Annotated in this window: 222 protein-coding genes, 1 pseudogene and 1 riboswitch (2 of these 224 only partly in view); of the genes and pseudogenes, 90 read left to right on the top strand and 133 right to left on the bottom strand. The window is 71.7% G+C overall.

Features of this window, described 5'->3' with window-relative positions:
- The 6 genes from ACQUQD_RS31455 to ACQUQD_RS31430 all read right to left on the bottom strand — a co-directional run.
- Positions 1-476 carry the 5' portion of a sterol desaturase family protein gene (locus ACQUQD_RS31455; protein ID WP_428955542.1) on the bottom strand. It extends 409 nt beyond the left edge of the window, so only the first 476 of its 885 coding nucleotides appear in the window; it begins with the start codon at positions 474-476; its stop codon lies off the left edge, out of view.
- Between the two features lie 83 nt (positions 477-559).
- Positions 560-1,285, bottom strand: coding sequence for a VIT1/CCC1 transporter family protein (locus ACQUQD_RS31450; RefSeq protein ID WP_428955541.1), 726 nt, complete (start codon positions 1,283-1,285; stop codon positions 560-562).
- Positions 1,286-1,309: 24 nt separating this feature from the next.
- Complete coding sequence (locus ACQUQD_RS31445) at positions 1,310-2,545, bottom strand: amidohydrolase family protein (RefSeq protein WP_428955540.1); 1,236 nt, start codon at positions 2,543-2,545, stop codon at positions 1,310-1,312.
- Positions 2,542-3,831 carry an amidohydrolase family protein gene (locus ACQUQD_RS31440; RefSeq protein WP_428955539.1) on the bottom strand — a complete coding sequence of 430 codons (1,290 nt, stop codon included), beginning with the start codon at positions 3,829-3,831 and terminating at the stop codon, positions 2,542-2,544. Before ACQUQD_RS31440 ends, ACQUQD_RS31445 begins: the two co-directional genes overlap by 4 nt.
- A 21-nt stretch (positions 3,832-3,852) precedes the next feature.
- Positions 3,853-4,737: an SDR family NAD(P)-dependent oxidoreductase gene (locus tag ACQUQD_RS31435; protein ID WP_428955538.1), complete on the bottom strand. Its 885-nt coding sequence runs from the start codon at positions 4,735-4,737 to the stop codon at positions 3,853-3,855.
- Entirely contained in the window at positions 4,737-5,534 is a 798-nt protein-coding gene (locus tag ACQUQD_RS31430) for an acetoacetate decarboxylase family protein (protein WP_428955537.1), read from the bottom strand. The genes ACQUQD_RS31435 and ACQUQD_RS31430 overlap by 1 nt, the downstream gene beginning before the upstream one ends.
- A 142-nt stretch (positions 5,535-5,676) precedes the next feature.
- On the opposite strand from ACQUQD_RS31430, the gene ACQUQD_RS31425 reads away from it, so the two are divergent.
- The 6 genes from ACQUQD_RS31425 (at position 5,677) to ACQUQD_RS31400 (ending at position 11,185) form a co-directional block, all read left to right on the top strand.
- Positions 5,677-6,303, top strand: coding sequence for a TetR/AcrR family transcriptional regulator (locus ACQUQD_RS31425; RefSeq protein WP_428955536.1), 627 nt, complete (start codon positions 5,677-5,679; stop codon positions 6,301-6,303).
- Positions 6,304-6,370: 67 nt separating this feature from the next.
- The gene (locus ACQUQD_RS31420; RefSeq protein ID WP_428955535.1) at positions 6,371-7,381 is read left to right on the top strand and encodes a DEDDh family exonuclease; all 1,011 of its coding nucleotides are present in this window, start codon (positions 6,371-6,373) and stop codon (positions 7,379-7,381) included.
- Positions 7,382-7,444: 63 nt separating this feature from the next.
- Positions 7,445-7,678 (top strand): hypothetical protein, encoded by a 234-nt coding sequence (locus ACQUQD_RS31415; RefSeq protein WP_255966985.1) that lies wholly within the window; start codon positions 7,445-7,447, stop codon positions 7,676-7,678.
- A gap of 77 nt (positions 7,679-7,755) precedes the next feature.
- Positions 7,756-8,553 carry an SURF1 family cytochrome oxidase biogenesis protein gene (locus tag ACQUQD_RS31410; RefSeq protein ID WP_428955534.1) on the top strand — a complete coding sequence of 266 codons (798 nt, stop codon included), beginning with the start codon at positions 7,756-7,758 and terminating at the stop codon, positions 8,551-8,553.
- 77 nt (positions 8,554-8,630) lie between these two features.
- The gene (locus ACQUQD_RS31405) at positions 8,631-10,424 is read left to right on the top strand and encodes a glycoside hydrolase family 15 protein (protein WP_428955533.1); all 1,794 of its coding nucleotides are present in this window, start codon (positions 8,631-8,633) and stop codon (positions 10,422-10,424) included.
- 5 nt (positions 10,425-10,429) lie between these two features.
- A complete protein-coding gene (locus tag ACQUQD_RS31400; protein ID WP_428955532.1) occupies positions 10,430-11,185 on the top strand; it encodes an SDR family oxidoreductase in 756 nt (251 codons plus the stop codon).
- A gap of 101 nt (positions 11,186-11,286) precedes the next feature.
- On the opposite strand, the gene amaP is transcribed toward ACQUQD_RS31400, so the two are convergent.
- The 5 genes from amaP to ACQUQD_RS31375 are packed head-to-tail and all read right to left on the bottom strand — an operon-like array spanning position 11,287 to position 13,568.
- A complete protein-coding gene (amaP, locus tag ACQUQD_RS31395) occupies positions 11,287-11,874 on the bottom strand; it encodes an alkaline shock response membrane anchor protein AmaP (protein WP_428955531.1) in 588 nt (195 codons plus the stop codon).
- The gene (locus ACQUQD_RS31390; RefSeq protein ID WP_428955530.1) at positions 11,871-12,527 is read right to left on the bottom strand and encodes a DUF6286 domain-containing protein; all 657 of its coding nucleotides are present in this window, start codon (positions 12,525-12,527) and stop codon (positions 11,871-11,873) included. The genes amaP and ACQUQD_RS31390 overlap by 4 nt, the downstream gene beginning before the upstream one ends.
- Positions 12,524-12,868, bottom strand: a complete 345-nt coding sequence (locus ACQUQD_RS31385; RefSeq protein WP_428955529.1) for an Asp23/Gls24 family envelope stress response protein — start codon at positions 12,866-12,868, stop codon at positions 12,524-12,526. Before ACQUQD_RS31385 ends, ACQUQD_RS31390 begins: the two co-directional genes overlap by 4 nt.
- A 3-nt stretch (positions 12,869-12,871) precedes the next feature.
- Positions 12,872-13,057 (bottom strand): hypothetical protein, encoded by a 186-nt coding sequence (locus tag ACQUQD_RS31380; RefSeq protein ID WP_127830364.1) that lies wholly within the window; start codon positions 13,055-13,057, stop codon positions 12,872-12,874.
- A gap of 40 nt (positions 13,058-13,097) precedes the next feature.
- Complete coding sequence (locus ACQUQD_RS31375) at positions 13,098-13,568, bottom strand: Asp23/Gls24 family envelope stress response protein (RefSeq protein WP_428955528.1); 471 nt, start codon at positions 13,566-13,568, stop codon at positions 13,098-13,100.
- A gap of 105 nt (positions 13,569-13,673) precedes the next feature.
- On the opposite strand from ACQUQD_RS31375, the gene ACQUQD_RS31370 reads away from it, so the two are divergent.
- Positions 13,674-14,417: a nucleopolyhedrovirus P10 family protein gene (locus ACQUQD_RS31370; RefSeq protein ID WP_428955527.1), complete on the top strand. Its 744-nt coding sequence runs from the start codon at positions 13,674-13,676 to the stop codon at positions 14,415-14,417.
- 1 nt (position 14,418) lies between these two features.
- Here the strand turns inward: ACQUQD_RS31370 and ACQUQD_RS31365 are convergent, their stop codons facing one another.
- The 4 genes from ACQUQD_RS31365 to ACQUQD_RS31350 all read right to left on the bottom strand — a co-directional run bounded on the left by ACQUQD_RS31365 (position 14,419) and on the right by ACQUQD_RS31350 (position 18,438).
- Positions 14,419-15,210 (bottom strand): enoyl-CoA hydratase/isomerase family protein, encoded by a 792-nt coding sequence (locus ACQUQD_RS31365; protein ID WP_428955526.1) that lies wholly within the window; start codon positions 15,208-15,210, stop codon positions 14,419-14,421.
- Between the two features lie 137 nt (positions 15,211-15,347).
- Positions 15,348-15,569, bottom strand: a complete 222-nt coding sequence (locus ACQUQD_RS31360) for a helix-turn-helix domain-containing protein (RefSeq protein WP_324772334.1) — start codon at positions 15,567-15,569, stop codon at positions 15,348-15,350.
- A gap of 364 nt (positions 15,570-15,933) precedes the next feature.
- Positions 15,934-17,532, bottom strand: coding sequence for a ribosomal protection-like ABC-F family protein (abc-f, locus tag ACQUQD_RS31355; protein WP_428955525.1), 1,599 nt, complete (start codon positions 17,530-17,532; stop codon positions 15,934-15,936).
- A 96-nt stretch (positions 17,533-17,628) separates the two neighbouring features.
- Positions 17,629-18,438, bottom strand: coding sequence for a hypothetical protein (locus ACQUQD_RS31350; RefSeq protein ID WP_428955524.1), 810 nt, complete (start codon positions 18,436-18,438; stop codon positions 17,629-17,631).
- A 219-nt stretch (positions 18,439-18,657) separates the two neighbouring features.
- On the opposite strand from ACQUQD_RS31350, the gene ypfJ reads away from it, so the two are divergent.
- On the top strand, positions 18,658-19,545 hold the full coding sequence (ypfJ, locus tag ACQUQD_RS31345; protein ID WP_428955523.1) for a KPN_02809 family neutral zinc metallopeptidase: 888 nt from the start codon (positions 18,658-18,660) through the stop codon (positions 19,543-19,545).
- A 13-nt stretch (positions 19,546-19,558) separates the two neighbouring features.
- Here the strand turns inward: ypfJ and ACQUQD_RS31340 are convergent, their stop codons facing one another.
- From ACQUQD_RS31340 to ACQUQD_RS31330, 3 genes are all read right to left on the bottom strand, one after another.
- Positions 19,559-20,947 carry a hypothetical protein gene (locus tag ACQUQD_RS31340; protein ID WP_428955522.1) on the bottom strand — a complete coding sequence of 463 codons (1,389 nt, stop codon included), beginning with the start codon at positions 20,945-20,947 and terminating at the stop codon, positions 19,559-19,561.
- 136 nt (positions 20,948-21,083) lie between these two features.
- On the bottom strand, positions 21,084-22,211 hold the full coding sequence (locus tag ACQUQD_RS31335) for an alpha/beta hydrolase (RefSeq protein WP_428955521.1): 1,128 nt from the start codon (positions 22,209-22,211) through the stop codon (positions 21,084-21,086).
- Between the two features lie 110 nt (positions 22,212-22,321).
- Positions 22,322-22,996, bottom strand: coding sequence for a class II aldolase/adducin family protein (locus ACQUQD_RS31330; protein WP_428955520.1), 675 nt, complete (start codon positions 22,994-22,996; stop codon positions 22,322-22,324).
- Between the two features lie 182 nt (positions 22,997-23,178).
- Here ACQUQD_RS31330 and ACQUQD_RS31325 point away from each other — a divergent pair, with 182 nt between their 5' ends.
- From ACQUQD_RS31325 to ACQUQD_RS31305, 5 genes are all read left to right on the top strand, one after another.
- Complete coding sequence (locus ACQUQD_RS31325; RefSeq protein ID WP_428955519.1) at positions 23,179-23,922, top strand: lysozyme; 744 nt, start codon at positions 23,179-23,181, stop codon at positions 23,920-23,922.
- Positions 23,923-24,125: 203 nt separating this feature from the next.
- The gene (locus ACQUQD_RS31320) at positions 24,126-25,400 is read left to right on the top strand and encodes an anion permease (RefSeq protein WP_428955518.1); all 1,275 of its coding nucleotides are present in this window, start codon (positions 24,126-24,128) and stop codon (positions 25,398-25,400) included.
- A 16-nt stretch (positions 25,401-25,416) separates the two neighbouring features.
- The gene (locus tag ACQUQD_RS31315) at positions 25,417-25,638 is read left to right on the top strand and encodes a hypothetical protein (protein WP_428955517.1); all 222 of its coding nucleotides are present in this window, start codon (positions 25,417-25,419) and stop codon (positions 25,636-25,638) included.
- A gap of 347 nt (positions 25,639-25,985) precedes the next feature.
- Positions 25,986-26,840, top strand: a complete 855-nt coding sequence (locus tag ACQUQD_RS31310; protein ID WP_428957708.1) for a helix-turn-helix domain-containing protein — start codon at positions 25,986-25,988, stop codon at positions 26,838-26,840.
- A gap of 46 nt (positions 26,841-26,886) precedes the next feature.
- A complete protein-coding gene (locus ACQUQD_RS31305) occupies positions 26,887-27,477 on the top strand; it encodes a hypothetical protein (RefSeq protein ID WP_428955516.1) in 591 nt (196 codons plus the stop codon).
- Here the strand turns inward: ACQUQD_RS31305 and ACQUQD_RS31300 are convergent.
- Positions 27,410-27,721, bottom strand: coding sequence for a hypothetical protein (locus ACQUQD_RS31300; RefSeq protein ID WP_428955515.1), 312 nt, complete (start codon positions 27,719-27,721; stop codon positions 27,410-27,412). The two genes, ACQUQD_RS31305 and ACQUQD_RS31300, sit on opposite strands and share 68 nt — an antisense overlap.
- A 26-nt stretch (positions 27,722-27,747) precedes the next feature.
- Entirely contained in the window at positions 27,748-27,984 is a 237-nt protein-coding gene (locus ACQUQD_RS31295) for a DUF397 domain-containing protein (protein ID WP_428955514.1), read from the bottom strand.
- Between the two features lie 282 nt (positions 27,985-28,266).
- A riboswitch (cobalamin riboswitch) is annotated at positions 28,267-28,412 on the top strand.
- Between the two features lie 36 nt (positions 28,413-28,448).
- On the opposite strand from ACQUQD_RS31295, the gene ACQUQD_RS31290 reads away from it, so the two are divergent.
- The 5 genes from ACQUQD_RS31290 to ACQUQD_RS31270 are packed head-to-tail and all read left to right on the top strand — an operon-like array spanning position 28,449 to position 34,980.
- Positions 28,449-29,405, top strand: coding sequence for a cobalamin biosynthesis protein (locus ACQUQD_RS31290; RefSeq protein ID WP_428955513.1), 957 nt, complete (start codon positions 28,449-28,451; stop codon positions 29,403-29,405).
- Positions 29,402-30,919, top strand: a complete 1,518-nt coding sequence (locus ACQUQD_RS31285) for a cobyric acid synthase (protein ID WP_428955512.1) — start codon at positions 29,402-29,404, stop codon at positions 30,917-30,919. Before ACQUQD_RS31290 ends, ACQUQD_RS31285 begins: the two co-directional genes overlap by 4 nt.
- Positions 30,920-30,959: 40 nt before the next feature.
- Complete coding sequence (locus ACQUQD_RS31280; protein ID WP_428955511.1) at positions 30,960-33,008, top strand: putative cobaltochelatase; 2,049 nt, start codon at positions 30,960-30,962, stop codon at positions 33,006-33,008.
- Entirely contained in the window at positions 33,008-33,607 is a 600-nt protein-coding gene (gene cobO, locus ACQUQD_RS31275) for a cob(I)yrinic acid a,c-diamide adenosyltransferase (protein ID WP_351458788.1), read from the top strand. Before ACQUQD_RS31280 ends, cobO begins: the two co-directional genes overlap by 1 nt.
- Positions 33,608-33,609: 2 nt before the next feature.
- Positions 33,610-34,980 carry a cobyrinate a,c-diamide synthase gene (locus ACQUQD_RS31270; RefSeq protein ID WP_428955510.1) on the top strand — a complete coding sequence of 457 codons (1,371 nt, stop codon included), beginning with the start codon at positions 33,610-33,612 and terminating at the stop codon, positions 34,978-34,980.
- An 8-nt stretch (positions 34,981-34,988) separates the two neighbouring features.
- Here the strand turns inward: ACQUQD_RS31270 and ACQUQD_RS31265 are convergent, their stop codons facing one another.
- Positions 34,989-35,720, bottom strand: coding sequence for a ZIP family metal transporter (locus ACQUQD_RS31265; protein ID WP_428955509.1), 732 nt, complete (start codon positions 35,718-35,720; stop codon positions 34,989-34,991).
- A gap of 6 nt (positions 35,721-35,726) precedes the next feature.
- Here ACQUQD_RS31265 and ACQUQD_RS31260 point away from each other — a divergent pair, with 6 nt between their 5' ends.
- The 3 genes and pseudogenes from ACQUQD_RS31260 to cobC all read left to right on the top strand — a co-directional run bounded on the left by ACQUQD_RS31260 (position 35,727) and on the right by cobC (position 37,686).
- Positions 35,727-36,158 (top strand): cobalamin biosynthesis protein, encoded by a 432-nt coding sequence (locus ACQUQD_RS31260; protein ID WP_428955508.1) that lies wholly within the window; start codon positions 35,727-35,729, stop codon positions 36,156-36,158.
- Positions 36,136-36,471 (top strand): annotated as a pseudogene (locus ACQUQD_RS31255) (CbiX/SirB N-terminal domain-containing protein); the annotation flags it as partial. The gene ACQUQD_RS31260 and the pseudogene ACQUQD_RS31255, both read left to right, overlap by 23 nt.
- Positions 36,472-36,594: 123 nt before the next feature.
- Positions 36,595-37,686, top strand: a complete 1,092-nt coding sequence (cobC, locus tag ACQUQD_RS31250) for an Rv2231c family pyridoxal phosphate-dependent protein CobC (RefSeq protein ID WP_428957707.1) — start codon at positions 36,595-36,597, stop codon at positions 37,684-37,686.
- Positions 37,687-37,783: 97 nt separating this feature from the next.
- Here the strand turns inward: cobC and ACQUQD_RS31245 are convergent, their stop codons facing one another.
- Positions 37,784-38,164 carry a group I truncated hemoglobin gene (locus tag ACQUQD_RS31245; protein WP_428955507.1) on the bottom strand — a complete coding sequence of 127 codons (381 nt, stop codon included), beginning with the start codon at positions 38,162-38,164 and terminating at the stop codon, positions 37,784-37,786.
- Between the two features lie 139 nt (positions 38,165-38,303).
- On the bottom strand, positions 38,304-39,269 hold the full coding sequence (locus ACQUQD_RS31240; protein ID WP_428955506.1) for an SCO1860 family LAETG-anchored protein: 966 nt from the start codon (positions 39,267-39,269) through the stop codon (positions 38,304-38,306).
- A 381-nt stretch (positions 39,270-39,650) separates the two neighbouring features.
- On the opposite strand from ACQUQD_RS31240, the gene ACQUQD_RS31235 reads away from it, so the two are divergent.
- Complete coding sequence (locus tag ACQUQD_RS31235) at positions 39,651-41,087, top strand: arylsulfatase (protein ID WP_428955505.1); 1,437 nt, start codon at positions 39,651-39,653, stop codon at positions 41,085-41,087.
- A gap of 172 nt (positions 41,088-41,259) precedes the next feature.
- Here ACQUQD_RS31235 and ACQUQD_RS31230 read toward each other — a convergent pair whose 3' ends face one another.
- Entirely contained in the window at positions 41,260-42,354 is a 1,095-nt protein-coding gene (locus ACQUQD_RS31230; protein WP_428955504.1) for an amidohydrolase family protein, read from the bottom strand.
- Positions 42,355-42,431: 77 nt separating this feature from the next.
- Here ACQUQD_RS31230 and ACQUQD_RS31225 point away from each other — a divergent pair, with 77 nt between their 5' ends.
- From ACQUQD_RS31225 to thpD, 5 genes are all read left to right on the top strand, one after another.
- The gene (locus ACQUQD_RS31225) at positions 42,432-43,532 is read left to right on the top strand and encodes a pyridoxal-phosphate-dependent aminotransferase family protein (RefSeq protein WP_428957706.1); all 1,101 of its coding nucleotides are present in this window, start codon (positions 42,432-42,434) and stop codon (positions 43,530-43,532) included.
- 363 nt (positions 43,533-43,895) lie between these two features.
- A complete protein-coding gene (ectA, locus tag ACQUQD_RS31220) occupies positions 43,896-44,408 on the top strand; it encodes a diaminobutyrate acetyltransferase (protein ID WP_428955503.1) in 513 nt (170 codons plus the stop codon).
- Positions 44,409-44,467: 59 nt separating this feature from the next.
- Entirely contained in the window at positions 44,468-45,739 is a 1,272-nt protein-coding gene (gene ectB, locus ACQUQD_RS31215) for a diaminobutyrate--2-oxoglutarate transaminase (protein WP_428955502.1), read from the top strand.
- A gap of 40 nt (positions 45,740-45,779) precedes the next feature.
- A complete protein-coding gene (locus ACQUQD_RS31210; RefSeq protein WP_428955501.1) occupies positions 45,780-46,184 on the top strand; it encodes an ectoine synthase in 405 nt (134 codons plus the stop codon).
- A gap of 4 nt (positions 46,185-46,188) precedes the next feature.
- A complete protein-coding gene (thpD, locus tag ACQUQD_RS31205; protein ID WP_428955500.1) occupies positions 46,189-47,094 on the top strand; it encodes an ectoine hydroxylase in 906 nt (301 codons plus the stop codon).
- A 64-nt stretch (positions 47,095-47,158) separates the two neighbouring features.
- Here the strand turns inward: thpD and ACQUQD_RS31200 are convergent, their stop codons facing one another.
- The gene (locus ACQUQD_RS31200) at positions 47,159-48,220 is read right to left on the bottom strand and encodes an alkene reductase (RefSeq protein ID WP_428955499.1); all 1,062 of its coding nucleotides are present in this window, start codon (positions 48,218-48,220) and stop codon (positions 47,159-47,161) included.
- Positions 48,221-48,369: 149 nt separating this feature from the next.
- Here ACQUQD_RS31200 and ACQUQD_RS31195 point away from each other — a divergent pair, with 149 nt between their 5' ends.
- Positions 48,370-48,888 carry a MarR family winged helix-turn-helix transcriptional regulator gene (locus tag ACQUQD_RS31195; RefSeq protein WP_428955498.1) on the top strand — a complete coding sequence of 173 codons (519 nt, stop codon included), beginning with the start codon at positions 48,370-48,372 and terminating at the stop codon, positions 48,886-48,888.
- 24 nt (positions 48,889-48,912) lie between these two features.
- On the opposite strand, the gene ACQUQD_RS31190 is transcribed toward ACQUQD_RS31195, so the two are convergent.
- The 6 genes from ACQUQD_RS31190 to ACQUQD_RS31165 form a co-directional block, all read right to left on the bottom strand.
- Positions 48,913-49,971 (bottom strand): maleylpyruvate isomerase family mycothiol-dependent enzyme, encoded by a 1,059-nt coding sequence (locus ACQUQD_RS31190; RefSeq protein ID WP_428955497.1) that lies wholly within the window; start codon positions 49,969-49,971, stop codon positions 48,913-48,915.
- Positions 49,971-50,582 (bottom strand): sigma-70 family RNA polymerase sigma factor, encoded by a 612-nt coding sequence (locus ACQUQD_RS31185; protein ID WP_428955496.1) that lies wholly within the window; start codon positions 50,580-50,582, stop codon positions 49,971-49,973. Before ACQUQD_RS31185 ends, ACQUQD_RS31190 begins: the two co-directional genes overlap by 1 nt.
- A 54-nt stretch (positions 50,583-50,636) precedes the next feature.
- A complete protein-coding gene (locus ACQUQD_RS31180) occupies positions 50,637-51,728 on the bottom strand; it encodes an aminotransferase class V-fold PLP-dependent enzyme (protein WP_428955495.1) in 1,092 nt (363 codons plus the stop codon).
- A 91-nt stretch (positions 51,729-51,819) separates the two neighbouring features.
- Positions 51,820-52,536 (bottom strand): DsbA family oxidoreductase, encoded by a 717-nt coding sequence (locus ACQUQD_RS31175; RefSeq protein WP_428955494.1) that lies wholly within the window; start codon positions 52,534-52,536, stop codon positions 51,820-51,822.
- Between the two features lie 87 nt (positions 52,537-52,623).
- Positions 52,624-53,232, bottom strand: a complete 609-nt coding sequence (locus ACQUQD_RS31170) for a DUF1349 domain-containing protein (RefSeq protein WP_428955493.1) — start codon at positions 53,230-53,232, stop codon at positions 52,624-52,626.
- 5 nt (positions 53,233-53,237) lie between these two features.
- Entirely contained in the window at positions 53,238-54,770 is a 1,533-nt protein-coding gene (locus ACQUQD_RS31165) for an aldehyde dehydrogenase (NADP(+)) (protein ID WP_428955492.1), read from the bottom strand.
- A 128-nt stretch (positions 54,771-54,898) separates the two neighbouring features.
- Between ACQUQD_RS31165 and ACQUQD_RS31160 the strand changes: the two genes are divergently transcribed.
- Together ACQUQD_RS31160 and ACQUQD_RS31155 are read left to right on the top strand one after the other, a co-directional pair.
- A complete protein-coding gene (locus ACQUQD_RS31160) occupies positions 54,899-55,693 on the top strand; it encodes an IclR family transcriptional regulator (RefSeq protein WP_428955491.1) in 795 nt (264 codons plus the stop codon).
- 113 nt (positions 55,694-55,806) lie between these two features.
- The gene (locus ACQUQD_RS31155; protein WP_428955490.1) at positions 55,807-57,267 is read left to right on the top strand and encodes a peptidoglycan D,D-transpeptidase FtsI family protein; all 1,461 of its coding nucleotides are present in this window, start codon (positions 55,807-55,809) and stop codon (positions 57,265-57,267) included.
- Between the two features lie 7 nt (positions 57,268-57,274).
- Here ACQUQD_RS31155 and ACQUQD_RS31150 read toward each other — a convergent pair whose 3' ends face one another.
- Entirely contained in the window at positions 57,275-58,054 is a 780-nt protein-coding gene (locus tag ACQUQD_RS31150; RefSeq protein WP_428955489.1) for a hypothetical protein, read from the bottom strand.
- A 237-nt stretch (positions 58,055-58,291) separates the two neighbouring features.
- Here ACQUQD_RS31150 and ACQUQD_RS31145 point away from each other — a divergent pair, with 237 nt between their 5' ends.
- The 3 genes from ACQUQD_RS31145 to ACQUQD_RS31135 are packed head-to-tail and all read left to right on the top strand — an operon-like array spanning position 58,292 to position 60,582.
- The gene (locus ACQUQD_RS31145; protein WP_428955488.1) at positions 58,292-58,861 is read left to right on the top strand and encodes a SigE family RNA polymerase sigma factor; all 570 of its coding nucleotides are present in this window, start codon (positions 58,292-58,294) and stop codon (positions 58,859-58,861) included.
- A complete protein-coding gene (locus ACQUQD_RS31140; RefSeq protein ID WP_428955487.1) occupies positions 58,858-59,697 on the top strand; it encodes a hypothetical protein in 840 nt (279 codons plus the stop codon). The genes ACQUQD_RS31145 and ACQUQD_RS31140 overlap by 4 nt, the downstream gene beginning before the upstream one ends.
- Before the next feature lie 45 nt (positions 59,698-59,742).
- Complete coding sequence (locus tag ACQUQD_RS31135) at positions 59,743-60,582, top strand: pectate lyase (RefSeq protein ID WP_428955486.1); 840 nt, start codon at positions 59,743-59,745, stop codon at positions 60,580-60,582.
- A 70-nt stretch (positions 60,583-60,652) separates the two neighbouring features.
- Here the strand turns inward: ACQUQD_RS31135 and ACQUQD_RS31130 are convergent, their stop codons facing one another.
- Positions 60,653-61,447, bottom strand: a complete 795-nt coding sequence (locus ACQUQD_RS31130) for an HAD family acid phosphatase (RefSeq protein ID WP_428955485.1) — start codon at positions 61,445-61,447, stop codon at positions 60,653-60,655.
- Between the two features lie 314 nt (positions 61,448-61,761).
- Between ACQUQD_RS31130 and ACQUQD_RS31125 the strand changes: the two genes are divergently transcribed.
- A complete protein-coding gene (locus ACQUQD_RS31125; RefSeq protein WP_428955484.1) occupies positions 61,762-62,076 on the top strand; it encodes a hypothetical protein in 315 nt (104 codons plus the stop codon).
- Here the strand turns inward: ACQUQD_RS31125 and ACQUQD_RS31120 are convergent.
- The 15 genes from ACQUQD_RS31120 to ACQUQD_RS31050 all read right to left on the bottom strand — a co-directional run bounded on the left by ACQUQD_RS31120 (position 62,048) and on the right by ACQUQD_RS31050 (position 78,904).
- On the bottom strand, positions 62,048-63,184 hold the full coding sequence (locus ACQUQD_RS31120; RefSeq protein ID WP_428955483.1) for a pectinesterase family protein: 1,137 nt from the start codon (positions 63,182-63,184) through the stop codon (positions 62,048-62,050). The two genes, ACQUQD_RS31125 and ACQUQD_RS31120, sit on opposite strands and share 29 nt — an antisense overlap.
- 154 nt (positions 63,185-63,338) lie before the next feature.
- Positions 63,339-64,634 (bottom strand): pectate lyase family protein, encoded by a 1,296-nt coding sequence (locus ACQUQD_RS31115; RefSeq protein WP_428955482.1) that lies wholly within the window; start codon positions 64,632-64,634, stop codon positions 63,339-63,341.
- Between the two features lie 20 nt (positions 64,635-64,654).
- Entirely contained in the window at positions 64,655-65,476 is an 822-nt protein-coding gene (locus ACQUQD_RS31110) for a rhamnogalacturonan acetylesterase (RefSeq protein WP_428955481.1), read from the bottom strand.
- Between the two features lie 112 nt (positions 65,477-65,588).
- Entirely contained in the window at positions 65,589-66,938 is a 1,350-nt protein-coding gene (locus ACQUQD_RS31105; RefSeq protein WP_428955480.1) for an ABC transporter substrate-binding protein, read from the bottom strand.
- A 94-nt stretch (positions 66,939-67,032) separates the two neighbouring features.
- The gene (locus tag ACQUQD_RS31100) at positions 67,033-68,577 is read right to left on the bottom strand and encodes a family 43 glycosylhydrolase (RefSeq protein ID WP_428955479.1); all 1,545 of its coding nucleotides are present in this window, start codon (positions 68,575-68,577) and stop codon (positions 67,033-67,035) included.
- On the bottom strand, positions 68,574-69,434 hold the full coding sequence (locus tag ACQUQD_RS31095) for a PmoA family protein (RefSeq protein ID WP_428955478.1): 861 nt from the start codon (positions 69,432-69,434) through the stop codon (positions 68,574-68,576). Before ACQUQD_RS31095 ends, ACQUQD_RS31100 begins: the two co-directional genes overlap by 4 nt.
- Positions 69,431-70,618 (bottom strand): Gfo/Idh/MocA family protein, encoded by a 1,188-nt coding sequence (locus ACQUQD_RS31090; RefSeq protein ID WP_428955477.1) that lies wholly within the window; start codon positions 70,616-70,618, stop codon positions 69,431-69,433. The genes ACQUQD_RS31095 and ACQUQD_RS31090 overlap by 4 nt, the downstream gene beginning before the upstream one ends.
- A complete protein-coding gene (locus ACQUQD_RS31085) occupies positions 70,615-71,526 on the bottom strand; it encodes a carbohydrate ABC transporter permease (protein WP_428955476.1) in 912 nt (303 codons plus the stop codon). Before ACQUQD_RS31085 ends, ACQUQD_RS31090 begins: the two co-directional genes overlap by 4 nt.
- Entirely contained in the window at positions 71,523-72,452 is a 930-nt protein-coding gene (locus ACQUQD_RS31080) for a carbohydrate ABC transporter permease (RefSeq protein ID WP_428955475.1), read from the bottom strand. The genes ACQUQD_RS31085 and ACQUQD_RS31080 overlap by 4 nt, the downstream gene beginning before the upstream one ends.
- Positions 72,453-72,584: 132 nt before the next feature.
- Entirely contained in the window at positions 72,585-74,324 is a 1,740-nt protein-coding gene (gene araD / locus ACQUQD_RS31075; RefSeq protein ID WP_428955474.1) for an L-arabinonate dehydratase, read from the bottom strand.
- Entirely contained in the window at positions 74,321-75,250 is a 930-nt protein-coding gene (locus tag ACQUQD_RS31070) for a dihydrodipicolinate synthase family protein (protein ID WP_428955473.1), read from the bottom strand. Before ACQUQD_RS31070 ends, araD begins: the two co-directional genes overlap by 4 nt.
- The gene (locus ACQUQD_RS31065; protein WP_428955472.1) at positions 75,247-75,912 is read right to left on the bottom strand and encodes a GntR family transcriptional regulator; all 666 of its coding nucleotides are present in this window, start codon (positions 75,910-75,912) and stop codon (positions 75,247-75,249) included. Before ACQUQD_RS31065 ends, ACQUQD_RS31070 begins: the two co-directional genes overlap by 4 nt.
- Positions 75,913-76,098: 186 nt before the next feature.
- A complete protein-coding gene (locus ACQUQD_RS31060; protein ID WP_428955471.1) occupies positions 76,099-76,677 on the bottom strand; it encodes a TIGR03086 family metal-binding protein in 579 nt (192 codons plus the stop codon).
- Positions 76,678-76,793: 116 nt separating this feature from the next.
- The gene (locus tag ACQUQD_RS31055; protein ID WP_428955470.1) at positions 76,794-77,954 is read right to left on the bottom strand and encodes a hypothetical protein; all 1,161 of its coding nucleotides are present in this window, start codon (positions 77,952-77,954) and stop codon (positions 76,794-76,796) included.
- Entirely contained in the window at positions 77,951-78,904 is a 954-nt protein-coding gene (locus tag ACQUQD_RS31050) for a 5-dehydro-4-deoxyglucarate dehydratase (RefSeq protein ID WP_428955469.1), read from the bottom strand. Before ACQUQD_RS31050 ends, ACQUQD_RS31055 begins: the two co-directional genes overlap by 4 nt.
- Before the next feature lie 243 nt (positions 78,905-79,147).
- On the opposite strand from ACQUQD_RS31050, the gene ACQUQD_RS31045 reads away from it, so the two are divergent.
- The 7 genes from ACQUQD_RS31045 (at position 79,148) to ACQUQD_RS31015 (ending at position 85,517) form a co-directional block, all read left to right on the top strand.
- Positions 79,148-80,002 (top strand): NAD-dependent epimerase/dehydratase family protein, encoded by an 855-nt coding sequence (locus tag ACQUQD_RS31045; RefSeq protein ID WP_428955468.1) that lies wholly within the window; start codon positions 79,148-79,150, stop codon positions 80,000-80,002.
- 271 nt (positions 80,003-80,273) lie between these two features.
- Positions 80,274-81,035 carry a DeoR/GlpR family DNA-binding transcription regulator gene (locus tag ACQUQD_RS31040; RefSeq protein ID WP_428955467.1) on the top strand — a complete coding sequence of 254 codons (762 nt, stop codon included), beginning with the start codon at positions 80,274-80,276 and terminating at the stop codon, positions 81,033-81,035.
- A gap of 93 nt (positions 81,036-81,128) precedes the next feature.
- Complete coding sequence (locus tag ACQUQD_RS31035; protein WP_428955466.1) at positions 81,129-82,499, top strand: ABC transporter substrate-binding protein; 1,371 nt, start codon at positions 81,129-81,131, stop codon at positions 82,497-82,499.
- Positions 82,496-83,434 carry a carbohydrate ABC transporter permease gene (locus ACQUQD_RS31030; RefSeq protein WP_428955465.1) on the top strand — a complete coding sequence of 313 codons (939 nt, stop codon included), beginning with the start codon at positions 82,496-82,498 and terminating at the stop codon, positions 83,432-83,434. The genes ACQUQD_RS31035 and ACQUQD_RS31030 overlap by 4 nt, the downstream gene beginning before the upstream one ends.
- A complete protein-coding gene (locus ACQUQD_RS31025) occupies positions 83,434-84,267 on the top strand; it encodes a carbohydrate ABC transporter permease (RefSeq protein WP_428955464.1) in 834 nt (277 codons plus the stop codon). The genes ACQUQD_RS31030 and ACQUQD_RS31025 overlap by 1 nt, the downstream gene beginning before the upstream one ends.
- Positions 84,264-85,253, top strand: coding sequence for a zinc-dependent alcohol dehydrogenase family protein (locus ACQUQD_RS31020; RefSeq protein WP_428955463.1), 990 nt, complete (start codon positions 84,264-84,266; stop codon positions 85,251-85,253). The genes ACQUQD_RS31025 and ACQUQD_RS31020 overlap by 4 nt, the downstream gene beginning before the upstream one ends.
- Before the next feature lie 42 nt (positions 85,254-85,295).
- Positions 85,296-85,517 (top strand): hypothetical protein, encoded by a 222-nt coding sequence (locus tag ACQUQD_RS31015; RefSeq protein ID WP_428955462.1) that lies wholly within the window; start codon positions 85,296-85,298, stop codon positions 85,515-85,517.
- A 10-nt stretch (positions 85,518-85,527) separates the two neighbouring features.
- Here ACQUQD_RS31015 and ACQUQD_RS31010 read toward each other — a convergent pair whose 3' ends face one another.
- Entirely contained in the window at positions 85,528-86,766 is a 1,239-nt protein-coding gene (locus ACQUQD_RS31010; RefSeq protein WP_428957705.1) for a TerD family protein, read from the bottom strand.
- An 87-nt stretch (positions 86,767-86,853) separates the two neighbouring features.
- Positions 86,854-87,447, bottom strand: a complete 594-nt coding sequence (locus ACQUQD_RS31005) for a TetR/AcrR family transcriptional regulator (protein WP_428955461.1) — start codon at positions 87,445-87,447, stop codon at positions 86,854-86,856.
- 161 nt (positions 87,448-87,608) lie between these two features.
- Here ACQUQD_RS31005 and ACQUQD_RS31000 point away from each other — a divergent pair, with 161 nt between their 5' ends.
- Entirely contained in the window at positions 87,609-89,069 is a 1,461-nt protein-coding gene (locus tag ACQUQD_RS31000) for an MFS transporter (protein ID WP_428955460.1), read from the top strand.
- Between the two features lie 51 nt (positions 89,070-89,120).
- Here ACQUQD_RS31000 and ACQUQD_RS30995 read toward each other — a convergent pair whose 3' ends face one another.
- Positions 89,121-90,698 carry a TROVE domain-containing protein gene (locus ACQUQD_RS30995; protein WP_428955459.1) on the bottom strand — a complete coding sequence of 526 codons (1,578 nt, stop codon included), beginning with the start codon at positions 90,696-90,698 and terminating at the stop codon, positions 89,121-89,123.
- 500 nt (positions 90,699-91,198) lie between these two features.
- Here ACQUQD_RS30995 and ACQUQD_RS30990 point away from each other — a divergent pair, with 500 nt between their 5' ends.
- Positions 91,199-92,668, top strand: coding sequence for an amino acid permease (locus ACQUQD_RS30990; protein WP_428955458.1), 1,470 nt, complete (start codon positions 91,199-91,201; stop codon positions 92,666-92,668).
- A 9-nt stretch (positions 92,669-92,677) separates the two neighbouring features.
- Here ACQUQD_RS30990 and ACQUQD_RS30985 read toward each other — a convergent pair whose 3' ends face one another.
- A complete protein-coding gene (locus tag ACQUQD_RS30985) occupies positions 92,678-94,141 on the bottom strand; it encodes an alkaline phosphatase PhoX (RefSeq protein WP_428955456.1) in 1,464 nt (487 codons plus the stop codon).
- A gap of 136 nt (positions 94,142-94,277) precedes the next feature.
- On the opposite strand from ACQUQD_RS30985, the gene ACQUQD_RS30980 reads away from it, so the two are divergent.
- From ACQUQD_RS30980 to ACQUQD_RS30965, 4 genes are all read left to right on the top strand, one after another.
- Positions 94,278-95,042: an SDR family NAD(P)-dependent oxidoreductase gene (locus tag ACQUQD_RS30980; protein WP_428955455.1), complete on the top strand. Its 765-nt coding sequence runs from the start codon at positions 94,278-94,280 to the stop codon at positions 95,040-95,042.
- A 165-nt stretch (positions 95,043-95,207) separates the two neighbouring features.
- Positions 95,208-95,456, top strand: a complete 249-nt coding sequence (locus ACQUQD_RS30975) for a hypothetical protein (protein ID WP_428955454.1) — start codon at positions 95,208-95,210, stop codon at positions 95,454-95,456.
- Positions 95,457-95,498: 42 nt separating this feature from the next.
- A complete protein-coding gene (locus ACQUQD_RS30970; RefSeq protein ID WP_428955453.1) occupies positions 95,499-96,656 on the top strand; it encodes a hypothetical protein in 1,158 nt (385 codons plus the stop codon).
- 26 nt (positions 96,657-96,682) lie between these two features.
- Complete coding sequence (locus ACQUQD_RS30965) at positions 96,683-97,129, top strand: hypothetical protein (protein ID WP_428955452.1); 447 nt, start codon at positions 96,683-96,685, stop codon at positions 97,127-97,129.
- Between the two features lie 222 nt (positions 97,130-97,351).
- Here the strand turns inward: ACQUQD_RS30965 and ACQUQD_RS30960 are convergent, their stop codons facing one another.
- Complete coding sequence (locus ACQUQD_RS30960) at positions 97,352-98,779, bottom strand: hypothetical protein (RefSeq protein ID WP_428955451.1); 1,428 nt, start codon at positions 98,777-98,779, stop codon at positions 97,352-97,354.
- Between the two features lie 221 nt (positions 98,780-99,000).
- On the opposite strand from ACQUQD_RS30960, the gene ACQUQD_RS30955 reads away from it, so the two are divergent.
- Positions 99,001-100,851, top strand: coding sequence for an endonuclease/exonuclease/phosphatase family protein (locus ACQUQD_RS30955; protein WP_428955450.1), 1,851 nt, complete (start codon positions 99,001-99,003; stop codon positions 100,849-100,851).
- Positions 100,852-100,854: 3 nt separating this feature from the next.
- Here the strand turns inward: ACQUQD_RS30955 and ACQUQD_RS30950 are convergent, their stop codons facing one another.
- The 8 genes from ACQUQD_RS30950 to ACQUQD_RS30915 form a co-directional block, all read right to left on the bottom strand.
- A complete protein-coding gene (locus tag ACQUQD_RS30950; RefSeq protein ID WP_428955449.1) occupies positions 100,855-101,613 on the bottom strand; it encodes an SRPBCC family protein in 759 nt (252 codons plus the stop codon).
- Entirely contained in the window at positions 101,610-102,272 is a 663-nt protein-coding gene (locus tag ACQUQD_RS30945; RefSeq protein ID WP_428955448.1) for an ArsR/SmtB family transcription factor, read from the bottom strand. The genes ACQUQD_RS30950 and ACQUQD_RS30945 overlap by 4 nt, the downstream gene beginning before the upstream one ends.
- 70 nt (positions 102,273-102,342) lie before the next feature.
- Positions 102,343-102,912, bottom strand: a complete 570-nt coding sequence (locus ACQUQD_RS30940; RefSeq protein ID WP_428955447.1) for a hypothetical protein — start codon at positions 102,910-102,912, stop codon at positions 102,343-102,345.
- Between the two features lie 86 nt (positions 102,913-102,998).
- A complete protein-coding gene (locus ACQUQD_RS30935; RefSeq protein ID WP_428955446.1) occupies positions 102,999-103,196 on the bottom strand; it encodes an SDR family NAD(P)-dependent oxidoreductase in 198 nt (65 codons plus the stop codon).
- Positions 103,172-103,459, bottom strand: coding sequence for an SDR family NAD(P)-dependent oxidoreductase (locus ACQUQD_RS30930; protein WP_428957704.1), 288 nt, complete (start codon positions 103,457-103,459; stop codon positions 103,172-103,174). The genes ACQUQD_RS30935 and ACQUQD_RS30930 overlap by 25 nt, the downstream gene beginning before the upstream one ends.
- Before the next feature lie 64 nt (positions 103,460-103,523).
- Positions 103,524-104,201, bottom strand: a complete 678-nt coding sequence (locus ACQUQD_RS30925; RefSeq protein ID WP_428955445.1) for a hypothetical protein — start codon at positions 104,199-104,201, stop codon at positions 103,524-103,526.
- Positions 104,198-104,350, bottom strand: coding sequence for a hypothetical protein (locus ACQUQD_RS30920; protein ID WP_428955444.1), 153 nt, complete (start codon positions 104,348-104,350; stop codon positions 104,198-104,200). The genes ACQUQD_RS30925 and ACQUQD_RS30920 overlap by 4 nt, the downstream gene beginning before the upstream one ends.
- Positions 104,347-104,637 carry a hypothetical protein gene (locus tag ACQUQD_RS30915; RefSeq protein ID WP_428955443.1) on the bottom strand — a complete coding sequence of 97 codons (291 nt, stop codon included), beginning with the start codon at positions 104,635-104,637 and terminating at the stop codon, positions 104,347-104,349. Before ACQUQD_RS30915 ends, ACQUQD_RS30920 begins: the two co-directional genes overlap by 4 nt.
- A gap of 213 nt (positions 104,638-104,850) precedes the next feature.
- On the opposite strand from ACQUQD_RS30915, the gene dapA reads away from it, so the two are divergent.
- On the top strand, positions 104,851-105,753 hold the full coding sequence (dapA, locus tag ACQUQD_RS30910; RefSeq protein ID WP_428955442.1) for a 4-hydroxy-tetrahydrodipicolinate synthase: 903 nt from the start codon (positions 104,851-104,853) through the stop codon (positions 105,751-105,753).
- Here dapA and ACQUQD_RS30905 read toward each other — a convergent pair.
- From ACQUQD_RS30905 to ACQUQD_RS30880, 6 genes are all read right to left on the bottom strand, one after another.
- Positions 105,740-106,957 carry a WD40 repeat domain-containing protein gene (locus ACQUQD_RS30905; RefSeq protein WP_428955441.1) on the bottom strand — a complete coding sequence of 406 codons (1,218 nt, stop codon included), beginning with the start codon at positions 106,955-106,957 and terminating at the stop codon, positions 105,740-105,742. The two genes, dapA and ACQUQD_RS30905, sit on opposite strands and share 14 nt — an antisense overlap.
- The gene (locus ACQUQD_RS30900; protein ID WP_428955440.1) at positions 106,954-107,529 is read right to left on the bottom strand and encodes a SigE family RNA polymerase sigma factor; all 576 of its coding nucleotides are present in this window, start codon (positions 107,527-107,529) and stop codon (positions 106,954-106,956) included. The genes ACQUQD_RS30905 and ACQUQD_RS30900 overlap by 4 nt, the downstream gene beginning before the upstream one ends.
- 167 nt (positions 107,530-107,696) lie before the next feature.
- Positions 107,697-108,689, bottom strand: a complete 993-nt coding sequence (gene dapD, locus ACQUQD_RS30895) for a 2,3,4,5-tetrahydropyridine-2,6-dicarboxylate N-succinyltransferase (protein ID WP_428955439.1) — start codon at positions 108,687-108,689, stop codon at positions 107,697-107,699.
- Between the two features lie 263 nt (positions 108,690-108,952).
- Positions 108,953-109,495, bottom strand: coding sequence for a TetR/AcrR family transcriptional regulator (locus ACQUQD_RS30890; protein ID WP_428955438.1), 543 nt, complete (start codon positions 109,493-109,495; stop codon positions 108,953-108,955).
- Entirely contained in the window at positions 109,495-109,815 is a 321-nt protein-coding gene (locus tag ACQUQD_RS30885) for a DMT family transporter (protein WP_428955437.1), read from the bottom strand. Before ACQUQD_RS30885 ends, ACQUQD_RS30890 begins: the two co-directional genes overlap by 1 nt.
- A 61-nt stretch (positions 109,816-109,876) precedes the next feature.
- Positions 109,877-110,242: a VOC family protein gene (locus tag ACQUQD_RS30880; RefSeq protein WP_428955436.1), complete on the bottom strand. Its 366-nt coding sequence runs from the start codon at positions 110,240-110,242 to the stop codon at positions 109,877-109,879.
- Here ACQUQD_RS30880 and ACQUQD_RS30875 point away from each other — a divergent pair.
- Positions 110,241-110,375: a hypothetical protein gene (locus ACQUQD_RS30875; RefSeq protein WP_428955435.1), complete on the top strand. Its 135-nt coding sequence runs from the start codon at positions 110,241-110,243 to the stop codon at positions 110,373-110,375. The two genes, ACQUQD_RS30880 and ACQUQD_RS30875, sit on opposite strands and share 2 nt — an antisense overlap.
- A 306-nt stretch (positions 110,376-110,681) precedes the next feature.
- On the opposite strand, the gene ACQUQD_RS30870 is transcribed toward ACQUQD_RS30875, so the two are convergent.
- From ACQUQD_RS30870 to ACQUQD_RS30830, 9 genes are all read right to left on the bottom strand, one after another.
- Entirely contained in the window at positions 110,682-112,073 is a 1,392-nt protein-coding gene (locus ACQUQD_RS30870) for a hypothetical protein (protein WP_428955434.1), read from the bottom strand.
- Between the two features lie 154 nt (positions 112,074-112,227).
- A complete protein-coding gene (locus ACQUQD_RS30865) occupies positions 112,228-112,566 on the bottom strand; it encodes a metal-sulfur cluster assembly factor (RefSeq protein ID WP_161303015.1) in 339 nt (112 codons plus the stop codon).
- A complete protein-coding gene (sufU, locus tag ACQUQD_RS30860) occupies positions 112,563-113,021 on the bottom strand; it encodes a Fe-S cluster assembly sulfur transfer protein SufU (protein WP_428955433.1) in 459 nt (152 codons plus the stop codon). The genes ACQUQD_RS30865 and sufU overlap by 4 nt, the downstream gene beginning before the upstream one ends.
- A gap of 12 nt (positions 113,022-113,033) precedes the next feature.
- Positions 113,034-114,290, bottom strand: a complete 1,257-nt coding sequence (locus ACQUQD_RS30855) for a cysteine desulfurase (protein WP_428955432.1) — start codon at positions 114,288-114,290, stop codon at positions 113,034-113,036.
- Positions 114,287-115,051 carry a Fe-S cluster assembly ATPase SufC gene (gene sufC, locus ACQUQD_RS30850; RefSeq protein WP_428955431.1) on the bottom strand — a complete coding sequence of 255 codons (765 nt, stop codon included), beginning with the start codon at positions 115,049-115,051 and terminating at the stop codon, positions 114,287-114,289. The genes ACQUQD_RS30855 and sufC overlap by 4 nt, the downstream gene beginning before the upstream one ends.
- 7 nt (positions 115,052-115,058) lie before the next feature.
- The gene (locus tag ACQUQD_RS30845) at positions 115,059-115,376 is read right to left on the bottom strand and encodes a non-heme iron oxygenase ferredoxin subunit (RefSeq protein WP_428955430.1); all 318 of its coding nucleotides are present in this window, start codon (positions 115,374-115,376) and stop codon (positions 115,059-115,061) included.
- Positions 115,376-116,557: a Fe-S cluster assembly protein SufD gene (gene sufD, locus ACQUQD_RS30840; protein WP_428955429.1), complete on the bottom strand. Its 1,182-nt coding sequence runs from the start codon at positions 116,555-116,557 to the stop codon at positions 115,376-115,378. Before sufD ends, ACQUQD_RS30845 begins: the two co-directional genes overlap by 1 nt.
- A 57-nt stretch (positions 116,558-116,614) precedes the next feature.
- Complete coding sequence (gene sufB, locus ACQUQD_RS30835; protein WP_428955428.1) at positions 116,615-118,039, bottom strand: Fe-S cluster assembly protein SufB; 1,425 nt, start codon at positions 118,037-118,039, stop codon at positions 116,615-116,617.
- Positions 118,036-118,800: a helix-turn-helix transcriptional regulator gene (locus tag ACQUQD_RS30830; protein WP_428955427.1), complete on the bottom strand. Its 765-nt coding sequence runs from the start codon at positions 118,798-118,800 to the stop codon at positions 118,036-118,038. Before ACQUQD_RS30830 ends, sufB begins: the two co-directional genes overlap by 4 nt.
- A 195-nt stretch (positions 118,801-118,995) precedes the next feature.
- Between ACQUQD_RS30830 and ACQUQD_RS30825 the strand changes: the two genes are divergently transcribed.
- On the top strand, positions 118,996-119,787 hold the full coding sequence (locus ACQUQD_RS30825; RefSeq protein ID WP_428955426.1) for an aminoglycoside N(3)-acetyltransferase: 792 nt from the start codon (positions 118,996-118,998) through the stop codon (positions 119,785-119,787).
- 51 nt (positions 119,788-119,838) lie between these two features.
- Here ACQUQD_RS30825 and ACQUQD_RS30820 read toward each other — a convergent pair whose 3' ends face one another.
- A complete protein-coding gene (locus tag ACQUQD_RS30820; RefSeq protein WP_428955425.1) occupies positions 119,839-120,618 on the bottom strand; it encodes a formate/nitrite transporter family protein in 780 nt (259 codons plus the stop codon).
- A 112-nt stretch (positions 120,619-120,730) separates the two neighbouring features.
- Between ACQUQD_RS30820 and ACQUQD_RS30815 the strand changes: the two genes are divergently transcribed.
- The 3 genes from ACQUQD_RS30815 (at position 120,731) to ACQUQD_RS30805 (ending at position 123,500) form a co-directional block, all read left to right on the top strand.
- Positions 120,731-121,654: an ABC transporter ATP-binding protein gene (locus ACQUQD_RS30815; RefSeq protein ID WP_428955424.1), complete on the top strand. Its 924-nt coding sequence runs from the start codon at positions 120,731-120,733 to the stop codon at positions 121,652-121,654.
- Positions 121,651-122,418 (top strand): ABC transporter permease, encoded by a 768-nt coding sequence (locus ACQUQD_RS30810; RefSeq protein ID WP_428955423.1) that lies wholly within the window; start codon positions 121,651-121,653, stop codon positions 122,416-122,418. The genes ACQUQD_RS30815 and ACQUQD_RS30810 overlap by 4 nt, the downstream gene beginning before the upstream one ends.
- A 77-nt stretch (positions 122,419-122,495) precedes the next feature.
- Positions 122,496-123,500 (top strand): COX15/CtaA family protein, encoded by a 1,005-nt coding sequence (locus ACQUQD_RS30805; protein WP_428955422.1) that lies wholly within the window; start codon positions 122,496-122,498, stop codon positions 123,498-123,500.
- A gap of 29 nt (positions 123,501-123,529) precedes the next feature.
- Here the strand turns inward: ACQUQD_RS30805 and ACQUQD_RS30800 are convergent, their stop codons facing one another.
- The 3 genes from ACQUQD_RS30800 to ACQUQD_RS30790 all read right to left on the bottom strand — a co-directional run bounded on the left by ACQUQD_RS30800 (position 123,530) and on the right by ACQUQD_RS30790 (position 126,184).
- The gene (locus ACQUQD_RS30800) at positions 123,530-124,669 is read right to left on the bottom strand and encodes an amidohydrolase family protein (RefSeq protein ID WP_428955421.1); all 1,140 of its coding nucleotides are present in this window, start codon (positions 124,667-124,669) and stop codon (positions 123,530-123,532) included.
- Between the two features lie 112 nt (positions 124,670-124,781).
- A complete protein-coding gene (locus ACQUQD_RS30795) occupies positions 124,782-125,117 on the bottom strand; it encodes a hypothetical protein (RefSeq protein ID WP_428955420.1) in 336 nt (111 codons plus the stop codon).
- A gap of 104 nt (positions 125,118-125,221) precedes the next feature.
- Complete coding sequence (locus ACQUQD_RS30790) at positions 125,222-126,184, bottom strand: heme o synthase (protein WP_428955419.1); 963 nt, start codon at positions 126,182-126,184, stop codon at positions 125,222-125,224.
- A gap of 415 nt (positions 126,185-126,599) precedes the next feature.
- Between ACQUQD_RS30790 and tkt the strand changes: the two genes are divergently transcribed.
- The 5 genes from tkt to pgl are packed head-to-tail and all read left to right on the top strand — an operon-like array spanning position 126,600 to position 133,211.
- The gene (gene tkt, locus ACQUQD_RS30785; protein WP_428955418.1) at positions 126,600-128,687 is read left to right on the top strand and encodes a transketolase; all 2,088 of its coding nucleotides are present in this window, start codon (positions 126,600-126,602) and stop codon (positions 128,685-128,687) included.
- Between the two features lie 34 nt (positions 128,688-128,721).
- Positions 128,722-129,840: a transaldolase gene (tal, locus tag ACQUQD_RS30780; RefSeq protein ID WP_428955417.1), complete on the top strand. Its 1,119-nt coding sequence runs from the start codon at positions 128,722-128,724 to the stop codon at positions 129,838-129,840.
- 4 nt (positions 129,841-129,844) lie between these two features.
- Positions 129,845-131,374: a glucose-6-phosphate dehydrogenase gene (gene zwf, locus ACQUQD_RS30775; protein ID WP_428955416.1), complete on the top strand. Its 1,530-nt coding sequence runs from the start codon at positions 129,845-129,847 to the stop codon at positions 131,372-131,374.
- On the top strand, positions 131,371-132,435 hold the full coding sequence (gene opcA / locus ACQUQD_RS30770; RefSeq protein ID WP_428955415.1) for a glucose-6-phosphate dehydrogenase assembly protein OpcA: 1,065 nt from the start codon (positions 131,371-131,373) through the stop codon (positions 132,433-132,435). Before zwf ends, opcA begins: the two co-directional genes overlap by 4 nt.
- Positions 132,432-133,211 carry a 6-phosphogluconolactonase gene (gene pgl, locus ACQUQD_RS30765; protein ID WP_428955414.1) on the top strand — a complete coding sequence of 260 codons (780 nt, stop codon included), beginning with the start codon at positions 132,432-132,434 and terminating at the stop codon, positions 133,209-133,211. Before opcA ends, pgl begins: the two co-directional genes overlap by 4 nt.
- 44 nt (positions 133,212-133,255) lie before the next feature.
- On the opposite strand, the gene ACQUQD_RS30760 is transcribed toward pgl, so the two are convergent.
- The 4 genes from ACQUQD_RS30760 to ACQUQD_RS30745 all read right to left on the bottom strand — a co-directional run bounded on the left by ACQUQD_RS30760 (position 133,256) and on the right by ACQUQD_RS30745 (position 137,439).
- Positions 133,256-133,738 carry a DUF2087 domain-containing protein gene (locus ACQUQD_RS30760; RefSeq protein ID WP_428955413.1) on the bottom strand — a complete coding sequence of 161 codons (483 nt, stop codon included), beginning with the start codon at positions 133,736-133,738 and terminating at the stop codon, positions 133,256-133,258.
- A 70-nt stretch (positions 133,739-133,808) separates the two neighbouring features.
- Entirely contained in the window at positions 133,809-135,476 is a 1,668-nt protein-coding gene (gene pgi, locus ACQUQD_RS30755) for a glucose-6-phosphate isomerase (RefSeq protein WP_428955412.1), read from the bottom strand.
- Positions 135,477-135,593: 117 nt separating this feature from the next.
- Positions 135,594-136,358, bottom strand: coding sequence for a sugar isomerase domain-containing protein (locus ACQUQD_RS30750; protein ID WP_428955411.1), 765 nt, complete (start codon positions 136,356-136,358; stop codon positions 135,594-135,596).
- 79 nt (positions 136,359-136,437) lie between these two features.
- The gene (locus ACQUQD_RS30745; protein ID WP_428955409.1) at positions 136,438-137,439 is read right to left on the bottom strand and encodes an N-acetylglucosamine kinase; all 1,002 of its coding nucleotides are present in this window, start codon (positions 137,437-137,439) and stop codon (positions 136,438-136,440) included.
- Between the two features lie 88 nt (positions 137,440-137,527).
- On the opposite strand from ACQUQD_RS30745, the gene ACQUQD_RS30740 reads away from it, so the two are divergent.
- Positions 137,528-138,406: a MurR/RpiR family transcriptional regulator gene (locus ACQUQD_RS30740; protein WP_428955408.1), complete on the top strand. Its 879-nt coding sequence runs from the start codon at positions 137,528-137,530 to the stop codon at positions 138,404-138,406.
- A 58-nt stretch (positions 138,407-138,464) separates the two neighbouring features.
- Here the strand turns inward: ACQUQD_RS30740 and ACQUQD_RS30735 are convergent, their stop codons facing one another.
- From ACQUQD_RS30735 to ACQUQD_RS30680, 12 genes are all read right to left on the bottom strand, one after another.
- Complete coding sequence (locus tag ACQUQD_RS30735; protein ID WP_003976875.1) at positions 138,465-138,800, bottom strand: RNA polymerase-binding protein RbpA; 336 nt, start codon at positions 138,798-138,800, stop codon at positions 138,465-138,467.
- A gap of 231 nt (positions 138,801-139,031) precedes the next feature.
- Positions 139,032-139,262: a preprotein translocase subunit SecG gene (gene secG, locus ACQUQD_RS30730; protein WP_018533286.1), complete on the bottom strand. Its 231-nt coding sequence runs from the start codon at positions 139,260-139,262 to the stop codon at positions 139,032-139,034.
- A 130-nt stretch (positions 139,263-139,392) separates the two neighbouring features.
- Positions 139,393-140,169 carry a triose-phosphate isomerase gene (gene tpiA, locus ACQUQD_RS30725; RefSeq protein WP_428955407.1) on the bottom strand — a complete coding sequence of 259 codons (777 nt, stop codon included), beginning with the start codon at positions 140,167-140,169 and terminating at the stop codon, positions 139,393-139,395.
- Positions 140,170-140,175: 6 nt separating this feature from the next.
- Positions 140,176-141,387, bottom strand: a complete 1,212-nt coding sequence (locus ACQUQD_RS30720; protein ID WP_428955406.1) for a phosphoglycerate kinase — start codon at positions 141,385-141,387, stop codon at positions 140,176-140,178.
- Between the two features lie 115 nt (positions 141,388-141,502).
- A complete protein-coding gene (gap, locus tag ACQUQD_RS30715) occupies positions 141,503-142,513 on the bottom strand; it encodes a type I glyceraldehyde-3-phosphate dehydrogenase (protein ID WP_428955405.1) in 1,011 nt (336 codons plus the stop codon).
- A gap of 189 nt (positions 142,514-142,702) precedes the next feature.
- Positions 142,703-145,621, bottom strand: coding sequence for a M14 family zinc carboxypeptidase (locus ACQUQD_RS30710; RefSeq protein WP_428955404.1), 2,919 nt, complete (start codon positions 145,619-145,621; stop codon positions 142,703-142,705).
- Between the two features lie 210 nt (positions 145,622-145,831).
- On the bottom strand, positions 145,832-146,845 hold the full coding sequence (whiA, locus tag ACQUQD_RS30705) for a DNA-binding protein WhiA (RefSeq protein WP_428955403.1): 1,014 nt from the start codon (positions 146,843-146,845) through the stop codon (positions 145,832-145,834).
- A complete protein-coding gene (locus ACQUQD_RS30700; protein WP_428955402.1) occupies positions 146,836-147,873 on the bottom strand; it encodes a gluconeogenesis factor YvcK family protein in 1,038 nt (345 codons plus the stop codon). The genes whiA and ACQUQD_RS30700 overlap by 10 nt, the downstream gene beginning before the upstream one ends.
- Positions 147,870-148,859 (bottom strand): RNase adapter RapZ, encoded by a 990-nt coding sequence (rapZ, locus tag ACQUQD_RS30695; protein WP_428955401.1) that lies wholly within the window; start codon positions 148,857-148,859, stop codon positions 147,870-147,872. Before rapZ ends, ACQUQD_RS30700 begins: the two co-directional genes overlap by 4 nt.
- The gene (uvrC, locus tag ACQUQD_RS30690; RefSeq protein ID WP_428955400.1) at positions 148,856-150,931 is read right to left on the bottom strand and encodes an excinuclease ABC subunit UvrC; all 2,076 of its coding nucleotides are present in this window, start codon (positions 150,929-150,931) and stop codon (positions 148,856-148,858) included. Before uvrC ends, rapZ begins: the two co-directional genes overlap by 4 nt.
- An 81-nt stretch (positions 150,932-151,012) precedes the next feature.
- Positions 151,013-151,792 (bottom strand): hypothetical protein, encoded by a 780-nt coding sequence (locus tag ACQUQD_RS30685; protein ID WP_428957703.1) that lies wholly within the window; start codon positions 151,790-151,792, stop codon positions 151,013-151,015.
- A gap of 5 nt (positions 151,793-151,797) precedes the next feature.
- Positions 151,798-152,412 carry a papain-like cysteine protease family protein gene (locus tag ACQUQD_RS30680; RefSeq protein ID WP_428955399.1) on the bottom strand — a complete coding sequence of 205 codons (615 nt, stop codon included), beginning with the start codon at positions 152,410-152,412 and terminating at the stop codon, positions 151,798-151,800.
- 255 nt (positions 152,413-152,667) lie between these two features.
- Here ACQUQD_RS30680 and ACQUQD_RS30675 point away from each other — a divergent pair, with 255 nt between their 5' ends.
- Positions 152,668-153,618, top strand: a complete 951-nt coding sequence (locus ACQUQD_RS30675; protein WP_428957702.1) for a hypothetical protein — start codon at positions 152,668-152,670, stop codon at positions 153,616-153,618.
- Positions 153,619-153,636: 18 nt separating this feature from the next.
- On the opposite strand, the gene ACQUQD_RS30670 is transcribed toward ACQUQD_RS30675, so the two are convergent.
- Complete coding sequence (locus tag ACQUQD_RS30670) at positions 153,637-154,068, bottom strand: Rieske (2Fe-2S) protein (RefSeq protein ID WP_428955398.1); 432 nt, start codon at positions 154,066-154,068, stop codon at positions 153,637-153,639.
- 296 nt (positions 154,069-154,364) lie between these two features.
- On the opposite strand from ACQUQD_RS30670, the gene ACQUQD_RS30665 reads away from it, so the two are divergent.
- Positions 154,365-155,306: a carbohydrate kinase family protein gene (locus ACQUQD_RS30665; protein ID WP_428955397.1), complete on the top strand. Its 942-nt coding sequence runs from the start codon at positions 154,365-154,367 to the stop codon at positions 155,304-155,306.
- Between the two features lie 65 nt (positions 155,307-155,371).
- Here ACQUQD_RS30665 and ACQUQD_RS30660 read toward each other — a convergent pair whose 3' ends face one another.
- Entirely contained in the window at positions 155,372-156,229 is an 858-nt protein-coding gene (locus ACQUQD_RS30660; protein WP_428955396.1) for a helix-turn-helix domain-containing protein, read from the bottom strand.
- Between the two features lie 101 nt (positions 156,230-156,330).
- Here ACQUQD_RS30660 and ACQUQD_RS30655 point away from each other — a divergent pair, with 101 nt between their 5' ends.
- Complete coding sequence (locus tag ACQUQD_RS30655) at positions 156,331-156,915, top strand: YceI family protein (protein WP_428955395.1); 585 nt, start codon at positions 156,331-156,333, stop codon at positions 156,913-156,915.
- A gap of 115 nt (positions 156,916-157,030) precedes the next feature.
- On the opposite strand, the gene uvrA is transcribed toward ACQUQD_RS30655, so the two are convergent.
- Positions 157,031-160,126 (bottom strand): excinuclease ABC subunit UvrA, encoded by a 3,096-nt coding sequence (uvrA, locus tag ACQUQD_RS30650; RefSeq protein ID WP_428955394.1) that lies wholly within the window; start codon positions 160,124-160,126, stop codon positions 157,031-157,033.
- 277 nt (positions 160,127-160,403) lie between these two features.
- Between uvrA and ACQUQD_RS30645 the strand changes: the two genes are divergently transcribed.
- The 5 genes from ACQUQD_RS30645 to ACQUQD_RS30625 all read left to right on the top strand — a co-directional run bounded on the left by ACQUQD_RS30645 (position 160,404) and on the right by ACQUQD_RS30625 (position 164,424).
- Positions 160,404-161,129 carry a maleylpyruvate isomerase family mycothiol-dependent enzyme gene (locus ACQUQD_RS30645; protein WP_428955393.1) on the top strand — a complete coding sequence of 242 codons (726 nt, stop codon included), beginning with the start codon at positions 160,404-160,406 and terminating at the stop codon, positions 161,127-161,129.
- Between the two features lie 9 nt (positions 161,130-161,138).
- Positions 161,139-161,795: an MBL fold metallo-hydrolase gene (locus ACQUQD_RS30640; RefSeq protein ID WP_428955392.1), complete on the top strand. Its 657-nt coding sequence runs from the start codon at positions 161,139-161,141 to the stop codon at positions 161,793-161,795.
- 132 nt (positions 161,796-161,927) lie between these two features.
- Positions 161,928-162,800, top strand: coding sequence for an ABC transporter substrate-binding protein (locus ACQUQD_RS30635; RefSeq protein ID WP_428955391.1), 873 nt, complete (start codon positions 161,928-161,930; stop codon positions 162,798-162,800).
- Positions 162,797-163,678 carry an amino acid ABC transporter permease gene (locus tag ACQUQD_RS30630; protein ID WP_428955390.1) on the top strand — a complete coding sequence of 294 codons (882 nt, stop codon included), beginning with the start codon at positions 162,797-162,799 and terminating at the stop codon, positions 163,676-163,678. The genes ACQUQD_RS30635 and ACQUQD_RS30630 overlap by 4 nt, the downstream gene beginning before the upstream one ends.
- Positions 163,675-164,424, top strand: coding sequence for an amino acid ABC transporter ATP-binding protein (locus tag ACQUQD_RS30625; protein WP_428955389.1), 750 nt, complete (start codon positions 163,675-163,677; stop codon positions 164,422-164,424). The genes ACQUQD_RS30630 and ACQUQD_RS30625 overlap by 4 nt, the downstream gene beginning before the upstream one ends.
- An 8-nt stretch (positions 164,425-164,432) precedes the next feature.
- Here the strand turns inward: ACQUQD_RS30625 and aroQ are convergent, their stop codons facing one another.
- From aroQ to ACQUQD_RS30585, 8 genes are all read right to left on the bottom strand, one after another.
- Complete coding sequence (gene aroQ, locus ACQUQD_RS30620; RefSeq protein WP_428955388.1) at positions 164,433-164,906, bottom strand: type II 3-dehydroquinate dehydratase; 474 nt, start codon at positions 164,904-164,906, stop codon at positions 164,433-164,435.
- Positions 164,907-165,034: 128 nt separating this feature from the next.
- Positions 165,035-166,135 (bottom strand): calcium:proton antiporter, encoded by a 1,101-nt coding sequence (locus ACQUQD_RS30615; RefSeq protein WP_428955387.1) that lies wholly within the window; start codon positions 166,133-166,135, stop codon positions 165,035-165,037.
- Between the two features lie 70 nt (positions 166,136-166,205).
- Positions 166,206-166,514, bottom strand: coding sequence for a hypothetical protein (locus tag ACQUQD_RS30610; RefSeq protein WP_428955386.1), 309 nt, complete (start codon positions 166,512-166,514; stop codon positions 166,206-166,208).
- A 131-nt stretch (positions 166,515-166,645) separates the two neighbouring features.
- Positions 166,646-167,635, bottom strand: a complete 990-nt coding sequence (locus tag ACQUQD_RS30605) for a TerC family protein (protein ID WP_428955385.1) — start codon at positions 167,633-167,635, stop codon at positions 166,646-166,648.
- Between the two features lie 231 nt (positions 167,636-167,866).
- Positions 167,867-169,759 (bottom strand): TerD family protein, encoded by a 1,893-nt coding sequence (locus tag ACQUQD_RS30600; protein WP_428955384.1) that lies wholly within the window; start codon positions 169,757-169,759, stop codon positions 167,867-167,869.
- 10 nt (positions 169,760-169,769) lie between these two features.
- On the bottom strand, positions 169,770-170,339 hold the full coding sequence (locus ACQUQD_RS30595) for a TerD family protein (RefSeq protein WP_428957701.1): 570 nt from the start codon (positions 170,337-170,339) through the stop codon (positions 169,770-169,772).
- 193 nt (positions 170,340-170,532) lie between these two features.
- Positions 170,533-172,668, bottom strand: coding sequence for an excinuclease ABC subunit UvrB (gene uvrB, locus ACQUQD_RS30590; RefSeq protein WP_428955383.1), 2,136 nt, complete (start codon positions 172,666-172,668; stop codon positions 170,533-170,535).
- A gap of 60 nt (positions 172,669-172,728) precedes the next feature.
- Entirely contained in the window at positions 172,729-173,583 is an 855-nt protein-coding gene (locus ACQUQD_RS30585) for an MHYT domain-containing protein (RefSeq protein ID WP_428955382.1), read from the bottom strand.
- A 308-nt stretch (positions 173,584-173,891) separates the two neighbouring features.
- On the opposite strand from ACQUQD_RS30585, the gene ACQUQD_RS30580 reads away from it, so the two are divergent.
- From ACQUQD_RS30580 to ACQUQD_RS30570, 3 genes are all read left to right on the top strand, one after another.
- Positions 173,892-174,731 carry a glycerophosphodiester phosphodiesterase gene (locus tag ACQUQD_RS30580; RefSeq protein ID WP_428957700.1) on the top strand — a complete coding sequence of 280 codons (840 nt, stop codon included), beginning with the start codon at positions 173,892-173,894 and terminating at the stop codon, positions 174,729-174,731.
- A gap of 45 nt (positions 174,732-174,776) precedes the next feature.
- Positions 174,777-175,352 (top strand): methylated-DNA--[protein]-cysteine S-methyltransferase, encoded by a 576-nt coding sequence (locus ACQUQD_RS30575; RefSeq protein WP_428955381.1) that lies wholly within the window; start codon positions 174,777-174,779, stop codon positions 175,350-175,352.
- A gap of 126 nt (positions 175,353-175,478) precedes the next feature.
- Positions 175,479-176,717 (top strand): MFS transporter, encoded by a 1,239-nt coding sequence (locus ACQUQD_RS30570; protein ID WP_428957699.1) that lies wholly within the window; start codon positions 175,479-175,481, stop codon positions 176,715-176,717.
- A 13-nt stretch (positions 176,718-176,730) separates the two neighbouring features.
- Here the strand turns inward: ACQUQD_RS30570 and ACQUQD_RS30565 are convergent, their stop codons facing one another.
- Positions 176,731-177,132 (bottom strand): cupin domain-containing protein, encoded by a 402-nt coding sequence (locus ACQUQD_RS30565; RefSeq protein WP_428955380.1) that lies wholly within the window; start codon positions 177,130-177,132, stop codon positions 176,731-176,733.
- A gap of 146 nt (positions 177,133-177,278) precedes the next feature.
- Between ACQUQD_RS30565 and ACQUQD_RS30560 the strand changes: the two genes are divergently transcribed.
- The 4 genes from ACQUQD_RS30560 to ACQUQD_RS30545 all read left to right on the top strand — a co-directional run bounded on the left by ACQUQD_RS30560 (position 177,279) and on the right by ACQUQD_RS30545 (position 180,971).
- Complete coding sequence (locus ACQUQD_RS30560) at positions 177,279-177,542, top strand: GlsB/YeaQ/YmgE family stress response membrane protein (protein WP_428955379.1); 264 nt, start codon at positions 177,279-177,281, stop codon at positions 177,540-177,542.
- Between the two features lie 150 nt (positions 177,543-177,692).
- Positions 177,693-178,919 carry a formaldehyde dehydrogenase, glutathione-independent gene (gene fdhA / locus ACQUQD_RS30555; protein ID WP_428955378.1) on the top strand — a complete coding sequence of 409 codons (1,227 nt, stop codon included), beginning with the start codon at positions 177,693-177,695 and terminating at the stop codon, positions 178,917-178,919.
- Positions 178,920-179,130: 211 nt separating this feature from the next.
- Positions 179,131-180,036 (top strand): pseudouridine-5'-phosphate glycosidase, encoded by a 906-nt coding sequence (locus ACQUQD_RS30550; RefSeq protein ID WP_428955377.1) that lies wholly within the window; start codon positions 179,131-179,133, stop codon positions 180,034-180,036.
- Complete coding sequence (locus ACQUQD_RS30545) at positions 180,033-180,971, top strand: carbohydrate kinase family protein (protein WP_428955376.1); 939 nt, start codon at positions 180,033-180,035, stop codon at positions 180,969-180,971. The genes ACQUQD_RS30550 and ACQUQD_RS30545 overlap by 4 nt, the downstream gene beginning before the upstream one ends.
- A 103-nt stretch (positions 180,972-181,074) precedes the next feature.
- On the opposite strand, the gene ACQUQD_RS30540 is transcribed toward ACQUQD_RS30545, so the two are convergent.
- Complete coding sequence (locus ACQUQD_RS30540; RefSeq protein WP_428955375.1) at positions 181,075-181,875, bottom strand: methyltransferase domain-containing protein; 801 nt, start codon at positions 181,873-181,875, stop codon at positions 181,075-181,077.
- A gap of 173 nt (positions 181,876-182,048) precedes the next feature.
- On the opposite strand from ACQUQD_RS30540, the gene ACQUQD_RS30535 reads away from it, so the two are divergent.
- Positions 182,049-183,176: a magnesium and cobalt transport protein CorA gene (locus ACQUQD_RS30535; protein ID WP_428955374.1), complete on the top strand. Its 1,128-nt coding sequence runs from the start codon at positions 182,049-182,051 to the stop codon at positions 183,174-183,176.
- Between the two features lie 19 nt (positions 183,177-183,195).
- On the opposite strand, the gene ACQUQD_RS30530 is transcribed toward ACQUQD_RS30535, so the two are convergent.
- Both ACQUQD_RS30530 and ACQUQD_RS30525 read right to left on the bottom strand, forming a co-directional pair.
- Positions 183,196-183,615, bottom strand: coding sequence for a CBS domain-containing protein (locus tag ACQUQD_RS30530; protein ID WP_428955373.1), 420 nt, complete (start codon positions 183,613-183,615; stop codon positions 183,196-183,198).
- A 75-nt stretch (positions 183,616-183,690) separates the two neighbouring features.
- Entirely contained in the window at positions 183,691-184,335 is a 645-nt protein-coding gene (locus tag ACQUQD_RS30525; protein ID WP_428955372.1) for a uridine kinase, read from the bottom strand.
- Between the two features lie 45 nt (positions 184,336-184,380).
- Between ACQUQD_RS30525 and ACQUQD_RS30520 the strand changes: the two genes are divergently transcribed.
- The 3 genes from ACQUQD_RS30520 (at position 184,381) to ACQUQD_RS30510 (ending at position 187,255) form a co-directional block, all read left to right on the top strand.
- The gene (locus ACQUQD_RS30520) at positions 184,381-185,088 is read left to right on the top strand and encodes a DUF2293 domain-containing protein (protein WP_428955371.1); all 708 of its coding nucleotides are present in this window, start codon (positions 184,381-184,383) and stop codon (positions 185,086-185,088) included.
- Between the two features lie 69 nt (positions 185,089-185,157).
- Positions 185,158-185,643: a DUF1772 domain-containing protein gene (locus ACQUQD_RS30515; protein ID WP_428955370.1), complete on the top strand. Its 486-nt coding sequence runs from the start codon at positions 185,158-185,160 to the stop codon at positions 185,641-185,643.
- A 121-nt stretch (positions 185,644-185,764) separates the two neighbouring features.
- Positions 185,765-187,255 carry a glutamate synthase subunit beta gene (locus tag ACQUQD_RS30510; protein ID WP_428955369.1) on the top strand — a complete coding sequence of 497 codons (1,491 nt, stop codon included), beginning with the start codon at positions 185,765-185,767 and terminating at the stop codon, positions 187,253-187,255.
- A gap of 33 nt (positions 187,256-187,288) precedes the next feature.
- On the opposite strand, the gene ACQUQD_RS30505 is transcribed toward ACQUQD_RS30510, so the two are convergent.
- Positions 187,289-187,819 carry a carboxymuconolactone decarboxylase family protein gene (locus ACQUQD_RS30505; RefSeq protein WP_428955368.1) on the bottom strand — a complete coding sequence of 177 codons (531 nt, stop codon included), beginning with the start codon at positions 187,817-187,819 and terminating at the stop codon, positions 187,289-187,291.
- Positions 187,820-187,866: 47 nt separating this feature from the next.
- On the opposite strand from ACQUQD_RS30505, the gene ACQUQD_RS30500 reads away from it, so the two are divergent.
- A complete protein-coding gene (locus tag ACQUQD_RS30500) occupies positions 187,867-189,279 on the top strand; it encodes a PLP-dependent aminotransferase family protein (protein WP_428955367.1) in 1,413 nt (470 codons plus the stop codon).
- Positions 189,280-189,396: 117 nt separating this feature from the next.
- On the opposite strand, the gene ACQUQD_RS30495 is transcribed toward ACQUQD_RS30500, so the two are convergent.
- Complete coding sequence (locus tag ACQUQD_RS30495) at positions 189,397-189,669, bottom strand: DUF397 domain-containing protein (protein WP_428955366.1); 273 nt, start codon at positions 189,667-189,669, stop codon at positions 189,397-189,399.
- Complete coding sequence (locus ACQUQD_RS30490; protein ID WP_428955365.1) at positions 189,670-190,539, bottom strand: helix-turn-helix domain-containing protein; 870 nt, start codon at positions 190,537-190,539, stop codon at positions 189,670-189,672. It lies immediately after the preceding gene.
- Positions 190,540-190,840: 301 nt separating this feature from the next.
- Between ACQUQD_RS30490 and ACQUQD_RS30485 the strand changes: the two genes are divergently transcribed.
- The 3 genes from ACQUQD_RS30485 (at position 190,841) to ACQUQD_RS30475 (ending at position 193,999) form a co-directional block, all read left to right on the top strand.
- Positions 190,841-191,299 (top strand): ATP-binding protein, encoded by a 459-nt coding sequence (locus tag ACQUQD_RS30485; RefSeq protein ID WP_428955364.1) that lies wholly within the window; start codon positions 190,841-190,843, stop codon positions 191,297-191,299.
- A 57-nt stretch (positions 191,300-191,356) separates the two neighbouring features.
- Entirely contained in the window at positions 191,357-191,797 is a 441-nt protein-coding gene (locus tag ACQUQD_RS30480) for a hypothetical protein (protein ID WP_428955363.1), read from the top strand.
- Between the two features lie 201 nt (positions 191,798-191,998).
- The gene (locus ACQUQD_RS30475) at positions 191,999-193,999 is read left to right on the top strand and encodes an ABC transporter ATP-binding protein (RefSeq protein WP_428955362.1); all 2,001 of its coding nucleotides are present in this window, start codon (positions 191,999-192,001) and stop codon (positions 193,997-193,999) included.
- Here ACQUQD_RS30475 and ACQUQD_RS30470 read toward each other — a convergent pair.
- The 3 genes from ACQUQD_RS30470 to ACQUQD_RS30460 all read right to left on the bottom strand — a co-directional run bounded on the left by ACQUQD_RS30470 (position 193,932) and on the right by ACQUQD_RS30460 (position 196,470).
- Entirely contained in the window at positions 193,932-194,114 is a 183-nt protein-coding gene (locus ACQUQD_RS30470) for a hypothetical protein (protein ID WP_428955361.1), read from the bottom strand. The genes ACQUQD_RS30475 and ACQUQD_RS30470 overlap by 68 nt on opposite strands.
- Positions 194,115-194,304: 190 nt before the next feature.
- Positions 194,305-194,994 (bottom strand): DUF899 domain-containing protein, encoded by a 690-nt coding sequence (locus tag ACQUQD_RS30465; protein WP_428955360.1) that lies wholly within the window; start codon positions 194,992-194,994, stop codon positions 194,305-194,307.
- A 90-nt stretch (positions 194,995-195,084) separates the two neighbouring features.
- On the bottom strand, positions 195,085-196,470 hold the full coding sequence (locus ACQUQD_RS30460) for an amidohydrolase (protein ID WP_428955359.1): 1,386 nt from the start codon (positions 196,468-196,470) through the stop codon (positions 195,085-195,087).
- A 187-nt stretch (positions 196,471-196,657) separates the two neighbouring features.
- Here ACQUQD_RS30460 and ACQUQD_RS30455 point away from each other — a divergent pair, with 187 nt between their 5' ends.
- On the top strand, positions 196,658-197,500 hold the full coding sequence (locus ACQUQD_RS30455) for a S1 family peptidase (RefSeq protein WP_428955358.1): 843 nt from the start codon (positions 196,658-196,660) through the stop codon (positions 197,498-197,500).
- Between the two features lie 93 nt (positions 197,501-197,593).
- On the opposite strand, the gene ACQUQD_RS30450 is transcribed toward ACQUQD_RS30455, so the two are convergent.
- Positions 197,594-199,375, bottom strand: coding sequence for an FUSC family protein (locus ACQUQD_RS30450; protein WP_428957698.1), 1,782 nt, complete (start codon positions 199,373-199,375; stop codon positions 197,594-197,596).
- Between the two features lie 139 nt (positions 199,376-199,514).
- Between ACQUQD_RS30450 and ACQUQD_RS30445 the strand changes: the two genes are divergently transcribed.
- Entirely contained in the window at positions 199,515-200,072 is a 558-nt protein-coding gene (locus ACQUQD_RS30445; protein ID WP_428955357.1) for a 2'-5' RNA ligase family protein, read from the top strand.
- Here ACQUQD_RS30445 and ACQUQD_RS30440 read toward each other — a convergent pair.
- From ACQUQD_RS30440 to ACQUQD_RS30430, 3 genes are all read right to left on the bottom strand, one after another.
- Positions 200,036-200,842, bottom strand: coding sequence for a nucleotidyltransferase domain-containing protein (locus tag ACQUQD_RS30440; RefSeq protein ID WP_428955356.1), 807 nt, complete (start codon positions 200,840-200,842; stop codon positions 200,036-200,038). The two genes, ACQUQD_RS30445 and ACQUQD_RS30440, sit on opposite strands and share 37 nt — an antisense overlap.
- Positions 200,843-200,920: 78 nt before the next feature.
- Positions 200,921-201,871, bottom strand: coding sequence for a glycoside hydrolase family 6 protein (locus ACQUQD_RS30435; RefSeq protein WP_428955355.1), 951 nt, complete (start codon positions 201,869-201,871; stop codon positions 200,921-200,923).
- Between the two features lie 51 nt (positions 201,872-201,922).
- Positions 201,923-203,398 (bottom strand): NCS1 family nucleobase:cation symporter-1, encoded by a 1,476-nt coding sequence (locus ACQUQD_RS30430; protein WP_428955354.1) that lies wholly within the window; start codon positions 203,396-203,398, stop codon positions 201,923-201,925.
- Positions 203,399-203,543: 145 nt separating this feature from the next.
- Here ACQUQD_RS30430 and ACQUQD_RS30425 point away from each other — a divergent pair, with 145 nt between their 5' ends.
- A complete protein-coding gene (locus tag ACQUQD_RS30425) occupies positions 203,544-204,209 on the top strand; it encodes a GntR family transcriptional regulator (RefSeq protein ID WP_428955353.1) in 666 nt (221 codons plus the stop codon).
- Here the strand turns inward: ACQUQD_RS30425 and ACQUQD_RS30420 are convergent.
- The 3 genes from ACQUQD_RS30420 to ACQUQD_RS30410 all read right to left on the bottom strand — a co-directional run bounded on the left by ACQUQD_RS30420 (position 204,196) and on the right by ACQUQD_RS30410 (position 208,477).
- Positions 204,196-205,395, bottom strand: coding sequence for a nitrate/nitrite transporter (locus tag ACQUQD_RS30420; RefSeq protein WP_428955352.1), 1,200 nt, complete (start codon positions 205,393-205,395; stop codon positions 204,196-204,198). The two genes, ACQUQD_RS30425 and ACQUQD_RS30420, sit on opposite strands and share 14 nt — an antisense overlap.
- Positions 205,396-205,541: 146 nt before the next feature.
- On the bottom strand, positions 205,542-207,074 hold the full coding sequence (locus ACQUQD_RS30415; protein ID WP_428955351.1) for a YfcC family protein: 1,533 nt from the start codon (positions 207,072-207,074) through the stop codon (positions 205,542-205,544).
- Positions 207,071-208,477, bottom strand: a complete 1,407-nt coding sequence (locus tag ACQUQD_RS30410; RefSeq protein ID WP_428955350.1) for a M20/M25/M40 family metallo-hydrolase — start codon at positions 208,475-208,477, stop codon at positions 207,071-207,073. The genes ACQUQD_RS30415 and ACQUQD_RS30410 overlap by 4 nt, the downstream gene beginning before the upstream one ends.
- Positions 208,478-208,592: 115 nt before the next feature.
- On the opposite strand from ACQUQD_RS30410, the gene ACQUQD_RS30405 reads away from it, so the two are divergent.
- A complete protein-coding gene (locus ACQUQD_RS30405) occupies positions 208,593-209,087 on the top strand; it encodes an RNA-binding S4 domain-containing protein (protein ID WP_428955349.1) in 495 nt (164 codons plus the stop codon).
- A 56-nt stretch (positions 209,088-209,143) separates the two neighbouring features.
- Here ACQUQD_RS30405 and ACQUQD_RS30400 read toward each other — a convergent pair whose 3' ends face one another.
- From ACQUQD_RS30400 to ACQUQD_RS30390, 3 genes are all read right to left on the bottom strand, one after another.
- On the bottom strand, positions 209,144-209,566 hold the full coding sequence (locus ACQUQD_RS30400; protein ID WP_428955348.1) for a DoxX family protein: 423 nt from the start codon (positions 209,564-209,566) through the stop codon (positions 209,144-209,146).
- Between the two features lie 149 nt (positions 209,567-209,715).
- The gene (locus ACQUQD_RS30395) at positions 209,716-210,405 is read right to left on the bottom strand and encodes a class I SAM-dependent methyltransferase (RefSeq protein ID WP_428955347.1); all 690 of its coding nucleotides are present in this window, start codon (positions 210,403-210,405) and stop codon (positions 209,716-209,718) included.
- Positions 210,402-211,472: an acyltransferase domain-containing protein gene (locus ACQUQD_RS30390; protein WP_428955346.1), complete on the bottom strand. Its 1,071-nt coding sequence runs from the start codon at positions 211,470-211,472 to the stop codon at positions 210,402-210,404. Before ACQUQD_RS30390 ends, ACQUQD_RS30395 begins: the two co-directional genes overlap by 4 nt.
- Positions 211,473-211,487: 15 nt before the next feature.
- Between ACQUQD_RS30390 and ACQUQD_RS30385 the strand changes: the two genes are divergently transcribed.
- Positions 211,488-211,760 carry a DUF6343 family protein gene (locus ACQUQD_RS30385; protein WP_428955345.1) on the top strand — a complete coding sequence of 91 codons (273 nt, stop codon included), beginning with the start codon at positions 211,488-211,490 and terminating at the stop codon, positions 211,758-211,760.
- 31 nt (positions 211,761-211,791) lie between these two features.
- Here the strand turns inward: ACQUQD_RS30385 and ACQUQD_RS30380 are convergent, their stop codons facing one another.
- The 6 genes from ACQUQD_RS30380 to rpsA form a co-directional block, all read right to left on the bottom strand.
- Positions 211,792-212,154, bottom strand: coding sequence for a tetratricopeptide repeat protein (locus tag ACQUQD_RS30380; protein WP_428955344.1), 363 nt, complete (start codon positions 212,152-212,154; stop codon positions 211,792-211,794).
- A 104-nt stretch (positions 212,155-212,258) separates the two neighbouring features.
- The gene (locus ACQUQD_RS30375) at positions 212,259-212,642 is read right to left on the bottom strand and encodes a hypothetical protein (protein ID WP_428955343.1); all 384 of its coding nucleotides are present in this window, start codon (positions 212,640-212,642) and stop codon (positions 212,259-212,261) included.
- Positions 212,639-213,244: a dephospho-CoA kinase gene (gene coaE, locus ACQUQD_RS30370; RefSeq protein WP_428955341.1), complete on the bottom strand. Its 606-nt coding sequence runs from the start codon at positions 213,242-213,244 to the stop codon at positions 212,639-212,641. The genes ACQUQD_RS30375 and coaE overlap by 4 nt, the downstream gene beginning before the upstream one ends.
- A gap of 51 nt (positions 213,245-213,295) precedes the next feature.
- Positions 213,296-214,234, bottom strand: coding sequence for a PAC2 family protein (locus ACQUQD_RS30365; protein ID WP_428955340.1), 939 nt, complete (start codon positions 214,232-214,234; stop codon positions 213,296-213,298).
- A 102-nt stretch (positions 214,235-214,336) separates the two neighbouring features.
- Positions 214,337-215,863 carry a flavin monoamine oxidase family protein gene (locus ACQUQD_RS30360; RefSeq protein WP_428957697.1) on the bottom strand — a complete coding sequence of 509 codons (1,527 nt, stop codon included), beginning with the start codon at positions 215,861-215,863 and terminating at the stop codon, positions 214,337-214,339.
- Positions 215,864-216,216: 353 nt separating this feature from the next.
- A complete protein-coding gene (gene rpsA / locus ACQUQD_RS30355; RefSeq protein ID WP_428955339.1) occupies positions 216,217-217,719 on the bottom strand; it encodes a 30S ribosomal protein S1 in 1,503 nt (500 codons plus the stop codon).
- Positions 217,720-218,097: 378 nt separating this feature from the next.
- On the opposite strand from rpsA, the gene ACQUQD_RS30350 reads away from it, so the two are divergent.
- Both ACQUQD_RS30350 and hrpB read left to right on the top strand, forming a co-directional pair.
- Positions 218,098-218,946 carry a class I SAM-dependent methyltransferase gene (locus ACQUQD_RS30350; RefSeq protein WP_428957696.1) on the top strand — a complete coding sequence of 283 codons (849 nt, stop codon included), beginning with the start codon at positions 218,098-218,100 and terminating at the stop codon, positions 218,944-218,946.
- 4 nt (positions 218,947-218,950) lie between these two features.
- Positions 218,951-221,287, top strand: the 5' portion of a protein-coding gene (hrpB, locus tag ACQUQD_RS30345; RefSeq protein ID WP_428955338.1) for an ATP-dependent helicase HrpB. 237 nt of this gene lie beyond the right edge of the window; the window shows 2,337 of its 2,574 coding nt (coding positions 1-2,337); the start codon lies at positions 218,951-218,953; its stop codon lies off the right edge, out of view.

Below are 221,287 nucleotides of genomic sequence, written 5' to 3'. Positions count from 1 at the left end.
CAGAACGCGAGGGCCGCCGGGTGCACGCCGCAGGCGATGAGCGGCAGGTAGAACGGCCACGAGGTGACGCTCGTCCAGGGCTGGCGCAGCGCGGTCGACAGGTTGAACTTGCGGCTGGAGTGGTGCACCACGTGGCACGCCCACAGGATGCGGATGACGTGGTGCCCGCGGTGCGACCAGTAGTAGAAGAAGTCCTGCGCGAGGAGCATCAGCGGGATCGTCCACCAGAGCACGGGCACGCGCAGCGGCGTCAGTTCGTAGACCGCGGTGTAGAGCGCGACGATCGGGATCTTCCAGAGGAAGTCGAAGACGAGACTTCCCAGGCCCATGGTGATGCTGGTCGCCGCGTCCTTGGTCTCGTACCCGGCGGCGTCCTCGTCGGGATGGATCCGTACGCTCACGATCTCGACGATCGTGAGCAGCACGAAGGCGGGTATCGACCAGAGCACGACATCGGGCAGGTTCGGCGACGACATGGGGGCACCGTAAGGTCCCGGGGCAGGTGACGGCTAGGGGTTGTTACCGACAAGTATTACCGCGGGTACCCCCGGCGCGGACGTCACACGCCCGCCGCTCCGAGCAGGGAACCCGCCGCATACGTGACCGCCATCGCCAGCGCTCCCCCGGCCACGTTGCGCACCACCGCGGGGCGGACGGCGGCGTTGCCCGAGCGGGCGCTGCTCCATCCCGTGAGCGCGAGGGCGACGAGGACGCAGACCACGGTGACCGGGAGCCGCCACCCGGTGGGCGGCAGCACGATGGCGAGCAGCGGGAGCAGGGCGCCCGCGGTGAACGCGAGGAAGCTGGCCCAGGCCGCGTGCCAGGGGTTGGTGAGGTCGTCGGGGTCGATGCCGAGTTCGACGCTGACGTGGGCGCGCAGCGCGTCCCGCTCGGTGAGCTGTTCGGCGGCCTCGCGCGCCACCTCCCGGCTGAGCCCGCGCTCCTCCAACAGGTCGGTGAGCTCCTCCAGTTCGGCCTCCGGCTGTTCCCTCAGCTCGCGCTTCTCCAGGTCGATGGCGGCCTTCTCGGAGTCGCGCTGTGTGGACACGGAGACGTACTCGCCCGCGGCCATGGACATCGACCCGGCGAGCAGCCCGGCGAGTCCGGCGGTGAGCAGCGTGGAGCGGTCGTCGGTGGCCCCGGCGACGCCGACGACGAGGCCCGCGGTGGAGACCACGCCGTCGTTGGCGCCGAGGACGGCGGCGCGCAGCCAGTTGAGCCGCGAGCCGAGCGCGCCGCCGTGGGCTTCGTCATGGGTCCGTTCGGTCTGCGCTGGTTCGGTCACGGGGCGAGCATGACAGCCGCCCCCTCACCAGACCCGCACCGACCCTCCCGTCGCGAACACCGGGCTCGTCGCGTCGACCGGCGGCTCCTTGAGGGGCTCGTCGATCTCGGCGACCGTGGGGCCGACGCGGGCCGCGATCGGGTCGAGGAGGGCGAGGTCGAAGCCGTAGACGCGGGCCGCGTTGCCGCCGACCATCGCGGCGACCTCGTCGCGGGGCAGGCCCGCGTAGGCGATGCGCAGGCCCTCGCGCGTGTACGGGTACGTGCCCTCGTCGTGCGGGTAGTCGCTGCCCCACATGATCTTGTCGAGGCCGATGCGGTCCCGCAGGGGCACTTCATGGGGGCGCATGAAACTCGCGCCCACGTAGCAGTTCTCCCGCCATACGGTGGAGGGGCCCTTGCCCATCGAATCGGCGAGCCCCGCACCGAACTTGGACTCCGCCGTGTTCGCCCTCGTGGCGGCTTTCACCAGGCGTCCGTGGTAGTAGTCCAGCATGTCGAGCACCCCGGGGATCCACCCGGAGCCCTGCTCGGTGAGGACGAGCTTGAGGTCGGGGTGTTTGCGGAAGGCGCCGCCGAAGACCAGGTGCCACAGGGCGCGGTGCGAGAACCAGGTCGTCTCGACCATGAAGACGGCGCGCGCGGCCGGTTCGTCGCCGAGCGGCGGGGACGCCGAGCCCGCGTGGTGGTTGACCGGGACGCCGAGTTCGGCGCAGGCCCGCCAGATCGGGTCGTACGTCGCCGAGTACAGCTCGGGAAGGCCCGAGCCGGGTGGCGTACCGGGCAGCAGCAGGCCGCCCTTGAGGCCCGCGTCGGCGGCCCAGCGGATCTCCTTCACGGCCTCGTCGACGTCGTTGAGGAGGATCTGGAAGACGCCCGCTCTGCGGCCGGGGGCGGCGGCGCAGAAGTCCGCGAGCCACCTGTTGTGGGCGCGCAGGCCGGCCCAGCGCTGCTCGAACTCCTCGCGGGTGGGCGCGGGCGCCATCAGGGACGCGGACGGGAAGAACGGCGGGATCGTGTTCGGGAAGACGACCTCGGCGACGATGCCGTCGCGCTCCAGCTCCGCGACGCGCCGGCCGGAGTTCCAGTTGCGGTCGGCGGTGTCGGCGAGCAGGTCCTCGTAGGGGTTCACGTAGGTGGCCGCCCACGCGTCGAAGGTCTCGTGGTGCCGTGCCGCCAAGTAGGGCTTGTAGTCGAGGAGATCGGCGCCCGCGTGGCAGTCCGCCGAGATGACCGTGTACCGGTCCGTGGGTGCGGTCACGGGGTCACCCCCAGGGCCGGGAAGTCATGGTCGGTCAGCCAGTGCCGGCCGACGTCGCGCGAGCGCGCCCAGGACGCCTCGACGGCGCTCTGGTCGGCGTCCTGGCCGAGGTCGGCCGGGGTCGGTCCGATGCGGGCCGCGAGCGGGGCCAGCTTCTCGGTGTCGAAGCCGAACACCTCGGCGGCGGCCAGGCCCAGCATCCGGCGGGTCTCGGTGACGGGGATGTCGTGGAAGGTCTTCTTCAGCCACGCGCGCGTGTCGGGCCAGGTCCCTTCGGGGTGCGGGAAGTCGCTGCCCCACAGGATGTTGTCGACGCCGATCTCGTAGCGCTGGGCCAGTTCACGGCGCTTGGTGTTGGTGGCGCATATGAAGACCTGCCGGTCCAGGTACTCGTGCGGCGGGCGCTTCAGCTCGGCGAACGGGGAGAGCTTCTTGCCCCCGTGTGCGCCCAGGTAGAGGCGGTCCATGAACCACAGCAGGTTGGGCAGCCACCAGCAGCCCGACTCGGCGATGCCGAACTTCAGCCCAGGGTGCCGCTCGAAGACGCCGGACCACAGCAGGAACCAGAGCGGCCGGGCGGGCCACCACGTCACCTCGCTCACGTAGATGCCGAGATGGTCGCCGTACTCGTGGCGCGGCGCCGCGCCCGAATGCGTCACGACGGGCATCGCGCACTCGGCGGCCGCCGCCCACACGGGGTCGTAACGGCTCGCGTGGTACGGGTCCTTGTCCACCCACATGGAGGGGATCATCAGGGCGCCGAGCCCCGACTCCTTGGCGCGGTGCACCTCGGCGACGACCTTGTCCGGGTCGGCCGTGATGGGCAGCAGGGCGACACCGCAGTGCCGTTCGGGGTTCTGCGCCACGAACTCGGCGAGCCAGCGGTTGTGCGCCTGCGCGCCCGCCATGCCCAGCTCGGGGTCCTGGTCGCCGGAGAGACCGAGCCCGACGCCGAAGGGCGCCGCCGTCTGGCTGTCCACGGCGTCCGCGTCGGGGAACACGACCTCGGCGGCCACCCCGTCGCCGTCGAGCTCCTTGAGGCGCTGCGCCGCGTCCCAGCCGCCGCGCAGCCCCTCCTCGTTGTCGGAGAACCACTTGGCGGCGAACGCGTCGTTGCGGATGCCGAGCCGGGTCGCCTCCTCGCGGCGGGCGTCCCGCTCGCCGAGGAAGGCGTCGAAGGCGCGGTGGAAACGGCTGTCCAGATAGGGCCGGTACTCCTCGGTGGGCAGTCCGGCGTGGCAGTCGGAGGAGATGATCAGGTAGGGGTCGTTCTGCTGAGCCGTCATCGGATGTCCCTCTGTCGTCCCTCAGTCGAGAATGAAGCTCTCCAGGTACGCCGGGTTCGCCCGGTCCAGCATCGACTGCGACCTGGCCCGGATCTGCCGGTCGCTGTGCTCGCTCTCGGGAAGCAGCCAGAACCGGTCCGCCGCGATGCCCTCCGCGACGAGGTCCGCGACCTCCTCCACGGGCGTGAACTCGACCTCGCGGCCGGCTTCCTTCATGGCGGCCTCCCACTGGTCGAGGCTGCGGTACGGGGTCTTGCGGGGGCGCTCCTTCGCGAACCGGTCGGGCCGGTTGCGGTGCGACTCCCACAGGCCCGTACGCAGCATGTGGGGCCCCGGGAACAGCACGGAGGCGCCCACGCGCGCGTGCTCCGCCCGCAGATGCGCGTACAGCGACTCGGTCATCGTCACGACGGCCGCCTTGGTGACCGCGTACACGGAGGCCGTCGGCAGCGGTGCGATCCCGCCGTCCCCGGAGGAGGTGTTGACGATGTGCCCGGGGGCACCGCTCTCGATCATGCGCGGCACGAACGCCTGGACGCCGTGGAAGACGCCCCACACGTTGACGTCGAACGCCCATTTCCAGTCGTTGGGTTCGTGCTGCCACATCCGGCCCTCGGCGCCCGAGCCGACGCCCGCGTTGTTGCACAGCACGTGGCAGGCGCCGAAGGTGGCGTACGTGTCCTCGGCGAGGGCCATGACCTGCTCGCGCTCACCGACGTCGACCACGCGCGCGTGCACCGTCGCCCCGTCCGCCCGCAGCGCCTCGGCCGCGCTCTCCAGGGCGCCCTTCTCCACGTCCGCGAGCACGACCTTCAGGCCGTCCGCCGCGAACCGCCGGGCCAGGGCGAGCCCGATGCCGCTCGCCGCGCCGGTGACGACGGCGACCTGCCCCGCCTCCAGCCGCATCAGGCGCTCCCCTCGGGCGGCCCGTCGAGGATCTGCTGCGGGTCGTCGTAGCGCTGATGGATGTACGGCAGCAGGGCCTGGCCGCTGACCCGCTCGACGACCCGGCCCTTCTGGTCGGTGGTCTTCTCGCCGATGGTGATCTCCACGAGCGTGCGTACGGGAAGGTCGGCGATCGGGTCGTACATGGACTCGCGGAGCACGATGTCCCCGGTGATCCGCTCCAGCTTCCTGACCTTCTCGTTGCGTACGCAGTGCACGAGGACCGGGTCCGCGTCGAACCCCGAACCGTCCACCGCGGGCAGGAACTTGAAGTAGAAGTCCGTCTTCTGCGTCGGCTCCGGCAGCGGCAGGCTCTCGCTGACCGCGCCGCGCACCTCCACGAACTCGATGCCGTGCCGGGCCAGGGCCGCCCGCACCACGAGCCCGTCGCGCTCCACCGTGACGTCGCCGAGCTTCTTCGGTTCGCCGAAGACCTCACGGCCGCCGATCAGGGCGCGCTCGTGCGTCATCGGCATGACGAGCGGATACCAGCCCTCCACTCCCCCGTGCTCGGCGGCGACGGCGACCGAGCCCGCGCCCAGCGGATAGCCCGGCAGGTCGACCTTGCTGATGTTGACCCGCACCAGCGGCCGCGCGGTGGGCTTCAGCGGCGGCGGGAGCACCGCCGCCACCGTGTCCGGGTCGGACTCCCACACGGCGACCACGCCGGTGGACCAGATGTCGGGAAGCTTGCTGCTCGCGGTGCGCGCGGCGGCGATCTCCGCCTCGGTGCGCGCTCCGTACCGTACGCGTGCCATGTCGTACCGCCCTTCCTGAAGCCAGAGGTGACTTTCCGGGGGTCGTTCGCGAGGCGCCTGTAACACAGTTACACCGACGCCGATGAAGGGTAAAGACACGTGCACCGGCCGGAACGGGAACACCGGAAGAGGGGGGCGATCCATGACGCGCGCGCCGCTCACCCGCGACGAGGTGCTCGCCGCCGCCGCGGCCCTGGTCAAGCAGGACGGCCCGCAGGCGCTGACCATGCGCAAGCTCGCGGCCGAGCTGGGCACGGCGGTCACCTCGATCTACTGGCACGTCGGCAACCGCGAGTCGCTGCTGGACGCCCTCGTGGAGCGCACGGTCGCCGACCTCGGCGAGATCCGGCCGCGCGGCGGCACCCCGCAGGAGCGGGTCGTCTCGGTCGCGCGGACGCTCCGCCGCCAGCTGCGCGCGCATCCGCATCTGGTGGCGATGGTCCACGAGCGCGGCCTCACCGAGCGGATGTTCCTGCCCGCGCAGCAGGCCCTGGTGCACGAGGTGCACGCGGCGGGGCTGCGCGGGGCCCGCGCCGCCGAGGCCGTGCGTGTGGTGCAGTTCCAGGTCGTCGGGCACGTCCTGGTCGAGCGGAACCGCGAGCGGGCGCCCGTGCAGCGCCCCGGCGAGGAGGATCTGTGGGCGGGCACGGCCGCCGCCGAGGACGACCGGGCCCTCGTCCGGGCGCTCGCCGCGCCGGTGGATCCGGAGCGGCTGTTCATCACCTCCGTCCGGGCGCTGGTGAAGTCCCTCCTGGAGACGGGCACTTGACGCCGGCGGCCGGTTTCGGGGCGGGCGGCGACCGGAGTGTCAGTGACGGCCCGTATCCTCAGGGACCATGCTCGAAGACCGCCCGACCGCTGCGTCCGCAGCCCCTTGGCCGACCGCGTACCCGAAGGGATACGCGGTCGTCGACGTGGAGACCACCGGCCTCTCCAGGGACGACCGGATAATCTCGGCCGCCGTCTACCGCCTCGACGCGCAGGGCGAGGTCGAGGACCACTGGTACACGCTGGTCAACCCGGAGCGCGATCCGGGTCCGGTGTGGATCCACGGTCTGACGACCGACGTCCTGGACGGCGCGCCGCTGTTCCCGGAGATCGCCGAGGAGTTCGCCGCCCGCCTGGACGGCCGTGTCCTGGTCGCGCACAACGCGGTGTTCGACTGGTCGATGATCGCCCGTGAGTACGCGCGCGCCCGGCGGACCGCCCCGGTGCGCCAGCGGCTGTGCACCATCGCGCTGTCCAAGGAGCTGGGCCTGCCGCTGCCCAACCACAAGCTGGAGTCGCTGGCCGCGCACTTCGGTGTCGTGCAGGAGCGCGCGCACCACGCGCTCGACGACGCGCGCGTGCTCGCGGAGGCGTTCCGGCCGAGCCTGCGGGCGGCCGCCGAGGGGAACGTGCGGCTGCCGCTCCTGGAGTGCCGCCCGCTCACGGAGTGGTCGGACTCGTCGTCGGTGCCGCGTCAGTCGGCGTCCTCCTACCGCGGCGGCGGTGGCGGCAGCTGGCGCCCCGCGCGCAAGCGGCCGGCCTGCCCGTACCCGAACCCCGGCCGGTACGAGCCGGGCAAACCGCTCAAGCAGGGCATGCGGGTCGCGTTCTCCGGGGACACCTCGACCGACCGGGAGCTGCTGGAGGACCGGGCGGTCGACGCGGGGCTGCATGTGGCGACGAGCCTGTCCCGGCTGACCAGCCTCCTGGTGACCAATGACCCGGACTCGTACACGTCGAAGGTCGTGAAGGCGAAGCAGTTCGGGACGCCCGTCGTGGACGAGGCCGCGTTCGGACAGCTGCTGCAGGACGTGGCGGACGCGGCGCCGGCGGGCGGGGCCCGAGCGACAGACGGGTGATTGCGGGGCGACTCGCCCCGCGCCCGCTCGCCTGGCGGAGCCCCGGCGCCCACCCTGTGGCGCATGGCACGTTGTGAGGTTTGCGGAAACGACTACGGCATGTCCTTCGAGGTGCACGCGCAGGGCGCGGTGCACGTCTTCGACTGCTTCTCCTGCGCCATCCACCGCATGGCACCGATCTGCGAGCACTGCCGGTGCCGCATCATCGGGCAGGGCGTCGAGGTCGACGGGCACTGGTTCTGCGGGGCGCACTGCTCCCGCGCGGAGGGGAAGGTGGGCATCGTCGACAAGGTCTGACGCCCCGGCGCAGCCGCCCTCCCCAACCGGGCGCACCCCGCTGAAATCACCCCATGGCCTAGCGGTACGGTCATGGGGTGTACCGCTTCCTGTTGACCCGGCAGTGGGTGATCCTCACCCTGCTCGCCCTCGTCCTCATCCCCACGATGATCCGGCTGGGCATCTGGCAGATGCACCGCTACGAGGAGCGCGCCGCCCGGAACCAGCTGGTCACGGACGCGCTGTCGGCGAAGCCGGTGCCCGTGGAGGGGCTGACGTCGCCGGGGCACACCGTCACCACCGGCCAGCGGTACCACGCCGTGACGGCGACGGGCCGTTTCGACACCGATGACGAGGTCGTCGTGCGGCGCCGCGTGAACTCCAACGACGAGGTCGGCTACCACGTGCTGACCCCGTTCGTGCTGAACGACGGCAAGGTGGTCCTGGTCAACCGGGGCTGGATCCCGGACGACGACACCGACCAGAGCACCTTCCCGAAGATCCCCGCGCCGCCCCGCGGCGAGGTCACCGTCACCGGGCGGCTGATGCCCGACGAGACGACCGCGGCGAGCGGCATCAAGAACCTCAAGGGGCTGCCCGACCGGCAGATCATGCTGGTCAACAGCGAGCAGGAGGCCAAGCGCCTCGACGCCCGGGTGCTCGGCGGCTACGTGGCGCAGACGGCCCCCGAACCCAAGGGCGACACCCCGGAGCTGATCGGCAAGCCCGGCAAGGAGGACTCCGCGCTGAACTACGCGTACGCGTACCAGTGGTGGCTGTTCTCCGCGGCCGTACCGGTCGGCTGGGTGGTCCTGGTCCGGCGCGAGCTGCGCGACCGACGCCGCAGGGCGGAGTCCGAGCAGGCCGCGCAGGAGTCCGCACCGGCCGCCGTGTAGCGCCCGGCCTGCCGCGCTGATCACCCGGCCGGTCCCGTCCTGGATTGCCGCGCACGGACGCCGGGAACCCGGACCGCGTGCACCCACATATCGAGGACTACGCCCTCATCGGCGACGAACAGACCGCGGCCCTGGTCGGCCGGGACGGCTCTGTCGACTGGCTCTGTCTGCCCCGCTTCGACTCACCGGCCTGTTTCACCGCGCTGCTCGGCGACGAGGAGAACGGCCACTGGCGCCTGGCCCCCAAGGGCGCCGGCGCCTGTACGCGCCGTGCCTACCGGCCGGGTTCGCTGGTCCTGGACACGGAGTGGGAGACCGACGAGGGCCACGTCCGGATCACCGACTTCATGCCGCAGCGCGACAAGGCACCCGATCTCGTCCGGATCGTCGAGGGGATCAGCGGCCGCGTCACCGTGCGCGGCACCCTGCGGCTGCGGTTCGACTACGGCAACGTCGTGCCGTGGGTGCGCCGCAGCGACGGGCACCGGGTGGCCGTGGCGGGCCCCGACTCGGCGTGGCTGCGCAGCGAACCCGAGGTGCACACCTGGGGCGAGTCCTTCGGCACCCACTCCGAGTTCACCGTCGAGGCGGGCGAGACGGTCGCCTTCGTCCTGACCTGGCACCCCTCGCACGAGCCGCGCCCGGACCTCGTCGACCCGCACGAGTCGCTGCGGCACAGCCTGGCGGACTGGCAGGCGTGGTCCGAGCGGTGCCACTACGAGGGCCCGCACCGCGACGCCGTGCTCCGCTCCCTGCTGACTCTCAAGGCGCTCACGTACGCGCCGACGGGCGGCATGGTCGCCGCGCCCACCACCTCGCTGCCGGAGGAGATCGGCGGTGTACGGAACTGGGACTACCGCTACTGCTGGCTGCGCGACTCCACGCTCACCCTGAACGCGCTGGTCTCGGCCGGATATCTGGACGAGGCCGAGGCCTGGCGCGACTGGCTGCTGCGGGCGGCCGCCGGCGACCCGGCGAAGCTGCAGATCATGTACGGCCTGTCGGGCGAGCGGCGGCTGCCCGAGCAGGAGCTGTCCTGGCTGGACGGGTTCCGTGACTCGCGTCCCGTACGCAGCGGGAACGACGCCGTGCACCAGTTGCAGCTCGATGTGTACGGCGAGGTCGTCGACTCGCTGGCGCTGGCCCGCCGCGCGGGACTGCCCGACCAGCCCCACGCCTGGCGGCTGCAACTGGCGCTCCTGGACTTCCTGCACGACGCGTGGCGCGAGCCCGACGAGGGGCTGTGGGAGGTGCGCGGGCCGCGCCGTCACTTCGTGCACTCGAAGGTCATGGCGTGGGTCGCCGCCGACCGCACCGTGCGCGCCCTGGAGGACGACCCGCGGCTGCCCGGCGATCCCGACCGGCTGCGCAAGCTGCGCGACGCCATCCACCAGGACGTGTGCGAGCACGGCTACGACACCGAACGGGGCACCTTCACCCAGTACTACGGCTCCACGGAGCTGGACGCGGCGACGCTGCTCATCCCCCGCGTGGGCTTTCTGCCGGCGGACGACCCGCGCGTGATCGGCACCGTCGACGCGGTGCGCGACGAACTGGGGGCGGACGGCTTCGTCCGCCGCTACACCCTCGACCACCACACCGTCGACGGCCTGCCGGGGCAGGAGGGCACCTTCCTCGTCTGCTCGTTCTGGCTGGCGGACGCGCTGCACATGACGGGGCGCACGAAGGAGGCGCGCGAGCTGTTCGAGCGGCTGGTGGCGCTCCGCAACGACGTGGGGCTGCTCGCCGAGGAGTACGACCCCGAGGCGGGTCACCTGCTCGGCAACTTCCCGCAGGCGTTCAGCCACATCGGCCTGGTGACCACCGCGCTGACCCTGTTCGGCGGCGCCGGGAGCGGAGAGGCAGGATAGGAGCCATGGATCTTGGACTGAAGGACCGTGTCTACGTAGTCACAGGCGCCACCCGTGGCCTCGGCAACGCCGCCGCGCGTGAGCTCGTCGCCGACGGCGCGAAGGTCGTCATCACCGGACGGGACGAGCAGAAGGTCAAGGACGCGGCGGCCGCGCTCGGCCCGAACGCGCTGGGGGTCGCCGCCGACAACGCCGATCCGCAGGTCGCGGAGCGGCTGATCGGCGCCGCGCGCGAGCAGTTCGGCGGGTTCGACGGGATTCTGGTCAGCGTGGGCGGGCCCGCGCCCGGGTTCGTCGCGGACAACACGGACGAGCAGTGGCAGACCGCGTTCGAGTCGGTGTTCCTCGGCGCGGTGCGGCTCGCGCGGGCGGCGGCGGCCGAGCTCGGCGAGGGCGGTGTCATCGGGTTCGTGCTCTCCGGCTCCGTGCACGAGCCGATCCCGGGGCTGACCATCTCGAACGGGCTGCGGCCCGGTCTCGCCGGGTTCGCCAAGTCCCTCGCGGACGAGCTGGGGCCGCGCGGGATCCGGGTCGTGGGGCTGCTTCCGGCGCGCATCGACACGGATCGCGTCCGCGAGCTGGACGGGATGTCGGCGGATCCGGAGGCGACCCGGAAGGCCAACGAGTCGCGGATTCCGCTGCGGCGGTACGGGACCCCGGACGAGTTCGGCAAGGCCGCCGCCTTCTTCCTGTCCCCCGCGGCCTCGTATCTGACCGGGGTCATGCTGCCCGTCGACGGTGGGTACCGGCACGGGTTCTGACCGGTCTCGTTCCTGGGCACCGGGCTGTGCCCCGTCGATCGCCCTTCGGGCTCGTCCTCGAACGCCGGACGGGCGGATGGCCACGAGCCCGAAGGGAGCGGTCAGCTCACCCGCTCGGCGCGGTGCTTGACCGCCTTCAGACGGACCTCCGCCGGCAGCGCCGCCAGGCCCGCCGAGTCCCTCGCCTGCGCCAGCGACTCCTCGCCGAGCAGGTGCAGGGCCCGGCCGGGGGCGGCGTGCGGTTCCAGGGTGAGGCCGACGCGGGCTTGCGGTGTCGAGCGGCGGCCGGTCAGGACGACGCCCGCCCGGTCCACTCCGTCCAGCGACTCGGCGCCGCTGACCAGCACGCTCTCCAGGGCCCGGCCGCGCAGCAGCGCGCCCTCGCCGTCCCCGGTGTCGACCAGCACCTCGGTGAGCCGGCGGCGCCGGAACTGCGCCACCAGCCACCACAGCGCGAGCAGCACGACGACGCCGAGCACGGCGATCACCGTCGGCCACCACCAGCCCTCGTCGCGCCAGCGGTCCCGGTCGGCGACGCTGAGCAGGACGTCCTTGCGGCCGTCGTGGATCCACCAGGACGGCGGCTTCGCGCCGAGGCCGACGGCGAGCACCGAGCCGCCGCCGAGCAGCAGGACGAGGCCGAGCAGACCGAGCAGGATCCGGTTCACGGTTCTGAGCACGCCACTCATCCCTTCCTGCCGGGGCGCGCCACGTGCACCGAGAGCCCGGGCGCGCTGCCGAGCCCCAGCTCTCTGATGCCGTCGCCCAGCGAGGCGTCGAGGTCGGCCCGTACGTCGTCGAGTTCACGGAAGTGCGAGACCGCCCGGACATCCACTTTGGACCGCTTCATCCGGACGCGTACGGACTGCACGCCCGATACCTCCATGGCCCGGTCGCGCAGCACCATGGCGGCGGCGTCCCGGTGCAGTCCGGCCCGTACGTCGGGATGGGTGCGGCGCATCGGCAGGACTCCGCGCAGCCCGGGGGTCACCGCGAGGACGAGGAGCCAGAGGCCGAGCGCGGCGGCGACGCCCGCGCCGACCAGGACGGCGGTGTCGTCCAGCGGCCGCTCGGCGAGCTCGCGGGCCAGGGTGCGCCGCCACTGCATGGCGGGACGGCCGGCCCGTACCGCCGCGATGTCGTAGAGCAGGACGCCGAGGCCGCCGAGGAGCACGAGCGCGGCCAGCGCCGACGGGACGCGGCGGGCCGACCAGAACCGGCCGGGTTTCTCGTCGCCCTCCAGGGTCGGGTGCGGTGCGTAGGCCGCCGCGGACGCCGACTGGTCGCCGAGGTCCGCGCCGGCCCGCTCGACGACGGGCAGTTGCTGGGTGGGGTCGCTCACCGGATCCTCCCCCGGTCCGTTCCGCGCGTCTGTGCCGAGTGCAGCCGCTCCACCTGGACGGCCACCTCCGGCACCTCCATTCCCGCCAACGCCCTTACCCGTTCGGTGACTTGTCGACGCACGGCACCGCACTGCGCGCCGATGTCGGACGGGTAGTCCAGTTCCAGGCTGATGCGGACGCGGGCCGTCTCGTGGTGCACGCTCACGGTGGCGTGCGGCGGCGCCCCGTCGTCCGGGACGGCGTCCAGTGCCTCACGTGCCGCGTACGCGGCGATCTTCGCGACGACCCGGTCGGCGATCCGGGTCGCGCCGCGCTCCGCGGGCGCGACCTGTGTCGCCACGGGTCACCGCCGCCGGTCGCCGCGCGTACGGAAGAACTCGCCGGGTTCCAGGTCCCCTTCGAGGAACCGGCCGGCGACGAAGCCGATGGCGCCGAGCGCCGCCACCAGCAGAAAGGCCCCGAAGCCGCCGAAATATCCGGCGAAACCGAGAGCCATGCCGGCGATCATGCCGATCACGGCCAGATTCATCGTGCGTTCCTCCTACGTGACCTGGTTGCGGACCCGGATGTCATTGGAGCCGTGACTCCGGCTCTTCGTCCTCCTCGTCCGGCAGCTTCACGTCGCTGACGGCGATGTTCACCTCGACGACCTCGAGGCCGGTCATGCGCTCGACGGCTGCGATGACGTTCTCCCGCACGTCGCGCGCGGTGTCCGCGATCGACACGCCGTACTCGACGACGATCTCCAGGTCGAGGGCGGTCTGCACCTCGCCGACCTCGGCCTTCACGCCGCGCGACACGGACTTGGTGCCGCCGGGGACCCGGTCGCGCACCGCGCCGAAGGTCCGCGACAGGCCGCTGCCCATCGCGTGGACGCCGACGACGTCGCGCGCCGCGAGTCCGGCGATCTTCTCTACGACGCCGTCGGCGATGGTGGTCCGTCCCCTGCTCGCGGGGTCGCCACCGCCCCGCTTGGTCACGCTGGTCTTGCCTGCGGGGGCCGCGGGCGTCTCGCCCGGCTTCTGCGCGGTGTCGCTCATCGGGCCATCCCCTCTGTGAGGTGATCTAGGTCAAGTGCTGCCTTCTTTTGCCCACATTAAGTGCGGTTACCCGGACCCGCGCCCGGGATGGGGCAGCCTGGGGCGATGACGGTAGACCGATGGGCACAGGCGGTACGGCAACAGCTAGGCATCGGCAGGTTGCTGCCGTTGGGCGGACCGGGTGACGGGGCGTGGATCGCGGAGCCGGCGGCGCAGGGAGTGCTGCGGCGGGCTGCGGTCGAGGTGCGGGGCGTGCGGCTCGGTTCCGTACGCCTGTCGCCGGCCGATCCCGACGGGACGTACGAGGCGGCGGTGCCCGCCCCGCCGAGCGCGCTGCCGCCGGGGCCGCTGCGGATCGTGGCTCAGTGCGCGGCGACGTCCGACGAGCCGCTGCCGCTGGCCGCCGGCCGGCTGCGCGAGGCGCTCTCGCAGGCGGCGAAGGGACGTCTGGGCCTGCTGGTGACGGAGGTGGATCTCCAGGTCACGGCGTTGCTGGACGCCGATCCGGAGACGGAAGCGGCCCCGGCGGAGCCGGAGGCCGCGGCGAAGCCGACGTCGCTGTCCGGCGACGAGGGGCGCGTGGCGCAGGCGGCGCTCGACGTGCCCGGGGTGCTCCGGCTGACGGGCGTGCTGGTGGGCGGCATGGGCCGTGCGGTCCACATCGAGGAGCAGGCGGGAGCCGCGTCGCTGCCGCGGCGTCATGTACGGGTGGAGCTGGCGGTGTCCGCCGGGGCCCGCGCCCTCGATGTGGCGCGGGCCGTCCGGCAGGCCGTGTCGGCGGCGCTGCCGGACGCGCCGACCGTCGCGGCGCTGGTCACGCACATCGCGCCGGCCGAGCGGCAGGAGTAGGTCAGTCGCCGAGGCCGGCCAGGTCCCGCAGCCGCCGGCCCTGCGCGGCACGCTCGGCCGTGCGCTGCTCGTCCAGCGTGCGGCCGCTCACGCCCTGCAGCAGCGCCTTGGTCTCGATCACGGCGTCCCGCGGGGCGGCGAGCAGCGCGCCGACCAGATCCTGTACGGCGGCGTCCACCTGGTCCGCGGGCACGGCGACATTGGCCAGGCCGCTGGCCACGGCCTCGTCGGCGTGGACGTAGCGTCCGGTGACACAGATCTCCAGGGCCCGCGCGTACCCGACCAGCGAGACGAGCGGGTGCGTGCCCGTGAGGTCCGGTACGAGACCGAGGCTGGTCTCGCGCATGGAGAACTGCACGTCGTCGGCGACGACGCGCAGGTCGCAGGAGAGGGCGAGCTGGAATCCGGCTCCGATCGCATGGCCCTGGACAGCGGCGACGGACAGGATGTCGCTGCGCCGCAGCCAGGTGAAAGCGTCCTGGTACTCGGCGATCGTGGCGTCGAGGAACTCCTCGCCGCCGCGTGCCATGTCGATGAAGGACGGCTCGCCGTCGAAACCCTCGGGCGTGAACGCCTGACGGTCCAGGCCGGCGGAGAAGGACTTGCCCTCACCGCGCACCACGACGACCCGCACGGACCCCGGCAGGGCACGCCCGGCTGCGGTCAACGCCCGCCACAGAGCGGGAGATTGGGCGTTGCGCTTGTCCGGGTTGGCCAGGGTCACCGTGGCGATCGCGTCGTCGACGGTGAGCCGCACCCCGTCCTGGTCGAGCAGCGGTGCGAGCTTGGTCATCTGGGCCTCCGAGTCTGCGCGGTCATAAGTGACTGCACAGTAACCACCCGGCCGATCAGCCGACCGACCGGGTGGTCACCAAAGGAACCAGTGAGCCGAACGAGTCCTTGCTGACCCGCGAGAGCAGGCCGGTCGCGTCAGTTCGCCGCGGCCTTCTTGCCTCGCGTGGCCCCGCCGCGACCTCGCAGCGTGACCCCGGATTCGCTCAGCATCCGGTGCACGAAGCCATACGAGCGGCCGGTCTCCTCGGCCAGTGCTCGGATGCTCGCACCGGAGTCGTACTTCTTCTTCAGGTCTGCCGCGAGCTTGTCGCGCGCGGCGCCGGTTACCCGGCTGCCCTTCTTCAGAGTCTCGGCCACCCGTGCCTCCTCATGGGAAGTGCGCTCTGGAATTCCCATGATCACCCCTTGCGGCGTTCCTGGCCACCCATTCGGCAAGGTCCGTAGCCGCCCAATTCCGGAACGGAAGGCGATCCACACGAGTGGAATTCATGGTTCCGGACCCCTTCCACGGTGTCCGGAACCACCCGTACCGAAGAACCGGCAGGTCAGCGACATCCCAAGCGCCGCAAGGGCTCCGAGGCCCAGACGGCGGGAAAATCCGTGTAGGACGCACCGCAGTACGAGGCGATCTCACTCAGATGAAGGATCACGGATCGGCCGAATGATCCATATGGAGTGGATCAGTCATTCGATCACGCCGCACCGGCGGGTGCGAAGCGCGTCAGGCGAGGGCGACGAGGTCCGCGTAGCCCTGGCCCCAGAGGTCCTCGACACCGTCCGGGAGCAGGATGATGCGCTCCGGCTGGAGCGCCTCGACGGCGCCCTCGTCGTGCGTGACGAGGACGACCGCGCCCTTGTAGGTGCGCAGCGCGCCGAGGATCTCCTCGCGGCTGGCGGGGTCGAGGTTGTTCGTGGGCTCGTCGAGGAGCAGCACGTTGGCCGCCGAGACCACGAGGGTCGCCAGGGCCAGACGGGTCTTCTCGCCACCGGAGAGGACCCCGGCCGGCTTGTCGACGTCGTCGCCGGAGAACAGGAACGAGCCGAGCACCTTGCGGACCTCGACGAGATCGAGGTCGGGGGCCGAGGAGCGCATGTTCTCCAGGACCGAGCGCTCGGGGTCGAGGGTCTCGTGCTCCTGCGCGTAGTAGCCGAGCTTGAGGCCGTGGCCCTCGACGACCTGGCCGGTGTCGGGCTTCTCGGTGCCGGCGAGGAGACGGAGCAGGGTGGTCTTGCCCGCGCCGTTGAGGCCGAGGATGACGACGCGGGAGCCCTTGTCGATGGCCAGGTCGACGTCGGTGAAGATCTCCAGGGAGCCGTACGACTTCGACAGGCCCTCGGCCATCAGCGGCGTCTTGCCGCAGGGCGCGGGCTCGGGGAAGCGGAGCTTGGCGACCTTGTCGGACTGGCGGACGGCCTCCAGGCCGGCGAGCAGCTTGTCGGCGCGCTTGGCCATGTTCTGCGCGGCGACCGTCTTGGTGGCCTTGGCGCGCATCTTGTCGGCCTGCGCGTTCAGGGAGGCGGCCTTCTTCTCGGCGTTCTGCCGCTCGCGCTTGCGGCGCTTCTCGTCGGCCTCGCGCTGCTGCTGGTAGAGCTTCCAGCCCATGTTGTAGACGTCGATCTGGGAGCGGTTGGCGTCCAGGTAGAAGACCTTGTTGACGACCGTCTCGACCAGGTCGACGTCGTGGGAGATCACGATGAAGCCGCCGCTGTACGTCTTGAGGTAGTCGCGCAGCCAGACGATCGAGTCCGCGTCCAGGTGGTTGGTGGGCTCGTCGAGGAGCAGCGTGTCCGCGTCCGAGAAGAGGATGCGGGCCAGCTCGATACGGCGCCGCTGACCACCGGAGAGCGTGTGCAGGGGCTGGCCGAGCACGCGGTCCGGGAGATTGAGCGCGGCGGCGATGGTGGCGGCCTCGGCCTCGGCGGCGTACCCGCCCTTGGTGAGGAACTCCGTCTCCTGGCGCTCGTACTGCTTGAGGGCCTTGGCCTGGGTGGCGCCGGAGCCGGTCGCGATCCGCTGCTCGTTCTCGCGCATCTTGCGCATCAGGACGTCGAGGCCGCGGGCGGACAGGATGCGGTCGCGGGCCAGGACGTCGAGGTCGCCGGTGCGCGGGTCCTGCGGGAGATAGCCGACCTCGCCGGAGCGGGAGATGGTCCCGCCGGCCGGGATGCCCTCACCGGCGAGGCACTTGGTGAGGGTGGTCTTGCCCGCGCCGTTGCGGCCGACGAGGCCGATGCGGTCGCCCTTGGCGACACGGAAGGTGGCGTTCTCGATGAGGATGCGGGCGCCGGCGCGCAGTTCGATACCGGATGCGGTGATCACGGGAGTGCTCCAGGACAGGGTTAACGGCTGGTTGACAAGGCGAGGGCCGGTCGGCGCCGCTAAACCACCCAGAGAAGAAACGTCATGCGAGCCAGTTTAACGGTGGGATGCAAGCGGATTTCCCGGGGCTTCGGACCGGCTCCGGCCGGGCAGCTCGTTGCCCAGGGGCGTGCGGCGGGGAACGATCCTGCCGAGGCTGTCGACGGCCACGATCCGCTCGCTCCAGGCGACCTTGTCGTCCGCGCAGGGCTGGGCGATCAGCAGGGCGGTCCGGCGCCGCAGGTGGGCGGCCGGCGCGAAGACGCAGCCCGCGCGCGCGGGCAGCACCCAGCGCAGGTCGCCGTCCGCGGTGCGGTACGCGGCGATGCGCCGCGGCGTGACGACGGCGAGCATCCGGACCTCGGGGTCGAGCGGCTGCAGGACCCCGGCGCCGCCGCGCGCTCCCGGCGTGCGCAGCCAGGCCGCGGCGTCCGGGATCGCCCGGTGCCAGCGCACGGACCGGCCCCCGGCGCTCTCGGTGTCGGTGACCATGCCGTCGCTCCACAGCGCGAACGCCTGGCCGGGCGCGGCCAGCACGGCGAGCGGGCGGCGCCCTTCGCGGGTGTGCCGCCAGCGCACGGCGGTGTCGTACGCCTCGACCGCCGCGCCGCGCGTCCGCAGCCGGGGAGCGCTCTCACCGGGATCCGCGGCCACGCGCGCGTAGCGGGTGAGGTGGTCCCCGTAGGGGGCGGGGCGGGCCTGGTGGGCGGCGGTGATCAGGGGCAGCGCGAGGAGGGCGGCGGCGAGCGCCAGGAGGAGGCCCGGGCGCGGGCGGCGGGGCGTGGGCTCGGGAGGCGGCAGCGGCGGCCGGACGGTCTGCCGCGCGGGGCCCGCCTCTGTCGTCACGTCGAGCGGTACGACCGCCATCACACGCCCCCCCTACCTCACCATCAGCCACGGAACAGGCGCAGAGCGTAGTCGTGGGGTGAGGCCGCGGGGTCCGCGGGCGGAGGCGACACGGCGGCCGCGAGGGCGCCTGTCCCCCGTTCGGACGCCGGATCAGGGCCCGGCGACGGGGTGTGTCACAGGATGAAGTGGTCGATTCCTCCTCCGGACTTCGGCTCTCGGCGACTAGGCGGTGCGGGCATGCAGTTCGACGACGACGCCAATCTGGACACGTCTGAGGTCCAGGACGTGCGCGGCAGCCGGGTCCCCGGCGGGAAGGCGACGATCGGCGGCGGTCTCGCCGGGCTGATCGCGCTGTTCTTCGGACTCTTCTTCGGCACGAACGAGTTCGGGCTCTCGTCGGACGACACCGGCACCCCGGCCACGACGGTCTCCAGCGCCGCGCAGGTGCAGCAGCACTGCCGTACGGGACAGGACGCGAACGCCAAGGACGACTGCCGCATCGTGGCGGTGGTCAACAGCGTGCAGGACTACTGGCGCCCGGAGTTCCAGCGCCGACAGGGCCGCTACACCGACGCGTCCACCGTGTTCTTCACCAACCGGGTGCCCACCGCCTGCGGCCAGGCGACCTCGGCGGTCGGGCCGTTCTACTGCCCCGGCGACCGGAAGGTCTATCTGGACCTGGGGTTCTTCGACGAGCTGCGCACCAAGTTCGGTTCGAGCGGCGGTCCCTTCGCGCAGGCGTACGTCGTGGCCCACGAGTACGGGCACCACGTGCAGAACCTGATGGGCACCCTGAAGCGGTCGCAGGACGGGCGCACGGGCGAGAACAGCAACGCGGTCAAGGTCGAGCTGCAGGCGGACTGCTACGCGGGCGTGTGGGCCCGCCACGCGACGACGACGCCCGACGACAAGACCGGCAAGCCGCTCATCACGAGCCTGACCGACGCCGACATCCGGGACGGTCTGGACGCGGCCGCCGCGGTCGGCGACGACCGGATCCAGGAGAAGTTCCAGGGCCGGGTGACGCCCGAGTCGTGGACGCACGGCTCGGCCCAGCAGCGCCAGCAGTGGTTCTACCAGGGCTTCAAGAGCGGCGACATGGCGCAGTGCAACACCTTCCGGTGAGCCCCGCGGGGCGTCACGCCCCGCCCGTGTGGACCTGGAACGCGGCCCGGCGCACCGCCTTCGCGAGCGCCGGGTCGGGGTGCGCGGCGGCCAGGGCGACCAGGACCTGGACGGTGCGCGGGTGGCCGACGGCGCGGACCTCCTCGATCAGCGCGGGCACGGTCGGCTGCACCGCGGCCTCCAAGTGCCGTACGAGCAGGGGGGCTTCGCCGTGGTCGGCGACCGCCGCGGCCGTGTCGACCCACAGCCAGGTGGCCTCTTCGCGGGTGAGCACGGTGTGCACGTCCTCGGGGTCGGCGCCCTCGTACTCGGCGAGCCACAGCAGGGCGTAGGCGCGCAGTCCCGGCTCGTCGGCGGCGCGGCGCACCTCGGGCTCGGCCGGCGCCCCGACGACGCGCAGCGCCTCGAAGGCGAGGCCGCGCAACAGGGCGTCCTCGCCCCGGGCGGCGTCGAGGAGTTCGACGACGGCGCTGCCGGTGTCGCGGGCGGCGAGCCAGGCGCGGTACTCGGAGCGGGCCGCGTTCGGGCGCAGGCGGGCGCAGCCGCGCAGCATGTCCTCGGCGGACACCTCGATGTTCCCGGCCGGGGACTGGGCGGCGACGCAGATCTGCTCCAGCTTGACCCAGACCGCCCAACTGCCCAGCGGGGTGAGGACGGCGTGCCCGTCGGCGTACGTCAGCGCGCCGACGGAGGCGAGTCCCGCGAGGGCCCAGTCGAGCAGGGGCAGCAGCGGGGTGTCCTCCGGCGGGACCGGCTCGGGCTGCGGCCCGTAGGGGATCTCGCAGCGCTCGGTGCGCAGTTCGACGACGCGCTGGTCGAGCAGGTCGAGGAGCTGGGCGGCCGGGACAGGGCCCGCCATCAGCTGGCAGAAGGAGAGCAACTGCGGTACGGCCTCGACGACTTCGGCCACCGCGGCGGGCTCCAGGGAGTCCGGCGCCGGGTGGACCAGCGACCAGGCGTCGAACAGGGCGACCCAGCCGCGCAGCACGGCGGTGTCGTCGCGGTCCCAGGCCCGCAGCCGCCAGCCGGGCCGGGCGATGTCGCCGTGCACCTCGACGAGGCCGGCGAGGCGTGCGGTGTCCCAGTCGGCGCGGACCTGGCCGACGGTGAGGCCGAGGTCGTCGGCGGCGCGGCGCGCGGTGGCGTCCGAGAGGGTGCCCTTGCCGTCGCGCGCGCCGGTGCCGTTCCCGGGGCTCAGCGTGGCGTCCGCCCAGCGCGCCACGCGTACGGCGGCGGCCAGGCCCTGCCGGGCGGTGCGGGCGAGTTCGGCGGGGGGCGGGGTGCCCTCCGGGGGGCGCGGCGCGGGCCGCCGGACCGCTGCGCGTGGGGCGGCGGCGGCCAGGGGCTGGCGGCGCGGGCTGACGAGTCGGAGCCTGGAGTCGCGCGGGGTACGGGACGTCACTGGAGCAGTCTCCAGGGTGACCCCACGAATTCCCAAACGGGAGCTGTTGTTCGGGGTTCGGCTCGTGGTTCGTCAGGAGCCTTCCGCCGTCCGCCGCGTGCCGGGCGGGCGCCGGCGGGCGGTCACGTCGGCGGGGTCACATCAGTGGGGTCAGGAAGCGCCGCAGCGCCTCCTCGTAGCCCTTGCGGTCCGCGTTCCACATCGCGTTGTGCGGGGCGTCGTCGACCGTGTGCAGGGTGACCAGGTCGGGCCGGCGGTCGGCCAGCCGACGGGAGAGGGCCCAGGGGGCCACCTCGTCGGCGGGGCCGTGCAGGACGAGCGTGGGGACCTTGAGGGCGGCCGGGTCGGCGGTCTCGGCGAGGCGGTCGCCGCTCAGGCCCGTGCGGCCCTGCGCGGCCCGGACCGCGAGCGGGAGCAGCGGGCCCGGCGTGCGCCGGGCGCCGGCCAGGGCGCGCAGCGTCGCCTCCCAGCTGAGCACCGGGGAGTCGAGGACCAGGCCTCTGACGCGGTCGCGCAGCGCCGAGTGGGCGGCGGCGTGCAGGGCCATGGTGGCGCCGGTGGACCAGCCGTGCAGGATGACGTGCCGGGCTCCGTAGCGCACGGCGTAGCGGATCGCGGCGTCCAGGTCGCGCCACTCCGTCTCGCCGAGGTGGCCGAGCCCGTCCGGCGAGCGGGGCGCGCCGAGGTCGCCGCGGTAGGCGAGGTCGAGCACCGGGAAGCGGTGGTGGTGCAGGAACTCCATGAGGTTCATGGGGTGTTCGCGAGTGGTGCCGAGGCCGTGCACCGTGATGACCCAGGTGTCGCGGACGCCGGGCACGAACCAGGCGGGCAGTGCGCCGAGTTCGCCGGGGATGTCGATGTCGGCGTGGTCGAGGCCGAGCGCGGACTTGGGATCGCCGATGTGCACCTGCGGGGTGAGCCAGACCTTCGCGCCGGGTCCGAGGGTGCCGTGGGTGACGCGCTCCAGGCGGCGTACGACGGTGTCCGCGGCGTGCGGCGCCGACTCGATGACGGGCCCGACGACCGCGTGGCAGCCGTCGCCCGCGAGTCCGTACGTGCCCGGGCGCAGTGAGGCCAGGTCGCGGGTGAGGGTGATCTGGCCCGCCGCGGTGGCGTGGACGGTGAGCCGGGGCTCGGTGGGCAGGGGGCGTCCCGCGGGCGCCTTGAGCGCGGCGTCGCTGGCCAGACGGCCGGCGGCGATCGCGGCGGCGGAGGCCCCGAGCACGGCGGTGACGGCAGCGGCCGTCGCTTTGGCGGTACGCACCCGTCCAGTGTCGGCTGGCGGGCCCGCCCCGGCCAGTGGGACGGCGGGCGGGGGTGACGTCCGTCGGCCTCCGTGCCGGGTGGGGCCGGGTTTTCCCGCGCGAGGGCGGACTATCCCTGGGCGGGCCGCTGCCCGTACCCGCTGAGCCGCTCCCCCACCTCGCGCAGCTGTTCGTCGCTGAGGAGGGACGGGGTGCGGCCGGGGACGGAGTGGGCGGTGAGCCAGAGGCGGCACATCCACTCCAGTTGCGCGGTGCGGTCGTAGGCGCGGTCGAGACTGTCTCCGTATGTGAGGGTCCCGTGGTTCTGCAGGAGGCACCCGGTGCGGCCGGTCAGGGCGGCGAGCATGTTCTCGGCCAACTCTTCGGTGCCGTACGTCGCGTAGGGGGCGACACGCACGGGACCGCCGAGGGCCGCCGTCATGTAGTGGACGGACGGGAGTTCGGGCACGAGCGTGGAGACGGCGGTCGCATGCACGGCATGGGTGTGCACGACGGCCCGTGCGTCGGTGTGCCGGTAGACCGCGAGGTGCATCGGAAGTTCGCTGGTGGGGACGAGCGTGCCGGTGTGCTGCGTGCCGTCGAGGCCGACGGCGACGAGGTCGTGCGGCGTGAGGCGGTCGTAGGGGACGCCGCTCGGGGTGACCAGAACGCGGCTGTCGCCGCCCTCGCCGACGCGTACCGAGACGTTGCCCGACGTCCCGACGACCAGCCCGTCGGCCACCGTCCTGCGGGCCGTCGCCACCAGCTCTTCCCACGCCTGCTCGAGTTCCGCCATGGCGCGCATCCTGCCAGCCGCGCCGCCGCGGCGGGGTCCGCGCAGATTAGCCCGGAGGTGGGGCGTCCGTAAGGCCGCGTTTGGGCAGGGATGCCCCGCAGATGACGATTGGCTGGGGTTCGACGGGCAAGACGGGATCATCCGGTAATCTCTGGGAGATTTGTCATGCACGTCGCCATCCGGGGGGAAATATGGCTCGTGACCACAAACCGTCCCGTCACCGTGTCCGCATCGTCGCGGCGACTTCGGTGGCGGCTCTGACACTGGGGGGAACCGCACTCGCCGAGCTGCCCGCACACGCCGCCGCCGGGCCGAGGGGGCACGACGTCTCGTCGCACCAGAAGCACGTCAACTGGCGGAAGGCGAAGAACGAAGGGGCCCGGTTCGCCTACGTCAAGGCGACCGAGTCGACCACCTACAAGAATCCCTACTTCACACAGCAGTACAACGGCGCCCGCAACGCCGGCATCGTCCGGGGCGCCTACCACTTCGCCCTGCCCGACGAGTCGTCGGGCCGGACGCAGGCCGCGTACTTCGTGCGCAACGGCGGGGCCTGGTCGCGGGACGGATGGACGCTGCCGCCCGCGCTCGACATCGAGTACAACCCGTACAGCAAGAAGAAGTGCTACGGCATGAGCAAGGCGCGACTGGTCGCCTGGGTCGCGTCCTTCAGCGACGAGATCAAGCGCAGCACCGGGCGCCGCCCGGTGATCTACACCAACTACCACTGGTGGAAGAGGTGCACCGGCAACAGCGGTGCCTTCGCCGCCAACCACGCCCTGTGGCTCGCGCGCTACGACGCGAGCTGGGGCACGCTGCCCGCCGGGTGGTCCTACTGGACGTTCTGGCAGTACGACAACCACGGCAGCCTGCCGGGTGACCAGAATCTCTTCAACGGCTCGATGGCCCAGTTGAAGAGGTTCGCCCAGGGGTAGTCGGGGCAGGGTCGAAAGTCCCGCGGAACCCTTGATTCCGGGGCTGCGACGAGGTCGATACGGAATCCGCGCCGCCGTCCCGTGCCAAGCGGAGCGGCGGCGCTCCGGATCGGGTCACCACAAAGCCCGACCCAGTTCATCTTCCGTTCACCCGGCTTGCCTACGTTCACCGTGCCACTGACGTCCGAACGAAGCCTGGGTAAATGGAACACATCACGCTGCTCCTTGCGATCGTGATCGTTACCGCGCTGGTCTTTGATTTCACCAACGGTTTCCACGACACCGCCAACGCGATGGCGACGACCATCTCGACAGGCGCCCTCAAGCCGAAGACGGCGGTGGCCATGTCCGCCGTGCTGAACCTGGTCGGAGCGTTTCTCTCCGTCGAGGTCGCGAAGACCATCTCCGGCGGCATCATCAACGAGGACGGCCTCAAGACCGAGGTCATATTCGCGGCGCTCGTCGGCGCCATCCTCTGGAACCTGCTGACCTGGCTGGTCGGCCTGCCGTCCAGCTCCTCGCACGCACTGTTCGGCGGCCTCATCGGCGCCGCGGTCATGTCGATGGGCTGGTCGTCGGTGAACGGCGGCACCGTCGTCACCAAGGTGCTGCTGCCCGCGGTCGCCGCGCCGATCGTCGCCGGCCTCGCCGCGATGCTCGCCACGCGCCTGACCTACCGCATCAGCAAGCACACCGACGAGAAGGCCACCTCCAAGGGCTACCGCGCCGGGCAGATCGCCTCGGCCGGCCTCGTCTCCCTCGCGCACGGCACGAACGACGCCCAGAAGACGATGGGCATCATCACCCTCGCCCTGATCACCGGCGGCGTGCTCGCGCCGGACGCCGACCCGCCGCTGTGGGTCATCGTGTCGGCCGGTCTGGCCATCGCGATGGGCACGTACCTGGGCGGCTGGCGGATCATCCGCACCATGGGCAAGGGCCTGACCGATCTGGCGCCGCAGCAGGGCTTCGCCGCGCAGACGTCCGCCGCGACGGCGATCCTCGCCTCCTCGCACATCGGCTTCTCGCTCTCCACCACCCAGGTCTGCTCCGGCGCCGTCATGGGCTCCGGTCTCGGCCGCAAGGGCGGTGTCGTCCGCTGGTCGACCGCCACCCGGATGTTCGTCGCGTGGGGTCTGACCCTGCCGGCCGCGGGTCTGGTCGGCGCGGGCGCCGAGTTCCTCACCAAGCAGGGCCCGTGGGGCATCGGCCTCACCGCCGCTCTCCTGGTCGGCGGCTCCGCGGTCATCTGGAAGCTGTCCCGCCGCGACTCCGTCGACCACACGAACGTCACCGACGACGCGATCGACTCCGCCGAGGAGCCCGCGGGCGTCGTGACCACGGCGATCGCCGCGGTCACCCCGCCGCCGATCGGCGCGGTCGCGGAGGCCGGGGCGTCGGCCGACATCAAGTCCACGATCCCCGCTCCGGCTCCCGCCGTGGCCGACCCCGCGCGCCCCGCCGGCGCCACGCTGTAAGGAAGCAGGACCAGCTATGAAGATCGACTGGGCGGCTCTCGGCTCCGTCTTCGGGGTCAGCCTCGTGGTCACCGTGGCCCTGGTGGGCCTGTTCACCCTCGGCATCGTCGGCCTCTCCAAGCGGGAGTCGGCGGCGCGGCAGGGCGGTTCGGCGACGGTTGCCACGTCCGGCGCGTACCTGTGCTTCGCGCTGTGCGCGGCGGCCGTGGCGTACGGGATCTTTCTGATCGTGGCCTGACGACACGCCTGTGCCGCGTTCACCTTCTGAACGCGACAGAGGCCCAGCAGCACCCGAGCGGGGTGCGGGACGTACGGCGTCCCGCACCCCGCTTTCACGTTCGACTTGTCACCGGAACGGGTGTGGCGCTGCCAAATGTCGCGACCCTGCGAGGACGGCCCATCGAGCCCTGTTTTCCAGGCCACAGCGGACATGCCATATGGCAGACTGACATGAGCCACCCCGCCAGCACTCCATCCGCCACCAGCCATTCGCCACCAGCTGTCTGCTAGCTTCCGTTCACTATTTGGCTAGCTCTCACCTGGTGCATCGAGACCTGGCACACGGTCGGCAAGGAGACAGAGATGATGGCCCGCGACATCGACCCCAGCCTCAATCGGCGCAGGCTGCGCATCGAACTGCGCAAGGCCCGTGAAGCAACCGGGCAGACGCAGACCGACGCGGCACAGGCGCTCGACTGGTCGTTGTCCAAGATCATGCGCATCGAGGCCGGGACGGTGAGCGTCTCGGTGACCGACCTCCGGGCCCTGCTCCAGCACTACGAGGTCAGGGACGAGCACCTGCGGAACGAACTGGAGGAGGCCGCGCGCGGGTCGCGCGGGCTGAGCTGGTGGACGCAGTACAACGACGTGCTCAACCCCGGCTTCCGCCAGTACCTGGGCTACGAGAGCGCCGCCGCGTCGATCCGCACGTACCACCCGATCGTGGTGCCCGGTCTGCTGCAGACCGAGGACTACGCGATGGCCATGCTGGCGCCGCACGTGGAGGAGGCCCGGGCGCGGCGGATCGTCGAGCTGCGGACCGAGCGGCAGGAGCGCGCCCTGGAGGGCGAGACCCCGCCCTGGACGTTCTTCATCCTGGACGAGGCGGCCCTGCACCGGCAGATCGGCGGTACGCGTGTGCTGCGCGGGCAGCTGCAGCACCTGCTCGACGTCGCGCAGCAGCCCCGGGTGTCGCTCCAGGTGCTGCCCTTCACGGCGGGCGCGCACTTCGCCACGCTCAACAGCTTCATCCTGCTCGGCTTCACGGACGACGACGACCTGCTGTACCGGGAGTCCGAGGGCAACCAGACGATCCGTGACGACCACGAACTGATCGTGCGACACCAGGAGTGCTTCGAATCGCTCCGCGAGATCGCGTACAGCGGCGACCTGGCCATCGATCTCATCAGCAAGACCAGGGACGGGCTCGACACCTCGTGAGGTGACAAGCGGGCCGGGCCCTGGAGAGCCCGTGTAGGAGGCGCACATGCCGGCCGCAGGCGACGAGTGGTGGTGGCGGCTCCTCACGGCCGCCGGTCCCCGGCTCGACGGCACCGATGGTGGCGGTGATGCGCGTGGTGCAGCCGGTACGAACGCCCCGGCGGCCACGGGCACTCCGGACAGCGGGGAGCCGCCCGCCGGCCCGGACACCGCCTCCGACACCGTCGTCGGTGTCGTGGCACAGCTCCCCGGCGAGCGGCCGTCGTTCGGTGCCGTGGTCATCCACGTCGTGTCCAGCGACGACCTGACCCGGCGGGCCGGCTGGATGTACGCCCAGATCATGCTGGACAACCGTCGCCACACGAGACTTCTGCTGCTGGCCTCGTTGTCCGGCGGGCTGGTCCTGCTGGGCGGGCTGGCGGGGCTCGTGGTGCTGATCCAGGCGTGTGGCCTGACCTCGCCCTGGGCGGTGGGTTCGGTCGTCGCCGCGGCGTCGTCCCCGGTGACCGCGATCGCCTACGGTTTCGCCCGGCTCCTCCTGCGCTGTGCGGAGGCCATCCGGTCGCCGCTCAGCGCCGACGCCCCGCCGTCCGACCCCGATCCGTCACCGGATCCCGGTGCTGCGAGCCGCCCCTGACGCTCCGTAGTCCCGCGCGGAAGCCGGTCGCGGCGGCGAACAGCGCGGCGACCAACACCCAGACCACGACGCGGGCCTGGCCGGACGGGACCAGTGCGGCGGCCAGCGCCCCGACGACGCTCGCCGCAACGCCGCAGGCCAGACAGAACACCACGAGGCCACGTGGGGAGACGACTCCGCGCGCGGTGCGGCTCACCGCCCCGTGCGCCCGCTGCCGCGCCTCGGTCATGTGGTGACCGGTCATCGCGCCCTCCTCCCCCCGCGGTGGACTCAGCGGTCGGTCCTGCCCGGACCGGACCCGCCCAGAGCCCTCAGGAACGCCTGCCACCGGATGCGCCGGAAGACCAGATCCGCCGTATCCCGGTTCCCGGAGTCACGGACTCGGACCTCGGTCTCACCGAGCGCCACTTCCACGCAGTCCCCGCTCAGACCCGAGTAACTGCTCTTGCGCCACGGCCCGGTGACCTGTTCCTGCCATGACCGAGCGTGCTCTCTCCCATGGGACACACCGGCCTCCTCCTGCTCGAGAGCCGGCGTCCCCCGTCATTGCACGCCCGCGTGCAGGCACCATAGCGCCGCCGGGGCGACCCGCCCAGGTGTCCCGGACGGATCCGCCTCACCACGTCGCCAAGGCGCCCTCAACCACTCGTGGACCGCTCTCCGTCTGCCGTCTTCCAGTCTAGGTAGGCCTGTTTTCGACCCATAGAGGAATTCCGGCCCAGTGAACGGGTCCCACGCGGCGCTGTGGACCTCCCCACACTCCCCTCTCCCAGGTCAACGGCAAGTTGACGCACCTTCGCGCACCGTGGTGGACTTCCCGGGCCATATACGGCAGCAGTCCGAGGAAGCCGGTGCGAATCCGGCGCGGTCCCGCCACTGTGAGCCCTTCTCCGGGAGGGCGAGCCAGGAACTCTCGCTGCCGGTCTCGTCGAACCAGGGCGTGGACACCCTGAGTGAGGACAACTACCGCCATGTTCGCCCTGCGCGGCGCGGCGCGGGCCGAGCGCGTCTTCGCGTGCGGTGCCGCCGCCGGACTCTTCGCCGATCTGCTGCTCGGTGACCCGCGTCGAGGGCATCCCGTCGCCGGATTCGGCCGGGCCGCAGGGGCCGTGGAGCGGGTGCTGTGGCGGGATCACCGCGGCTGGGGCGCCCTGCACACCGCCGTCTGCGTGGGCGGGGCCACCGCCGTGGGCGTCCTCGCCGCCCGTGCGGTACGCCGCTCCCCCGCCGCCTCCGTCGCGCTGACGGCCGCCGCCACCTGGGCCGTGGTCGGCGGGACCTCGCTCGGCCGGGAGGCGCGCGCCGTCGGGGCCGCGCTGGAGGCCGGGGACGTGGAGCTGGCCCGGGAGTTGCTGCCGCGGCTGTGCGGACGGGATCCGCAGGGGCTGGACGCCGACGGGATCGCGCGGGGCGTCGTCGAGTCCGTCGCCGAGAACACCTCCGACGCCGTCGTGGGCGCATTGGTGTGGGGCGCCGTGGGCGGCGTGCCCGGGCTGCTCGCCTTCCGTGCCGTGAACACGCTCGACGCCATGGTCGGGCACAAGTCCGTGAAGTACCGCCGGTTCGGCTGGGCCTCGGCCCGGCTGGACGACGTCGCCGGGTGGCCCGGGGCCCGGCTGACCGGTGCGCTCGCCGTGCTGGCCGGCGGGCGTCCGCGCGACGCCGCCCGGGCCTGGCGCGAGGACGCGGGGCGCCATCCCAGTCCCAACGCGGGGCCCGTCGAGGCCTCGTTCGCGGGGGCGCTCGGGGTGCGGCTCGGCGGGACGTTGGCGTACGGGGGCAGGGTCGAGCACCGGCCCGTGCTGAACGCGCGAGGGCGCGTGGTGCGGGTGTCGGACGTGGAGCGGGCCGCGCGGTTGTCGCGGCGGGTCAGTGTGATGGCGTGGGGAGTCTGTGTGGCCGGGCGGTTGTTGCGAGGGCGTCGATGAGCGGGCGGGGCGGCGGGCTGCTCGTCGCCGGGACCACGTCGGACGCCGGGAAGAGCGTCGTGACCGCCGGGATCTGCCGGTGGCTCGTGCGGCAGGGGGTGAAGGTCGCGCCGTTCAAGGGGCAGAACATGTCCCTGAACTCGTTCGTGACGCGCGACGGCGCCGAGATCGGCCGGGCGCAGGCCATGCAGGCGCAGGCCGCCCGGGTCGAGCCGAGCGCGCTGATGAATCCGGTGCTGCTCAAGCCGGGCAGCGACCGCAGCAGCCAGGTCGTGCTGATGGGCAAGCCGGTGGGCGAGATGAGCGCGCGGGGCTATCACGGGGCGCGGCAGGGCGCGTTGCTCGACACCGTCGTCGGATGCCTGGAGGAGTTGCGGGGCAGTCATGACGCCGTGATCTGTGAAGGGGCCGGGTCTCCGGCCGAGATCAATCTGCGGCGTACCGACATCGTGAACATGGGGATCGCGCGGGCCGCGCGGCTGCCCGTGCTGGTGGTCGGGGACATCGACCGCGGTGGCGTCTTCGCGTCGTTCTTCGGTACGACGGCGCTGCTCGCGCCGGAGGACCAGGAGCTGCTCGCCGGGTATCTGGTGAACAAGTTCCGGGGGGACGTCAGTCTGCTGGAGCCGGGGCTCGACATGCTCAAGTCCCTCACCGGCAGGGCCACTTACGGGGTACTGCCGTTCCAGCACGAGCTCGGCATCGACGAGGAGGACGGGCTGCGGGTGTCCCTGCGGGGCGCCGTGCGCGAGTCCGTCGTGGCCCCGCCGGTCGGCGAGGACGTGCTGCGGGTCGCCGTGTGCGCGGTGCCGCTGATGTCGAACTTCACGGATGTCGACGCGCTGGCCGCCGAGCCGGGCGTCGTCGTGCGGTTCGTGGACCGGGCCGAGGAACTGGTCGACGCCGATCTGGTCGTCGTGCCCGGGACGCGCGGGACCGTGAAGGCGCTGGAGTGGCTGCGCGAGCGCGGCCTCGCGGACGCGCTGGCGCGGCGGGCCGCCGAGGGACGCCCGGTGCTCGGCATCTGCGGCGGGTTCCAGCTGCTCGGCGAGCGCATCGAGGACGACGTCGAGTCGCGGGCCGGTGTCGTGGCCGGGCTCGGACTGCTGCCCGTGCAGGTGCGGTTCGCGCGGGAGAAGACGCTGGCGCGGCCGGTGGGCGAGGCGCTCGGCGAGTACGTCGAGGGGTACGAGATCCATCACGGCGTCGCGGACGTCCTCGGCGGGGATGCCTTTCTGGACGGGTGCCGGGTGGGGGCCGTCTGGGGGACGCACTGGCACGGGTCGCTGGAGTCGGACGGGTTCCGGCGGGCGTTTTTGCGGGCGGTCGCGGACGCGGCCGGGCGGCGGTTCGTGCCGGCGCCGGACACGTCGTTCGCGGCGCTGCGGGAGGAGCAGCTCGACCGGCTCGGTGACCTGGTGGAGCGCTATGCCGATACGGAGGGGTTGTGGCGGTTGATCGAGTCCGGGGCGCCGGACGGGCTGCCGTTCGTACCGCCGGGGGCGCCCGCGTGAGCGTCCCGGTTCCTGGCCTGTTCAATTCTCTGGAGGATCGATGACCACCCCGTATCCGTTCACGGCCGTCGTCGGCCAGGACGATCTGCGCCTCGCCCTGCTGCTGAACGCCGTGTCGCCCGCCGTCGGCGGTGTGCTGGTGCGCGGCGAGAAGGGCACCGCCAAGTCCACGGCCGTACGCGCCCTTTCGGCGCTGCTGCCCGATGTGGACGTCGTCGCCGGGTGCCGGTTCTCGTGCGCGCCGGGGGCGCCCGACCCGCAGTGCCCGGACGGGCCGCACGAGGTCGGCCCGGGTGCGCAACGGGCGGCGCGCATGGTCGAGTTGCCGGTCGGCGCCTCGGAGGACCGGCTGGTCGGGGCGCTCGACATCGAGCGGGCGCTCGCCGAGGGCGTGAAGGCCTTCGAGCCGGGCCTGCTCGCGGACGCGCACCGCGGCATCCTGTACGTCGACGAAGTGAACCTGCTGCATGACCATTTGGTGGATCTGCTGCTGGACGCCGCCGCGATGGGCGCCTCCTACGTCGAGCGCGAGGGCGTCTCCGTACGGCATGCCGCGCGTTTCCTGCTCGTGGGCACGATGAACCCCGAAGAGGGCGAGCTGCGCCCGCAGTTGCTCGACCGGTTCGGGCTGACCGTCGAGGTCGCCGCGTCCCGGGAGCCGGAGCAGCGGGTGCAGGTCGTCAAGCGGCGCCTCGCGTACGACGACGACCCCGAGGGCTTCACGGCGCAGTGGGCCGGCGAGGAGGCGGGCGTACGCGAGCGGATCGTCGCCGCGCGCGCCCTGCTGCCCCAGGTGCGGCTCGGCGACGGGGCGTTGACCCGGATCGCCGCGACCTGTGCCGCGTTCGAGGTGGACGGGATGCGGGCCGACATCGTGATGGCCCGCACCGCGACCGCGCTCGCCGCGTGGGCGGGACGCACCGAGGTGCTGGCACAGGACGTGCGCCAGGCCGCGCTGCTCGCGCTCCCGCACCGGCGGCGCCGCAATCCCTTCGACGCGCCGGGCCTCGACGAGGACAAGCTGGACGAGACGCTGGACGAGTTCGGGCCCGACGACGAGGGTCCCGGGCCCGACGGCCCCGACGACCCGGGCCCCGGTGGCGGCGGTGGCGTGCCGCCGCAGGACGGCCCCGAGCCGGACGGTCCGGGCCGGCCGGAGTCCCCGCAGGAATCCCGGCAGGAGTCGCCTCAGGAGTCCCCGCGGGAGCCGGCGGGCGCGCCCGCGTCCGGTGGCGCCGGGGAGCAGCGGGCCGTCTCGGCCGGTGAGCCGTTCCGTACGAAGATGCTGAGCGTCCCGGGTCTGGGCGACGGGGCCGCCGGGCGGCGCTCGCGCGCGCGGACCGAGCACGGCAGGACGACCGGCGCCGTCCGGCCCCGGGGCACCCTGACCAGGCTGCACCTGGCGGCGACGGTGCAGGCCGCCGCGCCGCATCAGCGGGCGCGCGGCCGGTCCGGGACCGGGCTCGTGGTGCGCCGCGACGATCTGCGGCAGGCGACCCGGGAGGGCCGCGAGGGCAATCTGGTCCTCTTCGTCGTGGACGCCTCGGGGTCGATGGCCGCCCGGCAGCGGATGGGCGCCGTGAAGGGCGCCGTGCTGTCCCTGCTGCTCGACGCGTATCAGCGGCGCGACAAGGTGGGGCTCGTGACCTTCCGCGGGACGGGCGCCGAGGTGGCGCTGCCGCCGACGTCGAGCGTGGACGCGGCCGCGGCGCGCCTGGAGTCGCTGCCGACCGGAGGGCGTACCCCGCTGGCCGCCGGGCTGCTCAAGGCGCACGAGGTACTGCGGGTGGAGCGGCTGCGGGACCCGGCGCGGCGACCGCTGATGGTCGTGGTGACGGACGGGCGGGCCACCGGTGGTCCTGAGCCGGTGAAGCTGGCCGGGCGGGCCGCCGGGCTGCACGCCGCCGAGGGCACGGCGTCCGTCGTCGTCGACTGCGAGACGGGCATGGTGCGGCTGGGGCTCGCGGCCCAGCTCGCCGGCCGGCTGGGCGGCAGCGCCGTCACGTTGGACGAGCTGCGGGCCGACGCCATCGCCGGGCTCGTCAAGGACGTACAGGGAACGAACCAGACCCGCAGGAGGGCCGCCTGATGCCGCAGGGACAGCCGAGTGTCGTACCGGACGACGGGCTGACGACACGTCAGCGACGTAACCGCCCGCTGGTGTTCGTGCACACGGGCATCGGCAAGGGCAAGTCGACGGCGGCCTTCGGGCTCGCGCTGCGGGCCTGGAACCAGGGCTGGCCGATCGGGGTGTTCCAGTTCGTCAAGTCGGCGAAGTGGAAGGTCGGCGAGGAGAACGCGCTCAAGGTGCTCGGCGCCTCCGGTGAGGGCGGCACCGTCGACTGGCACAAGATGGGAGAAGGCTGGTCCTGGGTCCAGCGAGACGACCAGGCCGACAACGAGGAGAAGGCCCGTGAGGGCTGGGAGCAGGTGAAGCGGGATCTGGCCGCCGAGACGTACAAGCTGTACGTGCTCGACGAGTTCGCGTACCCGCTGCACTGGGGCTGGATCGACGTGGACGAGGTCGTGCAGGTGCTGCGTGACCGTCCGGGCACCCAGCACGTCGTGATCACGGGCCGCAACGCCCCTGAGAAGCTGGTCGAGTTCGCGGATCTCGTGACCGACATGTCGAAGGTGAAGCACCCGATGGACGCGGGCCAGAAGGGCCAGCGGGGCATCGAGTGGTGACCATGGACGTACCGCGGCTGGTCGTCGCCGCGCCCGCCTCCGGGTCGGGCAAGACGACCGTGGCGACGGGCCTGATGGCCGCGTTCGCCGAGCGCGGCCTCGCCGTGTCGCCGCACAAGGTCGGACCCGACTACATCGACCCGGGCTACCACGCCCTGGCGACGGGACGCCCCGGCCGGAACCTGGACGCGTACATGTGCGGGCCCGACCTAGTCGGCCCGCTGTTCGCGCACGGCGCGCACGGCTGCGAACTCGCCGTCGTGGAAGGCGTGATGGGCCTGTTCGACGGGGCGTCCGGGGAGGGCGAGCTGGCGTCGACGGCTCATGTCGCCAAGCTGCTCAAGGCGCCCGTGGTGCTCGTCGTCGACGCCTCGTCGCAGTCGCGGTCGGTGGCGGCGCTGGTGCACGGCTTCGCGTCCTTCGACCCGGAGGTGCGGCTCGCGGGCGTCATCCTCAACAAGGTCGGCTCGGAGCGGCACGAGCTGCTGCTGCGGGAGGCCATGGAGGAGGTCGGTGTCCCGGTGTACGGGGCGCTGCGCCGCGCTCCCCAGGTCGCCACCCCTTCACGGCACCTGGGCCTCGTCCCGGTGGCCGAGCGGAGTTCGGAGGCGGTGGACTCGGTGCGGGCGTCGGCCGCGATGGTCCGCGAGGGCTGCGACCTGGAGGGCCTGCTGGCCCTGGCCCGTGCGGCCCCGCCACTGGCGACGGAGGCGTGGAGTGCAGCGCCGCCTGGGGCGCGGCCGGCCACGCACGACCCGCACGCGCCGACGAAGCCGGTCGTGGCAGTGGCAGGGGGCGCGGCCTTCACCTTCTCCTACGCCGAACACGCGGAACTGCTCACGGCGGCGGGCGCCCAGGTGGCCGCCTTCGATCCCCTCCACGACGAACAGCTCCCGGAGGGAACCGCGGGGATCGTCATAGGCGGCGGCTTCCCGGAGGTCTACGCCCCCGAGCTCTCGGCCAACGAACAGCTCCGCAAGGCCGTCTCCGAACTGGCCCGCACCGGCGCCCCCGTCCTGGCCGAGTGCGCGGGCCTGCTCTATCTGTCCCGTTCCCTCGACGGCCAGGAGATGTGCGGGGTGCTCGACGCCGACGCGCACATGTCGGGCCGGCTCACCCTCGGCTACCGGGACGCCGTCGCCGTGACCGACAGCGCGCTCGCCCCGGCCGGGGCCCGCCTGCGCGGCCACGAGTTCCACCGGACCGTGATGGAGCCGGGCGCGGGGCCCGCCCCGGCGTGGGGCATGCGGCTGCCGCAGCCGCGCGTCGAGGGCTTCGTGCAGCGGGGCGTGCACGCCAGTTATCTGCACACGCACTGGGCGGCCCGGCCGGACATCGCCCGGCGCCTCGTGGAGCGGTGCGCCGCGCCGTGACCGCTCGTTCAGCCGGCGATGCCCACCACGAGCCAGATGAACGCCGCGCCGGCGACCGTGCACAGCAGGGTCGAGCGGGCCGGGTGGTCGTGGTGGGCCTCGGGCAGGATCTCGGCGGCGGCCAGGTAGAGCAGCACGCCGCCGAAGAAGCCGAGATAGCCGCCGAGCAGTTGCTCCGGAATGGTGAACAGCAGCGTCGACGCCGCGCCCACCACCGGGGCCGCCGCGTCGGCGAACAGCATCATCATCGCCTTGCGGCGGGCGTTCCCGTACAGGCGCGTGATCGTGTACGTGTTGAAGCCGTCGGCGAAGTCGTGGGCGATCACCGCGAGCGCCACGGCGAGGCCCATACCGCCGCCGACCTGGAACGCGGCACCGATCGCGATGCCGTCCATCATGCTGTGCCCGACCATCGCCCCGGCCGCGGTGAGCCCGACCTCGGGGGCCCGGCCGTTCTCGTACGCGTCGGCGCCGTGGGCGGCCTGGCGCTGGGCGAGCAGGTGCTCCAGGACGTGCGCGGCGAGGAATCCCGCGACGAACAGCAGCAGCGCCGCGGGCACCCCGAACACCGGGCCGCCCGCCGCGTCGAGCGCTTCGGGCAGCAGGTCGAGTCCGACCACGCCCAGCATGAGCCCACCCGCGAGACCGAGCACCAGGTGCCGCCGGTCGGTGACCCGTCTCGCGGTCCAGCCGCCGACCAGGGTCATCACAAAGGCGCCGAGCGCCACGAACACCGCCATGGGCCCTTGCTAACCCATCCGGCACCCGCGGCGCACATCCGACACCGCCCGGACGCGGTGATCGTCGGGGTCGGTGCCCGCGCCGGGGTGGCGTCCGGGGAGGTGCTCGGGCTGGTCCGGGCCGCCTTGGCCGAGGCCGGGGCGGAGGTCGCCGATGTCGTGGCGCTCGCCACGGTCGAGGCGAAGGGCCGGGAGCCCGGGATCGTGGCGGCGGCCGCGGCGCTCGGCGTGCCGCTGCGCACGTACAGCGCCGGGCTGCTCTCCGCCGTGCCGGTGCCGCACCCGTCGCAGCGGGCGCGCGAAGCGGTGCGCACGCCGTCAGTCGCGGAGGCCGCCGCCCTCGCCGACGGGGGTGAGCTGCTCGTTCCCAAACGGACCTCGACGGGCGCGGGCGGCGGGTCCGGACGGGTGACGTGTGCGGTGGCCCGGGCCGGGTAGGGTCCGGTCCCTCTCGGCCTTCTCGTTCGGCCTGCTCGTTCGTCTCCGCCCGTACGTCCCGCAAGGAGCTCCTCCCGTGCACACTCCTCCCCCGGCTCTGCTCGCCGCCCTGGAGCAGCGGCTCGACGACGTCCTGGGCCATGGCGCCCGCACCCCGTACGACCGGGCCGACGTGACCGTGCTGCTCGTGGGACACGGCTCGGCCGATCCCGCGGCCAACGCCGAACTCGTCGCGGCGGCCCGGCTGTTGTGGGAGGGCAGCGGATACGCCGGGGTGGAGCCGGCGTTCGTGTCGGGCGCGGCGCCCGACGTGCCGTCCGGGCTCGACCGGTGTGCGGCGCTCGGCGCGCGGCGGGTGGTCGTGCTGCCGTACGGGCCGCTGCCGTCGGAGCGGTTCTGGGCGCAGGCCGAGGGCTGGGGCGCGGCGCACCCCGAGGTGGACGTGCGCCGCGCCGCGGCGGCCGAGGAGCCGCCGGAGGCGGGCGGCGGGCCGGATCTGCGGCATCACGGGGACGCCGAGGTCCGGGACGACGGCGAGAAGTTGACGGATCTCGCGGTGAACGTGCGCACCGGTACGCCGCCCGGCTGGCTGCGGGAGCGGATCGCCGGTGCGCTGGAGGGCCTCGCGGCGTATCCGGACGGGCGGGCGGCGCGGGCCGCGGTGGCGGCGCATCACGGGGTGCCGGTGGAGCGGGTGCTGCTCACGGCCGGGGCGGCGGAGGCGTTCGTGCTGCTGGCCCGGGCGCTGCGGGTGCGGCGGCCGGTGGTGGTGCATCCGCAGTTCACGGAGCCGGAGGCGGCGCTGGAGGACGCCGGGCACGCGGTGGGGCGGGTGCTGTTGCGGGAGGCGGACGGGTTCCGGCTCGATCCGGCGCTGGTGCCGCCCGAGGCGGATCTGGTGGTCGTGGGGAACCCGACGAATCCCACGTCCGTCCTGCATCCGGCGGACGCGGTGCGGCGGCTGGCGCGGCCCGGGCGGGTGCTGGTGGTCGACGAGGCGTTCATGGACGCGGTGCCGGGCGAGCGGGAGTCGCTGGCCGGGCGGACGGACGTGCCGGGCCTGGTCGTGCTGCGGAGCCTGACGAAGACGTGGGGGCTGGCCGGCCTGCGGGTCGGGTACGTGCTGGCGGAGCCGGAGGTGGTGGCGGCGCTGGAGCGGGCCCAGCCGTTGTGGCCGGTGTCGTCGCCCGCGCTGGTGGCGGCGCAGGCGTGTGTGTCGGCGCGGGGTGTCGCGGAGGCGGCCGACGCGGCGGCGGCCGTCACGGCGGACCGGGAGCATCTCGTGGGGCTGCTGGCGGAGTTGGGCTCGTCCGGGGTGTCGGTGGCCGGCCTCGCGCAGGGGCCGTTCGTGCTGGTCCGGGTGCCCGGCGCGGATGTCGTGCGGGAGCGGTTGCGGGAGGCCGGGTTCGCGGTGCGGCGGGGCGACACGTTTCCCGGCCTCGGGCGGGACTGGGTGCGGATCGCGGTGCGGGACCGGGGCACGAGCGAGCGGTTCACGACGGCGCTCAGGGACGTGCTGAAAGGCTGAACGAGCCTGTGAGGGCTGGGCGTCGGCGCGGACCGGCGCCCGCCCGTGCCGTTCCCGGTGACGCTTCCGGTGCTGCTTCCTGTGCTGCTTCTTGTGCTCAGTCCCCGGTCACGATGTCCGGCCTCAGCGGGGTCAGACGGTCCGCGATCACGGTGATCGTGCCCGCGGGGACGCCCGCCTCCGTGAGGGCCCCCGCCAAGTGGGACACCACACGGTCGAAGTCGGCCCCTGTCAGGGACAGCGGTGCATGGGCCGCACGCAGCGAACGCCCCTGGTAGGCGCCGGGGCCGCCGAGCGCCGCGGCGATGAAGGCCCGCTGGTGGGCCTTGAGGGCGACGAGGTCGATGGAGCGGAAGTGCGGGGACAGCCGGTCGTCCGCCAGGACCTTGGCGTAGAAGAGGTCGACCACGGCCGTCACGGCGGGAGCGCCGCCGACGGCCGCGTAGAGGGACCCGGCTGCGTCACTCGTGTTGTCCATGAGAATCGAACGTATCCGCGGAACAGGGCATTCAGAACCCGGTGGTGGCCACGGACAGCGGTCGGGGGCGCCGCCCCCACGGCGGCACCCCCGACTCCCCCTCCCCCTGGGCCCCTCCCCGGGCCCCTCCCCCGAGGCGCTATGCGCGGGAGCGCCCCCGGCGGGCCATCGCCACGGCGCCGCCGCCGGCCACCAGCAGGACGATCGCGCCGCCCGCGATGTACGGCGTCATGGAGTTGCCGCCCGTCTCCGCCAGGTCGCTCTTCTCGGCGGCGGGCTCGGCCGCGACCGGCTTGTCCGCCTTGGCGCCCTGCGGCTGCACGTCGTCGGAGTCGTCCGCCGGCTTCGGCGAGGCCGGGGTCTCGGCCGCCTTCGGGGCCTCGCAGGTGGCGCCGGCCAGCGTGACCTCACCGTTGACCTCGGCGACGTTCAGCTTCAGCGGGTTGACGGAGACCTTGAGCTGGAGGGCGGAGGCAGCCGCCGTCGTCGAGGTGGTCGACGTGTTGGACAGGCCGAGCGAGACGTCGCCGACGCCCGGGACCTTGACCTCCGTGGTGCCGCCCGCGCTCAGCGTCACCTTCTTGCCGAGGACCGTGACGGAACCGAGCACGTTCGACTCGGCGACCGGCTTCTTGCCCGCCTCGCACAGGGCCTTCGAGGTGACCTGGTCGACCTCGATCAGGGAGAGCAGCGGCAGACCGGGGATGTGGATCTTCGCGTGGACGAGCTGGGTGAAGCCCTCCGCCTTCTTGTCGTCGACGGTCGCCCTCGCCTTCGCCACGTCCGCGCGCAGCACGCTGAACGGCTGGCCGCCGTCGACGCCGTCCAGCTGGGCGGTCAGCGCGGTCTTCTCGGCGCTGGCGGGGGCCTGCACCTCGTTCAGCGCGACCTTCAGCGGAACGTTGACGGTCTTGTTCAGGAGAGAGACGTCCAGGCCCGTGCGGAGTACGACCGCGCTGGACTTGCCTCCGTGGTCACCCGTCGCCGCGGCCGGGCCCGCGGTCGCGAGCGCGGCGGGCCCGGCGGCGAGCACGGTCGCGACGGCGGTCGCGGCGACGCGGCGGGCGGGCGTGCGCAGGGCGGTGGTGACAGTGGAGCTGGGCATGCTGGTGGGACCCCCAGGAAGAGGACAGGACAGGACAGTCCAGTACGTGGAATGAACAGAACAGCTGCCGTCGGGGCGTGGTGCATGGGGACATCACGCGGTGCCGCCGACGGCGTCGACCGGTCATCGATGAGGGAATCTTTACGCACTGAGAGTGAACAGGCAGCAACCTGACGTGAGTTCACCCCAAAGGGGGGTTTCCGCGCGTGTCTTCGAATCTTTGGGCTCGGTTGTTCCCTGCCGTCACCCTGATGTCACCCGGCCCGACGATCCGCCCCGCATGCGCCGGTTGACAGCGCGGGCGCGGACAAGTTGTGTGCAACGAGCAGCGACCTCCGCGGGTCACGCTGTGTCAACCCCTGTACCGGGCCGAGGAGTTCGATGCCGCGCAACGTCGTACTGATCACCGCCGACCAGTGGCGCGGCGACTGCCTCTCGGGCGCGGGGCATCCGGTGGTGCGTACGCCCTACCTGGATCAACTCGCGGGGCGCGGCGCCCGGTTCGACCGTGCGTACTCGGCGGTGCCGTCCTGCATACCGGCGCGGGCGGCCCTGCACACCGGCCTCGCGCAGACCTCGCACGGGCGCACCGGGTACCGGGACGGCGTGCCGTGGGAGTACCCGGTGACGCTGGCGGGCGAGTTCGGGCGGCACGGGTACCAGACCCGGGCGATCGGGAAGCTGCACGCGTTCCCGGAGCGCAACCGCATCGGTTTCGACGAGGTGACCCTGCACGACGGCTACCTGCACTTCGCCCGGGACCGGCGGACCGATCCCCGGTTCCACGACGACTACGCGGCCTGGCTGGAGCGGCAGCCCGGCGGCGGTGACCACACGGACCACGGGCTCGACTGCAACAGCGTGGTGGCGCGGCCGTGGGACCGGCCCGAGCGGCTGCACCCGACGAACTGGGTGGTGACGGAGGCGATCGACTTCCTGTACCGCCGGGATCCGACCGCCCCCTTCCTGCTGCACCTCTCCTTCCACCGCCCGCATCCGCCCTACGATCCGCCGCGCTGGGCGTTCGAGCAGTATCTGGACGCACCCGGGTACCGGCCGGCGGTGGGCGACTGGGCCGACGCCCTGGAGGGCTGGCGGGACGACACGCGCGCCGACGCGAACTACGCCTCGTACGACGCCCGTACGGTCCATCGCGCGCGGGCCGGCTACTACGGCCACATGTCCCACATCGACCAGCAGATCAACCGGTTCACGCAGGCGCTCGCCGAGTTCCGGCTCGCCGACGACACGTGGATCTGCTTCACGTCGGACCACGGCGAGATGCTGGGCGAGCACCGGCTGTGGCGGAAGGCATATCCGTACGAGGGGTCGGCGCGGGTGCCGTTGATCCTGTCGGGGCCGCGGGGGTCGCTGCCCGCCGGGACCGTCGTCGGTCCCGAGGCGGTGGCCGAGCTCCGCGACATCATGCCCACGCTGCTGGAGTGCGCGCAGCTGCCGGTGCCCGAAGGGCTCGACGGGCACAGCCTGCTTCCGGCGGCGCGCGGCGAACGGCTCCCCGCGCCACGGCCGTACCTGCACGGGGAGCACGCCCTGTTCGGGGAGTCGATGCACTGGCTGACGGACGGGCACGCCAAGTACGTGTGGTTCTCGGGCGGCGGCCGCGAGCAGCTCTTCGACCTGGACGCCGATCCGCAGGAGCTGCACGATCTGGCGCCCTCGGCCGCCGGGGACGTAGCCGTGTGGCGGTCCCGGCTGGTCGCGGAGCTGACGGGGCGGCCCGAGGGGTACGTGGCGAACGGCGACCTGGTCACGGGCCGGGCCCCCCGGGACACCTTGCCGGTGGGGCGGCGGGGCTGAGCGCTCGGCGTCCGCCGGGTGCGCTTCGCGCCTGTGGGGTCGGTGTGCGTCTGCCGGGTCGGCGTGCGTGGCCGGCTGCGCGCCGGTGGTCCTGCTTCGCGCGGGGAACCGCGCGACCAGCCGCGACGGAACGCGCACCCGTCGACGGACAGCCACCTGGCAGACGAGTCGCCTACCCGACGACCCGCCCCCGCAGCACGATCCGCCGCGGCGCCGCGAGCACCTTCACGTCCGCCCGCGGATCCGCCCCGTAGACGACGAGGTCCGCGGGGGCGCCCTCCGCGAGGCCGGGGCGCCCCAGCCACTCCCGCGCACCCCACGCCGTCGCCGACACCGCCTCGACCGGAGGGATACCCGCGCGGACCAGTTCCGCGACCTCCCCGGCGACGAGACCGTGCGCGAGGGAGCCGCCCGCGTCCGTGCCCACGTACACCGGGACTCCGGCGTCGTAGGCGGCGCGGACCGTGTCGTAGCGGCGCTCGTACAGCCGCCGCATGTGCGCCGACCAGCGAGGGAACTTCTGCTCGCCGCCCGCCGCGAGGTCCGGGAACGTGGCGATGTTGACGAGGGTCGGCACGATCGCGACGCCCCGCTCGGCGAAGAGCGGGATGGTGTCCTCGGTCAGTCCGGTGGCGTGCTCGATGCAGTCGATGCCCGCCTCGACGAGGTCGCGCAGCGAGTCCTCGGCGAAGCAGTGGGCGGTGACCCGGGCGCCGAGCCGGTGGGCCTCGGCGATCGCCGCCTCGACGGCGTCGCGCGGCCAGCAGGCGCTGAGGTCGCCGGTGCCGCGGTCGATCCAGTCGCCGACCAGCTTGACCCAGCCGTCGCCGCGCCGGGCCTCCTGGGCGACGTACGCGACGAGGTCCTCGGGCTCGATCTCGTGCGCGTAGTTGCGGATGTAGCGGCGGGTGCGGGCGATGTGCCGGCCCGCGCGGATGATCCTCGGCAGGTCCTCGCGGTCGTCGATCCAGCGGGTGTCGGAGGGCGAGCCCGCGTCGCGCAGCAGCAGCGTGCCGTGGTCGCGGTCGGTCAGGGCCTGCTTCTCGGCGGTGTCGGCGGGGACCGGGCCGTGGGCGTCGAGGCCGACGTGGCAGTGCGCGTCGACCAGGCCGGGGAGCGTCCAGCCGTCGACGGTCGTCACGTCGAGGCCGGCCGAGACCGGGCGGTCGTAGGTGACGCGGCCGTCGATCACCCACAGTTCGTCACGGACGTCGTCGGGTCCGGCCAGGACCCGCCCCTTCACGTGCAGCACCCCACGGTCAGTCATGACCGAAGCCTACGAAAGGGGTGGGTACGCTCGACACCGGCATCCTGTCCGAACCCGTGAGCGAAGAGAGCACCACCGTGACGCATCCGTTTCTCGATCTGGCCCCCCTGAGCGCCGAGCACTTCGCCTCCATCGAGGACCGCGTCGCCCGGCTCCTGGACACCTCGCAGGACGTCGTGGTCATGCAGGGCGAGGCGCTGCTGCCGCTGGAGGGCGCCATCCGCGCCGCGGCCGGCCCGGGGACCGTGGCCCTGAACGTGATCACCGGCCCGTACGGGCAGACCTTCGGGGACTGGCTGCGGGACTGCGGGGCGACCGTGTACGACCTGGCGGTGCCGTTCCACACGGCGGTCACCGCGGAGCAGATCCGGCAGGCGTTCGCCGAGCAGCCCGACATCGACTTCGTGTCGCTGGTGCACGCGGAGGCGGCGACCGGCAACACCAACCCCGTCGCCGAGATCGGTGAGGTGGTGCGCGAGCACGGCGCGCTGTTCTACCTGGACGCGGTCGCGTCGATCGCCGCCGAGCCGGTGCTGCCGGACGCCTGGGGCGTGGACCTGTGCGTGATCGGCGCGCAGAAGGCGATGGGCGGCCCGGCCGGCGTCTCCGCCGTGTCGGTGAGCGCGCGGGCCTGGGAGCGGATGGCCGCCAACCCGCAGGCGCCGCGCCACTCGTACCTGTCGCTGCTCGACTGGAAGCAGCGCTGGATCGACGGGGGCCGCAAGGCGCTGCTGCACGCTCCGGCGCAGCTGGAGATGCTCGCCCTGGAGGCGTGCGTGGAGCGCATCGAGAGCGAGGGCCTGGAGTCGCTGATGGCGCGGCACGCGAGCGCCGCCGCCGCGACCCGGGCCGGGGCCCTCGCGCTGGGCGGCGGCCTCGAGCCGTACGTGCACGAGGCCCGGGACGCCGCTCCGGTCGCCACGACGCTGCGCGCGCCCGCCGGGACCGACGCCCGTGAGCTGGTGGCGAAGGCCCTCGCCGTCGACCCGGTGCTGCCGCTGGTCGCGGGCGGCGGGGCGCTGGCCGAGACGATGATCCGGGTCAACCACTACGGGCCGCAGGCCACCCGCGGTGTCGTGCAGTCCTCGCTCGCGGCGCTCGGCGGGGCGCTCGCGGAGGCCGGGCTCGAGGTGGACCTGGAAGGTGCGCGGAAGGCGGTCGCGGCCACCTGGTCATAACCCCTCCGCACGCAGAATCGGCGCCGCCCTTTTTTGGGCGGCGCTTTTCTATATTCTTCTCTCAGGCATTTTCAGGTAATTATCGGAGCAGCTTCCCGTATTGCTTCTGCCCGCTTTTCCTGGACGTAAACACTAAGGTTTCAACAACAGGAAGCGACGTAATTCCGGCGGGTGCCGAGGCAGTTACAACGTTGTGACGTACTCCACATGCGCAGCGTTTTGCCCCTTATGATCGCCTCAAATCGCCATATTCTGCGGACGGTTCGTGCGCGTGCCCACCCGCGCGCGATAACACACATCCTCCGAGTACGTAACCCCTCACCCGGATGCAATCCCAGAAATTGGTCGGTAAATTCAATTTCCATGACCGCCGCACAAGCGCAATTCCAGCTCGATCAGCCCGGCGTGGCCGACGGCGCCGCGATCTGGCGTATCGCACGTGACTCCAAGGTGCTCGACCTCAACTCCTCGTACAGCTATCTGCTCTGGTGTCGCGACTTCGCCGCCACCTCCGCGGTGGCCCGCGACGAGACCGGCGAGGTCGCCGGGTTCGTGACCGGCTACATCCGTCCGGACCGCCCGGAGACCCTGGTCGTGTGGCAGATCGCCGTGGACGACGCCCACCGCGGGCACGGACTGGCCGGAGAACTCCTGGACGGCCTGACCGCCAAGGTCTCCGCCGAGCGGCAGGTCACCACTGTCGAGACGACCATCACGCCGGACAACGCGGCGTCCCAGGCTCTGTTCCTCTCGTACGCCCGCAGGCACGGGGCCGGAGTGGAGCGCCAGGTGCTGTTCGACGCCGGGCTGTTCCCCGACGACGGACATCTGCCCGAGGAGCTGTACCGCATCGGACCGCTCGCGCCGGCTGCCTAGCCGACGCACGCCCACACCGCCAACCCCCCTCAACTCCCCTTCCAAGAGGAGCATTTGCTGTGACCATCACCCAGCCTGACCTGAGCGTCTTCGAGACCCTTGAGTCGGAGGTGCGCAGCTACTGCCGAGGCTGGCCCACCGTCTTCGACCGGGCCCAGGGCAGCCGCATGTACGACGAGGACGGCCACGAGTACCTGGACTTCTTCGCGGGCGCCGGATCGCTCAACTACGGGCACAACAACCCCGTGCTGAAACGCGCCCTGATCGACTACCTGGAGCGCGACGGCGTCGTGCACGGCCTCGACATGTCGACGTCGGCCAAGCGCAACTTCCTGGAGTCCTTCCAGAACATCATCCTGCGCCCGCGTGACCTGCCCTACAAGGTCATGTTCCCGGGCCCGACGGGCACCAACGCCGTCGAGTCCGCGCTGAAGCTGGCCCGCAAGGTCAAGGGCCGTGAGTCGATCGTGTCGTTCACGAACGCCTTCCACGGCATGTCGCTCGGCTCGCTCGCCGTGACCGGCAACGCGTTCAAGCGGGCCGGCGCCGGCATCCCGCTGGTGCACGGCACGCCGATGCCGTTCGACAACTACCTCGACGGCCAGACGCCCGACTTCATCTGGTTCGAGCGGCTGCTCGAGGACTCCGGCTCGGGCCTGAACACCCCCGCGGCCGTGATCGTCGAGACGGTCCAGGGCGAGGGCGGCATCAACGTCGCCCGCGCCGAGTGGCTGCGCAAGCTCGCCGATGTGTGCGAGCGCTGGGACATGCTGCTCATCGTCGACGACATCCAGATGGGCTGCGGCCGCACCGGTGCCTTCTTCTCCTTCGAGGAGGCGGGCATCACACCGGACATCGTGACTGTTTCGAAGTCCATCAGCGGGTACGGGATGCCCATGTCCCTGTGCCTGTTCAAGCCGGAGCTGGACATCTGGGAGCCGGGCGAGCACAACGGCACGTTCCGCGGCAACAACCCCGCGTTCGTGACGGCCGCCGCGGCCCTGGAGACGTACTGGACCGACGGCGCCGCGATGGAGAAGCAGACCCTCGCCCGCGGCGAGCAGATCGACGAGGCCCTCGCCGCGCTGCGCGACGAGTTCCGCGACGACACCGTCGAGTACCGCGGCCGCGGCCTGGTGTGGGGCCTTGAGTTCCGCGACAAGGAGCGGGCGGGCAGGGTCGCCAAGCGCGCCTTCGAGCTCGGACTGCTCATCGAGACCTCCGGCCCCGAGAGCGAGGTCGTCAAGCTGCTTCCGGCGCTGACGATCACTCCCGAGGAGCTGGAAGAGGGGCTGCGCACGCTCACCAGGGCCGTGCGCGAGACCGCCTGACACCCCTCAGGAACGTAGAAGAGAGAGGCAGCAACTCACCGTGATTGTCCGTTCGTTCAAGGAGATCGAGAACACCGACCGGCACGTGAAGTCGGCGTCCGGCACCTGGGAGAGCAAGCGCATCGTCCTCGCCAAGGAGAAGGTCGGCTTCTCCCTGCACGAGACGATCCTCTACGCGGGCACGGAGACCGACATGTGGTACGCCAACCACATCGAGGCCGTACTCTGCGTGGAGGGCGAGGCGGAGCTCACCAACAAGGAGACCGGCGAGAAGCACTGGATCGAGCCGGGCACGATGTACCTCCTGAACGGCCACGAGCGCCACACGCTGCGCCCCAAGACCGACTTCCGCTGTGTGTGCGTGTTCAACCCGCCCGTGACCGGGCGGGAGGACCACGACGAGAACGGTGTCTACCCGCTGCTGACCGAACCCGAGGAGGTCTGATCCGATGACCGCGCTCTCCACGGACCCCGACATCACCGATCTGTACCCGACCCGCGGCACCTCCGAGGTGGCCACTCCGCGCGTCGACCCGGTCGTCTGGTCGCCGCCGGGGGCACGGGGCCCGATCCGTGAATCGGACCTCTCGGGTTTCGAACGGGACGGCTTCCTCGCGATCGACGAGCTGATCGGCCCGGACGAGATCGGCACGTACCAGGCCGAGTTGAACCGGCTGATCACGGACCCGGCGGTCAAGGCGGACGAGCGCTCGATCGTCGAGAAGAAGTCGCAGGACGTGCGCTCGGTCTTCGAGATCCACAAGATCAGCGAGGTGTTCGCGAACCTGGTGCGCGACGAGCGCATCGTGGGCCGCGCGCGCCAGATCCTCGGCTCGGACGTCTACGTCCACCAGTCGCGGATCAACGTCAAGCCCGGCTTCGGGGCGAGTGGCTTCTACTGGCACTCGGACTTCGAGACCTGGCACGCCGAGGACGGCCTGGCGAACATGCGCACGGTGTCGGTCTCCATCGCGCTGACGGAGAACTACGACACCAACGGCGGCCTCATGATCATGCCGGGGTCGCACAAGACGTTCCTCGGCTGCGCCGGTGAGACGCCGAAGGACAACTACAAGAAGTCGCTGCAGATGCAGGACGCGGGCATCCCCTCGGACGAGGCCCTCACCAAGTTCGCCGACAGCCACGGCATCCGGCTGTTCACCGGCAAGGCCGGCTCGGCGACCTGGTTCGACTGCAACGCCATGCACGGCTCCGGCGACAACATCACCCCGTACCCGCGCTCGAACGTGTTCATCGTGTTCAACAGCGTGGAGAACACGGCGGTGGAGCCGTTCGCGGCACCCGTGCGGCGCCCGGAGTTCATTGGGGCGCGGGACTTCACCCCGGTGAAGTGACGTACGTACGCGCATGAGGCGGGGCGGGACCGATTCGGTCCCGCCCCGCCTCATGTGTGTGCGGCTACAGCGCCGGATAGTCCGTGTAGCCCTTCGCGTCGCCGCCGAAGAAGCTGGCCGGGTCCGGGGTGTTGTACGGGCCCTCGGTCCGCAGCCGGGCGGGCAGGTCCGGGTTGGCGAGGAACAGGGCGCCGAAGGAGACCAGGTCGGCGAGACCCTCCTCGACGAACCGCAGGGCGGTGTGGTCGGTGGGGCCCTCGGTGAGCGCGTTGAGGACGAACGTGCCGCTGAACCGCTTGCGCAGGTCCACGGTCACCTCACGGATGTCGGTGGTCTCCAGGACGTGGAGGTAGGCGATGCCGAGCGGGTCGATCGCGTCGACCAGCGCCGCGTGCGTCTCGGCGAAGTCGCTCTCCTGCATCGAGTTGTACGGGTTGCCGGGCGACAGGCGCAGCGCGGTGCGCTCCGGGCCGATGGCCTCGGCGACCGCCCTGACGACCTCGACCGCGAACCGGATGCGGTTCTCCACGCTGCCGCCCCACTCGTCGGTGCGGTGGTTGGAGCCCGTACCGAGGAACTGGTGGATCAAGTAGCCGTTGGCGCCGTGCAGTTCGACGCCGTCGAAGCCGGCCTCGACGGCGCCGCGGGCGGCGGCGGCGAAGTCGGCGACGGTGGCGCGGATCTCGTCCGCGGTCAGCTCGCGCGGGGTGGTGAAGTCCTGGAAGCCCTCGTTCGTGAAGGCCTTGCCCTCGGGCGCCACCGCGGACGGGGCGACGGGGGCCTGTCCGTCGGGCAGCAGCGACGGGTGGCTGATCCGGCCCGCGTGCATGAGCTGGGCGAAGATCCGGCCGCCGGCCGCGTGCACGGCGTCGGTGACCGTGCGCCAGGAGGCGATCTGCTCGGCGCTGTGCAGCCCCGGCGTCCAGGCGTATCCCTGGCCCACGGCCGAGGGCTGGATCCCCTCGGTGATGATCAGGCCCGCGGAGGCGCGCTGCGTGTAGTACTCGGCGGTCAGCTCGGTGGCGGTGCCTCCGGCGCCGGCCCGGCTGCGGGTCATGGGCGCCATGGCTATGCGGTTGGCGAGGCGGGTGCCGGAGAGGTCGAGCGGGTCGAAAGCGGTGGTCATGGCTACTCCGTTCCACAGAGCCCGGACGACGGCGTGGCGGCCGCCGACGGCATTATTTGGTCGGCCAAGCAATCGGGCTCGCCCACTGTAACGCATTCCTTGGCCGGCCAAGGTAATCTCTGGGAGAAGACCGGATTCAGGAGTGCCTCATGCCCGAGACCCCAGCGACCTCCGCGTCGGACCGGCCCTCCGGGCCGTCCGACGACCCTGCCTGTAGCGGCCACGCCGCCCTGGGAGGACCCGTCAGCCTGGCCCTGTCACGGGTCGCGCGACTGCACCGCACCGCCGCGGCCCGGCAACTGCGCGCGCTCGGCCTCTACCCGGGGCAGGAGTTCGTGATGATGCACCTGTGGGACCAGGGGCCCGTCCGGCAGTCCGAGCTGATCAAGGCCGTGGAGCTGGACCCGTCGACGGTGACCAAGATGCTGCAGCGCCTGGAGCAGGCCGGACACGTGCGCCGCTGCCCCGACCCGCACGACCGGCGCGCGGTGCTCGTCGAGGCCACCGAGCAGAGCTGCGGTCTGCTGAAGGACGTCTCCGGGGCGTGGGACGCGCTGGAGAGGCAGACGCTGGCGGGGTTGTCGGCGCGCGACCGGGACGAGTTCGTGCGGCTGCTGGCCCTGGTGGAGGGCAACCTCTGCACGGGTCCCGACGCCTGCCCCGAGTAGGGCGCGCGGCGGGCCCCGGCGGGGTCACAGCCAGGCGAGCCGGGCCGCCCGGTCGAGGACGGTGCGCACCGCCTCCTCGTCGCCGAGGGCGCCCCGGGGGACGGTCTGCGGGGTGTGCCGGCCGCCGACCAGCAGACAGAAGTCGACCGGATCCAGGGCGAGTTCGGCGCGGACGGGTTCGCCCTCGGCGCCGAGGATCCACTCCGTGCTGCGGGTGACGTCCGTGATGGTGAGGGCGACCGGCCCGGCGCCCCGGCCGAGCGCCAGACCGAGGACGCGGACGGCGAGCCGGACCAGGCGCCACAGGTGCGCGGCGGGCGGCGGGGGCACCGGGCGGTCCAGGGCCCGGCCGATGTCGTCGGCGTGGATCCAGGTCTCGAAGGCACGGATCAGGAAGTGCTCGGCGACGGGGAGCCGCACGCCGACCAGCGTGGCGGCCCGCGCGGCGCGTTCGGGGTCGCGGGCGTCCGGGGTGGCCAGCAGCGCGGCGGTCTGGGCGCGCCAGGTGGTGACGGTGGCCTGCGGGGAGCGGCCCCGCTCGTGGGCGATGACCTGGTGGGTGCGGGTGGTCCAGGCCGTGCGCCAGCCGGTGTCCCGCGGGTGCGGCGGGGCGGGCGGGGCGTTGGCCGGGAGGCCCAGGTGGGCGGCGAGGTGTTCGTCGGCGGCGATGAGGTGGGCGACCGTGTCCTGCACGGTCCAGTCGTGGATCACGGGGGTGAGCCAGGGGGCGGCGTCCGCGGTGGCGTCCGGTTCCGGGGCGAGCTCGGCGAGCAGGGCCTGGAGCGCGGCCACGGCGGCGGCGTACGGCTCGGCGTGCGCGGCGGTGCGCGGCGCGGGCGGGCGGGCGGTGAGGGCCCGGGCCAGGATCTCGTCCCCGAGCGCGGGTCCGGGCGGCGGCACCTCCCCGTCCGGGCCGTCCAGCAGCCGCACCGGTTCGCGCAGCAGCTCCGCCTCCGCCGCGCACTGTTCGCAGTCGGCGAGGTGAGCCGGGACCAGCCGCTCTTCGGACGGGGGCAGGGCCCGCACGGCCCAGGCACCGAGGAGTTCACGGATCGCCGCGTGGTCGTCCGCGTCGGTCGTCATCACGCGCTCCTTTCCCTGGCCGGGTCGGGCGGTTCCGCCAGGGTCTCGGCCAGCCGGTGCAGGGCCGTACGCAGGCGGGTCTTCGCGGTGCCCTCGGGAATGCCGAGTTCCGCTGCCGCCTGACGGTACGTCCGGCCCGCGAAATACGCCAGGTGCACCACCTGCCGCTGGGGCAGCGGGAGTTCGGCGAGGGCAGAGTGGAGCAGGAGGGCGCGTTCGCGGTCCACGACCCGTTCGTCGGGGCCCGGGTCCGGCGCGGGAATCGCGTGCAGGGTCTCGTCGTCCGCGGCGGCCGCCTTGCGGTGGCGGGCCTCGCTGCGCACCCAGTCGACGGCGCGGCGGTGCGCCAGCATGCTCAGCCAGGTGCGCAGCGTGCCGCGGCGCGCGTCGTACGCGTAGGGGCGTGCCCACAGATGGGCGAAGACCTCCTGCGCGACGTCGTCGGCGGCTCCGGCCTGGCCGGTCACCCGGACGGCGACGCCACGGACGAGACCGCCGTAGGTGGCGTACACCTCGGAGAGCGCGGCCTCGTCGCCGTAGACCAGTCGCTGATGCAGCGCGACGTCCGCTGTCGGTCCTGTCCCGTCCGTCCGGGCCACCGGCACCACCACCTCGTAGTGCCTTCCTAGCGTCCGGACCCACCGGACGCCAGGGCCTGCCCGGCCTCAGCGGGCCAGGACCTCCAGGAGGCGGTCGACGTCCTCGGGCGTGTTGTAGAGGTGGAAGGAGGCCCTCAAGTTGCCTGCCCTGTTGGCGAGTTCGATACCGGCGGCCTGCAACTCGGGCTGCCGTCCGCCGAGTCCGGGGACCGACACGATCGGGGAGCCGGGCGCGGGGAGCGCCTTGCGGCCCAGCTCCGCCAGGCCCGCGCGGAAGCGCTCGGCGAGCGCCAGGTCGTGGGCGCGGACGGCGTCCGGGCCGAGCTCCTCGATCAGGGCGAGGGACCGGCGCGCGCCGGTGTACGCGACGAGGCCCGGCGACTGGTCGAACCGGCGGGCGGAGCGGGCGAGCTCGGTGACGGGGCCGTAGCAGCTGTCCCACGGCCGCTCCCCCGCGACCCAGCCGCCGAAGACGGGGGTCAGCTCGTCCGGGTCCTCGGGGCCGACGAAGAAGACCGCGCCGCGGGGGCAGGTGAGCCACTTGAAGGCGACGGAGGCGACGTAGTCGGCGGCCGCGGCGTGCGCGGCGAGCGGGAACCAGCCGGCGGCCTGCGAGACGTCGACGTAGAGACGGGCGCCGTGGGCGCGGGTGACGGCCCGCAGCTCGGCCTGATCCGCCACTCGGCCGTCCGCGGACTGGACCGCGCTCACGGCGACCAGGGCGGTGCCGGGCCGGACGGACTCGGCGAGCGCGTCCAGCGGGACGGTGCGGACCTTGAGGTCCCCGCGCGCGTGGAAGGGGTGGACCGTGGAGCTGAACTCGCCCTCGGCCGTGAGCACCTCGGCGCCCTCGGGCAGCGAAGCGGCGATCAGTCCGGTGTACAGGGCGACGGACGCGCCCGTCGCCACCCTGGCCACCGGGACCCCGGCGATCCGTGCGAACGCGGCGCGGGCCTCCTCGACGTCGGCGAACAGGGAGTCGGTGGGACGGCCCTCGGCCATGCCGGCGATCGCGTCGCGCATGGCGTCCGCTGCCCGCGCGGGCAGCAGACCGGAGCCGGCGGTGTTCAGGAAGGTGCCGGCCGGGGCGTACTGGGCGCGGACGAGGTCGAGGTTCAGGGCGGGGGCGACGGGCGGGTGCTCATCGATGGGCTCCATGGCACCACTGTCCCCCGCCGCCAACTGCCCGTCCATTGCGCATTTTTGAGCAGTACCTGTAAGGAACGCTTGTCCGCGCGGCAGGGCGGGGTCAGGCGCCCGGGACCGCGCAGCCGTCGGGGCCGCAGGCGTCGGCGCCGTCGGCGCTGTCGATCACGGTGAGCGGGGAGCGGTTGTCCCAGGCCTGGGTGAGCGCCTGGGTGAAGACCTCGGCGGGCTGGGCGCCGGAGACGCCGTACTTGCGGTCGAGGACGAAGAACGGCACTCCGGTCGCGCCCAGCTCGGCCGCCTCGCGCTCGTCGGCGCGGACCTCGTCGGCGTACGCGTCCGGGTCGGCGAGGACGGCGCGCACCTCGGTCTCGTCCAGGCCCGCCTCGACGGCGAGCCGGACGACGTGCTCGTCGTCGGCGAAGACGGAGCCCTGCTCGGCGAAGTTGCCGCGGTAGAGCGCGTCGATCATGGCGTCCTGCAGGCCCTTGTCGTGGGCGAGGTGGAGCAGGCGGTGCAGGTCGAAGCTGTTGCCGTAGTCGCGGCCCTCGGTGAGGTAGGGCAGGCCGAGGGCCTGCGCCTGCTGTCCGAGGCCCTGCTCGTTGGCGGCGGCCTGCTCCTCGCTGATGCCGTACTTCTGGGCGATGTGCGGGACGACGAGACCGGTGTCGCCCTTCGCGATCGTGGGGTCGAGCTCGAAGGAGCGGTGCACGACCTCGACCTCGCCCTTGTGCGGGAAGGCGTCGAGGGCCTGCTCGAACCGGGACTTGCCGATGTAGCAGAACGGGCAGTTGATGTCGGTCCAGATCTCGACGCGCATGGGGTTTCTCGCTCCAGTTTCGTACGGCGCAGGGATTGCCCTGCGCCCTACGTCAACCGGATGGTCCCTCCGCTCATTCCCCGGGCGTCAGGAACCGTCCTTCAGGCCCCGCGGCCAGTTCGGGCGGAACTCGATGCGGTCGTAGCGGACCGTGCACCCCTCGCCCACCGGTGACTGCGCGAGGAAGCCGACGAGGGCCGCCCCCGCGGACTTCTCGTCGCCGAGGGAGAAGATCCGTACGAAGGTCCACTTCTCGCCGTCGGTCGAGGCGTGGAACGCGAAGGCCGAGCCGGTGCGGCTGATCCGCAGCCACACCGTCGTCCCGGGCACCACGAAGGAGTTCGCGTCGTCGGAGTGGCCGCGTGTGACGACCGTGCAGATGGTCGGCTCGTCCGGGGAGCGCTCGTAGCAGAGCTTGGCCCACTCCCGGTCGCCCACGTGGACGTAGAGGACGCCCGCGTCGAAGGCCGCCTCGAAGCCGACGGTGAGCCGGGCGATCAGCTGGAAGTCACCCTCGGGCGCGCCGAGCAGCCGGGGCGCGTCGGAGGCGGGGTCGAGGGCGTGGCCCGTCGGCGGCACGAAGCGGTCCTGCCGGGCGCCCGCCCGGCCGGTGAGCACCCCGTCCTGGTAGGACCAGTCCCCGTCGGGTCCGTAGGAGCGCAACGGAAAGGGGAGTTCGGGCAGCTGGAGTTCCATGGGCCTCAGTTTTCCAGGCGGCCGTTGTAGCGCCGCGGCAGGCCCAGCGGGTTGTCGTCGCGCAGCTCCGGGGGCAGCAGCGCCTCGGGAGTCGTCTGGTACGAGACCGGGCGCAGCCAGCGCTCGATCGCCGTGCCGCCGACCGAGGTGGAGGTGGACGTCGTCGCCGGGTACGGGCCGCCGTGGTGCTGGGCGGGGGCGACCGCGACGCCGGTCGGCCAGCCGTTGACCAGGACGCGGCCGGCGAGCGGGGTCAGCTCGGCGAGGAGTTCGGTGCCCCGGCCCTCGCCCGCGGTCTCCTCGGCGGACAGCTGGGCGGTGGCCGTGAGGTTGCCGGGCAGCCGGGACAGCACGGAGGTGATCTCGTCCGCCGACTCGTAGCGGGCGACGACGGTCACCGGGCCGAAGCACTCCTCCAGGAGCAGGTCGTGCGGCCCGCCCTCGACGGCGAGGCGGGTGGCCGGAACGGTCAGGAAGCCGGGGCTGACGGTGTGCTCGCCGCCCGCGCCGGGGGTCACCGGGGCGTCCACGTCCGGGAGTCCGGCCCGCTCGGCGACGCCCGCGACGAAGTTGTCCCGCATGCGGTGGTCGAGCAGGACGCCGGCGGCGGTGTCGCTGACGGCGGCCGTGAGGGACTTGACGAGGCTGTCGCCCGCCTCGCCGGCCGGCGCGAAGACCAGACCCGGCTTCACGCAGAACTGGCCGACGCCCAGCGTCATGGAGCCCGCGAGGCCGGTGCCGATCGCCTCGGAACGCTCCGCGGCCGCCGCCTCGGTGATCACGACGGGGTTGAGGGAGCCCAGCTCGCCGTGGAAGGGGATCGGCACCGGGCGGGCCGCGGCCGCGTCGAAGAGCGCGCGTCCGCCGCGGACGGAACCGGTGAAGCCGGCCGCCGCGACCAGCGGGTGCTTGACGAGCTCGACGCCCGCCTCGAAGCCGTGCACGAGGCCGAGCACGCCCTCCGGGATGCCGTGCCGCTCGGCGGCCCGGCGGATGACCGAGGCGACCAGCTCGGAGGTGGCCGGGTGGTCGGGGTGGGCCTTGACGACCACGGGGCAGCCCGCGGCGAGCGCGCTCGCGGTGTCGCCGCCGGGCACGGAGAAGGCGAAGGGGAAGTTCGACGCCGAGTAGACGGCGACGACGCCCAGCGGGATCTTGTAGCGGCGCAGGTCCGGGATCGGCGGCGTCGCCGTGTCGTCGGGGTGGTCGATGACGACGCCGAGGAAGGCGCCCTCCTCGACGACGCCGGCGAACGCCCGCAGCTGGAAGCAGGTGCGGGCGAGTTCGCCGGTGAGCCGGACCGGGCCGAGCGCGGTCTCCGCGTCGGCGGCCTCGACCAGGTGGTCCTTGGCCTCGTCGAGCAGGTCGGCCGCGGTGCGCAGGAAGGCGGCGCGCACGGTGCGGTCGGCGAGGGCGGAGCGGGCTTCCTGGGCGGCGCGGACCGCCTGGTCCACCTCCTGGGCCGTGGCCTCGACCGCGACCTGCTCCCGCTGCTTCCCGGTTCGGGGGTCGACACTCCAGACTGGTGCTGCTGCCACGGCGCACTCCTCCTGCTCTTCCCGCAGCGCGCCGGGCGAGCCGCGAGGGTCGTTCGATATACTGAACGCTGTCTCTGGTGATGAACTCTACGGAGACTATTTCTCGTCGAACGAAGGGGTCAAGGGCGATGTCGGCAGGCGAGACGGGGGCCGTTGCGGGCGCCGGAGCGGGTGGCGCGCAGGTCAAGTCGGCGGTGCGCACGGTCGAACTGCTCGAATACTTCGCCGGGCGCCCCGGCATGCACTCCCTGGCCGCCGTCCAGGAAGCAGTCGGGTATCCGAAGTCGAGCCTGTACATGCTGCTGCGCACGCTCGTCGAGCTCGGCTGGGTGGAGACGGACGCGACCGGGACGCGGTACGGCATCGGGGTGCGGGCGCTGCTGGTGGGCACCTCGTACATCGACGGCGACGAGGTCGTGGCCGCGGCGCGGCCCACGCTCGACCGGCTCTCGGACGACACCACGGAGACCATCCACCTGGCGCGCCTCGACGGCACGAACGTGGTGTACCTGGCCACGCGCCAGTCGCAGCACTATCTGCGGCCCTTCACGCGCGTGGGGCGACGGCTGCCCGCGCACTCCACGTCGCTGGGCAAGGCGCTGCTCGCCACGCACACCGACGAGCAGGTCCGCAAGATGCTCCCGGAGACGCTGCCCGCGCTGACCGAGCACACGATCACCGACCGCGAGAAGCTCATCGAGGAGCTGCACGCGGTGCGCGAGCAGGGGTTCGCGGTGGACCGCGAGGAGAACACGCTGGGGCTGCGCTGCTTCGGTGTCGCCGTCCCGTACCGGACCCCGGCCCGGGACGCGATCTCCTGCTCGGTGCCGGTGGCGCGGCTGACGCCCGCGCACGAGCAGATGGTGAAGGACGCGCTGTTCGACGCCAGGGACCGGCTGACCCTCGCCACGCGCCGGCTCTGATCCCTGTCGGGGCCGGTCCGCGCCGGGCGAGGGGCGTTCCGTTCGTGAGAGGTTTCTGAGAAAAGCGCGTTTATCGGAACGATTCGCTCGGGGTCGTTCGTCTTTCCTGCGGGATGAACAAGACGATCAGGCACGCCGCCGTCTTCAGTCTGCTCCTCGTGCTCGCTCTGCTGGTCAGGGCGACCTGGGTGCAGTTCTACGACGGTCAGGCCCTCGCGGACAACGACAAGAACCGGCGGAAGATGATCGCGCAGTACGCGTATCCGCTGGGCGACATCATCGTGGGCGGAGAGGCGGTGACGGGCTCCGAGAAGACAGGTGGCGGCAGCGACCTGAAGTACAAGCGGACCTACAAGGACGGCTCCCTGTACTCGGCGGTGACCGGCTTCACGTCGCAGGTGTACGGCTCGACCCAGCTCGAGGCCCTCTACCAGGACGTGCTCGACGGCTCCGACACCCAGCTGAAGAACCCCGTCGACACACTCACCGGCAAGCACGCCGATCCCGGTGACGTGATCACGACGATCGACCCGTCCGTACAGAAGGCCGCGTACAAGGCGCTCGGCGACAAGAAGGGCGCCGCCGTCGCGATCGACCCGAAGACGGGGAAGATCCTCGGCATGGTGTCGACGCCGTCGTACGACGCGTCGGAGATCAGCGGCTCGGGGGCGTCGGACGCGCGGGCGTGGAAGAAGCTGTCCGACGACAAGGACGTGCCCACCATGAACCGGGCCCTGAAGCAGGCGCTGCCGCCGGGCTCGACGTTCAAGCTGGTGGTCGCCGCGGCCGCGCTGGAGAACGGGCTGTACTCGTCCGTCGACACGAAGACCGACTCCCCGAACCCGTATCCGCTCCCGGGCACCAGCAAGGATCTGAAGAACGAGAGCGCGAGCGCGCCGTGCGAGGACGCCTCCATCCGCACCGCTCTCCAGTACTCCTGCAACAACGTCTTCGGCAAGATGGCCGTCGAGCTGGGGCAGGACAAGGTGAAGGCGATGGCCGAGAAGCTCGGCTTCAACGACGAGAAGCGGGACGTACCGGTCCGCGCGGCCGAGAGCATCTACCCCTCCGGCATGGACAAGGCACAGACCGCGCTGTCCGGCATCGGGCAGTTCGACGTGACGGCCACGCCGCTGCAGATGGCGATGGTCTCCGCGACGATCGCCAACGGCGGCGAGCAGGCCTCGCCGCACATGGTGTCCGAGGTGACGAACGCCGACGGGGACGCGATCAAGAGCTACCCGGACTCCGACGGCGAGCGGGTCCTCAGCGAGTCGACCGCCTCGCAACTGCAGTCGGCGATGGAGACCGTCGTGACGAAGGGCACCGGCACGAACGCGCGGATCGCCGGGGCCACCGTGGGCGGCAAGACCGGTACGGCGCAGCACGGCGAGAACAACAGCAAGACGCCGTACGCCTGGTTCACGTCGTACGCGAAGGACGACTCGACCGGGAAGGAGGTCGCCGTGGCGGTGCTCGTGGAGCAGTCCGACGCGGCGCGTTCGGAGGTCAGCGGCAACGGCCTGGCCGCTCCGATCGCCAGGTCCATGATGGCGGCGGCCCTGAAGAGCTAGCGCCGCGTCACGGTGCTCCCCCTCCCTGGCGGCGGCGCTTCCACGCCAGGAACGCCCAGGCCGCCAGGAGGGGCACCGCCGCGCCGGTCAGCGCTCCCGTGACGAAGCCCGCCCCGGTGATCGCCACGCCGTCGGAGACGGCCGACGCGACCGCGGCGGCGATCAGCACGAGGGCCGCCACCGCCGGAGCGGCAAGGAAGCGGCGGCTGCGGGAGGTGCGGCGGGCGGGGGCCGCCGGGGGCGGGGCCGTGACGTCCGCGGCCGGGCCCGGCGCGGCCGCTTTCGGGCGCTTGTACCAGCCGTGGACGACCCAGGTGCCGCACGGCTCCCAGCCGTCGGCCGCGAGCTGCGCGTCCGGCGCCGCGCGGCCCCGGGTCACCAGCTCTCTGCGGTACTCCCAGCGCCGCGGCCGCTCGGGGTCGCGGTGGCTGACGAAGCGGCCGTCGGCGTCGATGCGCTCGACCTCCCAGCCCTCGTCGCCGAAGCGGTCCAGGAGCGCCTCGTCGGCGTAGGTGTCGGCCGTCCAGCGCCACGTCTCCACGATGCCGTCGGGGGCCTCGGCGTCCCCGGCCGCGGACTGCGGTGCCAACCGACGGGCGAAGTCCTGGACCGGGCCGAACTCCTCGACCGGATGGGCCGGTGCGCACCCGGCCAGGTGCGCCGCGAGGCCGGCGACCGTCGCCGTGACATGGTCCGGCGGCAGCCCGCGGGCGAGCAGGGCGCGGGTCAGCTCGGTCATGTAGGCGGTGGCACCGGGTGGGTCCGCGGAGTCCGGCAGGTCCGTCATCGCACTCCCAGGCGTCGGTCCGGTACGGGTCGAGCAGAGGTCGGGGTCCAGTACAGGTCGAGTACAGGTCGAGTACGGGGAAATCTATCTCCCACCCGCGCGCTTCCACCGCAGGAAGCCCGGCCGACGCCCCTTGCTCCCCCGTGTCCGATATCCCGCACACCCTTCGAACCGCCGTACGGAACGCTGGTACGCTCTCGCCTCCTGTCGGGCCCCACAGTGAGGGGAGGGATCCGCGTGAGCACCGTCGTGGACGACGACGCCTCCGCCGAGTTCCGGGCCTTCTTCGAACGGCATCATGCCGAACTCGCCCGGCTCGCCCACCTGTTGACGGGCGAGCCGGACGCCGCCGACGATCTCGCGGCGGACGCGCTGCTCGCGCTCTGGCACCGCTGGGACCGGGTCAGGAACGCCGATCACCCGGTGGCGTACGCGCGTGGTGTCGTCGCCAACCTGGCCCGCACCCGGATCCGCAGCGCGGTCCGTGAGCGGCGGCGCGTGGCGCTGTTCTGGTCGGGCAGGTCCGAGCGCACCGAGGATCCCGACGTGCCGGCCGTGGTCGATGTGCAGGGCGCGCTGCGGGAACTGCCGTTCCGCAAGCGGGCGTGCGTGGTGCTGCGGCACGCGTTCGACCTGTCGGAGAAGGACACCGCGCTCACCCTCGGGATCTCGGTGGGTACGGTGAAGAGCCAGACCTCGAAGGGCATGGCCGAGCTCGAACGGCGGCTCGGGCCCGGCGGGTTGGACGGACGGGCGCCGCGTCGCGTGCGGGCGGTCGGTGCGACGGTGGAAGGAGGCCGGCGGTGAACGACGACCTGCGGCGGCGGCTGCGCGAGGCCGCCGGCACGCACCGCCCCGACCGGGAGCGGATGCTGGCCCGGGTCGAGCGCGGCATGTCCGATCCGCATCCGGCGGTACCGGAGCGGCGCGGCCCCGCCGTCGGCTGGGTGCGGATCGCCGGGATCACGGCCGGGGTCGCCGGGGCGCTCGCGGTCGGCGGGCTCGCGGTCGGCGCGGCGCTGCGCGGGGACGAGGGCCCGACGCAGACGGTCGCCGTGACCCCGACGCCCGCCCCGGCACGGACGCCGACGGCGGACGCCACGTCGCGCGGGCCGCGGCCCTCCGGCTCCGCGTCGGCGCCGGACGGACAGCCCGCCTCGTCGCCGGCGTCGCGGCACACCGGCTCGGCGCCGACCCGTTCCCCGGCCGACCGTGGAAAGGCGACGGCCCCCTCCGCGCCCACCGCCACCGCCACGACCGACGGGCCGCTGTGGTCGGACGGATCGGTCGACCCCGGATCGAACGACTTCTGGGCACAGAGCGACGTCACGTTCAAGACGAAAGAGCAACTGGCTTCGCTGACCGTGGAGTTGCGGGTCGCGCAGACCGGGAGGGTCGCCGACACCGGCAACTGGCGCTCCCTGCCCGCCGAGGACTTCACGGTGTCCGTCGCCGAGCGGGACGGGTTCCTGGTGTACCGGTGGGTGCTGAGGTCCGGGCGGACGGTACCGCCCGGGCAGCATGTGTTCGCCGGGCAGTTCGACCATGCCGAGGGCGGGCGGGACGCGGGGCGGGACACGTATTCCGTGTCGGGCCGGACCTCGGACGGCGAACGAGTCACGGTGGGCGGGGACTTCGAGTAGCCGAGAAGGCGGCAACCTTTCCTCGCGGCGCGGCGACTACCGGGCATGACCAAGAGAGCCAACCCCTCCCCCTCACACCATCACCGCCGGCGCGTCACCCGGCGCAGGGCCACCCTCGGCGGGCTCGCCGCGCTGACCCTCACCGGCGCCGCCCTCGTCACGAGCGGCATGCTCAGCACCGCGGGCGCCGCGGCCGCCTGGCCGGAGGCCAAGGGCACCCAGGCCGTGAGCAGCAGCATCTCCGTGTCGGGCACCTACGACGGCGGATACAAGCGGTTCTACGGTTCCGGCGACCTCGGCGGTGACGGCCAGGACGAGGGCCAGGACCCGATCTTCAACCTCGCGGACGGTGCCGTCCTCAAGAACGTCATCATCGGCTCCCCCGCCGCCGACGGCGTGCACTGCGCGGGCAGTTGCACCCTGCAGAACGTCTGGTGGGAGGACGTCGGTGAGGACGCCGCCACGTTCAAGGGCAAGTCCACGTCGTCCGTCTACACCGTGTACGGCGGCGGTGCGCGGAAGGCCGACGACAAGGTCTTCCAGTTCAACGGCGCCGGCAAGCTCGTCGTCACCAAGTTCCAGGTGTCCGACTTCGGCAAGCTGGTCCGCTCCTGCGGCAACTGCTCGACCCAGTACAAGAACCGCAACATCATCGTCAACGACGTCGACGTGACCGCGCCGGGCAAGTCGATCGTCGGCATCAACTCCAACTACGGCGACACGGCGGCGCTGCGCAACGTCCGGATCCACGGCGACAGCAGCAAGAAGATCAAGCCGTGCGTCCGCTACAACGGCAACAGCACCGGCGCCGAGCCCACCGAGGTCGGCAGCGGCCCCGACGGCACGTACTGCCGGTACACCGCCTCCGACCTGACCTACGACTGAGCCGTCACGACAGCGCGGCGCCCCCGCCGGCGGGATCCGGTGGGGGCGCTGCGCGGTGGCTCCCGGGCCCTCAGCCGACGAAGTACGTCGGGTTCGGGAGCTTGTACGTCCTGTTCGCGTAGCCGCCGTCGAGGTCGGACTGCTGGTCGCCGAAGTTGCCGACGATGTCGTAGCCGAGGGACTCGATGTGCTTGCGGGTGCCCGACTTGTACTGCACGGTCGTGCACTTCCAGGCACCGGCGGTGGCGCAGCCGCTGAGGTAGGCGGGCGGGTTGTCGGCGTTCTTCAGGAAGACGTGCCCGGCGTCGAGGTTCACGTCGATGCCGGCCTTCTTCAGGTTCTCGACGGCCGGGGCGCGCTGGGCCTCGTTCAGTCCCGAGTTGTAGAAGACCTCGACGCCCTTGCTCTTCGCGTACTGGATGAGGGCGGGGGTGCCGAAGACCGCCGGGCGGTCGGCCTTGGCCACGTATGCGGCCCATGTGGCGCTGTTGTAGACGTAGTTGGTGGAGATCTCGTAGTCGAGGCTGAGCAGCAGTGTGTCGTCGATGTCGAAGACGACGGCGGGCTTGGCGTGGTGGTGCTTCGCCTTCTTCGCCGCCTTGGCGATGTCCTTCTTGGCGCCCGCCTCGATGCGGGCGAGGTCGTCGGCGTAGGCGCTGTCGGGCGAGGCCTGCCAGGTGCCGTCGGCGTCCTGGGTGGCGCCGTAGTACGTCTTGATGTCGCCGACCAGCTTGCCGATGTTGTACGGCTCGGCCGTGGTCCGCGCGGTGGGGGCGCCGGCGCCGGCCGCGCCGGTGCCGTAGAGGGCTCCGCCGGCGAGGGCGCACGCGGCGGCGACACCCGCGACTCTGATGGACTTCCGCATGGATCGTGTCTCCGGATCTGGCCTGGAACGGCCGTCGGTTCAGGAGGTCCCCGGCGCGCGTACGCTTCGTCGCGTGATCGTCCGCGCCAGGTCACCGCTTGTCTACGCGCATCACACGGAGACCGCGAGGGGCTTTATCCGATCGATACACGATCCACAGATATCCGGAGCCCGGCGTGCCCCGTAGATCCATTGCTCAGCTATGGCGGCCGCTTGACCTCGCCTTGGAGCACGCCGCCATAGGCTCGTGCGGTCGCACACGCCCGCGCTCAGGACCGTGGGCTGCGCACCGCCCCGCGAAAAGGATCCACCCAGTGCTTCAGCAGTCCACCGTCGCCGCCTCGACGCACGGGGCGTCCCCCGTGCTGCTCGCCGTCTTCGCCCTCGGCGGCCTCGTCGCCGTCTGGGCGGGCCTGCGGTGGGCGCTCGACGTACGCGGGATCACGGTCCGGCGCTCCGAGCGCATCCGGCAGCGCAGCGCGCAGCGTTGGGGCGGGGTGGGCCGGCTCGACGCCCCGTCGGCGAATGTGTTCGGCAGCGTGGGCTACCTCCGGTTCCTCGGTGTGGTGCTGGCCTGCGCCGGGCTCGTCCTGCTCGTCATCACCTACGCCCTGTGGCACCTGGGGTGACGGGCTCGGGCCTCCAGTCGCCGAGATAGGCGGAGGCGGTCGCCGATCCGGCTTCCCCGGCGTCCAGTTGCGGCCGGTTCGCGGGCACGGTGACGAGGGCGCCCGGGCCGGTGTTGCGGTACTCGGCGAAGCGCTGGCGCTGCCACGGGTAGCTGTCGGACATGTTGGCGTAGGGCGTGACGGCGTCGATGCCGGGGCCGAGCCAGGTGTCGCGGACCGTGAGCATCGGGCGGGCGGTGGTGTCGGAACCGGGCACCCAGGGCCGGGCCAGCTTGTAGTAGGCGTCGGGGGCGGTGGAGCTGACCCGGCCGCGCACGACGAGGTATCCGCGCGGGTTGGCGGCCGCGGTGGACGGCGCGAACACGAAGCCGTACGGGGCCGTGGCGAGGTCGCCGCGGTCGAGGGCGCGGAAGTGGCAGCGCTCGAAGACGGCGGTGCCGCGGCCGAAGACGAAGTCGACGTCGCCCTCGGCGTAGCAGTCCCGGAAGTACTGGCGGGCGAACACGGTGAGCGCGGCGGAGTCGGCGTACAGCGTGTCCTGGTGGCCGAGGAACCGGCACCGGAAGAAGGCCGAGCGGTCGCCGGTCACCTTCAGGGCCACGGCCTGCGTCCCGGTGATCCCCGGATGGTCGGCGCGCAGCCAGTCGTTGGCGAAGGTGACCGCGTGGGCGGTGAACCCGTCGGCGCGCAGCGTCACGGTGGCCGAGCCGGTGGTGCCGTACGGGCCCGAGCCGTCGGGCTTCAGCGTGCCGGCGGCGTTGTCGTACACGACGACGGTGTCGCGCGGGTCCCCCGAGGCGCCGATCCAGGTCATGTCGGGGGCGGCGGCGGACACGGTCTCCCGGTAGACGCCGGGGGCGATGACGAGGGTCCACCCGGCCGCCCCGGCCACCGCGTTCACGGCGGCCTGCACGGTGGTGACGTCACCGGCGCCTCCCGGGTGGACGTACAGGGTGCGTGCGTCGAGGCGCCGCCGCGGCGCCCCGTACCGGCCGAAGGGACGGGACGTCGCGAGCGCGGGGACGGCACCGGCGCCGAGGGCGACGGCGCCGCCGACTCCGGCCACGACGAACCTCCGCCGGGAAAGGGGGAGTGGGGGCTTGGGCATGGTGCGGCTCCTTCATGGTGCGTCGTCCGGAACAGGGCGAGGAGACACGGGCCGGTGGGCCCCGGAGAGGGGGCGCGGGGGAACCGCGCCCCCAGCCACCACGGGAGCCGCACCCGCCCGTACGGGGCAGCCGACAACGGCGCCGGGGCGCGCCCTACCCGAGCCGCTCCGCCCCGGCCCCCCGCTGCACGGCGCGCGGCACCGCACGCGCCGGGTCGACATGCCCTCGCAGCGCCGGGGTCCACCCGGCGCCGGAGGCCAGCGTCTCCCCGGGGATCTCCGCGTTGTGCACGGCGATGAGGTCGACCGCCCGGCCGTTGACCCGGTTGTCGACGGCGGTGAGGGGCGCCTCGCTCCACTTCTTCAGGACGGTCGCCGCGCTGATCCCCTTCGGCAGGCTGAACGCGTTCTTCTCCGCATAGAGCTGCGACTCGGCGCCGATCCCGAAGGAGTACGCGTAATCAGCCCTGCCCACATAGGAGTTGTTGTAGACGTCGACCTGCCCGAAGCGCACCCGGGGCGCGCGTTCGACCAGGCCGGTGAACAGGTTGTGGTGCAGGGTCACGCGCAGCTTGCCGCGGTCCGTCGCGCCCGCGCTGTCGCTGTTGCCGATCATCAGGGTCTTGTCGTGGTCGGCGAACACGTTCCAGGAGGCGGTGACGTGGTCGGCGCCCTTGACGATGTCCAGCTCGCCGTCGTGCTGCTGGTAGAGCCGCCCGTAGTAGGTGGGCAGGGTCGAGTCCGGGTGGTCGCCGTCGGTGAACGTGTTGTGGTCGAGCCAGACGTGCGTGGCGTTGGAGAGGACGGCCGCGTCGTACTCGGAGTTCCAGTTGCCGGTGTCGCCGTCGGTCGGGTCCCACTGCGGGAAGCAGTCGAGCGGGGACTCCAGGGTGAGGCCGCGCACGATGACGTTGTCGACCCCGTTGATCTGGAGGCTGCCGCCGACGATGCCCGCGCCCTTGCCGACGCCGATGAGCGTGGTGTTGGCGGGGACGTTCGCCTTGACGGCCTTGGCCTGGGCGGCGGCGGAGGCGGCCCGCAGGTCCTCCTGCTCGCCGCTGACCTCGTTCTCGTAGCCCCAGACGGCCGGGTCGTAGTCGGCGAGGTACCGGTCGAAGTCGTAGCCCGGGGCGGCGAACTCGGCGCAGTCCGCGCCGTCCGCGTCGAGGGTGCCCTTGATCCGGACGATCTTCGGCGTGCTGCCGCCGTCGGCGAAGGCGGCCTTCAGGCCGGCCCAGGTGGTGACCGTGTAGACGTGGGCGGCATCGGCGGCGGCGCCGCCCTGGGTGCCGGTCGTGGCCGAGCCCCAGCCGTCGCCCGCGGCCAGGGTCTCACGGGCCACGTCGCGGCCGTGCGCCTGCGCGGCGCCCGTGCCGGTGACGGCGAGGACGAGTGCGGTGCAGCCCAGCACCGTCGCTATGACACGTGCATGACATCTCGGTGTGTTCACTGTGTGCTCCTCGCGGGATTTCAGGCGGGTGTCGTGCCGGGCAGCCACGTCAGCCGCGACTGCCACACATCGGAGAGTTCGTCGATCTCGTCGCCGAGCCGGCGCAGGTCCCGCGCGGGCAGCACCCGGCGGCGCAGCAGTTCGGTGGCGACGAGGCGGGCCACGGCGATCGCGCCGGGCGGGTTGGCGTGCGTGTTGTCCTGTTCGGTGGCGGTCCAGTTGAAGTAGGCCTTCGTCTCCTCGACCCCGAGCCGCTGCCACAGCGCGAGCGACAGCGCCTGGATGTCGAGGAGCGCGACGCCCTCCTGCCGGGCGAGGGCGCGCATCGCCGCCGGGTAGTCGCCGTGGGTGGGCTGCGCGTTGCCGTCGGCGTCGAACCTTCTGCGTTCGACGGGCGTGGCGAACACCGGGCGGGCGCCGTGAGCCCGCGCCCCGTCGACGTAGCGCATCAGGTACTCCTGGTACGTCGACCAGGGCTCGGTGGCGCGGGTGGGGTCGGCGCTCTTCTCGTCGTTGTGCGCGAACTGGATCAGCAGGAGGTCGCCGGGGCGGATCGCGCCGAGGATCGCGTCCAGCCTGCCCTCGTCGGCGAAGCTCTTCGAACTGCGGCCGTTGACCGCGTGGTTGGCGACCTCGACGCGCGAGGAGAGGAAGAACGGCAGGGCCGTGCCCCAGCCGGTCTCGGGCGCGGCGTCCGCGTACTTCTGGGCGGCGGTGGAGTCGCCCGCGACGAACAGGGTCCGGTGGTCGTGGCGGGCGGCCGCGGTTGCCGGGCCCGCGACGGCCGCGGCCAGCGGCAGTCCGGCGAGTGCGGCCAGGGCCGCTCTTCGGGTGGTCGACACGACGATGTGCCGTCCTTTCAGGAGCGGGGCGAAAGGTGCGTGGAGGATCCGGCGGCGGGAGTGGTACGACAGGAGACATCCCGCCGCCGGACCGGTCGACCGGGCACGGCTCCTACTTGGCCTGTGCCTTCCATTCGTCCTGCGCCTTGTTCAGCTGGTCGGCGAGCCGGTCCAGGAACTGCTTGGACGACTCCTTGCCGAGCAGGACCTTCTGCAGGTCGTCCTCGTTCTCGGCCTTGGAGATGGTGTTCCAGTCGGGCAGGTAGTACGGCAGCTGCACGATCTTGGTGGAGCCGGACGCGAGCGCCTCGGCGGCCAGCCGGGTCGGCTCGGACTTCTGGACCCAGGCGTCCTTGGCCGCCTCGGTGTTGGCGGGGATCTGCTTGGCCGACTCGTTCCACTTGCTGTTCTCCGCGTGCGAGGCGGCGAACTCGATGAACTTCCAGGCGGCCTGCTTGTTCTTGCTCGACTTGAACAGGCCGAGCCCGTCCACGGGGTTGGAGACCTGGACGCGGGTGCCGTCGTCGCCGGTCGGGTTGGGCAGGCCGCGGAACTTGGTGCCGAACGCCTTCACGTGGTCGCCGTAGGAGCCCAGGTTGTGGCTGAGCATGCCGATCTGGCCGCTGTCGAACTGCGCGACCATCTTGGTGAAGTCGTTGTTGACGTCGGCGGACGGCGTGGCCTTCTTGTAGAGGCCGGCGTACTTCTCCAACGCGGCCACGTTCTTGGGGTCGTTGACCGTCGTCTTCGTGTTGTCCGCGTCCCAGAACGAGGTGATGCCGCTCTGCCCGTACATGACGTCGAGCGCCTGGGCGATGGAGCCCTCGCCGCCGCGGATGGTGTAGCCGAACCGGTTCTTGCCGGTGTCGGTGAGCTTGCCGGCGGCGTCGAAGAACTTCCTCCACGTCGTCGGGGCGTCCAGACCGGCCGACTTGAACAGGTCGGTGCGGTAGTACAGGACACCGTTGTTGGCCGAGGTCGGGACGGTGAACATCGAGGAGCCGGAACCGCCGGCGGCCTTCACGGACTCCACGAAGGCGTCGTTGAGCTTGCCGTTGAGGGCGCTGGTGGCGACGCGGTCGTCGAGCGGTTCGAGGGCGTTCTGCGCGGCGATCCCGGCCAGCATGGCGGTGCCCACACCGCCGACGTCGGGCAGGCCGCCGCCCTGGATCGCGGTGTCGTACTTGGACTGCACGCTCTCGGCGGGGATACCGACGTACTTCACCTTGATGCCGGGGTTCGCCTTCTCGAAGTCCTTGATGATCTCCATCCAGACATCGCGGCGCACGGCCGTGTTGTTGTCCCAGAAGGTGATCTCGCCCTTGCCCGAGCCCTCGTCGCCCTTGTCGCCGCCAGCGCCGCTGCCGTCGTCGCCGCAAGCGGTGGCGGTGAGCGCGAGGACCGTGGTCAGGGCGAGGGCGGTGCCGGTGCGGAGCGCGGGTCTGCGGATACGGATGTTCATGATCGGCTCTCTTCTTCTGGATCCGACGGAGGGTGGTGACTGGCGTGTGCTGAGCGAGGCAGGAAAGGCCGGTGGAGCAGGGGTCTTCGGGCGGTCAGACGGTGGTGATCCGGAAGTGCGTGAACAGGGCCGTTCCGGCGGGCCCGGTGCCGGCCGGCGCCGCGGCGAACAGCCCGAGCAGCGCCCCGACCCAGCGCCACGGCGCGGCGGCGAACACCTGGCCCGAGGGACGGAACCCGGCGCCGTCACCGGTGTCGACGGAGAAGCGGCAGCGCGCCCCGTCGGTGACGTCGACACGCAGGCGCGCCGTCCCGCCCGGCGCCGCGCGCACCGGTGCGGCGTCGCGCTCCGCGTCGGCGACGGCCTCGGCGAACCGGTGCGCGACGTGCGCGGTGCCGTCCGCGCCGCGCTCCAGGCCGATCCAGGAGTAGGCGTCGCCGAGGACGGCGAGTCCCGCTCCGGCGCCGGGGGTGGTGCTGGTGAGCCGGAGGCCGACCTCGATCCGGGACGGCGGCAGCGGCAGCCGCTGGGTGAGCAGGTGCGGGACGCGGCGCAGGTCGCGCACCCTGTCCCCGGACCGCACACAGGCGAGGCGCAGCCCGTCCCCGGCGTGCGAACTGGCCCAGCCGTCGCGGGGGTTGGCGGTCCACTGCCACTGCCGTCCGAAGCGGCCGCCGGGGAAGTCGTCGTCGGTGGCGGGCGCGGTGACGGGCTGCACGGGCAGCGCGGGCTTCTCGTGTACGTGCACGGGGGTACCCTCGTCGCCGAGCACCGGCCAGCCGGACGCGTCCCAGCGCATCGGCTGCAGATGCACGACGCGTCCGTACGGCCCGCGCTGCTGGAAGTGCAGGAACCAGTCCTCGCCGGCACCGGTGCGCACCCAGCCGCCCTGGTGGGGGCCGTTGATGCCGCTGTCGCCCTGCTCGAGCACGACGCGCTCCTCGTAGGGCCCGAAGAAGGAGCGGGAGCGGAACACGCCCTGCCAGCCGGTCTCCACGCCCCCGGCCGGGGCGAAGATCCAGTACCAGCCGTCGTGCCGGTACGCCTTGGGTCCCTCGACGGTGAACCAGCCGGGGAGCTGGTCGCCGTCGATCAACAGCGTGCCCTCGTCGAGGAGTTCGCGGCCGTCGGGGCTCATCCGGTGGCCGGTGATCCGGTTCTTGACCCCGGAGCGGGACCTGGCCCAGGCGTGCACGAGGAACGCCTCCCCGGTCTCCTCGTCCCACAGCGGGCACGCGTCGATGAGGCCCTTGCCCGCCTTGAGGAGGTGCGGCCTGGTCCACGGGCCCCTGATGGAGGGTGAGTTGATCTGGAACACGCCGTGGTCGGGGTCGCCCCAGAAGATCCAGAAGCGGCCCGCGTGGTGGCGCAGCGACGGCGCCCAGACGCCGCAGTCGTGGCGCGGCGTCGCGAACGCCTCGGCGGGTTCGAGGCGGTCGAGCGCGTGGCCGACCAGGGTCCAGTTGACGAGGTCGCGGGAGTGCAGCAGCGGCAGGCCGGGGACGCGGCCGAAGCTGGACGCCGTGAGGTAGTGGTCGTCGCCGACGCGGATCACGTCCGGGTCGGACCAGTCGGCGGCGAGCACCGGGTTGCGGTACGTCCCGTCGCCCAGGTCGCCGGTGCGCCGCCCGGCGTTCACGCGGCCACCGCCTTGCGCACGAGGGCGGCGGCGCGGGCCCGGTCGAGGCGGCCGTCGGCGACGACCGTGACGACGCGGCGCACGGCGGTGTCACCGGCGGCGATCGGCAGCCGCGCCCGCGAGGCCAGGGAGGAGCCGACGCCCGGGTACTCCCCCGTGCGCACGAACCAGGGGTCGCGCCGGGTCTCGGCGGTGGCCCCGGCGAACACGAGGGTCCAGCCGTCGCCCGCCAGGGCCAGCCAGCCGGCGGTGCGGCCGTGCACGGCGGACTCGCCGTCGTCGGTCGCGGTGAACACGGCGGGCGCGGCGGCCTCCTTGGGCGCGCGCCAGAAGAAGCCTCCGTAGGCGGCGCCGGGGCGGCCGTTGGTGGCGGGGCTGCCGATGGTCAGGTCCTGGTCGGCCGGGTTGGTGAGGGTGAAGGTCAGGTCGAGCGCCCAGGCGTCGTCGGCGACCTGGGACGCGGCGACGGTGCGCCGCTCGCGCAGCACGAGGCAGCCGTCGGCGGTCCACTCCAGGTCCTCGACGAACCCGTCGGGGTCGCACAGCTTGAACTCGCGGTGCCGCTGCTCGCCGTGGTTGTCCAGGGCGGTGGGGCCCTGGCCGCGGACGTAGGTGCGGCCGCCCCAGAAGTTGTACCCGGCGACGTCCGGCACGGCGATACTCACCCCGAGGTGGTGGACGTGGTCGGCGGGGGCGAACTCGGTGACCGGGGTGCCGCCGAGGGTGCTGACCGGGTGCAGGCAGGGGCGCGGCGCGAGCCGCTGCCCGACGTCGGGGCGCAGGTCGTAGCGGGCGACGGGACGGCCCGCGCAGCTCAGGGTCAGGGGTGCGGTGGCCTGTCGCAGGAGATGACTCACGGTGCTGCCTCCAGTCCTGTCCGGGCCCAGACCGCTCCGAGCTCGGCGTAGCCGGTGAGGGAGTCGGCGCTGGCGGCGACGAGGGCGTCGATGCCGGGCACGACGCGGCGGACGGTGTCCTCGCCCGCGCCGGGCGCGGTGCGCCACGCGTCGGCGGGCAGGGCGCGCGGGTCGGGGGCCCGTCGGATCGCCTCGACGACGCGCATGAAGGCGCCCGTCGAGGCGGGGGTGACGAGGAGTTCCGCGCCGGCCGTCAGGTGGTCGACGAGGTTCTCCAGGAGGTCCGTGCGCCCGTGCGCGGTCTCCTGCGGGCCGTGCCCCGCGCGCTGTACGAGGACGCGGTCCTGCTTGTACCAGAAGGTGATCCGGCCGTGGGTGCCGGGCACGACGACGTACGGCTCGCCGGGCCGCTCGGCGCAGAGCGTCGCGGCGACGGTGACGCGGGTGTCGCGGCGGGTGGTGATCCCGACGTACGAGGTGTCGTCGGCCTCGATGGTGTGGGCGCGGAAGAGTTCGGTGCGGATGTCGGCGAGGTCGTCGGCGCCGGTCGCCCCGTCGAGGGCGAGGGCGGTGGCGACGGCGTGCGCGAGGGGGTTGGTGAGGACGCCGTCGACGACGTCGACGTGCCCGCCGGCGCCGTCGTCGAGGCGGCGGCGTCCGGCCCACGGGGCACGCCGGAAGTAGGCCTCGTCACGGGCCCAGGCTCCGGCGGCGCCGATGCCCAGGGGTTCACCGATGACCCCGTCGCGGACGAGGTCGCGGACGTGGGGCACCGCGTGCGAGCCCAGCGACTGGAAGCCGACCTGGCAGGCGATGCCCTGCTCGGCCACGCCCCGGGCCATCCGCGCGTACTCCGCGTAGGACGGTGCGGGCGGCTTCTCCAGGAGGAGGTGCACGCCGCGCCGGGCGGCGGTCAGGGCCAGGTCGGCGTGGGTGGGGATCGGGGTGCAGACGATCGCGATCCGGGCGCCGGTCGCGTCCAGGAGCGCCCCGAAGTCGTCGGACTGGGCGACGGGCCCGAAGCCGCCGAGCTCGGACTCCTCCAGCGGCTTCAGCTCGCACACGCCGGCGAGCGTGACGCGGCCCGCGCCGGTGAGGCGCCGGAGGTTGTCCAGGTGCCAGCGGCCGTGGCCGCGCGCCCCGGCGAGGACGACGGGGACCGGCTCCCGCGGGTGGCCGCTCATCCCTTCACCGCCCCGGCGCTGAAGCCCGTGACGAGCCACTTCTGGATGAACGCGAAGACGATCACGACGGGGACGGCGGCGACGACGCCGCCCGCGGCGAGCGCGCCCAGGTCGACGGAGTCGGCGCCCATGAGAGTCGCGAGGCCGACGGGGATCGTCTGCTTGTCCTGGTCGGAGAGGAACATCAGGGCGAACAGGAAGTGGTTCCAGCTGTGCACGAAGGCGAAGGAGCCGACCGCGATCAGCCCCGGTCGCAGCAGCGGCAGGACCACGGCGCAGAAGGCGCGGAAGCGTCCGCAGCCGTCGACCCAGGCCGCCTCTTCCAGGGAGTACGGCACGTTCTTGATGAAGCCGCTGATGAGGATCATCGTGAGCGGCAGCTGGAAGACGGTCTCGGCGATGATGACGCTGCCCAGCGAGTTGATCATCTTCAGGTTGGCGAAGATCTGGAACAGCGGCACCAGCATCAGGGCGCCGGGGATGAACTGCGAGCACAGCAGGGCCAGCATGAAGCCCTGTTTGACCTTGAAGTTGAACCGGGCCAGGGCGTAGCCGCCGGCCAGCGCGACGACGGTCGTCATCAGCATCGAGGCGACGCCGACGAGCAGGCTGTTCTGGAAGAAGAGGCCGAAGGACCGCTCGTTCCACACCTTGTCGAAGTGGTCGAAGGTGAGCGGCCACGGCACCAGCGAGGTGGACCCGGCGGGCCGGAACGCGAACAGCAGCATCCAGTAGAACGGGACGAGCGTGAAGAGCAGGTAGACACCGAGCGGGACATAGATCTGCCAGCGCGGCACGTCGTCCCAGGAGCGGCTCTTGCGGGGCGGGGTGACATCGAGCCGGTGCCGGCCGCCGGCCGGGGCAGCGATCGGGGTGGTGGCGGTCAACGGGGCTTCCTTGACGGTCACTTCTCCTCGCCCCCGAACTTGCTCAGGCGCAGATAGACCATCGAGCAGAACAGGAGGATCACGAAGGCGATGGAGGTCAGCGCGGACGCGTAGCCGAAGTCGTGCGAGTCGACGGCGATGGAGGCGATGCGCAGCGGCAGGGTGGTCGTCTCACCCGCGGGTCCGCCGCCGGTGAGGGTGTAGAGGAGGTCGACGTTGTTGAACTCCCACACCGCGCGCAGCAGCGTGGACAGGATGATCGCGTCCTTCAGGTGCGGCAGCGTGATGTGCAGGAACTGCCGGAAGCGGCTCGCGCCGTCGACCTCGGCGGCCTCGTACAGGTCCTTCGACACGGACTGCAGGTCGGCGAGGATGAGGATCGCGAAGAAGGGGACGCCGCGCCAGAGTTCGGCGGTGACGACGGCCGGGAAGACGGTCGCGGTGTCCGACAGCCATGAGGTGCCGTACGAGCCCACGCCGACGTCCGCGAGGTAACGGGTGATGCCCGTCTGGGAGTTGTAGAGCAGCATCCAGACGGCCGAGGTGAGCACGCCCGAGACGGCCCACGGCGAGAAGACCAGCGCGCGGGCCATGGCGCGGCCGACGAAGGTCTGGTTGACGACGAGCGCGAGCCCGAGGCCGAGCAGCAGTTGCAGCACCACCTGCACGACGACCCATTGGAGGCTGAAGCCCAGCGTGCTCCAGAAGTCGGGGTCGTCGGTGAAGGCGGTGACGAAGTTGTCCAGGCCCGCGAAGCCGTTGCGCCACGGCTTGGTGGGGTTGTAGTTCTGCAGGCTGTAGTAGAAGACGCTGATGACGGGGTAGGCGATGAAGCCCAGCATCAGCAGCCCGGCGGGTGCGATCAGCAGGTACGGAAGTCTGCGCGGGGTGGCTGACCTACGGCGCCGGGGCGGCGGGGCTTTCGCCACGGCTGCGGCTTGGGCCATGACTGGACTCCGTTCTCGGTGGCTCAGACGTGATGCGGGCGAAGCGCTTCGACGGCTTCGGGTTCGAAGCGCTTCGCGGACGTCGTTCGGCAGATCGGCCGAACGGCGTGCGGGGGGGGCGGGCCGGGCGGGTCAGCTCGCGTACGGATCGGGGACCTTGCCCGGCCTGGCCAGGAAGGCGAAGTCGCAGCCGGTGTCGGCCTGGGTGATCTGCTCGTTGTAGAGCGCCCCGTACCCGCGTTCGTGGCGCTCGGGCGGGGCGGTCCACGCGGCCCTGCGCCGCTCCAGCTCGGCGTCCGGCACGTCGAGCCGCAGGGAGCGGGCGGGGACGTCGAGGGTGATGCGGTCGCCGGTGCGCACCAGGGCGAGGGGCCCGCCGACGTACGACTCGGGGGCGACGTGCAGCACGCACGCCCCGTAGCTCGTGCCGCTCATCCGGGCGTCGGAGATCCGCACCATGTCGCGCACGCCCTGCTTCAGCAGGTGGTCGGGGATCGGCAGCATCCCGTACTCGGGCATGCCGGGCCCGCCCTTGGGGCCGGCGTTGCGCAGCACCAGCACGCTGTCGGCGGTGATGCCCAGCTCCCGTTCGTTGATGGTGCGTTGCATGGTCCGGTAGTCGTCGAAGACCACGGCACGGCCGGTGTGCTTCAGCAGGTGCGGCTCGGCGGCGATGTGCTTGATGACGGCGCCGTCGGGGCAGAGGTTGCCGCGCAGCACGGCGACTCCGCCCTCGGGCGCGACCGGGTTCGCGCGGGTGCGGATGACGTCGTCGTCGTGGACGACGGCGCCCTCGATCTGGTCGCGGAGCGAGCCGTTGACCGTGGGCCGGTCCAGGTGGAGCAGGTCGGGGATGCGGGACAGGAACGCGGGCAGGCCGCCGGCGAAGTGGAAGTCCTCCATGAGGTACGTCCGGCCGCCGGGCCGTACGTTGGCGAGCACCGGCACCGTGCGTGCGACGCGGTCGAAGTCGTCGAGGCCGAGGCGGACTCCGGCCCGGCCCGCCATCGCGATCAGGTGGATCACGGCGTTGGTCGACCCGCCGAGTCCGAGGACCGTGGTGACGGCGTCCTCGAAGGCCTCGTCCGTGAGGATCCCGGACGGCCTGAGCGCGGTCCAGGCGAGCTCGACGGCGCGGCGCCCGGAGGCGGCGGCCATCCGCTCGTGCGCGGAGTCGACGGCGGGGATGGACGAGGCGCCGGGCAGCGTCATGCCGAGGGCCTCGGCCGCGGCGGTCATCGTGGAGGCGGTCCCCATGGTCATGCAGTGGCCGGGCGATCGCGCCAGTCCGCCCTGCAGTTCGCGCAGTTCGCAGTCGGTGAGGTTGCCCGCGCGGTGCTCGTCCCAGTACTTCCACATGTCGGTGCCGGAGCCGAGGGTCTCGCCGCGCCAGTGGCCGGGCAGCATCGGGCCCGCGGGGACGAAGACCGACGGCACATCGGCGGACGTGGCGCCCATGAGCAGCGCCGGGGTCGACTTGTCGCAGCCGCCGAGCAGCACCGCCGCGTCGATGGGGTAGGAGCGCAGCAGCTCCTCGGTCTCCATGGCGAGCAGGTTGCGGTAGAGCATCGGGGTGGGCTTCTGGTACGTCTCCGAGAGCGTGGAGACGGGGAACTCCAGCGGGAAGCCGCCGGCCTGCCACACCCCTCGCTTGACCGCCTCGGCGCGCTCGCGCAGATGGACGTGGCAGGGGTTGATGTCGGACCAGGTGTTCAGGACGGCGATCACCGGGCGGCCCCGGTACTCCTCGGCCTCGTAGCCGAGCTGGCGCATCCGCGCGTTGTGCGACCAGGTGCGCAGGGCGCCCTCCGTGCCGTACCACTGGTGGGAGCGCAGCTCCTCGGGGGCCAGTCTGCGGCGGGCCGGACTCATAGGGACCACCCCGCCGCGATGCCGGCCACCTCGGCGCGCTCCGCCTCGGGCAGTTCCCGGCTGGGCGGGCGGACCTCGCGACGGCACAGGCCGAGGGAGGCGAGGGCCTCCTTGACGACGGTGACGTTGTTGGCGGAGGCGTCGGCGCCGCGGAGCTCCTCGAAACGGCGGATCTGTTCCCAGATCTTCATGGCGGCCGGGTAGTCGCCCGATCGAAGCGCTTCGATCATGGACAGCGAAACGCCGGGCGCGACGTTCACGAGACCCGAGGTGAAGCCGGTGGCGCCGGCCGAGAAGTAGGACGGCGCGTAGGGCTCGGCGAGCCCGGCGACCCACACGAAGCGGTCCAGGCCCGCGTCCCGGGCGAAGGCGGCGAACCGCGCGGCGTCCGGGACGGCGTACTTCACCCCGATCACGTTCGGGCAGGCCGCGCCGAGTTCGGCGAGCCGGGCGCCGGGCAGCGCGACGTTCCTCAGGTACGGGACCACGCCGAGCCCGGGCACGGCCTCGGCGATGGCGCGGTGGTAGTCGACCCAGCCGCCCTCGGAGACGTACGGATGCACGGGCTGGTGCACCATCACCATGTGGGCGCCGGCGTCGCGGGCGTGCCGCGCGGCCTCGACGGCGGTCGGCACGTCATGGCCGACACCGACCAGGACCGCGGCCCGCTCCCCCGCTTCGGCCAGGGTCAGCTCCGTGACACGGCGGCGCTCTTGGGGGGTCAGGGCGTAGAACTCGCCGGTGTTGCCGTTCGGGGTGAGGGTGCGCACTCCGGCGTCGAGCAGCCGCCTCAGCAGCGCCTTGTAGGTGGCCTCGTCGACCGATCCGTCCGCGGCGAACGGGGTCACCGGGATCGCGACGACATCGGCGAGCGCGGTCCGCGCGGTCTCGAACGGGTACGCCGCGTCGGGCGTCGGAGCTGTCATGAGTCGTGCCCACCCTCTTCATCCCGGGCCTCGGGGAAGGCCCGCTGTACGAACGACGCGATGTGGTCGCGCAGCGCGCGCGAGGCGCCCTGGGCGTCACCGGCGAGGGCGAGCTCCAGGATCTCCCGGTGCTCGGCGGCCTCCCGCTCCCAGGACGGGTCGGCGGCCCAGGCGACGGCCGAGACGAGCGCGGCCTGGTCGCGGACCTCGTCGAGCATCTTGCCGAGCAGCGGGTTGCCGCACGGGACGTAGAGCGCGCGGTGGAACTCCCGGTTGGCGAGGGAGCGTTGGGCCGCGTCGGTCGCGGTGTCGGAGCGCTCCAGGGCGGCGCGCGCCTCGTCCAGGGAGGCGCGGCGGTGCACGGTGCGGCGCAGCGCCTCCGGTTCGAGCAGCAGCCGCACGTCGTAGACCTCGCGGGCCATGTCCGCGTCCACCATGCGCACCGTGACGCCCTTGTACTGGCTCATCACGACGAGCCCGGTCCCGGCGAGGGTCTTGAGGGCCTCGCGCACCGGCGTCTTGGAGACCCCGAACTGCGCGGCGAGGTCGGTCTCCACCAGGGCCTGCCCCGGTCTCAACTGTCCCGTCAGGATGCGGTGCTTGATCTCCTCCTGCACGTACTGCGTGCGGGAGGAGGGGATCGGAGTGGGCACTGAGGTCATGCGCGCCTCTCGCGTCTGATGTCCGGCGGATCGCGTATTGCACATCTCGTATCGCGTCTCATATATGACGTACGAAGTACGACGCGTTGAAGCTAGAAGCAGCGCGATGTTTCGTCAACGCTTCCGTCAAAAGAAATCAGAAAGACCCAACAGCGTTCGGGCGCACGGGACTTGGCGATCCCTGGGCTACGCCTTCCAGTGCGGGTCGCGTCCGCTCAGGCCGATGACACGGTCGAGGAGCGGGGCGTCGTCGGGCACCGGCACGACCGGCCCGAACAGGCCGTCACGGCCGCCCTCGTCCGGCGTGAGCAGGTCACGGGCGGCCCGCAGCGCGGCCTCGTCGGGGGCGTACGCCTGGCCGGTGGCGCGGGCCAGGTCCCAGCCGTGCACGACCAGTTCGTCGGCGGTGACCAGTCCGGCGACGGCGCCGGGCAGATCGAGGCCGCCCGCCTGCGTCATGCCCTCCCACGCGGCGGGCTCCTGCCAGGTGTCCACGAGGTCGTCGAGCGCCCCGGGCAGGACGGACCGCCAGTCGGGGCCGAGTTCGGGGAGCGTGCTGCCGGGGGCCGTCGCGGTCGGGCCGCCGAGTTCCTTGCGGCCGGCGGCGCGCAGCCCGATGGACAGCCCGAGGATGTGGCCGAGCAGGTGCCGTACGGCGTAGTCGGGACAGGGCGTGGGCAGGTCGAGCTGGTCCTCGCGGACGCCGTGGGCGAGGCGCGCGACGATGCGGGCCTGCGGGCCGATGTCCACTGCTGCGTCACTCATGGTGACCCCTCCGGTGAGTGTGAAGTCCTCCACCGGTAGGACCGGCCCGCCGCCCGGAACTCATCGGCGCGCATCGGTATTCATCAGCACCCATCGGCGCTCACAGGTGCGTCGTGTCAGAGCTCCGTGAGCGCCTCACCGACCGCCGCCAGGTCCGCGTCCGAGGCGAGCCCCGCGTGGTAGAGCCGCAGTTCGGTGGCGCCCAGGTCACGTGCGGCCCGCGCGTCGGCGGCCAGCGTGTCCGGGCTGCCGCCCATGCCCCGTACGACGGTGAGGTTCGCCGCGACGACGCCCTTGCCCTGCGCGGCGAACGGTCCGACGAGTCCGGCCCCGCCGGTGCAGGGCACGACGACGCCGTCGGCGACGGACAGGATGTGCGCGGGGTCGGTCCCGGCGTTGGCACCGCAGTGGTACGAGACCGGGTCGGCGTGCAGCAGCACCTGGAAGTCGTCCGGGGCGGCTTCCCGCACCGCCGCGACGGCCGCCTCCTGGAGGCTGCGGGCCGTGGCGTCGCGGTACGCCCGCGTCGCGCCGGCGGTCTCGGCGCCGAGCAGCTTCTCGACCGTCGGCCAGCCGTCGTCGGCGCCCTCGCCCCGCCACACGGGTTCCAGGGCGGCCCGGACCGACCGGGTCAACTCCTCGGCGTCCAGGCCGTGTTCCGCGTAGCCCGCGCGGCAGTCCGGGCAGAAGCAGAGCGACATCAGGTACTGCCCGGCCTCGCCGAGCCCGACGCCGGCCGTCTTGTCGTGGGCGTGCAGATGGGCGAGGCCGTACCAGCCGAGCGACTCCAGTTCGGTGCCGCGGGCGCCGGGCCGGGTGGCGGCCTCGGCGGCGAGGGCGACGAGGTAGGCGCGGGTGGCGGGCTGGGCGATGCAGGGAGCCCAGGGGTAGCGGTCGCCGTAGGCGTTGACGACGGAGGTGTGCGGATGGTCGGCGCCCATCCGGGAGTTGTGGGCGAGGACGACCCAGGTGTGGACGTCGAGCCCGGCGTCGGCGAGGGCCGCGGCCGCCTCCCCGTACGCGTCGCCCGGGGCCCAGTCCCCGGCCGCGTAGGGACGCAACTCCCCGCCTTTCCAATGCTGTTCGTCGATCGGATAGAGCACGGAGGCGTGTTCGGCGGTGACGATGCGGTGGCGCGGGTGGCGCGGGGTGAGGGCGCGGGTGGAGTGGTAGGCGGCGGCGAGGGTGACCTGTCGGACACCGAGGCCGGCGATGCGGCGGGCGGCGTCCGGGTCGCCGTTGACGTCCCAGGGGTAGACGAACGTGGAGACCTTCACTCGCCGGCTCCTTCCAGCAACGCCCGTCCCTGCTCGACGAGTTCGGCCAGTTGCTTGACGTGTTCCTCGGTCGGCTCCTGGAGCGGCGGCCGTACCTCGCCGACGTCGAGCCCGCGCAACCGTACCCCGGCCTTCACCAGGGACACCGCGTAGCCCCGGCCCTGATTGCGCAGTTCGACGAGCGGCCGGTAGAAGCCGTCGAGCAGCTTGTTCACCGTCGCGTCGTCGCCCGTGTTCAGTGCCGCGTGGAAGGCCTGCGCGATGTCGGGCGCGAAGCAGAAGACGGCGGACGAGTAGAGGGTGACGCCGATGCCGCGGTAGGCGAGAGCGGTGAGTTCGGCGGTCGGCAGCCCGTTGAAGTAGAGGAACTCCCCGGGGGCCTCGGCGCGGACCGCGCTGACGATGCGCTGCATCAGGTCGAGGTCGCCGAGGCCGTCCTTGAGGCCGAGGACCTTGGGGTGGCGGGCGAGCCCGACGACGGTGCGCGGAGTGAAGACCGCGTTGTCGCGCTGGTAGACGATGATGTCGAGGGAGGTGGCCTCGGCCAGCTGGGTGTAGTGCCGCAGCAGGCCCTCCTGCCCCGCGATCACGAGATAGGGCGGCATCGCCAACAGGGCGTCGGCGCCCGCCCGTTCGGCCAGGCGCGCGTAGTGGACGGCGAGCGCGGTGCCGTATCCGGCGCCGGCGACGACGGGCACCCGGCCCTCCGTCGCTTCGACGGCGGCCGCGACACAGGCCTCGAACTCCTCGGGGGCGAGCGCGTGGAACTCACCCGTGCCGCAGCAGGCGAACACGGCGGCGGCCCCGGCCTCGACGCCGTGCCGCACATGGGTGCGGTAGGTGTCGAGGTCGACGGCGCCGTCGGGTCCGTACGCGGTGACGGGGAAGAACAGCGGCCCACTGGGGATGCTGAGTCGAGCGGCGAGGGGGCCAAAAGGTGGCGTCGTCACGGGCTCTCCCTGAACATGTGCACGTTTCTGATCCGCGTCTATATCTCTGAACGCGCTCACCGTAAGCCGCCCCAAAGGGGACGGTCAAGCGCCCGAACTCGCCCGGGACGAGCGGAACTTCTCCCTTCGGCCGAGGATCGCGCGCGCCCGCGTGACCCCCGTGCGACCCTTGACGGAGCGCGACCCGCCTCCTTAGCGTGTCCACGAATGTGAATGTCGCTCATACATACGGAGATCACGCGCATGTCAGTGCCGTCCAGCCCGCCCCGGTCCCGCACGATCCTGCTCACCGGTGCCGCCGGCGGACTCGGCACCCTGATGCGGGAGCTGCTGCCACAGCACGGCTACGACCTGCGGCTGCTCGACGTGCGCCCGATCGCGGACGCGCCGGACGCGATCGTCGCCGACCTGAACGACAGCGACGCGCTGCGCGAGGCCGTGCGCGGTGTCGACGGCGTGCTGCATCTGGCCGGGATCTCCCTGGAGTCGACCTTCGACAAGATCCTCGAGTCGAACATCAAGGGCACCTACCACCTCTACGAGGCGGTGCGCGCGGAGGGCGAGAGCCGGGCGGACGGGGTCGCCCCGCGCGTCGTCTTCGCCTCGTCCAACCACGCCATCGGTTTCACCCCGCGCCCGCGCACCGAGGACGGCGCTCCCGTGGTCCCCGTCGAGACCCTGCGGCGCCCCGACACGTACTACGGCCTGTCGAAGTCGTTCGGCGAGGACCTCGCACAGTTCTACTGGGACAAGTTCGGCCAGGAGACGGTGTCGGTGCGCATCGGGTCGTGCTTCAAGGAGCCGACCGACGTCCGCATGATGTCGGTGTGGATGAGCCCGGCGGACGGCGCCCGCCTCTTCCACGCGGCGCTGACCGCCGAGAACGTCGGGCACACCGTCGTCTACGGCTCCTCCGCCAACACCCGCCTGTGGTGGGACCTGTCGAGCGCCCGGGCCCTCGGCTACGAGCCGCAGGACGACTCGGAGGAGTACGCGGACAAGCTCCTCGCCGAGTTCGGCCCCCTGACCGACGAGAACCCGGCCCACCTCTACATGGGCGGCCGCTTCATCAGCGACCCGCCGATCTGGCCGTACTGAGCGCATCCGGACCGGACATCCTTCACGGCGGGCGGGCACCGAACGGGCCCGCCCGCCGTCTTGACCGGGCATCCGTCCCGCCCGAACGCACAGACACCCCCGCTCCCCCGCAGGTCCGCGGCGGACATCACCCCGGGTGAACGGGCGCGAACGGGCATCATCGGGCCCGCAACAGACCTGGTCACCGCCGAGCGGCCCCGGTAGAACTTCCGGTACGGGCCGCGCCGGGCCCGAACGGGCAACGGGGCTCTTCCAGGGAGGCGGGTTCGGCATGAGCGCGGAGGAACGTCAGCGGGAGATCGTGCGCGCGGCACGCCGCACCGGCTCCGTCGACGTCACGGAGCTCGCGGCCGAGCTGGGCGTCGCCAAGGAGACGGTCCGCCGGGATCTGCGCGCCCTGGAGGACCACGGCCTGGTCCGGCGCACGCACGGCGGGGCGTATCCGGTGGAGAGCGCCGGGTTCGAGACGACGCTCGCGTTCCGTACGACGATGCACGTGCCGGAGAAGCGGCGGATCGCCTCGGCCGCCGCGGATCTGCTCGGGGACGCCGAGACGGTCTTCGTCGACGAGGGGTTCACCCCGCAGCTGATCGCCGAGGCGCTGCCGCGGGACCGCCCGCTGACCGTGGTCACCGCCTCCCTGGCCACCGCGGGGGCGCTCGCCGAGGCCGAGAACACCAGCGTCCTGCTGCTCGGCGGCCGGGTGCGCCCCGGCACCCTGGCCACCGTCGACCACTGGACGACGAAGATGCTCGCCGGCTTCGTCATCGACCTCGCCTACATCGGCGCCAACGGCATCTCCCGCGACCACGGTCTGACCACCCCCGACCCGGCGGTCAGCGAGGTCAAGGCGCAGGCCATCCGGGCGGCGCGGCGCACGGTCTTCGCGGGCGTGCACACCAAGTTCGGCGCGGTCAGCTTCTGCCGGTTCGCGCCGGTGGGCGCCCTGGAGGCGATCGTCACGGGCAGTCAGCTGCCCGCGTCCGAGGCACACCGCTACTCCCTGATGGGCCCGCAGGTCATCCGCGTCTGACCTCGCCCCGTCGACTCCCCCGGCACGTCCGCCGGTTCCGCACACCCCGGGACGTGCCGTTTCATCCCGATACATCCCCACTCAGGAGCATCCATGCGAACCCAGAGCCGACGGAGGCCACCGGGCGCCCTGCTCGCGACGGCCGCCGCAGGGACGCTGCTCACCCCCCTCCTGTCCGGCTGCTGGGCCGGCGCCGGCGGGCTCGGAGGCGGCGACTCCATCAACGTATTGATGGTGAACAACCCGCAGATGACCGAGTTGCAGAAGCTGACCGCCCGCTACTTCACGCGCGAGACCGGCATCAAGGTCAACTTCACGGTCCTGCCGGAGAACGACGTCCGCGACAAGATCAGCCAGGACTTCGCCAACCAGGCGGGCCAGTACGACGTCGCGACCCTCAGCAACTACGAGATACCGATCTACGCCCGCAACGGCTGGCTGCACGAACTGGGCCCGTACGTGAAGAAGGACCCCGGCTTCGACCAGCAGGACATCCTCGAACCGATGCGCGAGTCGCTCACCGGCGACGACGGCAGGCTGTACGGGGAGCCGTTCTACGGCGAGTCGTCGTTCCTCATGTACCGCAAGGACGTCTTCGCGAAGAAGGGCCTGAAGATGCCCGCGCACCCGACCTGGCAGCAGGTCGCGGACCTCGCGGCGAAGGCCGACGGCGCCGAGTCCGGGATGAAGGGCATCTGTCTGCGCGGGCTGCCCGGCTGGGGCGAGCTGATGGCGCCGCTGACGACCGTCGTGAACACCTTCGGCGGCACCTGGTTCGACAAGGACTGGAAGGCGCGCCTCGACGACCAGGGCTTCAAGGACGCGACGCGCTTCTACGTGGACCTGGTCCGCAAGCACGGCGAGTCGGGCGCCGCCCAGTCCGGCTTCGCCGAGTGCCTCAACAACCTCACCCAGGGCAAGACCGCCATGTGGTACGACGCGACGTCCGCCGCCGGCTCCCTGGAGTCCAAGAACTCCCCGGTCAAGGGCAAGATCGGCTATGCGCCCGCGCCGGTCGAGAAGACGGAGAACAGCGGCTGGCTCTACACCTGGGCGTGGGGCCTGCAGAAGGCGTCCGCCAACCCCGACAAGGCCTGGAAGTTCATCTCGTGGGCGTCGGGCAAGGAGTACGAGAAGCTCGTCGGCGAGAAGGTCGGCTGGTCCGACGTCCCGGCGGGCAAGCGCAGTTCGACGTACGAGAACGCGCAGTACCGCGACGAGGCGAGCGCCTTCGTGGACGTGACGCGCGCCGCCATCGAGGGCGCCCGGCCGCGTGATCCGGGCGTGCAGAAACGGCCCGCGCCCGGCATCCAGTTCGTCGGCATCCCCGAGTTCACCGACCTCGGCACCAAGGTCTCCCGGGAGATCAGCGCGGCGATCGCCGGCCGTCAGTCCGTCGACTCCGCCCTGGCCGCGTCCCAGAAACTCGCCTCCGAGATCGCGAAGGAGTACGAGGGCCGATGACGACGACCGCCCCTTCGGCCTCCGCGGCCCGCACCCACGCACCCGTCACCCGGCGCCCGCCCCGGCGGCTGCGCGCCTGGGCCACACGGGCGCCCCTGCTGCCCGCGCTGGTCTTCATGATCATCGTGACCCAGCTGCCGTTCGTGGCCACGCTGGTGATCTCGTTCTTCGACTGGAACGCGCTGTACCCGGACGCCCGGCACTTCACCGGATTCGGGAACTACTCGGAGGTCCTCACCGACCCCGATCTGCGCAAGTCCGTCCTGACGACGATCGTCCTGACCGTGACCGTGGTCGTGGTGAGCCTGGTCGTCGGGCTCGGGCTCGCCCTGCTCCTGGACCGGAGGTTCCGGGGCCGCGGCCTGGTCCGTACGCTGCTGATCGCGCCGTTCCTGCTCGTGCCGGTGGCGGCTGCCCTGCTGTGGAAGCACGTCCTGTACAACCCCGAGTACGGGCTGCTCAACGGCCTGCTGCACTACGTCGGCGGCCCGCAGCCCGACTGGATCTCCAACACCCCGCTGATCGCGGTCGAGGTGTCGCTGATCTGGCAGTGGACCCCGTTCATGATGCTGATCCTGCTCGCGGGCCTGCAGTCGCGCTCCCCCGAACTCATCGAGGCGGCCCGGATGGACGGCGCGAGCGCCTGGCAGGTCTTCCGCCATCTGACGCTGCCGCATCTGCGCCGCTACCTCGAACTCGGCGCTCTGCTCGGCTCGATCTACATCGTGCAGAACTTCGACGCGGTCTTCACCCTGACCTCCGGGGGCCTCGGCACCGCCAACCTGCCGTACACCGTCTACCAGAGCTTCTACCAGGCCCACGAGAACGGCCTCGCCTCGGCCGCGGGCGTGCTGGTCGTCATCGGTTCGATCATCATCGCGACCTTCGCGCTGCGCGTCGTGTCGTCGCTGTTCCGAGAGGAGGGGGCGCGCTGATGACGCTCTCGACGTTCTTCAGGAGCAAGGGACTCGGCCTCGTCGCCTGGCTGGCCGGAATCGTCTTCTTCCTGCCCATCGCGTGGCTGGCGCTGACGTCCTTCCACTCGGAGGAGGACGCGGCGACCAACCCGCCGTCCTTCGCGGCCTCGCTCACCCTCGACGGCTACCGCGACTTCTTCGGCGCGGGCGGCGGCGCGAGCCCCTGGCCGGCGCTCATCAACTCGACGGTGGCCTCACTGGCCTCGACGCTCTGCGTCCTGCTGCTCGCCCTCCCGGCGGCCTACGCGCTGTCGATCCGCCCGGTGAAGAAATGGACGGACGTCCTCTTCTTCTTCCTCTCCACCAAGATGCTGCCCGTCGTCGCGGGCCTGCTGCCGATCTACCTCTTCGCGAAGAACACGGACTTCCTCGACAACATCTGGCTGCTCGTCATCCTCTACACCTCGATGAACCTGCCGATCGCGGTGTGGATGATGCAGTCGTTCCTCGCGGAGGTACCGGTCGCGGTCATCGAGGCCGCCCAGATCGACGGGGCGAGACTGCCGACGGTGCTGACCCGGGTGGTCGCGCCGATCGCCCTCCCGGGCATCGCCGCGACGGCGCTGATCTGCTTCATCTTCAGCTGGAACGAACTCCTCTTCGCGCGGGTGCTCACGGGCGTCGTCGCCCAGACCGCGCCCGTCTTCCTGACCGGCTTCATCACCAGCCAGGGCCTGTTCCTGGCCAAGGTGTGCGCCGCGTCGCTCGTGATCTCCCTGCCGGTGCTCGCGGCGGGGTTCGCCGCCCAGGACAAGTTGGTCCAGGGCCTGTCGTTGGGAGCTGTGAAATGAAGGCCGCGATCGTCGAATCGGTGGGCAAGGTCGTCGTCGGCGAGGTGCCGGACCCCACGCCAGGACCCCGGGACGTGGTCGTGGAGGTCGCCGCGTGCGGTCTGTGCGGCACGGATCTGCACATCCTGCAGGGCGAGTTCGCGCCGACGCTGCCGGTGGTGCCGGGCCACGAGTTCGCGGGCACGGTGGCCGAGATCGGCCGCGACGTCACGGAGGTGCGGGTCGGCGACCGGGTCGCCGTCGACCCCTCCCTGCACTGTCACGAGTGCCGGTTCTGCCGGGCCGGGCGGGGCAATCTGTGCGAGCGCTGGGCGGCGATCGGCGTCACGACGGCGGGCGGCGCGGCCCAGTACGCGCTGGCCCCCGTCGCCAACTGCGTCCGCCTGCCCGAGCACGTCCGCACCCAGGACGCGGCCCTCATCGAACCGCTGTCCTGCGCGGTCCGCGGCTACGACGTCCTGCGGTCCCGGCTCGGCTCCCACGTGCTGATCTACGGCTCCGGGACGATGGGCCTGATGATGCTGGAGCTGGCCAAGCGGACCGGTGCGGCGAGCGTCGACGTCGTCGACCTCAACCCGGACCGCCTCGCGACGGCTCAGCGCCTCGGCGTCTCGGCGTCCGCGGCCGGTCCCGACGAACTCGACCGGCCCGAGGGCTGGGACGTGGTGATCGACGCGACGGGCAACGCGGCGGCGATCCAGGACGGCCTCGACCGGGTCGCCAAGGCGGGCACGTTCCTGCAGTTCGGCGTCGCGGACTACGCGACGCGCGTGACGATCGACCCGTACCGCATCTACAACCAGGAGATCACCATCACCGGGTCGATGGCGGTGCTGCACAGCTACGAGCGGGCCGCGGAGCTGTTCGCGGGCGGCGTCCTCGACCCCGACGTCTTCATCAGCGACCGGCTGCCGCTCGACTCCTACCCGCGGGCACTGGAGCAGTTCGCGTCCGGAGTGGGCCGGAAGATCGTCGTCGTCCCGTAATGCGGTATCGGCTCCGGCACGGTCGGGCCTATTCTCCCGACCGTGCCGAGACCTCAGGGATTCAGCTATACGGAGCGCGCCGACGGCAGCGTCACGATCACGCACGCGGGACGTGACGCGACGGTGCTGCGCGGTGCGCGGGCGGCCCGGTTCCTGACCGAGGTGACGTCAGGGGACGCCCAGCTGGTGATGGCCCGCTGGACGGGCAACTACCGCCGGGGCAACGAGCGCCGGGCCCGCTCCCACCCGCGCAACCAGCGCTGACGGACCGGGCTCAGAGCGCCTGGGCCGCGGGCTTCACCATCCCGCGCACGGTGCGCGACTTCACGAAGTCGCCCATCGCCGTCATCTCCCACTCGCCGGAGAACTGCCGGATGAGCTTCGCCATCATCACGCCGGTCTGCGGCTCCGCGCTCGTCAGGTCGAAGCGGACCAGCTCCTCGCCGGTCGCCGCGTCGAGCAGCCGGCAGTACGCCTTGGCGACCTCGGTGAACTTCTGGCCCGAGAACGAGTTCACCGTGAAGACCAGGCCGGTGACCTCCTGCGGGAGACGGCCGAGGTCGACGACGATCACCTCGTCGTCACCGGCGCCCTCGCCCGTGAGGTTGTCGCCGGAGTGCTTGATCGCGCCGTTCACGATCGACAGCTTGCCGAAGTAGCAGCTGTCCACGTGGTTGCGCTGCGGCCCGTACGCGATGACCGACGCGTCCAGGTCGATGTCCTTGCCGCGGAACGCGGGCTCCCAGCCGAGCCCCATCTTGACCTGGCTGAGCAGCGGCTGGCCGCCCTTGACCAGGGACACCGTCTGGTTCTTCTGGAGGGAGACGCGGCCCTTGTCGAGGTTGATCTTCCCGGCGCCGGCGGCGGGGGCCGCGGGCGCGGCGGGCGGCGCGGCGGCGGGCGGCGGGGGCGGGGCGATGCGCGGGTCGACCGGCGGGGTGGTCGGCGCGGGCATCGCGGCGGGCGGCACGGGCGGGGCGACCGGGGCCGCGGCGGGCGCGGGGGCGGCGGGCGCGGCCGGTTCCTCGACGGAGACGCCGAAGTCCGTGGCGATACCGGCCAGTCCGTCGGCGTAGCCCTGGCCGACGGCGCGGGCCTTCCACGCCCCGTTGCGCAGGTAGACCTCCATGACCACCAGCGCCGTCTCGGTGCCGAGCTGCGGCGGTGTGAACGTGGCGAGGACCGAGCCGTCGTCCGCGTTGCGGATCGTCGCGGTGGGCTCGATGCCCTGGAACGTCTGGCCCGCGGCGTCGGGGCTCGCCGTGACGACGATCTTCTCGATGCCCGGCGGCACGGCGGCGGTGTCCACCGTGATGGAGTCCGGGCTCGTGCCCCCGCCCGACGTGTACGTCACGCCGGGACCCGCGGGCTGGTTGTAGAAGATGAAGTCGTCGTCCGAGCGCACCTTGCCGTCGGCGGTGAGCAGCAGGCCCGATACGTCGAGCCGCACGGGGGCCTGGACGTCCACCGCCACGCGCTGCGCCGTGAGCGGGATGTTCGAGCCGGGGGTCATAGCTGTCATGCCAGGGGTAACGAGCGGGTCCGCTTTACCGTTCCCTTACCGAAGACTTTTCTCCGGTTCTCTTGCCCGGGCCCACCTCTACGCGGACGCCCGCAGCCCTTCCACCATGAGCCGCCGATAGCGGGCCACGCCCCGCGGGTCGCCCCCGGCCAGCTGCGCCGCCTCGACGACGGCGTGATTGAGCCGCAGCATCTCCAGATGGGTCAGGTCGGCCCGCACCGCGCCGGCCTCCTGCGCCGCCGCGAGGAGCTCGGCCGCCGCGGTCTTGAGGCATTCGCCGCACTGGATGACGATCGGCGCCCCGCTCTCGGCGACGACCGCGCCGAGCAGCGACTTGAGGGCCTTCACCCGCACGGTCTGGTCGCCGAGCTCGCCGAGCCAGGCGAAGAGCGCCTCCCCCGGCGGCAGCTCGGCACTCAGCACCTTCGCCCGCTCGGCCAGCGCCTCGAAGCTGTCGACGTACACGGCCTCCATGAGGGACTCGCGCGTCGGGAAGTGCCGGTAGAGCGTGCCCGATCCGACGCCGGCCCGCTTGGCGATGTCGTCCAGCGAGGCCTGGGGCCCCTTCTCGGCGAACGCCGCCGCGGCCTCCGCCAGGAGACGTTCGTAGTTGCGGCGCGCGTCCGCGCGCTTCGGCTTCGCCGGTCGCCCGGCCGCTCCCACCTGGGCCATGTCTGCCTCCTCCGGGGGCGCCTTCGGGAACCCCTTGCACAACCGGGGACTGTCTCCGTATGTTAGCCGGAGCTAAACGGAGACAGTCCCCGCTTCATCTCGCGGGCAGTCCGGGCTGCCCGCGCGCCTCTCAACCCACCGTCCCCGCACGGGAGTCGAGCATGTCCTCCGCACCGCCCGCCACTACATCCACGAGCCTCGGGGAAGGCACCGTAACGCGCCCCGGCGCGGTCCTCACCCTCATCGTCACCGCATACCTGATGGTGGGCCTGGACTCCACCGTCGTGAACGTCGCCCTCCCCGACATCCAGCGCACCCTCGGCTTCACGCCCACCGGCCTGTCCTGGGTCCTCAACGCCTACACCCTCGCCTTCGGCGGACTGCTCCTGCTGGCCGGCCGCGCGGGCGACATCCTCGGCCGCCGCCGGACCCTGACCGGCGGCGTCCTGGTCTTCGCCGCCGCGTCGCTGTGCGGCGGCCTCGCCACCGACGGCGTGTTACTGCTGACCGCCCGCGCCGTCCAGGGCGTCGGCGCCGCTCTGATCGCCCCCAGCACCCTCGCCCTGATCACCACGCACTTCACCGACGGACCGTCCCGCCACCGCGCGCTCGCCGTCTACTCCTCGATGGCCGGCATCGGCGCCTCCATCGGTCTGGTGCTCGGCGGTGCGCTCACCGACCTCGCGTCCTGGCGCTGGTCGCTCCTGATCAACGTACCGATCGGTGTGGCGCTCGCGCTCGCCGTGCCGCGCGCGGTCCGCGAAACCCCGCGCCACAGCGGCCGGTTCGACACCACGGGTGCTGTCACCGGCACGGCCGGGATGTTCTTCCTCGTCTACGCCTTCCTCCGCGTCTCGGACAGCTCGTGGACCGACACCCTCGCCCTGACCTGCTTCTTCTCGGCGGCGGCCCTGCTCGCCTGCTTTCTCTGGGTCGAGTCGCGCGCCCGGCAGCCCATCGCCCCGCTCACCCTCTTCAGGGACCGTGACCGCGCGGCCGCCTACGCGATCATCCTGCTGCTTCCCGCCGGCAACTTCGGCGCCTTCTACTTCCTCACGCTCTACGTCCAGCAGGTCCTGGACCACAGCCCGTTGCAGGCCGGATTCGCGTTCCTGCCGCTGACCGCGGCGGTGTTCGCGACGGTGCGGTGCGCGCCGCGTCTGCTCGCCCGCTTCGGCCCCAAGCCGCTTCTGATCACCGGATCGCTGCTGATGATCGCGGCCGGCGTCTGGCTGAGCCGTCTCGGCACCGGCGACGGTTTCGCGACCGGGCTGCTCGGCCCGATGCTGCTGCTCGGCACGGGCGTCGGCCTGAGCTTCATGCCCTTGAACGCGACGATCCTGAAGGACATCACCCCGAGCGAGGCGGGCGCGGCCTCGGGCCTCCTCCAGACGTTCCAGTGGCTGGGCGGCACGCTGGGCCTCGCGGCGCTGGTCACGGTGTACGGCACGGCGACGCGCCACGCCCACGGGTCGGCGAACGCGGTCCTGGTGCACGGGGCGACGAGGGCGTTCGGGGTGGGCGCCCTGATCGCGACGGGGGCCCTGCTGGTGATCACGGTCGCACTGCGGTCCCGCCGGCGCGACCGACCGCACCCCGTCCGCACCCGGCAGCCCGGCTGACCGAGCGGACGCGCAGCGGGGGTTGAGCGGCACCCGGCCGCTCAACCCCCTTCAGACCCAGGGCCAGTCCGCGTCCCGCCCGGCCTCGAGCAGCGCCACCATCCGGAACGCCGCGTCCGAGAGCCCGCCGAACGCATGCCGGTTCGCGGAGCCGGAGGGCGCGTGGCCCGCCCGGTACCCGGCCAGGTTCCAGGTGTACACCGGGACCCGCGCCGGAACCTGCCCGGTCGGGTCACCGTGCCGGCTGTAGTGCGCCTGCTCGTCGGTGACGATCAGCACCCGGTCGTGGCCGCGGTAGTGGCGCCGGACCGCCTCGGCGGTGTTCGTCCCGCCCAGGTCGCCGAAGCGCTCCAGGACCTTCAGGACGGACTCGCCCTTGCGGTACATCACGTCGGTGCTGCCCGTACCGAACTGCACCAGGTCGGCCCGCTCCGCCCGCAGCGCGAGCGCCGCGCCGAACACGGCGGCCGCGTCCGCCCGGTTGAGCTGCGAGCGCGCGGACAGCGGGGCCCACATGGAGCCGGAGCGGTCCACCAGGATCAGCGAACGGCCGCCCAGGGACGGCACGTTGGCCAGCGAGTGGCCGAGCGCCTGCTCCAGCGCGTACGCCCAGCGCAGCGACGGCGCGTGCTGGTACGCGGCCAGGTAGCGGAACGGGAACTGCCGCGAGCGTGCCACCTCGGCGGGGTCGCAGAGCTTCGCGGCGACGCGCGCCGCGACCTCGTCCGAGACGCCCGCCCCGTCGAAGTTGCGGAGGTTGCGGATCAGCGCCATCGCGCCCATGGACGGGATCACGGCCTCCCAGGCCGCCTTGTCCATCGGGCCCTGCAGCCAGCCGGCCAGCGACTCCCACGTCATGCCCGCGGCGGCCAGTCGCTCCGCGCCGTCGGGCGCGAGCAGCACCGCGCGCCGCTCGGCGACCGGTACGGCCATCAGCTCCCGGTGCGCGACGAGGACGCCGCTGGACGCGGGGGCCTCGGCCGTGTCCGGGTGGTGCCGGCGGTCGAGGGCGTACTTGAAGAGGTCGCCCTGCCACGCCTTGGCCGGGTCGGGCGCCGCGTGCACCAGGTTCAGGACGTCGCCGAACCGGTAGCCCTTGGACGCGGTGTCGTACTTCAGGAGCGCCTTGCCGTGGTAGAGGCGGCGCACCGCGTCGGCGATGCCCCGCTTGACCGGCTTGGGGACGGCGCGGCCGTACGTCTGTGTCCAGTAGCCGAGCAGCTCGCCGGGCTCGTCGGGGCGGCGCAGCACGGACGCGACGACCTGCCGGTTGGCCGGTCCGTCGGTGGCACCGGCGGCGAGGCGTGCGTGCACGTACTCGGCGGCGCCCACCAGGGACGCGGTGCGCATGTTGCCGTCGCCGCGCAGCCAGCCGAGCAGGCCCGCGGTCCACTCCGGGTCGGTCACGGCGAGCTGCCGGACCAGCGCCGCGAAGCGGTCGTCGCGGTCGGCACCGGCCTCGTAAAAGGTCTGCTGGGAAACGAAGTTGGCGACGGCGAGCAGAAAGAGCTCGGAGCGCGCGTCGCGCTCGAATCCGATTCCGCCCTGATGGGTGCACGTGGTGCGGCCGGTGGTGCGCACGACCGAGCGGAGAGCGGCCTTGGCGGTCTTGCGGTTGTAACGCGCCATGAGAATTCCCCCGAATTCATGAGGTGTGAACAGGGGAGGCACAGCGAATGGAGCGTGCCCGAGGTCGGAAGTCGACGACGGAAACAGTCTGGTGCTCTCGCCCTTGAGCTACAGCGGCCTTGCGGCCGCCGACGGGATTCGAACCCGCAACCCCCAGATCCAGGAAGTACCCGTTGTCTGCGCACCGGGCACGCACCATCTGCCGCGCCTCCCGAGATCAAGGTGGTCACGGCGTCGGTTTCTTTGCGAGAGAAGGAGCCGTGGCCTGCGCACCGGGAGGTGCGAAGAATCCTTGCGTCCAGAGATCGAGGGCGGCGGAACCGACAGATGGTGCTCTGCCACTGAGCTACTCCGGCACGGAAATACCGGAGGCGGGAATCGAACCCGCGGCCTCCCCGTTATCAGCGGAAGTAGGTCCTGCCTGTCGCACCTGGACGAGAAAGACTCTAGGGCGGCGCGCATCTGCGACGCCAAGCATTTATTTTGCGAGAGTTCCCGGCGTGCATCCGAAAAGAGACTCACACCTGGACGATCCCACCACGGCCGAGGGCGTCGCCGACGCGGGCGACCTCGGATACAGCAAGGCACTGAAACCACGTCACATCAGCATGATCGCGATCGGTGGCGCGATCGGTACGGGCCTCTTCCTCGGCGCGGGCGGCAATCTCGCGAAGGCCGGGCCCGCGCTGGCGATCGCGTACGCCGTGTGCGGGGTGTTCGCGTTCTTCGTCGTGCGGGCGCTCGGCGAACTCGTCGTGCACCGCCCGTCGTCGGGCTCCTTCGTGAGCTACGCCCGTGAGTTCCTGGGCGAGCAGGGCGCGTTCGTGGCGGGCTGGATGTACGTGCTGAACTGGGCGACGACCGGGATGGCCGACATCACGGCGGTCGCGCTGTACGTCCACTACTGGTCGATGTTCACCTCGGTCCCGCAGTGGGTACTCGCGGCGATCGCGCTGGCGATCGTGCTCACCGTGAACCTGATCTCGGTGAAGAGCTTCGGCGAGATGGAGTTCTGGTTCGCCATCGTCAAGGTCGCCGCGATCGTGGTGTTCCTGCTGATCGGCATCTACTTCCTCGTCTCGCGCGAGCCGGTCGACGGCCACACCGCGGGCCTGTCGCTGATCAACGACAACGGCGGCTGGTTCCCGATGGGCGTGCTGCCCGTCGTCCTCATCACGCAGACGGTGATCTTCGCGTACTCCGCGGTGGAGATGGTCGGTGTGACGGCGGGCGAGACCGAGGACCCGGCGACGGTCGTGCCGAAGGCCGTGAACTCGATCATGTGGCGGGTGGGCATCTTCTACGTCGGGTCGGTCGTGATGCTGACGCTGCTGCTGCCGTGGACGGCGTACTCCGGCGGCCAGAGCCCGTTCGTGACGGCCCTGTCGAAGATCGGGGTGCCCGCCGCGGGCGGCATCATGAACCTGGTCGTGCTGACCGCCGCGATGTCGTCCCTCAACTCGGGCCTGTACACGACCGGCCGCATCCTGCGCTCGATGGCGATGGCGGGCTCGGCGCCCTCGTTCACGGCGCGGATGAGCCGCAGCCATGTCCCGTACGCGGGGATCCTGCTGACGTCGACGGTGGCGCTGCTCGGGGTCGCGCTGAACGCGTGGCTGCCCGAGGACGCGTTCGGGATCGTCACGAACGTCGCCTCGCTCGGTGTCATCTCCACCTGGACCATGATCATGGTCTGTCATCTGGTCTTCGTGCGCCGGGCGAAGCAGGGGCTCGTGGAGCGGCCCGCGTTCCGGCTGTGGGCGTCGCCGTGGATCGAGCTGACGACCATCGCGTTCCTGCTCGCGGTGATCGTGATGATGTGGTTCGACACCGACGGGCCGGGCCGCGACACGGTGCTGCTGCTGATCCCGATCGCGCTGGCCCTGGTCGTCGGCTGGTTCGCGGTGCGCCGGCGGGTCCACCGCATCGCCGCGGAGCGCGAGGCGCCGCCGGTGGACCCGCTGGGCTGAACCTCCGGGTCAGCGCTGCCGCTTCCAGGGCCCGGTGATGGCGAGCATGATGCCGGGTGTCTGGATGTTGGCGAACAGGGTGCGCCCATCGGGCGAGAAGGTCACGCCGGTGAACTCGCTGTACTCCGGCTCCTGTTCGGTGCCGATGTTGAGTTCGTTGCGCGCGATCGGGTACGTGCGGCCGCGCTCGGTGGCGCCGAACAGGTGCTGGACGCCCTCGCCGTCCTCGGCGATGACCAGGCCGCCGTACGGGGAGACGGTGATGTTGTCCGGGCCGTCGAAGGCGCCGTCGACGGACGGGTCGGGGTTCACCCCGAGGAGCACCTTCAGGGTGAGGGTGCGGCGCTTGGGGTCGTAGAACCAGACCTGCCCGTCGTGCTGGACGGGGCTCTCCTCACGCGCGAACGAGGAGACGATGTACGCGCCGCCGTCCGCCCACCACATGCCCTCCAGCTTGCGGGCGCGGGTGATCTCGCCGTCCGTGAACTGCTTGCGCGTGGAGACCGTCGTGGCGTCGCGGTCCGGGACGTCGATCCAGTCGACGCCGTAGACCGTGCCGAGCTTGGTGGCGCGCGACAGGTCGTCGACGAACCGGCCGCCGGAGTCGAAGCACTTGAACGCCTGCAGCTCGCCCGCGTCGGCGGCGAGGGTGCGCAGCTTGCCGCGGCCGTGCTTGAAGCCGTGCGGCGGGACCCAGCGGTAGAGCAGGCCGTTCGGCCCGGAGGCGTCCTCGGTGAGGAAGGCGTGGCCGCGCTTGGGGTCGATGACGACGGCCTCGTGGGCGTAGCGGCCGAACGCCTTGACCGGCTGGGGCGCGCGGTTGGCGCGCCGGTCGTAGGGGTCGACCTCGAAGACGTAGCCGTGGTCCTTGGTGAAGCCGTTCTTGCCGGCCTTGTCCTCGGTCTCCTCGCAGGTCAGCCAGGTGCCCCAGGGGGTGTTGCCGCCCGCGCAGTTGGTGGCGGTGCCGGCGATGCCGACCCATTCGGCGACCTCGCCGCCGCGGCGTACCTCGACGACGGTGCAGCCGCCGGCCGCCATCGGGTCGTAGACGAGGCCTTCGGTGAGCGGCACCGGGTGGGGCCACTGGGCGCGAGCGCCCGCCAGCTCGTGGTTGTTGACGAGGAGGGTGGTGCCGCGGGGGCCCTCGAAGGTGGAGGTGCCGTCGTGGTTGGACGGCGTGAACTCGCCCGAGTCCAGCGTGGTCCGGCCGCTGTAGGTGATGACCTTGTACGAGAACCCGGCGGGCAGCGCGAGCAGGCCCTCCGGGTCGTCGAGCAGCGGGCCGTAGCCGACGCCGTCGTGCCCGTGGCCGTGGCCGTGGCCGTGGTCGTCGTCGCCGTGGTGGTCGTGCCCGTGGTCCGTGGCGGCGAGGGCGCCCGGCGCGGTGGCGAGGGCGCCGACCGATCCGGCCAGGGCCACGCCCGCGCCGGTGGCGGCGGAGCGTCTGGCGAAGTCCCTGCGAGTGAGCGACATGGTGGCTGTCTCCTGCTGACGGTGGACGGGAGGCGGGGCCGGGTGGGGAGGGAGCGCGGACCCTGTTTCGGCCACACGGTCTCGCTCGCGTATAAACGGCGGTTGAACACCGTCCTACGTCGAGGGGCTCGCTTCCATGACTTCCGTGAACCTGCCGCAGTCCGGACGCCGGGTCCTCGTGAGCGGTGCCTCGCGGGGCCTCGGGCGCGCGCTGGCCCGGGCGTTCGCGGCGAACGGCGACCGGGTCGCCGTGCACTTCGCCTCCCGGGAGGAGGAGGCGCGGGCCACGCTCGGCTCGCTGGACGGCGAGGGGCATGTGCTGGTCGGCGGCGACGTCTCCGACGCGGCGGGCGCGGCGTCGATCGCCGAGCGGGCCGTCGAGGGCCTCGGCGGTCTCGACGTCCTCGTGAACAACGCGGCCGTGAACCTGCCGCACCCGCCCGTGACCACGTCGTACGCGCAGTGGTCGGAGCTGTGGCAGCGGCATGTCGCGGTGAATCTGCTCGGTACGTCGAACCTGAGTCATCTGGCCGCACACCGCATGATCGAGCAGGGCACGGGCGGCCGGATCGTCAACGTCGGGTCGCGCGGTGCCTTCAAGGGCGAGCCCGACCATCCGGCGTACGGGGCGACGAAGGCCGCCGTGCACGCGCTCGGGCAGTCCCTCGCGGTCGCGCTCGCGCCGCACGGGATCGGGGTGGCGTCGGTGGCGCCCGGGTTCATCGAGACGGAGCGGGTGGCGCACCGGCTGACCGACGAGGTGCGTGCCCAGAGCCCGTTCGGCCGGGTCGCCTCGGCGGACGAGATCGCCGGGGCCGTGCTCTGGCTGGCGTCTCCCGGGGCGCAGTGGGCCTCGGGAACCGTCCTGGACCTCAACGGTGCCTCCTACCTGCGTACCTGACAGCGCTTTCCGGATACATCGGAAGAATCTTCGTAAAGAAGGTCAACAGGCGCAGCTCATAAGCAATCCGAAGATTTCACGCGGAACGCCTTGACCACCCCTCCGTGCGGCAATAGACAGGCCCTACCTGCAACACCGCATCACCCGCCTAGGGGGGCGAGCCGAGTGGACGCACGGCAGGCACGCACCCTCCATGAGAGCCGGCTGCTGAAGCTGGCCAATGTCACCGGAGTCGGTACCGGGAGGGACGAGCACTCGGGTGCGGACGTGATCGTCGTCTTCGTCACCCGGAAGGTGCCCCGCGACCGGCTCGGCGCGGAAGACGTGGTTCCCGAGGAGCTCGACGGGGTCCCGGTGCGCGTGCTCGCGATCGGCGAAGTCCAGGCCCACGGCAACGAGGGCGACGAGTTGTGAGGGAACCCCTGCACGCACAGTCAGGGGAAGAGGTGGTCTGGCGTGAGCCAGCCCGAATTGATGCGAGGACCCGCCGGCGGTCAGCTCAGCGACAGTTCCCGCCAGCAGGCGACCAGTGACTTCCTGCGGCGCGAGGCGCCGCTGGCCAATGTGGTCGGCTTCGGCCACGGCGTGAAATGGGTCGACGGACAGCCCACCGGCGAGGAGGCCGTCCTCGTCCTCGTGACCCAGAAGGTGCCCGAATCACTGCTGCCCGAGCGCGATGTGATTCCACGTCAGATGGACGACGGCACCCCCACGGACATCGTGGCCGTCGGCCAGATCTCCGCCCAGCGCCGGCAGTCCAGGCCGTCCGGCGTCCGCACCGAGGAAGGCGTCGGCTACGGGCCCGACGGCGGCGGCGCCCAGCGGTCCGGCGGCTACGGCCAGTCGCTGCTGGAGGAGCTCGGCGCGGTCCCGAGCTTCGAGCCGCAGGTGCTCATCCGCCGGATGCGGCCGTGCCCCTCGGGCTTCTCGGTCGGCAACGTCGCGGTCACCGCCGGCACCCTCGGCAGCGTGGTCCACGACTTCCTGCCGGGCGCGACGGTGGACCCGCCGGGTCCCGGGCTCGGCACTCCGTCGAAGTTCTACATCCTCTCCAACAACCACGTGCTCGCCGACTCCAACCGGGCGCAGCTGGGCAGCGTCATCCTGCAGCCCGGCACGTTCGACGGCGGCACGAACCCCACGGACCGGATCGCGACGCTGTCCCGGTTCATCACCATCCAGTTCGCCCCGCAGACGCCGCTCGACCAGCAGAACAACGTGGTCGACTGCGCGCTCGGCGAGGTCCCGTTCCAGGACGCCACGCGTGAGCAGTACTTCAGCGGCGCGCCGCGCGCCTGGCGCCGCAAGGCGAACGTCGCGGTCGGCGATCTCGTGAAGAAGACGGGCCGTACGACGAACATCTCCTTCGGCCGGATCATGGCGGTCGACGCGACGGTCGACGTCAACTACGGCACGGCCGGCACGGCCCGGTTCAAGGACCAGGTCATCACCACGAACATGTCGGCGGGCGGCGACTCCGGGTCCCTGGTGACCTCCCACGACAACGTGGCCGTCGGTCTGCTGTTCGCCGGTTCGTCGCAGGTCACCGTCGTCAACCACATCGAGAACGTACGCGCGTTGCTGCGCGTCGAGGTCTCCGAGCGACTCGCCTGACCCACGAATCGAAGGGAGGTCGGTCCATGACCACTCAGGCACGCAAGCAGAAGGGCCAGTCCCGCGCCGAGCACCGCTTCCACAACCCGCAGGGCGCGGAGGTCAAGACGCGCGACGAGGCGTTCGCCGCGCAGCGGGACGTGTCCGCGGAGGCCGTGTCGGTCGACTGCAAGCTGGAACTCAACAACGGCGCGATCACCTTCGCCATCACCGCGAGGATCAATCCGAACACGCACCCCTACGTGGTGACCGGCGGCCAGATCACGTCCGGTATCTGCGGCGCCCCGTGGGACATCACGGGCGGCTTCATCGGCGACACGTTCCGGCTCGACGCGAAGCGCTCCGGTCAGGGTTCGTGCGCCAACACGATCACCGTGGTCGGCGAGTACCAGAATCCTCCGGCGTATCGGGGGACCTATGGCTTCGACGGGGCGACATCGTCCTTCAAGCACACGACGCGGTATCTCTGCTAGCCGCACCGCTGCGCTGCCGCGTCTGCCGGGTGCTGGTCGTCCGGCGGGCGCGGCCCGGTGGGGGCCGATCGCGCAGTTCCCCGCGCCCCTGAAGACATGCGGCTCCGCCGCTCTCCTCAAGGATGAGATGCCGCACGAAGTGCGCATCTCAGGGGCGCGGGGAACTGTGCGAGAAGCCCCACCGGACCCGCACCCGCCCGCCGGGGACCGGCCCCGCAGACGCTACTGCGCCGCCGACCGAGCCTTAAAGGCCGCCTTGCGGGCCTCCTTGGCCACCTTCTTGTCCGGGTGGAGGCGGCCCATCGCCTCCAGGACGTCGGCCGTGGCCGGGTGGTCCACCCGCCACGCCGCCGAGAAGAACCCACTGTGCTGCGCGGCGAGCCCCTCGACCAGCGCCTGCAGTTCGTCGGAGTTGCCCTCCAGCGAAAGCTGCGCGGCGATCGTGTCGACGGTCAGCCAGAAGACCAGGTCCTCCGAGGGCGCGGGCACGTCCGCCGCGCCGTGCTCGGCGAGCCAGACGCGGGCGAGACCGCCCAGTTCGGCGTCGTCGAGGACCTCGCGGAGCGCGGGCTCGGCCTCGGTGCCGACCAGGGAGAGCGCCTGCTGGCAGCGGAGCCTGCGCAGCGGCGCCCCGGTGTCGGTGCCGCGGGCGGCGGCGAGCAACTCCCGTGCCGCGCCCAGCGGTTCACGCCGCGCGAGCCACTGCTCGATCTCGGCCTGCGCGGCCGCCTGCGGGAACGCGGAGGTGCCGTCGAGGAGCGTGTCCGCGCCCTTGTCGGCGAGGTCGCCGACGGCCGGGGCGTCCACGCCCGCCTCCAGCATCCGCGCCCGGATCCCGTACAGGCCGAGCGGGGTGAGCCGCACCATGCCGTACCGGGAGACGTCGGACTCGTCGACGGGCTCGGCCACCGGTTCGTCGGCGTCGGCCATGAGCGCCTCGTCGACGGGCTGGAACTCCACGAGGCCGACCGGGTCGAGCAGCCGGAACTGGTCGTCGAGCCGCATCATCGCGTCCGACACCTGCTCCAGGACGTCGTCGGTGGGCTCGCCCATGTCGTCGGGCACGATCATCGACGCGGCGAGCGCGGGCAGCGGGACGGGGCCGTCCCCGGCGCCGCCCTCGGTGACGGTGAGCAGATACAGGTTGCCGAGCACGCCCTCCAGGAACTCGGCCTCCTCCTCGGGGTCCCAGTCGAGCTGCGAGAAGTCGATCTCGCCGCCCTCCTCCATGGCGTCCACGAGGTCGTCGAGGTCGGGCACGCTCGCGTCGGCGAGCACCGTCTCGAGCGCGCCGAGCCACAGGCCGAGCACGTCCGCGGGGGCGCCGGAGGTGAGGGTGCCGAGCTCCTCGCCGACGGTGACGGTGCCCTCCTCCTCGTCCACGATCTCCAGCAGACCGGTGTCGACGGCGATGCGCCAGGCCTCGCTCGCGTACGCGGCGCCGTCCTCGTCGTCGGTCAGGCCGAGTTCGGCCGCGGCGGCGGGCAGCTGCTCCTCGACGAGTTCGCCGCCGGCGCCGACCCGGGTGTCGGGGCCGGCCCAGCGGGCGAGCTGCACCGCGCGCGACAGGAGGGGGGTGGCGAGGGCGTCCCGCGCCAGCTCCGCTTCGGCGGGCAGCCGGACCGGCGGCAGGGGGGAGCTGTCTGACATCGGCTGGTTCTCCTCAGGGGCGTACGTTGCGACCGCTCAGCCTAGACGGATTTGACCCTTTGCTGCCCGGTTCATGTACCCGTCAGGTTTCCGTCGCCCGGGAGACATCCGCGAAACCTTGACAACTCCCGGGCCCAGGAAAGAGATTGACGCGCGTAGAAAGCTGTAGGAAGCCACCCTCGTCCCGGCGCTCGCCACACGCACGTCCCCGGAGGGATCCCTTGCCGAGCAAGTCCGCGCGGTCCTCGCGCTCGCCGTTCTCCCGCTCCCGTCTCGCCGCACTCGCCGTCACGACCGCGTGCTGCGCCACGTCCGCCGTCGTCGTCACGGCCCCCGCGCACGCGGCGACGGTCGCCATCCATGACATCCAGGGCACCACCCGGACGTCCCCGCTCGCCGGTCAGCAGGTCACGGACGTGGCCGGTGTGGTGACCGGGGTCAGAACGTACGGCTCGTCGAAGGGGTTCTGGTTCCAGGACACGGCCCCCGACGACGACCCGGCCACCAGTGAGGGCGTCTTCGTCTTCACGAGTTCCACTCCGACCGTGAAGACCGGTGACGCGGTGACGGTCTCGGGCACGGTGTCCGAGTACGTGCCCGGCGGCGCCTCGTCCGGCAATCAGTCGCTCACCGAGATCACGAAGCCGACGGTGACCGTGGTGTCGTCCGGCAACCCGGTACCGGTGACGACGATCAGCGCGAAGTCGGTGCCGTCCGCCTACACGCCCGCGGGCGACGCGGCGGCGAACGGCTCGGTCAACGGCCTGACGCTGCGGCCGAAGAAGTACGCCCTCGACTACTACGAGTCCCTGGAGGGCCAGAACGTACGGATCGGCTCCTCGCGGGTCGTCACCGCCAGCGACGCCTACGCGGAGCTGTGGGTCACGGTCGAGCCGCACGAGAACGCGACACCGCGGGGCGGCACGCGCTACGGGTCGTACACGTCGCAGAACACCGGACGGCTGCAGATCCAGTCGCTCGGCGCGGTCGCCGACTTCCCGGCCGCCGATGTCGGCGATGTCCTGTCCGGCACCACCGAGGGCCCGCTCGACTTCACCCAGTACGGCGGATACACGCTGGTGGCGCGGGAGTTGGGCACGCTGAAGCAGTCGGGGCTCGCGCGTGAGACGACCCGGAAGCAGAAGTCGGGCGAGCTGGCCGTGGCGACGTACAACGTGGAGAACCTCGACCCGGGCGACGCCACGTTCGAGGAGCACGCGGCGGCGATCGTCGACCACCTCCAGTCGCCCGACATCGTGTCCCTGGAGGAGATCCAGGACAACAACGGCGCGAAGGACGACGGCACCGTCGCCGCCGACGTGACGGTGGACAAGCTGATCGACGCGATCGTGGCGGCGGGCGGCCCGCGCTACGACTGGCGCTCGATCGACCCGGTCGACGACCAGGACGGCGGCGAGCCCGGCGGCAACATCCGCCAGGTGTTCCTGTTCAACCCCGAGCGGGTGTCGTTCACGGACCGCGCGGGCGGCGACGCGACGACGGCCGTGGGCGTGACCCGCGAGCACGGCCGGGCCGCGCTGACCGCCTCGCCCGGCCGGATCGACCCGGCGAACGAGGCGTGGAAGACCAGCCGCAAGCCCCTTGCGGGCGAGTTCACCTTCCGCGGGAAGACCGTCTTCGTCATCGCCAACCACTTCGCGTCGAAGGGCGGCGACCAGGCCCTGACCTCGCAGTACCAGCCGCCGACGCGCAGCTCGGAGATACAGCGCCACGCGCAGGCGACGTCCGTGAACTCCTTCGTGAAGGACATCCTGAAGGTCCAGAAGGACGCGGACGTCATCGCGCTCGGCGACATCAACGACTTCGAGTTCTCGGGTACGGCGCAGCGCCTGGAGGACGGCGGAGCGCTCTGGTCGGCGATCAAGTCGCTGCCGCGCGGCGAGCGCTACACGTACGACTACCAGGGCAACAGCCAGGTCCTCGACCAGATCCTGGTCAGCCCCTCGATCCGCTGGAAGGGCGCGTTCGCGTACGACAGCGTGCACATCAACAGCGAGTTCCACGACCAGATCAGCGACCACGACCCGCAGGTGCTGCGCCTGCGCCCGTAGCGGTCAGCCGAACACCGAGACGAGCCAGGCGCTCCAGTCGGCCTCGTTCTGCGCGGCGTCGGCGTCCGGCGCGAAGTCGTGGACGCTGATGCCGACGGGGGCGCCCCAGCGGCCGCGGCCGAAGATGCGGTACAGCGCGGTGTCGGTGCGCAGGCCGATGAACCAGTCGTTGCGGTAGTCGAGGACAGTGTCCAGGGTCCGGCCGTCCGGGCCCTGGACGCGGATGCGGGTGCCGGCCGCGGCGTCGTCGGGCAGGTTCAGCGCGCGGCCGACCGCGGCGAGCGCGTCCTTGCCCACCGAGGTGGCAGGACCGTCGAGGGTGGCGAAGGCGGCCGGGCGGCCCGCGAAGTACGTGACGTACTGGCGCAGGGTGTGCAGATAGAAGTCGGTGTGCTTGTCGGCGCCGTCGTAGTACTCGTCCCAGTTGTCGACGAAGATCCCGCTGTGGACGTAGCGGACCCAGGAGCGGGAGCCGCCGTCGCGGGCCTCGATCGTGTAGTCGAGCTCGTTGAGCGTCTGGAACGGGGGCAGCGCCGCCGGGTCCTCGGAGCGGACGGTGAGCCGGTGCGGCGGGTCCCACACGGTGAGCACCGAGTTGAAGGGGCCGGCGCCGCCCTCCTTGGGCTCGTACTCCATGGGCCACAGCCAGCCGCCCGAGTGGGCGGTGACGGCGTCCCAGACCTGCTCGGGCGAGGCCCCGACCTCGAACTCGCGGGGGATCTCGAACTCTTTCCCGGCGTCGTTCCGCTTCTCGTCACTCATGGCTGTCGCTCCGTCAGTTCACTGTTGTCGGTGGGTGGTTGGATTCGGGGTTCGCTTCGGGGCCGGGGCTCGGTCCCGTCCTTGACCTTCGGGTGCAGGGCGATCACCAGGCGGTGGTCGCGGCCCGCCACGGCGTCGGCCGCGTGGTACTTGCGGATCAGCGCGTCGACTCCCTGCGTCAGCTCGGTCACGAACGCCGCCCGGTCGGCAGCGGAGGCGAACCGCACCTCGCCGTCGAGCGCGAACGTCGCCAGCCGCTTCCTGGCCCGCGCCGCGCCGGTGAGCAGTGCGCCCACGTCCCGTACGAGGCGGGCGGCGAGCGCGAGGAGCCAGTGCGCGGAGAGCTGGTCGCGGGCCCGGTCCGGGTCGGGCTGCACGGCGCCCAGCGCGCCGGGCGAGATCACGTAGGAGGCCGCGCTCGCGCGCATCAGCCGCTCGGTGACATTGCCCTTGCGCCGCTCACCGGCCAGTTCGACCAGGCCGTGCTTCTCCAGCGCCTTCAGGTGATAGTTCACCTTCTGCCGCGGCAGGCCGACCTTGGGCGCCAGCATCGCCGCGGACGCGGGCCCCTCGGCGAGCTCGGCGAGCAGCCGGGCCCTTGTCGGGTCGAGCGAGACCGCGGCGGCGGCCGGATCCTCGATGACGGTGACGTCCAACATGACTCCACCGTCCCACCGAAAACTTTTTTTGTCCAGGCGAGGGAAATGTTCGGTCGGGGCCCCGCCGAGGTCAGCGGGTGTCGGCGGGGGTCAGCCGCAGCGCGGGCCGATAGCGGTCCCCCTCCCCGGCGTCCCGCCCCTGCTCCCACTCGGCGCAGGTCAGGTACGCGGACCCGTCGAGGGTGCGGTGCAGATGTACGGCGACCAGTCCGGGCCCCTCGACGGGCGCGGGCTCGCGCTCGTGGACGGTGAGCGCGACGACGCCCGGCTCGCGCCCTCGTGCGGGTCCCCAACTGCTGCGCACCAGGCGGGTCTTGTGGAGCGCGAGCCGTCGGATGCCGGGGACCGCGGCGTCGATCTCGGCGTTGCGGTCGTCGCGCCCGTTGGCCCTGCTGTCTCCCGCGCCGTGGAAGAAGTCCTCGTACGCGGCGAGGTCCCGCCACTGCGAGCGGTGCATCAGGGTCGTCCCGTCGACGCTCTCGTGGACGCTGTAGGACAGCAGGCCGGCGTGCGGCCACGGCCGGGACCGCCAGGCGTGCTCGACGGCGTCGATCGTGGCGCGCTGCCGCTCGGGCCCGCCCACGTCCCAGGTGGAGACGAAGGCGAGCTCGGTGTCCGGGTGCGTCGGGTGCGCGGTCATGGCTTCCTCCAGGAGGCGCGGCGGGTGATCCACGCCTCCCAGGCTCAGCGCTCGACCGTGCTTGAGGTCAAGGCCCGCCCGGCGGATCAGAGCAGGTGCCCGCCACCGTGGTTCACGGCCGCCTTGGAGACGGCGTACAGGCTGGAACTGCCGTCGGCGAGAACGCCCGCCTGGGAGGAGATCGTGACCGCCGCGCCCGCGCCGCTCGCCTTCAGGTGCGGCACGGCGGCGGTGATCGTCTGCCGGACCCCGATGACGTTCAGGTCGTCCAGGCGCCGCCACACCTCGGGGCTCGCCGCCGCCAGGTCGTCGTGCGGGATGATTCGGTGGCGCCCGCGCAGTTGACGAGGATGTCGAGCCGTCCGTACGCGTCGACGGCCCCCTGCACCAGGGCCCTCGCCTCCTCTTCCACCGACACGTCCGCCTGGAGGTGGACGGCGTCGGGCAGTTCGGCCGCGAGTTCCTTGCCCGCGGCCACCGAACGGGCCGAGTTGACGACGGCCTTCAGCCCGTCGGCGGCGAACCGGCGGGCGACGGCGGCGCCGATGCCGATGCCGGACGACGAGCCGGTGATCAGCGCGACCCGCTGCTCCGTTCATCGCAGAGCCCGCTCAGTGCATCCCCGGCTCACCCCCGCCCATCGCCTTGCCGAGCCGCCCCAACTGCCCCTGGAACCAGTCGAGCCGGGCCTGCAGCAGGGCCGCCTCCGCGACGAGTTCCGGTACGCCGGGGGTCTCGCCGGCCGTCAGGGCGCCCGGCAGGGCCGGCACCTGCAGCCCGTCCCCCGCGAGCCGCGCGAACGTCGCGAGGGTCCAGCGAGCCCGTCCTCCCACACAGCCGCCACAGGCCGCCTCCAGGGCCCGTCGCCCGTCGCGGCCCCACCCCGCGTCGGCCAGTACCGAGGCCGCCGCCCCGCAGGGACACGGGCCGACGGTCGCGGTGCGCACCCGCTGCCGCTCGTACCGGAATCCGCGCTCGAAGCGGATGTAGGCACCGAGGACGGAGACCTTGAGGAGCACGGCCTTGCGGTGCTCGGCCTGGAGCAGCAGGCCCTCGGCGACGCGGCGCTCGTGCACGCAGTGGAATCCGCAGTCGCAGCGCCGGTGCGGGGCGCGGTGCCGGCGCCCGTAGACGCAGCGCGCCTCGTCGAGCACACGGTAGGGCGCGGCCGCACCGAGGGAGACGCCCACGAAACCGGCGCGCTCGCCGTCCGCGTCGAGTACGGGGTGGGCGATCTTGTATCCGGTGGGTGGCTCCGCCGGACGTTCCTCGGGGAGCCGGGGCCTCATCGGACGGCCGGGACCTCGACGGGCTCCGGGCTTGTGTCGACGACGGCTTCGGTCTTCAACTCAGGCCGCTGTACGTCGACTTCGGGCTCCGCGACCTCGCGCGGCGCTTCTTCGGCTATTCCGGTGGCGAGTGCTTTGCCGAGCCTCATGCTGCCTCCCCTGGACGGCCTTCGGCGACCCGGTCCTCGGCCACCGGCTTCTCATGGTGGCGCATGCCGGGCGTTTTGGCACCAGCGCCTTCCGCGTCGGCGACGAGCAGCGCGTACTGGTCGGCAACCAGCGCCTCGGCCACCGCGACCGCCCGCTCCCCCGCACGGCACAACCCCGCCTGTGAGTACGGCGCCGGCGCCGGGTGCCTGCGACGCCACCACGTCTCGCCCACCGCATAGATCCCGCTCGCGCACATCAGCACGGGCATGGCCAGGGCCATCGCCACGTCTCGCACCAGGAACCCCTTATGAACTGGCCAACATCTTCTGTGCAGTTCATCGGATTCCGGACGCGCCACCTGAAGACCGCCTATCGGCCAAAAACTCACCGAGAACGTCCGAAACAGGGCCCTCGTCACCCGTAACCTTCAGCAGAGCTCCGCCCTACCTCGTAGCAGATTTAAGTGGAGCTTCACGGAAGGGCGGCCGACACTGCTCTCATGACGCATTTCGCCCCTCCGCCCTTCGGCCGCGCCCTGTGCGCCATGGTCACGCCCTTCACCGAGACCGGCGCCCTCGACCTGGAGGCCGCGCGGAAGCTGGCCGACCGGCTCGTCACCGAGGGCTGCGAGGGGCTCGTGCTGTCCGGCACGACCGGCGAGTCCCCCACGACGACGGACGCCGAGAAGGCGGACCTGGTGCGCGCGGTGCGCGAGGCGGCCGACGGGCGGGCGGCCGTCCTCACCGGCGTCGGCACGGCCGACACCACGCACACCCTGGCCCTCGCGCACCAGGCTCAACAAGCCGGTGCCGACGGCCTGTTGGCCGCCACGCCGTACTACAGCCGACCGCCGCAGGACGCCGTCGAGGCACACTTCCGCGCGCTGGCGGACGCCACGGACCTGCCGGTGATGCTGTACGACATCCCCGGCCGCACCGGCACCCGCATCGAGCCGGAGACGATGCTGCGACTCGCGGAGCACCCCCGGATCGTCGCCGTGAAGGACTGCGCGTACGACCTGCTCGGCACCCAGAAGGTCATGCGGGAGACAGATCTGGCCTACTACACGGGCTGCGACGAGTACGTCCTCGCGCTGTACGCGCTCGGCGGCGCGGGCTACGTCTCGACCGTGGCGAACGTCGTGCCCGCCGCCTTCCGGGCGATCGTCGACGCGTACGACGCGGGCGACACGGCCGGGGCCGCCCGCCGTCAGCAACGCACCGTCCCCCTCACGGAGTTGATGATGAACGCCGGCCTGCCCGGCGCGGTCACGGCGAAGGCGCTCCTCGCCGCGCTCGGCCTCCCGGGCAACGCCTTCGTGCGGGCACCGCTGCGGCCCGCCGGCCAGGACGTGACCGACGGGCTGCTCACGGCGTACGGGGAACTGATCAGCGGGTCGTGAACTGCGGTGTCCAGCGGCCCGGGTAGGCCGCGGAGGCCTTGCGGAAGTCGCTGAGCGCGACGACCTTGTCGCTGCCCAGAGTGACCAGGAGCAGCTGGTTGTGGAACTCGCCCTTCCCGCCGCACCTCTTGGGGTCGCAGCCCCAGGCGATGAGCCGCTTGTCGTCGGCCCACGCGAGCAGCTGCTGCGCGGGCAGCTTGTCGACGCGCCTGCCGGTCCGCGCGTCGTTCACGGCGACGGCGATCTCGCCCCCCTCGCCCGCGAAGTCGCCGCCCGCGAGCCTGCCGTTGGGCGAGACCCCCGCTTCGGAGATCATCTCCCAGCCCCGCAGGTTCTGGGGTGTGGCCACCTTGTTGCCCTGGAAGTCGTAGAACTGCGGGCCGGGCTGCATCGGCGCCGACACGGCGAGCAGCTTGCCGCCGGGTGCGAACTCGAAGTCCTCCCGCGCGTTGAACTCGTCGCCCTCGTGCGGCGCCGGGGCCCACTTCCCCTTCCCGCTCGCCACGTCGATGACGGAGAAACCGGTCCGGGACGGGTGCCCAGGGCTCGGCTCGTCCGGACCGCTGCCGTCGTTCATCGGCCGGTCCTTGTACAGGTGGTCCGGGTCCTTCTCGTACGTGGTCGCGACGAGCCTGCTGCCGTCCGGCGAGAACTGGACCCCGGCGGCCCCCTGTTCCACCGGGATCCAGCGCTCCACCTTGTTGCTGGCCAGGTCGAGGATCCCGACCCGCTTCGCGGGCAGTTCCTTCTCCAGGACCGCGGCGGTGCGCAGCCCCGGGGCGACGGTCAGCCAGGACCACCGGGTCGTCTTCCGGTACGTCTTGGTCGTGGGGTCGATGACCCCGTACGTACGCGTCAACCTGCCGTCGCCGTCGGCGAACTTCACCGACTTGTACGTGACGAACGACGCCAGCGCCGTCCGCCCCGCCGCGATCGCGTCCTTCGGCGGCGACTGGTCCGGGTGCGCGACGACGTCGGCGGGGCCGATCACGTCCGCGGGCCGCACGTCCTCGCCGCCGCCGATCCGCGGTACGGCCACGACGGTGGCGGCCACCGCGGCGACGGCCACGGTCGCGGCCGCCACGGTGCGGACCCGGCGCCTGCGCCGCGTCACGAACACCCGGTCGGCCAGGTCCGCGGGCGCGGGTCCAACCTCGGCGGCCTGCTCGCCGAGTGCCTCCTTGAGTACTTCGTCGACGTTCACGGGCGCACCTCCACCGGCGCGTAGTCACGGGACGGCGGCTGCTCGGCATCGGCCGGGCCGAGCGCACCCAGCTCGGGCGCGAGGCCGCGCAGCCTGGCCAGGGAGCGGTGGGTGGTGGAGCGCACCGTGCCCACCGAGACACCGAGAAGACGGGCCACGTCGGCCTCGGGCAGGTCCTCGAAGTAGCGCAGCACGAGCACGGTGCGCTGGCGTGCGGTGAGCCGGGCGAGCGCGGCGCGCATGACGATGCGCAGCTCGGCGGAGGACGTCCCGGCGTCGGCGCCGGCCTCGTCCGGCACCTCCCCGTAACTCACCTCTCTCCTCGGCCATTTCAGCCGCCACCGGCTGACCTGCTGCCGGTAGAGGACCTGCCGGACGTACGCCTCGGGGTCCTCCACCCGGTTCCACCGGCCGGCGACCTTGATCAGCGCGTTCTGCAGCAGGTCCTCACCCGCGTGCCGGTCGCCGCCGCACAGCAGCACCGCCGTCTTCAACAGCACCGTGGACCGGTTCGCCACGAAATCCCGGAAACCGTCCGCACTCTCGCCGCGTTCACCGCGTGCCGCATCCATCGCCACCTTCTTTTCCCCGCCCGTTGTCATGCCTCTGCCCTTGCTGACGCGTCCGGCGGGCCCCCGCTATGCCACCCCGGCGAAAAAATCTTCCCCCGACGACAGAGCGGCCCGCGCCGGGACACCCCGGCGCGGGCCGCTCGCGCCTGCTGCTGACGTGCGGTGGATCAGTTGTGGCTGTGGAGCACCTCGTTGAGGCCGCCCCACACCGCGTTGTTCGGGCGGGCCTCGACGGTGCCGGTCACCGAATTGCGGCGGAAGAGGATGTTCGAGGCGCCGGACAGCTCGCGGGCCTTGACGACCTGGCCGTCGGGCATCGTGACGCGCGTGCCCGCGGTGACGTAGAGGCCGGCCTCGACCACGCACTCGTCGCCGAGCGCGATGCCGACGCCCGCCTCGGCGCCGACGAGGCAGCGCTCGCCGATGACGATGCGGACGTTGCCGCCGCCGGACAGGGTGCCCATGGTGGAGGCGCCGCCGCCGATGTCCGAGCCGTCGCCGACGACGACGCCGGCGGAGATGCGGCCCTCGACCATCGACGTGCCGAGCGTGCCGGCGTTGAAGTTCACGAAGCCCTCGTGCATGACCGTGGTGCCCTCGGCGAGGTGCGCGCCGAGGCGGACGCGGTCGGCGTCGGCGATGCGGACGCCCTTGGGGGCGACGTAGTCGGTCATGCGCGGGAACTTGTCGATCGAGGTGACCTGGAGGTGCAGTCCCTCGGCTCGGGCGTTCAGGCGGACCTTCTCGACGTCGTCGACGGCGACCGGGCCGAGCGAGGTCCAGGCGACGTTGGCGAGGAAGCCGAACTGGCCGTCCAGGTTCACGCCGTGCGGCTTGACCAGGCGGTGGCTGAGCAGGTGCAGACGCAGGTACACGTCGTGCGCGTCCAGCGGCTTGTCGTCGAGCGAGGCGATGACCGTGCGCACGGCCACGATCTCGACGCCGCGGCGGGCGTCCGGGCCGATCGCCTTGGCGGCACCCTCGCCGAGCAGCTCGACGGCCTGGTCGGCGGAGAGCTTCTCGGACCCGGCCGGGCCGGGCTCGGCGACGAGCTCGGGCGCGGGGAACCAGGTGTCGAGAACGGTGCCGTCGGCGGTGACGGTGGCGAGGCCGGCGGCGACGGCGCCGGTGGAGCGGGAAGCAAGGGTCGTGTCGGTCATGGGGGCCAACTTAATCGGCGGGCCCCTGTTCGAGCGAACCAGCGGGGGTGGCGTCTCAGGTGCCGGGCGCCGCCCCCGCCGCCGCACGTCAGGGGCGGTCCCCCTGGTGGTCGACGACCCCGCTGGCCAGGAGCGCGTTCTGGAACATGATGTCTCCGGCCTGCCACGGCCGGTCGGGCCGGTCGGGGGTGTCGTCGGCACCCAGGAAGTCGAACGACTCCTTGTGGTCCTTGACGATCAGCCACCGGGCCCGCCACGGAACCTCACGCGGCCGGGATCAGCCGCGCCAGCATCTCCCGTGTGTAGTCCGCGTCGTACTCCCCGCCCGTGAGCAGCACCTGAAGCGAGATCCCGTCCATCAGCGCGACCAGGGCCCGCGCGGTGACGGGGTCGGTCCGGTCGGCCAGTACGTCGGCCAGCTCCTGGCACCACGCGGCGGCGACCGGCCGCAGCGCGGGGCGGCGCAGCGCGGCCAGGTACAGCTCGTACTCCAGCTCCACGCCGACCCGGTCCCCGGCGAGCCACTCGCCGAGCACTCCGGCCAACTCGTCGGCGAGGTCGACGCCCGGGTCGCGGAAGGCGCCGTGCGCGGCGACGACCTTCGCGAACCCCTCGTTGGCCTGCCGCAGCGCGGCCACCAGCAGCTCGTCGAGCGTGGCGAAGTGGTACGTCGTCGAGCCCAGCGGGACATCGGCCTCGGCGGCGGCGGTGCGGTGGCTGAGCCCCGCGATCCCCTTCTCTCCCACCACCCGGATCGCGGCGTCGATGATCCGCTGGCGCCGCTCGGGGTCGTAGCGGCGCGGCATCAGTGCGCCCCGCCGAGGTTCAGGAGCACGACGCCGCCGATGACGAGCACGATGCCGCCGACCTTGGCGAGGGTCAGCCCCTCCCCGAGGAAGATCATGCCGATCGCGGCGATGACGGCCGTGCCGGTGCCCGCCCAGATCGCGTACGCGGTGCCGATCTGCACGGTCTTCAGCGTCTGGGCGAGCAGCGCGAACGCGATCACGTACCCGGCGACGGTGATCAGCGAGGGCCAGAGCCTGCTGAACCCCTCGCTGTACTTCATGGCCGTGGTGGCCCCCACTTCGGCGGCGATGGCGCCGGCGAGCAGTACGTATCCCATGTGTACGAGTGTACGCATCGTTGCGTACGCCCGTACACAACGCGCCCGGGCTCGCCCTGACTCAGTCCAGCAGGGTCTTCTTCGGCCGCAGCACGCAGAACTCGTTGCCCTCCGGGTCCGCGAGGACGACCCAGGTCACGTCGTCGCCCTGCCCCACGTCGGCCCGGCGCGCGCCGAGCGCGATGATCCGCTCGACCTCGGCGTCCCGGTCGTCCGGGGAGAGGTCGATGTGCAACCGGTTCTGGCCGCTCTTGCGCTCGGGCACCGTGACGAAGCACATCCCGGGCAGCGCGGCGGCGTCGCGCCCGATCACGACCTCGTCGTCGTCCTCGTAGAGCACCTGCCAGTCGAGGACCTGGCACCAGAAGCGGGCGAGGGCGGCGGCGTCGCGGGAGTTGACGGTGACTTGGTACAGGGAGACGGTCATGTCCGCCAGTCTCACCCGTCAGGTCGCCTGCCGCAGGTCGCCCACGGGGCCGCGCTCCCGCGGCCGCATCGTCCGGTCGACCATCCCGCGCTTCAGGCACGCGGCCCGGCGCAGCGCGGCCACCTGCCGGTAGCGGGCGAGTTCCGCCGGGGTCGGGCCGCACGACGCCGGCCGGTTCGTAGCCGCGCGAGGCGAGCCACTCCCCCAACACCGCCTCGTGCAAGTGGATCTGATGCAGCGTCAATCACTGACCGACCGCTCCACGCCGCCCGCGTCCAGACCCAGCCCGTGGAGACACCCCACGACGAAGACGGGCCGTACGGGATCACAGACACGCACCCGGCCGGGCTCGCGCTCACCACTGAGGCACCCTGGGGGACGTCTGGGAATCCCGTACGAATCCGTGGACGGCGCCCTGCGGCACCGCCCGTGGCCCGCGCTACGACACCGTGAACCAGGCCGCCCGCGCCTTCTTCCACTCGTCGTGGTCGAGGTCCTTGGCCTCGGTGCCGTCGCCGTACAGGTCGGCGGAGCCGTTGTCGGTGATCAGCTGCGCGCGCTGCCCGGACTGCGACAGGTCCGGCACGGAGACGACCGACTCCCAGCCGCCCGGGTCGCTCGTCGGCAGGTCGGCGCGCTTGACGGGCGCGTGTCCCGCGACGCCGTCCCACTGGTAGAGGGCGTAGGGGTCGGAGTTGTCGTCGGCGGCCCAGCTGCCGGCCAGGACCAGGTACTGGTTCGCGGAGTTCTTGCGGATGTCGCGCACGGCGAGCCCGCCCAGGTCGAGCTCGATGGGCGTGCCGAACACCGGGGCCGCACCGCTCGCCAGCACCTTGTCGAAGTTGGTGACGGGCACGATCAGTCCCTTGCCCCCGTCCTTCGGCGGCACGAGGGGCGCGCGGAAACCGAGGTACGCGGTCGTGGTCGACCCGGGCGCGAACTCGAGCCCCTCGACGTTGAACCCGTCGATCTGCTTGGGCACCTGCCCGTCCTCGGTCCCGGCGGCGAACCCGTACCGGTCCCCGTTCGCCTCGTCCCACGCCACGAGCTGGTCGCGCAGCTTCTTGTAGGAGTGCGCGTACGTCAGCTGGGTGGCGGCCCCGCTGCCGCTCACCGAGGTCGTGAAGACGGTGTTGCGGTCGGCCTTGTACTCGCCGTCCTTGTTGTTGCCGAGCGAGCCGGTCCAGTAGATGAGGTCGCCGACGCGGGTGGCGCCCTCGATGTCGATCTCCTTGTCGGCGCCGACCTTGGCGGACATGTCCCAGGTCTTCACCGGGGCTCCGGAGGCCGAACCGTCGTACAGGCGCAGCACGTTGGACTCGTCGTCCGCGACGACGACATAGCCGCCGCCCACCTCGACGGCGGCGGACGCGTCGCTGGAGCCCGTGAAGTACCGGGTGCCGGACGGGTTCTGTACGGACCCGGAGGCCGCGTAATGCAGCTTGGTCGTCGCCGTGGCGCCGCCGGTGCCGGTCACCTTCAGCGTCAGGTCGGTGTAGCCCTGGCCGCGCGCGGCGACGGAGACGGTGCGGGTCGCGCCGGTCCCGCTGACGGTCACGTCGCCGGTCTGCGCGACGGACGTCTTGCTGCTGGCCGACGCGCTGACGGTGAGGGCGGAGGCGTCGGCCCCGCTCTGCGCGACGCTCACGGTGACCGTCGGGTCGCCGACGCCGCCGACGGCGCCGCTCAGGTAGGCGGCCGACAGCTTGATCGTCGGGGTGGCCGAACTGGCCGCGCCCGCCGGGAAGTTGCCGCTGACGACAGCCAGCGTGAGCAGACCGCCGGCGGCGGCGACGGCCGTGCGGCGCGAGCGCGGAGAATGGTGCGGCACTGGGAGCCCTTCGTCGACGTGATGTCGACGGGAAGGTTCCGCTCCGCACACCAACACCACGTATCGATCATGCGTACGGGAGTCGAACTCCGCGGGTCCAGGACGCCGAACGGCCCCGGCGGAATACCCGCCGGGGCCGCTCCATCAGCACAGGTCAGACGTTGAAGCCGAGCGCCCGCAGCTGCTCGCGCCCCTCGTCCGTGATCTTGTCCGGGCCCCACGGCGGCATCCAGACCCAGTTGATCCGCAGCTCGTTGACGATGCCGTCGGTGGCGGACTTGGCCTGGTCCTCGATGACGTCGGTCAGCGGGCAGGCCGCGGACGTCAGCGTCATGTCGATCGTCGCGATGTTCGCGTCGTCGATGTGGATGCCGTAGATGAGACCGAGGTTCACGACGTCGATGCCCAGCTCGGGGTCGACGACGTCGTACAGCGCCTCGCGGACCTCCTCCTCGGAGGCCGGCTTCATCTCCACTGCCGTGTTGTCGCTCATGCGGTCTTCGCCTCCTCCGCGAAGGCCTGGGCCGTCGCGTCCTTCCACGCCATCCAGCTCAGGAGGGCGCACTTCACTCGCGCCGGATACTTGGAGACCCCGGCGAACGCGACCGCGTCCTCCAGGAGCTCCTCCATCGAGTCGTCCGGCTCGATCTGCCCCTTGGACTGCATCAGCTCCAGGAAGGTCTCCTGGATCCGCCGCGCGTCCGACAGCTCCTTGCCGACGAGCAGGTCGTTCAGCACGGAGGCCGAGGCCTGGCTGATGGAGCAGCCCTGGCCCTCGTAGCTGACGTCCTCGATCTTCTCGCCGTCGTACTTCACGCGCAGCGTGATCTCGTCGCCGCACGTCGGGTTGACGTGGTGCACCTCGGCGTCGCCGTCCCGCAGACCGCGCCCGTGCGGATGCTTGTAGTGGTCCAGGATGACTTCCTGGTACATGGAATCCAGCTTCACAGTCCCAGCCCTCTACCCGAAGAAGTTCCGTACGTGCTCCAGGCCGTCGACCAGCGCGTCGATCTCGCCGGGCGTGGAGTACAGATAGAACGACGCTCGCGTGGTCGCAGGAATTCCGTACCGCAGGCAGACGGGCCGCGCGCAGTGGTGGCCGACCCGGACCGCGATGCCCTGCTCGTCGAGGACCTGGCCCACGTCGTGCGGGTGGATGTCACCGAGCGTGAAGGAGATCGCGGCGCCCCGGTCCTCGGCCGTGGCCGGGCCGATGATCTTCAGGTCCGGGACTTCCTGGAGCCGCTTCACCGCGTACTCGGTGAGCACCTGCTCGTGCCGGTGGACGTTCTCCATGCCGATCGCGTTCAGGTAGTCGATCGCCGCCCCGAGGCCGATGGCCTGCGAGATCGGCGGCGTACCCGCCTCGAACTTGTGCGGCGCGGGAGCGTAGGTGGAGGAGTGCATCGAGACGGTCTCGATCATCTCGCCACCGCCGAGGAACGGCGGGAGGTCCTCCAGGAGCTCCTGCCGGCCCCACAGGACGCCGATGCCGGTCGGGCCGCACATCTTGTGGCCGGTGAAGGCCACGAAGTCGGCCTGCAGCGCCTGCACGTCGAGCGGCATGTGCGGGGCGGCCTGGGAGGCGTCGATCAGGACCAGGGCGCCGACCTCCTGGGCGCGGCGCACGATGGCCTCGACCGGGTTGTGGGTGCCCAGGATGTTCGACACCAGCACGAAGGAGACGATCTTCGTCTTCTCGGTGATGGTCTCGTCGATGTTGCTCAGGTCGAGGCGGCCGTCGTCGGTCAGGCCGAACCACTTCAGCTTCGCGCCGGTGCGCTGCGACAGCAGCTGCCACGGAACGATGTTGGAGTGGTGCTCCATCTCCGTGATGACGATCTCGGTCTCGTGATCGACCTTGTACGGCTCGTCGGCCCAGCCCAGCATGTTGGCGACGAGGTTGAGCGACTCCGAGGCGTTCTTCGTGAAGATGACCTCGTCGCGGCTCGGCGCGTTGATGAACGCGGCGACCTTGTCGCGCGCGCCCTCGTACAGCGCCGTGGCCTCCTCGGCCAGCACGTGCACGCCGCGGTGGACGTTGGCGTTGTGCTGCTCGTAGTACTCACTGAGCACGTCGAGGACCTGGCGCGGCGTCTGCGAGGTCGCCGCGTTGTCCAGGTACACGAGCTTCTTGCCGTCGTGGAGCACCCGGTCGAGGATCGGGAAGTCCTTGCGGATCGCCTCGGTGTCGAGGAGGCCCGGCAGCTGTGTCACGCGGATGCGCCACCCTTCACGTACTTGTCGTAGCCCTCGGCCTCGAGCTGGTCGGCGAGCTCGGCGCCGCCGGACTCGACGATGCGGCCGCCCGCGAAGACGTGCACGTGGTCGGGCTTGATGTAGCGCAGGATGCGCGTGTAGTGGGTCACCAGGAGGGTGCCGACCTCGCCGTTCTCACGGACGCGGTTGATGCCCTCGGAGACGATGCGCAGCGCGTCGACGTCCAGGCCGGAGTCGGTCTCGTCGAGGATCGCGATCTTCGGCTTGAGGAGCTCCAGCTGGAGGATCTCGTGGCGCTTCTTCTCACCGCCGGAGAAGCCCTCGTTCACGTTGCGCTCGGCGAAGGACGGGTCCATGGAGAGCTTCTCCATGGCCTCCTTGACCTCCTTCACCCAGGTGCGCAGCTTGGGGGCCTCGCCGCGCACGGCCGTGGCCGAGGTGCGCAGGAAGTTCGACACGGAGACGCCGGGGACCTCGACCGGGTACTGCATGGCGAGGAAGAGGCCGGCGCGGGCGCGCTCGTCGACGGACATCTCCAGGACGTCCTCGCCGTCGAGCGTGACGGTGCCGGAGGTGATCGTGTACTTCGGGTGACCCGCGAGGGAGTAGGCGAGGGTCGACTTGCCGGAGCCGTTCGGGCCCATGATGGCGTGCGTCTCGCCCTGCTTCACGGTGAGGTCGACGCCCTTGAGGATCTCCTTCGTGGCGTTGTCGGCCTCGACGGTGACGTGCAGGTCTCGGATTTCAAGCGTTGCCATGGGTGCCTCAGGACTCCTGGGTGAGGGAGACGAGCACGTCGTCCCCTTCGATCTTTACGGGGTATACGGGGACGGGGCGCGTCGCGGGAAGGCCGGACGGCTTGCCGGTGCGGAGGTCGAACGCGGAGCCGTGCAGCCAGCACTCGATCTGGCAGTCCTCCACCTCGCCCTCGGAGAGCGAGACGTTCGCGTGCGAGCAGATGTCGTTGATCGCGAACACCTCCCCCTCGGTGCGGACGACCGAGACCGGCGTGCCGTCGAGTTCCACCCGCTTCGGGGTGTCCTCCTCCAGCTCGCCAAGGCCGCAGGCGCGTACGAAGGCCATCAGACCGTGGCCTCCAGCTCGGTCTCGATCCGGCCGATCAGGCGCTCCTCGATGTCCGGGACACCGATCTGCTGGACGAGCTCGGCGAAGAAGCCGCGCACGACGAGGCGGCGGGCCTCGTCCGCGGGGATGCCGCGGGCCATCAGGTAGAAGAGCTGCTCGTCGTCGAAGCGGCCGGTCGCGGAGGCGTGACCGGCGCCGACGATCTCGCCGGTCTCGATCTCCAGGTTCGGCACGGAGTCGACGCGCGCACCGTCGGTGAGCACGAGATTCCGGTTCATCTCGTAGGTGTCGGTGCCTTCGGCGGCGGCCTCGATGAGGACATCACCGATCCACACGGCGTGCGCGTCGTCGCCCTGGAGCGCGCCCTTGTAGACGACGTTCGACTTGCAGTGCGGGGCGGTGTGGTCGACCAGGAGGCGGTGCTCCTGGTGCTGGCCCGCGTCGGTGAAGTAGAGGCCGAACAGCTCGGCCTCGCCGCCGGTGGCCGCGTACTGCACGCGCGGGTGCAGGCGGACGACGTCACCGCCGAAGGTGACGACGACGGACTTGAAGGAGGCGTCGCGGCCGACGAGCGCGTTGTGCTGCGCCACGTGGACGGCCTTGTCGTCCCAGTCCTGCACCGACACGACGGTCAGCTTCGCGCCGTCGCCGAGCAGGTAGTCGACGTTGGCGGCGAGCACCGCGTCACCGGTGTGGTCGATGACGACGACGGCCTCGGCGAAGGCGCCCAGCTCGATGACCTGGTGGCCGTAGGCGACGCCGCCCTCGCCGTGCACGGCGATCCGGATCGGCTCGGTCAGCTGCGTCTCCTTGGGCACGGAGACGACGGACGCCTTCTCGAACGCCGAGTACGCCTGGGCGGCGACGCGGTCGACGGGCTTGCCCGCCTTGCCGATGCGGGCGTCGTCCCGGCCGACGGTCTCGACGGTGACGCCGGCCGGCGCCTCCACGTCGACCTTGACGCCGGTGCCGGTGGCGACGGCGGTGCCGTCGTGCAGGCCGCGCAGCCGCTCCAGCGGCGTGAACCGCCACTCCTCCTCGCGGCCGTGCGGGACCGGGAAGTCCTGCACGTCGAAGGACGGGGGCGCGCTCATGCGCGTGGCGACGGTCGACTCTGCGGCCACCGCGATGGTTCCGGCAGTGGTCGAACCGGCCGGGATGTTCTGAGCCTCAGCCATGGCTGTCGTAGCGCTCGCTTTCTTACGTAAGTGGCTTGATGGAGAAGGCGGTAGGGGTTAACCCACCGAGCCTTCCATCTGCAGCTCGATCAGCCGGTTGAGCTCGAGCGCGTACTCCATGGGCAGCTCCTTGGCGATCGGCTCGACGAAGCCGCGCACGATCATCGCCATGGCCTCGAACTCGGAGAGTCCGCGGCTCATCAGGTAGAAGAGCTGGTCCTCGGAGACCTTGGAGACGGTCGCCTCGTGGCCCATGGACACGTCGTCCTCGCGGACGTCGACGTACGGGTACGTGTCGGAGCGCGAGATGGTGTCGACGAGCAGCGCGTCGCACAGCACGTTCGACTTCGATCCGGCGGCGCCCTCGCCGATCTCGACGAGACCGCGGTAGGAGGTGCGGCCACCGCCGCGCGCCACGGACTTCGAGACGATGTTGGAGGACGTGTTCGGCGCCATGTGGACCATCTTGGAACCGGCGTCCTGGTGCTGGCCCTCGCCCGCGAAGGCGATGGACAGCGTCTCGCCCTTGGCGTGCTCGCCCATCAGGTAGACGGCCGGGTACTTCATGGTGACCTTGGAGCCGATGTTGCCGTCGATCCACTCCATGGTCGCGCCCTCGTACGCCACGGCGCGCTTGGTGACCAGGTTGTAGACGTTGTTCGACCAGTTCTGGATGGTCGTGTAGCGGCAGCGGGCGCCCTTCTTCACGATGATCTCGACCACCGCGGAGTGCAGGGAGTCCGACTTGTAGATCGGCGCGGTGCAGCCCTCGACGTAGTGGACGTAGGCGTCCTCGTCGACGATGATCAGCGTCCGCTCGAACTGGCCCATGTTCTCCGTGTTGATACGGAAGTAGGCCTGGAGCGGGATCTCGACGTGCACGCCCTTCGGCACGTAGATGAAGGAGCCGCCCGACCACACGGCGGTGTTCAGCGCGGCGAACTTGTTGTCGCCGGCCGGGATGACGGTCCCGAAGTACTCCTTGAAGAGCTCCGGGTGCTCCTTCAGGGCGGTGTCGGTGTCGAGGAAGATGACGCCCTGCTCCTCCAGGTCCTCGCGGATCTGGTGGTAGACGACCTCGGACTCGTACTGGGCCGCGACACCGGCGACGAGGCGCTGCTTCTCCGCCTCGGGGATGCCGAGCTTGTCGTACGTGTTCTTGATGTCCTCGGGCAGGTCCTCCCAGGACTCCGCCTGCTTCTCCGTGGAGCGCACGAAGTACTTGATGTTGTCGAAGTCGATGCCCGACAGGTCCGAGCCCCAGTTCGGCATGGGCTTCTTGCCGAAGAGCTTCAGGCCCTTGAGGCGGAGCTTGGTCATCCACTCCGGCTCGGACTTCTTGTCGGAGATGTCCTTGACGACGTCCTCGTTGATGCCGCGCTTGGCAGAGGCACCGGCCGCGTCGGAGTCTGCCCAGCCGTATTCGTACTTGCCCAGGCCCTCGAGCTCAGGGTGGGCAGTCTCCTCGATGGGGAGAGTCATGCGGGGTTCCTCCCGGCGGTGCTTGCAGATGCGTTGGTGATGGTCTTGGGGGTGTTCTTGGCGCCCTTGGGGATGAACGTCGTACAGACGCCGTCACCGTGGGCGATGGTGGCCAGCCGCTGCACGTGCGTGCCGAGGAGCTGCGAGAACATCTCCGTCTCGGCCTCGCACAGCTGCGGGAACTGCTCGGCGACGTGCGCGACCGGGCAGTGGTGCTGGCAGAGCTGCTCGCCCTGTTGCGGGAGGGGCGCGCTGCGCGCCGTAGCAGCGTACCCGTCCGCGCTCAGGGCCTTGGCCAGCGCTGCGGTCCGTCCGCCGGGCGGTGCCCCTTCCACCGCCTCGCGGTACGCCACGGCCTGCGCGGCGATCCGGGCCCGGGCGAAGGCGACGACTGCCTCGTCCCCGCCGGCCTGCTCCTGGATCCAGCGGAGCGCGTCCGCGGCGAGCTTGTCGTAGGACTGGTCGAAGGCGTCGCGGCCGCAGTCGGTGAGCGCGAACACCTTGGCGGGCCGGCCGCGCGTACGCGCCCCGTAGACCCGCTGTTCCCGTGCCTCCACGACGTCATCGGCTACGAGGGCGTCGAGGTGGCGGCGGACGGCGGCCTGGGTGAGGCCGAGGCGTCCGGCGAGATCGGCGACGGTGGACGGGCCGTGGTCCAGGATGGAGCGCGCGACCCGGTTGCGCGTCGATCGCTCCCCGGTCGCGAGCTCCTCGTGAGGGGCCCCCGTGGGTGCCTCCTGAGCCTCGCCGACGTTTTTCACAACGCCATTGTTGCGTAATTCCTCAGACCCTGACAAGCGGGCTGGTGATCGCGCGGCGGTGCCGTGCATCACTTAGGTAGACCTAAGTAGATACGTGGCGTGACCTGCGGAAACGATCTTTGATCGATCAGAGTCGGGCGGCTCCGGCGCGTAAATGCGTGGCGCCGCAGCGGCCCCGCCGGGACACTGCCGACCATGCCCGCACCCCTCCCCACCGGCCCGCTCGTCACCCGGGCCTCGCTCGCGTGCGACCTTCGCGCGCTCGGTGTCGAGGCCGGCGAGATCCTGCTCGTGCACTCCTCCCTCAGCAGCCTCGGCTGGGTCAACGGCGGGCAGGCAGCCGTCGTCCAGGCCCTCCTCGACGCACTCGGCGACGACGGCACGCTGGTCGTGCCCGCGCACTCCGGCGACCTCACAGATCCGGCGCTCTGGAGCGACCCGCCGGTGCCGGCGGACTGGTGGGAGACGGTCCGGGCGACCATGCCCGGTTACGACCCGCGGACCACGCCCAGCCGCTCCGTCGGCGTGATCCCCGAGGCCGTACGCAGCTGGCCGGGCGCCCTGCGCAGCGCGCACCCCCAGACGTCGTTCGCCGCGCTCGGCCCGCGCGCCGCCGAGATCGTCGAGGGGCACGCGCCGGACTGCCGGCTCGGCGAGCGCAGTCCGCTGGCCCGTCTGGAGGAACGGGGCGCACGCGTGCTGATGCTCGGCGCGGGATACGGGGCATGCACGGGCTTCCATCTGGCCGAGTACCGCGTCCCGCACCGCACGGAGGACGCCGGCCGTCCGGGTCCCGCCGGCTGGGAGCACGTCGGCGAGGTGGCGATCAGCGCGGACCGCTTCGACGAGCTCGGCACGGCCTTCGAACGGGACGTGCCGGTCGTGACCGGCCGGGTGGGCGCGGCGCAGACGCGTCTGTTCCCGCTGGCGGACGCGGTGGCCTACGCACAGAAGTGGCTCCCCGCGCACCGCCCGCCGCGGCCCTAGAGGCGACGGCCCCGGGGCCCAGGGCCTGTCCGGCGGATCGTGTCGCGGGCCCTAGAGATCCTCCTCGCGCTCGGGCCGCCCCATGAACCAGTACGAGCCCGCGACCAGCAGCCCGCCGCCCACGATGTTGCCCGGCACGGTGAACGCCAGGTTCCGCAGCAGATCGCCGAACCCCGCGCTCCCGTCCAGGATCGCCAGGCTGAACAGGGCCATGTTCGCCACGCAGTGCTCGAACCCGACGGCCACGAACACGAACACCGGGATCCACAGCACGAAGATCTTCGCCCCGTCGCCCTTGGCCCGGTAGAACATCCAGATCGCGAGGCACACGAGGAGATTGCACAGCACGGCCCGCCAGAACAGCTGGCCCCCGGCCAGGGCCTCCTTGCCGTGGACCATCTCCGCGAGCATGGCGCGGGCCGGCGTACCGGAGGCGACCCCGGACGCGTGCACCATCGCGCCGAACAGGAACGCTCCCACGCCGTTGCCCGCCAGCGACAGCGCCCAGCTGCCCGCCAGGTCCTTCGCCCCCGTCCGTCCGGTGAGCGCGCCGATGAGCATCACCATCACGTTGCTGGTGAACAGCTGCGCCCCGGCGAACATCACGATCGTCAAGGCGATCGGGAAGACCAGCCCCTCCAGCAGCCTGGTCGCCGCGGAACCCGCCTGGACGAACGGGGACACCGCGACGAGCAGCAGCACTTCGCCGACCCCGATGTACGCGCCCGCGAGCACGGCCGAGACGAAGTAGCGCGGTGTCCGTCGCAGATCGTGCGCCTTGTGGGCGGCCTGCTCGGACGTCTCCTCCACGTTCTGCGCGATGCTGGTCACATATCGACGCTAGGTCCGCCCCGGTCCGGTGCTGACCGGAAAAGGTCACCTGCGCCGGGACCTGCCGCCCCGCCCGCCCGGGACCTGCGACCCGTCCCTAGACTTGCCCACCATGCGAAGCGAGCCCGTCGTCCACCTCACCGCACTGGTGAAGCGGTACGGAAACAAGACCGCGGTCGACGGTCTCGACCTCACGGCAGCCCCCGGCATCACGGCGGTCCTCGGCCCCAACGGCGCGGGCAAGACCACCACGATCGAGACCTGCGAGGGCTACCGGCGGGCGGACTCGGGCACCGTCCGCGTCCTCGGCCTCGACCCGGTCGGGCAGGCCTCGGCGCTGCGCCCCCGCATCGGCGTGATGCTGCAGTCCGGCGGCGTCTACTCGGGCGCCCGCGCCGACGAGATGCTGCGCCACATCGCGAAGCTGCACGCCCACCCGCTCGATGTGGACGCCCTCATCGAGCGCCTGGGGCTCGGCAGTTGCGGCCGCACGACGTACCGCCGGCTGTCCGGCGGTCAGCAGCAGCGCCTCGCCCTCGCGATGGCCGTGGTCGGCCGCCCCGACCTGGTCTTCCTCGACGAGCCGACGGCGGGTCTCGACCCGCAGGCCCGCCGCGCCACCTGGGACCTGGTCAGGGACCTGCGCGCCGACGGCGTCTCGGTCATCCTCACCACGCACCACATGGACGAGGCCGAGCAGCTCGCCGACGACGTGGCGATCGTCGACGCCGGCAAGGTCATCGCGCAGGGCTCCCCGGAGCAGCTGTGCCGCGGCGGCGCCGAGAACACCCTGCGCTTCACGGGCCGCCCCGGTCTGGACGTGGCCTCGCTCCTCAAGGCCCTGCCCGCCGACTCCGCGGCCGCCGAACTGACCCCCGGCTCCTACCGCGTGGCCGGCAAGGTCGACCCGCAGCTCCTGGCGACGGTCACTTCCTGGTGCGCCCAGCACGGCGTGATGCCGGACAAGATCTCCGTCGAGCGGCACACCCTCGAAGACGTCTTCCTCGAACTGACCGGCAAGGAGCTGCGCGGATGAGCGCCGGTACGTACACCCCCCGCCCCGGAGCGGCACCGCTGCCCCGCATGATCGCCACGCAGGCCGCGCTCGAGACGAAGATGCTGCTCCGCAACGGCGAGCAGCTCCTTCTCACCGTCGTCATCCCCACCCTCCTGCTGGTCCTGTTCTCGTCCGTCGACATCGTCGACACGGGCTCCGGCAAGGCCGTCGACTTCCTGGCCCCCGGGATCCTGGCGCTCGCCGTGATGTCGACGGCGTTCACCGGCCAGGCGATCGCGACGGGCTTCGAGCGCCGCTACGGCGTCCTCAAGCGGCTCGGCGCCTCACCGCTGCCCCGCTGGGGGCTGATGGCGGCCAAGACCCTCTCGGTCCTGGTCACCGAGATCCTCCAGGTCGTCCTCCTCACGGTCATCGCGTTCGCCCTGGGCTGGTCCCCGCACGGCAATCCCTTCGCCGTGCTGCTGCTCCTGGTCCTCGGCACCGCCGCCTTCTCCGGTCTCGGCCTGCTCATGGCCGGCACGCTCAAGGCGGAGGCGACGCTCGCCGCGGCCAACCTGGTCTTCCTGCTCCTGCTGGTCGGCGGCGGCGTCATCGTGCCCCTCGACAAGTTCCCCGAAGCAGCCCAGTCGGTGCTCGGTCTGCTGCCCATCTCGGCGCTCTCCGACGGCCTGCGCGACGTCCTCCAGCACGGCGCCCCGATGCCCTGGGGCGACCTGGGCATCCTCGGTGTCTGGGCGGTCCTGGGGCTCGGCGCGGCGGGCCGTTTCTTCCGCTGGGAGTGACCGGCAGGGCGTAACGGGCGTCACAGATGGCCCACTTACGTCCCCCTCGTGAAGGCGTGCACAAGCGGCCCCCTACGATGGGACCCGTGCCAAACGTGACCCGCGCCGACGCCGTCCAGGCGATCCGCAGCCCGCTCGCCTTCATCGCCGAGCGCTGGACCCCCACGCAGCGGACCGTCCAGCGCGCGGCGCTGTCCGCCGTCGTCATGACGGTGGTGATCGTCGTGACCGGCGGCGCGGTGCGCCTGACCGGGTCGGGCCTCGGCTGCCCGACCTGGCCCAAGTGCACCGACCAGTCGCTGACCGCGACGAGCGAGATGGGCTTCCACGGAGCCATCGAGTTCGGCAATCGCATGCTCACGTACGTGCTGTGCGCCGCGGTCGGCTGGGCGATCATCGCCGCCCGCTCGCAGAAGCCGTGGCGGCGCTCGCTGACCCGGCTCGGCTGGACCCAGTTCTGGGTCGTCATGGGCAACGCGGTGCTCGGCGGCATCGTCGTGCTGGTCGGTCTCAACCCGTACACGGTCGCGGCCCACTTCATCCTGACCACCGCCCTCCTCACGGTCGCCGTGCTCATGTGGCAGCGCACCCGCGAGGGCGACACGGAGCCGCGCCCGCTGGTCGGCAAGTCGATCAAGCAGCTCGTCTGGTTCCTGATCCTGGCGTCGGGTCTCCTCATCGCGGTCGGCACGGTGGTCACCGGTGCCGGCCCGCACGCGGGTGACTCCAGCGACGTCCACCGCATGCCGCTCGACTGGGAGACGGTCAGCAAGGTGCACGCGGTCCTGGCCTGGATCGTGGTGACGCTGACCTTCGCCCTCTGGTTCGTCCTGAAGGCCGTCGACGCCCCCAAGGGCCCGCTGCACCGCACCCGCGACCTGTTCCTGATCCTGCTCGCCCAGGGGATCATCGGGTACGTCCAGTACTTCACGGACCTGCCCGAGGTCCTGGTCGGACTGCACATGCTGGGCTCGGCACTGGTGTGGATCGGCGTCCTGCGCGTCGCCCTGTCCCTGCGCGAGCGACCGGAGACGACGGTGGGCCTCCCGGCCCAGGCCGACCCGGAACTCTCGGCCGTCTGACCCGGGCCCGGGCCGCCTCGCCCGTCGCCTCACTCCGAAGTCGGCGAGCCGTCCGCGCTCCTGACGTCGAGCCCGTAGACCCGCCGGGCCGTCCCCGCCGCGATCATCGACGCCACCCGCTGCGCGTCCCCGAGGGACCACGACCCTTCGGCGACCCAGCCCCCGAGCACCCGGCCCAGCGCCTCACGGAACAGCCGGGCGCCCACCACGTGCAGCTCCGGGATGCCGTGGGCCCCGCTGGAGAACAGCAGCTTGCCGAACGGGGTCAGTTCGAGGATCTCCGCGAGGACCGCGGCGGCCCGGGCCCCGGTGCGGGCCAGTGCCGGACCAAGGTCGGCGTAGACATGGGGGAAGATCCCGGCCAGATGGGCGGCGTGCCGGTGGTACGGATAGCCGTGCAGCAGGATCAGGTCGGTGCCGAGGCCGGCCGTGGCCCGCGCGAAGTCCGTCAGCAGCACCGGGTCCGTGCGATCGATGCGCAGGCCCGGTTCACCGAGCCCGGCGTGCAGTTGGAGCGGCCGGCCCGACGCCACGGCGATCCACAGCACATGGCGCAGCAGGACCGGATCCGTCAGGGGCCCGCCCACCGTGCGCCCGGCGAGCCAGCGCCCCGCCGCGCCGCGCACCTCGCCCGGCCCCGGCGGCTGCGGCGCGAGGGCGAGGCCGTGGCGGACGCCCGCGACCGAGGTGAAGGCCACGGCGCTCGCGGCCGCGGCGTGCACCGACTCGGCGAGGTTCGCGAGGAAGGACTCGACGGTTCCGGAGGTGTCCGCGACCTGCTCGGCCAGTAATTCGAGGCGGACGATCTCGTGCGCCGCCGCCTCCCCGGCACGGGCCATCTCGGCGGGCCCGGTCAGGTCGCCGGGCAGCCCCGTGTCCACGAGGTACGTGGTGATGCCGCTGCCGCGCAGGAGCCGTCGGCCCGCTTCCATGACCCCGAGTTCGCGGCGCCTGGCCAGATAGCGGGCGGGCGGGCAGTGGGGTTCCAGACCGAGCAGCGGCGGGCACCAGCGGCGCACCGCGAAGCCGGTCTGGGTGTCGAAGAAGGTGGTGCCGGGGGCGGGCGGCCCCTCGCCCCGGCCGAGGTGGGCCTCGAACGTGCCGAGGCCCAGTTCCGTACGCAGCACCCCGTGGCAGTACTGATCCACCAGGGACGGCGTTTCGATCATCCGGGCTCCCGTAGATGGACCGTGCTCCTACAGTCCTAACGGGTGAACGGGCGCCTGGTGTTGCTCAACCGTGAGTCGTACACCTGCGCCCATGGCCACCGGAGGCCCGGCGTCAGCCGCCGAGCTGGATGCCCGCCATGCGCTTCCACTCGTACGGGCCGGTCTCCACCTTCGCGGCGAAGTCGCCGTCGAAGTCCTCGTGGACCGTGATGCCGGCCTTCTCGACCGCCTTCTGGGCGACCTCGTAGGTGGTGGCCACCAGGTCGCCCCAGCCGCCGTCCTCGCCGACGAGGACGATGCGGGTGCCGCGCTCGCCGATGTACGCCAGCTGTCCCTCGGCGCCGCCGTGCGCCTTGGCGAACGCGCCGATCTCCTTGGCCAGCCTGGCCGCCCGGCGCTCGTCCTTCGCCGCCCGACGGGGCGCCTCAACCGCTTGAGTCTCTGCCATGAACAGGATGCTACCGACGAGTAGCCAAACAAGCGATGGGTGGGGTGCGTGGCCTGGGCCACGCACCCCACCCATCGGGGAAGCTCGGGGACAAGCCCGGAACGTCAGCGCAGGAAGGGGTCCACCGCGACCGCGACGAAGAGCAGGGAGACGTAGGTGATCGACCAGTGGAACAGCCGCATCTCCTTGAGCTTCCCGCCCGTGATCTCGGCCTTGGCGCGGTTCTGCAGACCGTGCGCCTCCCACAGCCAGGCACCGCCCGCCACCAGGGCGACGGCCGTGTAGAACCAGCCCGTGTAGCCGAGCGGCGTCAGGAGGAGCGAGACACCGACCATCAGCCAGCTGTAGACGACGATCTGCCGCGCGACCACCTTGTTCGAGGCGATGACCGGAAGCATCGGCACGCCCACGCGCGCGTAGTCGTCCTTCACCTTCATGGACAGCGGCCAGTAGTGCGGCGGCGTCCAGAAGAACATGACCATGAAGAGGATGATCGGCGCCCACGACATGGAGTCGGTGACCGACGACCAGCCGATGAGGACGGGCAGGCAGCCCGCGATGCCGCCCCACACGATGTTCTGCGACGTGCGGCGCTTCAGGATCATCGTGTAGACGACCACATAGAAGAGCAGCGCCCCCAGCGACAGCCAGGCCGACAGCCAGTTGACCGCGAAGCCGAACAGCAGCGTGGAGATCACCGCGAGGGAGATGCCGAAGACCAGGCACTCGTTCGGGCTCACCATGCCGGTGACCAGCGGCCGCTGCGACGTGCGGTCCATGAGGGCGTCGATGTCGCGGTCGTACCACATGTTCAGCGCATTGGCGCCGCCCGCGGAGAGGTAGCCGCCGAGGCAGGTGATCAGCACCAGCTTCAGGTCCGGCACACCCTGCTCGGCGAGGAACATCACCGGCACCGTGGTGATGAGCAGAAGTTCGATGATCCGCGGCTTGGTCAGCGCCACGAACGCCTTCACACGGGCCCCGAACGGCCGCTGGCCCCGGCTGCTGCTCGTGCTGCTCGTCCCGAGCGCTCCCGGTGGACGGGATTCGACGGCCGTCACGCACACCCCTGACAAAGACTCCAGCGAGCCCCCAAGCAGTCCACTTGGATGTGAAGTCCCGGTAAAGGCTCGCGCGTACCACGCCACTGTAGACGTTGCCTATACCTCGCCCTTCGCGGGGGTGGGGTCGTGTTGGGCAGCATGCCGCGAAGGACGCAACGCGGACCCGCGGCGGCTTCCCCGAACCGGTCGCGCGCTTCCTCCAGATGAGCTTTCACGTCTCCGGATGAGCCCCCAGATGAGCGGCTCCGTATTCACGTGACGAACGGCGTCGATCCCTGTCAGGAGGCGGATTCGACGGAGTCCCGGCAGTCTGGAATGACTCGAAAAAATGCACGTCTCAGGACGGGTAGGCTCGACAACGGCCGGTGAGACCGACGTCACCGGTTATCAGACATGTGGAGAGGAGCCCTGACTCAGGGTGAGCACCAAGCCGACCACCACAGACCTCGAGTGGACCGATGTGGACCAGCGGGCCGTTGACACCGCTCGCGTCCTGGCCGCCGACGCCGTACAGAAGGTCGGCAACGGCCATCCCGGTACGGCGATGAGCCTGGCCCCGGCCGCGTACACCCTCTTCCAGAAGGTGATGCGACACGACCCGGCGGACGCCGACTGGGTCGGCCGGGACCGGTTCGTCCTGTCCGCGGGCCACTCGTCCCTGACCCTCTACATCCAGCTCTACCTGGCCGGGTTCGGCCTGGAGCTGGACGACCTGAAGGCGTTCCGGACGTGGGGTTCCAAGACCCCCGGCCACCCGGAGTACGGCCACACCACCGGCGTCGAGACCACCACGGGCCCGCTGGGCCAGGGTGTCGCCAATGCCGTGGGCATGGCGATGGCCGCCCGCTACGAGCGCGGTCTGTTCGACCCGGAGGCCGCCCCGGGCACCTCCCCGTTCGACCACTTCATCTACGCGATCGCCGGTGACGGCTGCCTCCAGGAGGGCATCTCCTCCGAGGCGTCCTCGCTCGCGGGCCACCAGCAGCTCGGCAACCTGATCCTGCTGTGGGACGACAACCACATCTCGATCGAGGGCGACACCGAGACCGCGGTCTCCGAGGACACCCTCAAGCGCTACGAGGCGTACGGCTGGCACGTCCAGCGCGTGGCCCCGAAGGCGGACGGCGACCTCGACCACGAGGCGATCTACGCCGCCGTCGAGGCGGCCAAGAAGGTCACGGACAAGCCGTCCTTCATCGCGATGCGCTCGATCATCGCCTGGCCCGCCCCGAACGCGCAGAACACCGAGGCCGCGCACGGCTCGGCGCTCGGCGACGACGAGGTGGCCGCCACCAAGCGCGTGCTGGGCTTCGACCCGGAGCAGACCTTCGAGGTCTCCGACGAGGTCATCGGCCACACCCGCAAGGCCCTCGACCGCGGCGCCCAGGCCAAGGCCGAGTGGGAGAAGTCGTTCCAGGAGTGGCGCACCGCCAACCCGGAGCGCGCCGCCGAGTTCGACCGCATCAACGCGGGCGAGCTGCCGGCCGGCTGGGAGGAGAAGCTCCCGGTCTTCGAGACCGGCAAGGGCGTCGCGACGCGTGCCGCGTCCGGCAAGGTCCTGCAGGCGCTCGGCCCGGTCATCCCCGAGCTGTGGGGCGGCTCCGCCGACCTCGCCGGCTCGAACAACACCACCATCGACAAGACGTCGTCCTTCCTGCCGAAGGGCAACCCGCTGCCGGAGGCCGACCCCTACGGCCGCACCGTCCACTTCGGTATCCGCGAGCACTCCATGGCCGCGGAGATGAACGGCATCGCGCTGCACGGCCACACGCGCATCTACGGCGGCACCTTCCTGGTGTTCTCCGACTACATGCGCAACGCCGTGCGCCTGTCGGCCCTGATGCACCTGCCGGTGACGTACGTGTGGACGCACGACTCCATCGGTCTCGGTGAGGACGGCCCGACGCACCAGCCGGTCGAGCACCTCGCCTCGCTGCGCGCGATCCCCGGCCTCAACGTCGTCCGCCCGGCGGACGCCAACGAGACCGTCATCGCCTGGCGCGAGATCCTGCGCCGCGGCAAGAAGGACTACGGCACGAGCAAGCCGCACGGTCTGGCCCTGACCCGTCAGGGTGTGCCGACCTACGAGCCCAACGAGGACACCGTCAAGGGCGGTTACGTGCTCGTCGAGGCCTCCAAGGAGACCCCGGACCTGATCCTCATCGCCACCGGCTCCGAGGTGCAGCTCGCCGTCGAGGCGCGCGAGACGCTGGAGGCCGAGGGTGTCGCCACGCGCGTCGTGTCGATGCCGTCCGTCGAGTGGTTCGAGGAGCAGGACCAGGGGTACCGGGACAGCGTCCTGCCGCCGGCCGTCAAGGCGCGGGTGGCCGTCGAGGCCGGTATCGCTCTGACGTGGCACAAGTACGTCGGGGACGCCGGCCGCATCGTCTCGCTGGAGCACTTCGGTGCTTCGGCCGACGCCAAGGTCCTCTTCCGCGAGTTCGGGTTCACGCCCGAGAACGTGGTCGCGAAGGCCCGGGAATCCCTGGCCGCGGCTCAGCGCTGACGCCCGTACACGACACGTAGGAGATGCAATTTCCATGACAGACGCACTGAAGCGCCTCTCCGAGGAGGGCGTCGCGATCTGGCTGGACGACCTGTCGCGCAAGCGGATCACGTCCGGCAACCTCGCCGAACTGATCGACCAGCAGCACGTCGTGGGCGTCACCACCAACCCGTCGATCTTCCAGAAGGCGATCTCCAGCGGTGACGGGTACGAGCAGCAGGTCGCCGACCTCGCCGCCCGCAAGGTCACCGTCGAAGAGGCCATCCGCATGATCACGACGGCGGACGTCCGGGACGCCGCCGACATCCTGCGTCCGGTCTTCGACTCGACCGGTGGCCAGGACGGCCGCGTGTCGATCGAGGTCGACCCGCGCCTGGCCCACAACACGGCGGCCACGGTCGCCGAGGCCAAGCAGCTGGCCTGGCTCGTGGACCGCCCGAACACGCTCATCAAGATCCCGGCGACGAAGGCGGGCCTGCCCGCGATCACCGAGGTCATCGGCAAGGGCATCAGCGTCAACGTCACGCTGATCTTCTCGCTGGAGCGCTACCGCGAGGTCATGGACGCCTACCTCGCCGGTCTGGAGAAGGCCAAGGCCGCCGGCCTGGACCTGTCCAAGATCCACTCGGTCGCGTCCTTCTTCGTGTCCCGTGTGGACACCGAGATCGACAAGCGGCTCGACGCCCTGGGCACGGACGAGGCCAAGGCCGCGCGCGGCAAGGCCGCCGTCGCCAACGCCCGGCTGGCGTACGAGGCGTTCGAGGAGGTCTTCTCCTCCGACCGCTGGGCCGCGCTCGACAAGGCGCAGGCCAACAAGCAGCGTCCGCTGTGGGCCTCGACCGGCGTGAAGGACCCGGCCTACAAGCCGACCCTCTACGTCGACGACCTGGTCGCCCCGGGCACGGTGAACACCATGCCGGAGGCCACCCTGGACGCCGAGGCCGAGCACGGCGCGGTCACCGGCAACACCATCGCGGGCACGTACGACCAGGCCCGCGCGGAGATCGAGGCCGTCGAGAAGCTGGGGATCTCGTACGACGAGGTCGTGCAGCTGCTCGAGGACGAGGGCGTCGAGAAGTTCGAGGCGTCCTGGAACGACCTGCTCAAGTCGACCGAGGCGGAGCTCAAGCGCCTCGCCCCCTCGGAGGGCTGAAACCTTGACCGCACACGGAGCCAACCCGCTCCGTGACGCCGCAGACCGACGGCTCCCGCGCATCGCGGGGCCGTCGGGTCTGGTGATCTTCGGCGTTACGGGCGATTTGTCACGTAAAAAGCTGATGCCTGCCGTGTACGACCTCGCCAACCGGGGCCTGCTGCCCCCGGGTTTCTCGCTGATCGGGTTCGCCCGCCGCGAGTGGCAGGACGAGGACTTCGCGCAGGAGGTGCACGACGCGGTCAAGCAGCACGCGCGGACGCCGTTCCGTGAAGAGGTCTGGCAGCAGCTCATCCAGGGCATGCGCTTCGTCCAGGGCAACTTCGACGACGACGAGGCCTTCGAGACCCTGAAGTCCACGATCCAGGACCTCGACAAGTCGCAGGGGACGGGCGGGAACTTCGCGTTCTACCTCTCCGTACCCCCCAAGTTCTTCCCGCAGGTCGTGCAGCAGCTGAAGAAGCACGGCCTGGCGGACGCCCCGGAGGGCTCGTGGCGGCGCGCCGTCATCGAGAAGCCCTTCGGCCACGACCTCGCGTCGGCCAAGGAGCTGAACGCGATCGTGCACGAGGTGTTCGACCCGGACCAGGTGTTCCGGATCGACCACTACCTCGGCAAGGAGACGGTCCAGAACATTCTGGCGCTGCGTTTCGCGAACCAGATGTTCGAGCCGATCTGGAACCGGTCGTACGTCGACCACGTGCAGATCACGATGGCCGAGGACATCGGCATCGGCGGCCGTGCCGGCTACTACGACGGCATCGGCGCCGCCCGCGACGTCATCCAGAACCACCTGCTCCAGCTGATGGCGCTGACCGCCATGGAGGAGCCCGCCTCCTTCGACGCGGACGCGCTGGTCGCCGAGAAGGCCAAGGTGCTCGGCGCGATCAAGCTGCCGAAGGACCTCGGCAAGGACACCGTGCGCGGCCAGTACGCGGCCGGGTGGCAGGGCGGCGAGAAGGCCGTCGGCTACCTCCAGGAAGACGGCATCGACCCCAAGTCGAAGACCGACACGTACGCGGCCATCAAGCTGGAGGTGGACAACCGCCGTTGGGCGGGGGTGCCCTTCTACCTGCGTACGGGCAAGCGGCTGGGGCGACGCGTCACCGAGATCGCCGTCGTCTTCCAGCGCGCCCCGCACTCCCCCTTCGACCACACGGCGACGGAGGAGCTGGGCCAGAACGCGATCGTGATCCGCGTCCAGCCGGACGAGGGCATCACGGTCCGCTTCGGCTCGAAGGTGCCGGGCACGTCGATGGAGATCCGGGACGTGTCGATGGACTTCGCGTACGGCGAGTCCTTCACCGAGTCGAGTCCGGAGGCGTACGAACGGCTCATCCTGGACGTCCTGCTGGGCGACTCGAACCTCTTCCCGCGCACGGAGGAGGTCGAGCTGTCCTGGAACATCCTCGACCCGATCGAGGACTACTGGGACACGCACGGCAAGCCCGCGCAGTACCCGTCCGGCACGTGGGGGCCCGCCGAGGCGGACGAAATGCTCGCACGAGACGGACGGAGCTGGCGTCGCCCATGAAGATCGACCTCACGGACACCACGTCCAGCAAGATCAACAAAGCGCTCGTCAAGGGCCGCCGCGCCATCGGCACCCCCGCCGTCGGCATGGTGCTCACCCTCGTCATCGTCACCGACGAGGAGAACGCCTACGACGCCCTGAGAGCGGCCAACGACGCGTCGCGCGAGCACCCCTCGCGCACGCTGGTCGTCATCAAGCGCGTCTCCCGCTCCCCGCGTGACCGCACCAAGTCGCGGCTCGACGCCGAGGTACGGGTCGGCGCCGAGGCGGGCACCGGCGAGACCGTCGTCCTGCGCCTGTACGGCGAGGTCGTCAACCACGCCCAGTCGGTCGTCCTGCCGCTGCTGCTGCCGGACGCCCCGACGGTCGTCTGGTGGCCCGTGGACGCGCCGCTGGACCCGGCGAACGACCCGCTGGGCGCGCTCGCCCAGCGCCGTGTCACGGACACGTACGCGGCCGAGCAGCCGGTGCACGAGCTGGAGGCCCGCGCGGCGTCCTACTCCCCCGGCGACACGGACCTGTCCTGGACCCGGATCACGCCGTGGCGCTCCATGCTGGCGGCCGCTCTGGACCAGGTGACGTGCGACGTCACGTCGGTCGAGGTCGAGGGCGAGGAGTTCAACCCGAGCTGCGAGCTGCTGGCGATGTGGCTCGCGGACCGGCTCGACGTGCCGGTGCGGCGCACGCTCTCGGCGGGTCCTGGGCTGACCGGCGTCCGCCTGGAGTCCACCTGCGGTCCGATCGTCCTCGACCGGGCCGACGGCACCCTGGCCACGCTCTCCATCCAGGGCCAGCCGGACCGCGCGGTCGCGCTCAAGCGCCGTGAGACGTCCGAGCTGATCGCGGAGGAGCTGCGGCGCCTCGACCCGGACGACACGTATGCGGCCTCCCTGAGGTTCGGTGTGGACCGGCTGGGTGAGCCCGCGGACCAGACGACGGTGCCGGACACAGGGTCCTCGGCGGTCTCGGCGGCGCCCGCCCAGAAGGCGGCAGCCAAGAAGGCACCGGCGAAGAAGGCCCCCGCGAAGAAGACACCGGCCAAGAAGGCGGCAGCGAAGTGAGTGCAGCACCCCAACTCGTCGTCCACCGCGACAAGGAGCTGATGGCGCAGGCGGCCGCGGCCCGGCTGATCACCAAGATCGTCGACGCCCAGGCCGCCCGCGGCTACGCCTCCGTCGTCCTCACGGGCGGCCGCAACGGGAACGGCCTGCTGGCCGCGCTCGCCGCGGCGCCCGCCCGGGACGCGGTCGACTGGAGCCGCCTCGACCTGTGGTGGGGCGACGAGCGGTTCCTGCCGGACGGCGACCCCGAGCGCAACTACACGCAGGCGAAGGAGGCCCTCCTCGACAGCGTGCCGCTCAACCCCGCGCGCGTGCACCCCATGCCCGCGTCGGACGGCCCGTACGAGCCGGACGCCGCGGCCGAGGTGTACGCGGCCGAACTGGCCACCGCGGCAGGCCCCGAGGACCACGGCCCCGTGCCGACCTTCGACGTCCTGATGCTCGGCGTCGGTCCGGACACGCACGTCGCGTCGCTCTTCCCGGAGCTCCCGGCGGTCCGCGAGACCGAGCGCACGGTGGTCGGTGTGCGGGGCGCCCCGAAGCCCCCGCCCACCCGCATCACGCTCACGCTCCCGGCGATCCGGGCCGCGCGCGAGGTGTGGCTGCTCGCCGCGGGCGAGGACAAGGCGAAGGCCGCCGCGATCGCCCTGTCGGGCGCGGGCGAGGTCCAGGCCCCGGCGGCGGGCGCGTACGGCCGCTCGCGCACGCTGTGGCTGCTGGACACCGCCGCGGCGTCGCAGCTGCCGCCGGAGCTGTACCCGCCGGCCGTCGCGTAACTCCCGCCATGCGTAAGGCCCCGCATCCTCAAGGACGCGGGGCCTTACGCATGCTGCGGGACCCGGTAGTCGGAGCCGTCCTTCTCCCGGACGAGCAGGCCGTCGATGACGCAGTAGCGGCGCAGGGCGGCGGTGTCGTCGTGGACGGTGCGCAGCGCCGCGTTGACCTCCCGCTCGCTGTACGTGCGGTCGGCGTCGAAGAGGGTGTCCGTGAGGTGGACGAGGAGTTCGTGGCGCACGGTGGGGCGGACCGGGATCGTGGTCAGCCGGCCGCGGGCGAAGAACCCGGTGAGATGGCGGGGAACTCCCGTGCTGGGCTCGGGAGTCCGGGCCCGGCGGAACACCTCGGGCCCGGCGCGCAGCGCGCCGTCGTCGAGCCGCTCGACGAGCCCCGCGGCGATGAGCTTGCCCAGGTGCTTGCGCGCGGTCGGGCCGTCGGCCTCGCGCGGCGGCAGTTCGTCCAGCACTATGCGCGCGTACAGCCTGAGTCGTTCGGGGTCGGCGAGGGCCGACATGAGCTGATCCACAGGGGTGCCTCCCGGCTGGTCACAGACCTGAAGTCTCACCCGCCGGGCCGCACCCCCGCACCCGATTAACTCAACGGCCGCGCAGCTCGCGGTACTTGGCGACGAGCGCCTTGGTCGACTCGTCGAGTCCCGGCACGTCCGCGCCTTCGGTCAGGGCCGGCTCGACGCGCTTGGCGAGGACCTTGCCGAGTTCGACGCCCCACTGGTCGAAGGAGTCGATGTTCCACACGGCGCCCTGCACGAACACCTTGTGCTCGTAGAGGGCGACCAGCTGACCGAGCACGGAGGGCGTCAGGGACTTCGCGAGGATCGTCGTCGTGGGGTGGTTGCCCTTGAACGTCTTGTGCGGCACCAGCTCCGGCGGCACACCCTCCGCGCGGACCTCGTCTGGCGTCTTGCCGAACGCGAGCGCCTGCGTCTGCGCGAAGAAGTTGGCCATCAGCAGATCGTGCTGGGCGACGAGCCCCGGCTGCAGATCGGCGACGGGTTCGGCGAAGCCGATGAAGTCCGCCGGGATCAGCTTCGTGCCCTGGTGGATGAGCTGGTAGTAGGCGTGCTGGCCGTTCGTGCCGGGCGTGCCCCACACGACGGGGCCGGTCTGCCAGCCGACCTCTTCGCCGTTGCGCTGCACGTACTTGCCGTTCGACTCCATGTCGAGCTGCTGCAAGTAGGCGGTGAACTTCGACAGGTAGTGGCTGTACGGCAGCACGGCGTGCGACTGGGCGTCGTGGAAGTTGCCGTACCAGATGCCCAGCAGGCCCATCAGGAGCGGCACGTTGGACTCGGCGGGTGCGGTGCGGAAGTGCTCGTCGACGAGGTGGAAGCCGTCGAGCATCTCGCGGAAGGCGTCGGGCCCGATGGCGATCATCAGGGACAGGCCGATGGCGGAGTCATACGAGTAACGTCCGCCGACCCAGTCCCAGAACTCGAACATGTTGGCCGTGTCGATGCCGAACTCGGAGACCTTCTCCTCGTTCGTCGACAGCGCCACGAAGTGCTTGGCGACTGCTTCCTGACCGGCCCTCAGCTCGGTGAGCAGCCAGTTACGGGCGGACGTCGCGTTGGTGATCGTCTCGATGGTCGTGAAGGTCTTCGAGGCGATGACGAACAGCGTCTCGGCCGGGTCGAGGTCGCGGACGGCCTCGTGCAGGTCGGCGCCGTCGACGTTCGACACGAAGCGGACGGTGAGATCGCGGTCGGTGAAGGAGCGCAGCACCTCGTAGGCCATCGCGGGGCCGAGGTCGGAGCCGCCGATGCCGATGTTGACGACGTTCTTGATGCGCTTGCCGGTGTGGCCGGTCCACTCGCCGGAGCGGACCTTGCCGGCGAACGCGGCCATCTTGTCGAGCACCGCGTGCACCCCGGGCACCACGTTCTCGCCGTCGACCTCGATCACCGCGTCGGCCGGGGCGCGCAGCGCCGTGTGCAGCACGGCCCGGTCCTCGGTCGTGTTGATCTTCTCGCCGCGGAACATGGCGTCCCGCAGGCCGAAGACGTCGGTCGCGGCGGCCAGCTCGCGCAGCAGACGCAGCGTCTCGTCGGTGATCAGGTGCTTGGAGTAGTCGATGTGGAGATCGCCGACCTCCAGCACCAGGCCCGAGCCGCGCGCCGGGTCGGCGGCGAACAGCTCGCGCAGCTGCACGTCGCCCAGCTGCTCCCGGTGCTTGGCCAGCGCCTGCCATTCGGCCGTCTGGGTGAGCCGCGCGCGGCCCTCTGCGCCTGCTTCGAACGCGTTCATCTCGGACTTCAGCTTTCTCTCGTACGTGCGTACGTGCCTTGCCCCGCTGCTCCGTCCAACCTAATCGATCAGCAGCCGGTATGAGCAGTCTGTCCGATGCGCGCGCGGCCGTGCGGGTCAGTGTCCGCCGCGGTGCAGGCGTCCCGCGTAGTGGTCCTCCAGGCGGCCGTTGCGCTCGAAGCCGCCGGGCAGGTTGGCGGAGACGTAGACGGGCGGCTCGTGGCCCTCGGCGAGCAGCAGGGCGACGGCCTCGGCCACGACCATCTGCACGAGGAGCGCCGAGGTGATGGTGGAGACACCGCAGAGCGTGCCGCCGTCGGGCAGCGGCAGGATCGCGTCGCCGGTGGGCGCGCAGTTGTCGAGGACGGCGTCGGCGTGGTCGGCGAGCCGGCTGCCGCTCGCGTGCAGGGCGGGGACGGAACGGGTGTGCTCCAGCGAGGTGAGGGCGACCAGCGGGTGGCCCTTCTCCTTGACCAGGAGCGCCATGTCGACGATGGAGTTGTTGACGCCCGAGTTGGAGATGATCACGAAGAGGTCCTGCGGGCGCGGGGTGCTCAGTTCGTAGAGGCGGGCGGCGAGCCCGGGGCGCCGCTCCAGGAGGGGGTCGGCGAGCACCGAGCGGTCCTCGCCGCCGCGCAGGACCAGATCGTGCAGGGCGATACGCGTGGTGGGGATGAGGCCGCCCGCGCGACCCGAGATCTCCAGGGCGGTGGCCTGCGAGTGCCCAGTGCCGAAGGCGTGCACGACGCCGTCGGCGGCGACGCAGTCCGCGATGAGCCGGGCCGTCGCGGCGACGCCCTCTTTGTTGGTGGCGATGGCGCGCTCGACGTGCTCGCGCACCTGGTCCGCCAACTCGTCCGCCCCGAGCCGCTGTTCCGTCATGACCCCGACCACCTCGATTGGTTCACTGATTCAGTTCATGCCTTACGAGATGAAAGATTGAACCAGCCGAGGAGAGGCGTCAAGACGTCCCCGGCGATTCGGCGGCGAGTCGCCGGGCCAGTTCCACCGCGCCGCCGACACCGTCCGGCACGGACGAGCACCGCAGCCCCCACGGCTCCACGGCGGCGCGCAGCCGATCCCCCAACGGGCCCTCGGGGCCGAGGAGTCCGCCCGTGATGACCAGCGACTCGCCGGGGACGGGCCCCAATGCGCCTACAGAGCTCGCGAGTTGCCGGGCCGCCTCGTCGAGCAGGAACCGCGCCCGCTCGTCGCCGAGCTCCGCGGCGGTCACCACGAGGGGACTCAACTCGGCCAGCACGACCGGCCGCTGCCGGTACGCCCAGCCCGCGATCGTCTGCTTGAGGCGGTGCCGACCGGCCCAGTCGAGCGCGGGATCGGCGCTCCCCGGCGCGACACGGTCGAGCACCAGCGTCACCAGCGGGCCCCACTCCTCCCGGCCGTCCACCGCCCGCAGCGCGCCGCGCAACGCCTGCTGCCCGAGCCAGAAGCCGCTGCCGGTGTCGCCGAGCAGCCAGCCGTCGCCGTCCACGACGCGCACCGTGCGCCGCCCGGCCACCCGCGCCGCGGCCGCGCCGGTCCCCGCGATGAGCACGAGCCCGTCGGCCGGAGCCCCGGGCCCGGAGGCGCAGGCCACCTCCACGTCGCCGTGGACCCGCAGCGCCGCAGCGCCGAGCCCCAGGCGGGCCAGCGCCTCGGCCAGACATTCCTCGGCGACACTGCACCCGCGCACCGAGCCGCCGCCCTCCCCCGCGCCGGCGAACCCGCCGACGACCGCGGCGACCGCTCCGCGCAGCGCCGCGGGCACGGCTGCCGCCAGCGCATGCTCCAAGTTCCTTACGAGAGTGGGCCGTTCGACACTCAGCGCGTTGCCGGGCCCGCCGTGTCCGACGCCCACGAGCCGGCCGTCCGCGTCGACACAGCGCGCCCGGACCCGGGTGCCTCCGGCGTCGATCCCGACGGCGAGCGGAGCGACGTATTGATCGATGGATTCAGTGAGCACACCGCATGATGATTGATAGATTCAGTCCGGGACAACACCCTCACCATCAGTACGACCTGACGGCGCCGTCACCGACCGAGAGACCCTCATGATCACAGCCCGGATCCGCTCCGAACTGCCCACGCTCAGCGGCTCGTTGCGCAAGGTCGGCGCGTACGTGCTGGCCGACCCCGCCGCCGTCGCGGAGACCTCTGCGGCCGACCTGGGGCGCCGTACGGGCACCTCGCAGGCCACCGTCACCCGCTTCTGCCAGGCCCTCGGGCTGGAGACCTACCAGCGGCTGCTGCTCGAACTGGCCAAGGAGCAGGGCGAGAAGGACACCCGGGACGTCGGGGACCAGGAGCGCCCCCTGGGTCCCGACATCGGCCCGGACGACGACCTGGAGCACCTGATCTCCGTCGTCGCGCACGCGGACCTCCAGGCGCTGCGCAGCACCCGCGACCAACTGGACCGCACCGCCCTGGAAGCGGCCGCCCAGGCACTCGCCAAGGCCCGTCGCATCGATGTCTACGGCGTCGGCGGCTCGGGCATCCTGGCGCGCGAGACGGAGGCCCGGCTGTTCGGCATCGGGATGCCGGCCCGCGGCTGGACCGAGGTGCACGCCGCGGAGACCTCGGCGGCCCTGCTGACGCCCGCGGACGCGGCCGTGGCGCTGTCGCACTCGGGGCGCACCCGGGAGGTCCTGGGTCCGCTGCGGCTGGCCGCGGAGCGCGGCGCCACGACCGTCGCGGTCACCGGTGACCCGCGCTCCCCCGTCGCCCAGGCGGCCGCGGTGCACCTGACGTGGACGGCGGCCGAGACGAGCTTCCGGCGCGGCAGCTTCGGCGCGCGCCATTCGGCGCTGCTGATCCTGGACTGCCTCTACGCGCGCGTGGCGCAGCTGACCTACGAGCGGGCGACCGCGTCGATCGCGCTGACGGCCCACATCTCCGAGGAGCACGCAGCCCGTCCGCGCCGCCGTTCGTGACCGCGCCGGAGCAGAACCGGCCGGGCGCCCTCATGGGCACCCGGCCGGTTCCGAACTCCTAGATCTCGCCCCGCAGTTTCGCGAGCGCCTCGGCGAGGATCGCCTCGCCGTCCGCGTCGCTGCGCCGCTCCCGCACGTACGCGAGGTGCGTCTTGTACGGCTCGGTACGCGGCGGGTCCGGCGGATTGTCCCGGTCCTGCCCGGCCGGGAAGCCGCAGCGCGGACAGTCCCAGGTCTCCGGCACCTGCGCGTCGGAGGCGAAGCTCGGCTGCGTCTCGTGCCCGTTCGAGCACCAGAAGGAGATGCGCAGGCGTGGTGCGGACTCGCCGCGCTCGGCCTCACCCATCGGCCCCGCCCCGACCCGACTTCCTCGGATCGCGTTGCCACTTGCCACGGTCGTAACTCCCTGCGTGATGGTGCCGCGAAGCGTGTCGGCGTCTCGCTTCGCCGCGGAGCGCCTCAGTCTACGTAAGGCCCAACGCGCGTCCAGTGATTGGAGTTACATCCCCGCCCCTAGACGCAAGCCCCATGATAGGCCGCGCCGTTGGGCGCGTACCGGACATGGGGCCTTACGTGAGCTCTGTGCAGTTGTGACGGGTCGAACCGAAGGCTCGGCTTCAGAAGATCAGTTGTTGATCTTCATGAGAATGCCGAGCACGACGATGCACGCGAACCAGAGCAGACCGATGACGATCGTGATCCGGTCCAGATTCCGCTCGGCGACCGAGGAGCCACCGACGGAGGACTGCATGCCGCCACCGAACATGTCGGAGAGGCCGCCACCCTTTCCCTTGTGCATCAGCACAAGGAGCATCAGCAGCAGGCTGAAGACGATCAGGGCGATCGAGAACCCCATAACCACGGCTGGACCAACTTCCTCGGACTTATTCGGACGACGGGGCCGAAGCTCCTTCATAGAGCCTCGGCCCCGCAAGGGTACGACGTATCGCCGCTAGCGCATACTCACAGGTCGCGCCACGCGCGAATCACTGCTCGTGGAATCGAACGATCTTGACGAACTCGTCGGTGTCCAGGGAAGCGCCACCGATGAGGGCACCGTCGATGTCCGGCTTGCCCATGATCTCCGCGACGTTGCCGGACTTCACGGAACCGCCGTACTGGATGCGGATCTTGTCGGCGACGTCCTGGGAGTACAGCTCGGCGAGCTTGCCGCGGATGGCCGCGCAGACCTCCTGCGCGTCGTCGGCTCCGCACACCTTGCCGGTGCCGATGGCCCACACCGGCTCGTAGGCGACGACGACGGTCTCGGCCTGCTCGGCGGGCAGGTCCTTGAGACCGCCCTCGACCTGGCTGAGGGTGTGCGTGACGTGGTTGCCCGCCTCCCGCACGTCCAGCTCCTCGCCGACGCACAGGATCGGGGTCAGGCCGTGCTTGTAGGCGGCCTTCACCTTGGCGTTGACGACCTCGTCGGTCTCGTCGTGGTACTGCCGGCGCTCGGAGTGGCCGATCGCGACGTACGTGCACTTGAGCTTGGCGAGCATCGGGCCGGAGATCTCGCCCGTGTACGCGCCGGAGTCGTGCGCCGAGAGGTCCTGGGCACCGTACTTGATCTTGAGCTTGTCGCCGTCGACCAGCGTCTGGACGGAGCGCAGGTCGGTGAAGGGCGGCAGGACGGCGACCTCGACGGCCTCGTAGTCCTTGTCCGCGAGGGCGAAGGCGAGCTTCTGGACGTGCGCGATGGCCTCGAGGTGGTTGAGGTTCATCTTCCAGTTGCCCGCCATCAGCGGCGTACGCGTGGTCATACGGGGTCAGTCCTCCAGTGCGGCGAGACCGGGCAGCGTCTTGCCCTCGAGGTACTCGAGGGAGGCGCCGCCGCCGGTCGAGATGTGGCCGAATGCCTTCTCGTCGAAGCCCAGGGTACGGACGGCCGCGGCGGAGTCGCCGCCGCCCACCACGGTGAAGCCCGGGGAGTCGAGGAGGGCCTGGGCGACCGCCTTGGTGCCCTCGGCGTAGTCGGGGTGCTCGAAGACGCCCATCGGACCGTTCCAGAAGACGGTCTGCGCGTCGGCGAGCTTCGAGGCGTACAGCTTGCGGGTCTCCGGGCCGATGTCCAGGCCCTCCTGGTCGGCCGGGATGGCGTCCGCGGCGACCGTGCTGGGGTTGGCCGGGGTCTTCCCCTTGAGGTCGGGGAACTCCGTCGAGACCAGGACGTCGACCGGCAGGACGATCTCCACGCCGTTCTTCTCGGCGCGCTCCAGGTACTCCGTGACGGCCGGGATCTGGTCCTCCTGGAGGAGTGAGATGCCGACCTCGTGGCCCTTGGCCTTGAGGAACGTGTACGCCATGCCGCCGCCGATGAGCAGACGGTCGGCCTTGCCGAGCAGCTGGTCGATGACGGCGAGCTTGTCGGAGACCTTGGCGCCGCCGAGCGCGACCACATAGGGGCGCTTGACGTCGTCGGTGAGCTTCTTCAGGACGCCGACCTCGGTGGCGATGAGGAAGCCGGCGTAGTGCGGCAGCCGCGCCGGAAGGTCGTACACGGAGGCGTGCTTGCGGTGCACGGCACCGAAACCGTCGCCTACGTAGACGTCGGCCAGCGCCGCGAGCCGGTCGGCGAACTCGCCGCGCTCGGTGTCGTCCTTGCTCGTCTCGCCCGCGTTGAAGCGCAGGTTCTCGATGACGGCGACCTGGCCCGGCTCCAGGCCGTCGACGGCCTCGTGCGCGGCGGGGCCGACCGTGTCCTGGGCGAACGCGACCGGCTTGCCGAGCAGCTCGGCGAGGCGCTCGGCGGCGGGCAGCAGCGAGAACTGCGGGTCCGGGGCGCCCTTGGGACGGCCCAGGTGGGAGGCGACGATCACCTTGGCGCCCGCGTCGGCCAGGGCCTTGACGGTGGGCAGGACGGCGCGGATGCGGCCGTCGTCGGTGATCAGGCCGTCGGCCAGCGGCACGTTGAGGTCGGCGCGGACGAACACCCGCTTGCCGTCGACCCCTTCGGCGAGAAGTTCCTCAATGGTCTTCATGACTCGGCTCCTTGTGAGGCTGTGAGGCTGACGCGCGAAGGGCCCGGACCGACGCGCGGCGTCGCGCGGGTCCGGACCCTTCGCTCACATCGAGATGCCTTGCTGCTCTAGAACTTTAGAGCTGACCACCGACGAAGACCGTCAGGTCCACGAGGCGGTTCGAGTAGCCCCACTCGTTGTCGTACCAGCCGAGGATCTTCACCGTCTTGCCTTCCTGAACCATCGTCAGGGAGGAGTCGAAGGTGCAGGACGCCGGGTCGCTGACGATGTCCGAGGACACGATCGGGTCCTCGGTGTAGAACAGGATGCCCTTGAGGGCGCCGTCGTCGGCGGCCTTCTTGAACGCGGCGTTGACCTCGTCCTTGGTGACCTCGCGCTGCAGGTCGACGACCAGGTCGGTGGCCGAGCCGGTCGGGACCGGGACGCGCATCGCGATGCCGTCGAGCTTGCCCTTGAGCTGCGGCAGGACCAGGGCGGTGGCCTTGGCGGCACCGGTCGTGGTCGGGATGATGTTCTCGGCGGCGGCGCGGGCGCGGCGCAGGTCCGAGTGCGGGAAGTCCAGGATGCGCTGGTCGTTCGTGTACGCGTGGACCGTCGTCATCAGGCCCTTGACGATGCCGAAGTTCTCGTCGAGAACCTTGGCCATCGGCGCCACACAGTTGGTGGTGCAGGACGCGTTCGAGATGACGTGGTGGTTCGCCGGGTCGTACTTGTCCTGGTTGACGCCCATCACGATCGTGATGTCCTCGCCCTTGGCCGGAGCCGAGATGAGGACCTTCTTGGCGCCACCGGCGATGTGCTTCTCGGCGTCGGCCTTCTTGGTGAAGATGCCGGTCGACTCGATGACGATGTCGACACCCAGCTGACCCCACGGGATGTCGGCGGGGTTGCGCTCGGACAGCACCTTGATGGTGTGGCCGTCGACGGTGATGGTGTCCTCGGTGTGCGACACCTCGGCCTTGAGGCGGCCCAGGATGGTGTCGTACTTCAGGAGGTGCGCGGTGGTCGCGGTGTCACCCAGGTCGTTGACAGCCACGATCTCAATGTCCGCACCCTGCTCCAGCAGCGCGCGGAAGTAGTTACGACCGATGCGGCCAAAGCCGTTGATGCCTACGCGGATCGTCACGAACCGATCTCCTCGTTGGTACGCCGGATTCGACGCCGGCGAGATGTATTGGGATGTCCCCGACCGCCTCCGACCCTACCCCCCATAAGGGCTTGAGGTGACATCGAGCGCCTCTATGCAGGGCACAGCGGCCCGTACTCGTCAGTAACGTACGGGCCGCCGCAGATTTCCCGGGTATTTCGGAGCCGATCAGTCGCTAATTGAGCGCAGTGCCTTTCTGATGAGCGCATTTCGATCAGCGGCCGTGGTGACATGTTCCAGACCGAATCCGAGGAGAACGGTGTCCGGGGTGCTGATCGCCCCGTACGTCGTGAACAGGTCCACGGCGCGCGCCCAGTCCTTGACCGCGGCCGGGCTGCCCTCGGGCGGCCCCGGGACCTGCCAGACGCCCAGGGACTCCTCGAAGTCCTCGTTCTGGGTGACCTGTCCCCCGACGACGACGGACGCGTTGTCGGCGCGCACACCCTCACCGCCGGTGCCCGGGTCGGACACATAGCTGAGCGACACCTCGACGGACCTGCCCGCGTAGGCGCTCAGGTCGTACGTGACGGTCTTCCAGTCGTCCGAGGAGCCCGTGAGGCTGTTCCAGGCCCCGGAGGTGCCGGTGTTCTTGCAAGCGGCACCGTCGGGCGTCAGATAGCGCTCGAGGGCCGGGTGCTCCTCGATCAGGAATCCGGCCTCGCACTCGGTGGGCACGGCGTTCGTGGTGAGACCCGCGGTGTCCGGCAGAGTCGTCCAGTCCGTTGCGCCGACCGTGTGAGCCTCCAGGAGTACGTGGTCGTAGCCGGCCTCGGTGTCCCACAGCAGCTGCGTCCGCAGGGCCGGCCGGTCCGCGGCGGTGACACCCGTGAGGTCGATGGTGCGGGTCAGGCGCTTGTAGGCGTCGTCCGTGTGCACGGCGGCGGCCATGCCCGCGCCTTCGTACTGGCCGGCTCCGGCGCTCTCGAACTGCGGCAGGGTGGCCGACGTGGCCTCGTACAGACCGGCGCCGTCGAGCGGGTTGCCGGGAGCGTCGCCGAGGGTCGCGGACGTCCCGGCCAGCTCGCCGGATCCGTCGAAGCGGGTGGCGACCGGAGCCGCGGTGCGCGAGTAGGCGCCCAGGTAGTACTGGCTGAAGTCGTTCGTGGTGGTGTCGCCGATGGCGACGGAGCCGCCCGCCTTCTCACCGGCCTCGATCAGCTTGCCGCCCTCGTTGAGGTAGTCGCGCAGAGTGAGCTGGGTGGCGAGGCCGGGGCGGTCGGCACCCGTGTAGTGGACGACCGTGTCGAAGTGGTCCAGGACCCCGAGGGCGTCGGGCACGCCCTGCGTGGCGACGTTCCAGACGGCCGCCTTGCGACCGTCGGCCTTGAGGGCATCCACGTAGGCGGCCGTCTGTCGCCCTGGGGCGTCGTTTTCCGCGACGACAAGAGTGTCCGCCTTCGGACGTTCGGCAACGGTGTACGTGAAGGGGGCGCTGGACGTGCGCTTTCCGGATTTCGTACGCCCCGTGAACCACACCTCTACCTTGTCGCCGACATCGGCGTCCTCGATCTTCGCCCTATAGGCGTCGAAGTGGAGATTGTCGTCGCCTCCGTAGGTCTCTCCTCCCTTCCAAGCGCGCAATTCCTCGTCGTGCGAACGGCCGCCATTGATGCGGTAGTTCAGCTCCTTGTCGCGTACGGACTTACGGGCGATCACGGAGACTTCCTGGTCACCGCCGCGCGCGTACGACGTCGAGAACGTGGCCGGGGTGAAGTCGGGCGCGTCCAGGCCGACCGAGGACGACGGCTGGTCCGGGTGGGAGGCGGTCTCCGCGACGGACAGCGCGAAGGGGATGTTCTTCGCGAACTCGTCCTGGATGAGCTTCTCGTCGTCCGGGAACGTGAAGACCGACGCGCAGTCCTGGGGCCGCCAGGCGTCGTTCGGGTCGACGTTCGAGGCGGTCTGGCAGGTGCTCATCTCGGGGGTGAACATCGAGACGCCGTTGACGTTGCCGGCGTGGCCGTCCGCCTCGCCGTTCGTCGTGTACAGCTCGGAGGAGACCTGCGGGTGGTAGCCGGGGATCGCGGAGTTGTCCGGGGTGCCGGCGAGCGCCTTGTAGAGCACGTCGTCCGGTGTGGGCGTGGCGACCTGCCAGCCCACTCCGTAGAGCAGCAGCTCGGCGGCGGAGTGGTAGTTGATGGCGTAGTCGAAGCCGACGCGCTTCTCGAAGGCGTCGAGGGCCTTGGTCTCGGGCTCGGAGTTCGGGCTCGCGCCGCGGTAGGTCTGACTGGCGGGGCTCGGGGACGATCCCTCGTCGTCGTAGCCCCACTTGTAGGCGAAGTTGCGGTTGAGGTCGACGCCGTCGCCGGTGGTGTACTTCCCGTCACCGTTGATGTCGCGCATGTTCTTGCGCCACTGGCGGTTGCTGTCGGACCGGAACGTCCAGTCGTAGCCGTCGGGATTGGCCGAGAGGACGAACCACAGCTCCGTGGAGTCGACGATCTTCTTGATGCGCCGGTCCTTGGCGTAGTTGTCCACGTAGTGGTGCATCAGGCGGCGGGTCATCTCCGGGGTGATCCACTCGCGCGCGTGCTGGTTGGACATGTAGAGGACCGACGGCTTGGCGCCGTCATTGGTCTTCTTGGCGCCCTTGCTGACCTTCAGCGCGAGGATGTCCTGGCCCTGGAGCGTCTTTCCGATGGACACGACCTTGGTGAGGCCGGGGTGCTCCTGGCCGGTGCGGACGATCTCCTCCTGGAGATTTCCCTTGCCGCTGTACGGGCGGAAGACACCGTCGCCCGCGGCCGCGACGCGGGCCTCGGCCTTGGCCGTCAGCTTGCGCTCGGTGAGCTTCACGCCCTGGTCGCGCAGCGTCTCGGCCTGCCGGTCGGTGAGGTAGACCTCGACCTCCGCGGTGCCCTTGACGGGCGCCTGCTCGCCGAGTTCATGGCCGTCCTGGCCCGCCTGGAGGAGCAGGGGTATCTGTTCCTTCGACACGTCCGCGCGGAACACCTTGACGGCGTCCGCGCCGGGGTCGCCGCTCGCTGAACTTCCGCTCTCCGCCTGGGCGACGGGCGCGAGGACCGCCCCTCCCAGTCCCAGGACAAGTGCTCCGACAGCGAGGATCGATCTCGCTCTTCGTCTCATGAGCCCCCCTTGCAGTTGTCTGCCGCGGTCGTGGCGCAGTGCCACAGAAGCGAACAGCCGCCAGACTCATGACAGTTCATGGTCAAGTCAAGGGGGCATCAAGTCCCCTTCAGAGACGGCAAAAAGCCGGTGATGACGCCCCTCCTGGGCGCCGCCACCGGCTTGTTGACATAAGGAGAACGCAGGGAGCCGTAAGAGGCTTTCGGCGGATCAGCCCGCCAGGTTGTCCGCCATCTCCTCGGCCATCTCCTCGGCCAGGTCCTCCGTGAGGTTCGACTCCGTGCCCGGGATGCCGAGGTCCTGGGCCCGCTTGTCCGCCATGGCGAGCAGGCGCCTGATGCGGCCCGCGACGGCGTCCTTGGTCAGCGGCGGGTCGGCGAGCGCACCCAGCTCCTCCAGGGAGGCCTGCTTGTGCTCCATGCGCAGCCGCCCGGCGGCCGCGAGGTGCTCGGGCACCTCGTCGGCGAGGATCTCCAGAGCGCGCTGCACACGGGCCCCGGCGGCGACGGCCGCGCGGGCCGAGCGGCGCAGGTTCGCGTCGTCGAAGTTGGCCAGGCGGTTCGCGGTGGCGCGGACCTCGCGGCGCATCCGCCGCTCCTCCCAGGCGAGCACCGACTCGTGTGCACCCATCCGGGTGAGCAGGGCGCCGATCGCGTCCCCGTCACGGACCACGACGCGGTCCACGCCACGCACCTCGCGCGCCTTCGCGGCGATCGAGAGGCGGCGGGCGGCGCCGACGAGCGCGAGCGCGGCCTCGGGCCCGGGGCAGGTCACCTCCAGCGAGCTGGAGCGCCCCGGCTCGGTCAGCGAGCCGTGCGCCAGGAACGCCCCGCGCCAGGCCGCCTCGGCGTCGCAGGTGGCCCCCGAGACCACCTGCGGCGGAAGCCCCCGGATCGGGCGGCCACGGCCGTCCACGAGCCCCGTCTGGCGGGCCAGCTGGTCGCCGCCCGCGACGACGCGTACGACAAAACGCGAGCCGCGGCGCAGCCCGCCGGGCGCCATCACGATCAGCTCCGAGCCGTGCCCGAAGATCTCGAGAATGTCCCGCTTGAGCCGCCGTGCGGCCATCGCGGTGTCCAGCTCCGCCTCGATCACGATGCGGCCGCTCACCAGGTGAAGGCCGCCCGCGAACCGCAGAATCGCCGAGACCTCGGCCTTTCTGCAGCACGTCCGGGTGACGGGAAGCCGGGAGATCTCGTCCTTCACCGCTGCCGTCATCGCCATGGGCCGATCCTTCCATGCATCCGAAAAATACGGTCGTACGCGGCGGCCAACAGCTCCGGATCGTGCCTCGGAGTCCCGTCGGGCCTGGCCACCGGCGCCAGCTCGACCGCGGCCCCGAAACGCTCCTTGGCGGAGTCGACGAGCTCGTCGCGGTCGGGCACGGCGGCCTCGTCGGCCAGCACCACGTCCAGGGCGAGTTTAGGGGCGTGTCGTCCCAAAACCTCCAAATGACGCTGCGGTGAGAACCCATCGGTTTCTCCGGGTTGCGGAGCGAGGTTGAGCGAGAGGACCCGACGGGCCTTCGTCTCGACGAGCGCGTCCAGCAGTTCCGGTACGAGCAGATGCGGGATCACGGACGAGAACCAGGAGCCGGGGCCGAGCACCACCCAGTCCGCGTCGAGCACCGCGGCGACGGCCTCGGGGACGGCCGGCGGGTCGTGCGGCACCAGGTGCACGGACTGGACCTCGCCCGGCGTGAGGGCGACGGTGGCCTGCCCGCGCACGGTGTCCACGTCGTCCGGCCGGGCCGGGTCGTGGCCCTTGACCAGGGCCTGCAGCTCCAGCGGGACCGCGGACATAGGCAGCACGCGCCCGTGCGCGCCGAGGAGCTTGCCGACCAGGTCCAGGGCCTGGACGTGGTCGCCGAGCTGCTCCCACAGGGCGACGATCAGCAGGTTGCCGACCGCGTGCCCGTTCATCTCGCCCGGCGACTGGAAGCGGTGCTGGATCACGCGGGACCAGGTCTGGCCCCAGTCGTCGTCGCCGCACAGCGCGGCGAGGGCCTTGCGCAGGTCACCGGGCGGCAGGACGCCCAGCTCGTCGCGGAGCCGGCCGCTGGAGCCGCCGTCGTCGGCGACGGTGACGACGGCGGTGAGGTCACCGGTGATGCGGCGCAGCGCGGCCAGCGACGCCGACAGGCCCATGCCGCCACCGAGCGCGACGACCTTGGGGGTCGTCCCCCTGCGACGGCTCGACGGCGCGCTGCGGCTGCGCAGCCGGCTGGTGAGCCGGAGCGTGCGCCCCGTCATTCCCGGCCCATGTCCCGGTGGACGACCACGGTCTCCACGCCCTGTGCGGCGAGCCGGGCCGCGAGCTTCTCCGACGTGGCGACGGAGCGGTGCTTGCCGCCGGTACAGCCGACGGCGATGGTCACGTAGCGCTTGCCCTCGCGGCGGTAGCCGGCCGCGATCAGCTGGAGCAGCTCGGTGTAGCGGTCGAGGAACTCCTTGGCGCCGGGCTGCGCGAAGACGTAGTTCGACACCTCTTCGTTGAGGCCGGTGAAGGGGCGCAGCTCCGGGACCCAGTGCGGGTTCGGCAGGAAGCGCATGTCGACCACGAGATCGGCGTCGACGGGCAGGCCGTACTTGAAGCCGAACGACATGACGGTGGCCCGCAGCTCCGGCTCCTCCTCGCCGGCGAACTGGGCGTCCATCTTGGCGCGCAGCTCGTGCACGTTCAGGCTGGAGGTGTCGATGACCAGGTCGGCGTCGCCGCGCAGCTCGCGCAGCAGCTCGCGCTCGGCGTCGATGCCGTCGACGATCCGGCCGTCGCCCTGCAGGGGGTGCGGGCGGCGCACCGACTCGAAGCGGCGCACCAGGGCATCGTCGGAGGACTCCAGGAAGACGATGCGCCGTGTGACGTGCTTGGACTCCAGGTCCGCGAGGGACTCCCGGAGGTTGTCGAAGAAGCGCCGTCCGCGTACGTCGACGACGACCGCGATCCGCGCGACGTTGCCCTGCGAGCGGGCGCCGAGCTCCACCATGGTGGGGATCAGGGCGGGCGGCAGGTTGTCGACGACGAACCAGCCGAGGTCCTCCAGGCACTTCGCGGCGGTGGAGCGGCCCGCGCCGGACATGCCGGAGATGATCACCAGTTCGGGGATGGCGGCGTCCGGGACGCCGGGGGTGTCGCTGGTCGCGCCTGTGCCGGTACTCACTTGTGCTCCGTGCTCCGGTTGTGCGGGGCTGTCCGCCGTGCCGCGGGTGTCACTGCTTTCGTGGTCCTGCTCGCTCATGGCTCCTGCCCCCGTCGTTCCTCCGAGGCTCCCGTGCTGACGGGCTCCTCGTCGGAGCGCGCGTCCGTCGCGTGCTCCGTGGTGTCCTCTTCGTCTTCCATGATCTCTCCGGTGGCCGTGTTCACCGCGGGCGCCGCCGGTGCCGCCTGCGCGAAGGCCACCACGATCGTCTCGGCGGTCTTGCGGCCTATGCCGGGAACCTCGCAGATCTGGTCGATTGTGGCGGACCGGAGCCGCTTCACCGAACCGAAGTGCTTGATGAGCGCCTGTTTGCGCGCGTCGCCGAGGCCCGGTACGTCGTCCAGGGGGCCCGCCCTGAAGCGCTTGGCCCGCTTGGTGCGCTGGTAGGTGATCGCGAAGCGGTGGGCCTCGTCGCGGACGCGCTGGAGGAGGTAGAGACCCTCACTGGTGCGGGGCAGGACGACCGGGTCGTCCTCGTCGGGCACCCAGACCTCTTCGAGGCGCTTGGCGAGGCCGCACACCGCGATGTCGTCGATGCCCAGCTCGTCGAGGGCCCGCTTGGCGGCCGCGACCTGCGGCTGTCCGCCGTCGACCACGACGAGCTGCGGCGGGTAGGCGAACTTCTTGGGGCGACCGTCGTCCTCGGTGAGGCCGGACTCGATCGGGCCGTCGTCCTCCGTCGGCTCGGCGTCGCTCCACTCCCCCGATTTCTCCTGCGCGGCGAGGTAGCGCTTGAAGCGGCGGGTGATCACCTCGTGCATGGAGCGGACGTCGTCCTGGCCCTCGAAGCCCTTGATCTGGAAGCGGCGGTATTCGCTCTTACGGGCGAGGCCGTCCTCGAAGACCACCATGGAGGCGACGACGTCGTCGCCCTGGAGGTGCGAGATGTCGTAGCACTCGATCCGCAGCGGAGCGCCGTCCAGGTCGAGGGCCTCGGCGATCTCCTCCAGGGCGCGGGAGCGCGTGGTGAGGTCGGAGGCGCGCTTCGTCTTGTGCAGGGCGAGCGCCTGGAGCGCGTTCCTGTGCACCGTCTCCATGAGCGCCTTCTTGTCGCCCCGCTGCGGGATGCGCAGCGACACGGCCGACCCGCGGCGCTCGGTGAGCCAGGCCTGGACGGGCTCCAGGGGGTCGGGCAGCGCCGGGACGAGGACTTCCTTGGGGACGGCGTCGCCGCTCTCCTCCCCGTAGAGCTGCTGCAGCGCGTGCTCCACCAGGTCGCCGCTGGTGACCGCCTCGACCTTGTCGGTGACCCAGCCGCGCTGGCCGCGGACGCGCCCGCCCCGGACGTGGAAGATCTGGACGGCGGCCTCCAGCTCGTCCTCCGCGAGGGCGATGAGGTCGGCGTCGGTGGCGTCGGCGAGGACGACGGCGCTCTTCTCCATGGCCTTCTTCAGGGCCTCGATGTCGTCCCGAAGGCGGGCCGCGCGCTCGTACTCCATCTCCTCGGCGGCCGCCGCCATGTCCTTCTCCAGGCGGCGGATGTACGTGCCGGTGCGGCCCGTCATGAAGTCGCAGAAGTCCTCGGCCAGTTCACGGTGCTCCTCGGGGGTGACGCGGCTCACACAGGGGGCCGCGCACTTGCCGATGTAGCCGAGGAGGCAGGGGCGGCCGGTGCGTGTCGCGTTCTTGAACACGCCCGCGGAGCAGGTGCGGACCGGGAAGACGCGCAGCAGGAGGTCCACGGTGTCGCGGATCGCCCAGGCGTGCCCGTACGGCCCGAAGTAGCGCACGCCCTTCTTCTTCTGACCGCGCATCACCTGGACGCGCGGGAACTGCTCGTTCATCGTGACCGCGAGGTACGGGTAGCTCTTGTCGTCGCGGTACTTGACGTTGAACCGGGGGTCGTACTCCTTGATCCAGGAGTACTCCAGCTGCAGCGCCTCGACCTCCGTGGCCACCACCGTCCACTCCACGGAGGCGGCCGTGGTGACCATGGTGCGGGTGCGGGGGTGCAGGTTCGCCAGGTCCTGGAAATAGTTCGCCAGGCGCTGGCGCAGGCTCTTCGCCTTTCCGACGTAGATCACCCGGCGGTGCTCGTCGCGGAACCTGTACACCCCTGGGGAGTCGGGAATCTGTCCCGGCTTGGGGCGGTAGCTGGAGGGGTCGGCCATGTCAGACACCCTACTGGCGGGGTGTGACAGTTCGGGGTGCCCGGCGCCGGTGGGGCCGGGCACCTTGCGGCCGCGCGGCGATCAGTCCGGTCGGCGTGATCGCGCCCGGTACACGGCGAGCCCGCTCAGCCCCAGGGCCACCGCGGCCCCGGCGCCCGCCACGGTCGAGGCGACGGTGACGGGGCCTCGCGTCCCGGCGGACGGCGGACCGTAGCCACCGGCCGCGCCCTTCTCGGCGTAGACGGAGCCCGGCAGCTTGTCGCTGTAGGCCCGGGCGACCCGCGCCCGGTAGGCGGCGAGCGGGACCCCGTCGCGGCCGACGGCCCGCGCCGCGTCCGCGTCGAGCGGCACCACGCGCGCGTGCCCGGCGACGTACCAGGCGTCGATCTGCGGCTCGCGGAAGACGGTGCCGCCCGGCATCTTTCGCTGCCCGAGCGTCGCGTACCGGATCTCGTCGTCCCCGGAGGCGATATTGACCACCTTCCAGGAACCCCGCCGCTCGACGGTCCACACCGAGGCCTTCTGACCATCGGAGGACACCGCTTTGGAGGCGAGGAATTGCAGCTCGGCGATGTCCGCGCCCTTCTTGCCGGCAACGAAATCGCGCGACAAGTAGGAGACCGGCACGGCGTCGGTCCCTTCTATGCGGGGCGCGGCGGCCGACGCGGTGACCGCGCCATCGCGTGCGAAGAAGCGGGAGAGGGTGTTCAGCGTCTGTGGCGACGTCGCCGCTTCGTGGGCCGCCTCGCGCGCGTGGGCGTCGACGGGGGTGGGCGCCGCGCTCGCGTGCGGGGCCGCGAGGCCGAGCAGGAGGACCGCGCCGGTGCCGGCGAGGACGGGGGCCATGATCCGTCGTCCCATCGCGCTCACGCCCCGATCCGGTACAGCGAGTGGGTCCAGGAGAAGGAGCTGTTGCTGATGTACCAGTCGTGGGAGGCCCAGTTGTACCGGTCGTCCGAGGGCCAGGGGTCGCCCCAGTAGACCCAGCTGTTCGTGTCGTCGTATCCGTAGAGGACGTGCATGTGGCCGCCGCCGCTGGACCATTGGATGCGGGTCTCGACTGGCCGGTTCGCGTCGATCTCGGCCTGTACCGTCGAGTAACGCAGCCATCCGGTCACGTATGAGCCGGGGTTGATGCCCGCCCAGGACAGGCCGTTCTGCACATTGCCCAGCGTGGCCTGGTAGTTGGGGCAGTCGCCGCCCTGGGCGCGTCCGAAGGCGGCGTTGCAGAACTGGTTCTGCGAGTACTTCCGGCCGAACCAGGTCGCGATGGTGTTGCCGCTCGCGGCCCAGCACCAGTTCGTCTTCTGCTGCGCCTGCATGGTGATGTTCAGGCGCTTGGCCGCGAGGGCCGAGGTGTCGGCGTATGCGGTGGTCATCGGCAGGGTGACGGCGACCGCCGCGGTGGCCGCTAGGGCGGCGGCGCGGAGCCGTCTGCGGCGCGTGGCGCCTGTTCGTGGGCGGGTCTTCGTGGTGCGCATCGCGGTCCTCCCGAAGCGGGGTGAGGGGTGGAGGAGCGCGTCCGGACGCAATGACGAGCATTGAACCTTGTCGAGTGCAGGTCAACACGCTTCAATGCCGGGTGACTTGGGGCGGTGAATGAGGTCGTACGGATGTGAACGACTTACGTACGCCGACCAGCCGCCCCGCTCCGACCGGCGCCGATGCCCGGGCCCGCCGCTGTGGATGTTCACAGCGGCGGGCCCAGGCGGAGCGCGGAGATGCGGGAGGCCCTGATGCGGCTCGGCGAACGGCACAAGGAAGCGGCACCGACCCCGACCCTGGAGGCGGCCCTGCGCGCCGGCCCGTTCCACCTCGCGCTGCGGGCCGCGATCGCCGCCCGGCGGCTGCCGCTGCACCGGGTCCAGCACCATCTGTCGCGCCAGGGCATCAAGGTCGGCGTGACGAGCCTGAGTTACTGGCAGCAGGGTGCGCGGCGCCCGCAGCGTCCCGAGTCGATGCGGGCCGTGCGCGCCCTGGAGGAGATCCTCGACCTGCCCGAGGAGTCACTGATCCGGCTGCTCGGCCCGACCGGGAACGCCGACGCGCCGCAGCGCCCCGCGGCCCGCTCGTACCGCTCGCTCGTCGAGGCGTCCGGGGTCCTCGAAGGGCTGCTCGCGGAACTGGAGTCGCCGCTGGACGGCGGGCTGCACACCGTCGGGCACCATGAGCGGGTCCGGATCGGCGGCGGCAGAGAGATGCTCGGCAGGGAGTCCCAGCACATAGTGCGGGCCCACCGGGACGGAGTGGACCGCTATCTGGCCATTCACCACGGTGATCCGGGGTGTTCGCCGGGCGACGTGGTGGTGCAGGCCATGGAGAACTGCCGTACGGGGCGGGTGCGGTGGGACGGCCGGACGGGGGTCCTGGTGGCGGAGCTGCTCTTCGACGCGCGGCTGCGGGCCGGTGACACCCATCTGTTCCGCTACGGCTTCGAGGACGGCACGGCCGGCGTCTCGACCGAGTACGTCCGCGGCTTCAGCTTCGCCGGCGGGCAGTACGCGCTCCAGGTCCAATTCACCGACGACGCGCTGCCCGTGCGCTGCCACCGCTTCGCCCAGCAGTCGGCCGCGGCACCGCGCGGCGGCCGTCAGGAGCTGACGCTGAGCGGCCGCCATCGGTCGGTGCACGTGGTGGAGTCACAGGTGCGGGCGGGGCGCCTGGGGATCGGCTGGGACTGGGAGTGAGCCGCTCCCGGCCCGCGGCTACTGCTGCGGGCCCGCGACGATCTTGCCGCCCTCGACCTTCACCGACAGCTCCTTCAGCGGTACGGTCGCCGGCTCGTGCAGCACCTTGCCGGTCGTGGCGTCGAACTTGCTGCCGTGGCAGTTGCACGTCAGCTCCGTCCCCTTCAGCATCCCGATCGGGCAGCCCGCGTGGGTGCAGATCGTGCTGAACGCCTTGTACCGGCCGTCCTCGGTGCGGCTGACCACGACGTGCTCGTCCTTGTAGAGCTTCGCCCCGCCCTCGGGCACCTCGTCGGCCCGGCCCAGGTCGACCGGCGCGGTGGGCGCCGCGGCCGCGCCGCCGCCGGATCCGGTGGAACAGGCGGTCAGGCCGAGGCCGGCCGTCCCCGCGACGGCGGCGCCGCGCAGAGCGGTGCGGCGGGAGATGCGGGAGGGGGGCGTGCCGGGCATCGGGACTCCACGAGGGGCGCTGTTCCGGTGAACAGGAGCGGGACAGGGGTTACAGGGGGGGAGCAAGGGGGTGAGCAGGGGTGACAGATCAGACGATACCGGCGAGGAATCGGGCACCTCGTGGGGCCCCCGCGCCTCCGGGCACGCTGCCCGGTCCCACCCGTGGCGTGCCCGAATCAGCGGCAGCCGTGCCCGTATCGGGGACGCGTGGCGACTCGCGGGCCGGGAAGCTCTAGCCTGCCTTCGGCAGCCGCCCTGAACACCCGCACCGCACGCCCCGTCCGAGAGGAACCATCGTGATCGTCGTCGCCGGAGAGGCCCTGATCGACCTCGTCCCGCAGGCCGCGGACACCGGCGACGGTGCGGCCCCGGGCCCCGCCGCGCTGCGCCCTCTCGCGCCCCGGCTCGGCGGCGGGCCGTACAACACGGCGGTTGCGCTGGGCCGGCTCGGCTCCCCGGTGGCCTTCTGCTCGCGCGTCTCCCGGGACGCGTTCGGCGAGGCGCTGCTCGGCGGGCTGCGGACGGCCGGCGTGGACGTGTCCCCGGTGCAGCGCGGCGATGAGCCGACGACGCTGGCCGTCGCGTCCATCGGTGAGGACGGCTCGGCCGGCTACTCCTTCTACGTGGAAGGCACCGCCGACCGGCTCTTCGCGGTGCCGGACGCGCTTGCGCAGGGCACGCGCGCGGTGTCGTTCGGGACCTGCTCGCTGGTGCTGGAGCCGGGGGCGACGGCCTACGAGGAGCTGATGCGGTCGGCCGCCGCCCAGGGCGTGTTCACCGCGCTCGATCCGAACATCCGGGCCGGTCTGATCCCCGACGCGGACGCCTACCGGGCGCGCTTCAAGAGCTGGCTGCCGTCCACCACCGTCCTCAAGCTCTCCGAGGAGGACGCGCAGTGGCTCGGCGGCACGCCCCGGGAATGGCTCGCCGCCGGCCCCGCGGCCGTGGTGGTCACCCGTGGCGGAGACGGGCTCACCGTCTTCACCCAGGGCGGCGGCGAGCACTCCGTGCCGGGCGAGCGGGTCGACGTCGTGGACACGATCGGCGCCGGTGACACGGTCAACGCGGCGCTGCTGCACGGCCTCTGTCTGCAGGACGCCCTGTCCCCCGCGTCGGTCGCGGACCTGAGCGGCGACGACTGGGCACGGCTGTTGCGGTTCGCGGCACGCGCGGCGGCGGTCACCTGCTCACGGGCGGGCGCGGAGCCTCCGTACGCCTCCGAGGTCGACCCCCTGTAGGCACCCCTCCCTCGCAGGTACGCCACCCGGCACGTGCGGGCGGCGCCCCGTGCGTCCGGGTCGGCTCACCCGTTGACCGCGCGAAGCGCTCCCGGGGTCCGGCCGTTGAGGCGGTCCAGGGCGACCGCGGTGGAGTCGTCGGCGGGGAGGTGCACCAGGATCGTCTGGGCGTCGGCGTCCGGCAGGGCCAGCGCCTCGTACGACAGCCGCAGCGGGCCGACCTCGGGGTGGGCCACGAGGTCGTGTCCGGCGCGTCGGGGCAGGGTGGGGGCGGCGGCCATCCGGTCGGCGAAGGGAGCGCCGGCGGTGACCGTCAACTCGTCGACGAGCGCCGTGACGTGGGGGTCGGCGAGTGGCGCCCCCTGACGGAACCGGGCCATCTGGTCGTCGGCGACCCGGTCCCAGTCGGGATAGACGGCGCGGGCCCGCTCGTCGGTGAACAGGTACCGCACGACGTTCGGCTGATCGCCGTCCAGGATGCCGAGGGGGGCCGCGAACCGGGCGTACCCGGCGGTGTGGGCAAGGATGTCGCCGACCCAGTTGACCAGGACCGCCGGGGTGGGTTCCAGGCGGTCGAGGAGTGCGCGGACCGTGGGCCGGACGGTGTGCGAGGGGGCCGTGGCGCCCGAGCAGAACACGGCGTCGTCCCCGCCCGCCTTGGCGAGGCGGCGCAGCAGCAGCCGCTCGTCCGTGTCGAGCCGCAGCGCGTCGGCCAGTGCGCCGAGGACCGAGGGCGAGGGGTTGCGGTCGCGGCCCTGTTCGAGCCGGGTGAGGTACTCGGCGCTGATGTCGGCGAGCGTGGCCAGCTCTGAGCGGCGCAGACCGGGGGTGCGGCGGCGCGACCCGGCGGGCAGGCCCACCTCGGCAGGCGTGACCGCTTCCCGGCAGGTGCGCAGGAACGTTCCCAACTCGTTGTCACCCACTCCCTGAACGTATCAATGGGTCGCGTGGTGGATCGTGGCCCTGTCACTACCAGTCTTGGCTCGGTCTCCCTCCGCTGCTGCCGGGGGCACAGGCTGGGCGCATGACGGACAACAACACTGTGGCCACGACGACTTCGACCGCCCCTCTGCCGCTCGCGCCCGGCGCCTGGACGCTGGATCCGCTGCACTCCGCGGTGAACTTCACGATCCGGCACCTGGGCATCGCGAAGGTGCGCGGCCGCTTCGCCGAGGTGGAGGCGGACCTGTGGGTGGGCGAGACCTTGGCCGATGTGCGGGTGTCGGCCACGATCGCGCTCGCCTCGATCGACACGGGCAATGCCGATCGTGACGCTCACACCCGCTCGGCGGACCTGCTGGACGTGGAGCGGCGTCCGACGATGACCTTCCGCTCGACGGAGGTGAGCGGCGCGGACGAGGACTGGTCCATGGCGGGCGAGTTGACCATTGGGGACGTGACTCGTCCGGTGACGCTCGACGTGGAGTTCGGCGGGGTCGTCGATGTGCCGGTGGACGGGAGCCGGCATGCCGGGTTCGAGGCGACGGGGGAGATCCGGCGCAGCGATTTCGGGCTCGATTTCGGCGGCGGTCTGCTCGGTGATGTTGTCAAGCTTCAACTGGACATGCAGTTCGTGGAGCCTCGTGAACCGCAGGACCAGGCCGGCTGACCATGGAACGGACGGCGCCCCGCGGGGAGTTCCCGCGGGGCGCCTGAGTTTTTACGGAGCGTGACCAACTGGATCCGGCCGGCGGAGCGGCCGGGGTCGGGCCGCTCCGCTTCCGTCAGGCCTTGCGGGCCCGGGTGGTCGTCTTCTTGGCGGCGGGCTTCGTCGCCGCGGTCTTGGCCGTCTTGCCGGTCTTGGCCGTCGGCTTGGCGGGCGTCGCCTTCTTCGCGGCCGAAGTCGCCTTGCTTCCGGTCGACTTGGCGGCCGTCTTCGCCGTGGCCGTCTTCTTGGCCGGGGCCTTGGTGGCCGCCACGGTCTTCTTCGCCGCGCTCTTGCGGGTCCGGGCAGCGGGCACACTCGCGTCGCTGACCCGGTCGGCGCCGAGGATGTCGCGCAGGAACTTGCCGGTGTGGCTGGCCGGTTCGGACGCGACCTGCTCCGGGGTGCCATCGGCGACGACGAGGCCGCCGCCGCTGCCGCCCTCGGGGCCCATGTCGACGACCCAGTCCGCGGTCTTGATCACGTCGAGGTTGTGCTCGATGACGATCACCGAGTTGCCCTTGTCGACAAGGCCGGAGAGCACCGTGATCAGCTTGCTGATGTCCTCGAAGTGCAGACCGGTGGTCGGCTCGTCGAGCACGTAGACCGTGCGCCCCGTGGAGCGCTTCTGCAGCTCGCTGGCGAGCTTCACGCGCTGGGCCTCGCCGCCGGAGAGGGTCGGCGCGGACTGGCCGAGGCGGACGTAGCCGAGGCCCACGTCGTTCAGCGTCCTGAGGTGGCGGGCGATCGCGGGAACGGCCTCGAAGAAGTCGAGGGCCTCCTCGATCGGCATGTCCAGCACCTCGGCGATGGACTTGCCCTTGTAGTGGACCTCCAGGGTCTCCCGGTTGTAGCGCGCACCGTGGCAGACCTCGCACGGGACGTACACGTCCGGCAGGAAGTTCATCTCGATCTTGATGGTGCCGTCACCGGAGCAGTTCTCGCAGCGGCCGCCCTTGACGTTGAAGGAGAAGCGACCGGGCAGATAGCCGCGGACCTTCGCCTCGGTGGTCTCGGCGAACAGCTTGCGGACGTGGTCGAAGACTCCGGTGTACGTCGCCGGGTTCGACCGCGGCGTGCGGCCGATGGGCGACTGGTCGACGTGGACGACCTTGTCGACGAGGTCGTCGCCGTCCACGCGCGTGTGCCGGCCGGGGACGGACCGCGCCCCGTTCAGCTCCCGCGCCAGGTGCGTGTACAGGATGTCGTTGACCAGCGTGGACTTTCCGGAGCCGGAGACACCGGTGACGGCCGTGAGGACACCGAGCGGGAAGGAGACGTCGATGTCCCGCAGGTTGTTCTCCTTGGCGCCGTGCACGGTGAGGCGGCGCGCGGGGTCCACGGGGCGGCGGATGTCCGGCACCGGGATGGCCTTCTTGCCCGACAGGTACTTGCCGGTCATCGACTCGGCGTTGCTCAGGAGCTCCTTCAACGGACCGCTGTGCACGACCTTGCCGCCGTGCTCGCCCGCGCCGGGGCCGATGTCGACGACCCAGTCGGCGACCTTGATGGTGTCCTCGTCGTGCTCGACCACGATGAGCGTGTTGCCCATGTCGCGCAGGCGGACGAGCGTCTCGATGAGGCGGTGGTTGTCGCGCTGGTGGAGACCGATGGACGGCTCGTCGAGGACGTACAGGACGCCGACGAGTCCGGAGCCGATCTGGGTGGCGAGCCGGATGCGCTGGGCCTCGCCACCGGAGAGCGTGCCCGCCGCCCGGTTCAGCGACAGGTAGTCGAGGCCCACGTCGACGAGGAAGCGGAGCCGCTCGTTGACCTCCTTCAGGACGCGCTCGGCGATCTTCTTGTCGCGCGCGTTCAGCGTGAGCTTGCTCAGGAAGTCGGCGCAGTCGCTGATGGACATCGCCGAGACCTCGGCGATCGACTTCTCCATGACCGTGACGGCGAGGACGATCGGCTTGAGGCGGGTGCCCTCACAGGTGGGGCAGGGCACCTCGCGCATGTAGCCCTCGAAGCGCTCGCGGCTCGCGTCCGACTCGGCCTCGCTGTGGCGGCGCTTCACGAACGGCACGGCGCCCTCGAAGGGGGTTGTGTACACGCGCTCCCGGCCGTACCGGTTGCGGTAGCGGACCTCGATCTGCGTCTTGTGGCCGTAGATGAGCGCCTTCTTGGCGCGCTGCGGCAGCCCGGCGAACGGGATGTCCGTACGGAATCCGAGGGCGTCGGCGAGCGCTCCGATGAGGCGGCCGAAGTAGTCCTTGGTGTGGCCGTGCGACCACGGGTGGATGGCTCCCTCGTCGAGCGACTTGTCCTCGTCGGGGACGATCAGCTCGGGGTCGACCTCCATGCGCGTGCCGATACCCGTGCAGTCGGGGCAGGCGCCGAAGGGCGAGTTGAAGGAGAAGGAGCGCGGCTCCAGCTCTTCGAAGGACAGGTCGTCGTGCGGGCAGTACAGGTGCTCCGAGTACATGCGCTCGCGCTCGGGGTCGTCCTCGGGGAGGTCGACGAAGTCGAGCACGACCATGCCGCCGGACAGGCCGAGCGCGGTCTCCACGGAGTCCGTCAGACGGCGCTTGGCGGAGTCCTTCACGGTGAGGCGGTCGACGACCACCTCGATGGTGTGCTTCTCCTGCTTCTTCAGGGTGGGCGGCTCGGACAGCTGGATCGTCGCGCCGTCCACGCGCGCGCGGGAGTAGCCCTTGGTCTGCAGGTCGCTGAAGAGGTCGACGAACTCGCCCTTGCGCTCGCGCACCAGCGGCGACAGCACCTGGAAGCGGCTGCCCTCGGGCAGCTCCAGGACCTTGTCGACGATGGCCTGCGGCGACTGGCGCGCGATGGGGCGGCCGCACTCGGGGCAGTGCGGCTTGCCGATGCGCGCGAAGAGCAGACGCAGATAGTCGTAGACCTCGGTGATGGTGCCGACCGTGGAGCGCGGGTTGCGCGAGGTCGACTTCTGGTCGATCGAGACGGCCGGCGAGAGGCCTTCGATGAAGTCGACGTCCGGCTTGTCCATCTGGCCGAGGAACTGGCGGGCGTACGAGGACAGCGACTCGACGTAGCGCCGCTGCCCCTCGGCGAAGATCGTGTCGAACGCGAGCGAGGACTTGCCGGAGCCGGACAGACCGGTGAAGACGATGAGGGAGTCGCGCGGGAGGTCGAGCGAGACATTCCGGAGATTGTGCTCGCGCGCGCCACGGACGATGAGACGGTCGGCCACGCCGGTCCGCACCTTTCTGGAGAGAGGGGTGACAGGGGCGGGGCCCCCGTCTCGCGAGGTCTGACTCTCGAGGACGACCTGGAGAAGTCCCGAGAAGACTGTCGTTTCGAAGACTAGGGGGAGCCACTGACAGCGCCGGTTGGTTTCCCTGGTTGATAACAAACCCGGACCACCAAGAATGCCCGATGCCGCGGTCGACCTTATAGCACGTACATTCGATTTCCGCGCCAGGTCGGCCACCTTCACCCGAACGTGTGGCAGGGATATCGTCGGCGCCATGAGCGATCATGTGCGCGACCTGGTGTCTGTACGCGAAGCGACCGACCGGCTGCTCACTGCGGTCGACTCCCTGGACAACGCCGCCGTGGCCGAGTCGTCACGGCTTCCGGGCTGGAGCCGTGGTCATGTGCTCGCCCATCTCGCCCGGAACGCGGACGCGCTCGTCAACGTGCTGGCCGGCCGGCCCATGTACGTGAGCGCCCAGGCGCGCGACGCCGACATCGAGCGGGACGCCCCGCGGGAGCTGCGCGCCCAGGTCGACGATCTCCGGGAGAGCGCGGAGCGCTTCCGGGGCGTGGGGGCCGAGGACGCGGACTGGTCACGCACCGTGGAGCTGCGCAACGGCGTCAAGGACACCGCCTCCAATGTGCCGTTCCGGCGCTGGATCGAGGTCGAGCTGCACCATGTGGACCTCGGCATCGGCTACGAGCTGGAGGACCTTTCGCCGGAGTTCACCCAGCGGGAGATCAACTTCCTCGCGAAGCGTTTCCGCGATCACTCGGGGCTGCCGCCGCTGCTGATCAAGCAGGACGACGGCCGCATGATCTCGACGGGCGCCGTACAGGCCCTCTCCTTGGAGGAGATCGAGGACGGCGCGGTCCCGCCGCTCGGGATCGTCGTCCGGGGCCGCCAGGCGGACCTGCTGGGGTGGCTGTCGGGGCGCAGGGACGGCGCCGCCCTCTCCGTCGACCGGGGCTCCCTGCCCACGTTGCCCCCGCTATAGGCTGAGCCCATGACGTACAGCGGAACGGTGAAGGTCGGCGGCCCGGCGGACGTGCACGAGCTGCAGGACCTGATGATCTCCAAGGTCGCGGTCGGGCCCATGGACAACAACGCCTATCTGCTGCGGTGCCGCGCGACCGACCAGCAGCTCCTGATCGACGCGGCGAACGAGCCGGCGACGCTGCTCCGCCTCATCGGTGACGACGGCATCGCGGCCGTCGTCACCACGCACCGGCACGGCGACCACTGGCAGGCCCTCGCGGAGGTCGTGGAAGCCACTGGCGCGCGCACGTACGCGGGGCGCGAGGACGCCGAGGGCATTCCGGTGCCGACGGCCGTCGCCGTCGCCGACGGGGACACCATCGAGTTCGGCCGGATCTCGCTCACGGCCCGCCACCTGGTCGGCCACACGCCGGGCTCCATCGCCCTGGTCTACGACGACCCGCACGGGCACCCGCACGTCTTCACCGGGGACTGCCTCTTCCCGGGCGGCGTCGGCAACACGTGGAAGGACCCCGAGGCCTTCGCGAGTCTCATCGACGACGTGGAGACGAAGATCTTCGCGCGGCTCCCGGACGAGACCTGGGTCTACCCGGGGCACGGGAACGACACGACCCTGGGGGCCGAGCGGCCGCACCTTCAGGAGTGGCGCGCGCGGGGCTGGTGACATGTAGGCGCTTGTAGGCCAAAACCGGCTCTGCGGACGACTGTTCACAAGAATGCAACGCCCGCTCCCAGTATGCGGACAGTTGTCGAGCTGACCTCGACATACGGGGTTGTGCGCTGTCAGTCTCCCGCCATGCCTCTCGCCCACCGCGCCACGCGCCTTGCCGTCTGCTCCGCCGTCGTTCTCGTCGCCGTCGCGGCCTGCGCCCCCGAGCCCGACGAGAAGGCCGCGGGCAAGCCCGCCACGGCCGCCTCCTGCTCCCCCGGCAAGCTCTCCACGGTGGCGTCCGGGAAGCTCACCGTGGGCACCGACAAGCCCGCCTACGCTCCCTGGTTCCAGGACGACGACCCGTCCAACGGCAAGGGCTTCGAGTCGGCGGTCGCGTACGCCGTGGCGAAGCGGCTCGGCTACGACAAGGGCCAGGTGACATGGCAGACCGTGCCGTTCAACAGTTCCTTCGCGCCGGGTGCGAAGAAGTTCGACTTCGACATCAATCAGGTGTCGATCAGTGACGCCCGCAAGAAAGCCGTGGCGTTCTCGTCGGGCTACTACGACGTGCGGCAGGCCGTCGTCGCCCTGAAGTCGTCGAAGGCCGCGAAGGCGAGGACCGTCGCCGACCTGAAGGACGTGAAGCTGGGCGCCCAAGTGGGCACCACCAGCCTGGACTTCGTCAACGACCTCGTGAAGCCGTCCCAGAAGCCCGCCGTCTACCAGAAGAACGACTTCGCCAAGTCCGCCCTCAAGAACGGCCAGGTGGACGCCATCGTCGTCGACCTGCCGACCGCCTTCTACATCACGGGCGCCGAGGTGACCGACGCCGAGGTCGTGGGGCAGTTCGAGAACTCGGCCGGCTCTCCGGAGCAGTTCGGCCTCGTTCTCGACAAGGAGAGCGAGCTGACGTCGTGCGTGACGGGTGCCGTGGACGCCCTCCGCAAGGACGGCACCCTCGCCTCCTTGGAGAAGAAGTGGCTGTCGGACGCCGTCGACGCGCCGGTGCTCAAGTGACCGTCGTGAAGCAGGTGTCCGTCCCCGAGGACGCGTACATACCCTCCGAGCGGCGTCTGGCGCGCGAGCGCTACAAGCGGACCCGTGCGCGCCGGGCGACCGCCCTGGCGGCGCTCAGCACTCTGGTGACCGGCGCCGTCCTGTTCGCCGTCATCGTCAACTCCCCGGGCTGGGCGCGCACGAAGGAGACCTTCTTCAGTGCGCACTACGCGCGCGTGGCGCTGCCGCAGGTCCTGGAAGGCCTGTGGCTGAACGTGCGCCTGCTGTTGGTGTGCGGTGCGTGCGTGCTCGTCCTCGGGCTGCTGCTCGCCCTCGCGCGCACGCTGCGCGGGCCCGTGTTCTTCCCGGTGCGCGCTCTGGCGACGGCCTACACGGACTTCTTCCGTGGGTTGCCCCTCATCATCTGCCTGTTGATGGTCATCTTCGGGGTTCCCGCCCTGCGTCTCCAGGGTGTGACCACCGACCCGGTGATCCTGGGCGGCGCCGCGCTGGTCCTGACCTATTCGGCCTACGTCGCCGAGGTGTTCCGCGCGGGAATCGAATCGGTCCACCCCTCGCAACGGGCCGCCGCGCGTTCCCTCGGGCTCAACAACCGCCAGACGCTGCGCTATGTAGTGCTGCCTCAAGCGGTACGCCGTGTGGTGCCGCCCTTGCTGAACGATCTGGTGTCGCTCCAGAAGGACACCGGTCTCGTGTCCATCGGCGGTGCGGTGGATGCCGTGTACGCGGCGCAGATCATCGCCGGCAAGGACTTCAACTACACGCCCTATGTGGTCGCGGGCCTGGTCTTCGTCGCTCTCACCATCCCCATGACCCGCTTCACCGACTGGGTGACGGCCCGTATGGACCGGCGCCGGGCACAAGGAGGTCCCGTATGACCGAGCCCGTGCTGCGGATGGAGTCCGTGCGCAAGACGTTCGGCGACTCGGTCGTACTGCGCGATGTCGACCTGGAGGTCGCGCCGCACACCGTGACCGCGCTGATCGGTGCGTCGGGTTCGGGCAAGTCGACGCTGCTGCGCTGCGCCAACCTCCTGGAGGAGATCGACGACGGGGCGATCTGGCTGGACGGCGAGGAGATCACCGATCCGCGTGCGGACGCGGACGCCGTGCGGCGGCGGATCGGCGTGGTCTTCCAGGCCTACAACCTGTTCCCGCACATGACGGTCCTGGAGAACGTCACGCTCGCGCCGCGCCGGGTGCACGGCCTCGCGCGGCAGGAGGCCGAGGAGCGGGCCAGGGGGCTGCTGGAGCGCCTCGGGCTCGGGGCGAAGGCCCAGGAGTACCCGGACCGGCTCAGCGGCGGCCAGCAGCAGCGCGCGGCGATCGTCCGGGCCCTCGCCGTGCGTCCCCGGCTGCTGCTCCTCGACGAGATCACGGCGGCTCTCGACCCGGAGCTCGTGGGTGAGGTCCTCGACGTCGTACGCGACTTGAAGGACGAGGGCATGACCATGGTGCTGGCCACTCATGAGATGAGCTTCGCCCGTGAGGTGGCCGACCAGGTGTGCTTCCTGGAGGGCGGGGTGGTGCTGGAACGCGGCGCCCCGGAAGCCGTGTTCGGGGATCCGCGGCAGGAACGTACGCGACAGTTCCTGCGGCGGATCGTGGACGCCGGCCGCCTCTAGGTGGTGTTCTACGCCTGTGCGGTGCCCGGTGCGGCCAGGGCCGCCACCCGCTCCACGCCGAACGCGTAGCCCTGCACGCCGCATCCGGCGATCACGCCGTCGGCGCGCAGGGACACGTAGGAGTGGTGCCGGAACTCCTCGCGCTGGTGGATGTTGGAGATGTGGACCTCCACCACGGGCAGGCCGTCACAGGTGTTGAGCGCGTCCAGGATCGCGACCGAGGTGTGCGAGTAGGCGGCAGGGTTGATGACGATGCCGACGTGGTTCTCGCGTGCCTCGTGGATCCAGTCGACCAGCTCGCCCTCGTGGTTGGACTGCCGGAAGTCCACCGTGGCGCCGTGGGCGGCGGCCGCCTTGACGCAGAGGGCCTCGACGTCGGCGAGGGTGTCGCGACCGTAGATCTCCGGCTGGCGCTTGCCGAGGAGATTCAGGTTCGGGCCGTTCAGGACCATGATCGGCGCGGTGGCGAGGGTGTGCGGCACAAGGGTCTCCGTACGTCGGGCGGATGCTCCTTGAGGGTCTATCACGGAGGCTTCGAGCGGCCGGGACCTGCCTCTTGGCTTCCGGGATCAGCACCCTCACGCATACGGGGACGTGCCGGCGGTCCGCCTCACGGAGTGACGGCGAGTTCTACATATGCGGCGAGGATCACCAGATGCACGCCACCTTGTAGTGGCGTGGCACGGCCGGGGACGACGGTCAGGGTGCTGACCACCATGGTGAGTGCGAGCAGCACCATGTGGGTGGCGCCGAGCCCGAGGACGAGCGGTCCCGTCAGCCAGAACGAGGCGATGGCGACGGCCGGCACCGTCAGTCCGATGCTGGCCATCGCGGAGCCGAGCGCGAGGTTGAGGCTGGTCTGCACGCGGTCGCGGCGGGCCGCCCGCAGCGCCGCGATGGTCTCCGGCAGCAGCACCAGCAACGCGATGATCACGCCGACGACGGCCTGCGGCATGCCCGCGGCTTCCACGCCGTGCTCGATCGTCTTCGAGACGCCCTTGGCGAGTCCGACGACGGCGATCAGCGCGAGAGCGAGCATGCCGAGGCTCATCAGGGCGGTGCGCGTGGTCGGCACGTCCGCGTGGTCGTCGGCGTCGATGACCTCGCCGTGCTTGGTGATCGGCAGGAAGTAGTCGCGGTGGCGCACGGTCTGGGTCGCGACGAAGAGTCCGTACAGGACGACCGCGGCGACGGCCGAGAAGACCAGTTGGGAGGTGGAGAACTCCGGGCCGAGCTTGCTGGTCGTGAAGGTCGGCAGGACCAGGCAGAGGGTCGCGAGCGTGGCCACGGTGGCCAGGGCTCCGCCGGTTCCCTCGGACTGGAAGATCGCCACGCGGTGGCGCAGCGAGCCCGCGAGCAGGCTGAGGCCGACGATGCCGTTGCAGGTGATCATGACGGCGGCGAACACCGTGTCGCGGGCGAGCGTGGAGCTCTTGGCGCCGCCGTCGGCCATCAGGGTGACGATGAGCGCCACCTCGATGATCGTGACGGCGACGGCGAGCACGAGCGAGCCGAACGGTTCGCCGACCCGGTGGGCGACGACCTCCGCGTGGTGCACCGCCGCGAGGACGGACCCCGCGAGCACGACGGAGACGACGGCGACCAGCACGCCCGGCAGGTCGCGCCCCCACGTGACCGCGAGCAGCACGACCGCCAGTACCGGGACGGCGACGGTCCACCGTGTGGCCAGTTCCCGGAGTCTGGTGATCATGCCTTCGATGGTGCCCGGGGTGGGGCGGGGGCGCGACTTCGGCGAGAGGCCGGTACCCGTTCAGCGGACCTCACTTCAGCTCGCGCACGTCCTTGACGTCGCAGTTGGTGAAGGCCGGCGGGCGCGTGCACAGCGCCGTCAGCTGCTCGTTGAACCGGGCGACCTCGGGTCGTGCGTTGCTGCGCATCGCGTCGTCGTAGGACTCGAACTCGACGATCGCGAGATAGCGGCCGGACTGTTCGCGGTCCTGGAGCATGATGCGGTGCGTGGGGCCGCCGCTCGTGCCCGACATCTGCTGCTCGAACCGGTCGAGCAGCTCGCGCAGCTCGTCGATGCGCCGGGTCTCGAAGTCGATGATCTGGGCGAACTTCTCGCTCATGGGGTCCTCCCCCGTCGTGCCGTCGTGCCCCGGGCCGGGACACCTACACGGCACAAGCAAGCACCGGGTGGTTCCCGCGGCAATGAGCCGCGGGAACCACCCGGTGCTGGTAATTCCTACGTCCGACGCCGTCAGGCCTCGATGCTGTCCTTCTGAGCCGCTTCGGCCGCTTCGCGCTCCGCCTGCTTCTTCGAGGCGATGAGGCTGGTGATCGTCGTGATGATCAGGACGCCGCAGATGACGGCGAGCGAGACCGGGATCGAGATCTCCGGCACGTGCACACCGGACTCGTGCAGCGCGTGCAGGACCAGCTTCACGCCGATGAATCCGAGGATCACCGACAGGCCGTAGCTGAGGTGGACCAGCTTCTTGAGCAGGCCACCGATGAGGAAGTACAGCTGGCGCAGGCCCATCAGGGCGAACGCGTTGGCCGTGAAGACGATGTACGGGTCCTGGGTCAGGCCGAAGATCGCGGGGATCGAGTCCATCGCGAACAGCACATCGGTCATGCCGATGGCGAGCATGACGACGAGCAGCGGCGTCATGATCTTCTTGCCGTGCTCCCGGATGAAGAGCTTCGTGCCGTGGTACCGGTCGGCGACGCCGAACTTCTTCTCGATGGACTTCAGGAGGCGGTTCTCGTCCCACTCCTCCTCGTCGTCGTCCGACATCGCCTCCTGGATGAGCTTCCAGGCGGTGTAGATCAGGAACGCGCCGAAGATGTAGAAGACCCACGAGAAGTTGGCGATGACCGCCGCGCCCGCCGCGATGAAGATCGCCCGCAGTACGAGGGCGATGAGCACGCCGAACAGCAGCACGCGCTGCTGGAGGTGGGTGGGCACCGAGAACTTCGCCATGATCAGGATGAAGACGAAGAGGTTGTCGACGCTGAGCGACTTCTCCGTGATGAAGCCCGCGAAGAACTCGCCGCCGGCCTGGCTGCTGCCCCAGATCGTCACGCCGATGCCGAAGAGCACGGCGAGCGCGATCCAGACGACGGTCCAGATCCCGGCTTCCTTGATGGATACGTCGTGGGGCTTGCGCCCGATGAAGAAGTCGACCGCGATCAGGGCACACAGACCAAGAATGGTCAGCACCCACAGGGTCATCGATACGTCCACTGCGCCTCCGGCGTCGTACGGCTACTGATCAGCGTCGTCGCTGCCGGAGGTCTCTTCCACCCGGGCAGCTGATGCGCCTCGGGCCGACGCCCCGGGATCGACGGCCATCGGGCCGGGTCGTCCGTACTGACGGGAACGCCGCGTGGGAGTACTCCCCTCCGCGTCAAGAAGACTACTCGAAAGACCCATGAAAGGTAAAGGTTTAGGTAAAGAGGTCCTCAAGCGTGCAGGTCAAAGGCCTCTTTCCCGACGGGCCCTGGACACTTCCGCGAGCACCTGCCGCAGGACGGCGCTGCCCTGCGGGACGGTCGGCGGCCCGTACGTCCACGCATGTCCGACCCAGGGGTCGGCCAGGTGATCGTCGGGAATCGGCGTCAGACGCAGCAGCGCGCGCCACAGGGGGTCCAGGAGCGGCCCGTACTCGGCGGCGTCCGCCCGGTCGGCCACCAGCATCAGGTGGACCCCGACCTGCGGTCCTTCGTCCGCGAGGTAGCGCAGCCGGGTCACGGCGCGGTCGTCGAAGCCGTGCGGGAAGTCGTGCACGATCAGCAGCTGCTCGGCGACGTCCAGATCGGCCGGCAGCGCGTCGACCGCACCGCTCCTGACGGCCATCTGGACGAGGTCGACGCGCTCGGTCAGCCGGGTCAGCGTCTCGGCGACGCCCGCCGCGCCCCGGGCGACGGGACCGGCGAGCACCCCGGCGTCGACGAGCGGGGCGAGCGCGCCCGTCGCCGTGCCCGCGGGGTCGATCACGTGCACGCTGAACTCGCCCGCCGGGTAGATCGCGAGCAGCCGCGCCGCGTGCACCAGCGCGGTGTGCGCGGCCCGGGCCCGCAGCTCGTCGGCGTCCGTGAGGGCGTCGGCGGCGGAGGCACCCGAGTCGATCCAGAGGCCGCGCTCCAGCGGCAGCCGTACGAGCATCGGGACGCGCAGGCCGGCGCTCTCGCTCTCGGGCAGCCGCAGATCGCCGACGCGGACGGCCATGGGCAGCTCCATGGGGCTGCGGTAGGCGTGCCAGCACGGGTTGTCCCAGTCCGCGTACGCCGCCGGGAGCGCCGGTTCGACGACCTCGGACTCGGCGACGAGCTGTGCCATGTCCCGGTCGAGGGCCTCCCGCGCACGGTCGACCAGGGCGCCGTGCCGGGCGCCTGCGGCCTCGCGCGCGGCGTCCGCCTGGCCGCCGATGCGGCCGCGCGGGTCGGACAGGACCCGATCGAGTTCCTGTTCCTGGCGGGAGTCGGCGAAGTCGACGGCGCTGCGGTAGGCGGCCGTGGTGCGGGCCAGGTCCTCGAACATGCCCCACACCTGGTTGTAGAGCCGCTCCTCCATGCTCCAGCCGGTGGCGTCGCCCGCGACGGGGACGGCGGGCCGTCCCGGTTCGGCGGGGTGTGCGGCGGGCGGGGGCGGGGGTGCCTGGCGGCCCGGGTGCGTGTAGTCGATGGGGCCGTCGGAACCGCTGCCGCGACCGGCGGGGGCGGCCGGCGGCAGGGCGCCCGAGGCGTGTCCCGCGGTGGCCGCCGCGCGGACCTGGGCCTCGTCGGCCGGGCGCGGTGGGGGCGTCACCGCGCGGGCCAGGCCCTGGGCGACGGCGTCGTGGATGGTGCCCGCCAGCGCGTGGGCGTCGGGCACACCCTGGTCGGCGAAGAGGGCGGCGAGTCCGTCCGCGTACCCCTGGCCGATGGCGCGGACCTTCCAGGCGCCCTGCCTGCGGTACAGCTCGAGGGCGGTGACGGCCGACTCGGTGTCGAGGTCGGTGATGGTGTAGCTGGCCTCTTCGACGCCGTCGAGTCCGGTGACCGCGACGAACGGGGCCGCCACGGCACCGAACCGGGTGGGCCCGCCGGCGGTGACCGGCAGGGCGAGCAGCACGGTGACGCGGTGCACGTCCGCCGGCATCGCGTCGAGGTCGACGGCGAGACGGTGGTCGGCCGCGGCCTGGCGCGGGACTTCGAGACCGGGCAGCGCGGGCGCGCCGGGGTGGGCGACGCGCCCGGTGCCGTGCACGGTGCCCCGGTCGTCGGCGAGCGTGGCGCCCGCGACGACCGGCCGGCCGGCCGACACCCGGATCTCCAGACGGGTCTGGGTGAGGGGGTGGTTCTGCCCCCTCACCAGTTCGGCCGCCATCGTGGACCCGCTACAGGCCGGGCAGGATCGCGGGCATCAGGTCCTGGAACGTACGGCCGTTGGCCGCCGTGCCCAGGGCCGTCATCTTCCAGCCGCCCGCGTCGTCCCGGTGCACCTTGGCCATGATCTGCGCCGTGTACTGGCCGCCGCCGTCCAGCGTGTAGCGCGCGAGCTCCTGGCCGGTCGTCTCGTCGACCAGGCGGCAGAACGCGTTCTGCACTTCCTGGAAGGTCTGGCCCGTGAAGGAGTTGACCGTGAAGACGATCTGGTCGATGTGGACGGGCACGCGCGCGAGGTCGACGAGGATCGCCTCGTCGTCGCCGCCCTGGCCGACACCGCCGACCAGGTTGTCACCGGTGTGCCGCACGGAGCCGTCGTCGCTGACGAGGTGGCGGAAGAACACCACGTCCACGGGCTGCTTGCCGGCGAAGAGGACCGCGGACGCGTCGAGGTCGATCTCGCGGGTCCGGGTGCCGAACAGGCCGCGCCGCGGTGCGGCCTGCCAGCCGAGGCCCATGCGCACGGCGGTGAGGGTGCCGCCGCCCTTCTTCTCCAGGCTGATCGCCTGGCCCTTGGTCAAACTGACGCCGGGTCCCTTGGAAAAACCGGCAGAATCGGCCGTCACGCGCTGTCCCCTCTCGAACCGTCCCCTGTTGCCGCGCGGTCCACGCGGTTGGTCCAAACCCTAGAGGGCGGCGCTGACAACGCGGCCACCGCGGGCGGGATTTTGTGGCGGTCCTGCAACACACCGCCCCTCCCGCCCGCGGGGCAGGTCAGGCGATGCCCGCCTCCTTCATCTGCCGCAGCTCCTTCTTCATCTCGGACACCTCGTCGCGCAGGCGTGCCGCGATCTCGAACTGGAGGTCCGCCGCGGCGGCCCGCATCCGCTCGGTCATCTCCTCGATCTGCTCGGAGAGTTCGGCCGCCGGGCGGTCGGTGGGAACGGTCTCCGCGGCCTTGCCGCGCTTCTTCTTGCCCGTGTCCGCCTTGCCGAGCGAGGGGACGGGGGCCTTGGCGCCCTTTCCGTCCTTGCCGCCCTTGCGGTAGCCGGTCCCGAGCAGTTCCTCGGTGTCGACGTCCTCGCGCGCGATGGACGCCACGATGTCGTTGATCTTCTTGCGGAGGGGCTGGGGGTCGATACCGTTCGCCTCGTTGTACGCGATCTGCTTCTCGCGGCGGCGATTGGTCTCGTCGATGGCCTTCTCCATCGCCGGGGTGATCTTGTCGGCGTACATGTGGACCTGGCCCGACACGTTACGAGCGGCGCGGCCGATGGTCTGGATCAGGGACGTGCCGGAGCGCAGGAAGCCCTCCTTGTCGGCGTCGAGGATCGCCACCAGGGAGACCTCGGGCAGGTCGAGGCCCTCCCGCAGCAGGTTGATGCCGACCAGGACGTCGTACTCGCCCGCGCGCAGCTCGCGCAGCAGCTCGACGCGGCGCAGGGTGTCGACGTCGCTGTGCAGGTAGCGCACCTGGATGCCGAGCTCCAGGAAGTAGTCCGTGAGGTCCTCGGCCATCTTCTTGGTGAGCGTGGTGACCAGGACGCGCTCGTCCTTTTCGGTGCGCGTGCGGATCTCGTGTACCAGGTCGTCGATCTGCCCCTCGGTGGGCTTGACGACGACCTCCGGGTCGACGAGGCCGGTGGGGCGGATGATCTGCTCGACGAAGCCGTCGCCGCGCGAGAGTTCGTAGTTCCCGGGCGTCGCCGACAGGTAGACGGTCTGGCCGATGCGCTCCTGAAACTCCTCCCACTTCAGGGGGCGGTTGTCGAGTGCGGACGGCAGCCGGAAGCCATGGTCCACGAGCGTGCGCTTGCGGGACGCGTCGCCCTCGTACATGGCGCCGATCTGCGGCACGGTGACGTGCGACTCGTCGATGACCAGGAGGAAGTCGTCCGGGAAGTAGTCGAGCAGCGTGTTCGGCGGGGAGCCGGGCTCTCGGCCGTCGAAGTGCATCGAGTAGTTCTCCACGCCGGAGCAGGAGCCGATCTGGCGGAGCATCTCGAGGTCGTACGTGGTCCGCATGCGAAGACGCTGGGCTTCGAGCATCTTGCCCTGCTTCTCGAGCTCGGCGAGGCGCTCCCCCAGTTCCTTCTCGATGTCGTTGGCCGCGCGCTCCAGGCGCTCGGGGCCCGCCACGTAGTGGGTCGCCGGGAAGACGTACAGCGAGTCGTCCTCGCTGATGACCTCGCCGGTGAGGGGGTGGAGGGTGGAGAGCGACTCGATCTCGTCGCCGAACATCTCGATGCGGACCGCGAGCTCTTCGTAGACGGGGAAGATCTCGATGGTGTCGCCGCGCACCCGGAAGGTGCCGCGCTGGAACGCCAGGTCGTTGCGCGTGTACTGGATGTCGACGAAACGGCGCAGCAGGTCGTCCCGGTCGATCTCGGCGCCGACCTTCAGGGGGACCATGCGGTCCACGTACTCCTGCGGCGTGCCGAGGCCGTAGATGCACGAGACGGAGGCGACGACCACGACGTCGCGGCGGGTCAGCAGCGAGTTCGTCGCGGAGTGGCGCAGGCGCTCCACCTCCTCGTTGATCGAGGAGTCCTTCTCGATGTAGGTGTCCGACTGCGGGACGTACGCCTCGGGCTGGTAGTAGTCGTAGTACGAGACGAAGTACTCGACCGCGTTGTTCGGCAGCAGCTCGCGGAACTCGTTGGCCAGCTGGGCGGCCAGCGTCTTGTTCGGTGCCATCACCAGGGTGGGGCGCTGGAGCTTCTCGATCATCCACGCCGTGGTGGCGGACTTTCCGGTGCCGGTCGCGCCGAGCAGGACGACGTCCTTCTCACCTGCGCGGACGCGCTTGTCCAGCTCGGCGATGGCCGCGGGCTGGTCACCGCTGGGCTGGTACGGGCTGACGACCTCGAAGGGCGCCACCGTGCGTTCGATCTTGGATACGGGCCGCATGGAATCCACCGTACGACCCACCACTGACAACCGGGCCCGATCCGCCCTCGGGGCCGCGGGTCACCAGCCCTGCGGGGTGCGCGGGGCCTGCCGGTCCGGGGTGCGGCGCGGGCGCGGGACGGGCCGGCGCTGCGGACGGCCCTCCAGCTCCGCCGCCTCCCGGGCGTCGCGCCAGTCGGGGCGGCCCATGACCATCAGCGGGTCGAACATGACGACCACGCCGGCCAGCAGCAGGAAGCACAGGGGGCCGATCATCATCGGGGCGAGGATCCCGGCGGCCGAGTCCCCTCCGGGGGATCCGGTGGCGGAACCGTGGGTATGGACGCTGACGGCGGCCATGCCCATGTAGTGCATGCCGGAGACGGCGAGCCCCATGACGAGACTCGCGCCGAGGCTCCACAGGATGCCGCGGACCTGGACGGCGGCCCAGAGTGCGGCGGTGGCGGCCACCATGGCGATCACCACGGAGGCGCCCACGAGGAAGGTGTTGTACTCGATCGTCCCGTGAAGCCGCATTCCGGCCATTCCCAGGTAGTGCATCGACGCGACCCCCAGGCCGGTGATAGTGCCTCCTGTGAACAGGGCGGGGCCGGTCGCTCCTCGGTAGCCGACGATGAAGACGCCGATGCCGACCATGACGATGGCGACGCCGAGGCTCGCGAACGTGAGGGCCTTGTCGTAGTGGATCGGCACGTCCTCGACGCTGAAGCCCATCATCGCGATGAAGTGCATCGTCCAGATGCCCGAGCCGATCGCCGCGGAACCGAGCGCGAGCCAGCCGGCCCGCCAGGTGTTGGCGACGAGGAGCGATCTGGTGGTGCATCGAAGGCCGAGAGCGCCTCCGAGGCAGGCCATGAAGTACGCCACCAGTGGCGTGACCAGTCCGTAACTGAAGCCGTCGACCGTCCCCTGCATGTCCCGCAGCCCTTCCGCCCATGCTTTTGCCCGAGATGTCCTGCTCGTTCCTCTGAACTACGGCCATGGGGCGACCGCGATCGAGGCTGAGATTAAAGCTCACACGAGAACGTCCGAACGATTTTCCGGCAAAGAATCCCGGCAGTGGACGCGGGGTCGGTCGCAGTTGGATAACTCCGTTCAACCTCTGACCATCCTTCGCCTGTCTTCCGTTGCCTGAGGACTGTCAGTCTCGTTGCGGTCCGTGACCTCACGACGCACGAGGAGCAGACGTGTACCCACGACGCGCAGCAGCCGCACTGGCCTCGATGACAGGCTCCGTCGTCATCGGTGTCCTGGTCCTGCCCACTGCCTCACAAGCCGCCACCGGACACGACAGGCCCGAGATCGTCGCTCACCGCGGCGCCTCCGCCTACGCCCCCGAGAACACCCTGGCAGCCATCGACAAGGCCGACGACCTCGGCTTCAGCTGGGTCGAGAACGACGTGCAGCGCACCAAGGACGGCGCACTCGTCGTCATCCACGACACGACCCTGGCACGCACCACGAACGCCGAGGAGGTGTTCCCCGACCGCGCCCCGTGGAACGTGGCCGACTTCACCGCCGCGGAGATCGCCAAGCTCGACGCGGGCAGCTGGAAGGGCTCCGAGTTCGCCGGCGCGCGGATCCCGACGCTGCACCAGTACCTGAAGCGGGTCACGCACAACCACCAGAAGCTGCTCATGGAGATCAAGGCGCCCGAGCTGTACCCGGGCATCGAGGACCAGATCCTGCGCCAGCTGCGCAGGGACGGCTGGCTGAACCGCTGGCACGTCAAGCACCGCCTGGTCATCCAGAGCTTCAGCGCGGACAGCGTGCGGACCGTGCACGAGCGGCGCCCGGACATCACGACCGGGTTCCTCGGCACGCCCGCCGTCGCCGACCTGCCCGCGTACGCGGCGTTCGCCGACCAGATCAACCCGTCCCACACGACGATCTCCGCGGACTACGTGACCGCCGTCCACGCCCTCAAGGGCCCGCACGGCAAGCCGCTCGACGTCTCCACCTGGACCGTCAACGACACCGCGAGCGCCCGGCGCGCGGCCGGGCTCGGCGTCGACGGGATCATCACCAACAACCCGGACGTGGTGCGCGCGGCCCTCGACTGACCCGGGGCCGGGGCGTTGTCAGTGCCGCGCCGTAGCGTGGTCGGCATGGACGCCACTGGGCAGAACGAGCAGGGCACGCCAGCCGCGGCGCGGCGGGTCGTGTGGGCCGTCGTGGGCAGCGGCATCGGGCCGCTGCTGCTCGCCGCGACGGACGAGGGTCTGGTGAACGTGGTCTTCCACGCCACCGACGCGGTGCGGGACGAGGCGCTGGACCGGCTCGGCTCCCGATTCGGGGCCGAGCCGGTCGAGGCGCCGGACTCACCGCTGCTCGCCGAGGCGAGAAGCCAGCTGGCGGACTACTTCGCGGGGCGCCGGCGCGACTTCGAGCTGCCGCTCGACTGGTCGCTGATCGCCGGGTTCAACCGCGAGGTGCTGCGCGAGCTGGCGGCCGGGGTGCCCTTCGGGGCGGTCGTGGGGTACGGGGATCTGGCCCACCGCGTCGGGCAGCCCGGCGCCGCGCAGGCCGTGGGCGCGGCGATGGGGGCGAATCCGTTGCCGGTGGTGGTGCCGTGCCATCGGGTGGTGGAGCGCGACGGCGGGATCGGCGGGTTCGGGGGCGGGCTCGAGACGAAGCGGCAGTTGCTCGCGCTGGAAGGGGTGTTGCCCGAGCCGCTGTTCTGAGAGGGTCCCGGGGGCCGAGGGGTTCTGCGTCACGTCGGGGTGGGGGTTGTTTCGTTGGGTGCGGGTGGGGAGCGGTTCTGTCGCGTCGAGGGCTCGTCCCCGGACGCCGGGCGGGCGGCCGAGGCCGTGGACGGCGTCGAGGGCGCGCGTGCGCTGCAGCGGCGTACGCAGCGGGTGCTGGTCGCCTCGCAGATACTCGGCGGACTCGGGACGGCCACCGGGATCGCGCTGGCCACCGTGCTCGCCAAGAAGGTCAGCGGGGACGAGGCGCTGTCGGGGCTCGCGTCGACGGCGAGCGTCGCCGGGAGCGCGGTCCTCTCGGTTCCGCTGGCCGCGCTCATGAACGCGCGGGGGCGGCGGGTCGGGCTCGTCCTCGCCTATCTGATCGGCGCCTGCGGTGCCGCGCTGACCGTGGTCGCCGCCAGGGCCGGGAGCTTTCCGCTGCTCCTCGTGGGGCTCGCGGGCTTCGGTGCCGCGTCGTCCGCCAATCTGCAGGCCCGGTACGCGGCCGCCGACCTGGCCGATCCCGGCCGGCGGGCCCGGGCGATCTCGACCGTCGTGTGGGCCACCACCATCGGTGCCGTCCTGGGGCCGAACATAGCGGCGCCGGCGGGCCGCAGCGTCGCCGGGCTCGGCATACCCGAGGAGGCGGGGCCCTTCGTGTGGGCCGCCGGGGTGTTCCTCCTGTCCGCGGCGCTGGTGCACGTCCTGCTGCGGCCCGATCCGCTGCTGACCGCGCGGGCGCTGGCCCCCGCGGAGGAGCAGACGCGCGAGGCGCGCTCGCTGCGCGCGGGGTTCGCCGCCGTGTCCGTGTCGCCGCGCGCCCGGCTCGCGCTGGTGACGGTCGCCGTGTCGCACACCGTGATGGTGTCGGTCATGTCGATGACGCCGGTGGACCTCGAACACCACGGCGCCGCCATCGAGTTGATCGGGCTCGTCATCAGCGGGCACATCGCCGGGATGTACGCGTTCTCCCCGGTGATGGGGCGGCTCGCCGACCGGTTCGGGCGGCCGGCGGTGATCGGGCTCGCGGTCGGGCTGCTCGCGTGCGCGGCGCTGCTCGCCGGGACGGCGGGCGACAGCCATGCGCAGAGCGCCGCGGGACTGTTCGTGCTGGGGCTCGGCTGGTCGGCGGGGCTCGTCGCGGGTTCCGCGCTGCTCACCGACTCCGTGCCCCAGGCCGCGCGGGCCGCCGCGCAGGGCCTGTCCGACCTGACGACGAGCCTGTCGGCGGGCATCGGCAGTGTGACGGCGGGCCTCGTGGTGGCGACGGCGAGCTACGCGTGGCTGAACCTGGCCGCGGCGTGCCTGCTGGTACCGCTCGCCGCCTTCGCCCTGTTCACGCGACGGACCCAGGTGTCCTAGCGGGAGCGGGAGTTCAGCCCGTCGTGAGGTGGTAGGCCTTGCGCAGCGTCTCGTGGACCGTCCATGTCGTGCGGTCGCCCTCGCGGAGCACGGCGGCGGTGCCGGGGCCGAGTTCCAGGACGGCTCCGCCCTCGACCTCGACGGTGGCGCGGCCGCTGACGACCACGAACAGTTCGTCGGCCTCGGTGTCGGTGACGACGCCGGGCGTGATCTGCCAGATACCGCGCACCTGCTTGCCGTCGGCGGACTCCCACAGCACCGCGCCGGTGACGACCGGGTCGCCCGAGACGATCTGCGCGGGGTCGAGCGGCTCCGGCTCCAGCGGGACGTCCGGGACGCGGACGGCGAAGGAAGCGGTCGGCGCGACGGACGGGAAGGCGGCGGACGGGGAAGAAGGCTGATCGTTCGTGGTCATGGGCGGTCACCCTAGACGGCGTGCGCCTCTCCTCTCACTGGACGGCTCGTAGCGTGTGCGGGGCGGCGACTGGACGGCCCGTCGAGGGGAAGACGTTCGACAGACAAGCAAAGCGATGTGGCGACATGTCCCCCAGGAGGCAGAGCATGGAGATCTCCGGCATTCTCAGCGCGATAGTGATCGGCATCATCATCGGCGTGCTCGGCCGTCTGGCGCTGCCCGGCCGGCAGCGCATCGGCATCCTCGCGACGGTCGCCGTCGGCATCGTGGCGGCCCTGCTCGGCTCGGCGATCGCCGCGGGCTTCGACGTCGCCGACACCAAGGGCGTGGACTGGGTCGAGTGGCTGATCCAGATCGGCCTGGCGGCGCTCGGTGTCGCACTCCTCGACCGCGGTTCGCGCCGCCGCTGAGCCAGGCGCCCTTTTCTCCGGACCCGTTCTTCGACAGCCTGGTCCGCCAGGACTCCTCAGAACGCCGATTCGGTAGCAGACTCCGCCGTGCGCACAGCCGGAACATCCGCCGTACGACGAGTCACGGAGCCGAAGGGACGGCGATCAGGCATGAGCGGAAACAGGGCAGTCGCGTACCTCAAGCCGGGGGCGGTGGAGGTCAGGACCATCGACCACCCCACGCTCGAGCTGAAGGACGGTCCGGGGGTGGCGCCCGCGAATGTCGGCCGGACGTGCCGGCACGGCGTCATCCTCAAGGTGCTGGCCACCAACATCTGCGGCAGCGACCAGCACATGGTGCGCGGCCGCACCACCGCGCCCGAGGGCCTGGTCCTCGGCCACGAGATCACCGGCGAGATCGTCGAGAAGGGCCCCGACGTCGAGTTCCTGAACGTCGGGGACGTCGTCTCGGTGCCGTTCAACATCGCGTGCGGACGGTGCCGCAACTGCAAGGAGCGCAAGACCGGCATCTGCCTGAACGTCAACCCCGCACGTCCCGGGGCGGCTTACGGCTATGTCGACATGGGCGGCTGGGTCGGCGGGCAGGCCGAGTACGTCATGGTCCCGTACGCGGACTTCAACGCGCTGCGCTTCCCCGACCCGGAGCAGGCGCGCGAGAAGCTGCTCGATCTGACGATGCTGTCGGACATCTTCCCGACCGGCTTCCACGGGGCGGTGACCGCGGGCGCCGGGGTCGGCTCGACGGTGTACGTCGCCGGGGCCGGGCCCGTCGGGCTCGCGGCGGCCGCCTCCGCGCAGCTGCTGGGCGCGGCCGTGGTGATCGTCGGTGACCTGAACTCCGAACGGCTGGCGCAGGCGCGGAGTTTCGGCTGCGAGACCGTCGATCTGACGCGCGGCACGGTCGAGGAGCAGGTGGCCGGGATCCTCGGCGTTCCCGAGGTGGACGCGGCCGTGGACGCGGTCGGCTTCGAGGCCCGCGCGCACGGCCCGGAGTCCCCCGAGGCCCCCGCGACCGTCCTCAACTCGCTGATGGGCGTCACGGCGGCCGGGGGCGCGCTCGGTATCCCCGGACTGTACGTCACCGACGACCCGGGCGGCATCGACCAGGACGCGCGCACCGGGACGCTGAAGGTGCGGCTCGGGCTCGGCTGGGCGAAGAGTCACCGGCTGACGACCGGGCAGTGCCCCGTCATGAAGTACCACCGGGCTCTGATGATGGCGATCCTGCACGAGCGTGTGCACATCGCCAAGGCCGTCAACGCGACGGTGATCGGGCTGGACGACGCGCCGCGCGGCTACGCCGAGTTCGACCAGGGTGCGAGCCGGAAGTACGTCCTCGATCCGCACGGCGCGCTGAGCGGCGTACGGGCGGTGTGAGATCCGAGGAGCGTCCGCAGGGACGGCCCGGGGGAAGCGGGCTGCACGCGCGCGTGGAGCCCGCTTCCCGTCCGCCGCCCGCCCCCGAGCGGCATGACGTCCCGCACGCCTGTGGCGATGTGTCGAGTCGTCGACGTATCGATGTGTTTGAGGGTGCGGCGCGCCCGCCAGTGATGACAGAGACGGATTCCAACTGGCGGGAGGCGAGCGCGTGTTGGTCGTGTCGGACGAGGTACGGGACGCGGTCGGGGCGGGGCGTCCGGTGGTGGCGCTGGAGTCGACGATCATCGCGCACGGGCTGCCGCGGCCCCGCAATCTGCGGGTCGCCGTGGAGCTGGAGCGGGCCGTACGGGACGAGGGCGCGGTGCCCGCGACGATCGCCGTGCTGGACGGGCGGCCCCATGTCGGCCTGGACAAGCAGCAGTTGGAGCGGATCGCGAGCCGGGACGGGATCCGGAAGCTGAGCCACCGCGATCTGCCGCTGGCCGTCGCGGCCCGCGCGAGCGGTGCGACGACCGTCTCGGCGACGGCGCTGCTCGCGGCGCGCGCCGGCCTCCGCGTCTTCGCGACGGGCGGGCTCGGCGGGGTGCACCGGGGGTGGACGCAGACGCAGGACGAGTCGGCGGATCTGGGACTGCTCGCGCGGACGCGGATCACCGTGGTGTGCGCGGGGGTGAAGTCGATTCTGGACGTGCCCGCCACGTTGCAGCGGCTGGAGACGCTCGGGGTGCCGGTGGCGGGGTTCGGGACCGGCCGTTTCCCCGGCTTCTATCTGGCCGACTCGGGTGAACCGGTGGACTGGACGCTCCGCACGCCGGACGAGGTGGCACAGGTGATGCGGGCGCAGGACGCGCTGGGCGGGGGCGAGTCGGCACTGATCGTCGCCAACCCCGTGCCGGAAGCCGAGCAGCTCGATCCGGCGCTGCACGCGCGCGTGCTGGAGGACGGGCTGCGGGCGTGCGACGAGCGGGGCTTCAGCGGCCAGGCCGTGACGCCGTTCCTGCTGGACTACGTGGCGCGGCACACCGACGGCGCCTCGCTGGAGGCCAACCTGGCGGCCGTGCGCGGGAACGTGCGGCTCGCCGGGCGGATCGCGGGCGCCTGGGCCGGGGCGTGACCCGGGCGGCCGGCGGGGCGCTGCTCGTGGTCGGCGACGTCGTCACGGATGTCGTCGCACGGCATCGCGGGCCCCTGGCCGCGGGGACGGACACGGCGGCCGCGATCCGTACGGTACCCGGCGGCGCGGGCGCCAACGTGGCCTGCTGGGCGGCACATCGGGGCTGCCGGGACGTGGCCCTGCTCGGGCGGGTCGGGGCGGAGTCGGCGCGGTGGCACGAGGACGCGCTGCTGCGCGCCGGGGTGCGGCCCCGGCTGGTGGTGGACGCGGAGGCGGTGACCGGGGCGGTGATCTGTCTCGTCGACGCGGAGAACGGGGCCGAGCGGACGTTCCTGACGGACAGCGGGGCGAGTCTGCGGATCGGGCCCGGGGACTGGTCGGCCTCGTACCTCGACGCCGTCGGCTGGCTGCACCTGTCCGGCTACCTGTTCTTCTCGGCCACGGGGCGGGAGTTGGTGGCGGTCGCGCTGCGCGATGCCCGCGCGCGTGGGGTGCCGGTGAGTGTGGACCCCGCGTCGGCCGGGTTCCTGCGCGGCTTGGGGGCCGGACGGTTTCTGGCTCTGGCCGACGGGGTGGACGTCCTCGTGCCGAGCCGGGACGAGGCCGTGCTGCTCGGCGGGGCGGACGGCGCGAGCGCGAGGGACGAGGTGGAGGACGCGGCGGCGAAGCTGAGCGGGCGGTTTCCGGTGGTGGTCGTGAAGGCCGGGGCGGCCGGCGCTGTCGTGGCGCGGGGCGGCGTGGTGCGGGAGCGGGCCGCGGCGGTCCCGGGTGTGGTGGTGCGGGACTCGACGGGCGCCGGGGACGCGTTCACCGGGGCGCTCGTCGCCGCGCGGCTGCGGGGGGACGCATGGCGGGAGGCCGCGGCGGAGGGCTGCCTGGCCGGAGCGGAGGCTGTGGGATTGGTGGGTGGGCGGCCGGGTGGGGAGACGGGGTGACGAGGTGACGGGGTGACGGGGTCTCGGACGTCTGCGGGCGCTTGAGGCCGAGGTCTCGGGGCCTTCGCCCCGGTCCCCGCTCCTCAAGCGCCGGAGGGCTTGATTACGCCTTCCTCCCCCACGCCGAGATCAGCGGTGCGGTCGCGAGGTCCATCGAGCCCTCGGCGACGTTGGCCAGGTGCTGGTCGATGTCCTGGTCGGTGGCGAGGCCCGCCTCGACCAGGGAGCCGCGGATCTGCTGGACGGTCGCTGTCTCCAGGGCCGTGCAGGCGGGGGACGTCAGGGGGAAGTAGGCGTCCGCCTCGACCTGGCGCAGGCCCGCCTCGCGCAGCAGGCGCGGGAGTTTGCGGCCGTACGAGAGGTCGGCGCCACGTTCCGCGAGCAGGGACCGGAAGCCGTGGCGCAGGCGGTTGGCCAACTCCTGCTCGGGGCCGTGCTCGTCGGGGCAGAGCAGCGGCTGGAGCGCGGGGTCGGCGTCCTCCAGAAGGAGGCGGCCACCGGGGCGCAGGGCGCGGATCATCGACTGCAACGCCCGCTCCCGGTCCGGGACATGGACCAGGACGAGCCGGGCGTGCACCAGGTCGAAGCCCTCGGCGGGCGGCTCGTCGGCTCCGACGTCGTGCCGCCGCACCTCGACGGGGGTGCGCGGCGCGGCGGTCTGCCAGGACGTGTCGATGTCGGTGGCGAGGACCCGGCCGGTCGGGCCGACCTTCCGTGCCAGCCAGGACACCACCGAGGTGCCGCCGGCGCCGACTTCCCAGCATCGCCAGCCGGAACCGATGCCGAGCCGCTCGATGTGCCGGAACGTCGTGGGGTCGAACAGGGTCGAGAAGGCGTCGAAGCGCCGCCCCGCCTCGGGCTGCTGGTTGTCGAGGAGGTACGCGTGGCCACCGGATCGCATCATGGGCCGATCATCCCAGCCTCCTCGCCCGATACCGCTTATTTGCCCTGTTTGATGCCTGTACAGGGCCTGCCGTGGTGTCGGTGACGGCTGGCAGACTGGCTGGCCGAGTCGCCCTCGCGGCAGGGCGGTGGCCAGGTACGAGTGGGTACAGGAACGGGCGCAAGGAGCCGAGCATGTCGATGGCGGGCAACCTGCGGAAGGTCAGCGGCCTGCGCGGGGTGGGCGGGCTGCGGAAGGTCGCACGGCTGGCGCGGCGCCGGCCCCGGGTCGATCTGAGCCACCCGGCGCGCTCCCCGCTCGGATCGGCGGTGGTGAACTGCGTGACGTACCGCGACGGGGTGCGCGAGCGGGGCGGCCGCGATCTGGTCGAGGCAGTGCGCGCGGTGCGGAAGTCGGACGACGGGTTCGTCTGGCTCGGTCTGCACGAGCCCTCCGAGCTGGAGTTCGCGGACATCGCCGAGCTGTTCGACCTGCATCCGCTGGCGGTGGAGGACGCGGTCCACGCGCATCAGCGGCCGAAGGTCGAGCGGTACGGGCAGACGCTGTTCGCCGTGCTGAAGACGGTCTGTTACGTCGAGCACGCGGAGCTCACCGCGACCAGCGAGATCGTCGACACCGGCGAGATCATGGTGTTCGTCGGGCGGGAGTTCGTGATCACGGTGCGGCACGGCCGGCACGGTTCGCTCGGGCCGGTGCGGGAGAGCCTGGAGGCGGCTCCGGAGCAGCTCGCCAAGGGGCCGGCCGCGGTGCTGCACGCCATCGCGGACGGTGTGGTCGACGACTATCTGACGGTGATCGACGAGGTGCAGTCGGACATCGACGAGGTCGAGGCGGACGTGTTCGCGCAGAACGGGGCGCGGGCCGATCCGGGCCGCATCTACCAGCTCAAGCGCGAACTGCTGGAACTGAAGCGGGCGGTGGTGCCGCTGGCCCGCCCGATACAGGAGCTGGCGGGCCGCCGGTTCCCCGTCGTGCCGCCCGAGATACAGGCGTACTTCCGTGACGTGTCGGACCATCTGCTGCGCGCGGCGGAGCAGATCGCGGCCTTCGACGAACTGCTGAACTCGATCCTGCAGGCCCATCTCGCGCAGGTGACGGTCGCGCAGAACGAGGACATGCGCAAGATCACGGCGTGGGCGGCGATCGTCGCCGTCCCGACGATGGGCTGCGGGATCTACGGCATGAACTTCGACCACATGCCGGAGCTGCACTGGCGCTACGGCTATCCGCTCATGCTGTCCGTCATCGCCGCGATCTGTGTCGGCGTCTACCGGGGCTTCAAGCGCAACGGCTGGCTCTGAGAGCCTGCGCGTCGGACCGTCAGCCCTTGGCGTAGACGCTCTCCACCCACGACGCGATCTGGTCCTCGGACAGGTGGGTGGCCAGGTCGGCCTCGCTGATCATGCCGACCAGACGCTTGTTCTCGATGACCGGCAGGCGGCGGATCTGGTGGTCCTGCATCTCGTGGAGGACCTCGTCGACGTCGGCGCCCGCGTCGACCCAGCGGGGTGTGCCCTTGGCCATGTCACCCGCGGTGACCTGGGCGGGGTCGTGGCCCATGGCGACGAAGCCGACGACGATGTCGCGGTCGGTGAGGATGCCGCACAGCCGCTCGTTCTCGTCGCTGATGGGCAGCGCGCCGACGTTCAGTTCGCGCATCAGCTGGGCGGCGCGGTCCAGGGTCTCGTGGGCGGGGATCCAGCGCGCACCGGGGTGCATGATGTCCGCGGCGGTGGTCATGGTCGTACCTCCCGGTGCCGGGGTGGGGGTCCGGCGCCGTCCCTCATTCTCGCCGCGCCCGGTACGGGCCGCATGTCATCGCTGTGACCAGGCGGGATGCCGCGGATCGTCGGCGCGTACGACGACGTCGGCGGTGGCGGCCGGGTCGGTCTCGGTGTCGTAGCGGGCGAAGGCCGGCAGGGTCCACCGGGCGTCCTCGGGCGTGCGCCGCCGCAGCGCGCCCGGGGTCAGACTCACGTGGACCGTCAGGTCGAAGGGGAACCAGTGGTTCAGCAGGAAGGGGCCGTGCAGCAACAGCGCTCCGCCGGGCGGGAGTTCGGCGTAGGGGGTGCGGGTGGCGCGGTCGGTGGCCGGGTCCCACAGGTCGGGCAGGACGCGGCCCGTGCCGTCCGGTTCGAGGGGGCCGAACACCTCGCGCCACAGCGCGCCCGTGTCGAACCAGCCGCTGTAGTACGACTCCTCGTCCTCGCGACCGAACTCGTAGCGCAGCGAGGCCGGGCGCAGGAAGCCCTCGGTGCCGATCGCCACGGACGTGCGGCCGCGCACCCGCAGGGCTTCGGCGACGCGGGCCGCGAGGTCGCCGGGGCGGGCGGCCGGTGCCCCGTCGAACGCGACCTTCGGCCAGGGGCCGCCGTCGGCCGGCTTCAGGTCGAGCAGCCGCTCGGCGAGGGCGTCGCCGAGCCGTTCCCAGGTGATCGCTTCGAGTCGCACACGCTCCATGATGCCGCGCGGTGACGGAGCCTCTCCGGCGGGCATGAACCTCGTATGAGCAGCACAGTCCCGGATTCGGCGCGCGGCCCGCTCGTCTTCCGGCCGGTCAGGCGCAGACGGTGCGGCGCCTGCCACGTCGGGCCGCTCGCCCTGCTGGCCCTGGAGGAGGGGCAGCCGCGCTGTCTGGACTGCGCCGACCTGGGGCATCTGGTGTATCTGCCGCGCGGCGACACCGCGTTGACCCGGCGGGCCCGTGAGGAGAGCGGTCTGTCGGCGGTCGTGGTGCGGTTCCACCGGCGGCGCGGGCGGTACGAGCGCCAGGGCGTGCTCGTCGAGGAGGCGGCGCTCGTGCGGGCCGAGGCGCGCTGTCTGGCGGACGCCGAGGCGCGGGCCCGGCGACGGGAGCGGGACGCGGCGCGGCGGGCGGCGCACGACGTGCGGTTCGTGGCGTCGTTCGCGGCGGAGATCCGGCGCCTGTACCCCGGTTGTCCGGCCGAGCGGGCGGCGGCGATCGCCGGGCACGCGGGGCTGCGGGGCAGCGGGCGGGTAGGGCGCAGCGCGGCGGGGCGGGCGCTGTCGGAAGGGGCGGTCGGCGCCGCGGTGCGGGCCGCGGTCCGGCACGTGGACACGCCGTACGACCGGCTGTTGATGGACGGGGTGCCCCGCAGGGAGGCACGGACGCGGGTGACCGGGACCGTCGAGGCCGTGCTGGACGCCTGGCGGGCGGGCCGGGCCGGGAGCGGGCACATGCCCGGAGCATGAGGAAATCGCTGCCCATGACCGGGCGTGTGCGGCATGATCCCTGCACGGACCTAGCGGGTTGGGGTGGGGATGATCGAGGGACCGTATTTCGTGCTCGTGGCGCTCGGGGCGTTGTGGTGCGGGGTGACGGCGGGGGTGTTCGTCGCGTTCTCCACGTTCGTGATGCGCGGCCTCGGGGCGCTGCCTCCCGCGCGCGGGATCGCGGCAATGAACGCGATCAACACGGCGGCGGTGAACCCGGCCTTCATGGTCGTCTTCCTCGGCGCGGCCGTGCTGTGCGCGGTGATCGCTGTCGTCACGTTCGTGCTGTGGCCCGACGAGGGCACCACGGAACTGCTGATCGGCTGCGTCCTGTACCTGGTGGGCGCGTTCGGCGTGACGGTCGTGGCGAACATTCCGCGCAACGAGGCCCTCGCCCGGCTGGCGGGTGACGAGGAGTCCGAGAGCGGCGCCGCGTACTGGCGCACGTACCTGCGCGAGTGGGTCATGTGGAACCACGTCCGGGGCGGTGCCTCGCTCGCCGCGGCGGCGTCGTTCGTGCTGGCCCTGACCTGAGACACGGCCCGCCGGCGCGCACGGCCGGCCGCCGATGCGGACGGCCCGTCCGCTGAGCGCGCACCCCGGGGTCACTCCGACGTATCGTGACGAAAAGAGCCACGTTCGTAGGGAGACGGCCATGGCCGACCCCAAGGGCTTTCTCACCACGCCTCGACAGGAGGCGCCGCGCCGCCCCGTCGGCGAGCGGGTCCGCGACTGGGACGAGGTGTACGTCCCCGGCGGGCTGCTGCCCATCGTCTCCGCGCAGGCCGACCGCTGCATGGAATGCGGGATCCCGTTCTGCCACGAGGCGTGTCCGCTGGGGAATCTGATCCCGGAGTGGAACGAGCTGGTGGCGCGGGACGACTGGCGGGCGGCGAGCGAGCGGCTGCACGCCACGAACAACTTCCCCGAGTTCACCGGGCGGCTGTGCCCCGCGCCCTGCGAGGCGGGGTGTGTGCTGGCGATCAACCAGCCGGCGGTGACGATCAAGAACGTCGAGGTGGCCATCGCCGACCGCGCCTGGCAGGACGGGCTCGTGGCCGCCCGGCCGCCGGACCGGCTGAGCGGGCGGACGGTCGCCGTGGTCGGTTCGGGGCCCGCGGGCCTCGCGGCGGCACAGCAGCTGACCCGGGCCGGGCACACCGTGGCCGTGTACGAACGGGACGACCGGCCGGGCGGGCTGCTGCGCTACGGCATCCCGGCGTTCAAGATGGAGAAGTCCCATCTGGAGCGCAGGCTCGGCCAGTTGCGGCAGGAAGGGGTGCGCTTCCGTACGTCGGTGGAGATCGGCCGGGACATCCCGGCCGCGGAGCTGCGGGCCAGGTACGACGCCGTGGTGCTCGCCACGGGAGCCACCGCATGGCGTGAACTGGACGTGCCGGGCAGGGAGTTGGCCGGAGTGCATCAGGCGATGGAGTATCTGCCGCTGGCCAACCGGGTGTGCGAGGGCGACCTCGACTCGTCACCCCTGAGCGCGGCCGGGCGGCACGTCGTCATCGTCGGCGGCGGCGACACGGGCGCCGACTGTCTGGGGACGGCGGTGCGGGAAGGGGCGCTGTCCGTCACGCAGTTGGACATCTACGGCAAGCCCAACGACGTGCGCGACGAGGTGGCCGAGCCCTGGCCGACGTACCCGAAGCTGTACCGGCTCTCGGCCGCGCACGAGGAGGCGGGCGAGCTGAGGACGGCACCGGCCGCCGACGCGGACGCCCGGCTCTTCGCGGCGTCCACGCTGCGCTTCACCGGGGACGCGCAGGGGCACGTGCGGGAGCTGCACGTGGTCGAGGTGGACGCGGCGCGGCGGCCGCGCGCGGGCACGGACCGGGCGCTGCCCGCCGATCTGGTGCTGCTGGCGCTCGGCTTCTACGGTCCCGAGCGCGGAGCGGGCGGGGTCGTGGACCAGTTGGGGCTCGATGTCACCGCGCGGGGCGGGCTCGCGCGGGACGCCGCCTTCGGCACCGGGGTGCCGGGGGTGTTCGTCGCCGGGGACGCCGGGCGGGGGCAGTCGCTCGTGGTGTGGGCGATCGCGGAGGGGCGGGCCGCCGCGGCGGCCGTGGACCGGTGGCTGACGGGGGCCACGCGGCTCCCGGCGCCGATCGCGGCGCACGACCGCCCCATGACCACGTGAGCCCCCGTCTCCCCCGCCCCGCTGCCGCCGGGCTCAGCGCTCGTCGGTGCCCGCCCGCTTCGCCGTCGCCAGGGCCACCCTGTTCCAGGTGTTGATGGTGCAGATCAGGGCGATGACCTGGGCGAGTTCGGCCTCGTCGAAGTGGGCCGCGGCCTCCGCGTAGACGGCGTCGGGGACCCCGGCGTCGGCCACTTCGGTCACGGCCTCGGTGAGTGCCAGCGCCGCCTGCTCCTTCGGCGTGAAGAAGTGCCGCGCCTCGCGCCACACCGCGACCAGGTGCAGCCGGTCCTCGCTCTCGCCGGCCTTGCGGGCGTCGTTCGTGTGCATGTGGAGGCAGTACGCGCAGTTGTTGATCAGCGAGGAACGGATCTGGATCAGTTCCACCAGGGCCGGGTCGAGACCCGCGCGGGCGGCGGCGTCGAAGCCGATGAGGGCGCGGAACGCCTTGGGGGCGGACTTGGCGAAGTCGGTCCGCACGACCGCCGCGACCTGCGTGTCCGTCGTCGTGTTGCTCGTCGTGTTCGTCGTCGCGTTCGTCGTCGCGTTCGTCGTGTTCGTCGTCATGACAGGAAATCTACGGCCCCGAGAGACCCGCTGTAGGGTGCATTTCCATGGCGGAATCGTGGGTCAATTCGGCGGAGCGGATCGGGGTCGATCTGCATCTGGAGCTGTCCGGGTCGGGCAGCCGGCGGGGCGCGCTCGCCGCCGCGCTGCGCGACGCCGTCCGGTCCGGTCGGCTCTCCCCCGGCACCCGGCTGCCGCCGTACCGGGCGCTCGCCGCCGACCTGGGCGTCGCCCGGAACACCGTCGCCGACGCCTACGCCGAACTCGTCGCCGAGGGCTGGCTCACCGCCCGGCAGGGGTCGGGGACCCGGGTCGCGGAGCGGGCGAAGCCGCCGGGCCGGCCGGAGCGGGTGCCGAAGGCGGTGCCGCGGCGCCGGGAGGGCCCGGCGCACGATCTGCGGCAGGGCACGCCGGACGCCTCGGCGTTCCCGCGGGCGGCGTGGGCGACGGCGTACCGGCGCGCCCTGACCGACGCGCCGGCCGCGGCGTTCGGGCCCGGCGATCCCCAGGGCCGCGTCGAGCTGCGCACCGCGCTCGCGGAGTATCTGGCGCGGGCGCGCGGGGTGCGCGCCGAGCCCGAACGCATCGTGATCTGCTCGGGGTTCGCCCATGCGCTGCGGCTGCTGTACGGGGAGCGGGTGCTGCGGGGCCCGTTGGCCGTGGAGTCGTACGGGCTCGGGTTCCACCGGTCGCTGCTGGACCGCGCGGGGGTGCGGACCCTGCCGCTGACGCTCGATCAGGACGGTGCCCGCATCGATGAGTTGACCGGCATGAGCCGGGTGCGCGGGGTGCTGCTGACGCCCGCGCACCAGTTCCCGACGGGCGGTCCGCTGCATCCGGAGCGGCGGGCGGCCGTCGTGGACTGGGCGCGGACGCACGGCGGTGTGGTCGTGGAGGACGACTACGACGGGGAGTTCCGCTACGACCGCAAGCCGGTCGGGGCGGTGCAGGGGCTGGATCCGGAGCGGGTCGTGTACGTGGGCTCCGTGAGCAAGAGCCTGTCCCCCGCGCTGCGGCTGGGGTGGATGGTGCTGCCCCGGCATCTGGTGGGCGGCGTGCTGGCGGCCAAGGGCGAGCGGGAGGCGTGGGCGGGCGTCCTCGACCAGTTGGCGCTCGCCGAGTTCCTGCGCTCGGGGGCGTACGACCGGCACGTACGGAGGATGCGCCAGCGCTACCGGCTCCGCCGGGACCGTCTGGTGGGCGCGCTGGCCGAGCGGGCGCCGCACATCGAGGTGACCGGGATCGCGGCGGGTCTGCACGCGGTGCTGCGGCTGCCCGCGGGCAGTGAGCGGGCGGTGCTGAAGGCCGCGGCCTGGCGGGGGATCGCACTGGAGGGCCTGGCGGAGTTCCGGCATCCGCAGGCGTCGCAGCCTGCGGTGGACGGACTGGTCGTGGGATACGCGGCGGCTGCCGAGCGGGCCTACGGGGCGGCGGTCGACGCGTTGTGCGCGGTGCTCTGACGGGGGTGACCCGCGGCGCCCCATTCGGGGCGCTCCCCCGCCGTCAGGATCCTGCTGCCACAAGCGGTGTCACCAGAGGTCTCACCAGAGGTGTCACGACTGGTGTCACGAGAGGTCTCACGAGAGGAGGAAGTCCGCGGCCCCCGCCTTCGCTCCCTCGATGAACGCGTTGATCTCGGCCGGGGTGTAGATCAGGGCGGGCCCGTCCGGGTCCGAGGACTGACGCACGGCGACCCGGCCGTCGGCCAGCTTCATGGCTTCGAGGCAGTTGCCTCCGTTGCCGCCGCTCCACGGCTTGTGCCAGCCCTCGGTGCCGAGTTCACGCGCTGGCATGCCGTTGTAGATCGGCTCGCCGTCGACGCCTCGTATCCGGTCCTTGATCCGGTCCATTCACAGCTCCTTGCGGAGATCGCGGAGGATCTCCTTTGTGCGTTGTGCCGTCGCGGCATGCGCCGCCATGCGGTCCATGACCTCCAGGTGAGTGGCCACCTCGGGTCGCGCGTCCAGGTAGACCGCGCCGGTCAGGTACTCGCTGTACACCATGTCCGGCAGTTCTGACATGGCAAATCGGAACAGGACGAAGGGGCCGTAGGTGCCCGGGTGCGGGCCCCTCGCGAACTCCGCGACCTGAAGCGTCACGTTCGGCTGCTCCATCGCTTCGAGCAGCCGGTCGATCTGGCCGCGCATCACGTCCGCGTCGCCGACGGGACGGCGCAGGGCGGTCTCGTCCATGACCACCCACAGACGGGGCGCGTCCTCACGGGTGAGCAGATTCTGGCGTTGCATGCGCAGGGCGACGTGCCGTTCGACGACCTCGGGGTCGTCGGCGAGCTCACGGCCTATGGCCCCGGATCGGAGCACCCCGCGCGCGTAGTCCTCGGTCTGCAGCAGGCCCGGCACGAAGTGCGGCTCGTACGACCTGATGAGGGCGGCCGCGCCCTCCAGGCTCACGTACATCGAGAACCAGCCGGGCAGGATGTCGTGGAACCGCTGCCACCAGCCCGGCTTGTTCGCGTCCTCCGCGAGCTGCACGAACGCGTCGGACTCGTCCCCGGCGACACCGTAGGACTTCAGGAGGAGCTGGAGGTACGGGATCTTGAGCGCGACCTCCGCGGTCTCCATGCGGCGGATCGTCGCGGCGGTCACGCGGAGTACTCGCGCGGCCTCCTCGCGCTTGAGTCCGGCGCTCTCGCGGAGGTCCTGGAGGCGCCGGCCCAGGACGACCTGGCCGACCGTCGGCGCGGACCGCGGTTCGCTCACGCCCCTTACCTCCCAGTAGTTCACGTGTCTGGATCCAGCCGCGGAAGAAGGTCCGGAGAGGGTGGTTCACCGGCCGTTTCCCCGCGGTTCGCCCCCAATGGGCGCCGCGCGACGAGCTGTTGCGAGCAGTGTGCCATGCCCGCTCCGCGCGGCACACTGCACTCTGCACTTTTCAGAGTGGCTCTTGCCAAGTGTTCACGACGGGGAGATAGTGGCAAGCGTGACTCCGTCCGCGCCCTTAGGAACAGAAGTCGGCGAAGCTACGCTCAGTGACCGTTCGGCCACCCCGGTGGGGTCCGCGGTGCGGCGCAGCAGCTTCGAACTGGCTCCCCACCCGGGCTCCGCCGCACAGGCCCGGCGCATGACGCGCACCCATCTCAGCCGATGGGGAGCGTGCGAGGACACCTGTGACGCGGCCGCCCTCGTCGTGTCCGAGCTGGTCACGAACGCGATCGTGCACACGGCCAGCCGCCGCATCCACTGCGAGCTGCGCGAACTGCGCGACGACGCGGGTGAGCGGGTGCGGATAGCGGTGCGCGACGAAGGCTGCATCTCTGGTGACACCCGCCCCGCGGGCCGGATCGCGCCCGAGGAGGAGCACGGCAGGGGGCTCCTTCTGGTGGCCGCCGTGTCCACCGCGTGGGGCGCCCAGGAGACCGGGCCCGGACTGCTCGTCTGGGCGGAGCTGCCGCGGGACGCCGAGGCGGTGACGGGTCCCGGGCCCGTGCCGGTCCCCGACGGCACCGGCTGGGCCTGGTGAGCGACGCCCGCCCCGACCAGGCGGACGAAGAACGACGATCGTGCTGAACGGGAACGGATGGGCGTGGTGACGACGCGGACGATGCAGTTGGACTCCCTGGTCGGACTCGCCCGGCGGCGACGCGCCCCGCACCCGGCCGAACCGGTGCGCCTGAGCGTGCCGGACGGCATGACCGCGCCGCTGGGCTGCGACGCGGTGGCGGTCCCCGAGGTCTTCGCCCGCGCGATGACGCGCCGGCTGCCGCGGATGGGCTGCGTGTACGCGGACGGGGCGCACTGGTGGTGGCTCGTGCCGTCGGACTCGGACGTGGCGCTTGAGTGGCCGGCGCCCGCGCGCTACACCACCGGGATCGTGGTGCCCGACGCCCGGCAGGCCCCCGACCTCATCCACTGCCCGGACGGCAAGGTGCCGTACACCCCGCCCATTCCGCTGTACCTGGCGCTGTGCCGGGTGACCGGGACGACTCCGGCGTGGTCCCGGTCGGTGGGCGCTCCCTGACCCAGGGGCCCCACGCCTTTCCTCACCACCCCTCGCCGGGGACGCCGCCGGTGGCCGGAAGTGTCCGGAGCGTACCGGTCGTGGAACAACTCCCTTGCCAGTGCGGGCACTTCGGGCCCTTCTTGTACTCGGCACATGGCACTGCGGGGTGAGGCACCCGGCATCGCTTGCCCGGGGCCGCGACGGGGACGGGGTGGTTCGATGAGCACGACCGCATCGGCGGGCAGGGCGGACGGTGCCGAGCCCGACGAACCGGTGACCTCGGAGTCGGAGGCGCTCCTGTTCGGCGGTCCGCTGCGCTACGACATCGGCTGGTCGGCGCACGAGGACGCCTTTCTCCAGCTGAACTTCCGGGCGATGCTGACGCGGCTGCCCGCGCTGCTCGCGTCCAGTTTCCGGCTGGCGCGGGACGCGGACCGGCGCGCGGCGGGCGTCGTGCTGGCCGCGGAGTCGGGCCGCGGGATCGCGCAGGCGGTGAGCCTGCTCGCGGTGAACAGCGTGCTGGCGCGGCTCTTCGCGGGCGGCCCGATGGCGGACCGGCTGCGCGGCGCGGCGCCCGCGCTGATCGCCATGGCGGCCGTACTGCTGGTGGCGGCGCTGCTGCGCGCCGCGTCGACGTACGCGACGGGCCGTCTGGAGCCGAAGGTCGAACGCCTGGCCACGGAGCGGTACTTGGAGCGTGCGGCGGCCGTGGAGCTGGCGGCGATCGAGGACGACGCGTTCCACAAGCTGCTCGACACCGCGCAGTACGGGGCGTCGTCGGCGCGCCGGATGATCTCCATCGCGACCCGCGTGGTGAACGCGCTGATCTCACTGATCGCGGCGGCGAGCGTCCTGACGGTGCTGCATCCGGTGCTGCTGCCGCTCCTCGTGACGATGACGCTGCCGAGCGCGTGGAGCGCCCTGACGATCGCGCGGCGCCGCTACCGCTCGTTCCACGTGTGGGTGCAGCACGCGCGGGCGGGCCGGCTGATCAGCAGCCTGCTCATCGACACGGCGGCGGCGCCGGAGATCCGGGTGCACGGGGTGGGTCCGTTCCTGCTGCGCCACTTCCGCTCGATGTCGGAAACGCAGGAGGCGGAACAGGCGCGGCTCGCCCGGCTCGCGGCGCGTACCGGGCTGGTCGCGGCGGCCTGGACGGGCCTCGCGACGACGGCGACGTACGCGACGCTCGGTCTGCTCCTGCTGACCGGTGCGATGGCGCTGTCGGTGGCGGGAACGGCGGTGATCGCGATCCGTACCGGTTCGCAGAGCCTGGACACGCTCGTCCTGGAGATCAACTCCCTGCACGAGGACGCCCTGTTCGTCGGTGACCTGGAGCGGCTGTACGTGGAGGCGGCCCGCCGGGCGATCCCGCGCGGCGGCTGTCAGCTTCCGGCGGAGCCGGCGGAGATCAGGTTCGAGAACGTGACCTTCGCCTATCCCGGCAGCGCGGCCCGCCCCGCCCTCGACGACGTGACGCTGTCGGTGCCGACGGGCCGCATCGTCGCGCTCGTCGGGGAGAACGGCTCCGGCAAGACGACCCTGGTGAAGCTGCTCGCCGGGCTCTACACCCCGCAGAGCGGCCGGATCCGGTGGGACGGGGTCGACGCGGCGGACGCGGACCGGGTCCAGCTCGCCGAGCGCGTCGCGATGGTGGCGCAGGACTTCAAGCGCTGGCCGTTCACCGCGCGCGTCAACGTCGGCATCGGCCGCGCGTCGTACGAGCCGACCGAGGAGCGGGTCGGCGACGCCGTGGCGCAGGCGGGCGCGGGTGAGGTCGTACGGGACCTGCCGCGCGGCATCGACACCCTCCTCGCGCGTGCGTTCAGCGGCGGGCACGAGCTGTCGGGCGGGCAGTGGCAGCGGCTCGGCATCGCGCGGGCCGCGTTCCGCAAGGGCCGGATCCTCATCGTCGACGAGCCGACGGCCGCGCTGGACGCGCGGGCCGAGCTGGAGGTCTTCGAGAAGATCAGGGCGCTGGCGGGCACGGGCCAGACGGTCATCCTGATCACGCACCGCCTCGCGTCCGTCCGCCACGCCGACCTGGTCCACGTCCTGGAGCAGGGCCGTCTGGTCGAATCGGGCTCGCCCGACGAGCTGTTGGCGGCGGGCGGGGTCTACGCCGAGCTGTACCGGCTCCAGGCGGACCAGTTCACGCGACGGGCTCCGGGGCCGCCTCCCGCACGATCACCAGAAACGCATCCGTCGCCAAGTCCATGACCACCTCGGCCGGCTGGCCCTCCAGGCGGCGCAGGCGCGCGAACTCCTCCTCGGGCCAGGAGCCGCGGGGCCCGCCGGCCGGGAAGCGTCGCAGTACCACTCGTCCGTTGATCATCGTTCGTCCCTGCCCCCGTGATCGTGCCGAAAGTACCGGCGCCGGTCCGTCCCGGCGCCTTATGAGGGAGAACGCTGACAGGGGGCGTAAGGACTCGCAACGTGACGATAATGACACCGAGTTGGGACGCGTTCCGCTCGTGAGGCAGAGGGTGGGACGGGAGGGGCGGGGACGGGCTCGCGGTGTCCGCTCAGTCGAGGTACTCGTCGTGGTACCGGATCCGCGCGCTGCCCGCGGGCGCGCCGAGGGCCGAGGCGCGGCCCTGTGGCTGTTCCCATTCCTCCTGCCGGCCGAGCGCGGTGAGGTCGAGGAGGTTGGTGGTGAACCCGATGTTGTCGAGGCCGCGGTCGAACGCCGAGTAGGTATGGAAGATCCGCTCGCCGTCGCGCAGGAAGCAGCTGAGCGCGGGCCGCTCCTGGAGGCCGTCGTCGGTCTCGACCGTGGCGCCGAAGTCCTGGTTGAAGTCGCTGAGGTTCGACGAGTACCAGGGCGTCGTCCAGCCCATCCGGGCCTTGAACGGGAGGATCTTGGTGAAGGGCGCGCGGGAGACCGCCGCGAAGGCCGTGCCGCGGGCGCGCAGGTGCGCCAGGTGCCCGATCTGGTCGAGGAACCCCGAGCAGCTGCGGCAGCCCGCGTCCCACTCGGGCGCGAACATGAAGTGGTAGACCACGAGTTGGGAGCGCCCCTCGAAGAGGTCGAACAGTTCGACCTTGCCGTCGGCGCCCTCGAGGACGTACGGCTTGTCCATCTCGACCATGGGCAGCTCGCGCCGCCGGGTGTTCAACGCGTCGCGCGCCCGGGTCGCCGTCTTCTCCAGGGCGAGCAGCTCCTCGCGGGCCGCGCGCCACTCCTCGCGGGTGACCACCTTCGGCAGCCCCATGGTTCCTCCTCGGGTCGGGGTCTCTCGAAGGGGTGACCGCGGGTGTCGGCGGAACTCATCGGCTCCGGGGAAACTTTCTCGCGCGCCGTCTCAGGTGTCGTACTCCTGGATGCGCCGGCCGTGTCCGCGCTCGACGAGCGCGGGCAGCAGTTCACTCAACTCCCGTGCCACGGACGGCACATCGATCGTGGTCAGGCGCCCGTCGCGCATCAGGACCCGGCCGTCGACGATGGTGGTGCGCACGTCGCCGGAGCGGGCACTGTGCACGAGGGTCGCGGCGAGATCGTGCACGGGCTGCGTGTGCGGGCCGCTCAGGTCGACGAGGACGAGGTCGGCGCGGCGGCCCGGCGCGAGGGAGCCGATGCTCGCGCCGAGGCCGATCGCGCGGGCGCTGTCGAGGGTGGCGTGACGCAGCGCCTGACGGGTGGTCAGCCAGCGCGGGTCGCGCTCGGTCCGCTTCTGCACGAGGGCGGTGAGCGTCATCGCCTCCCAGACGTCGAGGGTGTTGTTGGAGGCGGCGCCGTCGGTGGCGAGGCCGACGTGCGCACCGGCCTCGACGAGTGCGCGGACCGGTGTCGTGTCCCAGCCGAACTTCAGGTAGCCGCGGGGTGCGCTGGCCACGCCGACGCGTCCGGTGGCGGACCGCAGTGCGGGCAGGTCGCGGTCCAGGATGCCGGTGCCGTGGGCGATGAGGACATCGACGTCGAGCAGGCCGGTGTCCTTGAGAATGTCGATGGGGGTGCGGCCGTGGCGGTCGAGGCTGGTGTCGGTCTGGGCGCGGTTCTCGGCGGCGTGCAGATGCACCAACAGGCCGTGTTCGTGCGCGAGTTCAGCGGTGGCGGCGAGGTCGGCCTCGTCGACGGTGTACGGGGCGTGGGGCGCGAGGGAGGTGGTGATGCGGCCGTCGGCGCCGCCTCGGTGGCGCAGGGCGAAGTCGAGGGAGCGTTCCCGTCCCTCGGGCCCCTGGGAGGAGAAGAAGGCCTCGCCGAGATTGGCGCGCAGTCCGGTTCCGGCGACGACCTCGGCGATGCTGTCCATGGCGAAGTAGTGGTCGGCGAAGCAGGTGACGCCGCCGCGGATCAGCTCGGCGCAGGCGAGCCGGGCGCCGAGTTCCACGACGCGCGGGGTGAGGTTCGACTCGATGGGCCAGATCCAGTCGTTGAACCACTCCTGCTCGGGCAGGTCCTCCACGAGTCCGCGCAGGGCCACCATCGGGCTGTGCGTATGGCAGTTGACGAGTCCGGGCAGGGCGACGAGTCCGCGGGCGTCGATCCGTTCGGCGCTCTCCAGGCCGGCCACGGCGGCGCTGTCGGTGACGTCGACGACGACTCCGTCCCGTACGACGAGAGCGGTGTCGGGCCTGAAGTGGATCCCTTCGGCGGCGAGTTGGGGATCGGGTTCGTCCGGGTCGGCGTGCAGCAGGGCGGTGCATCCGGTGACGATCAGGTCGGCGGTGGGGGCGGTGGCGGCGTCCATGGAGGCACGGTAGCGAGCGGCGGGGTCCGCGCGGCCCGCCGTGGCCTGTTCGCTGAGTAGGCACTGTTGTCCGCTGAGCCGTACGCCATCACAATGCTCATGCCAAGCACGGGCGTGCGCCCTTCATGACGCACGCCCGTCCCCCCACACGGTGCACCACTCTCAGCACGGGAGAGGAACCCCCCACATGAAGAAGTCTCTCGTCGGCGCGTTCTCCGCCGTTCTGCTCCTGGGAACGGCGGCGGTCCCCGCCACGGCACTTGACGCGTCCGGGGCGTCGGCGGCGCCCAGAGCCAAGGCCGTGGACTTCGCCGGAACGGTCGCGCTCAGCAACTGTTCCGGTTCCGTCGTCCGCGTACCGGACTCCCAGCCGACGGACCCGGCCCTGGTCCTGTCCAACGGCCACTGCCTGGAGTCCGGCTTCCCCGGTCCCGGCGAGGTCGTCGTCGACCAGCCCTCGTCGCGCACCTTCACCCTGCTCGACTCCTCGGCCGGCGATGTCGCGACGCTGCGGGCGAGCAAGATCGCGTACGGCACGATGACGGACACCGACGTCTCGCTCTACGAACTCACCAGCACCTACGAGCAGATCGAGAGCTCGTACGGCATCAAGGCCCTGGAACTGTCGGCGGACCACCCGACCCAGGGCACGGCGATCAGCGTGGTCTCCGGCTACTGGAAGAAGACGTACAACTGCTCGGTCGACGGCTTCGCCTACAACCTCAAGGAGGGCGAGTGGACCTGGAAGGACTCGGTCCGCTACACCTCCGACTGCCAGACGATCGGCGGCACGTCCGGCTCCCCGGTGCTCGACCGGGCGACCGGGAAGGTCGTCGCGGTCAACAACACCGGTAACGAGGACGGGGGGCGCTGCACGGACAACAATCCGTGCGAGGTGGACGAGAGCGGCAACGTGACGGTGCGCGAGGGCATCAACTACGCGCAGCAGACCTACGGGATCGTGCCGTGCGTCGGCACCGGCAACAAGATCGACCTGTCGGCACCGGGGTGTGCACTGCCCAAGCCGTGACGCTCCGGGGCGCAGGTGGTCCGCCTGCGCCCCGCCAGGGGCGCGGCACGGCGCCGAGCCGCTCGGCACCGCCGACCCGGCCCCCGCGAAGCGCTACGCCGCGAGCTCCGCCAGCAGCACCTCGATCCGCTCGGCGTCCCGCACAGGCACCCGCCCCGTGTCATCGACCTGCACCGCACACGCGGTGGTCGCGTCGACGAGCCGTTCCAGCACCACCGTGACCCGGCGCGATCCGTGCGAGTGCCGGGCCAGGACGGGCAGTTCGGCGGCGGCCAGCTCGACGGCCGCCCTCGCCTCGGCCAGCGTCCGGTAGGCCTCCCGCCGCAGCGCCCAGCGGCCGGCCCGGTCCTCGTCACCGCTCAGCACGTGCCGTACGTACGACTGGGCGGCCTCGCGCGCGACGGCGATCCGCACCCGTACCCCGCCGCCCCGGTGCGCGCCGGGCCACGGCAGATGCCCGGCGATCAGCACGATGACGCAGGCGAGCAGCGTCTCGGTGATCCGGCTCCAGGAGGCCCCCGGCTCACCGCCGGCCATCACGAGGGACAGGACGAGCACGGTGACGACGGCGGTCTGCGCGGCGAAGTGCCGGGTGGCGACGGGGATCAGCGCCCCGCACACGCCCACCAGCGCGACCAGTCCGAGAGGGCGCGGCAGGAGGGCGGCGAGCCCGGCGAACAGCAGCGCTCCGGCGACCGTCCCGGCGGCCCGGCAGAGCACGCGCGAGACCAGCGGCCCGAGATCGGGCTTGACGAGGAAGACGGCGGTGGCGGGCAGCCAGTACCAGTGCACCGGCTGCAGGGCCTGGGCGACGGCCGCGCCGGCCCCGAAGGAGAGCCCGACGCGCAGGCCGTACTCCCGCCCGGCGGGCCCGGCCGCCCGGCGCACGGCGGCGGTCGGCGAGACGCGGCGACGCACGGCGCCCTCGCTCCCGCTCCCCCGGTCGAACGCCTCGGCGGCCCGCAGCAGCGCCTCGTCCAGCGCCCGCAGTCCGGCATCGGAGCGGGCGGGCGCGGGCAGCGCACCGACCGGCGCACCGGTCCGCACGGCGGCGGCGAGCCGCAGCGGCCCCTCGGCGGCGCGGTCCGGCACGGGCTCCCCGGTCCAGGCCAGCGCGGTGGCGGCCTCGGCGAGCGGCAGCGCGGCGCCGAACTGCGCCCGCAGCCGCCGCGTCGCGGCCCCGCCCCCGCGCAGGGCGTCCTGCGCCTGGTCGAGCGCGGCGGTCAGGGCGGCGCGGCGGGCGCGGGCGTCCGGCCCGCCGGCGGCGCCGAGCAGCGCGGCGACGGCGTCGTACACCCCGGCGACGGCGGCGCGCTCCCCGTCGTACAGATAGCCGAGCCCCTTCGCGCGCACCGGCGACGGCAGTGCGACCCGCAGTGTCACCAGCCACCCGGCGCCACCGGCGAACAGCAGCGCCCGCTGCCATCCGGCCTCCGGCAGCGGCATCCCCGCCCCCACGGCGACGGTCACGAGCAACTGCGTCCCGGCGGCCGAGGCGACGGGCCCGACGGCGCTGAACGCCCCGCCGATCAGGCCGAGTCCGGCGAAGGCGGCGACGATGACTAGGCCACTCCCGGCGAACCCCGCGAGTGCACTGCCGATGAGCATGCCCAGGGCACCGGCGAGCGCGGGCCCGCCCAGCCTCGATACGGCGGCGAGCCGGGTCCCGGGCCGGTCGTTGACCCCGGCGAGCATGGCGCCGAGGGCGAGCAGCACCCCGCTGGACGGCCGCCCGGCGAGCACGCCGGTCAGGAGCAGCGGCCCGGCGGCGAGCGCCCCGCGCACGACGGCGGGCCACGGCACGGGGGCGCGCTGGGCGCGGAGGGCGTGGGCGAGCCACGGAGGGAGGGAGTACGGGGGCTGCGGGCGAACCATGGTGAAGCGCAGGCTCCTGTCGTGGGAGGACGCGGTGGCGCCGGACGACATCGGCCAGCCGGTAACTGGTCCCTCCACCGTAAGGGACGTTGTGGAAGGGAAGGGAACGCCCGCATTTCCGCAATGTGACACTTGGCCCATGCCCTCCGACGAGAACGCCCGGCGCCGGTCCGCGGACGCGGGCTGGCCGGACGCCCCGGGCGACACGGCCCTGACGATCCACGTCCCCGAGGCGGACCCGCTGGTCCGCACTCCGGCGCGGGCGCACGTGACCGTCCTGTACCCCTTCCTGCCGCGGGAGCGTCTGGACGCGGCGACGGAGGCGGAACTGCGGGCGGTCATCGCGGCGGCGTCCCCGTTCACCCTCGCGTTCCGGGAGCTCCGTCGCTGGCCGGGGGTCCTCTATCTGCACCCGTCCCCCGCCGACCCGGTCCGCGCCTTGACGAAGGCGCTGCGGGAGCGCTGGCCTCAGGCGGTCCCGTACCGCGGCGTCTTCGGCGGCGAGGGCCTGGATCCCCATCTGACGCTCGCCGCCGGCGAGGGCACGGACGATCTCCCGGACACGGACTTCACCCCGCGCCTGCCCGTCCGCTCCGAGATCCGCGCGGTCCGCCTCATCGTGACGGACGGCCCGGGCACGGGCTGGCGCGATGTCGCCGACTATCCCTTGCTGGGCGCGGGCCGCTCCGCTTCCTGACGGGCGGCGCTCACCGCGGCTTCCAGCAACTCCTGTGCCTGGTCGACGAGTTCACCGAGCCCGAGCGAACGGTCGGCCAGCAGGGCGTCGATCCCGCGCAGCCCGGCGCGCTCCAGCAGCCGCTTCTCGTTGGTCACCCACTGCCCGCGGGCGGCGAGCACGGCGTGTCCGGCCTGCATGGCGGCGACGGCGACGGCCCCCACGACCTCGGTGCGGCCACCCAGCGGCACGTTCCCCGCGCGGGCGTAGTGCAGGGTGAGTCCGGCCCGCCCCCACCACTGCTCGGCGGCGGACGTGCGCAGGGCGGCGGGGTATCCGTCGGGCCGGGGCGCCTCCCCTCGCAGGACGCGGTTGACGGCGAGTTCGGCGACGACGAGATAGGAGGGGATGCCGGCGAGATGGAAGAGCAGGGGTTCGACGCGGAACCGCCCGGCGACGGCCTCCGCGAGCTCGTGCTCGACGCTGTCGAGATCCCGGTAGTGGACATCGACGCGCCGTCCGTCGACGACCAGCCATCCGCCCCCGTTGAAGACGCCCCCGCCCCAGCCGCCGATCTCGGTGACCTCGCCCTCCCATCCGATCTCCCGCAGATGGCGCGGCGCGAACAGCCCCTCGCCGCCCCGGTAGTAGACGGCGGTGTCCCAGTCGCTCGCCTCGCTGTGCGTGCCCTGCGCCCGCGACCCGCCGAGCGAGACGGCGCGGACGCCGGGGAGGGCGGCCAGGCGGTCGGCGAGGTGGTCGAGGAAGGCGGTGTCGGTGAGTTCGGGCATGGCGGCCACCGTAGTCACTTCACGCCCGGCTCTCCTGTCGATTGTTCCGCGCCCGAGCCCGCCCGCCACGCCGGGCAGCTACCCCTTCGCGTTCCGCGCCAGCTCCAGCGCCCGCGCCGCGAACCACTGCCCCGCTCCCGGCCCGCCCCGGCACGTCCCGTCCGACTCCCCCGGGCGCTTCACCCACAGGTACGCGTCCAGCGCCGCGTCCCCCGTGGCGGTCGTCGGCGGGACGCCGAGGGCGCGGCCCGGTGGATTGCACCAGGCGTCGGCGCCCGCGTAGGGGCCGTTGCCGTTGCGGCTGGTGTCGATCACGAAGTGCTTGTCGCCGCCCAGGGCGGCGATCAGGCGGTGCCCGTACGCCGATGTCTCCTTGTTCGTGCGGTAGTTGGAGACGTTCAGGGCCACCCCGGCCGCCCGGCCGACGCCCGCCGCCCGCAGCGGGGCGACCAGGCGCTGTACGTCCGGGATCCAGCTCGCGTTGCCCGCGTCCAGGTAGACGCGGGTGTTCGGGCGGGCGGCGATGCGCTGGACCGCGTACGCGAGCAGGGCGTACCGCTCCGTGGCGTTCGCGCCGGCGCAGCCCGCCACCGTCGACGCCACCGCGTCCGGTTCCACGATGACGTACGCGCCGCGGGGGCCCAGGCCCGCGGCAAAGGAGTCGACGTAGGCGCGGTAGGCCGCCGCGTCGCCCGCGCCGCCGGCCGAGTGCAGACCGCAGTCGCGGTGCGGGATGTGGTAGGTGACGAGCACCGCGGTGCGGTGGGCGCGGGCCGCCGCCGTGGTGACCGCGCGGACGGTGGGGCCGGGGTTGGGGTCGTTCAGCCAGGTCGCCTGGGGGCGGGTGGCGATGCGGTCGACGAGCCGGGCGTCCGCCCAGCGGTGCTGCGCGCGGAGCGCCGCCGACTGGCGCGCCGCCGTCGTGTTCGGGTCGACCCAGAAGGACGTGGTGGGCCCGGACCCGGACGGTGCGAGCGTCAGGAACGCCGCCAGCAGGGCGCCCAGGACGGGGCGTGGGGACAAGGACATGCCCGGATGATGCGGGGTGCTCCCGCGCGCGGGAGCGGTGACCGGTCGGGGTTACCCGGGGGTGCACTCGTTCGGCCCCGCCGCGGCGGCCGCGCGTTCCCCGCGGCAGATCAGTCCGTACAGCCCCGCCGCCCCGGCCGTCCCGATGAACCACGAGTACGCGGCCACGGAGTCGAAGGCGGGCACCAGGGCCAGGACCACGGCCAGGGCGGCCGACGGGACGAACGCCGCGAGGGCCTTGGGGTTCACGCCGCCGCGGTAGTGGTAGCGCGAGCCGGGCCGCGCGTCGAAGAGGGCCGCGGCGTCGATGCGGCCCCGCTTCACCCAGAAGTAGTCGAGCATGATGATCCCGAAGAGGGGCCCGAGGAAGGCGCCGAGGCCGCCCAGGAAGTAGTTCACCACGTTCGGGTTCGAGTACAGGTTCCACGGGGTCACGACCAGCGCCGCCACCGTCGAGATCGCCCCGCCGACCTTGAACGTGATCTTCTGCGGCCAGACGTTCGCCAGGTCGTAGGCCGGGGAGACGAAGTTGGCGACGATGTTGACGCCCATCGTGGCGACGGCGAAGGTCAGTGCGCCGAAGACGAGGACCCAGGTGTTGCCGATGCGGGCGACGAGCAGGGCCGGGTCGGTGATCGCCTCTCCGAACACCTCCAGGCTGCCGGCCGTGACGACCACCGAGAGGACCACGAACGCGGTCGAGTTGACGGGCAGGCCCCAGAAGTTGCCGCGCCGCACGGTCCGGTAGTCGGGGGCGAAGCGGGAGAAGTCGCAGAAGTTCAGCATCAGCGTGCCGTACGTCGCCAGGATCAGGCCTATGGCGCCGAACCACTGGCGGAACTGCTCCCCCGTGGAGACCGGGTGGACGGTCGTCGTCAGCGAGATCGTCCAGCCCGCCTTCGCCCAGATCCAGACGGCCAGCGCGAGCATGACGACCCAGATCGCCGGGCCGCAGAAGTCCTGGAACTTCCGTACGGATTCCATACCCTGAGTGATGATCAGGGACTGGACCAGCCAGAGCGCGAGGAACGACGCCCAGCCGAGCGCGTGCAGGCCGAGGAACGAGTGCCGCGTCCAGGACTCCATGCCCGGGAACGCGGCGAGCACCATCACGTTCACCGCCACCGACGCCAGGTACGTCTGGATGCCGTACCACATGATGGCGATCACGGCCCGGACGAGCGCGGGGATGTTCGCTCCCCAGACCCCGAAGCTGATGCGGCTGACGACCGGGAACGGGACACCGTGGCGCTGGCCGATGCGGCCCATCGCGTTGCAGCCGGCGTAGATCAGGACGAAGCCGATGAGCAGGGCCGTGAAGATCTGCCAGGCGTTGAGGCCGAGCACCAACAGGCCTGCGGCGAAGGTGTAGTTGCCGAGGTTGTGGACGTCGGACATCCACAGGGCGAAGAGGTCGAAGACCTTCCACGTGCGTTCGCCCGCGGGGGCGAGGTCCTCGTTGACCAGGCGCGGGTCGGGGGTGAAGTCGCTGCTGTTCCGCGTGTGCACCGGTTCGGCCACGGACATGGGAGCCTCCCAAGGGCTGCCGCGTTGGTATACCAAAGCGGCGTCATGGTCCCGCTCCCCACGACACCCCGCAATGTCCACGCGGTTAAGGCTCGGTAAAAGACCCCGGGCCGGGCCGGCACCCCGCATCGGCGAAGATGGAGGCATGACGACGGTGGAACCCCTGGGCGCGGTGCGCGAACGTGTACTCGCCACGCTGCGGCAGGACATCATCGGCGGCCGCCTGCGACCCGGCGACCGGCTGGTCGAGCGGGAGCTCGCCGAGCGCTTCGGGGTGTCCCGCGTCCCGGTGCGCGAGGCGATCCGGGCGCTGCTCGCCGAAGGATTCGTGACGTTCGAGACCCCGCGCCGGGCCGTGGTGCGGACCCTCACGCACACCGATGTCACCGAACTGTACGAACTGCGCGAGGCGTTGGAGGTCTACGCGGCCGGTCTCGCCGCCGAGCGGGCGCAGCGGGACGATCTGGCGCAGCTGGAGGAACTCCTCGAACTCGCCGCGCGGGCCACGCAGGAGGGCGACGACGAGACGATCGCCGACATCAACAGCCGCTTCCACGACCGGCTCCTGGCCATGGCGGGCAACGGACTGCTGATCGGCGTGATGCAGCCCGTCGACGGGCGCCTTCGCTGGCTGACCCGGCGCAACGAGGCCTGGTCCAAACAGCTCGACGAGCACCGGCAGCTGTACGACGCCGTGGCCGCCGGCGACCCGGAGCGGGCGCGGGCGGTGGCGCTGGGCCACGTGCGGGCCAACTACCGCTCCACCGTGCGGCACCTCTTCGGCGACGACGGCCGGCCTACTGCGCCCTGACGTTCCGCATCCGCCCGTACGCGTACACGCACCCGGCGAGGGCCAGGTCCGACAGGAGCATGAAGCCGATGGAGTACGAGTCCTTGGCGCTGTAGATCGCGCCCATGACCAGCGGCGGGACGAAGCCGCCGAGGCCGCCCATCGCACCGACGATGCCGGTCACCGAGCCGACCTGGGGCTGCGGGGTGACCTGGGAGACGAGCGCGAAGACGGAGCCGCTCGCGGTGCCGAGGCCCGCCGCCATCAGCAGGAAGCAGATCGTACCCATGGGGTTCAGGGCCGGGTCGAAGGCCTGGACGATGGCGAACAGGGCGACCAGGGCGAGCGCGCACGCGGTGACGAGCGCCGGGTGGATCCGGTCGGAGAGCCAGCCGCCGATGGGGCGGAAGATCACCGTGACGAGGGCGAAGCCCGCCGCTTTGGTGCCGGCGTCCGTGGGGCTCAGTTCGTACCAGGTCTTCAGGTACGTGGGCAGGTAGACGCCGAAGGCGACGATGCCGCCGAAGCCGATCGCGTACAGCGCCGACAGTTCCCAGGTGACGCGGAGCTTGCCGGCCGCGCCGAGCCGCTTGCCCAGCGACGTCGTGGGGATCTTGCGGTCGGGGTGGTCGGTGATCAGGACGGCCGCGAGGACCGCGTACACGGCGAGCGCGATGGCGACGACGACGAACGGCAGGTTCTCGCCGTGCTTGGCCATGCGCGGCGTGAAGTAGCCGGACAGGGCGACGCCGCCCATGCCCATGCCGAAGATGCCGAGCGCGAGGCCGCGGTGCGCGGGCGGGAACCAGGAGTTCACCAGCGGGATGCCGATGGCGAAGGTGGTGCCGCCGAGGCCGAGCAGGAAGCCCACGGCGATCATCGCGCCGAAGTTGTGCCGGGCCGGGATCACCAGCAGCACGGGGATGATGGTGAGCGCCGAGATCAGCGGGAACAGCAGCTTGGCACCGTAGCGGTCGGTGAGCGCGCCGACCGGGATGCGGCCGAGCGAGCCCACGAGCACGGGCACCGCGACGAGGAACGACTGGGCGAACGAGCTGAGCTTCAGGTCCGAGCCGAAGACGCCGGCGAGCGGCGCGATCAGGTTCCAGGCCCAGAAGGTGAGCGCGAAACCCACCGTGGCCACGACGAGGTTGCGGTAGGCCGCGGCCGGGGGCTTGAGGTGCTGCGCTGTCTCCGTTGGCGTCACCCCTTCACGCTAGGAAGGGTCACCTGTCCGTTCCTGATCTGCTGCTCCGTTCGGCTGACACCGGCGGGCCCGCTCCCGTGGCCGCGGCGCTGAGCATCTCCACGGGCGAAGGCCGGGCGGGGCCGCGGCACCGCCCGGCCACAGGGCTACGTGAACGCGGCCCCCAGCGCGACGAAGGCGCAGATGAGGAGGAACAGCAGCGCCAGCAGGGGCCAGACGAACCGCAGGTACCTGTCGTAGCCGACCTTGGCGAGGGCCACGCCGCCGATGGTGACGGCGGTGGTCGGCACCCACAGGTTCATCCAGCCGCTGGCCGCCTGCCACGCGGTGACGACGACCGCGCGCGAGACGCCGGCGAAGTCGGCGAGCGGCGCGAGGATCGGCATGGCGAGCGTGGCGTGCCCGGACGTGGACGGGATGAGGAAGGCCAGCGGCAGGTTCACGACGAAGACGATGATCGCGAAGATGCCGGACGAGGTGCCCTTCACGACGCCCTCGATGGCGTGCAGCACCGTGTCCGTGATCTTGGAGTTGTTCATGATCACGGTGACGCCGCGGGCCAGCAGGATGACGAGCGCCGGGGAGACGAAGTCGGCGGCACCCTGGATGATCGTCGAGCTGAGCTTCTGCTCCCCCATGCGCGCGACGAGCCCGACGAGCACGGCCGCGCACAGGAACAGCGCAGCCAACTGCGGGAAGGACCAGCCGAGTTCGAAGCCGTACGGAGTCGCGTCGGCCTTGCCGGTCAGGGCGCTCGCCCAGGGCACCACCGAGAAGATCATGAAGGCGAAGACCAGGGCCGTGACGACCAGGACCGCCTTGTGCAGCGTGGTCAGTTCGGGCACCTCGGCCGCGTCGGACGCCGCCTTGTCGCGGTCCTTGTCGCCCGGCAGGAACCCGGACAGCGAGCGGTCCGGGTTCTTCCGGACGCGCTGGGCGTAGCGGATGACGTACGCGACCGTGACCGCGGTCAGCACGAACCACATCACGAAGCGGAGCGCGATGCCGTCGCCGAGGGAGATGTCCGCGGCGGACGAGGCGACGCCGGTGGCGAAGGGGTTGACCGTGGAGCACAGGACGCCGACGCCCGCGCCGAGGATGATCGCGCCGACCGCCGTCATCCGGTCGTAGCCGAGCGCGAGCATGAGCGGCACGATCAGGCCGTAGAACCCGAGGGTCTCCTCGGCGAAGCCCTCGACCGTGCCGAGCACCGAGAAGACGACCATGACACCCGCGATGAGCAGGGCCCCGCGGTCGCGCAGCCGGTGGGCGAGGCGGCCGATGCCTCGGTCGAGGGCGCCGGTGGCGAAGACGACGGTGATGAAGGCGCCGATGGCGAGCACGAAGAGGAAGACGCCCGCGCTGCCGTACAGGTCACCGGAGTTGTCCGGGCCGACCAGGGACGTCTTGAGGTCCTGGATGCCGTACAGGCCGTTGACCGGGGAGAGGAAGAGGTCGTTGAGCCGGTCGACGAACGACTGGCCGGAATCGACGCGGTGGTAGGTGCCCTCGACCGGGGCGCCGTCACCGCCCCGGTCGTACTGGCCGGAGGGGATGAGGAAGGCGAGGATCCAGACCGCGAGGGTGACGACGGCGAGGACGGTCAGGGCGCTGGGGAAGGTGAACTTCTTCTTCGCCGGCGGCTGTTGCCGCTCGGGGGTCTCCGTCTGCGTGCTCATGACGCGGCCCCGCCCTTGAGGTCCCCTTTGAAGTGCGCGGCGTACTCCCGGACGAACGCGCACATCGCGACGACCGTGGCGCGCAGCTCGGAGAAGAGGACGCGTTCGTTCGGGGCGTGCAGGTTGCACATGCTGTCCTGGGCGCCGAAGAGCAGGACCTCGGCGTTCGGCGCGGCCTGGGCGAGGCCGTTGACCAGGGGGATGGAGCCGCCGGTCGCGACGTACGAGGCGTCGGTGCCCCAGGCCTGCTTGAGCGCGGCGCGGGCGGCGCGGTAGGCGGGGCCGCCGGTCGCCGCCTCGTAGCCGGGTCCGGTGTCGCCGGGGGTGACGGTCAGCGGGATGCCGAACGGCTTGAGGGCGGCGAGGTGGTCGACGAGCCTGGCCTGCGCCTCGTGCGGGTCCTGGAGCGGGTGGAAGCGCAGGTTCAGCTTGGCGCGGGCGTACGGGACGACGGCCGACGCGGCGTGCTCCACGCTCGGGGCGTCCAGGCCGATGACGGTGATCGCGGGGCCGCTCCACAGGCGTTCGCCGAGGGTGCCGCTGCCGATGAGCGGGAGGCCCGCCTCGACGCCCGCGAGGTCGCGGAACTCGTCCTCTGTGTAGCTGGTGCCGGTCCACTCGTCGCGGCGCAGGCCCTCGACGGCGACGTCGCCGTGCACGTCGTGGAGCGTGGACAGGGCCTTGAGGAGGACGAGCAGCGCGTCGGGTGCCGCGCCGCCGAACTCGCCGCTGTGGCGCGGCTCCTGGAGGGTGCGGACCTCGACGGTGACCTCGGCGGCACCGCGCAGCCCGGTGGTGAGGGTGGGGGTGCCCGGCCGCAGGTTCCCCAGGTCGGCGATGACCATGGCGTCGCAGGCGAACCGCTCGGGGTCGGTGGGCGGATAGCCGTCGAAGGGGCTGCCGTACTCCTCCTGCCCCTCGAAGACGATCTTGACGCCGACGGGCGGACGGCCGCCGAAGACGCGGAGCATGCCCAGGTGGGCGATGACGTTCGACTTGTCGTCGGCGATGCCGCGGGCCCGCAGGCCGCCCTCGCCGGCCTCCTCGACGGGCGTCGGCTCGAACGGCGGCGACCGCCACAGGCTCTCGTCGCCCGGGGGCTGCACGTCGTAGTGGGAGTAGAGCAGCACGGTCGGGGCGTCCGGGGTCGGCGGCGGGATCTCGCCGAAGATCACCGGTGCCGTGTCGGGCAGGTCGATGCGCTCCACGTGCTCCACGCCCGCGTCGTGCAGCAGGCCGACGAGCAGGTCGTGGGCCTCCTGCACCGGTTCGGCCGGGAAGCCGGGGAAGGCGATCGACGGGATGGCGGCGAGCCGCTCCAGATCGGAGCGCAGTCCTCCCATCAACTGGTCGACCTCGGCCTGCAGGTCCTGCCGGTCGTCGTCCGGGTCCATCACGGCCATGACGGGGCTCCCCTCACTGTCGACTACATGCGGTTTGCCCGGATTATCCGGTCTGGGCGGGGGTGGTCCGTCCAGGGCTCGCCGACGGGGGCGAGGACGGTACTAGGGTCGACGCATGGCAGCGCAGAAGGAGACATCAGGGACGTCGAAGGCGCCGGACCCGGTGAGTGCCGTGCGGGCGGCGGCTCCGGCCGGCGGCGAGAGCGTGCGGGTGGACAGCTGGATCTGGGCCGTGCGCCTGGTCAAGACGCGCTCGGCGGGCGCCGCGGCCTGCAAGGGCGGCCACGTCAAGGTCAACGGGACGAGCGTGAAGCCCGCGTACGCGCTGCGCGTCGGCGACGAGGTCCGGCTGCGCCAGCCGGGCGGGCGGGAGCGCCTGGTGGTGGTCAAGCGGCTGATCCGCAAGCGGGTCGGCGCGCCGGTGGCCGTCGAGGCCTACGTCGACAACTCCCCGCCGCCCCCGCCGCGCGAGGTCGTCGCCCCGGTCGGGGTCCGCGACCGCGGCACGGGCCGCCCGACGAAGCGGGACCGCCGGGAACTGGAGCGGCTGCGCGGGATCTTCGGGCAGGGTCCCGGACCGGACGCCGAGCCCGACGCCGGGCAGCACTGAGCCGGGGCCCACCGCGGTGGGCCCCGGCTCGCGGGGCGCTCAGGGGCCCCGCACGCTCAGGCGCCGCGCCTCAGCAGCAGCGCCGCCAGCTCCCGGTTGCGGTCCCGGTGCGCCCGGGCCAGGACGACGAGCGGGATCATCAGGATCAGCGGTGTCGCCGCGTTCTCCCCGTCGAAGGCGACGATCTGCGTGACGCAGGCGCCGACCATGAGCGCGCTCAGCGCGATCGGCGTCACCCCGGCCAGCACCGGCACCAACAGGCCGATGGCACCGGCGAGTTCGAGCACGCCGATCGCGTACATCCCCGCCGCTCCCCAGCCGATCGTGTCGAACGCGTCGGCCGCGGCGGGCAGCGCGAGCAGCTTGGGCAGGGCGCTGGCGATGCCGAAGAACGCCGCGAGCACGATCGCGGTCGTGCGCAGCGCGATCCGGGCACGACGGGAGCGGACGGGGGCGGCAGCGGCGGCGAGGTGCGTCATGGCGGTCTCCTGTGCGGTGAGGGCGAGCGGTCGGTCACTGTCACCGGATAAGACCGGAGCCGCCGCCGGAACTCATCGCACCGCCGAAAGCCCGCCGAACACCTGCCGCGGGTCCACCGGTCCGCCCGGCGCCCAACGGCCCGCCGACGTCACACGGGCACCACCCGCACCCATGAGCTGTCCTGCGTCAGATAGCGGTCGACCTTCAAGTCGGCCTCCGCGAGGGCCTGTTCGAACTCCTCGACCGTCATCGGGCGGATCCGGTACGTCTGGGTCCACACGGCGTCCGGGAACACGTACTCGACCTTCACCGAGCGCACCCCGTCGCCGACGGGCACCGAGGACTGCTTGGTGATGACGGGGCCGCCCGGCACGACGTGCTCGCGCGGCAGGTTCTCGTGCGCCCCGTCGCGCTCGCGCTGGATCAGCACGCACCCGTCGTCGGCGACGTGGCGCCGGCACGCGTCGAGCATCCCGCGCCGGACCGCCGGGTCCCCGGTGTTCACCAGGATCGACGCGAGCATCACCACGTCGAACTTCTCCCCGAGGTCGAGACCCTCGATGGTGCTGCGCACGGTGCGCGCGCCCCGCACCCGGTCCAGCATCTCCGCCGACTCGTCCACCGCCGTCACGGTGAACCCGTGCTCCACCAGTGAGTGCGTCACCCGGCCCACCCCGCAGCCGAGTTCGAGCAGCGTGGCGGCCGCGGGCACGGCGCCCGCGATGATCTCCGTCTCGCCTTCCTCGGGCAGTCGTGAGTACAGCTCGACCGCACAGCCGTCGGGCGTGATCGCGCCCGGCCCCGTCCCCTCGTACCCCTTGCGCATCTCAAGGCTCATGCACCGGGAACGAACGGCCGCCCGGCACCGTTCCGCTCCAGCGCGAACCAGCCGTGCCCCGGGTACCAGTGCCCGCCCGCGTCGAGATGTCCGAGGACGGCCCGCTGCACGCCGGTGCGGCGCGGCAGCAGGTCGCGCGGGGTCTCGGTGCCGCCGAAGACGAACGCGACCGGGGTGTCGTCCTCCGGTTCCTCGGCCGCGTGCACGATGTCGAACCGGTCCTGGAAGCGGATGATGTTGGAGTCGGCCGGGAGGTACTGCCTCAACTGCCGGTCCAGGAGCCAGGAATGGCAGACGGCATGCCGTGGGGGCTCCTCGGGGAAATGCCGCGCGAAGAACTCCCGGGCCCGTGCGATCGAGTCGTCGCACGCCTCGGGCGACATGGGTCCGCGGAAGTCCGGGATGTGCACGCTGAGCGCCGCGTCGCCGGGGCCGGCCACCACGCCCGCCGCCGTGAGCCGTTCCGCCGTACGCCGCCCCAGGCGCACCCGCTCGAACTGCAGCCGCCCCAACTGGTAGAGCTCGCCCCGGAAGTGCCGGGTCGGCCACCACGGCACGAGCAGGCCCGTCGTACCGAACCGCCTGCGGTGCACGGCGAGATTGCGGCCGAGGTCGGCCAGGGCGCGCCGGGACACGTCGTCGGGGATGCCGCGCTCGCGGTGGTGGGCCCGTGTGTGCGGCAGCGCGGCGATGAACACGAACACGGCGAAGCAGCGGCCCATGGCCCCGGCCGCCGCGGGGAAGTCCGGCAGGCCCGTCCCCCGCCCCGGCTCGTCCGTGCGCCACAGCAGTCCGCTGACCGCCCGCCCGAGCAGCGCCCGCAGTTCCGGCGACGCCAGCAACTCGGCGCGCAGGCGCAGCAGTTCGTTGATGTCCTCGTGGGGTACGGCCAGGTCGAGGAGTACGTCGGGCAGGTCGAGCGCGCCGGGCAGCTCGGCGGTCAGGGCGGGTATCGCCGGGTCGTCCAGGGCCGCCAGCCAGTCGGCGCACGCCTCGTCGCCCTTGAGTACGTCCAGCACGCCCGCTCCTTCGATCGTGGCACCCTGGAAGGGGAGCCTCTTCGTCATGAGGGGATGGTGACCATGCGTCTGGCGCATCCGGTGCGTACGGGTGACGAGCCGGTCACCGCACGCAGTCCCCTGCGGCTGCGGCTCGGCCTGGCCCTGTTCGGCCTGGTCTGGACGGTTTTCGGCACCGTCGCCTTCCTGCTGGTGCACCGCCCGTGGTGGGCGCTGGCCTGCGGCGTCCTGTGGCTGGTCACGACGGTCGACCTGTTCATGATCCTGCGCCACATCCGCCAGGGACCGCACTACCAGCCCGGCCGCGACGTCCCACCGTACCGAAGGGCGCCCTGACCGGATCGAGAGGCGCCGCCGCCCTGGGCGCTCAGTCGTCGAAGCGGGCCGCGGCCAGGTACTCCGGCTGCGGGTCGAGGGCGGCGGCGAGGCGGAAGTGCCGGCGGGCCTGCTGCGGGCGCGCCCACCGCTCGTACGTGCGGGCCAGGGCGAAGTGCGCGAACGCGTTGTCCGGCTCGCGCTCCAGGACGATCGAGAACTCCAGCTCGGCGGCGCGCAGTTGGGCCGCGGCGAAGAAGGCACGGGCCCTGAGCAGCCGGGCCGCCGTGTTCTCCGGGTGGGCCGCGATCACGTCGTCCAGAAGCTTCACCGCGCCACGCGGATCACGCGCGGCCAGCAGCTGCTCGGCTGCGCGGTAGTCGATGACGTGCGTCTCCGGGGTGGCGTCGGGCACGGTGAACTCCCTTCTGGTGTCGACCTGTCGATCACGTCAACACCGCGGACCGTAAGGGCTATTCCTGCCCGGGGACCACGCTCCGGACACCCGCCCCGGCGCCCTCAGCTCAGAGCCACCGCGAGCACCATGCCCGTGAGCACCAGCACCGCCCCGGCGATCATGAATCCGCGGTCGACGCCGGGCCGTTCCCTGCCGAGCACCACGGTCTCGCGGGGGTCCTCGGTGTCGTAGGCCAGGCCGACGACACCCCCCGGGGGCAGCGGACGCCCCTTGCGGGGCGCCACCGGCGAGACGACCTCTATGACCCGCCCGTCCCGGGTCTCGAACTGCAGCAGCGGCCGGTCCGTGCCCGGCTGCGGCGGCTTGACCAGGGCCTGCACGACATTGCCCGAGGTCCGGATCCGGCGGGTGTGCCGGAGCCCGTACGCCCCGGCGATCAGCGCGACGAGACCGCCGATGGCGGTGAGCGCGGCGAGGACGATCACGTGGTGGCGCGGGCCCGGCGCAGCAGGTCCGCCCAGACCGCGTCGACCTGCTCCGTCAGCCGCTCCAGGGGGACGTCGTTGTCGATCACGACGTCGGCGATCTCGCGGCGCTGCTCGCGGGTGGCCTGCGCGGCCATCCGGGCCCGCGCGTCCTCCTCGGTCATGCCGCGCAGCCGGGTCAGCCGGTCGAGCTGGGTCGCGGGGCTCGTGTCGACGACGATCACCAGGTCGTAGAAGGGGGCGAGCCCGTTCTCGGTGAGCAGCGGCACGTCGTGGATCACCACGGAGCCGGGGCCCGCGGTGCCCTCCAGTTCGGCGGACCGGGCGCCGACCAGCGGGTGCACGATCTTGTTGAGGACGGCGAGCCGGTCCGGGTCGGCGAAGACGATCGAGCCGAGCTTCGGCCGGTCGAGGCTGCCGTCCGGGGTGAGCACCTCGTCGCCGAACGCCTCGACGACGGCCGCGAGCCCCGGCGTGCCGGGCTCGACGACCTCGCGCGCGATCCGGTCGGCGTCGATCAGGACGGCACCGCGCTCCACGAGCAGCCGGGACACCTCGCTCTTCCCGGCGCCGATGCCGCCGGTCAACCCCACCTTCAACATGAGCGGAAGCTTAGGGCCTACCCGGCGCATCAGCTGCCCCAGGGGCCGCGCTCAGGCATCGCCTTCCCGCTCGGCCAGGAACTTCTCGAATTCCTGTCCGATCTCGTCGGCGGACGGGATGTCCATCGGCTCGGCCAGCATGTTGCCCCGGGACTCGGCGCCGGCGGCCGCGTCGTACTGGTGCTCGAGACCCTGCACGAGCGAGACCAGCTCCTCGTCGCCCTCCTGGATCTGCCGGTCGATCTCCGTCTGCGTACGGTGCGCGTCCGTGCGCAGACCGTGCGCGATGCCCGGGAGCACGAGCCCGGTCGCGGCGGTGATCGCCTCCAGGACGGTGAGCGCGGCGTCCGGGTACGCGGAGCGCGCGATGTAGTGCGGCACGTGCGCGGCGACGCCGAGGACGTCGAACCCGGCCTCCATCAGCCGGTACTCGACCAGCGCCTCGGCGCTGCCCGGCACCTGCGCCTCGTCGAACGGGCTGCGGTGCCCGGGGACCAGCTCCGTGCGGTTGCCGTGCGGGGTGAGACCGACCGGGCGGGTGTGCGGGACGCCCATCGGGATCCCGTGGAAGTTCACCGCGAGGCGCACCCCGAGCCGCTCCACGATCTGCTGGACGGCCGCCGCGAACCGCTCCCACTCGACGTCCGGCTCGGGGCCGGACAGCAGCAGGAAGGGGGCGCCGGTGGCGTCCTGGACGAGCCGCACCTCGATCGAGGGCACCTCGTACTCGGTCCATCGGTCGCGCCGGAAGGTGAGCAACGGGCGTCGGGCCCGGTAGTCCACCAGGCGGTCGTGGTCGAAACGCGCCACGAGCTGGTGGGGCAGTGAGTCGAGGAGCCGCTCGACGATCTGGTCGCCGGTCTCCCCCGCGTCGATGTATCCGTCGAAGTGATAAAGCATGACAAGGCCGGCGGACTCCTGGGCGAGCGCCATGTCCACCACGGCGAGGCCCTTCGGCTCCCATGTGTACAGATCCTGCGCATCAAGCACTGTGACCGCTCCTCCTCGTGTTCATCCGAAGAACGCGTGAGGAGGGCGCGGGCATTCCCGCCCGCGCCCATTCTCAGCAGCCTCTTACGTGACTCCCGGCACTCAGCCGGCCATCACGCGCGCGTGCAGCTTGCTCACGGCCCGCCGCGCGGACGTGAACGCGCCGTGCTGCCAGGCGTCGGTGTAGCTCAGCCAGTCCCCGGCGAAGTAGACGCGCCCGCTCGGCTCGTTGAGCGGCTTGTAGCGCGGGTCGTCGGGGCCGCCGGGGGTGTTGTGCCAGGCGCCCTCCAGGTGCGGGGTCTGCCGCCAGTGGTGCGAGAACGACGTGGCGAGTTCCGTGCGGTACTTCTCGCCGTAGATCTTCACGCCCTGCGCGACGGCGCGCGTCTCCCGGGCCTTCGGCGTCAGCTTCGCGTAGGCGTCCGCGTCGGCGCCGTAGTTGTAGTAGCCGATCATGACGCCGCGTTCGCCGTGGAATCCGTACGACGGGTGCCAGATGTGGCTGAGGTCCATGTCGGTCTCGGTGATGCCGCCGTAGATCCGGTGATCCAGCTCCCACCAGCGGGACTTGTACTCCAGGCCGATCTTGCCGGCGGACTGCGGCGTGATGGCCTCCAGGGCGCTCTGCACGCCGGAGCCGAGGTTGTGCGGGATCTTGGCCAGGATGTTGGGCGGCAGCGCGCCGACGCAGAAGTCGGCCTCCAGGGACCGGGTGCGCCCGCCCTGCGTGTAGGTGACCCGCACGCCGTCGCCCGTGTCGGTGATCCTGCTGACGACGGCGCCGGTGCGCACCTTGTGCCCGCCGATGGCCTCGGTCAGCGCTCTCGGTATCCGGTCCATGCCGCCGACCGGCTGGAACATCAACATGGCCTGGTCGAAGCCGAATTCGAAGGAGAAGTAGCGCCCGACCCCGCTGGCGAACACCTCGGACGCGGACGGTACGCCGCCGAGCAGCACGCCCGGGGTGCCGGTGGCGGCCGGCACGGTGGTGTAGCCCCGCCGCTCCCCGCCCTCGTACGTGAGCTTGTCCCCCAGCTCGCCGAAGTCCTTCAGGAACTCGACCAGCCGGTCCTGGTCGGAGGCGGTCAGCTCCTTGTCGAGGGCTCCCTTGTCGGACGCCTTGGCGAGGAGCTCCGACACATAACCGTAGACGTCGGCCTTGGCGGTGCGGTAGCGCACCGGCTCGGTCATGCCCGCGGACTCGTTGAAGAGATAGGCGTCGGCGTTCGTGTTCGTGAACACCTCGATGGGGACGCCGAGTTCGCGACAGTAGTCGAGGGTCACCATCCACTGCGGCAGCCGGGCCGGGCCCGCGTTCATGTACTGCCCGTCGCTGAAGCGCGCGGTCTGCTTGTTGCCGTACAGGTCGACGGTCGAATCGCCGCCCCGCACGGTGAAGTTGCGGCCTCCGGTGCGGTCCCTGGCCTCCAGGACCGTACAGTCGTAGCCCGCCTTGCCCAGTTCGTAGGCGGTGGCGAGCCCGGCGATGCCGCCGCCCACGATCACCACCTTCGCGGCGCCCCGCCCGGTCAGCGTGAAGTCCCCGGGGCGCGGTGCGCGGTAAGGGAGTTCACGCTGCGCGGCCTGCGCCGTGGGGGCGAGCCCCAGGGCGCCCATCGTGGCGAACATGGCGCCCGCGCCGCCGGTCAGACCGACGTTGCGGAGGAAGGCCCGCCGACTGGCCCCCGTAGCTGCCGCCTGCTGTGTTCCTGCCATTTGTGCCGGCTCCCCTCGAGATCTGAGCGATCTTCTTGACCCGGGGATGGTGGCAAGGCTCTGTTACGCACCAACGGCAACTGTTGTATCGGCCAAGTTTCGCTGCGCCCGAAAGGGGCGCGGGGAACGGCGCGAACAGCCACGCACGGCGGAGACGCCCGCGACCGCCGAAGAAGCCCCGCGGCGCGCAGGCGGAACAGCACGACAGTGGGCCCGCACCAAAAGGTGCGGGCCCACTGTTCAACTACCTGCTAGCGCAGAGCGATTCAGCTCTGGCCGCCGGCCAGCTTCTCGCGCAGAGCGGCGAGCGCCTCGTCCGACGCCAGGGCGCCGGAGTTGTCGTCCGACTCCGAGGAGTACGAACCGCCACCGGAGGCGGCCGGAGCCGCACCGGCGCCGGCGACGGCACCCTCGGCCTCGGCCTGGGCGTCGGCCTCGCGGGACTTGATGACCTGGGCCTGGTGCTGCTCGAAGCGCTGCTGCGCCTCGGCGTACTGCGTCTCCCAGACCTCGCGCTGGGTCTCGAAGCCCTCGAGCCAGTCGTTGGTCTCGGGGTCGAAGCCCTCGGGGTAGATGTAGTTGCCCTGGTCGTCGTAGGACGCGGCCATGCCGTACAGGGTCGGGTCGAACTCGACGACCGACGGGTCGGCGCCGAAGGCCTCGTTGGCCTGCTTCAGCGAGAGGCTGATGCGGCGACGCTCGAGGTCGATGTCGATGACCTTGACGAAGATCTCGTCGTTGACCTGGACGACCTGCTCCGGGATCTCCACGTGGCGCTCGGCCAGCTCGGAGATGTGGACCAGACCCTCGATGCCCTCGTCCACGCGGACGAACGCACCGAACGGAACCAGCTTCGTGACCTTACCCGGGACGACCTGGCCGATCTGGTGGGTACGGGCGAACTGCTGCCACGGGTCCTCCTGCGTCGCCTTCAGCGACAGGGAGACACGCTCGCGGTCCATGTCCACGTCGAGGACCTCGACGGTGACTTCCTGGCCGACCTCGACAACCTCGGACGGGTGGTCGATGTGCTTCCAGGACAGCTCGGAGACGTGCACCAGACCGTCGACGCCACCCAGGTCCACGAAGGCACCGAAGTTGACGATGGAGGACACGACGCCGGAGCGGACCTGACCCTTCTGGAGGGTCGTGAGGAACGTCTGGCGGACCTCGGACTGGGTCTGCTCGAGCCAGGCACGGCGGGACAGGACCACGTTGTTGCGGTTCTTGTCCAGCTCGATGATCTTCGCCTCGAGCTCCTTGCCCACGTACGGCTGGAGGTCGCGAACGCGGCGCATCTCGACGAGGGAGGCCGGCAGGAAGCCACGGAGGCCGATGTCGAGGATGAGACCACCCTTGACGACCTCGATGACGGTACCGGTGACGATGCCGTCTTCTTCCTTGATCTTCTCGATCGTGCCCCAGGCACGCTCGTACTGAGCGCGCTTCTTGGACAGGATCAGACGGCCTTCCTTGTCCTCCTTCTGGAGAACCAGGGCCTCGATCTCGTCACCGACCGCGACGACCTCGTTCGGGTCGACGTCGTGCTTGATCGAGAGCTCGCGGCTCGGGATGACACCTTCGGTCTTGTAACCGATGTCGAGGAGGACCTCGTCCCGGTCAACCTTGACGATGACGCCGTCGACGATGTCGCCATCGTTGAAGTACTTGATCGTCTCGTCGATGGCGGCGAGGAAAGCTTCCTCGTTACCGATGTCGTTGACCGCAACCTGCGGGGTGGTGGCGGTGGTCTCGGTGCTGCTCGTCATGTGGGAAAGGGCTCCGGCGGACATTGAAAGTCGGTGGGTACTGCTACGCCGGGACCTGTTTCGCACCGAAGAAGCCGGACAGCCTAGGAGGCGCCGAACCCGTGGTCACGATCTCCACGACCATGGGGGCGCCTCGACAACCGAGGGGACATGCAACAGATGCGAGCACAGCCTGCTATGTCTGAGGTGCGCAGGCCCGCAGCGCAACTTGTAGCATACGGGGGCTGCCGGGCAGGGTCAATGCGCGAAGGCGCACACCCGGGGCGGATCGCCGCATACCCGGCACAAAACCTGTCGCACGAGGCTACGAGGGCCGCAGCGCCCGCTGTGGACAGCCTCCCGTGACGGGTTGGACGGAAGAGTACGACGAGGGAGCCGATCATCCAAGAGTCCGGACCAATCGAAGCGCACGAGCCGGACGCGTCGGTGGACGACGAGTCGACGGCGACCCGGCGTGACGCCGGCACCACGGAGAGTGCGCGGGCCAACCGCGGCTGGTGGGACCGCAACGCGGACGAGTACCAGATCGAGCACGGCACGTTCCTCGGCGACGACCGCTTCGTCTGGGGCCCCGACGGGCTCGACGAGGTGGAGGCCGAGCTGCTCGGCCCGGTCGAGGACTTGGCCGGCAAGGACATCCTGGAGATCGGCGCCGGCGCCGCGCAGTGCTCGCGCTGGCTGGCCGCCCAGGGCGCGCGGCCCGTCGCGCTCGACCTCTCGCACCGCCAGCTGCAGCACGCGCTGCGCATCGACGGCGGGAAGGTGCCGCTGGTGGAGGCGGACGCCGGGGCGCTCCCCTTCCTCGACGGCTCCTTCGACCTGGCCTGCTCCGCGTACGGGGCGCTGCCCTTCATCGCCGACCAGGTGCGGGTGATGCGCGAGGTGCACCGGGTGCTGCGCCCGGGCGGCCGTTTCGTCTTCTCGGTGACGCACCCGATCCGCTGGGCGTTCCCCGACGAGCCGGGGCCGGAGGGGCTGAGCGTCTCCGCCTCCTACTTCGACCGCACTCCTTATGTAGAGCAGGACGACGAGGGGCGGGCCCTGTACGTCGAGCACCACCGCACGGTCGGGGACCGGGTGCGGGACGTGGTGGCGGGCGGTTTCCGCCTCGTGGACCTCGTGGAGCCCGAGTGGCCCGCGTGGAACACGCAGGAGTGGGGCGGCTGGTCGCCGCTGCGCGGAAGCCTGATCCCGGGCACGGCGATCTTCGTGTGCGTACGAGACTGAGGGCGTGACCTCCCCTTCCTTCCCTCCCCCTCCTTCCTCACCCCCCTCTCCGCGCCGCGGGGCTCTGGACGCGCTTCCCGTCCGCTCCGCGCTCCCCGCGCTGCGGGCCGCGCTCGACGCGGGCGGGGCCGCGGTGCTCGTGGCCCCGCCGGGCACCGGCAAGACGACCCTCGTCCCGCTGGTGCTCGCCGGGCTGCTGGACGACGGGGCGCCCGTACGCCGGGTGATCGTCGCGGAGCCCCGGCGGATCGCGGCGCGGGCGGCCGCGCGGCGGATGGCGTGGCTGCTCGGCGAGAAGGTCGGGGAGCGGGTCGGCTACACGGTGCGCGGCGAGCGGACGGTCGGGCCGCGCACGTGCGTGGAGGTCGTCACGACGGGTGTGCTGTTGCAACGACTGCAACGGGACCAGGAGTTGGCCGGTGTCGACGCCGTCATGCTCGACGAGGTGCACGAGCGGCATCTGGACGCGGACACCGTGGCGGCCTTCCTGTGCGACGTACGGGAAGCACTGCGGCCGGAGCTGAAGCTGGTCGCGGCGTCGGCGACGACGGACGCCGAGGGGTGGGCGGGGCTGCTCGGGGGCGCGCCGGTGGTCGAGGCGGCGGGTGTCTCGTACCCCGTCGACGTGGTCTGGGCGCCGCCGGCGCGGCCGGTGCGGCCGCCGCACGGGATGCGGGTGGACCCGGCGTTGCTGTCGCACGTGGCGGCGACGGTGCGGCGGGCGCTCACCGAGCGCGCCGGGGACGTGCTGTGTTTTCTGCCGGGCGTCGGGGAGATCGCCCGGGTCGCGGGGCAGTTGGGGGAGCTCGGCGACGTCGATGTGCTGCAGGTGCACGGGCGGGCTCCGGCCGCCGTGCAGGACGCGGTGCTGTCGGCGGGGACGCGGCGGCGGGTGGTGCTCGCCACGGCCGTCGCGGAGTCGTCGCTGACGGTGCCCGGGGTGCGGGTCGTGGTGGATTCGGGGCTGGCCCGGGAGCCGCGGGTGGACCATGCGCGGGGGCTCAGCGCGCTGACGACCGTACGGGCCTCGCGGGCTGCCGGGGCGCAGCGGGCGGGCCGGGCCGGGCGTGAGGCGCCGGGTGTGGTGTACCGGTGCTGGGACGAGGCGGAGGACGGGCGGCTCACCCGGTTCCCCGCGCCGGAGATCAAGGTGGCGGACCTGACGGCGTTCGCGCTGCAGGTGGCGTGCTGGGGCGATCCGGAGGCGGCGGGCCTCGCGCTGCTGGACGCGCCGCCAGGCGGGGCAATGGCTGCGGCGCGGTCCGTGCTGACGGCGGTCGGCGCGGTGGACGCCGTGTCGGGGCGGGTGACGGACCGCGGGGTGCGGCTGGCGCGGCTCGGGCTGCATCCGCGACTGGGGCGTGCGCTGCTCGACGCGGCGCCGGCCGTGGGGGCGCGGCGGGCGGCGGAGGTCGTGGCGCTGCTGAGCGAGGAGCCGCCGCGGGAGTACGGGGACGATCTGGGCGCGGCACTGCGCAGTGCCCGGCGCGGGGGTGACGCGTACTCCGGCCGGTGGCGGCAGGAGGTCCGGCGGCTGTCGGGGCCGGCCGGTGAGAGCGTTACTGCGGGCCGGGAGGAGGGCGGGCCGCACACCGGGCCCGCCGCGGCCGGCGACGACCAGGTGGCCGGCCTGGTCGCCGCGCTCGCCTTCCCCGAGCGGATCGCCCGGGCGTCCGGCGGCTCGTACCTGATGGTGTCGGGCACGCGGGCGGACATCGGGGACGGGTCCGCCCTGCGCCAGGCCGGCTGGATCGCGGTCGCCGTCGCCGACCGGCCCGTCGGGGCCGGGCACGCGCGCGTGCGGCTCGGTGCGGTCGTGAACGAGGAGGTGGCCCGCCGGGCGGCCGCCTCGCTGTATGCCGAGGGCGATGAAGTGGCGTGGGCCGATGGGGAGTTGGTGGCGCGGAACGTGACCCGGCTCGGTGCCGTGGAGCTCGCCGTGCGCCCGCTCAAGGACCCCGCCCCCGGTCTCGTACGCGACGCACTGCTGGCGGGGCTGCGGCGGGAGGGGCTCGGGCTGCTGCGGTGGGACCGGGACGCCGGGGCGCTGCGGCAGCGGCTCGCCTTCGTGCGGCGGCACGTCGGGGAGCCCTGGCCCGATGTGAGCGACAACGGGCTGTACGCGCGCGTGGACGACTGGCTGGAGCCCGAGCTGAGCCGGGCGCGGCGGCGGGCGGATCTGGGGCGGATCGACGCGGGGCAGGCGCTGAAGCGGCTGCTGCCGTGGGCGAGCGGCGCCGCGGCGCGGTTCGACGAACTGGCGCCGGAGCGGATCGAGGTGCCCAGCGGGTCACGGATCCGGCTCGACTACTCCGACCCCGAGCAGCCCGTGCTCGCGGTG

The organism is Streptomyces sp. cg35, assembly GCF_050410835.1.
In the GTDB taxonomy this organism is placed as follows: Bacteria; Actinomycetota; Actinomycetes; order Streptomycetales; family Streptomycetaceae; genus Streptomyces.
This window is presented reverse-complemented; position numbering and strand designations above follow the sequence as displayed.

What these genes read in the sequence shown, in the direction of transcription:
- coaE (WP_428955341.1), bottom strand. Translation starts at nt 213,244, where the DNA reads ATGTTGAAGGTGGGGTTGACCGGCGGCATCGGCGCCGGGAAGAGCGAG.
- ACQUQD_RS31130 (WP_428955485.1), bottom strand. Translation starts at nt 61,447, where the DNA reads ATGCGGAAGTCCATCAGAGTCGCGGGTGTCGCCGCCGCGTGCGCCCTC.
- ACQUQD_RS31235 (WP_428955505.1), top strand. Translation starts at nt 39,651, where the DNA reads ATGCCGCGCAACGTCGTACTGATCACCGCCGACCAGTGGCGCGGCGAC.
- ACQUQD_RS30505 (WP_428955368.1), bottom strand. Translation starts at nt 187,819, where the DNA reads ATGACGACGAACACGACGAACGCGACGACGAACGCGACGACGAACACG.
- ACQUQD_RS31040 (WP_428955467.1), top strand. Translation starts at nt 80,274, where the DNA reads ATGAGCGCGGAGGAACGTCAGCGGGAGATCGTGCGCGCGGCACGCCGC.
- ACQUQD_RS30480 (WP_428955363.1), top strand. Translation starts at nt 191,357, where the DNA reads ATGGGCGTGGTGACGACGCGGACGATGCAGTTGGACTCCCTGGTCGGA.
- ACQUQD_RS31175 (WP_428955494.1), bottom strand. Translation starts at nt 52,536, where the DNA reads ATGCGCGTCGAGATCTGGACCGACATCAACTGCCCGTTCTGCTACATC.
- ACQUQD_RS30600 (WP_428955384.1), bottom strand. Translation starts at nt 169,759, where the DNA reads ATGGCGGCCGAACTGGTGAGGGGGCAGAACCACCCCCTCACCCAGACC.
- ACQUQD_RS30875 (WP_428955435.1), top strand. Translation starts at nt 110,241, where the DNA reads ATGTCCGCCAGTCTCACCCGTCAGGTCGCCTGCCGCAGGTCGCCCACG.
- ACQUQD_RS30455 (WP_428955358.1), top strand. Translation starts at nt 196,658, where the DNA reads ATGAAGAAGTCTCTCGTCGGCGCGTTCTCCGCCGTTCTGCTCCTGGGA.
- ACQUQD_RS31060 (WP_428955471.1), bottom strand. Translation starts at nt 76,677, where the DNA reads ATGAGTGACGCAGCAGTGGACATCGGCCCGCAGGCCCGCATCGTCGCG.
- ACQUQD_RS31400 (WP_428955532.1), top strand. Translation starts at nt 10,430, where the DNA reads ATGGATCTTGGACTGAAGGACCGTGTCTACGTAGTCACAGGCGCCACC.
- ACQUQD_RS31320 (WP_428955518.1), top strand. Translation starts at nt 24,126, where the DNA reads ATGGAACACATCACGCTGCTCCTTGCGATCGTGATCGTTACCGCGCTG.
- ACQUQD_RS31305 (WP_428955516.1), top strand. Translation starts at nt 26,887, where the DNA reads ATGCCGGCCGCAGGCGACGAGTGGTGGTGGCGGCTCCTCACGGCCGCC.
- ACQUQD_RS30920 (WP_428955444.1), bottom strand. Translation starts at nt 104,350, where the DNA reads ATGAGGCTCGGCAAAGCACTCGCCACCGGAATAGCCGAAGAAGCGCCG.
- ACQUQD_RS30750 (WP_428955411.1), bottom strand. Translation starts at nt 136,358, where the DNA reads ATGACGGAACAGCGGCTCGGGGCGGACGAGTTGGCGGACCAGGTGCGC.
- ACQUQD_RS31420 (WP_428955535.1), top strand. Translation starts at nt 6,371, where the DNA reads ATGCTCGAAGACCGCCCGACCGCTGCGTCCGCAGCCCCTTGGCCGACC.
- ACQUQD_RS31240 (WP_428955506.1), bottom strand. Translation starts at nt 39,269, where the DNA reads ATGCCCAGCTCCACTGTCACCACCGCCCTGCGCACGCCCGCCCGCCGC.
- ACQUQD_RS30425 (WP_428955353.1), top strand. Translation starts at nt 203,544, where the DNA reads ATGACGACGGTGGAACCCCTGGGCGCGGTGCGCGAACGTGTACTCGCC.
- ACQUQD_RS31200 (WP_428955499.1), bottom strand. Translation starts at nt 48,220, where the DNA reads ATGACCACCGCTTTCGACCCGCTCGACCTCTCCGGCACCCGCCTCGCC.
- ACQUQD_RS31190 (WP_428955497.1), bottom strand. Translation starts at nt 49,971, where the DNA reads ATGACGACCGACGCGGACGACCACGCGGCGATCCGTGAACTCCTCGGT.
- ACQUQD_RS30720 (WP_428955406.1), bottom strand. Translation starts at nt 141,387, where the DNA reads ATGAAGACCATTGAGGAACTTCTCGCCGAAGGGGTCGACGGCAAGCGG.
- ACQUQD_RS30670 (WP_428955398.1), bottom strand. Translation starts at nt 154,068, where the DNA reads ATGCCCGGCACGCCCCCCTCCCGCATCTCCCGCCGCACCGCTCTGCGC.
- rapZ (WP_428955401.1), bottom strand. Translation starts at nt 148,859, where the DNA reads ATGAGCGAGCAGGACCACGAAAGCAGTGACACCCGCGGCACGGCGGAC.
- ACQUQD_RS30980 (WP_428955455.1), top strand. Translation starts at nt 94,278, where the DNA reads ATGACTTCCGTGAACCTGCCGCAGTCCGGACGCCGGGTCCTCGTGAGC.
- ACQUQD_RS30680 (WP_428955399.1), bottom strand. Translation starts at nt 152,412, where the DNA reads ATGCGCACCACGAAGACCCGCCCACGAACAGGCGCCACGCGCCGCAGA.
- ACQUQD_RS30500 (WP_428955367.1), top strand. Translation starts at nt 187,867, where the DNA reads ATGGCGGAATCGTGGGTCAATTCGGCGGAGCGGATCGGGGTCGATCTG.
- pgi (WP_428955412.1), bottom strand. Translation starts at nt 135,476, where the DNA reads ATGAACGCGTTCGAAGCAGGCGCAGAGGGCCGCGCGCGGCTCACCCAG.
- ACQUQD_RS30535 (WP_428955374.1), top strand. Translation starts at nt 182,049, where the DNA reads ATGTCGATGGCGGGCAACCTGCGGAAGGTCAGCGGCCTGCGCGGGGTG.
- ACQUQD_RS30385 (WP_428955345.1), top strand. Translation starts at nt 211,488, where the DNA reads ATGCGTCTGGCGCATCCGGTGCGTACGGGTGACGAGCCGGTCACCGCA.
- ACQUQD_RS30525 (WP_428955372.1), bottom strand. Translation starts at nt 184,335, where the DNA reads ATGGAGCGTGTGCGACTCGAAGCGATCACCTGGGAACGGCTCGGCGAC.
- ACQUQD_RS30585 (WP_428955382.1), bottom strand. Translation starts at nt 173,583, where the DNA reads ATGCAGGGGACGGTCGACGGCTTCAGTTACGGACTGGTCACGCCACTG.
- ACQUQD_RS31435 (WP_428955538.1), bottom strand. Translation starts at nt 4,737, where the DNA reads ATGCGGCTGGAGGCGGGGCAGGTCGCCGTCGTCACCGGCGCGGCGAGC.
- ACQUQD_RS30950 (WP_428955449.1), bottom strand. Translation starts at nt 101,613, where the DNA reads ATGAGTGACGAGAAGCGGAACGACGCCGGGAAAGAGTTCGAGATCCCC.
- ACQUQD_RS31000 (WP_428955460.1), top strand. Translation starts at nt 87,609, where the DNA reads ATGTCCTCCGCACCGCCCGCCACTACATCCACGAGCCTCGGGGAAGGC.
- ACQUQD_RS30460 (WP_428955359.1), bottom strand. Translation starts at nt 196,470, where the DNA reads ATGGACGCCGCCACCGCCCCCACCGCCGACCTGATCGTCACCGGATGC.
- ACQUQD_RS30465 (WP_428955360.1), bottom strand. Translation starts at nt 194,994, where the DNA reads ATGGGGCTGCCGAAGGTGGTCACCCGCGAGGAGTGGCGCGCGGCCCGC.
- ACQUQD_RS31270 (WP_428955510.1), top strand. Translation starts at nt 33,610, where the DNA reads ATGGACGTACCGCGGCTGGTCGTCGCCGCGCCCGCCTCCGGGTCGGGC.
- ACQUQD_RS30625 (WP_428955389.1), top strand. Translation starts at nt 163,675, where the DNA reads ATGACCGAGCCCGTGCTGCGGATGGAGTCCGTGCGCAAGACGTTCGGC.
- ACQUQD_RS30395 (WP_428955347.1), bottom strand. Translation starts at nt 210,405, where the DNA reads ATGAGCCTTGAGATGCGCAAGGGGTACGAGGGGACGGGGCCGGGCGCG.
- ACQUQD_RS31380 (WP_127830364.1), bottom strand. Translation starts at nt 13,057, where the DNA reads ATGAATCTGGCCGTGATCGGCATGATCGCCGGCATGGCTCTCGGTTTC.
- ACQUQD_RS31265 (WP_428955509.1), bottom strand. Translation starts at nt 35,720, where the DNA reads ATGGCGGTGTTCGTGGCGCTCGGCGCCTTTGTGATGACCCTGGTCGGC.
- ACQUQD_RS31245 (WP_428955507.1), bottom strand. Translation starts at nt 38,164, where the DNA reads ATGGACAACACGAGTGACGCAGCCGGGTCCCTCTACGCGGCCGTCGGC.
- ACQUQD_RS31070 (WP_428955473.1), bottom strand. Translation starts at nt 75,250, where the DNA reads ATGACAGCTCCGACGCCCGACGCGGCGTACCCGTTCGAGACCGCGCGG.
- ACQUQD_RS30940 (WP_428955447.1), bottom strand. Translation starts at nt 102,912, where the DNA reads ATGACCGCGCACCCGACGCACCCGGACACCGAGCTCGCCTTCGTCTCC.
- ACQUQD_RS31440 (WP_428955539.1), bottom strand. Translation starts at nt 3,831, where the DNA reads ATGACGGCTCAGCAGAACGACCCCTACCTGATCATCTCCTCCGACTGC.
- ACQUQD_RS30885 (WP_428955437.1), bottom strand. Translation starts at nt 109,815, where the DNA reads ATGGGATACGTACTGCTCGCCGGCGCCATCGCCGCCGAAGTGGGGGCC.
- ACQUQD_RS31365 (WP_428955526.1), bottom strand. Translation starts at nt 15,210, where the DNA reads ATGACCAAGCTCGCACCGCTGCTCGACCAGGACGGGGTGCGGCTCACC.
- tpiA (WP_428955407.1), bottom strand. Translation starts at nt 140,169, where the DNA reads ATGACCACGCGTACGCCGCTGATGGCGGGCAACTGGAAGATGAACCTC.
- ACQUQD_RS30430 (WP_428955354.1), bottom strand. Translation starts at nt 203,398, where the DNA reads ATGTCCGTGGCCGAACCGGTGCACACGCGGAACAGCAGCGACTTCACC.
- ACQUQD_RS30400 (WP_428955348.1), bottom strand. Translation starts at nt 209,566, where the DNA reads ATGACGCACCTCGCCGCCGCTGCCGCCCCCGTCCGCTCCCGTCGTGCC.
- ACQUQD_RS30440 (WP_428955356.1), bottom strand. Translation starts at nt 200,842, where the DNA reads ATGCCCGAACTCACCGACACCGCCTTCCTCGACCACCTCGCCGACCGC.
- ACQUQD_RS31425 (WP_428955536.1), top strand. Translation starts at nt 5,677, where the DNA reads ATGACGCGCGCGCCGCTCACCCGCGACGAGGTGCTCGCCGCCGCCGCG.
- ACQUQD_RS30635 (WP_428955391.1), top strand. Translation starts at nt 161,928, where the DNA reads ATGCCTCTCGCCCACCGCGCCACGCGCCTTGCCGTCTGCTCCGCCGTC.
- ACQUQD_RS31170 (WP_428955493.1), bottom strand. Translation starts at nt 53,232, where the DNA reads ATGGAACTCCAGCTGCCCGAACTCCCCTTTCCGTTGCGCTCCTACGGA.
- ACQUQD_RS31160 (WP_428955491.1), top strand. Translation starts at nt 54,899, where the DNA reads ATGTCGGCAGGCGAGACGGGGGCCGTTGCGGGCGCCGGAGCGGGTGGC.
- ACQUQD_RS31195 (WP_428955498.1), top strand. Translation starts at nt 48,370, where the DNA reads ATGCCCGAGACCCCAGCGACCTCCGCGTCGGACCGGCCCTCCGGGCCG.
- ACQUQD_RS30925 (WP_428955445.1), bottom strand. Translation starts at nt 104,201, where the DNA reads ATGAGGCCCCGGCTCCCCGAGGAACGTCCGGCGGAGCCACCCACCGGA.
- ACQUQD_RS30610 (WP_428955386.1), bottom strand. Translation starts at nt 166,514, where the DNA reads ATGAGCGAGAAGTTCGCCCAGATCATCGACTTCGAGACCCGGCGCATC.
- ACQUQD_RS30410 (WP_428955350.1), bottom strand. Translation starts at nt 208,477, where the DNA reads ATGGCCGTGATGGACCCGGACGACGACCGGCAGGACCTGCAGGCCGAG.
- ACQUQD_RS31310 (WP_428957708.1), top strand. Translation starts at nt 25,986, where the DNA reads ATGGCCCGCGACATCGACCCCAGCCTCAATCGGCGCAGGCTGCGCATC.
- ACQUQD_RS30470 (WP_428955361.1), bottom strand. Translation starts at nt 194,114, where the DNA reads ATGATCAACGGACGAGTGGTACTGCGACGCTTCCCGGCCGGCGGGCCC.
- ACQUQD_RS31035 (WP_428955466.1), top strand. Translation starts at nt 81,129, where the DNA reads ATGCGAACCCAGAGCCGACGGAGGCCACCGGGCGCCCTGCTCGCGACG.
- ACQUQD_RS30710 (WP_428955404.1), bottom strand. Translation starts at nt 145,621, where the DNA reads ATGAGACGAAGAGCGAGATCGATCCTCGCTGTCGGAGCACTTGTCCTG.
- sufB (WP_428955428.1), bottom strand. Translation starts at nt 118,039, where the DNA reads ATGACTCTCCCCATCGAGGAGACTGCCCACCCTGAGCTCGAGGGCCTG.
- araD (WP_428955474.1), bottom strand. Translation starts at nt 74,324, where the DNA reads ATGAGTCCGGCCCGCCGCAGACTGGCCCCCGAGGAGCTGCGCTCCCAC.
- ACQUQD_RS30655 (WP_428955395.1), top strand. Translation starts at nt 156,331, where the DNA reads ATGACGGACAACAACACTGTGGCCACGACGACTTCGACCGCCCCTCTG.
- ACQUQD_RS30880 (WP_428955436.1), bottom strand. Translation starts at nt 110,242, where the DNA reads ATGACCGTCTCCCTGTACCAAGTCACCGTCAACTCCCGCGACGCCGCC.
- ACQUQD_RS31080 (WP_428955475.1), bottom strand. Translation starts at nt 72,452, where the DNA reads ATGGCCCAAGCCGCAGCCGTGGCGAAAGCCCCGCCGCCCCGGCGCCGT.
- ypfJ (WP_428955523.1), top strand. Translation starts at nt 18,658, where the DNA reads ATGCAGTTCGACGACGACGCCAATCTGGACACGTCTGAGGTCCAGGAC.
- rpsA (WP_428955339.1), bottom strand. Translation starts at nt 217,719, where the DNA reads ATGACGAGCAGCACCGAGACCACCGCCACCACCCCGCAGGTTGCGGTC.
- sufD (WP_428955429.1), bottom strand. Translation starts at nt 116,557, where the DNA reads ATGGCTGAGGCTCAGAACATCCCGGCCGGTTCGACCACTGCCGGAACC.
- ACQUQD_RS30945 (WP_428955448.1), bottom strand. Translation starts at nt 102,272, where the DNA reads ATGTTGGACGTCACCGTCATCGAGGATCCGGCCGCCGCCGCGGTCTCG.
- ACQUQD_RS31375 (WP_428955528.1), bottom strand. Translation starts at nt 13,568, where the DNA reads ATGAGCGACACCGCGCAGAAGCCGGGCGAGACGCCCGCGGCCCCCGCA.
- opcA (WP_428955415.1), top strand. Translation starts at nt 131,371, where the DNA reads ATGAAGATCGACCTCACGGACACCACGTCCAGCAAGATCAACAAAGCG.
- cobO (WP_351458788.1), top strand. Translation starts at nt 33,008, where the DNA reads ATGCCGCAGGGACAGCCGAGTGTCGTACCGGACGACGGGCTGACGACA.
- ACQUQD_RS30615 (WP_428955387.1), bottom strand. Translation starts at nt 166,135, where the DNA reads ATGATCACCAGACTCCGGGAACTGGCCACACGGTGGACCGTCGCCGTC.
- ACQUQD_RS31330 (WP_428955520.1), bottom strand. Translation starts at nt 22,996, where the DNA reads ATGCGCGCCATGGCGGAACTCGAGCAGGCGTGGGAAGAGCTGGTGGCG.
- ACQUQD_RS30845 (WP_428955430.1), bottom strand. Translation starts at nt 115,376, where the DNA reads ATGGCCTTCGTACGCGCCTGCGGCCTTGGCGAGCTGGAGGAGGACACC.
- ACQUQD_RS30560 (WP_428955379.1), top strand. Translation starts at nt 177,279, where the DNA reads ATGGAGATCTCCGGCATTCTCAGCGCGATAGTGATCGGCATCATCATC.
- ACQUQD_RS30415 (WP_428955351.1), bottom strand. Translation starts at nt 207,074, where the DNA reads ATGAGCACGCAGACGGAGACCCCCGAGCGGCAACAGCCGCCGGCGAAG.
- ACQUQD_RS31325 (WP_428955519.1), top strand. Translation starts at nt 23,179, where the DNA reads ATGGCTCGTGACCACAAACCGTCCCGTCACCGTGTCCGCATCGTCGCG.
- ACQUQD_RS31010 (WP_428957705.1), bottom strand. Translation starts at nt 86,766, where the DNA reads ATGACCCCCGGCTCGAACATCCCGCTCACGGCGCAGCGCGTGGCGGTG.
- ACQUQD_RS31135 (WP_428955486.1), top strand. Translation starts at nt 59,743, where the DNA reads ATGACCAAGAGAGCCAACCCCTCCCCCTCACACCATCACCGCCGGCGC.
- ACQUQD_RS30575 (WP_428955381.1), top strand. Translation starts at nt 174,777, where the DNA reads ATGGACGCCACTGGGCAGAACGAGCAGGGCACGCCAGCCGCGGCGCGG.
- ACQUQD_RS31090 (WP_428955477.1), bottom strand. Translation starts at nt 70,618, where the DNA reads ATGAGCGGCCACCCGCGGGAGCCGGTCCCCGTCGTCCTCGCCGGGGCG.
- ACQUQD_RS30800 (WP_428955421.1), bottom strand. Translation starts at nt 124,669, where the DNA reads ATGATCGAAACGCCGTCCCTGGTGGATCAGTACTGCCACGGGGTGCTG.
- whiA (WP_428955403.1), bottom strand. Translation starts at nt 146,845, where the DNA reads ATGGCGATGACGGCAGCGGTGAAGGACGAGATCTCCCGGCTTCCCGTC.
- sufC (WP_428955431.1), bottom strand. Translation starts at nt 115,051, where the DNA reads ATGGCAACGCTTGAAATCCGAGACCTGCACGTCACCGTCGAGGCCGAC.
- ACQUQD_RS30515 (WP_428955370.1), top strand. Translation starts at nt 185,158, where the DNA reads ATGATCGAGGGACCGTATTTCGTGCTCGTGGCGCTCGGGGCGTTGTGG.
- tal (WP_428955417.1), top strand. Translation starts at nt 128,722, where the DNA reads ATGACAGACGCACTGAAGCGCCTCTCCGAGGAGGGCGTCGCGATCTGG.
- ACQUQD_RS31025 (WP_428955464.1), top strand. Translation starts at nt 83,434, where the DNA reads ATGACGCTCTCGACGTTCTTCAGGAGCAAGGGACTCGGCCTCGTCGCC.
- ACQUQD_RS30890 (WP_428955438.1), bottom strand. Translation starts at nt 109,495, where the DNA reads ATGCCGCGCCGCTACGACCCCGAGCGGCGCCAGCGGATCATCGACGCC.
- ACQUQD_RS30445 (WP_428955357.1), top strand. Translation starts at nt 199,515, where the DNA reads ATGCCCTCCGACGAGAACGCCCGGCGCCGGTCCGCGGACGCGGGCTGG.
- ACQUQD_RS30825 (WP_428955426.1), top strand. Translation starts at nt 118,996, where the DNA reads ATGCCCGCACCCCTCCCCACCGGCCCGCTCGTCACCCGGGCCTCGCTC.
- ACQUQD_RS30510 (WP_428955369.1), top strand. Translation starts at nt 185,765, where the DNA reads ATGGCCGACCCCAAGGGCTTTCTCACCACGCCTCGACAGGAGGCGCCG.
- ACQUQD_RS31300 (WP_428955515.1), bottom strand. Translation starts at nt 27,721, where the DNA reads ATGACCGGTCACCACATGACCGAGGCGCGGCAGCGGGCGCACGGGGCG.
- ACQUQD_RS31155 (WP_428955490.1), top strand. Translation starts at nt 55,807, where the DNA reads ATGAACAAGACGATCAGGCACGCCGCCGTCTTCAGTCTGCTCCTCGTG.
- ACQUQD_RS30865 (WP_161303015.1), bottom strand. Translation starts at nt 112,566, where the DNA reads ATGAGCGACAACACGGCAGTGGAGATGAAGCCGGCCTCCGAGGAGGAG.
- thpD (WP_428955500.1), top strand. Translation starts at nt 46,189, where the DNA reads ATGACCGCGCTCTCCACGGACCCCGACATCACCGATCTGTACCCGACC.
- secG (WP_018533286.1), bottom strand. Translation starts at nt 139,262, where the DNA reads ATGGGGTTCTCGATCGCCCTGATCGTCTTCAGCCTGCTGCTGATGCTC.
- ACQUQD_RS31280 (WP_428955511.1), top strand. Translation starts at nt 30,960, where the DNA reads ATGACCACCCCGTATCCGTTCACGGCCGTCGTCGGCCAGGACGATCTG.
- ACQUQD_RS31290 (WP_428955513.1), top strand. Translation starts at nt 28,449, where the DNA reads ATGTTCGCCCTGCGCGGCGCGGCGCGGGCCGAGCGCGTCTTCGCGTGC.
- ACQUQD_RS31030 (WP_428955465.1), top strand. Translation starts at nt 82,496, where the DNA reads ATGACGACGACCGCCCCTTCGGCCTCCGCGGCCCGCACCCACGCACCC.
- ACQUQD_RS30405 (WP_428955349.1), top strand. Translation starts at nt 208,593, where the DNA reads ATGGCAGCGCAGAAGGAGACATCAGGGACGTCGAAGGCGCCGGACCCG.
- uvrC (WP_428955400.1), bottom strand. Translation starts at nt 150,931, where the DNA reads ATGGCCGACCCCTCCAGCTACCGCCCCAAGCCGGGACAGATTCCCGAC.
- ACQUQD_RS30540 (WP_428955375.1), bottom strand. Translation starts at nt 181,875, where the DNA reads ATGATGCGATCCGGTGGCCACGCGTACCTCCTCGACAACCAGCAGCCC.
- ACQUQD_RS30435 (WP_428955355.1), bottom strand. Translation starts at nt 201,871, where the DNA reads ATGTCCTTGTCCCCACGCCCCGTCCTGGGCGCCCTGCTGGCGGCGTTC.
- amaP (WP_428955531.1), bottom strand. Translation starts at nt 11,874, where the DNA reads ATGAGTGGCGTGCTCAGAACCGTGAACCGGATCCTGCTCGGTCTGCTC.
- ACQUQD_RS31045 (WP_428955468.1), top strand. Translation starts at nt 79,148, where the DNA reads ATGTCAGTGCCGTCCAGCCCGCCCCGGTCCCGCACGATCCTGCTCACC.
- ACQUQD_RS31415 (WP_255966985.1), top strand. Translation starts at nt 7,445, where the DNA reads ATGGCACGTTGTGAGGTTTGCGGAAACGACTACGGCATGTCCTTCGAG.
- ACQUQD_RS30685 (WP_428957703.1), bottom strand. Translation starts at nt 151,792, where the DNA reads ATGGGACGACGGATCATGGCCCCCGTCCTCGCCGGCACCGGCGCGGTC.
- ACQUQD_RS31230 (WP_428955504.1), bottom strand. Translation starts at nt 42,354, where the DNA reads ATGACTGACCGTGGGGTGCTGCACGTGAAGGGGCGGGTCCTGGCCGGA.
- ACQUQD_RS30965 (WP_428955452.1), top strand. Translation starts at nt 96,683, where the DNA reads ATGACCACTCAGGCACGCAAGCAGAAGGGCCAGTCCCGCGCCGAGCAC.
- ACQUQD_RS30960 (WP_428955451.1), bottom strand. Translation starts at nt 98,779, where the DNA reads ATGTCAGACAGCTCCCCCCTGCCGCCGGTCCGGCTGCCCGCCGAAGCG.
- ACQUQD_RS30815 (WP_428955424.1), top strand. Translation starts at nt 120,731, where the DNA reads ATGCGAAGCGAGCCCGTCGTCCACCTCACCGCACTGGTGAAGCGGTAC.
- ACQUQD_RS30810 (WP_428955423.1), top strand. Translation starts at nt 121,651, where the DNA reads ATGAGCGCCGGTACGTACACCCCCCGCCCCGGAGCGGCACCGCTGCCC.
- ACQUQD_RS31065 (WP_428955472.1), bottom strand. Translation starts at nt 75,912, where the DNA reads ATGACCTCAGTGCCCACTCCGATCCCCTCCTCCCGCACGCAGTACGTG.
- ACQUQD_RS31285 (WP_428955512.1), top strand. Translation starts at nt 29,402, where the DNA reads ATGAGCGGGCGGGGCGGCGGGCTGCTCGTCGCCGGGACCACGTCGGAC.
- ACQUQD_RS31370 (WP_428955527.1), top strand. Translation starts at nt 13,674, where the DNA reads ATGACGGTAGACCGATGGGCACAGGCGGTACGGCAACAGCTAGGCATC.
- dapD (WP_428955439.1), bottom strand. Translation starts at nt 108,689, where the DNA reads ATGACCGACACGACCCTTGCTTCCCGCTCCACCGGCGCCGTCGCCGCC.
- ACQUQD_RS31020 (WP_428955463.1), top strand. Translation starts at nt 84,264, where the DNA reads ATGAAGGCCGCGATCGTCGAATCGGTGGGCAAGGTCGTCGTCGGCGAG.
- ACQUQD_RS30805 (WP_428955422.1), top strand. Translation starts at nt 122,496, where the DNA reads ATGGGACCCGTGCCAAACGTGACCCGCGCCGACGCCGTCCAGGCGATC.
- ACQUQD_RS30475 (WP_428955362.1), top strand. Translation starts at nt 191,999, where the DNA reads ATGAGCACGACCGCATCGGCGGGCAGGGCGGACGGTGCCGAGCCCGAC.
- ACQUQD_RS30450 (WP_428957698.1), bottom strand. Translation starts at nt 199,375, where the DNA reads ATGGTTCGCCCGCAGCCCCCGTACTCCCTCCCTCCGTGGCTCGCCCAC.
- ACQUQD_RS30795 (WP_428955420.1), bottom strand. Translation starts at nt 125,117, where the DNA reads ATGGCAGAGACTCAAGCGGTTGAGGCGCCCCGTCGGGCGGCGAAGGAC.
- ACQUQD_RS30645 (WP_428955393.1), top strand. Translation starts at nt 160,404, where the DNA reads ATGAGCGATCATGTGCGCGACCTGGTGTCTGTACGCGAAGCGACCGAC.
- ACQUQD_RS30530 (WP_428955373.1), bottom strand. Translation starts at nt 183,615, where the DNA reads ATGACCACCGCCGCGGACATCATGCACCCCGGTGCGCGCTGGATCCCC.
- ACQUQD_RS31180 (WP_428955495.1), bottom strand. Translation starts at nt 51,728, where the DNA reads ATGGAGCCCATCGATGAGCACCCGCCCGTCGCCCCCGCCCTGAACCTC.
- ACQUQD_RS31430 (WP_428955537.1), bottom strand. Translation starts at nt 5,534, where the DNA reads ATGGCACGCGTACGGTACGGAGCGCGCACCGAGGCGGAGATCGCCGCC.
- ACQUQD_RS30565 (WP_428955380.1), bottom strand. Translation starts at nt 177,132, where the DNA reads ATGACCACGAACGATCAGCCTTCTTCCCCGTCCGCCGCCTTCCCGTCC.
- ACQUQD_RS31120 (WP_428955483.1), bottom strand. Translation starts at nt 63,184, where the DNA reads ATGCCCAAGCCCCCACTCCCCCTTTCCCGGCGGAGGTTCGTCGTGGCC.
- ACQUQD_RS30740 (WP_428955408.1), top strand. Translation starts at nt 137,528, where the DNA reads ATGATCACAGCCCGGATCCGCTCCGAACTGCCCACGCTCAGCGGCTCG.
- ACQUQD_RS30700 (WP_428955402.1), bottom strand. Translation starts at nt 147,873, where the DNA reads ATGACGGGGCGCACGCTCCGGCTCACCAGCCGGCTGCGCAGCCGCAGC.
- ACQUQD_RS30985 (WP_428955456.1), bottom strand. Translation starts at nt 94,141, where the DNA reads ATGTCGCTCACTCGCAGGGACTTCGCCAGACGCTCCGCCGCCACCGGC.
- ACQUQD_RS30675 (WP_428957702.1), top strand. Translation starts at nt 152,668, where the DNA reads ATGCGGCTCGGCGAACGGCACAAGGAAGCGGCACCGACCCCGACCCTG.
- dapA (WP_428955442.1), top strand. Translation starts at nt 104,851, where the DNA reads ATGACGCATTTCGCCCCTCCGCCCTTCGGCCGCGCCCTGTGCGCCATG.
- ACQUQD_RS30495 (WP_428955366.1), bottom strand. Translation starts at nt 189,669, where the DNA reads ATGGACCGGATCAAGGACCGGATACGAGGCGTCGACGGCGAGCCGATC.
- ACQUQD_RS31150 (WP_428955489.1), bottom strand. Translation starts at nt 58,054, where the DNA reads ATGACGGACCTGCCGGACTCCGCGGACCCACCCGGTGCCACCGCCTAC.
- ACQUQD_RS31105 (WP_428955480.1), bottom strand. Translation starts at nt 66,938, where the DNA reads ATGAACATCCGTATCCGCAGACCCGCGCTCCGCACCGGCACCGCCCTC.
- ACQUQD_RS30900 (WP_428955440.1), bottom strand. Translation starts at nt 107,529, where the DNA reads ATGGATGCGGCACGCGGTGAACGCGGCGAGAGTGCGGACGGTTTCCGG.
- ACQUQD_RS30520 (WP_428955371.1), top strand. Translation starts at nt 184,381, where the DNA reads ATGAGCAGCACAGTCCCGGATTCGGCGCGCGGCCCGCTCGTCTTCCGG.
- ACQUQD_RS30390 (WP_428955346.1), bottom strand. Translation starts at nt 211,472, where the DNA reads ATGACGAAGAGGCTCCCCTTCCAGGGTGCCACGATCGAAGGAGCGGGC.
- ACQUQD_RS30580 (WP_428957700.1), top strand. Translation starts at nt 173,892, where the DNA reads ATGACAGGCTCCGTCGTCATCGGTGTCCTGGTCCTGCCCACTGCCTCA.
- ACQUQD_RS30640 (WP_428955392.1), top strand. Translation starts at nt 161,139, where the DNA reads ATGACGTACAGCGGAACGGTGAAGGTCGGCGGCCCGGCGGACGTGCAC.
- ACQUQD_RS30360 (WP_428957697.1), bottom strand. Translation starts at nt 215,863, where the DNA reads ATGTTCGCCACGATGGGCGCCCTGGGGCTCGCCCCCACGGCGCAGGCC.
- ectA (WP_428955503.1), top strand. Translation starts at nt 43,896, where the DNA reads ATGACCGCCGCACAAGCGCAATTCCAGCTCGATCAGCCCGGCGTGGCC.
- fdhA (WP_428955378.1), top strand. Translation starts at nt 177,693, where the DNA reads ATGAGCGGAAACAGGGCAGTCGCGTACCTCAAGCCGGGGGCGGTGGAG.
- uvrB (WP_428955383.1), bottom strand. Translation starts at nt 172,668, where the DNA reads ATGCGGCCCGTATCCAAGATCGAACGCACGGTGGCGCCCTTCGAGGTC.
- ACQUQD_RS30995 (WP_428955459.1), bottom strand. Translation starts at nt 90,698, where the DNA reads ATGGCGCGTTACAACCGCAAGACCGCCAAGGCCGCTCTCCGCTCGGTC.
- ACQUQD_RS31005 (WP_428955461.1), bottom strand. Translation starts at nt 87,447, where the DNA reads ATGGCCCAGGTGGGAGCGGCCGGGCGACCGGCGAAGCCGAAGCGCGCG.
- ACQUQD_RS31350 (WP_428955524.1), bottom strand. Translation starts at nt 18,438, where the DNA reads ATGGCGGTCGTACCGCTCGACGTGACGACAGAGGCGGGCCCCGCGCGG.
- ACQUQD_RS31315 (WP_428955517.1), top strand. Translation starts at nt 25,417, where the DNA reads ATGAAGATCGACTGGGCGGCTCTCGGCTCCGTCTTCGGGGTCAGCCTC.